The organism is Microbulbifer agarilyticus (assembly GCF_019800665.1).
Classification (GTDB): Bacteria; Pseudomonadota; Gammaproteobacteria; order Pseudomonadales; family Cellvibrionaceae; genus Microbulbifer; species Microbulbifer agarilyticus_C.
Map to the genome: position 1 here is coordinate 346,028 of NZ_JAHVKO010000001.1, position 230,686 is coordinate 576,713.

At 54.9% G+C, this 230,686-nt stretch carries 190 protein-coding genes and 6 tRNA genes (2 of these 196 cut by a window edge); 124 read left to right on the top strand and 72 right to left on the bottom strand.

From position 1 onward, the window contains the following. Nucleotides 1–892, bottom strand: partial view of a M14 family metallopeptidase gene (locus KUV22_RS01360; RefSeq protein ID WP_222227850.1) — the 5' portion only. 242 nt of this gene lie to the left of the window's left edge; only the first 892 of its 1,134 coding nucleotides appear in the window; it begins with the start codon at nucleotides 890–892; its stop codon lies beyond the left edge, outside the window. A gap of 565 nt (nucleotides 893–1,457) precedes the next feature. Beyond that, nucleotides 1,458–2,039 carry a lipid-binding SYLF domain-containing protein gene (locus tag KUV22_RS01365; protein ID WP_222227851.1) on the bottom strand — a complete coding sequence of 194 codons (582 nt, stop codon included), beginning with the start codon at nucleotides 2,037–2,039 and terminating at the stop codon, nucleotides 1,458–1,460. Between the two features lie 266 nt (nucleotides 2,040–2,305). Between KUV22_RS01365 and KUV22_RS01370 the strand changes: the two genes are divergently transcribed. Further along, the gene (locus KUV22_RS01370; RefSeq protein ID WP_222227852.1) at nucleotides 2,306–2,824 is read left to right on the top strand and encodes a hypothetical protein; all 519 of its coding nucleotides are present in this window, start codon (nucleotides 2,306–2,308) and stop codon (nucleotides 2,822–2,824) included. A 57-nt stretch (nucleotides 2,825–2,881) separates the two neighbouring features. Beyond that, nucleotides 2,882–3,880 carry a heme-dependent oxidative N-demethylase family protein gene (locus tag KUV22_RS01375; protein WP_261319128.1) on the top strand — a complete coding sequence of 333 codons (999 nt, stop codon included), beginning with the start codon at nucleotides 2,882–2,884 and terminating at the stop codon, nucleotides 3,878–3,880. A gap of 71 nt (nucleotides 3,881–3,951) precedes the next feature. Here the strand turns inward: KUV22_RS01375 and KUV22_RS01380 are convergent, their stop codons facing one another. Further along, nucleotides 3,952–4,941 carry an AraC family transcriptional regulator gene (locus KUV22_RS01380; protein ID WP_222227854.1) on the bottom strand — a complete coding sequence of 330 codons (990 nt, stop codon included), beginning with the start codon at nucleotides 4,939–4,941 and terminating at the stop codon, nucleotides 3,952–3,954. 163 nt (nucleotides 4,942–5,104) lie between these two features. On the opposite strand from KUV22_RS01380, the gene KUV22_RS01385 reads away from it, so the two are divergent. From KUV22_RS01385 to KUV22_RS01395, 3 genes are read left to right on the top strand one after another with little or no spacing between them, the layout of a single operon-like run. Next, on the top strand, nucleotides 5,105–6,451 hold the full coding sequence (locus KUV22_RS01385; RefSeq protein WP_222227855.1) for a flavin-containing monooxygenase: 1,347 nt from the start codon (nucleotides 5,105–5,107) through the stop codon (nucleotides 6,449–6,451). 9 nt (nucleotides 6,452–6,460) lie between these two features. Then, nucleotides 6,461–7,486, top strand: a complete 1,026-nt coding sequence (locus tag KUV22_RS01390; protein ID WP_222227856.1) for an SDR family oxidoreductase — start codon at nucleotides 6,461–6,463, stop codon at nucleotides 7,484–7,486. Next, a complete protein-coding gene (locus KUV22_RS01395) occupies nucleotides 7,483–8,364 on the top strand; it encodes an SDR family NAD(P)-dependent oxidoreductase (RefSeq protein WP_222227857.1) in 882 nt (293 codons plus the stop codon). Before KUV22_RS01390 ends, KUV22_RS01395 begins: the two co-directional genes overlap by 4 nt. Before the next feature lie 34 nt (nucleotides 8,365–8,398). Here KUV22_RS01395 and KUV22_RS01400 read toward each other — a convergent pair whose 3' ends face one another. After that, entirely contained in the window at nucleotides 8,399–8,998 is a 600-nt protein-coding gene (locus KUV22_RS01400; RefSeq protein ID WP_222227858.1) for a LysE family translocator, read from the bottom strand. A 237-nt stretch (nucleotides 8,999–9,235) separates the two neighbouring features. On the opposite strand from KUV22_RS01400, the gene KUV22_RS01405 reads away from it, so the two are divergent. Both KUV22_RS01405 and KUV22_RS01410 read left to right on the top strand, forming a co-directional pair. Next, the gene (locus KUV22_RS01405) at nucleotides 9,236–10,030 is read left to right on the top strand and encodes a TatD family hydrolase (RefSeq protein ID WP_222227859.1); all 795 of its coding nucleotides are present in this window, start codon (nucleotides 9,236–9,238) and stop codon (nucleotides 10,028–10,030) included. Nucleotides 10,031–10,037: 7 nt separating this feature from the next. Continuing rightward, on the top strand, nucleotides 10,038–11,729 hold the full coding sequence (locus tag KUV22_RS01410) for an aminotransferase class V-fold PLP-dependent enzyme (RefSeq protein ID WP_222227860.1): 1,692 nt from the start codon (nucleotides 10,038–10,040) through the stop codon (nucleotides 11,727–11,729). Between the two features lie 18 nt (nucleotides 11,730–11,747). Here the strand turns inward: KUV22_RS01410 and tcdA are convergent, their stop codons facing one another. The 3 genes from tcdA to KUV22_RS01425 all read right to left on the bottom strand — a co-directional run bounded on the left by tcdA (nucleotide 11,748) and on the right by KUV22_RS01425 (nucleotide 13,910). After that, a complete protein-coding gene (gene tcdA / locus KUV22_RS01415; RefSeq protein WP_222227861.1) occupies nucleotides 11,748–12,566 on the bottom strand; it encodes a tRNA cyclic N6-threonylcarbamoyladenosine(37) synthase TcdA in 819 nt (272 codons plus the stop codon). Nucleotides 12,567–12,678: 112 nt separating this feature from the next. Continuing rightward, complete coding sequence (locus KUV22_RS01420; RefSeq protein ID WP_010132850.1) at nucleotides 12,679–13,143, bottom strand: FKBP-type peptidyl-prolyl cis-trans isomerase; 465 nt, start codon at nucleotides 13,141–13,143, stop codon at nucleotides 12,679–12,681. A 296-nt stretch (nucleotides 13,144–13,439) separates the two neighbouring features. Next, nucleotides 13,440–13,910, bottom strand: a complete 471-nt coding sequence (locus KUV22_RS01425) for a hypothetical protein (RefSeq protein WP_222227862.1) — start codon at nucleotides 13,908–13,910, stop codon at nucleotides 13,440–13,442. Between the two features lie 461 nt (nucleotides 13,911–14,371). On the opposite strand from KUV22_RS01425, the gene KUV22_RS01430 reads away from it, so the two are divergent. From KUV22_RS01430 to KUV22_RS01445, 4 genes are all read left to right on the top strand, one after another. Continuing rightward, nucleotides 14,372–14,791, top strand: coding sequence for an HIT family protein (locus KUV22_RS01430; protein WP_222227863.1), 420 nt, complete (start codon nucleotides 14,372–14,374; stop codon nucleotides 14,789–14,791). 133 nt (nucleotides 14,792–14,924) lie between these two features. Beyond that, the gene (locus KUV22_RS01435) at nucleotides 14,925–15,728 is read left to right on the top strand and encodes a GIN domain-containing protein (RefSeq protein ID WP_222227864.1); all 804 of its coding nucleotides are present in this window, start codon (nucleotides 14,925–14,927) and stop codon (nucleotides 15,726–15,728) included. Between the two features lie 31 nt (nucleotides 15,729–15,759). After that, nucleotides 15,760–17,196 (top strand): YcjX family protein, encoded by a 1,437-nt coding sequence (locus KUV22_RS01440; protein ID WP_222227865.1) that lies wholly within the window; start codon nucleotides 15,760–15,762, stop codon nucleotides 17,194–17,196. Continuing rightward, entirely contained in the window at nucleotides 17,196–18,389 is a 1,194-nt protein-coding gene (locus KUV22_RS01445; protein ID WP_222227866.1) for a TIGR01620 family protein, read from the top strand. The genes KUV22_RS01440 and KUV22_RS01445 overlap by 1 nt, the downstream gene beginning before the upstream one ends. 47 nt (nucleotides 18,390–18,436) lie before the next feature. Here the strand turns inward: KUV22_RS01445 and KUV22_RS01450 are convergent, their stop codons facing one another. Continuing rightward, a complete protein-coding gene (locus KUV22_RS01450; RefSeq protein ID WP_222227867.1) occupies nucleotides 18,437–19,003 on the bottom strand; it encodes a hypothetical protein in 567 nt (188 codons plus the stop codon). Between the two features lie 197 nt (nucleotides 19,004–19,200). Between KUV22_RS01450 and gorA the strand changes: the two genes are divergently transcribed. Continuing rightward, on the top strand, nucleotides 19,201–20,562 hold the full coding sequence (gene gorA / locus KUV22_RS01455) for a glutathione-disulfide reductase (RefSeq protein ID WP_222227868.1): 1,362 nt from the start codon (nucleotides 19,201–19,203) through the stop codon (nucleotides 20,560–20,562). 122 nt (nucleotides 20,563–20,684) lie between these two features. On the opposite strand, the gene KUV22_RS01460 is transcribed toward gorA, so the two are convergent. Continuing rightward, nucleotides 20,685–21,038 carry an HPF/RaiA family ribosome-associated protein gene (locus tag KUV22_RS01460; protein WP_222227869.1) on the bottom strand — a complete coding sequence of 118 codons (354 nt, stop codon included), beginning with the start codon at nucleotides 21,036–21,038 and terminating at the stop codon, nucleotides 20,685–20,687. Nucleotides 21,039–21,689: 651 nt separating this feature from the next. Between KUV22_RS01460 and KUV22_RS01465 the strand changes: the two genes are divergently transcribed. Further along, nucleotides 21,690–22,754, top strand: coding sequence for a hypothetical protein (locus KUV22_RS01465; protein WP_222227870.1), 1,065 nt, complete (start codon nucleotides 21,690–21,692; stop codon nucleotides 22,752–22,754). Nucleotides 22,755–22,828: 74 nt separating this feature from the next. On the opposite strand, the gene thpR is transcribed toward KUV22_RS01465, so the two are convergent. Then, nucleotides 22,829–23,446, bottom strand: a complete 618-nt coding sequence (gene thpR / locus KUV22_RS01470) for an RNA 2',3'-cyclic phosphodiesterase (RefSeq protein ID WP_222227871.1) — start codon at nucleotides 23,444–23,446, stop codon at nucleotides 22,829–22,831. Between the two features lie 224 nt (nucleotides 23,447–23,670). Here thpR and KUV22_RS01475 point away from each other — a divergent pair, with 224 nt between their 5' ends. Together KUV22_RS01475 and KUV22_RS01480 are read left to right on the top strand one after the other, a co-directional pair. Further along, the gene (locus KUV22_RS01475; protein WP_222227872.1) at nucleotides 23,671–24,183 is read left to right on the top strand and encodes an Hsp20 family protein; all 513 of its coding nucleotides are present in this window, start codon (nucleotides 23,671–23,673) and stop codon (nucleotides 24,181–24,183) included. Between the two features lie 58 nt (nucleotides 24,184–24,241). Beyond that, entirely contained in the window at nucleotides 24,242–24,925 is a 684-nt protein-coding gene (locus KUV22_RS01480) for a class I SAM-dependent methyltransferase (RefSeq protein WP_222227873.1), read from the top strand. A gap of 1 nt (nucleotide 24,926) precedes the next feature. On the opposite strand, the gene KUV22_RS01485 is transcribed toward KUV22_RS01480, so the two are convergent. Further along, entirely contained in the window at nucleotides 24,927–25,913 is a 987-nt protein-coding gene (locus KUV22_RS01485; RefSeq protein WP_222227874.1) for a GlxA family transcriptional regulator, read from the bottom strand. A gap of 262 nt (nucleotides 25,914–26,175) precedes the next feature. On the opposite strand from KUV22_RS01485, the gene KUV22_RS01490 reads away from it, so the two are divergent. The 10 genes from KUV22_RS01490 to KUV22_RS01535 all read left to right on the top strand — a co-directional run bounded on the left by KUV22_RS01490 (nucleotide 26,176) and on the right by KUV22_RS01535 (nucleotide 41,670). Further along, nucleotides 26,176–28,035, top strand: a complete 1,860-nt coding sequence (locus KUV22_RS01490) for a beta-ketoacyl synthase (protein WP_222227875.1) — start codon at nucleotides 26,176–26,178, stop codon at nucleotides 28,033–28,035. Between the two features lie 453 nt (nucleotides 28,036–28,488). After that, nucleotides 28,489–30,645, top strand: a complete 2,157-nt coding sequence (gene fadB / locus KUV22_RS01495; protein WP_222227876.1) for a fatty acid oxidation complex subunit alpha FadB — start codon at nucleotides 28,489–28,491, stop codon at nucleotides 30,643–30,645. Nucleotides 30,646–30,656: 11 nt separating this feature from the next. Next, entirely contained in the window at nucleotides 30,657–31,832 is a 1,176-nt protein-coding gene (gene fadA / locus KUV22_RS01500) for an acetyl-CoA C-acyltransferase FadA (protein ID WP_010132868.1), read from the top strand. 175 nt (nucleotides 31,833–32,007) lie between these two features. Next, nucleotides 32,008–32,092 (top strand) — tRNA-Leu (locus KUV22_RS01505). Between the two features lie 197 nt (nucleotides 32,093–32,289). Next, complete coding sequence (gene tig / locus KUV22_RS01510) at nucleotides 32,290–33,603, top strand: trigger factor (RefSeq protein ID WP_222227877.1); 1,314 nt, start codon at nucleotides 32,290–32,292, stop codon at nucleotides 33,601–33,603. Nucleotides 33,604–33,797: 194 nt separating this feature from the next. After that, nucleotides 33,798–34,442, top strand: a complete 645-nt coding sequence (clpP, locus tag KUV22_RS01515; RefSeq protein ID WP_222227878.1) for an ATP-dependent Clp endopeptidase proteolytic subunit ClpP — start codon at nucleotides 33,798–33,800, stop codon at nucleotides 34,440–34,442. Nucleotides 34,443–34,668: 226 nt separating this feature from the next. After that, nucleotides 34,669–35,952 (top strand): ATP-dependent Clp protease ATP-binding subunit ClpX, encoded by a 1,284-nt coding sequence (gene clpX, locus KUV22_RS01520; protein WP_077402622.1) that lies wholly within the window; start codon nucleotides 34,669–34,671, stop codon nucleotides 35,950–35,952. Nucleotides 35,953–36,343: 391 nt separating this feature from the next. Beyond that, nucleotides 36,344–38,749, top strand: a complete 2,406-nt coding sequence (lon, locus tag KUV22_RS01525) for an endopeptidase La (RefSeq protein WP_222227879.1) — start codon at nucleotides 36,344–36,346, stop codon at nucleotides 38,747–38,749. A gap of 562 nt (nucleotides 38,750–39,311) precedes the next feature. Continuing rightward, complete coding sequence (locus tag KUV22_RS01530) at nucleotides 39,312–39,584, top strand: HU family DNA-binding protein (RefSeq protein ID WP_010132873.1); 273 nt, start codon at nucleotides 39,312–39,314, stop codon at nucleotides 39,582–39,584. 190 nt (nucleotides 39,585–39,774) lie between these two features. Further along, nucleotides 39,775–41,670, top strand: a complete 1,896-nt coding sequence (locus tag KUV22_RS01535; protein WP_222227880.1) for a SurA N-terminal domain-containing protein — start codon at nucleotides 39,775–39,777, stop codon at nucleotides 41,668–41,670. 116 nt (nucleotides 41,671–41,786) lie between these two features. On the opposite strand, the gene KUV22_RS01540 is transcribed toward KUV22_RS01535, so the two are convergent. Together KUV22_RS01540 and gloB are read right to left on the bottom strand one after the other, a co-directional pair. After that, nucleotides 41,787–43,370, bottom strand: coding sequence for a LysM peptidoglycan-binding domain-containing protein (locus KUV22_RS01540; RefSeq protein ID WP_222227881.1), 1,584 nt, complete (start codon nucleotides 43,368–43,370; stop codon nucleotides 41,787–41,789). Between the two features lie 199 nt (nucleotides 43,371–43,569). After that, complete coding sequence (gene gloB / locus KUV22_RS01545; RefSeq protein ID WP_222227882.1) at nucleotides 43,570–44,328, bottom strand: hydroxyacylglutathione hydrolase; 759 nt, start codon at nucleotides 44,326–44,328, stop codon at nucleotides 43,570–43,572. A 192-nt stretch (nucleotides 44,329–44,520) separates the two neighbouring features. Between gloB and KUV22_RS01550 the strand changes: the two genes are divergently transcribed. The 3 genes from KUV22_RS01550 to dnaQ all read left to right on the top strand — a co-directional run bounded on the left by KUV22_RS01550 (nucleotide 44,521) and on the right by dnaQ (nucleotide 46,593). Next, the gene (locus tag KUV22_RS01550) at nucleotides 44,521–45,348 is read left to right on the top strand and encodes a class I SAM-dependent methyltransferase (RefSeq protein ID WP_261319067.1); all 828 of its coding nucleotides are present in this window, start codon (nucleotides 44,521–44,523) and stop codon (nucleotides 45,346–45,348) included. 78 nt (nucleotides 45,349–45,426) lie between these two features. Continuing rightward, entirely contained in the window at nucleotides 45,427–45,867 is a 441-nt protein-coding gene (rnhA, locus tag KUV22_RS01555) for a ribonuclease HI (RefSeq protein WP_222227883.1), read from the top strand. Between the two features lie 3 nt (nucleotides 45,868–45,870). Beyond that, nucleotides 45,871–46,593 carry a DNA polymerase III subunit epsilon gene (gene dnaQ, locus KUV22_RS01560; protein WP_222227884.1) on the top strand — a complete coding sequence of 241 codons (723 nt, stop codon included), beginning with the start codon at nucleotides 45,871–45,873 and terminating at the stop codon, nucleotides 46,591–46,593. A gap of 111 nt (nucleotides 46,594–46,704) precedes the next feature. Here the strand turns inward: dnaQ and nhaB are convergent, their stop codons facing one another. Continuing rightward, a complete protein-coding gene (nhaB, locus tag KUV22_RS01565; RefSeq protein WP_222227885.1) occupies nucleotides 46,705–48,237 on the bottom strand; it encodes a sodium/proton antiporter NhaB in 1,533 nt (510 codons plus the stop codon). Nucleotides 48,238–48,519: 282 nt separating this feature from the next. Between nhaB and KUV22_RS01570 the strand changes: the two genes are divergently transcribed. The 7 genes from KUV22_RS01570 (at nucleotide 48,520) to KUV22_RS01600 (ending at nucleotide 56,250) form a co-directional block, all read left to right on the top strand. Continuing rightward, a complete protein-coding gene (locus KUV22_RS01570) occupies nucleotides 48,520–50,217 on the top strand; it encodes a hypothetical protein (RefSeq protein WP_222227886.1) in 1,698 nt (565 codons plus the stop codon). Between the two features lie 53 nt (nucleotides 50,218–50,270). Continuing rightward, nucleotides 50,271–51,083 carry an NAD(+) diphosphatase gene (gene nudC, locus KUV22_RS01575; protein ID WP_222227887.1) on the top strand — a complete coding sequence of 271 codons (813 nt, stop codon included), beginning with the start codon at nucleotides 50,271–50,273 and terminating at the stop codon, nucleotides 51,081–51,083. 45 nt (nucleotides 51,084–51,128) lie between these two features. Then, a complete protein-coding gene (locus tag KUV22_RS01580) occupies nucleotides 51,129–51,779 on the top strand; it encodes a cation/multidrug efflux pump (RefSeq protein ID WP_222227888.1) in 651 nt (216 codons plus the stop codon). A 45-nt stretch (nucleotides 51,780–51,824) separates the two neighbouring features. Next, nucleotides 51,825–53,033, top strand: a complete 1,209-nt coding sequence (gene sohB, locus KUV22_RS01585) for a protease SohB (protein ID WP_222227889.1) — start codon at nucleotides 51,825–51,827, stop codon at nucleotides 53,031–53,033. Between the two features lie 49 nt (nucleotides 53,034–53,082). Then, nucleotides 53,083–54,108, top strand: coding sequence for a YhdH/YhfP family quinone oxidoreductase (locus tag KUV22_RS01590; protein ID WP_224918870.1), 1,026 nt, complete (start codon nucleotides 53,083–53,085; stop codon nucleotides 54,106–54,108). Between the two features lie 188 nt (nucleotides 54,109–54,296). Beyond that, nucleotides 54,297–55,559, top strand: coding sequence for a patatin-like phospholipase family protein (locus KUV22_RS01595; protein WP_390625216.1), 1,263 nt, complete (start codon nucleotides 54,297–54,299; stop codon nucleotides 55,557–55,559). Between the two features lie 70 nt (nucleotides 55,560–55,629). Beyond that, nucleotides 55,630–56,250 carry a DUF4919 domain-containing protein gene (locus KUV22_RS01600; RefSeq protein WP_222227891.1) on the top strand — a complete coding sequence of 207 codons (621 nt, stop codon included), beginning with the start codon at nucleotides 55,630–55,632 and terminating at the stop codon, nucleotides 56,248–56,250. 34 nt (nucleotides 56,251–56,284) lie between these two features. Here KUV22_RS01600 and KUV22_RS01605 read toward each other — a convergent pair whose 3' ends face one another. The 5 genes from KUV22_RS01605 to KUV22_RS01625 all read right to left on the bottom strand — a co-directional run bounded on the left by KUV22_RS01605 (nucleotide 56,285) and on the right by KUV22_RS01625 (nucleotide 61,710). After that, nucleotides 56,285–58,555, bottom strand: a complete 2,271-nt coding sequence (locus KUV22_RS01605; RefSeq protein WP_222227892.1) for an ATP-dependent helicase — start codon at nucleotides 58,553–58,555, stop codon at nucleotides 56,285–56,287. 76 nt (nucleotides 58,556–58,631) lie between these two features. Continuing rightward, nucleotides 58,632–60,368: a SulP family inorganic anion transporter gene (locus tag KUV22_RS01610; RefSeq protein ID WP_315857486.1), complete on the bottom strand. Its 1,737-nt coding sequence runs from the start codon at nucleotides 60,366–60,368 to the stop codon at nucleotides 58,632–58,634. Nucleotides 60,369–60,524: 156 nt separating this feature from the next. After that, the gene (locus KUV22_RS01615) at nucleotides 60,525–60,947 is read right to left on the bottom strand and encodes a DUF6691 family protein (protein ID WP_222227893.1); all 423 of its coding nucleotides are present in this window, start codon (nucleotides 60,945–60,947) and stop codon (nucleotides 60,525–60,527) included. A 4-nt stretch (nucleotides 60,948–60,951) separates the two neighbouring features. Then, nucleotides 60,952–61,386: a YeeE/YedE family protein gene (locus KUV22_RS01620; RefSeq protein WP_222227894.1), complete on the bottom strand. Its 435-nt coding sequence runs from the start codon at nucleotides 61,384–61,386 to the stop codon at nucleotides 60,952–60,954. A gap of 9 nt (nucleotides 61,387–61,395) precedes the next feature. Next, the gene (locus KUV22_RS01625; protein ID WP_222227895.1) at nucleotides 61,396–61,710 is read right to left on the bottom strand and encodes an ArsR/SmtB family transcription factor; all 315 of its coding nucleotides are present in this window, start codon (nucleotides 61,708–61,710) and stop codon (nucleotides 61,396–61,398) included. Nucleotides 61,711–61,850: 140 nt separating this feature from the next. On the opposite strand from KUV22_RS01625, the gene KUV22_RS01630 reads away from it, so the two are divergent. The 3 genes from KUV22_RS01630 to KUV22_RS01640 are packed head-to-tail and all read left to right on the top strand — an operon-like array spanning nucleotide 61,851 to nucleotide 64,873. Continuing rightward, nucleotides 61,851–62,729, top strand: a complete 879-nt coding sequence (locus KUV22_RS01630; RefSeq protein WP_222227896.1) for an MBL fold metallo-hydrolase — start codon at nucleotides 61,851–61,853, stop codon at nucleotides 62,727–62,729. 19 nt (nucleotides 62,730–62,748) lie between these two features. Next, nucleotides 62,749–63,156, top strand: a complete 408-nt coding sequence (locus KUV22_RS01635) for a TIGR01244 family sulfur transferase (protein ID WP_222227897.1) — start codon at nucleotides 62,749–62,751, stop codon at nucleotides 63,154–63,156. Beyond that, a complete protein-coding gene (locus KUV22_RS01640; RefSeq protein WP_261319068.1) occupies nucleotides 63,116–64,873 on the top strand; it encodes a SulP family inorganic anion transporter in 1,758 nt (585 codons plus the stop codon). The genes KUV22_RS01635 and KUV22_RS01640 overlap by 41 nt, the downstream gene beginning before the upstream one ends. 4 nt (nucleotides 64,874–64,877) lie before the next feature. On the opposite strand, the gene KUV22_RS01645 is transcribed toward KUV22_RS01640, so the two are convergent. The 6 genes from KUV22_RS01645 to KUV22_RS01670 all read right to left on the bottom strand — a co-directional run bounded on the left by KUV22_RS01645 (nucleotide 64,878) and on the right by KUV22_RS01670 (nucleotide 70,177). After that, the gene (locus KUV22_RS01645; protein WP_222227898.1) at nucleotides 64,878–65,447 is read right to left on the bottom strand and encodes a DUF1415 domain-containing protein; all 570 of its coding nucleotides are present in this window, start codon (nucleotides 65,445–65,447) and stop codon (nucleotides 64,878–64,880) included. A gap of 31 nt (nucleotides 65,448–65,478) precedes the next feature. Continuing rightward, nucleotides 65,479–66,024: a DUF2058 domain-containing protein gene (locus tag KUV22_RS01650; protein WP_222227899.1), complete on the bottom strand. Its 546-nt coding sequence runs from the start codon at nucleotides 66,022–66,024 to the stop codon at nucleotides 65,479–65,481. A 140-nt stretch (nucleotides 66,025–66,164) separates the two neighbouring features. After that, on the bottom strand, nucleotides 66,165–66,743 hold the full coding sequence (locus KUV22_RS01655; protein WP_222227900.1) for a YceI family protein: 579 nt from the start codon (nucleotides 66,741–66,743) through the stop codon (nucleotides 66,165–66,167). 312 nt (nucleotides 66,744–67,055) lie between these two features. Then, the gene (ahpF, locus tag KUV22_RS01660) at nucleotides 67,056–68,648 is read right to left on the bottom strand and encodes an alkyl hydroperoxide reductase subunit F (protein ID WP_222227901.1); all 1,593 of its coding nucleotides are present in this window, start codon (nucleotides 68,646–68,648) and stop codon (nucleotides 67,056–67,058) included. A gap of 209 nt (nucleotides 68,649–68,857) precedes the next feature. Continuing rightward, entirely contained in the window at nucleotides 68,858–69,424 is a 567-nt protein-coding gene (ahpC, locus tag KUV22_RS01665; RefSeq protein ID WP_077402708.1) for an alkyl hydroperoxide reductase subunit C, read from the bottom strand. A 168-nt stretch (nucleotides 69,425–69,592) separates the two neighbouring features. After that, nucleotides 69,593–70,177, bottom strand: a complete 585-nt coding sequence (locus tag KUV22_RS01670; RefSeq protein WP_222227902.1) for an exopolysaccharide biosynthesis protein — start codon at nucleotides 70,175–70,177, stop codon at nucleotides 69,593–69,595. Between the two features lie 203 nt (nucleotides 70,178–70,380). Here KUV22_RS01670 and katG point away from each other — a divergent pair, with 203 nt between their 5' ends. The 4 genes from katG (at nucleotide 70,381) to KUV22_RS01690 (ending at nucleotide 75,059) form a co-directional block, all read left to right on the top strand. Further along, nucleotides 70,381–72,609: a catalase/peroxidase HPI gene (gene katG / locus KUV22_RS01675; protein ID WP_222227903.1), complete on the top strand. Its 2,229-nt coding sequence runs from the start codon at nucleotides 70,381–70,383 to the stop codon at nucleotides 72,607–72,609. A gap of 109 nt (nucleotides 72,610–72,718) precedes the next feature. Beyond that, nucleotides 72,719–73,846 (top strand): MipA/OmpV family protein, encoded by a 1,128-nt coding sequence (locus KUV22_RS01680; RefSeq protein ID WP_222227904.1) that lies wholly within the window; start codon nucleotides 72,719–72,721, stop codon nucleotides 73,844–73,846. A gap of 250 nt (nucleotides 73,847–74,096) precedes the next feature. Beyond that, nucleotides 74,097–74,669: a hypothetical protein gene (locus KUV22_RS01685; protein WP_222227905.1), complete on the top strand. Its 573-nt coding sequence runs from the start codon at nucleotides 74,097–74,099 to the stop codon at nucleotides 74,667–74,669. A 120-nt stretch (nucleotides 74,670–74,789) separates the two neighbouring features. Beyond that, nucleotides 74,790–75,059: a DUF2905 family protein gene (locus KUV22_RS01690; protein ID WP_222227906.1), complete on the top strand. Its 270-nt coding sequence runs from the start codon at nucleotides 74,790–74,792 to the stop codon at nucleotides 75,057–75,059. 60 nt (nucleotides 75,060–75,119) lie between these two features. On the opposite strand, the gene KUV22_RS01695 is transcribed toward KUV22_RS01690, so the two are convergent. The 9 genes from KUV22_RS01695 to KUV22_RS01735 all read right to left on the bottom strand — a co-directional run bounded on the left by KUV22_RS01695 (nucleotide 75,120) and on the right by KUV22_RS01735 (nucleotide 82,977). Beyond that, complete coding sequence (locus KUV22_RS01695; RefSeq protein WP_222227907.1) at nucleotides 75,120–75,572, bottom strand: DCC1-like thiol-disulfide oxidoreductase family protein; 453 nt, start codon at nucleotides 75,570–75,572, stop codon at nucleotides 75,120–75,122. A 27-nt stretch (nucleotides 75,573–75,599) separates the two neighbouring features. Further along, nucleotides 75,600–76,646 carry an alkane 1-monooxygenase gene (locus KUV22_RS01700; RefSeq protein WP_222227908.1) on the bottom strand — a complete coding sequence of 349 codons (1,047 nt, stop codon included), beginning with the start codon at nucleotides 76,644–76,646 and terminating at the stop codon, nucleotides 75,600–75,602. Nucleotides 76,647–76,834: 188 nt separating this feature from the next. Beyond that, nucleotides 76,835–77,491 (bottom strand): NAD(P)H-binding protein, encoded by a 657-nt coding sequence (locus KUV22_RS01705; RefSeq protein ID WP_222227909.1) that lies wholly within the window; start codon nucleotides 77,489–77,491, stop codon nucleotides 76,835–76,837. A 91-nt stretch (nucleotides 77,492–77,582) separates the two neighbouring features. Then, on the bottom strand, nucleotides 77,583–78,023 hold the full coding sequence (locus KUV22_RS01710) for a DUF4174 domain-containing protein (protein WP_222227910.1): 441 nt from the start codon (nucleotides 78,021–78,023) through the stop codon (nucleotides 77,583–77,585). A gap of 176 nt (nucleotides 78,024–78,199) precedes the next feature. Further along, complete coding sequence (locus KUV22_RS01715) at nucleotides 78,200–78,451, bottom strand: hypothetical protein (RefSeq protein ID WP_222227911.1); 252 nt, start codon at nucleotides 78,449–78,451, stop codon at nucleotides 78,200–78,202. A gap of 100 nt (nucleotides 78,452–78,551) precedes the next feature. Next, nucleotides 78,552–78,917: a cupin domain-containing protein gene (locus KUV22_RS01720; protein WP_222227912.1), complete on the bottom strand. Its 366-nt coding sequence runs from the start codon at nucleotides 78,915–78,917 to the stop codon at nucleotides 78,552–78,554. Between the two features lie 73 nt (nucleotides 78,918–78,990). Next, complete coding sequence (locus KUV22_RS01725; protein ID WP_222227913.1) at nucleotides 78,991–81,540, bottom strand: Ig-like domain-containing protein; 2,550 nt, start codon at nucleotides 81,538–81,540, stop codon at nucleotides 78,991–78,993. 291 nt (nucleotides 81,541–81,831) lie between these two features. Then, nucleotides 81,832–82,638, bottom strand: a complete 807-nt coding sequence (locus tag KUV22_RS01730; RefSeq protein WP_222227914.1) for a ZIP family transporter — start codon at nucleotides 82,636–82,638, stop codon at nucleotides 81,832–81,834. A 60-nt stretch (nucleotides 82,639–82,698) separates the two neighbouring features. Further along, nucleotides 82,699–82,977: a DUF3303 family protein gene (locus KUV22_RS01735; RefSeq protein ID WP_222227915.1), complete on the bottom strand. Its 279-nt coding sequence runs from the start codon at nucleotides 82,975–82,977 to the stop codon at nucleotides 82,699–82,701. Between the two features lie 674 nt (nucleotides 82,978–83,651). On the opposite strand from KUV22_RS01735, the gene KUV22_RS01740 reads away from it, so the two are divergent. Continuing rightward, nucleotides 83,652–84,479 (top strand): sulfotransferase family protein, encoded by an 828-nt coding sequence (locus tag KUV22_RS01740; protein ID WP_222227916.1) that lies wholly within the window; start codon nucleotides 83,652–83,654, stop codon nucleotides 84,477–84,479. Nucleotides 84,480–84,574: 95 nt separating this feature from the next. Here the strand turns inward: KUV22_RS01740 and acnB are convergent, their stop codons facing one another. After that, a complete protein-coding gene (gene acnB, locus KUV22_RS01745) occupies nucleotides 84,575–87,190 on the bottom strand; it encodes a bifunctional aconitate hydratase 2/2-methylisocitrate dehydratase (RefSeq protein ID WP_222227917.1) in 2,616 nt (871 codons plus the stop codon). Nucleotides 87,191–87,601: 411 nt separating this feature from the next. Between acnB and KUV22_RS01750 the strand changes: the two genes are divergently transcribed. Then, nucleotides 87,602–88,069, top strand: coding sequence for a DUF1289 domain-containing protein (locus KUV22_RS01750; protein ID WP_222227918.1), 468 nt, complete (start codon nucleotides 87,602–87,604; stop codon nucleotides 88,067–88,069). Between the two features lie 15 nt (nucleotides 88,070–88,084). Here the strand turns inward: KUV22_RS01750 and KUV22_RS01755 are convergent, their stop codons facing one another. Beyond that, on the bottom strand, nucleotides 88,085–89,029 hold the full coding sequence (locus KUV22_RS01755; RefSeq protein ID WP_222227919.1) for a hypothetical protein: 945 nt from the start codon (nucleotides 89,027–89,029) through the stop codon (nucleotides 88,085–88,087). Between the two features lie 233 nt (nucleotides 89,030–89,262). Between KUV22_RS01755 and miaE the strand changes: the two genes are divergently transcribed. Continuing rightward, nucleotides 89,263–89,886 (top strand): tRNA-(ms[2]io[6]A)-hydroxylase, encoded by a 624-nt coding sequence (gene miaE / locus KUV22_RS01760; protein ID WP_222227920.1) that lies wholly within the window; start codon nucleotides 89,263–89,265, stop codon nucleotides 89,884–89,886. Nucleotides 89,887–89,957: 71 nt separating this feature from the next. Here the strand turns inward: miaE and KUV22_RS01765 are convergent, their stop codons facing one another. Then, complete coding sequence (locus tag KUV22_RS01765) at nucleotides 89,958–90,218, bottom strand: DUF3081 family protein (protein ID WP_222227921.1); 261 nt, start codon at nucleotides 90,216–90,218, stop codon at nucleotides 89,958–89,960. A gap of 64 nt (nucleotides 90,219–90,282) precedes the next feature. Between KUV22_RS01765 and KUV22_RS01770 the strand changes: the two genes are divergently transcribed. Further along, nucleotides 90,283–90,753: a DUF3429 domain-containing protein gene (locus tag KUV22_RS01770; protein ID WP_222227922.1), complete on the top strand. Its 471-nt coding sequence runs from the start codon at nucleotides 90,283–90,285 to the stop codon at nucleotides 90,751–90,753. A gap of 41 nt (nucleotides 90,754–90,794) precedes the next feature. On the opposite strand, the gene KUV22_RS01775 is transcribed toward KUV22_RS01770, so the two are convergent. From KUV22_RS01775 to KUV22_RS01785, 3 genes are all read right to left on the bottom strand, one after another. Beyond that, the gene (locus KUV22_RS01775; protein ID WP_222227923.1) at nucleotides 90,795–91,958 is read right to left on the bottom strand and encodes a saccharopine dehydrogenase family protein; all 1,164 of its coding nucleotides are present in this window, start codon (nucleotides 91,956–91,958) and stop codon (nucleotides 90,795–90,797) included. Between the two features lie 74 nt (nucleotides 91,959–92,032). After that, a complete protein-coding gene (locus KUV22_RS01780) occupies nucleotides 92,033–92,761 on the bottom strand; it encodes a UDP-2,3-diacylglucosamine diphosphatase (RefSeq protein WP_222227924.1) in 729 nt (242 codons plus the stop codon). Nucleotides 92,762–92,790: 29 nt separating this feature from the next. Continuing rightward, on the bottom strand, nucleotides 92,791–93,300 hold the full coding sequence (locus KUV22_RS01785; RefSeq protein ID WP_222227925.1) for a peptidylprolyl isomerase: 510 nt from the start codon (nucleotides 93,298–93,300) through the stop codon (nucleotides 92,791–92,793). 164 nt (nucleotides 93,301–93,464) lie between these two features. On the opposite strand from KUV22_RS01785, the gene KUV22_RS01790 reads away from it, so the two are divergent. The 10 genes from KUV22_RS01790 (at nucleotide 93,465) to KUV22_RS01835 (ending at nucleotide 105,254) form a co-directional block, all read left to right on the top strand. Continuing rightward, complete coding sequence (locus KUV22_RS01790; RefSeq protein ID WP_222227926.1) at nucleotides 93,465–95,138, top strand: glutamine--tRNA ligase/YqeY domain fusion protein; 1,674 nt, start codon at nucleotides 93,465–93,467, stop codon at nucleotides 95,136–95,138. 133 nt (nucleotides 95,139–95,271) lie between these two features. Then, the gene (gene cysS, locus KUV22_RS01795; RefSeq protein ID WP_222227927.1) at nucleotides 95,272–96,645 is read left to right on the top strand and encodes a cysteine--tRNA ligase; all 1,374 of its coding nucleotides are present in this window, start codon (nucleotides 95,272–95,274) and stop codon (nucleotides 96,643–96,645) included. 58 nt (nucleotides 96,646–96,703) lie between these two features. Next, complete coding sequence (locus KUV22_RS01800) at nucleotides 96,704–96,892, top strand: DUF3012 domain-containing protein (RefSeq protein ID WP_010131341.1); 189 nt, start codon at nucleotides 96,704–96,706, stop codon at nucleotides 96,890–96,892. Nucleotides 96,893–96,918: 26 nt separating this feature from the next. Next, nucleotides 96,919–98,352: a Wadjet anti-phage system protein JetA family protein gene (locus KUV22_RS01805; RefSeq protein WP_222227928.1), complete on the top strand. Its 1,434-nt coding sequence runs from the start codon at nucleotides 96,919–96,921 to the stop codon at nucleotides 98,350–98,352. Beyond that, entirely contained in the window at nucleotides 98,345–99,103 is a 759-nt protein-coding gene (locus KUV22_RS01810) for a DUF4194 domain-containing protein (RefSeq protein ID WP_222227929.1), read from the top strand. Before KUV22_RS01805 ends, KUV22_RS01810 begins: the two co-directional genes overlap by 8 nt. A 24-nt stretch (nucleotides 99,104–99,127) precedes the next feature. Beyond that, complete coding sequence (locus tag KUV22_RS01815; RefSeq protein WP_222227930.1) at nucleotides 99,128–102,766, top strand: ATP-binding protein; 3,639 nt, start codon at nucleotides 99,128–99,130, stop codon at nucleotides 102,764–102,766. 98 nt (nucleotides 102,767–102,864) lie between these two features. After that, nucleotides 102,865–103,311 carry a hypothetical protein gene (locus tag KUV22_RS01820; RefSeq protein ID WP_222227931.1) on the top strand — a complete coding sequence of 149 codons (447 nt, stop codon included), beginning with the start codon at nucleotides 102,865–102,867 and terminating at the stop codon, nucleotides 103,309–103,311. Nucleotides 103,312–103,459: 148 nt separating this feature from the next. Then, nucleotides 103,460–103,930 carry a GAF domain-containing protein gene (locus tag KUV22_RS01825; RefSeq protein WP_222227932.1) on the top strand — a complete coding sequence of 157 codons (471 nt, stop codon included), beginning with the start codon at nucleotides 103,460–103,462 and terminating at the stop codon, nucleotides 103,928–103,930. Between the two features lie 17 nt (nucleotides 103,931–103,947). Continuing rightward, entirely contained in the window at nucleotides 103,948–104,700 is a 753-nt protein-coding gene (locus KUV22_RS01830; protein WP_222227933.1) for a methyltransferase domain-containing protein, read from the top strand. A 98-nt stretch (nucleotides 104,701–104,798) separates the two neighbouring features. Next, the gene (locus tag KUV22_RS01835) at nucleotides 104,799–105,254 is read left to right on the top strand and encodes a hypothetical protein (RefSeq protein WP_222227934.1); all 456 of its coding nucleotides are present in this window, start codon (nucleotides 104,799–104,801) and stop codon (nucleotides 105,252–105,254) included. Between the two features lie 48 nt (nucleotides 105,255–105,302). Here the strand turns inward: KUV22_RS01835 and KUV22_RS01840 are convergent, their stop codons facing one another. The 3 genes from KUV22_RS01840 to folD are packed head-to-tail and all read right to left on the bottom strand — an operon-like array spanning nucleotide 105,303 to nucleotide 107,914. After that, nucleotides 105,303–106,322 carry a class I SAM-dependent methyltransferase gene (locus KUV22_RS01840; protein WP_222227935.1) on the bottom strand — a complete coding sequence of 340 codons (1,020 nt, stop codon included), beginning with the start codon at nucleotides 106,320–106,322 and terminating at the stop codon, nucleotides 105,303–105,305. A 28-nt stretch (nucleotides 106,323–106,350) separates the two neighbouring features. Then, nucleotides 106,351–107,076, bottom strand: a complete 726-nt coding sequence (rsuA, locus tag KUV22_RS01845; protein WP_222227936.1) for a 16S rRNA pseudouridine(516) synthase RsuA — start codon at nucleotides 107,074–107,076, stop codon at nucleotides 106,351–106,353. Continuing rightward, on the bottom strand, nucleotides 107,069–107,914 hold the full coding sequence (folD, locus tag KUV22_RS01850) for a bifunctional methylenetetrahydrofolate dehydrogenase/methenyltetrahydrofolate cyclohydrolase FolD (protein ID WP_222227937.1): 846 nt from the start codon (nucleotides 107,912–107,914) through the stop codon (nucleotides 107,069–107,071). The genes rsuA and folD overlap by 8 nt, the downstream gene beginning before the upstream one ends. Nucleotides 107,915–108,172: 258 nt before the next feature. Here folD and KUV22_RS01855 point away from each other — a divergent pair. From KUV22_RS01855 to KUV22_RS01930, 16 genes are all read left to right on the top strand, one after another. Continuing rightward, a tRNA-Pro gene (locus KUV22_RS01855) sits at nucleotides 108,173–108,249 on the top strand. A 17-nt stretch (nucleotides 108,250–108,266) separates the two neighbouring features. Continuing rightward, nucleotides 108,267–108,343 (top strand) — tRNA-Arg (locus KUV22_RS01860). A 134-nt stretch (nucleotides 108,344–108,477) separates the two neighbouring features. Continuing rightward, nucleotides 108,478–108,553, top strand: a tRNA-His gene (locus KUV22_RS01865). A 175-nt stretch (nucleotides 108,554–108,728) separates the two neighbouring features. Further along, entirely contained in the window at nucleotides 108,729–109,352 is a 624-nt protein-coding gene (gene cysC / locus KUV22_RS01870) for an adenylyl-sulfate kinase (RefSeq protein WP_222227938.1), read from the top strand. A gap of 310 nt (nucleotides 109,353–109,662) precedes the next feature. Next, on the top strand, nucleotides 109,663–112,062 hold the full coding sequence (locus KUV22_RS01875; protein ID WP_222227939.1) for a DUF6351 family protein: 2,400 nt from the start codon (nucleotides 109,663–109,665) through the stop codon (nucleotides 112,060–112,062). Between the two features lie 159 nt (nucleotides 112,063–112,221). Beyond that, a tRNA-Val gene (locus KUV22_RS01880) sits at nucleotides 112,222–112,297 on the top strand. A 26-nt stretch (nucleotides 112,298–112,323) separates the two neighbouring features. Further along, nucleotides 112,324–112,400: transfer RNA gene (locus KUV22_RS01885), tRNA-Asp, on the top strand. A 288-nt stretch (nucleotides 112,401–112,688) separates the two neighbouring features. After that, nucleotides 112,689–113,051 (top strand): MbcA/ParS/Xre antitoxin family protein, encoded by a 363-nt coding sequence (locus KUV22_RS01890; protein ID WP_222227940.1) that lies wholly within the window; start codon nucleotides 112,689–112,691, stop codon nucleotides 113,049–113,051. Further along, nucleotides 113,048–113,830: an RES family NAD+ phosphorylase gene (locus tag KUV22_RS01895; RefSeq protein WP_222227941.1), complete on the top strand. Its 783-nt coding sequence runs from the start codon at nucleotides 113,048–113,050 to the stop codon at nucleotides 113,828–113,830. Before KUV22_RS01890 ends, KUV22_RS01895 begins: the two co-directional genes overlap by 4 nt. Beyond that, a complete protein-coding gene (locus KUV22_RS01900; protein WP_222227942.1) occupies nucleotides 113,827–114,774 on the top strand; it encodes a 1-aminocyclopropane-1-carboxylate deaminase/D-cysteine desulfhydrase in 948 nt (315 codons plus the stop codon). The genes KUV22_RS01895 and KUV22_RS01900 overlap by 4 nt, the downstream gene beginning before the upstream one ends. 240 nt (nucleotides 114,775–115,014) lie before the next feature. After that, the gene (locus tag KUV22_RS01905; protein ID WP_222227943.1) at nucleotides 115,015–115,890 is read left to right on the top strand and encodes an NAD(+) kinase; all 876 of its coding nucleotides are present in this window, start codon (nucleotides 115,015–115,017) and stop codon (nucleotides 115,888–115,890) included. Continuing rightward, nucleotides 115,887–116,603 (top strand): glycosyltransferase, encoded by a 717-nt coding sequence (locus KUV22_RS01910; RefSeq protein ID WP_222227944.1) that lies wholly within the window; start codon nucleotides 115,887–115,889, stop codon nucleotides 116,601–116,603. Before KUV22_RS01905 ends, KUV22_RS01910 begins: the two co-directional genes overlap by 4 nt. A gap of 196 nt (nucleotides 116,604–116,799) precedes the next feature. Then, nucleotides 116,800–118,068 (top strand): glycosyltransferase family 4 protein, encoded by a 1,269-nt coding sequence (locus KUV22_RS01915; protein ID WP_222227945.1) that lies wholly within the window; start codon nucleotides 116,800–116,802, stop codon nucleotides 118,066–118,068. Further along, nucleotides 118,069–119,046, top strand: coding sequence for a hypothetical protein (locus KUV22_RS01920; RefSeq protein ID WP_222227946.1), 978 nt, complete (start codon nucleotides 118,069–118,071; stop codon nucleotides 119,044–119,046). A gap of 129 nt (nucleotides 119,047–119,175) precedes the next feature. Further along, nucleotides 119,176–119,844, top strand: a complete 669-nt coding sequence (locus KUV22_RS01925) for a sulfotransferase (RefSeq protein WP_222227947.1) — start codon at nucleotides 119,176–119,178, stop codon at nucleotides 119,842–119,844. Nucleotides 119,845–119,902: 58 nt separating this feature from the next. Beyond that, complete coding sequence (locus tag KUV22_RS01930) at nucleotides 119,903–120,556, top strand: sulfotransferase (RefSeq protein WP_315857500.1); 654 nt, start codon at nucleotides 119,903–119,905, stop codon at nucleotides 120,554–120,556. A 66-nt stretch (nucleotides 120,557–120,622) separates the two neighbouring features. Here KUV22_RS01930 and KUV22_RS01935 read toward each other — a convergent pair whose 3' ends face one another. Both KUV22_RS01935 and KUV22_RS01940 read right to left on the bottom strand, forming a co-directional pair. Further along, nucleotides 120,623–121,345, bottom strand: a complete 723-nt coding sequence (locus KUV22_RS01935; protein WP_222227949.1) for an ABC transporter ATP-binding protein — start codon at nucleotides 121,343–121,345, stop codon at nucleotides 120,623–120,625. Next, entirely contained in the window at nucleotides 121,342–122,109 is a 768-nt protein-coding gene (locus tag KUV22_RS01940) for an ABC transporter permease (protein WP_222227950.1), read from the bottom strand. Before KUV22_RS01940 ends, KUV22_RS01935 begins: the two co-directional genes overlap by 4 nt. 214 nt (nucleotides 122,110–122,323) lie before the next feature. On the opposite strand from KUV22_RS01940, the gene KUV22_RS01945 reads away from it, so the two are divergent. From KUV22_RS01945 to KUV22_RS01985, 9 genes are all read left to right on the top strand, one after another. Next, entirely contained in the window at nucleotides 122,324–123,433 is a 1,110-nt protein-coding gene (locus KUV22_RS01945; RefSeq protein WP_222227951.1) for a glycosyltransferase, read from the top strand. Then, the gene (locus KUV22_RS01950; RefSeq protein WP_222227952.1) at nucleotides 123,426–124,526 is read left to right on the top strand and encodes a glycosyltransferase family 4 protein; all 1,101 of its coding nucleotides are present in this window, start codon (nucleotides 123,426–123,428) and stop codon (nucleotides 124,524–124,526) included. Before KUV22_RS01945 ends, KUV22_RS01950 begins: the two co-directional genes overlap by 8 nt. A gap of 108 nt (nucleotides 124,527–124,634) precedes the next feature. After that, nucleotides 124,635–125,084: a hypothetical protein gene (locus tag KUV22_RS01955; RefSeq protein WP_222227953.1), complete on the top strand. Its 450-nt coding sequence runs from the start codon at nucleotides 124,635–124,637 to the stop codon at nucleotides 125,082–125,084. After that, nucleotides 125,081–126,841 (top strand): glycosyltransferase, encoded by a 1,761-nt coding sequence (locus KUV22_RS17450; protein ID WP_222227954.1) that lies wholly within the window; start codon nucleotides 125,081–125,083, stop codon nucleotides 126,839–126,841. Before KUV22_RS01955 ends, KUV22_RS17450 begins: the two co-directional genes overlap by 4 nt. A gap of 374 nt (nucleotides 126,842–127,215) precedes the next feature. Then, on the top strand, nucleotides 127,216–128,217 hold the full coding sequence (locus KUV22_RS01965) for a polysaccharide biosynthesis protein (protein WP_222227955.1): 1,002 nt from the start codon (nucleotides 127,216–127,218) through the stop codon (nucleotides 128,215–128,217). A 15-nt stretch (nucleotides 128,218–128,232) separates the two neighbouring features. Then, nucleotides 128,233–129,381 (top strand): NAD-dependent epimerase/dehydratase family protein, encoded by a 1,149-nt coding sequence (locus tag KUV22_RS01970; protein ID WP_222227956.1) that lies wholly within the window; start codon nucleotides 128,233–128,235, stop codon nucleotides 129,379–129,381. Nucleotides 129,382–129,495: 114 nt separating this feature from the next. Further along, on the top strand, nucleotides 129,496–132,363 hold the full coding sequence (locus KUV22_RS01975; protein ID WP_222227957.1) for a glycosyltransferase: 2,868 nt from the start codon (nucleotides 129,496–129,498) through the stop codon (nucleotides 132,361–132,363). Beyond that, complete coding sequence (locus KUV22_RS01980; RefSeq protein ID WP_222227958.1) at nucleotides 132,360–133,637, top strand: sulfotransferase; 1,278 nt, start codon at nucleotides 132,360–132,362, stop codon at nucleotides 133,635–133,637. The genes KUV22_RS01975 and KUV22_RS01980 overlap by 4 nt, the downstream gene beginning before the upstream one ends. Nucleotides 133,638–133,776: 139 nt before the next feature. Next, nucleotides 133,777–135,762, top strand: coding sequence for an acyltransferase family protein (locus KUV22_RS01985; protein ID WP_222227959.1), 1,986 nt, complete (start codon nucleotides 133,777–133,779; stop codon nucleotides 135,760–135,762). A 294-nt stretch (nucleotides 135,763–136,056) separates the two neighbouring features. On the opposite strand, the gene KUV22_RS01990 is transcribed toward KUV22_RS01985, so the two are convergent. The 7 genes from KUV22_RS01990 to KUV22_RS02020 all read right to left on the bottom strand — a co-directional run bounded on the left by KUV22_RS01990 (nucleotide 136,057) and on the right by KUV22_RS02020 (nucleotide 144,178). Continuing rightward, nucleotides 136,057–136,728 (bottom strand): phosphoadenosine phosphosulfate reductase domain-containing protein, encoded by a 672-nt coding sequence (locus KUV22_RS01990; protein ID WP_222227960.1) that lies wholly within the window; start codon nucleotides 136,726–136,728, stop codon nucleotides 136,057–136,059. 255 nt (nucleotides 136,729–136,983) lie between these two features. Further along, nucleotides 136,984–138,705 carry a BatD family protein gene (locus KUV22_RS01995; RefSeq protein WP_222227961.1) on the bottom strand — a complete coding sequence of 574 codons (1,722 nt, stop codon included), beginning with the start codon at nucleotides 138,703–138,705 and terminating at the stop codon, nucleotides 136,984–136,986. Further along, nucleotides 138,699–140,570 (bottom strand): VWA domain-containing protein, encoded by a 1,872-nt coding sequence (locus KUV22_RS02000; RefSeq protein ID WP_261319140.1) that lies wholly within the window; start codon nucleotides 140,568–140,570, stop codon nucleotides 138,699–138,701. Before KUV22_RS02000 ends, KUV22_RS01995 begins: the two co-directional genes overlap by 7 nt. A gap of 2 nt (nucleotides 140,571–140,572) precedes the next feature. Further along, complete coding sequence (locus tag KUV22_RS02005) at nucleotides 140,573–141,637, bottom strand: vWA domain-containing protein (RefSeq protein WP_222227963.1); 1,065 nt, start codon at nucleotides 141,635–141,637, stop codon at nucleotides 140,573–140,575. Continuing rightward, nucleotides 141,630–142,247: a DUF4381 domain-containing protein gene (locus KUV22_RS02010; protein ID WP_222227964.1), complete on the bottom strand. Its 618-nt coding sequence runs from the start codon at nucleotides 142,245–142,247 to the stop codon at nucleotides 141,630–141,632. Before KUV22_RS02010 ends, KUV22_RS02005 begins: the two co-directional genes overlap by 8 nt. Next, a complete protein-coding gene (locus tag KUV22_RS02015) occupies nucleotides 142,244–143,209 on the bottom strand; it encodes a DUF58 domain-containing protein (protein ID WP_222227965.1) in 966 nt (321 codons plus the stop codon). The genes KUV22_RS02010 and KUV22_RS02015 overlap by 4 nt, the downstream gene beginning before the upstream one ends. A 9-nt stretch (nucleotides 143,210–143,218) precedes the next feature. Continuing rightward, nucleotides 143,219–144,178 (bottom strand): AAA family ATPase, encoded by a 960-nt coding sequence (locus KUV22_RS02020; RefSeq protein WP_222227966.1) that lies wholly within the window; start codon nucleotides 144,176–144,178, stop codon nucleotides 143,219–143,221. 363 nt (nucleotides 144,179–144,541) lie between these two features. Here KUV22_RS02020 and KUV22_RS02025 point away from each other — a divergent pair, with 363 nt between their 5' ends. Both KUV22_RS02025 and KUV22_RS02030 read left to right on the top strand, forming a co-directional pair. Then, nucleotides 144,542–149,431 (top strand): NAD-glutamate dehydrogenase, encoded by a 4,890-nt coding sequence (locus KUV22_RS02025; RefSeq protein WP_222228753.1) that lies wholly within the window; start codon nucleotides 144,542–144,544, stop codon nucleotides 149,429–149,431. A 158-nt stretch (nucleotides 149,432–149,589) separates the two neighbouring features. Beyond that, nucleotides 149,590–150,633, top strand: coding sequence for a quinone-dependent dihydroorotate dehydrogenase (locus tag KUV22_RS02030; protein ID WP_222227967.1), 1,044 nt, complete (start codon nucleotides 149,590–149,592; stop codon nucleotides 150,631–150,633). Nucleotides 150,634–150,883: 250 nt separating this feature from the next. Here the strand turns inward: KUV22_RS02030 and rmf are convergent, their stop codons facing one another. Continuing rightward, a complete protein-coding gene (gene rmf, locus KUV22_RS02035; protein ID WP_077403022.1) occupies nucleotides 150,884–151,087 on the bottom strand; it encodes a ribosome modulation factor in 204 nt (67 codons plus the stop codon). A gap of 397 nt (nucleotides 151,088–151,484) precedes the next feature. Here rmf and rlmKL point away from each other — a divergent pair, with 397 nt between their 5' ends. Continuing rightward, the gene (gene rlmKL / locus KUV22_RS02040) at nucleotides 151,485–153,665 is read left to right on the top strand and encodes a bifunctional 23S rRNA (guanine(2069)-N(7))-methyltransferase RlmK/23S rRNA (guanine(2445)-N(2))-methyltransferase RlmL (RefSeq protein WP_222227968.1); all 2,181 of its coding nucleotides are present in this window, start codon (nucleotides 151,485–151,487) and stop codon (nucleotides 153,663–153,665) included. A gap of 7 nt (nucleotides 153,666–153,672) precedes the next feature. Here the strand turns inward: rlmKL and KUV22_RS02045 are convergent, their stop codons facing one another. Both KUV22_RS02045 and KUV22_RS02050 read right to left on the bottom strand, forming a co-directional pair. After that, a complete protein-coding gene (locus KUV22_RS02045) occupies nucleotides 153,673–156,120 on the bottom strand; it encodes a bifunctional serine/threonine-protein kinase/formylglycine-generating enzyme family protein (protein ID WP_222227969.1) in 2,448 nt (815 codons plus the stop codon). 16 nt (nucleotides 156,121–156,136) lie between these two features. Further along, on the bottom strand, nucleotides 156,137–157,132 hold the full coding sequence (locus tag KUV22_RS02050; RefSeq protein WP_222227970.1) for a PP2C family protein-serine/threonine phosphatase: 996 nt from the start codon (nucleotides 157,130–157,132) through the stop codon (nucleotides 156,137–156,139). Between the two features lie 323 nt (nucleotides 157,133–157,455). On the opposite strand from KUV22_RS02050, the gene KUV22_RS02055 reads away from it, so the two are divergent. Further along, a complete protein-coding gene (locus KUV22_RS02055; protein ID WP_222227971.1) occupies nucleotides 157,456–158,364 on the top strand; it encodes an FHA domain-containing protein in 909 nt (302 codons plus the stop codon). A 2-nt stretch (nucleotides 158,365–158,366) separates the two neighbouring features. Beyond that, the gene (locus KUV22_RS02060) at nucleotides 158,367–158,621 is read left to right on the top strand and encodes a glutaredoxin family protein (RefSeq protein ID WP_222227972.1); all 255 of its coding nucleotides are present in this window, start codon (nucleotides 158,367–158,369) and stop codon (nucleotides 158,619–158,621) included. Between the two features lie 158 nt (nucleotides 158,622–158,779). Here KUV22_RS02060 and KUV22_RS02065 read toward each other — a convergent pair whose 3' ends face one another. Next, nucleotides 158,780–160,786 carry a transglycosylase SLT domain-containing protein gene (locus KUV22_RS02065; RefSeq protein ID WP_222227973.1) on the bottom strand — a complete coding sequence of 669 codons (2,007 nt, stop codon included), beginning with the start codon at nucleotides 160,784–160,786 and terminating at the stop codon, nucleotides 158,780–158,782. A gap of 96 nt (nucleotides 160,787–160,882) precedes the next feature. Between KUV22_RS02065 and KUV22_RS02070 the strand changes: the two genes are divergently transcribed. Continuing rightward, on the top strand, nucleotides 160,883–162,775 hold the full coding sequence (locus KUV22_RS02070; RefSeq protein ID WP_222227974.1) for an ATP-binding cassette domain-containing protein: 1,893 nt from the start codon (nucleotides 160,883–160,885) through the stop codon (nucleotides 162,773–162,775). 5 nt (nucleotides 162,776–162,780) lie between these two features. On the opposite strand, the gene KUV22_RS02075 is transcribed toward KUV22_RS02070, so the two are convergent. After that, a complete protein-coding gene (locus tag KUV22_RS02075; protein WP_222227975.1) occupies nucleotides 162,781–163,224 on the bottom strand; it encodes a universal stress protein in 444 nt (147 codons plus the stop codon). A gap of 221 nt (nucleotides 163,225–163,445) precedes the next feature. On the opposite strand from KUV22_RS02075, the gene KUV22_RS02080 reads away from it, so the two are divergent. From KUV22_RS02080 to KUV22_RS02095, 4 genes are all read left to right on the top strand, one after another. Beyond that, nucleotides 163,446–163,970 carry a hypothetical protein gene (locus KUV22_RS02080; RefSeq protein WP_222227976.1) on the top strand — a complete coding sequence of 175 codons (525 nt, stop codon included), beginning with the start codon at nucleotides 163,446–163,448 and terminating at the stop codon, nucleotides 163,968–163,970. 259 nt (nucleotides 163,971–164,229) lie between these two features. Then, nucleotides 164,230–166,986 (top strand): type I DNA topoisomerase, encoded by a 2,757-nt coding sequence (gene topA / locus KUV22_RS02085; RefSeq protein WP_222227977.1) that lies wholly within the window; start codon nucleotides 164,230–164,232, stop codon nucleotides 166,984–166,986. A 58-nt stretch (nucleotides 166,987–167,044) separates the two neighbouring features. Beyond that, a complete protein-coding gene (locus tag KUV22_RS02090) occupies nucleotides 167,045–167,596 on the top strand; it encodes a DUF6586 family protein (RefSeq protein ID WP_222227978.1) in 552 nt (183 codons plus the stop codon). Nucleotides 167,597–167,740: 144 nt separating this feature from the next. Next, complete coding sequence (locus KUV22_RS02095; RefSeq protein ID WP_222227979.1) at nucleotides 167,741–167,995, top strand: hypothetical protein; 255 nt, start codon at nucleotides 167,741–167,743, stop codon at nucleotides 167,993–167,995. Nucleotides 167,996–168,089: 94 nt separating this feature from the next. On the opposite strand, the gene lexA is transcribed toward KUV22_RS02095, so the two are convergent. Together lexA and KUV22_RS02105 are read right to left on the bottom strand one after the other, a co-directional pair. Continuing rightward, nucleotides 168,090–168,698, bottom strand: a complete 609-nt coding sequence (gene lexA / locus KUV22_RS02100; RefSeq protein WP_222227980.1) for a transcriptional repressor LexA — start codon at nucleotides 168,696–168,698, stop codon at nucleotides 168,090–168,092. 129 nt (nucleotides 168,699–168,827) lie between these two features. Continuing rightward, the gene (locus tag KUV22_RS02105) at nucleotides 168,828–169,160 is read right to left on the bottom strand and encodes a DUF6763 family protein (protein WP_222227981.1); all 333 of its coding nucleotides are present in this window, start codon (nucleotides 169,158–169,160) and stop codon (nucleotides 168,828–168,830) included. Between the two features lie 298 nt (nucleotides 169,161–169,458). Here KUV22_RS02105 and KUV22_RS02110 point away from each other — a divergent pair, with 298 nt between their 5' ends. The 4 genes from KUV22_RS02110 (at nucleotide 169,459) to KUV22_RS02125 (ending at nucleotide 172,931) form a co-directional block, all read left to right on the top strand. Continuing rightward, the gene (locus KUV22_RS02110; protein WP_222227982.1) at nucleotides 169,459–170,103 is read left to right on the top strand and encodes a TetR/AcrR family transcriptional regulator; all 645 of its coding nucleotides are present in this window, start codon (nucleotides 169,459–169,461) and stop codon (nucleotides 170,101–170,103) included. Between the two features lie 83 nt (nucleotides 170,104–170,186). Next, the gene (gene nagZ, locus KUV22_RS02115; protein WP_222227983.1) at nucleotides 170,187–171,200 is read left to right on the top strand and encodes a beta-N-acetylhexosaminidase; all 1,014 of its coding nucleotides are present in this window, start codon (nucleotides 170,187–170,189) and stop codon (nucleotides 171,198–171,200) included. A gap of 50 nt (nucleotides 171,201–171,250) precedes the next feature. Further along, nucleotides 171,251–172,381 carry a mechanosensitive ion channel family protein gene (locus tag KUV22_RS02120; RefSeq protein WP_222227984.1) on the top strand — a complete coding sequence of 377 codons (1,131 nt, stop codon included), beginning with the start codon at nucleotides 171,251–171,253 and terminating at the stop codon, nucleotides 172,379–172,381. Between the two features lie 334 nt (nucleotides 172,382–172,715). Then, nucleotides 172,716–172,931 (top strand): cold-shock protein, encoded by a 216-nt coding sequence (locus KUV22_RS02125; RefSeq protein WP_077403076.1) that lies wholly within the window; start codon nucleotides 172,716–172,718, stop codon nucleotides 172,929–172,931. Nucleotides 172,932–173,145: 214 nt separating this feature from the next. Here KUV22_RS02125 and KUV22_RS02130 read toward each other — a convergent pair whose 3' ends face one another. The 3 genes from KUV22_RS02130 to mfd form a co-directional block, all read right to left on the bottom strand. Then, entirely contained in the window at nucleotides 173,146–174,381 is a 1,236-nt protein-coding gene (locus tag KUV22_RS02130) for a DUF819 family protein (RefSeq protein ID WP_222227985.1), read from the bottom strand. A gap of 105 nt (nucleotides 174,382–174,486) precedes the next feature. Continuing rightward, a complete protein-coding gene (locus KUV22_RS02135; protein ID WP_222227987.1) occupies nucleotides 174,487–175,416 on the bottom strand; it encodes a CsiV family protein in 930 nt (309 codons plus the stop codon). A 145-nt stretch (nucleotides 175,417–175,561) separates the two neighbouring features. Then, nucleotides 175,562–179,071: a transcription-repair coupling factor gene (mfd, locus tag KUV22_RS02140; protein WP_222227989.1), complete on the bottom strand. Its 3,510-nt coding sequence runs from the start codon at nucleotides 179,069–179,071 to the stop codon at nucleotides 175,562–175,564. 350 nt (nucleotides 179,072–179,421) lie between these two features. Here mfd and KUV22_RS02145 point away from each other — a divergent pair, with 350 nt between their 5' ends. The 11 genes from KUV22_RS02145 to KUV22_RS02195 all read left to right on the top strand — a co-directional run bounded on the left by KUV22_RS02145 (nucleotide 179,422) and on the right by KUV22_RS02195 (nucleotide 190,529). Further along, on the top strand, nucleotides 179,422–180,885 hold the full coding sequence (locus KUV22_RS02145; protein ID WP_222228755.1) for a glyceraldehyde-3-phosphate dehydrogenase: 1,464 nt from the start codon (nucleotides 179,422–179,424) through the stop codon (nucleotides 180,883–180,885). A gap of 504 nt (nucleotides 180,886–181,389) precedes the next feature. Then, nucleotides 181,390–182,730, top strand: a complete 1,341-nt coding sequence (locus KUV22_RS02150; protein ID WP_222227991.1) for a Na(+)-translocating NADH-quinone reductase subunit A — start codon at nucleotides 181,390–181,392, stop codon at nucleotides 182,728–182,730. 3 nt (nucleotides 182,731–182,733) lie between these two features. Next, complete coding sequence (locus KUV22_RS02155; RefSeq protein ID WP_222227992.1) at nucleotides 182,734–183,945, top strand: NADH:ubiquinone reductase (Na(+)-transporting) subunit B; 1,212 nt, start codon at nucleotides 182,734–182,736, stop codon at nucleotides 183,943–183,945. Then, nucleotides 183,938–184,720, top strand: coding sequence for a Na(+)-translocating NADH-quinone reductase subunit C (locus tag KUV22_RS02160; protein WP_222227994.1), 783 nt, complete (start codon nucleotides 183,938–183,940; stop codon nucleotides 184,718–184,720). Before KUV22_RS02155 ends, KUV22_RS02160 begins: the two co-directional genes overlap by 8 nt. A 2-nt stretch (nucleotides 184,721–184,722) precedes the next feature. Then, nucleotides 184,723–185,397, top strand: a complete 675-nt coding sequence (locus tag KUV22_RS02165; protein ID WP_077403095.1) for an NADH:ubiquinone reductase (Na(+)-transporting) subunit D — start codon at nucleotides 184,723–184,725, stop codon at nucleotides 185,395–185,397. 3 nt (nucleotides 185,398–185,400) lie between these two features. Beyond that, nucleotides 185,401–186,009: an NADH:ubiquinone reductase (Na(+)-transporting) subunit E gene (nqrE, locus tag KUV22_RS02170; protein WP_077403098.1), complete on the top strand. Its 609-nt coding sequence runs from the start codon at nucleotides 185,401–185,403 to the stop codon at nucleotides 186,007–186,009. 18 nt (nucleotides 186,010–186,027) lie between these two features. Continuing rightward, nucleotides 186,028–187,254 carry an NADH:ubiquinone reductase (Na(+)-transporting) subunit F gene (gene nqrF, locus KUV22_RS02175; RefSeq protein WP_222227996.1) on the top strand — a complete coding sequence of 409 codons (1,227 nt, stop codon included), beginning with the start codon at nucleotides 186,028–186,030 and terminating at the stop codon, nucleotides 187,252–187,254. A gap of 132 nt (nucleotides 187,255–187,386) precedes the next feature. Beyond that, complete coding sequence (locus KUV22_RS02180) at nucleotides 187,387–188,304, top strand: FAD:protein FMN transferase (RefSeq protein ID WP_261319069.1); 918 nt, start codon at nucleotides 187,387–187,389, stop codon at nucleotides 188,302–188,304. A 2-nt stretch (nucleotides 188,305–188,306) separates the two neighbouring features. Then, nucleotides 188,307–188,567: a (Na+)-NQR maturation NqrM gene (nqrM, locus tag KUV22_RS02185; RefSeq protein ID WP_222228000.1), complete on the top strand. Its 261-nt coding sequence runs from the start codon at nucleotides 188,307–188,309 to the stop codon at nucleotides 188,565–188,567. Between the two features lie 100 nt (nucleotides 188,568–188,667). After that, on the top strand, nucleotides 188,668–190,065 hold the full coding sequence (gene sthA / locus KUV22_RS02190; RefSeq protein ID WP_222228002.1) for a Si-specific NAD(P)(+) transhydrogenase: 1,398 nt from the start codon (nucleotides 188,668–188,670) through the stop codon (nucleotides 190,063–190,065). Further along, a complete protein-coding gene (locus tag KUV22_RS02195) occupies nucleotides 190,062–190,529 on the top strand; it encodes a thioesterase family protein (protein ID WP_222228004.1) in 468 nt (155 codons plus the stop codon). Before sthA ends, KUV22_RS02195 begins: the two co-directional genes overlap by 4 nt. 114 nt (nucleotides 190,530–190,643) lie before the next feature. Here the strand turns inward: KUV22_RS02195 and KUV22_RS02200 are convergent, their stop codons facing one another. Next, nucleotides 190,644–190,961, bottom strand: coding sequence for a hypothetical protein (locus tag KUV22_RS02200; RefSeq protein WP_222228005.1), 318 nt, complete (start codon nucleotides 190,959–190,961; stop codon nucleotides 190,644–190,646). 252 nt (nucleotides 190,962–191,213) lie between these two features. On the opposite strand from KUV22_RS02200, the gene KUV22_RS02205 reads away from it, so the two are divergent. The 4 genes from KUV22_RS02205 (at nucleotide 191,214) to KUV22_RS02220 (ending at nucleotide 196,357) form a co-directional block, all read left to right on the top strand. Further along, nucleotides 191,214–192,845, top strand: a complete 1,632-nt coding sequence (locus KUV22_RS02205; protein WP_222228007.1) for an alpha/beta hydrolase — start codon at nucleotides 191,214–191,216, stop codon at nucleotides 192,843–192,845. A 99-nt stretch (nucleotides 192,846–192,944) separates the two neighbouring features. Next, nucleotides 192,945–194,186, top strand: a complete 1,242-nt coding sequence (locus KUV22_RS02210) for a lipoprotein-releasing ABC transporter permease subunit (protein WP_222228009.1) — start codon at nucleotides 192,945–192,947, stop codon at nucleotides 194,184–194,186. A gap of 131 nt (nucleotides 194,187–194,317) precedes the next feature. Next, the gene (gene lolD / locus KUV22_RS02215; RefSeq protein WP_222228011.1) at nucleotides 194,318–195,067 is read left to right on the top strand and encodes a lipoprotein-releasing ABC transporter ATP-binding protein LolD; all 750 of its coding nucleotides are present in this window, start codon (nucleotides 194,318–194,320) and stop codon (nucleotides 195,065–195,067) included. 24 nt (nucleotides 195,068–195,091) lie between these two features. After that, nucleotides 195,092–196,357, top strand: a complete 1,266-nt coding sequence (locus KUV22_RS02220; protein WP_222228014.1) for a lipoprotein-releasing ABC transporter permease subunit — start codon at nucleotides 195,092–195,094, stop codon at nucleotides 196,355–196,357. A 65-nt stretch (nucleotides 196,358–196,422) separates the two neighbouring features. Here the strand turns inward: KUV22_RS02220 and KUV22_RS17260 are convergent, their stop codons facing one another. Then, nucleotides 196,423–199,110 carry a polysaccharide lyase family 7 protein gene (locus tag KUV22_RS17260; protein WP_315857488.1) on the bottom strand — a complete coding sequence of 896 codons (2,688 nt, stop codon included), beginning with the start codon at nucleotides 199,108–199,110 and terminating at the stop codon, nucleotides 196,423–196,425. 560 nt (nucleotides 199,111–199,670) lie between these two features. Next, the gene (locus KUV22_RS02240) at nucleotides 199,671–200,207 is read right to left on the bottom strand and encodes a DUF2062 domain-containing protein (RefSeq protein ID WP_222228016.1); all 537 of its coding nucleotides are present in this window, start codon (nucleotides 200,205–200,207) and stop codon (nucleotides 199,671–199,673) included. A 437-nt stretch (nucleotides 200,208–200,644) separates the two neighbouring features. Here KUV22_RS02240 and KUV22_RS02245 point away from each other — a divergent pair, with 437 nt between their 5' ends. The 8 genes from KUV22_RS02245 to KUV22_RS02280 all read left to right on the top strand — a co-directional run bounded on the left by KUV22_RS02245 (nucleotide 200,645) and on the right by KUV22_RS02280 (nucleotide 212,868). Further along, nucleotides 200,645–201,343, top strand: coding sequence for a GntR family transcriptional regulator (locus KUV22_RS02245; protein ID WP_222228018.1), 699 nt, complete (start codon nucleotides 200,645–200,647; stop codon nucleotides 201,341–201,343). 64 nt (nucleotides 201,344–201,407) lie between these two features. Beyond that, nucleotides 201,408–202,286 carry a methylisocitrate lyase gene (gene prpB / locus KUV22_RS02250; RefSeq protein WP_222228020.1) on the top strand — a complete coding sequence of 293 codons (879 nt, stop codon included), beginning with the start codon at nucleotides 201,408–201,410 and terminating at the stop codon, nucleotides 202,284–202,286. Nucleotides 202,287–202,360: 74 nt separating this feature from the next. Beyond that, on the top strand, nucleotides 202,361–203,485 hold the full coding sequence (gene prpC, locus KUV22_RS02255; protein WP_222228022.1) for a bifunctional 2-methylcitrate synthase/citrate synthase: 1,125 nt from the start codon (nucleotides 202,361–202,363) through the stop codon (nucleotides 203,483–203,485). Nucleotides 203,486–203,651: 166 nt separating this feature from the next. Further along, complete coding sequence (gene acnD, locus KUV22_RS02260; RefSeq protein WP_315857489.1) at nucleotides 203,652–206,318, top strand: Fe/S-dependent 2-methylisocitrate dehydratase AcnD; 2,667 nt, start codon at nucleotides 203,652–203,654, stop codon at nucleotides 206,316–206,318. After that, complete coding sequence (gene prpF / locus KUV22_RS02265; protein ID WP_222228023.1) at nucleotides 206,315–207,496, top strand: 2-methylaconitate cis-trans isomerase PrpF; 1,182 nt, start codon at nucleotides 206,315–206,317, stop codon at nucleotides 207,494–207,496. Before acnD ends, prpF begins: the two co-directional genes overlap by 4 nt. A gap of 341 nt (nucleotides 207,497–207,837) precedes the next feature. After that, a complete protein-coding gene (locus KUV22_RS02270) occupies nucleotides 207,838–210,048 on the top strand; it encodes an ATP-dependent nuclease (protein WP_222228024.1) in 2,211 nt (736 codons plus the stop codon). Between the two features lie 2 nt (nucleotides 210,049–210,050). Then, on the top strand, nucleotides 210,051–211,853 hold the full coding sequence (locus tag KUV22_RS02275) for a UvrD-helicase domain-containing protein (RefSeq protein ID WP_222228025.1): 1,803 nt from the start codon (nucleotides 210,051–210,053) through the stop codon (nucleotides 211,851–211,853). Nucleotides 211,854–211,968: 115 nt separating this feature from the next. After that, nucleotides 211,969–212,868 (top strand): hypothetical protein, encoded by a 900-nt coding sequence (locus KUV22_RS02280; protein ID WP_222228026.1) that lies wholly within the window; start codon nucleotides 211,969–211,971, stop codon nucleotides 212,866–212,868. A 338-nt stretch (nucleotides 212,869–213,206) separates the two neighbouring features. On the opposite strand, the gene KUV22_RS02285 is transcribed toward KUV22_RS02280, so the two are convergent. The 4 genes from KUV22_RS02285 to KUV22_RS02300 form a co-directional block, all read right to left on the bottom strand. Then, nucleotides 213,207–213,998: a transposase gene (locus tag KUV22_RS02285; RefSeq protein WP_315857490.1), complete on the bottom strand. Its 792-nt coding sequence runs from the start codon at nucleotides 213,996–213,998 to the stop codon at nucleotides 213,207–213,209. 374 nt (nucleotides 213,999–214,372) lie between these two features. Continuing rightward, nucleotides 214,373–214,615: a hypothetical protein gene (locus tag KUV22_RS02290; RefSeq protein WP_222228028.1), complete on the bottom strand. Its 243-nt coding sequence runs from the start codon at nucleotides 214,613–214,615 to the stop codon at nucleotides 214,373–214,375. Nucleotides 214,616–214,943: 328 nt separating this feature from the next. Then, nucleotides 214,944–215,795, bottom strand: a complete 852-nt coding sequence (locus tag KUV22_RS02295) for a hypothetical protein (RefSeq protein WP_222228029.1) — start codon at nucleotides 215,793–215,795, stop codon at nucleotides 214,944–214,946. Nucleotides 215,796–215,835: 40 nt separating this feature from the next. Continuing rightward, complete coding sequence (locus tag KUV22_RS02300; protein ID WP_222228030.1) at nucleotides 215,836–216,684, bottom strand: hypothetical protein; 849 nt, start codon at nucleotides 216,682–216,684, stop codon at nucleotides 215,836–215,838. An 800-nt stretch (nucleotides 216,685–217,484) separates the two neighbouring features. Here KUV22_RS02300 and KUV22_RS02305 point away from each other — a divergent pair. The 3 genes from KUV22_RS02305 to KUV22_RS02315 all read left to right on the top strand — a co-directional run bounded on the left by KUV22_RS02305 (nucleotide 217,485) and on the right by KUV22_RS02315 (nucleotide 222,344). Beyond that, complete coding sequence (locus tag KUV22_RS02305) at nucleotides 217,485–218,165, top strand: DUF998 domain-containing protein (RefSeq protein ID WP_222228031.1); 681 nt, start codon at nucleotides 217,485–217,487, stop codon at nucleotides 218,163–218,165. 124 nt (nucleotides 218,166–218,289) lie between these two features. Next, a complete protein-coding gene (locus KUV22_RS02310) occupies nucleotides 218,290–219,426 on the top strand; it encodes a hypothetical protein (protein ID WP_222228033.1) in 1,137 nt (378 codons plus the stop codon). 113 nt (nucleotides 219,427–219,539) lie between these two features. Then, nucleotides 219,540–222,344, top strand: a complete 2,805-nt coding sequence (locus tag KUV22_RS02315) for a serine hydrolase domain-containing protein (RefSeq protein ID WP_222228035.1) — start codon at nucleotides 219,540–219,542, stop codon at nucleotides 222,342–222,344. A 312-nt stretch (nucleotides 222,345–222,656) separates the two neighbouring features. On the opposite strand, the gene KUV22_RS02320 is transcribed toward KUV22_RS02315, so the two are convergent. Next, nucleotides 222,657–222,998, bottom strand: coding sequence for a DUF4242 domain-containing protein (locus KUV22_RS02320; RefSeq protein ID WP_222228037.1), 342 nt, complete (start codon nucleotides 222,996–222,998; stop codon nucleotides 222,657–222,659). Between the two features lie 191 nt (nucleotides 222,999–223,189). Here KUV22_RS02320 and KUV22_RS02325 point away from each other — a divergent pair, with 191 nt between their 5' ends. Beyond that, nucleotides 223,190–225,091, top strand: a complete 1,902-nt coding sequence (locus KUV22_RS02325; protein WP_222228039.1) for a tetratricopeptide repeat protein — start codon at nucleotides 223,190–223,192, stop codon at nucleotides 225,089–225,091. A gap of 86 nt (nucleotides 225,092–225,177) precedes the next feature. On the opposite strand, the gene KUV22_RS02330 is transcribed toward KUV22_RS02325, so the two are convergent. Together KUV22_RS02330 and KUV22_RS02335 are read right to left on the bottom strand one after the other, a co-directional pair. Further along, nucleotides 225,178–226,044, bottom strand: a complete 867-nt coding sequence (locus tag KUV22_RS02330; protein WP_222228041.1) for a DUF2306 domain-containing protein — start codon at nucleotides 226,042–226,044, stop codon at nucleotides 225,178–225,180. 110 nt (nucleotides 226,045–226,154) lie between these two features. Beyond that, complete coding sequence (locus KUV22_RS02335) at nucleotides 226,155–227,306, bottom strand: helix-turn-helix domain-containing protein (protein ID WP_261319070.1); 1,152 nt, start codon at nucleotides 227,304–227,306, stop codon at nucleotides 226,155–226,157. A 194-nt stretch (nucleotides 227,307–227,500) separates the two neighbouring features. On the opposite strand from KUV22_RS02335, the gene KUV22_RS02340 reads away from it, so the two are divergent. Together KUV22_RS02340 and KUV22_RS02345 are read left to right on the top strand one after the other, a co-directional pair. Beyond that, nucleotides 227,501–229,882: a DNA polymerase II gene (locus tag KUV22_RS02340; RefSeq protein ID WP_222228043.1), complete on the top strand. Its 2,382-nt coding sequence runs from the start codon at nucleotides 227,501–227,503 to the stop codon at nucleotides 229,880–229,882. Between the two features lie 301 nt (nucleotides 229,883–230,183). Then, nucleotides 230,184–230,686 carry the 5' portion of a hypothetical protein gene (locus KUV22_RS02345; RefSeq protein WP_222228045.1) on the top strand. The gene runs 139 nt beyond the window's last position, so only the first 503 of its 642 coding nucleotides appear in the window; its start codon is at nucleotides 230,184–230,186; the stop codon falls past the right edge of the window.

The following is a 230,686-nucleotide window of genomic DNA, read 5'->3' on the forward strand; positions in this document are numbered from 1 at the left end:
CTGGGCTGGCCTTAACGAAGGATTCTTTGAAGAGTGATTCCAGTGCCGCGTGTTTCTCGTCGTAGCTGGGGATCCCTTCGCAGCCGGCGACAAAATTAAACGGCAGTGCTTCGTCGCCATGAATGTCGAGGAAAATGTCGCCGCCGGTAGCGAGCATCCGTTCGCGTACCAGGAAAACCTCAGGGCTCTTCTCCATGCTGGGCGATTGCCACTCGCGGTTGAGGTTGGCACCGGCCGCATTCGTGCGCAGGTGGCCGCGTACGCTGCCGTCCGGGTTCATATTCGGTACAACGTAAAACACCGTGTCCTGCAGTAGCTGCAGCGCGGCGGGGTTAGCCTCATCCAGCAGTGTCTCCAGGAAACCCTCTACAAACCATTCGGCCATGGTTTCGCCGGGGTGCTGGCGGGCAATCATCCATACCTTGTTGCTTGCTTTCTCCGCATCACCAATGGTCAGCAGGGTCATGTCGCGACCATCGAGGGTGAGTCCGAGGGTTTCTACCTGTACACGATCATCGGCTTGAACCCATGCCAACAGGTCGAGGTGGCGCTCCCAGGAGTAGGGTGCGAAGTAAGCCAGGTAGATCGCTGGCTGATCCAGCTCAACGGTAAAGTCGAGTACCTTGCCATCGTATTGTGCATCGAGCCGGAACCAGTGATGGCGGTCGTAGGAGGCGCAGACACGGTAGTTTTCCCATCCTTCCGGGTATGCGGCCTTGCCGGCGTTATTGATGCGCAGCGCGTATTTTTTGCCAATATCCCCTTCCAGGCGAAAGTGGAACCATTGGTAGAAGTCAGACTCGTTGTCGATCCGAATGGCGAGTTCAATGGGGTCGCTATTTTTATCGATGACTTTGATGTTGCCGCTGTCAAAAGCGCTGCTGATATGCATGGATAAGCTCCATTGTGATTTTGTTCTGGCCTGTCCCCAAGTGCAGGTGAGTGCGGTCAGGGTATGGCTGTGGATCCAGTGAGCTGAAGGATACAGCTTTGGAGCCGAGGATCAGGATAGTTCAATACAACTTGGGAAAAACCTCTGCCGAGGCTTGGTTGTCGAGCATAAAATATCGAAATGGCGCGGTAAACCTGATGGGAGTCGTAGCGCGAGTGCGACCTGGAGGGCGTGAAAATTAAAAAGGCGCGACGCTCTTGCGAACGCCGCGCCTCTGCCATTCCCTGGCGGCACCTGCTGAGACTACTGCTCCCTGAAATTTCTGGCGTCGGACCGAAGACGACTTCTCACTGCCCTGGTCAATGCTCGGCGCGAACCACTAGCGCGCCATCAGAAATATTGTACTGCTCCCTGACATCCCTCAGCAGGTGCTGTTTAAAGTTTAGGCAGCTATCGGTGCTCGGTGCTGCCTAAGTGATCAACTTGGCGCGGATTCGGTTATCTCTTTGATGGTTAGGCCATATATACAGGTCGCCTAACAGAGAATCCCGCGGAATTGATTGGATTAATTGAGTGCGCGATCTTTCCAGTATTTGGTGCCTTTAAGAGTGGCCTGCAAAGCAATGCCGCTCTCGGTCAGCTGGTACACACGCATGCCGTCAACCACTACTTCGCCACCGACCGCGGCGCCTTTATCCTGTGCCTTGGCCGCGGCATCCGCATGGCCACCGAAAGACCAGCCATTCTCGACAAAGCGATCCATCACTTCCGGTGAATCAAACACAAACAGTGCACGGAAATCCTTTACCCCGAAGCCGAGGCCGACACCGACTTCGCCCATCTTCATATAGGTGCGCTTGCCGCCGTTGTTTACCGCGACGCCATAGCCGGTTGAGGCGCTGGCGAGTAACAGGTTCACGTTCACGTTGCTGAACACCGCGTAGCCGGGCGCCTGTGCCAGCTCGCCGCGTAATTCGGGTTGTAGGCGGTAGAGTTCATCCAGGACTTGGCGCTCGGTTTGCTGGATGTGGCGGCGCTGGTCGTCGCCGGTCTGACCGGGGGCTGCACAAGCGGTAATCAGTACAATCTGGGCCGCGACGAACAGTTGGGCCAATGGGCGAAGAATAGTGCGCGCAAAATGCGTCATGTGAGCTCTCCAATGTACCGGAACACTGCCGGATAAATGTGCCGAAATAGGCGGTCAACAAATGCCGCGGCGTATGATGTTGCAAAACTTCATGTCCAGAATACCGATGATGCCTCGTTATGCCTGCGACCTAGCGCACAAAGAGTGAATTGGCGCCACTTTCAGCTGGTTCATTAAATCGGGTATTCTTGCGCCCACTGTTATGCGCTGTTTATGCGCAATTCCGCCGGGGAGTGATTTGCCGGCATCTTCTAGAGGATAAAACCATGAACCGATCCCTGAAACGCGGCCTAGCCGCATCCTGCCTGCTGACCATGGTGATGAACCTGACTGCGTGCGGATACTTCCTGTATCCAGAGCGCAAGGGCCAGAGTGGCGGTCGTGTGGATCCGGTGGTGGTGATTCTGGATGGCGCGGCGCTGCTGTTCGGTATTCTGCCGGGTATTGTTGCGTTTGCGGTGGATTTCACCAACGGCACCATTTACCTGCCGTCCGGTGGTTCTTCCGCGATCGATCGTCACATTAGCTCTGCCGACGACAGCCAGTTGAACGGCGCTGATGGTGAGGCGTTGGGTAAGCCGGTAATCGACCAGAATGGTCAGGCTTGGGTTGAATTGCCACTGGAAGCGGTAGATGGCGCGGCCAATGGTGATGAGCTGGCCCAGGTGAGTGCGGCTATCCGCCAATACACCGGTCGCGAAGTTAGCGTTACCGATGTGGTTTGGGTGCGCGACCTGGCCGCGCTGCAACAGGCCCGTAGCGAGCAGTTCGCCGCAGCTCACTAAGACGCCTTCCCTGGCTGTTATTGTGTTATCACGAACCGGTGTTTGCCCGTGGCAATCATGACAGGCGCTAAGTCTGCCCCTGTTCTGTCTTCGACCGGTTCGGTTCCGCGCGAAGTCCTGATGCGTCGCTACGCTCAGGATTTCGCTGCGCCCTCTGCCTGCCTGCCGTTTCTCAAGGTCCCCGATATCGTGCATATGGGACTGAACAAGCTGGAACCCCAGGCTTGGATCACATCCTGCCCAACGTTGCCGCACTACCTGAACAGCAAGACCGCCGCGTACCACCGGCTGGGTGAGAAGGTGTATGCGCAGCTACCTGAGTCCTTGCCTGTCCAGCGGGAGCTGGTGGAGCTGTTGTTCCGGCATCTTGTGCAGGATCACTCACGCTATGTCTGCACCTCCAGCGGTACCCTCTGCTGGCGGGGCGATTCCGGTCAATTACACTGGCCCGGTGTCGAGTCCGCACTGGCCAGCACTTCCCCGTTGCGCCATGCCGGCTGTTGGATTGCCGACGATGTCTGCCTGCTGCTGCCGGGCGAGGGTGGCTACCGACTGGTAGCGGCTTATCTGGCGGCGCCCAGTTATTGGCGACTGGAAGAAAAGATCGGCAGGCCACTGAATCAGATCCACGCCCCGGTGCCGGGCTTTCAGCATAAGCTGGCGGGGCAAATGGCGCGCTTCTTTGACCACCTGAAGCCCGAGTACCCCGTGTGGCGCAGCAACTGGTCGGTGGTGGATTCTCCCGCGTTGTTGCAGCGCGGGGAGGACACGGTGAGTTTGCAAGAAGCTGAGGGGGCTGGGTCAGAACAGTCGCTATACCTGCGTATTGAGCGGCAATCGCTGCGCCGCTTACCGGATACCGGTGCGGTGGTCTTTACCATTCGCGTCATGACCAACCCACTGGAAGATCTGCTGGCGATTGAGGGCGGCCTGAGTGCGCTGGCGGCTGCGGTTGCCCAGATGTCCCCGGAGGAAGGGCGTTACAAGTCGCTCGCGCCACTGTTGCCGTCACTGCAACACTTTTTCTCCTGCCACCTTGAGGTCCCCTCGCCCTGAGGTCGGTGCCGCCGCAATTCTGCGTCTTATTTCTTATTCCGGGCCTTATTCCCGGGCCTTATTCCTAGGCCTTATTCCTGGGCCTTAAAGTTCTTCGGTGAGAGTCCCGTCCAGCGACGGAAAGCCTTGCCGAAGGCGCTCTCGTCGCAGTAACCCAGCGCCGCTGCGATATCCACGTTGGTCTTCTGTCCCTCGCGTAACCACTGGCAAGCGTAGTGGCTGCGCACTTCATCCTGGATGGCGCGGAAGCTGGCATTTTCCTCGAGCAGCTTTCTTCCCAGGTGCCGGGGGCTGATGCACAGTCGTGCAGCCACCTGTTCCCGGCTGAGCTGGGGTTCCTGTTGTAGCAGGTGTGCCACGCGCAGTTGCAGGCTTTTGCTGGTCAGGGCTTTCAGCAGGGCATCGGCTTCCGGTTTGAGGCGTGCCATTACCTGGCGATCCGCGGCGACCAGGGGAATCTCAAGGTCCTGCGTGCGCAGGCGGATACCCGACACTTCGGCATTGAACTGCACGGGCGCCTGCAGGACTTGCTGGTACTGCTGTTGTACCGCGAGCGACGGCGTCGGGTAGGCAAACTGAACGCTCTGCGGCTGGAATTCCCGGCCCGTCATGGCCCGTGACTGTGAGAGCAGGGTGGAGAGCACGGTCTCCACGCGCAGGCGGGCACAACGCAGATAGTTGGGGTGGTAGCAGACATCCACGTAATAGCTGCTGCGGCGCAATTCAAACTGGCCACCTTCGCCCAGCAGTGGATGGTAAACCAGCAGCTGATCAATGGCGGCGCCAAGGTTTTTTTGGGTCATCAGCAGGTAGCCCACCAGTCCCATCTGGCTACCCTGCATCGCCTGTCCCAGACGGACCCCAAGTAGCGGGTCGGGGTGCGCCTCCTGTACCGCGAGCCAGATTTCCTCCTGAACCTGCATGGGCACCCGTTCTTCCTCGTTAATGGCGGCCAGCAAGTCCTGTGCGGTACCTGGTAGTGTCAGGTTCAGTTGTCCCAGCGCGCTAAGAATCGCGCGTGTATAGCTTAATGTGACGGTTCTAGTATCTGCGGTGTTCAAAATGACTGTCCGAAATTAACCAGAGAGTGCCCGATTATGACGACGGCCAATCCGGATGTCACGTTATATTCACTTTGAATGAAAAACGGAATGTCCATCCCCCCTGGTGCCGGGCATCAGCAAGGGCTTCCAGTGGCGAATCCAGCTAAGTGAGAAAAGAATAATGAAACCCTACGCAGTGATTGGCGCAGGTCCTATGGGGCTTTGCACGGTACGCAACCTGATCAAGCACGGCATTCCCTGTGTGGGGTTCGAGATCCACAGCGATGTGGGCGGCTTGTGGGATATCGACAGTCCCACCAGCACCATGTACGAATCGGCCCACCTGATCTCTTCCAAGCGCATGACCGAGTTCGCCGAGTTTCCGATGGGCGATGACGTCGCGCTGTTCCCGCATCACCGCGAAATGAAAGAGTACTTTCAGGCCTACGCGCGCGAATTCGACTTGTATCGCCACTACGAGTTTGAGACCGAGGTGTTGCGTTGTGAGCGGGAAGGGGACGACTGGCACATTACTACCCGCAGCCAGGGCCAGGAGCAGACACGGGTGTTTGGTGGGCTGTTGATTGCCAACGGCACCCTGCATCATCCCAATATGCCCAAGTTACCTGGCGAATTCAGTGGCCAACTGCTCCACTCCGCCGATTACCGCGATCCCGCCATTTTCGAGGGCAAGCGCGTGTTGCTGGTCGGATGTGGCAACAGTGGTGCGGATATAGCGGTGGATGCGGCCCACCGCGCAAAAGACGTGGATATCAGCCTGCGCCGTGGCTACTACTTCCTGCCTAAATTCATCGGCGGCAAGGCGACCGATGCGCTGGGTGGCAAGATCAAGTTGCCGCGCTTTATCCAGCAGAGAATTAGCGCGGCCATTTCCAAGCTGATGCTGGGAACGCCGGAGCAGTACGGCCTACCCACGCCCGACTACAAGATGTTTGAATCTCACCCGGTGATCAATTCTCTGATTCTGCACCACATCGGTCACGGCGATATTCATGTGCGCAAGGATATCGCGGCAGTGGAGGGGAACAGCGTCACCTTCGTCGATGGTACTAGCGCTGACTACGACATGATCGTGATGGCCACCGGCTACAAGCTGCATTACCCGTTTATCGATCGCGCCCACCTGAACTGGGAATCTTTCGCGCCCCGTATGTATCTCAATGTATTCCACCCGGAATACGACAACCTGTTCTTGATGGGCATGGTGGAGGCTGCAGGTCTCGGCTGGGAAGGTCGCAATCGTCAGGCGGAAATGGTGGCACTGTACATTCGCCAGTTGGCGGAGGGCGCCGAGTCGGCGCGCAAGTTGAAGTCGGTAAAACAAGCGCAGGCTGGTCAACGTGCGGATGGCGGGATGAAGTATCTCAACCTCGAACGCATGGCCTACTACGTGCACAAGGATACTTACCTGAACGCCATGGCCGAGCACACGGAGCATCTGCGTAAGGATTACAAAAGTTTTGACGCGGCAGTGAGCCTCGACGCTGTCCCGACTCCTGCAAAATAAGAGCAAAACATGACACAGAAGCGGGTTTTAATTACCGGTGCTGCCGGCTATGTCGGGCATCTTCTGGGTGAATCCCTGAGTAAACAGATGCCTGTGGTAGGGGTTGATGTTGCGCATCGGGAAACCTGCTTTCCGATCTTTAACATGGACATCTGTGACGCGTCGCTGGTTGAAGTGTTACGAGCTGAGCGCATCACCCATGTGGTGCACTTGGCCTCGGTGATGTCCGCCGGCCGCGATCGCGCGCGGGAATATAAAATCGATGTTGAGGGCACGCGTAATGTGTTGAACGCGTGCGTGCGTGCCGGGGTTACGCACATTACCTTAACCAGTAGTGGCGCGGCTTACGGTTACCACGCAGATAATCCGGCATGGCTGCAGGAAAGTGACCCCCTGCGCGGAAATCCAGAATTTGGCTATTCCGATCACAAGCGTTTGGTTGAAGAAATGCTGGCGGAGTATCGCCAGAGCCATCCTGAACTTAAACAGCTGATTTTTCGTCCGTGTTCCATCGTTGGTGCCACCACCAACAGTAAAATCAGTTCGCTGTTTTCCGGGCGCAGCATTCTCGACCCGGGCGCACACAATTCTCCCTTCGTGTTCATCTGGGATCAGGATGTGGTCGGCGCGATCGAATACGGTGTTACCCGCGATGCAGCGGGTATCTATAACCTGGCGGGCGACGGTGCACTGACACCGGCAGAAATTGCTCGGTTGCTGAAGAAGCCTTTGCGCCGCCCGCCGGTCTGGTTATTGAAGGCCTTGTTGGCGATGAGTTTTGGCCTGCGCCTGGGTGATGCGCACCCAGCGCAGGTGCGCTTTCTGCAATATCGACCGGTGCTGCTCAATACACGTTTGAAATCAGAGCTTGGTTACCAGCCGCAGAAAACTTCCGCGGAGACTTTTGCCTTTTTCGCCGAGCACGCTCTGGGCCGGAAAGTGGATCTCAGCGATGCCCAAATTACCTACTGTCCTGATTTATCGAACAGTGAGGGTACACAGCGGGCGGCAACGAATGAGGGGGCGATAGTATGAAAGAGTTATTTGCCAAGCGCGTAAATAGAGAGCGCGTTGCGGTAGTCACCGGCGCAGCGGGCGGTCTTGGTTGGGCAATGGTGCAAGAGCTGGCGCAGCGCGCGCAAGCAGCCTCGGTTGCGCTGCGACTGGTGCTAGTAGATGTGAACGAAAATGCCCTGCGTCAGCGGGCTGCCGAACTTACCCAGCCGCTGGTGAGTATCGATGTCCACGTGGCGGACCTGTCGGCGGAAGCATCGATTGCCCAGCTTTGTGAGAAGTTGCGCGATGCCTATCCGCAGGTGGATCTGCTGATTAATAACGCGGGCATTACCCACCGCAGCCTTTCTGCGCAAACCAGTAACGCCGTTATTCGACGGGTGATGGCGGTGGATTATCACGCACCCGTTGAGCTGGCCCAGGGGTTGCTTGCGCCGCTTACCGCGGCAGGCGGTTGTGTGGTGAATATCAGCTCGATGGCGGGTTGGATGCCCGTTCTCGGTCGCGCGGGCTACTGTGCGGCGAAGAGCGCTTTGCACCAGTACTTCGAGACATTTCGTGAAGAGATGCGCGAGGATGGTGTGTCTGTGCTGATGGTGTATCCCAGCTTTGTGGCGACCAACATTGATGCCAATGCACTCTCCGGTGATGGCGGGCGTGCCCAGCATGCCCAGAGTACGGTGGGCCAAGTGCGCAGTGCTGACTGGATGGCGGGGCGTATTCTGGATGCGCTGGCTGCGGGCAAGGAGCGCTTGTTCCCGCGCGACAAATCGTTGTTCGGAGCCTACCTGTATAAATTAGCTCCACGCCTGTTCCTGCGGCAAATGGTGAAGAACTTTCGTGTGGAGCTGGAGGAGGGGCGCAAGCTGGCGCGCCAGTCCGAGTTGCCGCAGAACTGATTCTGCAAAGATTCTGGAAAGGCTTTCGATCTACTCAGGAGAACTCGGTAGTTAGCATGGGTATCACGCTGGCTGCCAACAGCAATCCCATAGTCATATTAAACGCCCGCAGATGCGTCGGCTCGGTGAGAATTCGCTTTAAACCGACACCGAACATCAGCCAGATAGCGATGCACGGGCCTCCAATTAAAATAAATGCCAGCGCAATGCGGCCTGCCTCCAGCAATATCTCGCCATTGGGGGTGGTGAAGGCCGCAAGCGCTCCCACCGCCATAATCCATCCCTTCGGGTTCACCCACTGAAACGCGACTGCCTGCAGAAATGAAAAGGGCTTTTGCTGCGGTGTCGCGCCCACATCCCGGGTGCTCGCAATTTTCCAGGCCAGATACAACAGGTAGGTGATCCCAACCCAGCGCACGATTTCATGTAGAAACGGAAACTGCTGGAATAAGGTCCCCATACCAAACCCGATTGCCATAATCATGGCCGGGAACCCGAGACATATGCCCAGCATATGTGGCAGGGACCGCTCGACACCGTAGTTCAGGCCCGATGACATGATCATCAGGTTATTTGGCCCAGGGGTAATGCTGGTTGAGAACACGAACAGCGCGATGGACAGCAAAATTTCCAACGTAAACCTCGGCAGTGGAATGGGGCGGTGGACAGCGGTAGGGGGAATTCAGCGTGATTATCGCGTTGTGACGCCCATCCGGCAATCCTGAAGGTGTATGTCCGGCGAGTCTGCTCTCCGCAGCGACGTCAGCCCCGGGGAATGCCAGCGTCGCTTTTGTGTCGCGCCCGACCTACAATTCACTTTTTCTAGCTGCGCATGCCCGCCGCCGAGGGCTGCGCCCAGGTGGGGTCATGCATGGCGTTTATCGACAGCCACTGCCATTTCGATTTTGATGCGTTCAGCGAGGACCGCGCACAGGTCTGGTCGCGTTGCCGACAGGCGGGGGTGCAATCCCTGGTGATTCCCGGTGTCAGTATTCCCCAGTGGCGACAATTGTTTGCCCTGGTGCACTCTGAACCCGATTGGTATGGCGCGGTCGGAGTGCATCCATGGTGGGTGAAGGAGCTTGCGATTGCTCCCGCCGACGTGCGTCGGGCAGTGGTTGAGCGTGTCGAGCACGAGCGTCAACGAAGTGGCGAAGTATCGCGCTGTGTCGCCGTTGGCGAGTGTGGTCTGGACGCGAACATCGAGACGCCCCTTGAGCAACAGTTGCCGGTATTTGAAGCGCAGTTGGATGCTGCGCGCGCACTGTCCCTGCCGGTGATTGTGCACAGCGTGCGTGCCCATGCGGATGTATTGCGCATATTAAAGAAGTTCTCCCTGGAAGAAGGCGGGGTGATCCATGCTTTTTCCGGCAGCCGGGAGATTGCCGAGGAGTATGTGCGCCTGGGGTTCTACCTGGGGGTTGGCGGCACAATTACTTACGAGCGCGCGGCGAAAACCCGCAGGGCATTGAGCGATATACCATTGGAAAAGTTGCTGCTGGAGTCCGACGCACCGGACATGCCACTGGCCGGCCGCCAGGGAGAGCGCAACAGCCCGGAATACTTGCCGCAAATTGCGCAAACCTTGGCGGAGCTGCGTGGCATCTCTCCGGAACAGGTCATTGCGCAGACCGGAAAAAATGCGTGCACGCTTTTTGGATTTTGAACCGACAATGACTTTTTCCCCGCAAGAATTTAAGCAGCAGTTTCCACTGTTTTCCCAAGCGGAAAACCGGGATTTAGTTTATCTGGATAATGCGGCGACCACGCAGAAGCCGGGCTGCGTCATTGATGCGATCCGCGATTTTTATCTGCATAGCAATGCCAATACCCATCGCTCGAGCCATCGCCTGGCCCGGCGTGCCACCGAGATGGTGGAGCGGGTCAGGGCGGCAAGTGCACGCTTTCTGGGAGCGCAGTCGCCGCGAGAAATCATCTTTACCCGCGGTGCTACCGAAGGCTTGAACCTGTTGGCCAATAGCCTGTGCCGTGGTCTGGTTGCTGGCGATGAGATTGTTTTGTCGACTGCGGAGCACCACGCCAACCTTGTCCCGTGGCAAATGTTGGCGGAACAGCATGGGTTGGTGCTGCGCTTTGTGCCGGATGCCAACGGCGTGCCGCAAATTGATCGTATTGCAGAGGTGTTGTCGCCGCGCACCAAGATTGTATCTGTTACCGGCGGCTCCAATGCGCTGGGTTTCCGCACGGATCTTGCAACCTTGCGTGCAACTCTACGTGCAACCTTGTCGCAACGTGATCTGCGCTGGGTCGTGGACGGCTCGCAACTGGCTGCGCACGATGTGGTGGATGTTGCGGCCATTGGTTGCGATTTCTTCGTGTGCTCTGCGCATAAGTTTTATGGCCCCACGGGCATAGGCCTGGTATACGGTCGCGAAGCGCTTTTGTGCGACCTGCCGCCCTGGCAGGGCGGTGGCGAGATGATTACCAGCGTCGACCTTCTCGCCAGTGATTACGCGGATCTGCCTCACCGATTTGAAGCGGGAACCTCGTCGCTAGCGGCAATCGCCGGGCTTGGCGCCTGTATCGAATTCCTCGGCAAACAGGACCGACAGGCGATGGTGCAGCACGAGCAAACCTTGCTTGCCTACTTGCACGACAGATTGTCGCAGGTGCACGAATTAGAGTTGTTGAGCAATCCCCGCAACAATCTTGGTATCGCCAGTTTTGTGCACCCCCGTTGTGCGGCGATTGATATTGCGCAGTGGTTGGATGGGCGCGATATTGCGGTGCGCGTTGGGCATCACTGCGCCCAGCCGCTGTTGCATGCGGCTGGTCACACGGCGACCGTGCGCGCGTCTCTGGTGGCATACAACTCGCGGGAAGATATTGACCGTCTGATAGCCGGCATTGAGGAATTATTACAGCAGCTGGACGACACCGTGGAGCCTCAGCCGTCCGCTGCAGGCTCCTCCGAATCTGCCGCTACCGAGGCGTATTCTTGGCAGCCCGATGACCTGTCTAAGCTGGATCTGGACGCGCTGCGCAATCAAAAAAATTGGCAAGATCGTTATCGGACCCTCATGAGCTGGGCCAAGGTGATTTCTCGCAAAGACCAGATCCGCACTACCGAGCATTTGGTGCAGGGCTGCGAATCCAGTGCCTGGCTGGTGCACCGCCAGGAAGCGGGTGTGCATCGATTCGCAATCGACAGCGATAGCCGGATCGTGAAGGGGTTGGGGGCGCTGTTGCTGTCGCAGATTGATGGCGTGTCGGAGGGTGCTGTTGCGCCATCCAAGTTGCATCAGATTTTTGACGAATTGGGTTTGTCGCAGCAACTGAGTGAGTCCCGCGGCAATGGCTTCCGCGCTCTGGTGCAGCGCGCCTTCGACTTAATGCATGCCTGATAGGTTGCCTTGCTCGCGCTAGCTCTTAGAGTTAGCGCGCTGCACAATGCGTTCAATCGCTTTGCTTGCGGCAACAAATCCAAATGTGCCTGTGACCATTGTGGCCGCGCCGAACCCGCCACTGCAATCCAGTTTTACCCCATTTTGCATGGTGCTTTTTTGCTGGCAAACCTGTCCATCGGGCTGCGGGTATACCATGGGCTCGCTGGAATAAATGGCATCCACTCCAAATTGACGTTTGCTGGACTTCTGGAAATTGTGAAAGCGGTACAGGTGCTGGCGGACCTTTGCCAGTATCGGGTCGCTGACGGTACGGCCGAGATCGGCACAGGTGATCGCCGCGGGGTTTTTCTTGCCGCCAGCGGAGCCTACGGTAATCAGGCGCAGCTTGCGGGCTTTGCAGTAGGCGATGAGCGCGGCTTTTACGCGCGCGTTGTCAAACGCATCGATCACCACGTCGATAGCTTCCTTCTCCGGTGCCAGAAATTCGGCAAAGTTGTCGCTGGCGATAAAATCTTCGCGGGTGACCACGTCGACTTCCGGGTTGATCTGGCGCAGTCGCTCCGCCATGACCTCCACCTTAATCTCGCCGATGCTGCCCACCTGGGCGTGGATCTGGCGATTGGTATTGGTAATGCAGATGTCATCCAAGTCGATCAGCGTGATTTTGCCCACGCCGCTGCGTGCCAGTGCCTCTGCGGTCCAGCTGCCTACACCGCCAATGCCGATGACGACGACATGGGCTCCGTGTAGAGCGTGCAGGGCGTCGTTGCCGTAGAGTCTCGCAATTCCGCCAAAACGTTGCAGGTAGGCGTCACTCAAGTTCTTCTCGGGCATATGGGTTCCAGTGTTACATCTCTTGCGGGCGTCCCAGATCAGAGGAGCTGATCAGGGTGAAGGGGGAATATGGCAGGGCGAAGGGGCCGCCCTGCCGAAGTGTGGAAGCGAATCAGTGCACGTGGCCGTGGTCGATCTCTTCCGGGGTGGCTTCGCGTACGGATACCACTTCAATATCAAAGTGCAGCTCAACACCCGCCAGCGGGTGGTTACCATTGATGGTGACCTGGTCCCCGTCGATATCGATGATTTCTACTTCGATCGGGTGGCCATCGGTGCTCTGTGCGCGGAAAGCCATACCAACTTTCAGTTCATCAACGCCACCAAATGCGCTCTTTGGCATGGTTTGGATCAGCTCTGGGTTTTGTGGGCCATAGCCTTCTTCCGGGGCGACTACCACCTTGAACTTGTCGCCGGCACTTTTGTCCAGCATTTCCTGCTCCAGTCCGGGGATGATATTTCCCACACCTTGCAGGTATTTGAGCGGCTGGCCACCTTCGGAAGTGTCGATCACAGTGCCTTCGGCATCTTTCAGGGTGTAGTTGATCTCCACAACGCTGTGGTTAGCAATTTTCATTGGCAGTCTCTTGTGTGTTGAGCGTGAGTGATAGCGTGCCGCCGCTTACCGGTTGACAAGCAAGCGGAGCGATAGGCTTTATGAGCGTGCATTGTATGGGCGGGCAGCTGCGCTCGCAACCGAGCCGCTTGTTAGTGGACCGTTGGTCAGTAACGCGGCGGCAGGTTAGTGCAGTGAATAAATGGAATATGGCGGGTGAGGGCGTTGGGCTGTTTTATTTGATCCCCGGTGCCGCGGTATCAGCGCCGTTCCCGGTTGTGCGGAATCGGCACTGTATGCGGCAGAGCAGCGTACCGCTAGATGGCGATAGCGCGCTGTACATGGCTGCGCGCATAGAGGTCGTCCGCCGTACGAGTTAGCTGGTCGCTGAATGCTGCCGGATAGCCTAGTTCGACCAAATGGCCTTCAAAGTACTCGAGTAGCGCCTCAAACAAGGCAGGGCTCAGGCCCTGAGCGAGAAACTGCGCACGGCTGCTGTAAACCGGTTCCGCTTGCTCAGCCAGCGCATGGCACAAAAATTGAGCTTGGCGACTCTGTTGCTTCTGATGGTCGGCGACGTCTTCGCTCGCCATGAATTGTCCGATTGCCTGATAGAAGTCGGCTACCAGCTCGGTGACAAATACGCGCCCACCGATCATGTCGAGCAGGCCGCTTTCGGCGGCCTCCGGTGCGCATTCGCACACATGCCCATGATTGCGTCGAGCTGGGTTGCCGAGTGGATATAAACCGGCAGGACAGAGTGCTTGCGCAGACGATACCTGAGACATGGATGAGCTCCCCCTGTGAGACGAATATTCTGAATTTTTGTGGGCGTCCCTTTAATCTTGTCGATGTCGCTATATTGACCTGCCGCGGGCAAAAATCTCGCCGGCAAAACGATGCGGGAAATTTCGCGTTGGGCGGGTCTGGGACTGCCTGTTTCGATATGGGCGGCAAGATTACGGGATGGAAATACCTCTGCCAACAAACCGGAAACAAATTGTCACACTCTTCCACGGGTGTCGTATGGCTGGTTTAAACAAGCGCTATTTTGGGGCGCGGTATACGACAAGTGCCTGTTTTTAAGGCACTTATGACGGGTAGTTTTCTCTGGGTTAGCCCTTGCGAGTTAAGTGTGGAGCAGGCGCTGAAATTGCCCACCCTAGGGTAAACTGGCGACAGTGCAAGCGGCACTGGTAAAATCTCTGGCATACGCCGCACTGCCCAAAAAATTGAGAAGGAGATCTTGATGGCGAGCATCTTTACCCAAATTATCAACGGTGACCTTCCCGGGCACTTTGTTTGGCGCGACGATTCGGTGGTGGCATTTATGACCATTGCACCTATCAAGCCCGGACACTGCCTGGTGGTTCCGGTGGAGGAGATTAATCATTGGGATGATGTGCCGGCGGAAACCAGTGCGCATCTAATGGATGTGGCAAGTAAGGTCGCCAAGGCGCAGAAGCAGGTCTACCGTCCGCGTCGGGTCGGGGTGATGGTGGCTGGCATCGAGGTGCCGCATACCCACTACCATCTGGTACCGATCAACGAGATTGCCGATCTGGACTTTGCTCTGCAGCAGCAGGCCGAGCCGGAAGCACTGGCCGAGGAAGCGGCCAAAATTCGCCAGGCGCTTGCGGATCTCGGATTCGAGAATGGCATGGAATAGCTCCGTTTCGGTGGATTTGGCAGTACTGCATCCAAACCCGGAGGTAGTGACGTCATACCGGTAATGAACCAAGGTGGCGGCCAATGTTGGCTGCCCCAAATGCAAATGAGCTATGACTACAGGTATACGGACCATGCGTAATAAATCGCCATTTCTGTCCCGCTTTATTTCGGTCGCCATTCTGGTGCCGCTGTTGACCCTCTGCGCGGCGTTTAGCCAGGCGGAAGAGGCCAAGACCTTCTCGGTAGATGGGTTTTCTGCCATTGCCCTGAAGGGGGGTTCTAATCTTAAAGTGACACAGGGCCCAGAATTCTCTGTAACTGCGTATGGCGAGCAAAAAGATCTCGAATATGCCAAGGCTGAGGTCAGTGGTGATACCCTGTCGCTTTCCGTAGAGCCGGATCGCAAAAGCCTGTTTGGGGTGGTGACCGTCAGCAGTGAGCCGAACGTCGAGTTCCGTGTAACCTTGCCCGAACTGTCGGCGATTCGCGTGACCGGGTCCGGTGAGGCACTGGCAGACACGCTGGAGAGCGCCGATCTGGATTTGCGCGTCACCGGCTCTGGATTGATTCGCGTGGAAAAGGTCGCTGCGGAATCGCTGAACGCGGGTGTTACCGGCTCAGGTGATGTGATCCTGGGCACCATCCTCGCGGTGGAAGGTCAGGCAGGGGTGACCGGTTCTGGCGACGTACGTATGGATAATTTCATCGGCGAGACCCTGAAAGCTCAGGTCAAAGGATCTGGCGACGTGGTGATCGGCGGTAAAGTGGCCAGCGTGAATATCACAGTAATGGGGTCTGGTGACTTCATGGGGCGCCAGTTACAGGCCACCAGAGCTGGTGGTTCGGTAATGGGATCTGGTGACATCGTATTGAAGCGCCCTGCCAGTGAGTCCTTTTCGGTAATGGGCTCCGGGGATGTCGCTCTGGTAGATTGACCCTAGCTATCCGCTAAAAAACGGAGTTTTAGTGAGTTCAGATCAGGATGGCCGCGCAGGACGAAGTCGCCTGCGCGGTTTGAAGAAGCAACTGCGCCAGCTGGGTAAAGAGGCGCTAGATAAATCCCACTGGGCCGCCGAGCGTCTGCTCGACAAGCGCCTCTGCATTGGCATCACTGGCCTCAGTGGTGCCGGCAAGTCCACCCTCATTACCAGCCTTATCTATCAACTGAGCAACCCGGATCGGGCCCAGCTGCCTGGCTTTGCGCCGGCGCTGAATGGCCGTTTACTGGGGGCTGAACTGCACTCCGCGATGGACGCCGGGTTGCCTCTGTTCGAATACGAGCGCTGCCTCGGGGCGCTGACGGCAACGCCGCCGCGCTGGCCGGATTCCACGCGCGATCTTTCGGCGCTGGAGTTGCATCTGCACCTGCAGGGGCGTCGCCTGGGGCGAAACTATCGGCAACGGCTGATTCTCGAGTTTCGTGACTACCCGGGTGAGTGGCTCATGGATCTCCCGCTGTTGCGCATGGATTTCGCCACCTGGTGCCGCCACCAGCGCGATTTACTCAACGGGCAGGCGCGCCGCAATCTGGCGCCGGAGCTAATGGCTCGCCTGGAGCAGCTGGACCCCGCAGACCGCTTGGATCCCGGCGAGCTGGATAGTCTGTGGCAGAACTACCGTCAGTTTTTGCGGGACTGTCGCGGCAGCGCCCGCCTGAGCTATCTGCAGCCGGGGAGGGCCCTGCTCGATAACGAGGAATATGGCTTTTTCCCGCTGCCGACCCTCGGGCATCAAACCGCCGCCGAATTGAGCGAGCTGCCCGAGGACAGTGTGTATCGGCTGTTAGAAGCGCGTTATCGCGATTATGTCGAGCAGAGTGTGGCGCCCTTCGTAGACAGTCATTTCCGGCACCTGGATCGCCAGCTAGTGCTGGTAGACTTGATTGGCACCCTGTTTGCTGGCGAGGAAGCGCTCGAGGATATGCGCCTGGCGTTTGGGCACATCGCCGATACCTTCCGCTACGGAAACAGCGGGCTGTTGCGCAAATTGTGGCGCCCGCGTATTGATCGACTGGTGTTTGCCGCGACCAAGGTCGATCAGGTGCTGGCGGCTGACCACGACGCACTTCGCCAATTGCTGGGCCAGCAATTGCAGCAGGTCTTTTCCGGGGCTCGCCATCGCGGCTTGCCGCTCTATTGTGAAGCCATTGCCGCCGTTCGCTGTTCTACGGAACAGGTGAGGAACGGCCGTCGCTTGTTGGTGGGGCACGGAATGGATGGCGACTATCTCGGGTTTGAAAATGCCGAGATACTCGCCCACCTGCCGCAGGAAAACGGATGGAAACACTACAAGGGTGGGCTCCCGCCCCAGTTGCGTCCGCCGGTAGGGATTGCGCGGGAAGGCTATCTGCCACATATCCGTCTCGATGCACTGTTGAATTTATTGTTGGGAGACAAGGTGTAATGGACTCTGCGGATAACAAGGCGGGGCGTGGGGCTGCTTCCGAGCGTCCAGACCAGGAGCCGCGCCGGCAAACTCGCATAGAGAACCTGGAAGCGGAAGAGAGTACGGTGCACGACCGCGCGAGTACGCGTGTCGAATCTCTCTCGGAAGAGGCCGATCAGCTGCCTCGTTCGATCACCACGGGCGAGTCTCTGCCCAATACCATCTCATTTTCCGAACTGCGCCTTCCGGTGTTTCGCCTGCGCTTGTGGAAGCCGGCGCTGGCCGCCGCGTTGGCGCTGACGTTTGGTGCGATCTTTTGGGAGCTGCGCCAGTTCTTTTACTGGGCGGCAGACATGCATTGGGGCTTTGGTCTGCTGGCGGGGCTGATCATAGGCACACTCGTGCTTACCATGGTCAGCGCAGTGTGGGAGTACTTTCGCGCTGGACGCCCCCTGCGCAAACTACAGAAAACACAGGAGTTGGCTGCAGAGGTCCGCGACAGCCGCGCCACGGATGCGGTAGAGCCACTCAACCACCAGTTGCGGGAGCTGTTTGAAGGGAAACCGCAGGGGGCGTTACTGGCACGTGTGCAGGACGAAGCTCCAGATTATTACGACAACAGTGAGTTGCTGCGGCACCTGGAGCTCAACTTCTTCGAAGCATTGGACCAGGAAGCTTTGCGGCGGATTGTCCGGCATGCCACCACCACCGGCGCACTGGTCGGGCTGAGTCCGTTTACCACCTTGGATGTGCTGGTGGCTTTGCGGCAGTCCATGCGCATGATCGACGATGTGGCACAGATTTACGGTGTGCGTCCGTCGGTGGTGGTCCGCTGGCGTTTGTTCAAGAAAATCCTCGCCCTGGTGGCTTACAGTGGCGCCAGCGAATATGCGGTGAGCGAGCTGTGGCCGGAACTGGTGGGCGATAGCATGTTGAGTACGGTATCTGCGCGGCTCGGGCAGGGAATGGGGGCCAGCCTGTTTATGGCCCGTATCGGCCTTGCTGCCGTGCATAGTTGCCGCCCTATCCCTTTCTCGGAGAAGCAGCGTCCCCGGTTGGGTGCTCTGACTCGGCGCATTGCCGCGAGCCTCAAGGAGCGTTTATTGGGGCGCGAACAGGTCAATTGGCCAGAGGCGCAGATGAAGGCTGAAGAAGTGGAAGAGCGTGTTGCGCGAGAGGGTAGTAGAGGGAGTCGCAAGCGGGGGAGTTGAAACGACGCGCTCCCCCCGATACTCGCTTTGCGGGATCTTTGTGCAGCTTACTGAAACTGTTTTTTCATCAGTATTCTGGTGTGGTGTTGATCCATCAGGGTTGCCAGGGTCTCGTAGCGACCTTTGATAAATGGCAGCGGGTTGTTTACACCGGTTTCATCCGGGAATTCCACGCCTTCCCGCACCAGTTGCAGCTCTTTCGCCAGTGCATCAATCGCGGCAAAGATCTCTCTAGTATTTTTCTCGTTATGGAACACAAAAGTGTTCGCAGTATCGTTCAGGTAGGCATCACATTCGGACAGCCACTCTGAGCGCTGTTTTAGAAAGTTGATGGTGTTGCGAATACCGCCTTTGTATTCGAGGCTGAAGTTTTCATTTACGTACTTGCCGAGGCTGCGCATCCCGTAGTCAACGAATTGATCCACCAATCCGTCGCAATAACTTTGCGTCAAATAAGAAGGGTGGGCTTTGGCGGTTGCGTTGCCGGAGGCCAGCAATATACTCACAGCCATTGCACCGCACAGGGCGACGTACTTGCGCAGTTTGGACACAGCGGAAGTGGCTTTCTGGGACGTTTCACTCGGGTGTGTTGTTGCGAAATCTGACGTTTTCATTTTTAAGTGCCTTGCTGTTGTTTTCGCTATCAGGCTTGTTATTGTGATAAACATCACATAAGTATCTAAACGACAGTGCTATGTCAACGGCTTTTAAGTTCCGATAGTCAGTTATGTGCAGATTGCGGAACCAGTCGGCATTTTCAACGGAAAATTTGTTGTGGTAGAGGCTGTTTTTTCGGCAAAAGGAGCAGATTTTGTCTGAGTTTGATTTCGATCTTTTCGTGATTGGAGCGGGTTCTGGCGGCGTGCGCGCGGCAAGAATGGCCGCGGCAACCGGAATGCGCGTGGCGGTGGTGGAAGACCGCTATATGGGCGGTACCTGCGTCAATGTTGGTTGTGTGCCCAAGAAGCTCTTTGTATATGCGAGCAGCTATAGCGAGGCGTTTGAAGATGCGACGGCCTTTGGTTGGCAGGGGCAGGGTGGGGCGCAGTTCGCCTGGCCCACACTCCGCGACAACAATGCGAATGAAATTACCCGTCTTAATGGTATCTATCGCAATCTATTGAGTAACGCCGGCGTCACCGTTATTGACGGTCGCGGCAAGCTGAGTGGCCGACAACAGGTAACGGTCGGTGATACCCAGTATTCCGCGGAACGGATACTGGTGGCTACTGGCGGTTGGCCATACGTGCCGGAATTTCCTGGCAGTGAGCATGTAATTACTTCCAATGAAGTGTTTTCTATGGAGGTGTTTCCCAAGCGGGTACTGGTGGTCGGCGGTGGTTATATCGCGGTCGAATTTGCCGGTATTTTCGCCGGACTGGGTGCGGAAACACATTTGTCCTATCGTCGCGATCTGTTTTTGCGTGGATTCGACAACGACGTACGCCACTTTGTGCGCGACGAGATGGAGAAAAAGTCGGTGCAGCTGCACTTCCACCATCAGGTTGCCTCAATAGAAAAGGTGGCCGATGGCAGTTTGCGTGTTCAGGATAGTGACGGCGAAGTGCTTGAGGTAGATGCGGTACTGTATGCCACCGGGCGCAAGCCGAATACCCGGGGTCTTGGGCTCGAAGAGTTGGGCGTGGTGCTGCAAAAAGATGGCACTATTGGTATTGATGACAATTTCCGCAGCAGCGTAACCTCAATCTATGCACTGGGCGATGTCACCGGTGGGCCCGAACTGACCCCAGTTGCGCTGGCTGAAGCCATGGCGTTGGTAAAGCACTGGCAGACAGGGAAGACGGCGGAGATCGATTACAACAACATTCCAACCGCCGTTTTTTGCCAGCCTAATATCGGCACCGTTGGGCTTAGTGAGGAAGAGGCGCGCCAGGCGGGGATCCCGGTTGCGATATACCGTTCGGACTTCCGAGCCATGCGTCACTCGGTCAGCGGCCGCGACGAGCGCACGCTAATGAAGCTGATTGTCGATACCAGCAATGACCGTGTGATCGGGACGCATATGGTGGGCCCGGATGCCGGTGAAATCATTCAGGGAATCGCGGTAGCAATGAAGGCCGGTGCGACCAAGTCTGTGTTTGATCAGACCATTGGTATCCACCCGACCGCGGCGGAAGAGTTCGTGACCATGCGCACACCGGTTGCAGAATAGCCGGGTCTTTTGTTCGCTGATTCGGACGCAAAAAAAGAGCGGGGAAGCTTGGCTTCCCCGCTCTTTTTTTAAATGTGCCTCTGTGATTTATCCAGATTGCTCGTGCAAATCAAAAAAGTTGTTTACTCGCTTTCGCTGTCCATGACCGCGGTCTGGTAGCGGCGGGATTTGCGACGGCCGCCACGCTCTTTCAGGCAGCGCTCGGCGGAATCGAACGCTCCATTAACGGCGCGATGAATAGAGTCGCTTTCGTTGGAGATTGTGACCGGATTTCCGCTCACGGCTAGCTCAACGGAAGCTTTGTATTGCTTGCCTTTGTGCTTGTGTTGATGGGGAGCTTCGAGGACCACACGGCTTCGTATGATGTCGCCACAATAACGTTCCAGCTTGTTTAGCTTTTTGGATACGGTATCCGCAAGAGACGCAGATTTATCGATGTCGCGGAATACAATGTTATCGTAAGGCGCTGATTTCATGGGCACATACCTCCGGTTATAAAGGGTCCATGCAGGCCGCGTGAGCGGTTTGCTGAAAGAAGGTAGGGCGCCCTGTAGGGAGAGAGTGACAGGCTTGAAAATCGAATCACCAGAGGTCGCGAGTTAACGGCTGCCACCGCAGCCAAAATAAGGTTTTGCGCTCGGGCCGGTTTTCAATCCGGTCGGGATCAACTCCCTGTAGTCATAATGCGATTCTGAGAAAAAAAATCAAGCACCCCAATCAAGAAAATGTCATAAAAAATTGTTAGTAGTTTTGGAACTTTTTGGCAAAAGGCCGGCAGGTCAGGAAAACCGTGAATTGCAGCACACGTCACTCAAAGCCCAGTAATCTTGTTGGCATGGTCATTGCTGCGAAAAATCGTGTGGGGTAAATTGGCGTTTGCGCAGGTGGATTGGTGCGCATGGGTGTTCTCATGGGTGCGGAAGGCGTCTTAATGCAGAGGTTCCTGCATGAAAAGGTTCCTGCATGAAGAGCCTCCTGCCGTGTAGAATACCGAACCTCAGTTTGCCCTGGTCTCCATGGAGACTCTGACGAGTTTCCGAGACTTTTGGCGCATTCGAGGCATCTGGGTGAGGGGGAAGTGCTCAGGTGCACTCAAGAAGTACAAAATCAAACAATGGATTCTGACAATGGTGGTAAACCGTGGCCGCTCGCTGCTTTTTGCGGGCTTGTTGGGGGTAGTCGGCTGGAGTGTTGAGCTGCAGGCAGCGTCGTCGCTGACCGTGGAGCAGAACAGACTTGCTCGAATGGAGCAGGTGCAGGAAAACCGACTGGTTGAACTGGAAGATATTGAGAACGAAATCGTTTCCTATGAGTACAAACTAGAACGTGCTCAGAAGTCACTTAGCGAGGCGCGGAAAAACTACCAGCAGTCGCTGGTGGCGGTAAAAGCCGCTGAGCGCGAGCATAAGGGTGCAGCGAGCACCGATACCGAGCGCGCGCTGAAAAAAGCCAAGCATGCGCTCAATATGGCGGAACGCGGTGTCGATAGTCGCAATCGTCGGGTTGAGTTTATTCAGTCCAATTACGCTGAACTGGAAAGCCGTTTGACCGATACTCGCGAATCGGTTGCCGGCGGCAAGTCACGCCTGGCGGCGCAACAGGCTTTGGTAGACTCTCTGGTCAAAGAGATGCTGAGCGAGGCCAAGACAGCGAAAGCGAAGGCGGCAGCCAAAAAGTCGGCGCCCAAGCCGGAGAAGGCGCCAGCGGTGGTGATCTCTCCTCCGGAGGTTCCCGAGCCGACGCTCGCGGCAGCTGGCGATGTGACGAATGCGGTGGCCGATGCGGCCGTCTCTGCCGAAAGTGCCTCCTCTGACGAACCTGTAGAGGTCGCCAGTGCCCGAGAAATTGACCCCGAGATGGTGGATTATGTCCGCGGTGAGCGGGCTCGCCTTGAAAAGCTGCTGGACCAACTTGCAGAGGGTGAAACCGGCAAGCATACGTTCCGCAATTTGACCCTGAAGCCCAAGGGTGAAGATTCGGTGGAGTTTGAATTCTTGGGGCAGGATCAGTACCGGGTGGTTTTGCCAGTAGCGGCAGGTCGTCAGACGTACAAGGTCAATTCCTGGCGATTCCGCCGAACCATTCCAGCGGACGATAACGGCGAGCGTTACGTGTTTATCTTCGATGCACGTCGTCTGTCGCGCCCACGACTGGTGATGTATCCAGAATACCTGCTGTCCGAGCTTGACTAGCTAGTCTCTGGCGAATTTCGCTTGTAAAAGCCCGCCTTGTGTCGTGCAAGGCGGGCTTTTTTGTGTCCGGAAAATCAATTCGCGTCTCTGGGCGCATGCGCACCGGTGAGTTGCAGTGTCAGCAGCGGCTGGTACTGACTGCCACCCGGTGCGAGCAAGCTGTGATACAGCGTGATGTTGTTCAGGTGGCAAATAAAGTCCGTGGGTACCGGGAGAAGGTTGGAGAAGCCGCCTGGGCTGCGGGCCAGAGTGAAGTGCGGGCGGAAAGTCTTCTTCTCTGGGGTTTTACCGATTGCGCGCATCAGTGCCTGGCACGCCTGATGCAACTCGAGCAGGCGTTGGGAGGGTAATAACTCGGCGGCAAATAATCGCGCGCGGGCCTTGGGGAAGGGGTGTGTACTGACAATTCGGCCATCGAGTGGCGCCGTGTGTTGGGCGATGTCTTTCAAGCGAATCTCAATGGTGTCCAGGTGCGCCGGATCCGTGTCCCCAAGAAATGCCAGGGTCAGGTGGCGATTGGTGTGGCTGGTCCAGCGAAATTTTCGTGGCATTCCCTGCTGTTCCCTGGCCGCGCAAATACCATCTAAAAAGCGCTGGGTATTTTTATCGGGTGCTATGCCAATGAACAGGCGTACAGGTTCTTCGCTCTGTCTGCCGCCCTGCATGTTGTCTTGGGGTGCGCTATTTTTCATAAATTTTTTTATTTTTATCCTTGAAGCTCTTTGGTTCGGCCCAATATCTATTCTCAGGAGGCAGGCTCGACAGAGGTGTCTCCCCAAGCCGCCACGGTCTGGATAGGAAGCTTTGCTTCATTGATACAGCAGTAGCGGCAAACCAACGCTTGGTACAGCTCTCGTGCGTAGAGCACTGGTACGAGCACATTCTATCTATATTGCTCTGAATTGAGGATATGACAATGCGTAATTTAGACCTTTCCCCTCTTTATCGTTCCGCTATCGGTTTTGATCGTATGGCCAGCCTGCTGGATTCCATGACGGCAACCGAGCAGAACCAGCCCGCATACCCCCCATACAATATTGAATTGACCGGGGAGGATGCTTACCGAATTTCCATGGCCGTTGCTGGTTTCGACCAGTCTGAACTTGATATTCAAGTTGAGCAAAATCGCCTGACCGTTAGCGGTAAAAAACCAGCTGATGAAAGCCAGCGCAACTTCTTGCATCGCGGTATAGCGGCGCGCAATTTTGAGCGACGCTTCCAGTTGGCGGATCATGTACGTGTGGTTGATGCGCAGCTTGCCAATGGCTTGCTTCACATCGAGCTGGTACGCGAAATCCCTGAAGCCATGAAGCCGCGCAAGGTAGAGATTTCTACTGGCAATTTGCTGCAGTCTAAAACCGCGGAACAAAAAGCCGAGGCAGAGAGTGCGGCAATTGACGTCGCCGGCAAGAGCGAACAGGCAGCCTGACGCGACACCGTTCCAGCTCGGCCTTGTAAAGAAAATTACGTAAATCGGCTTTTATAAAGTGACCGAGCCTGAAATTAATCAACTCCAGCAAGAGTCTGTCGAATCTTGCCCCCTGTGCCGCCATCGGGCGGCACAGCCATTTCTGTATCACCAGGATAAGCAGCGTGCCTACTACCAATGTGGTGAGTGTGCGCTGGTGTATGTCCCTCGTTGTTACCACTTATCTCCAGCGGAAGAAAAAGCCTATTACGACCTGCACGAAAACCATTTGCAGGATCCCGGTTATGAAAAATTCTTGAGCCGATGTGCGGATCCGTTGCTGGCAAGGTTGCCCGCGGGAGCACATGGTCTGGATTTCGGATGTGGTCCCGCGCCGTTGCTGGCGAACATGTTGAGCAGCAACGGGCATCCTACTGCGACTTACGATCTTTACTACCATCCAGAAAGTGCTGTGCTCGAGCAGTCTTATGATTTTGTTGTCAGCACCGAAGTGGTTGAGCACTTGGGTGAGCCGGGGGAGGTGATTACCTCCTTGTGGCAGCGACTTAATCGTGGCGGTGTGCTGGCGCTAATGACCAAACTTGTTGCTTCGCAGGAGCGCTTTGCCAGCTGGCACTATATCCGCGATCCAACGCATATTGTCTTTTTCAGCGTGCCCACCTTTTCGTGGCTGGCACGCAAGCTCAATGCGGAGCTTGAGATTGTCGGCGCCGATGTTATTTTTTTACAGCGACGCGACTGACTCAGGTATTTACCCGGAACAATTTTGCCCGCACGGTGGTGCGATACTCGCTGGGTGTCGTTGAGAGAAACTTTTTGAACAGGGCAGTAAAATGCCCCATATCCTGATAGCCCACTTTTTCTGCAATTTCGTTCACCGATAGGTTGCTGGATTGCAGCAGCTCGCGTGCCATATCAATGCGAACGTTCTGCAGGTATTGCAGTGGCGTTTGCCCAGTGGCCAGTTTGAAGCGGCGGTTGAAAGAGCGCACGCTCATATCGAAATGTTTGGCCACTTCACTGAGCTTTACGTCGTCGCTGCAGTGCTGTTTTAGCCAGGTTTGTGCCTGCACAATCTCTTCGTCCGGATGCAGATGTACCGCGCCTTCCGAGTAAGCAATCTCTTCAAATGGTCTGCGAATCTCGTGTGAAAAATTGCGCTCGACGTGGCTGGCAATAGACGGGCCGAACAGCTGGCGAATCAGGTGCACGGTGACGTCGGCGAGAGCATTTACACTGGCTGCGCAGAACAGTCGGTCCGCCTGAGTAATAAAATACTGCCGTTTTAGCTTCACTCTCGGGTAGTCCGAAGCAAAGCGCTCAAAGTAGTGCCAGTGGGTCGTTGCGGGCTTGTCATCCAGTAATCCGGCCTCGGCGAGAAAGCACACGCCGGTGCCCACCGCGCTGATGACCGCACCTTTTGCGGCCTGGTCGCGCAGCCACGCCAGTAGCCCGGTATTGCGTTTTAGTGCCGGGCGCGGGTTACGCCACAGGGCAGGCAGGTAGATGATGTCGCTGTCGGGTACCTGATCAAGTGCCATATCCGGAGCCAGGTTGAACCCGGAGCGGGACTTCACCGGAGCGCCATCGACGCTGGTGGTGACCAGTTTCAGCGATACCGACTCTTTTTCTGCTCTGGCACGGCTCTCGGCACCTCTCAGCATCTCCAGTGGCAAAATGGTGCCGGTGGAAAGCATTTGATCAATCAAAACAAACGTGACGGTGGGCATGGGTAACTCTCAAGTATGACCTTATGCGTGCAGTTTCTGGCCCGTTCGCGACAGATGGCGGCAGTCGGGCAAGTTTGCCGCATAGATACCGGTTTGCTGGCCGTTGCTTGGCAGAAAATGCCGTCATTACACATGGCCAGATGGTCAAAATTGCTGGCCAGTATGCCCATAACGAGGCCGAATCACCAGCCCCTAAACTGGCGCCCATCCGAATTCACCGGGTTATTTCGTTTCGCATTTCCATACTAGGCTGGAGGTCAGGATGCAGCGCCTACCTGTTATCACTGCGTTTGGGGGATTCAACCCTGCGGGTCGCAGCTCGTTTCACCGTGGCTACAAGCGCATGGTGCTGGATAGCCTCGCCATTGAGGAGCGAACCGACGTCCTGTCTGATCTTGCAGCCCTGATGGGATTGCGCACCGGTGACGATGCTCAGGGGCCATTGAGTGCCGCGCTGGAGCAGCAGGTGCTGCAGGGCACCCTGGTGCGGGAGCTGGAGTCGCGCTTCTACGATTATCGCCAGTGCCACTTTCACCAGCCGGCCGCACTCTCAAATGCGGGTGGTTTCACCTTCGAAATGTCCGCGCGCCAGCTGCCGAACCCGATTCCCGACGATTGGCAGGTAGAGCCGTTGGATAGCGGTCGTGTGCGGGTGCATGCCGGCGCCTTGTCGGTCATGCTCGACAGCCATCGTGAAATCTCTGTTGCTTCTGCGGGCCAGTTGCCTACGGGCTTTGAGCCGGGCCAGGAGTACAATTCCCGGTTCCACCCGCGCGGTCTGCAATTGGCGATTCTCGGTGCATCTGACGCGGTGCAGTCCCTGGGTATTGATTGGGACACTGTCGCGGCGAAGGCGGGCCCGGACAAGATCTCCGTGTATGCCAGTTCCGCAATGAGTCAGTTGGACCCCAATGGCAATGGCGGCCTGCTGCAGTCGCGTCTGCGCGGCGGGCGTGTGAGCTCGAAGCAGTTGGCACTGGGTCTCACCAGCATGCCCGCGGACTTTGTAAACGCCTATGTCCTGGGTAGTGTGGGCACTACCGGTGCGGTTGCCGGTGCCTGTGCAACGTATCTCTACAACCTGCGCGCTGCGGTGGAAGACATTCGCTGTGGCCGTGCGCGCGTTGCCGTAGTCGGTGCGGCAGAGGCGCCGTTGGTGCCGGAAGTGGTGGACGGTTATACCACCATGGGTGCACTCGCGAACCTGGATGGACTGCGCAAGATTTTTGATGGTGACATCGACTTCCGGCGCGCCAGTCGCCCATTTGGCAATAACTGCGGCTTTACCCTGGGAGAGGGGAGTCAGTGGGCGGTGCTGATGGACGATGAACTCGCGCTCGAGCTGGGTGCGCCGATTCATGGTGCGGTGGCCAACGTCTTTGTGAATGCGGACGGGGCCAAAAAGTCCATCTCCGCACCCGGCCCCGGTAATTACCTCACCGTTGCCCGGGCAATGGCAGAAGCGCGGGCCATCCTGGGTGAAGACAGCCTGCGAAACCGCAGCTTTGTTCAGGCCCACGGTTCCAGTACCCCGCAGAACCGGGTTACTGAGTCGGCCATCTTTGACCGCCTTGCCGGTGCCTTTGGTATCGAGGCGTGGCCGGTATGTGCGGTGAAAGCCTTTGTGGGGCACACCGTAGCGGCGGCCAGTGGGGATCAGTTGATTACCAGCCTGGGTATGTTCCGCCGCGGTATTCTGCCGGGCATTACCACCATCGACCGTGTGGCCGACGACGTGCACCACGAAAATCTCTCATTGTCGCTTGAGCATGTGGAGCGCGATCCGCAATCCCTGGATGTGGCCTTCCTCAATTCGAAAGGGTTTGGTGGTAACAATGCGACGGCCAGTGTGCTGGCGCCCCACGTTACCGAGAGCATGCTGGCCAAGCGCCACGGCCGGGCAGCGTTCACCGCATACCAGAAGCGCAATGAGGCGGTGACCGAGCAGGCTGCGGCATATGATGCCCGGGCCAGCCGCGGTGATCTGAACGCGATCTACCGGTTCGGTGAGGGCCTGATTGATGAGTCGGCCATCGAGCTGGATGCTTTCAGTCTCACGTTGCCGGATGGCGCTGGCGCCATTTCCCTGGAGTCAGAAAATCCCTTCGCGGATATGGTGTGACTCATGCTTATTGCGCATTCGCCTGCGCGATAAGCCAGTAACCGGCGGCTTCAGGTGTCGCCGGTTTCCCTTCCTTACTGCGTGGTGACTCTGTCTCCGTGCGCTTTTCCCGCTATGCTTCGGGGCGCAGTTACCGGTTGTCTGCGTGTTGCCTGTTCTTGAAACAAATTCCTGACTTTATGAACGAATGGGTCAGATTTTGATCGGAATACCTGTCTCACCACAATGTTTGCACCAAACCGGACAGTAGATATGGCAGAAATGGTATTCAAACACACGTTTGAATCTGGCTATACTTGGCGCGTCGACTGATTTCGGACAATGCGTCATTAAGTGGCAACACTGGTATCGCACGCTGTCTGCGGCGAGTCCTATCTCAGTCTTGCACAACCCGACCCCCGGACCGGTACATTGTCGGCAATGACACCGGGTCACCAATCAATGAGGTCAATAATGTTATTTAGTGGCAAAGCGCTATCCGTTCAGATGCTGGACAACGGCATCGCGGAACTGAAATTCGATCTGGAAGGCGAGTCCGTCAATAAGTTCAATCGTCTCACCGTATCGGAATTTTCCGACGCTCTGGACGCGATTGAAAAAGCGGGCGACATCAAAGGCCTGCTGCTGACCAGTGGCAAAAATGTATTTATCGTCGGTGCGGACATTACCGAGTTCGGTGGAGCTTTCTCCGCTGGCCCGGAAGGCATCGCCGAGCTGATGAGCAAGAACAACGACAACATCAACCGACTGGAAGACCTCCCGTTCCCGACCGTGGTTGCCATTAATGGCTTCGCGCTCGGCGGTGGCTTCGAAGTGTGCCTGGGTTGTGACTACCGCGTGATGGGCGATAAGGCCAAAGTGGGTCTGCCCGAAGTGAAGCTCGGTCTGATTCCGGGGTGGGGCGGCACCGTGCGTTTGCCGCGCGTGGTTGGCGTTGACGTGGCAGCCGAGTGGATTGCTGCAGGTAAAGAGCAGCGTCCAGATGCGGCACTGACTGCGCACGCCGTGGATGCGGTGGTTCCGGCAGACAAGCTGCGCGGTGCAGCGCTGAAGCTGCTGGAGCGTGTTGCTGCAGGCGAGCTGGATTACCAGAAGCGTCGTGAAATCAAGAAGTCGCCGATTCCGCTGAACGATACCGAAGCGCTGATGGCATTCTTCACCACCAAGGCGTTTGTTGGCCAGCAAGCGGGTCGCAACTACCCGTCTCCGGTTAACGCGGTAACCTCCATCGAACAGGGCTACAAGCTCGACCGCGATGCGGCACTGAAAATCGAACAGGAGCAGTTTATTGCCAGCGCGCAGACCGAAACTGCGAAGTCCCTGGTGGGCCTGTTCCTGAAAGACCAGCTGGTTGGCAAGGTTGCCAAAGGTTGGGAAAAGAAAGCGGACAAGAAAATCGAGCGCGCAGCCGTACTGGGTGCAGGCATTATGGGTGGCGGTATCGCCTACCAGTCTGCCTATAAAGGCACGCCGATTAAGATGAAGGATATCAATCAGGATGGCATCGACCTGGGTCTGAATGAGGCCAACAAGCTGCTGGCGAAACTGGTTGATCGCGGTCGCATGACTGCGAGCAAAATGGGCGAGGTGCTGAACCGCATCGAGCCGACCCTGAGCTACGACGGTTTCGACGATATCGACGTGGTGGTTGAAGCGGTGGTGGAAAACCCCAAGGTCAAGCACGCTGTTCTGACCGAAGTGGAAGGCAAGGTTTCAAATGACACCGTAATTGCTTCCAACACTTCTACCATTTCTATCGACAGCCTGGCTGCGCCGCTGTCGCGCCCGGAAAACTTCCTGGGTATGCACTTTTTCAACCCGGTGCACAAAATGCCGCTGGTGGAAGTGATTCGCGGTGAGAAAACTTCCGAAAACGCCGTTGCCCGCGTTGTGGCCTACGCCAACAAAATGGGTAAAAAGGCGATTGTGGTACGCGACTGCCCAGGATTCCTGGTAAACCGTGTGCTGTTCCCATACTTCGCCGGTTTCGCCATGCTGGTGCGCGATGGCGCCGACTTCCAGCAGGTCGACAAGGTGATGGAGCGCTGGGGCTGGCCGATGGGTCCGGCTTACCTGATGGACGTGGTTGGCATCGATACCGGTGTGCACGCCGAGCAGGTAATGGCGGAAGGTTTCCCAGAGCGTATGGGCAAGACCTTTACCGCAGCCTCCGACGTAATGTACGAAGCAGGGCGCTACGGCCAGAAGAACGGCAAAGGCTTCTATGTCTACGAGCAGGACAAGAAAGGCCGTCCCAAGAAAGTGGTAACTGAAGAGTCCTACGAGCTGCTGAAGCCGCACGTGGCTGATCGTCGCGAGTTTGAAAACGACGAAATCATCGAGCGTATGATGGTGCCGATGGCGACCGAACTGGCGCGCTGCCTGGAAGAGGGCATCGTGGACTCTCCGGCGGAAGCGGATATGGCGCTCATCTACGGTATCGGCTTCCCGCCATTCCGCGGTGGCGTGTTCGCTTGGCTGGACAGCATTGGCCTGGACAACTTCGTGAAGATGGCCGAGAAGTACAGCGACCTGGGTGCGCTGTATGAGCCGACCAAAGGCATGCGTGAAATGGCTGCCAGCGGCAAAACCTACTACGGCAACAAGTAAGGAGAGTATCCATGAGTCTGAATCCTAGAGATGCCGTAATCGTCGACTATGCGCGTACCGCCATGGGTCGATCCAAAAATGGCGTTTACCGCAATGTGCGTGCGGATGACATGTCTGCTGAACTGTTGAAGAAATTTCTGCAGCGCAACGAGAAGCTGGATCCGAAAGAAATCGATGACCTGATCTGGGGCTGTGTCATGCAGCGTGACGAGCAGGGCTTCAACGTAGCGCGCTTTATCGCTCTGGCTGCTGGTCTGCCCCACACCGTTCCGGCGCAAACCGTGAACCGCCTGTGTGGTTCTTCCATGTCCTCTCTGCACACCGCCGCTGCCAATATTCAGGCCGGTGTGGGTGATGTCTATGTGGTCGGCGGTGTCGAGCACATGGGTCACCTGAACATGATGGAGCACGTGAGCCCGAACCCGATGCTGGGACGCCATATGGCGAAGGCTGCAGGCTCCATGGGCATGACTGCTGAATACCTGGCGATGATGCACGGTATCCAGCGTCAGCAAATGGACGAGTTTGGTGCGCGCTCTCACCAGCACGCTGCCAAGGCCACTGAAGAGGGCAAGTTCAATCGCGAGATTATCGCAATTGAAGGCCACGACGCCGATGGCGTGCCGATTCTGGTAGAAACCGATCAGACCATCCGCCCGGAAACCACCGTTGAAGGTCTGGCGCAGCTGAAGCCGGCGTTCGATCCCAAGCACGGTCAGGTAACCGCGGGTACTTCCTCGCAGATTACCGACGGTGCATCCGTGATGTTGGTGATGTCCGCCGAACGTGCCCAGGCACTGGGTATGACCCCGGTCGCAAAGGTGCGCGAAATGGCGCTGGCTGGTGTGGATCCGTCCATCATGGGTTACGGCCCGGTACCTTCCACCCAGAACGCGCTGAAGCGCGCAGGTCTGACCATCGACGATATCGATAAGGTAGAGTTGAACGAAGCGTTCGCGGCGCAGGCGTTGCCGGTGCTGAAGGACCTCAACCTGCTGGATAAAATGGACGAGAAGGTCAACCTGTACGGTGGTGCTATCGCACTGGGCCACCCGTTCGGTTGTTCCGGTGTGCGTATCACCGGTACCCTGTTGTCCGTGATGCAAAATGAAGGCGGTGACCTTGGTGTTTCGACCATGTGTATTGGTCTGGGTCAGGGTATCACCACCATCGTAGAGCGCGTATAAGCCGCTCCGGCTTCCGTGCAAAAGATGGGGCGCCCATGGGCGCCCCATTTGTTTTCAACGCACTTATTGAAGCCCTGTGTCCTCTGTGGCACAATCTGCTCCCCTCGCTGGACGGCTAACCTGTTTTTTCTCAAAAAGGCAGGTAAATCAAAGAGTTATCCGCGAGTTTGGAATTGGGGACGTGGTGGAATTGGTAGACACGCCAGATTTAGGTTCTGGTGCCGCAAGGTGTGGGAGTTCAAGTCTCCCCGTCCCCACCAATTAAATATTTCGCAGTCCGTGTTCATTCGTTGCCCGCAGCGCGCATTTATGTCGTGTTTCGCAGGGTAGAGGTGGTGACGCGGGCTGTTTGTATTTGGCGGCCGGATAAGATTCGGCGCAACGCTAAGCGCTGGTGCTGGTTAGACATTTCCGTAGCCCGGCATTATGTGAAGAGAAGAGTCTCACGAGGATTAACATGCAGGTTTCCATCGAAACAACTTCCGGACTGGAGCGTCGCTTAACGGTAAATTTGCCGGCAGAAGTGGTGGATAAGGAAGTTGATAAGCGCCTTCAGCAAGCGGCAAAGACCGTGCGCATCAACGGCTTCCGTAAAGGCAAGGTGCCGATGAAGGTTGTGCGTCAGCGTTTTGGTGCCGGTGTTCGTCAAGAAGTGCTGGGCGAGGTAATGAGCCGTTCTTTCTACGACGCGGTTCAGAAGGAGCAGGTAAAGCCTGCCGGCCAGCCGAGCATTGAAGCCAAGAATGTAACCCCGGGTGAAAACCTGGAGTACGTAGCGACCTTCGAAGTTTACCCGGAAGTTGCGCTGACCGATCTGGCAGAAGTTGCTGTTGAGCGTCCGACCGCTGAAGTAACTGACAAAGACGTCGACAACATGATCGACGTACTGCGCAAGCAGCAGTCCGGTTGGAAAGATACCAAGCGCAAGGCGCAGAAAGGCGACCGCGTAACTATCGACTTCGTTGGCCGTAAAGACGGCGAAGAGTTCGAAGGTGGCAAGGCTGAAGGTCAGCAGCTGGTTCTGGGTTCCGGCAGCATGATCCCGGGCTTCGAAGACGGCATTCTGGGCATGAAGCCGGGCGAAGAGAAAGAAGTGGAAGTGACCTTCCCGGAAGACTATCAGGCGGAAAACCTGAAAGGTGCCGACGCAGTGTTCACCATCAAGGTAACTGCTTCTGAAAAGCCTGAGCTGCCTGAGCTGAATGATGAATTCTTCGCTGGCTACGGTGTTGCCGAAGGCGGCGAAGAGAAGTTCCGCGAAGAAGTACGCGGTAACATGGAGCGTGAGCTGAAGAACGCTGCACTGAACAAGGTCAAGACCCAGGTCATGGACCAGCTGTTCGAGAAGCACCAGGTAGAAATTCCTGCTGCACTGGTTGCCGGCGAAGTTCAAACCCTGCGCGGCCAGATGGTTCAGCAGTTCGGTGGTCAGATTAAGCCGGAAGACGCTGCAAAAATGCTGCCGGACACCATGTTCGAAGATCAGGCGAAGCGTCGCGTTGTTCTCGGCCTGGTGGTTGGCGAGATCGTCAAGGAAAACAAACTGTCTGTTGACGCGGACCGCGTAAAGGCAAAAGTTGAAGAGCTGGCGTCTACCTATCAGCAGCCGGAAGAAGTGGTTGAATACTACTTCAACAACCGCGAGTTGCTGGCTGGTGTTGAGTCTGTAGTGTTGGAAGACCAGGTAGTTGATTTCGTCCTGGATAAGGCCAAAGTCAGCGAAGTTGAAAGCAGCTACGACGACGTGATCAAGCCGCAAAAGCAAGCTTGATTCGCACACGTATGCAGTTGAAAGCGGCCACCTTCGGGTGGCCGTTTTTGTTTGTGCGAGATGCTGAGAGTCAATCTGGCATTATCGCCGCCGAGCAGTTAAGCTCAGGTTGAACAAATTTTTCAGAAGTGTGTTTTTTTTGAGCACATGCGTTCTGACCCGCCTAATACGCCGAAAAAGGAAGCATCGTATCCATGGCATATATTGACCGTCCTAGTAGTTCCCAAGACATTCTTGCCACCGGTGGCCTGGTGCCGATGGTGGTAGAGCAGACCGCCAGAGGTGAGCGTTCGTTTGATATTTATTCCCGTCTGCTGAAAGAGCGTGTGATCTTTCTGGTGGGGCCGGTAGAAGACCATATGGCAAACTTGGTAGTGGCGCAGCTACTGTTCCTGGAAGCCGAGAACCCGGATAAAGATATTCATCTGTATATTAATTCACCAGGTGGGTCGGTGACTGCGGGCATGTCGATTTATGACACCATGCAATTCATCAAGCCTGATGTGAGCACCATGTGTATCGGCCAGGCATGTAGCATGGGTGCCTTCCTGCTCACCGCCGGTGCAGAAGGGAAGCGTTACGCCACGCCAAACTCGCGTGTGATGATCCACCAGCCGAGTGGTGGCGCCCAGGGGCAGGCTTCAGATATTCATATTCACGCTCAGGAAATCCTCAAGATCCGCGCGCGTCTGAACGAGCTTATGGCTCATCACACCGGCCGTACCGTGGCAGAGATTGAGCGTGACACGGATCGTGATCGCTTCCTCAGCGCGGACGAAGCCAAGGAATACGGCCTGGTGGACCAGGTGTTGGCGCATCGCCAGGGCTTAGCCAAGTAGCACCTGAACGCTATCTGGCACGCACTTATTCCCCAAAATTGCCCCGGGTAGGGGAGTGATGTTCCGCAACCGCTGTGCACTGCGCGCAGTTGTTGCGGCATGTCGCTGAGCCTCTACTCCGGGAGAGAACAAAAAAGCTTGAAAAACCTGCCAAAAGACCGCATCTTGATTACGAACCCCTTTTGCCACCGCATTTTGGCTGGCTGTCAGAGCACGGAGTACTTAGATGACTGATAAGAACAGCGGAGAAGATAACGGCAAACTCCTTTACTGTTCCTTCTGTGGCAAGAGCCAGCAAGAAGTACGCAAGCTGATTGCAGGCCCTTCTGTATACATCTGTGACGAGTGCGTTGAGCTCTGCACCGATATCATTCGCGAGGAAGTGCAGGAATCTGTCGAAGGTGACGATTCTCGCCTGCCTACACCTCAGGAAATTACCGAGATTCTTGACCAGTACGTAATTGGTCAGGCGCGTGCCAAAAAAGTACTGGCGGTCGCGGTATACAACCATTACAAGCGTTTGCGCACCAGTAAGGGCGTTAAAGGCAAAGATGATGTTGAACTGGGTAAATCCAACATCCTGCTGGTAGGTCCTACCGGTAGTGGTAAAACCCTGTTGGCGGAAACACTGGCCCGCCTGCTGAATGTGCCATTCACCATTGCGGACGCCACCACCCTCACCGAAGCCGGCTATGTGGGTGAAGATGTCGAAAACATCATTCAGAAGCTGCTGCAAAAATGTGATTACGATGTAGAAAAGGCCCAGCAGGGTATTGTTTACATCGATGAAATTGACAAGATTTCCCGTAAATCCGATAACCCCTCCATTACCCGGGATGTTTCCGGTGAGGGTGTGCAGCAAGCACTGTTGAAACTGATTGAGGGCACAGTTGCCTCGGTACCGCCTCAGGGTGGCCGCAAGCATCCGCAGCAGGAGTTCCTGCAGGTAGACACCTCTAATATCCTGTTTATCTGTGGTGGTGCCTTCGCTGGCCTGGATAAAGTTATCCGCGATCGCTCAGAAAAAGGCGGCATCGGTTTCTCGGCCGAGGTCAAATCCAAAGACAGCAACAGTAACTTCGGTGAAGTGTTGTTGGATCTGGAGCCGGAAGACTTGGTGCGTTACGGCTTGATCCCGGAGTTCGTTGGCCGCTTGCCGGTGACCGCGACGCTCGAGGAGCTTAACCGCGCTGCGCTTGTGCAAATTCTGACCGAGCCGCGCAACGCGCTGACCAAGCAATATGGCAAGTTGTTCGATATGGAAGGGGTTGAGCTGGACTTCCGTCCAGATGCCCTGGACGCGGTAGCAACTAAAGCCATGGAGCGGAAGACCGGTGCACGTGGACTGCGTTCGATCATGGAGTCGGTACTGCTCGAAACCATGTACGACATCCCATCCATGGATAATGTCGCCAAAGTCGTAATTGACGAGGCCGTGATCAAAGGTGAGTCGGCCCCATTGCTGGTATACGAGCAGGTGGAAGCCCAGAAAGCCGCGCCGGAAGAGTAAGTTCCTCCGCGCTGATCACTCCGCCTTTCGGCAGATAAAAGCCCCGGTTTGGGGCTTTTTTTGTGCCTCCAAGTTGGCGCCCGATTCACGCAGCCACCGGCGGTGTCTGCAAGCGCTTTTTGCGACTAGTTTTTCGGTTTTTGGATAATATTTGTTCTACGTCTGGGGCGTCACAGAGAACTTGGGTTTTATGCAACCATCGTCAAGTCGCCGAAATTAAACTAATTTTGCTGCGTGTGACGGGGTGGACTTGTTATTCTGGGCGACGCCCCCACCTTAGCTGTTGAACTGGCACAAGTCGTATCGAGCGTCCGCACTGGAGGCGACGCGACAGATACGTTGACGCTGCCAATCTGGCGGCGCAGGCCGCCTGAAGGCCGAGAGGAGTTATATGGACCAGCCATCCGAGACCTTGAACGAATACCCCCTGCTGCCACTGCGAGATGTAGTGGTCTATCCGCATATGGTGATCCCGCTGTTTGTCGGCCGAGAGAAATCCATTGATGCGCTGGAAGACGCGATGCGCAGCGACAAGCAAGTGCTGCTCGTGGCGCAGCGCCAAGCGTCCGAAGACGACCCCGGTGCGGACGATGTGTATCGCGTGGGCACCGTAGCTAGCGTACTGCAATTACTCAAGCTGCCCGACGGCACCGTCAAGGTACTGGTGGAGGGTGGCCACCGAGTGAAAGTCGAGGAGATTCAGGAAGGCGAGGAACATTACCGCGCCACCGTATCCCCGATTGAATCGGAAGAGCTTTCCGAGGCGGAAGCGGAGGCACTGGTGCGCTCTGCCATGTCGCAGTTCGAGCAATACGTCAGCGTTAGCAAAAAAGTACCGAACGAGGTGATGACCTCACTGTCCGGTATCGATGAACCGGGCCGCCTGGCAGACACCATCGCTGCACATATGTCGCTGGATCTTGCGCAAAAACAGGAATTGTTGGAAACCATCAGTGTTAAGCAGCGTCTCGAGCACCTGCTGGGGTTGATGGATTCAGAGATTGACCTGATTCAGGTAGAAAAGCGCATTCGCGGTCGCGTGAAGAAGCAGATGGAAAAAAGCCAGCGCGAGTACTATCTGAATGAACAGATGAAGGCGATTCAAAAAGAGTTGGGCGAGATCACCGAAGAGCCCAATGAAATTGAAGAGCTCGAGAAGAAAATTGCCGATTCCGGCATGTCTGCCGAGGCGGAAAAGAAAACCCGCGCGGAACTGGGCAAACTGAAAATGATGTCGCCCATGTCTGCGGAAGCTTCCGTGCTGCGCAGCTACATCGACTGGATGTTGAGCGTGCCCTGGAAAAAGGCCAGCCGCGTGCGCCACGACCTGATCAAGGCGGAAGAGATTCTGAACAAGGATCACTACGGCCTCGAAGAGGTGAAAGAGCGTATCCTGGAATACCTCGCCGTGCAGAAGCGGGTGAAAAAGGTGAAGGGGCCAATTCTGTGTTTAGTTGGACCGCCCGGGGTAGGTAAAACCTCTCTCGGGGAGTCCATCGCACGCGCGACCAATCGCAAGTATGTGCGTATGGCGCTTGGTGGTGTGCGCGATGAGGCCGAGATCCGCGGTCACCGCAGAACCTACATCGGCTCGCTGCCCGGTAAGTTGATTCAGAAAATTTCCAAGGTCGGGGTGAAAAACCCGCTGTTCCTGCTGGATGAAATAGACAAGATGGGTATGGATCACCGCGGTGATCCGGCATCTGCTTTGCTCGAGGTGTTGGACCCGGAGCAGAACAAGTCTTTTAACGATCACTATCTGGAAGTGGACTACGACCTCTCCGATGTGATGTTCGTGTGTACTTCGAACTCGATGAATATTCCCGGCCCCTTGCTGGACCGTATGGAAGTGATTCGAATTCCCGGATACACCGAAGATGAAAAGTTGAATATTGCCCAGCGCTATCTGATTCCCAAGCAGCGTAAAAACGCTGGCCTCAAGCCTGAGGAGCTGGAGATCACCGACGAGGCAGTACGCGATGTTGTTCGTTATTACACGCGGGAGGCTGGTGTGCGCGGGCTGGATCGCGAAATGGCAAAAATTTGCCGTAAAGTTGTTACCGAGCATGTACGCAAATCCACCACCAACAAGGTGGTGATCAAGCAGGATCAGCTGGAAGACCTGTTGGGCGTGCGCAAGTTCGATTACGGTCGCGCGGAAGAAGAAAACAAGATCGGTCAGGTGACCGGGCTTGCCTGGACCGAAGTCGGTGGCGAGCTGCTCACGATCGAGTCCTCAGCGGTTCCCGGTAAAGGGCGCGTCATCAAGACCGGTTCGCTCGGTGATGTGATGCAGGAGTCGATTCAGGCTGCGCTCACTGTGGTGCGCGCGCGTGCTCAGTCACTGGGTATTGCTCCGGACTTCCATGAAACGCGCGATATTCATATCCACGTTCCCGAAGGTGCCACGCCCAAAGATGGACCTTCAGCGGGTATTGCGATGTGCACCGCCTTGGCGTCGGTACTGACTAATATTCCCGTGCGTGCCGATGTGGCAATGACCGGTGAAATTACCCTGCGTGGTGAAGTGCTGCGCATTGGCGGCCTGAAGGAAAAGTTACTGGCTGCGCACCGCGGTGGTATTAAAACGGTACTGATCCCGGCGGACAACGAGCGTGACCTCAAGGATATTCCTGACAATATTCAGCAGGACCTGGTGATTAAGCCAGTTAAGTGGATTGATCAGGTGTTTGAGTATGCGCTGGAATCGGTGCCCAATGCATTGAGTGATGAAGAGTATTCCGCGCTACAGAAAAAGGCGGATGAGCGCTCCCAGCGTTCGGTTCAGACTCACTGATTGTCAGGGGTGCGTTACCGATCATAACTTGACCTGATTTAGGCCTCTTGACCTGCCGCTTGATAAAAGGCGGCAGGTCTTTTTGTTATCAGGTTGTTGAAGTTTTGAACGATTTTATCTGTCTTGTACTTTTTCCACCCGACTGCCGCTTGTTAGTCAAAGAGGTGACAGTCGGTGGTTGTTAAGTTTGCGACAAAAAACCATTGAAACGTTGGTATCAAGTCGCTTAGAGTACGCCGCCGGCCGTTGCGGGCGGTTAAAAAATAAGCTTGCCGGCCGTTGACTGAACAAGTGTGGCTTAAAAGTGTCAAACTGCCCGCAAAGCCGCATGGTTCCTTGACCCACTAACAGGCAGTTGGTATAAAACGTGGCTTGTTGTGCTACGGGGGAACCGCAGTCGATTGGTAAATCCGCTGCGAAAAAATACTTGATTGCACCTTGTTATTCAGGGATGCAACAGACCTGACGAACACACCTGGAATTGAACTCTGGGAACTACTTCCAGATTCAGAATCTAGTTACATAGACCATTTAGACCTAGAAAAGAATAGAGGGATATAGCGTGAATAAGTCCGAACTGATTGAAGCCATTGCCGCGTCTGCTGACATTCCTAAGGCAGCTGCTGGCCGTGCTCTGGACGCCATGGTAGACAGCATTACCGACGCTCTGAAAAAAGGCGATCAGGTTGCTCTGGTTGGCTTTGGTACCTTCGCCGTTAAAGAGCGCGCCGCGCGCACTGGTCGCAACCCGCGCACCGGTGACCCAATCGAAATCGCTGCCGCTAAGATCCCGAACTTCAAAGCTGGTAAAGCTTTGAAAGACGCGGTGAACTAAGAAGCTTTGTAAAAAATGCTTCAAAGAGGCGTATCACTTGGATGCGCCTTTTTTGTTTCTGAAAGATTGAAATCGGAATCAGGATCAACGGGATGTTTCCCTGATCAGCACGCAGAACCTAGTTTGTGCTGAAATAAGAATAACTATTGATCCGGTGGTATACAGACAAGAGTTAATTTCGGAGCTGGATATGCTTCAGTCCATGCGTGACAACCTGAAGGGAACCGCTGCCATTATTGTTGCGGCGTTTTTCGGATTTATCATGGTGATTGGTGGAATCGATTTTTTCACCGGTGCCAGCGGTGGCTCTGCCAATAAAGTGGCAGAGGTAAACGGCGAAAAGATTTCTCAGCTTGACCTGCAGCGTGCGATCCAGAATCGCCGCGCAATGATTGAAAACCAGTATGGCGAAAATGTGCCAACTGACTTGCTGACCGATGAACAACTGCGTGGCCCGGTGCTGCAGCAGCTCGTCAATAGTGCGGTTATGCGACAGGCCGCGCTCGATCGCGGTATGGCGATGAGTGTCGCCGCGGTAGATAAGGAAATCGTGCAGATGCCCGGTTTCCAGGTAAACGGCCAGTTTGACCAGCAAATGTATCGCGATGGTCTGCGCCGTATGGGATACAGCCCGACGGTTTTCCGTCAGTTGCTGGAGCAGGAAATGGTGATGCAGCAGTTTATCGACAGTGTGTCGCAAACTGCGTTCAGCACCCGTACCGATGCCGAAAATATCGTTGCCGTGTCTATGGAAGAGCGTGACTTCGATTACGTGACCCTGTCTGCGGCACCTCTGCTCGAAGGTATTGAGGTTGCGGATGGTGAAGTGCAGAGCTACTACGATGAAAATCAGTCTGCATACCAGCGTCCTGAACAGGTTTCTGTTGAGTATATCGAGCTGACCCCTGAGTTGTTTGCAGCGAATATCGATATTTCAGACCAGGATGTGCGCGCGCAATACGATCAGGAAGTGAAGAATTTCCAGGCGAGTATTCGTCGCCATGCGGCACATATTCTGGTCGAAGGTGATGACGAGGCTGCGCAGGCGAAGGTAGCGCAAGTTCAGTCAAAGCTGGATAGCGGTGCCGAATTCGCAGCACTGGCGAAAGAGTACTCCGATGACATCCTGTCCAGTGAAGACGGTGGTGATGTTGGTTTCACTTCCGGTGATGTATTCCCGCAAGCGTTCGAGGAAGCGCTCGCCAAATTGCAGGTTGGTGAAGTGTCCGGCGCGGTAAAAACCGATGCGGGCACCCATTTCATCAAGCTGATTGAAGTTGCCGATGCGGAGCCGCCGACGTTTGAAGAGCGCAAGGCTGCCATTGAGGCGCGCATCCGTAACGCGGAAGCGGAGCGGGAGTTTGTTGATGCGGTAAGTCGCCTGGGTGACCTGGCGTACAACGCTGAGACACTGGCGGCGCCCGCAGAAGAGCTGGGCGTAACCGTACAGACTTCTCCTTTGTTCTCCCGCCAGGGTGGCCCGGGTGTTGTCGGCGAGCGTCAGGTAATTACCGCAGCGTTTTCTCCTGAAGTTCTCGAAGACGGCAATACTTCAGACGTGTTGAATCTCAATGAAAATCACGCGGTGGTATTGCGTGTTGTTGAGCACAAGGCTGAAGGCGTGAAGCCGCTCGAAGAAGTGAAGGCGGAAGTTGTACAGCGCCTGAAGCGCGACAAGGCGAGCGAGCAGCTGGCGAGCAAGGCCAAAGATATTGCCTCGCAGGCTGGCGAGAGCGGTGGCCTGGCGGCGGTTGCAGAGTCTGAAAGCCTGACCCTTGAAACCAGCGATAAGACCCGCCGTGGTGGCTTTGGTGCCCGTGGCGAGGTAGTGAACAAGGTGTTCACTATGGCAGAACCGCGTCCGGGTGCCCGCACTCTGGATCAGTTCACCCTGCCGAGTGGCGATGTTGTGGTTGTGCAGCTGCGCGATGTGCGCTCTGGCGATCTGACCCGTCAAAGTAAAGAGCAGCGTGATGCACTGATGCAGCAGTTGTCTTCTATGCTGGGAGGCGCAGAGCTGGCAGCGGTACAGAAATATCTGCTGAGCAAGGCGGACGTGGAAGTGTTTAGTGAGACTCAGCAGTAACGGCTGATTGTTTCCGCAAATAAAAAAACCGGCGAATTTCGCCGGTTTTTTTATGTCTGAAATAAGCAAAAAGCAAAATGGCAACGCAGAGATTGCCGTTGTGCGGTTTGGCCGATTTAGCCGTTATTGGCGCTATCAACAAATAGCGTCAGGCGCTGGCCTGGTTGCAGGTAGCTGTTCTGGCTAATTTTGTTCCAGCGCACGATATCGCTGATATCGATACGAAACTTCTGCGCGATCCGGTAAAGCGAGTCGCCACTGCGCACTCGGTAAGACACTTTACGGGTAGTGCGGCTGGTGCTGGAGCTGTTGTTGCTTCCATTTGCGTTGTAAGCGACCAGTTTGCGCCCGGGGCGCAGAGTGTCCCCTGGCGCCATGTTGTTCCAGCTGGCCAGTGAGCGTACTTTCACGTTCAGGCTGCGGGCGATGCCCCAGAGAGTGTCACCCGGGCGCACCGTATAGCTGGTCTTGCGACCCTTGCCAGAAGACTGGCGACGCTTCACGCGCTGATCGATGGAATAAGCGTATTGGGCATTGGGGCCGGAAGCGCTCGGAATCAGCAGGGTCTGACCTGCGCGGATTCTGCTGCCACGCAGTTTGTTGGCCTGCTGGATCGCGGCGATCGTGGTTTCGTAGCGGCGCGCAATGACCGACAGCGAGTCACCGTTGGCTACACGGTAGTGCTGCCAGCTTACGCGCTGATCCGCCGGTAGCTTGTCCAGGGCTGCGACGAACTGAGTGCTCTTTTCATGGGGAACGAGCAGTCGGTGATTACCTTCAGGGTCTGTCGCCCAGCGGTTATAGCCGGGGTTCAGCAGGTACAGCTCTTCAATTTCCACACCGGCGAGATCTGCCGCCTGGGCGAGGTCAATCTGGCTGCCCACGTTTACTGCAGCGTAATAGGGCTCGTTGCCCACATCGTGCAGTGGCACTTTGTAGTGGTTCGGGCGGGAGACCACTTCGGCCAGTGCCAGCAGTTGTGGCACATAGCGGCGGGTTTCGCGGGGCAGTTTCAGGTCCCAGAAACTGGTGCCCTTACCGGCGCGCGCATTGCGCTCGCGCGCGCGGCGTACGGTACCTTCGCCGGCGTTGTAGGCCGCGAGTACCAACAGCCAGTCGTTATCGAACTTGGCGGCCAGGTAGTTGAAGTACTCGGAGGCCGCGCGGGTGGACTCCACCACATCGCGGCGGCCGTCATACCACCAGTTCTGGTGCAAGCCGAAGGAGCGTCCGGTCGCGGGAATGAACTGCCACATGCCGGAGGCTTGTGCGTGGGAATAGGCGAAAGGATCGTAGGCGCTCTCGACGATGGGGAGCAGGGCAAATTCCAGCGGGACGTTTTCCTGCTCCAGTTGCTCGGCGACGTGGAAAATGTAGCGGCGGGAGCGTTCGGTAACCCGGGCCATATAGCCCTGGTTAGAGGAAAAATATTTTACGTAGTCCTGGACTTTTGGGCGGTTTGTCTCGCGATCCAGGGTAAAGCCCTGGCGCAGGCGGTGCCAAATGTCGTTGTTGGCCAGCGCAGGTTCGGCAGCATTGAGAATGTTCTCGCTGATGGCACTGTCCATACTGGGCATGGAATCCACGCCGTCAGTCGGTTCAATCTGTGCAGTTTTCGCCGCACTTGGTGCAGAGTCAATCTGGGTGCAGGCCCCTACCGCCGTTGCCAACAGCGCAACAGCAAACTTTTTATAAACCATTCTGGTATCCGAGGTCTGTATTTATCTCTTTGCTCTGCACCGAACTGGCCAGGAATCTTCTGCGGAATGCTGCCACAGGCGTCGTTATTTTTGATGCCGGCGGGCCCTAGAAGAGGCGTCGTTGAATAATGCGCATGAGCTTTGTTGTGTAATTGTCTGATTCTAAAGAGGAGGGTGAGTCCTGGTCAATGCGATTTGGTCAAAAAACGTCCTTTTGGTGGCGTAAATTGGCGAAAATTTCGACAGGGTTCGCATTCTCAGGCAGGCCTTTTGCCTGAGCCTGTAAACGTATATCTGGCTCGTCGGCACGCAGGAACGGGTTAGTGGCGCGCTCCAGCTCAATACTCGAAGGAAGGGTCGGCTCTCCGCGGTCGCGTATTGCTTTCGCGTCTCGTTGGCGGTCACGCAGTCGCGGATTATTGGCATCGACGGCAAGGGCAAATTCGAGGTTCGCCAGTGTGTACTCGTGCGCGCAGTAGACTCGGGTATCTCCCGGCAGCGCTGCCAGGCGCGAGAGCGACTGGTACATCTGGTTTGGTGTGCCCTCGAACAGTCGGCCGCAGCCGCCGGCAAACAGGGTGTCACCACAGAACAGGTGTTTTGCTTCGCCGTCCGTCATAAGCAGTGCGATATGGTCCAGGGTGTGCCCCGGTACCGCGAGCACCTCACACGGGGCTCCCAGCAGCGTTAGGTGGTCGCCGTCACGCAGCGGGTGGGTGACACCTTCAATGGTTGCCGGACCATACACCGGGCAATTAAAGGCAGCGGTGAGCTCTGCGACACCTCCGGTGTGGTCGAAATGATGGTGGGTAAGCAGTATGCCGTGTAATTGCTTGCCAGCGAGTGCCGCCATGACAGGGGCCGCATCACCGGGGTCGACTACCCAGTGTTCGTCATTTTGTTGTAAATGCCAGATATAGTTGTCGTTAAATGCTGGGATGGGGCGGATTGTGATCATTAGCTGTCCCCGCTAACCTAAGAATCATTGGCGCAACATTAGCACAGCCTGCGCAGTCATTTGTGCGCTTGGTGAGATAGGGTATTCTGGCCGCTGACCGAATATTCATTTCTGCCGCGTGATGCCCCGTATGTTGGCCACCAGAATATAGGAGCTGGAGATGATAGCTGTTGGAGATAATGGGAGCTGGAGATGACTAGGATGCCGGAAAATCCGGAAAAACATTCCCTGTTCTATCGCGGGAAAGCGCCTATTTCTCCGTTGGCCGAATCCTGTCCGGCGTTAAGTGACTGGTTCGACAGCGGCCTTGGCCGGGAGATTCTTACCCAGCAGCTGGCGCTGGTCCAGCCGGTGGTGGAGGGGATGTTCGGCTACCACCTGATGCAGGCGAGTGTCGCGCGGCAGGTGGATTTCGCCGCGTGTAGCCGTATCAATCACCGCTTTAAGTTGAGCCCCTGCCCGGAAGGCCAGGGGGCGGCGCTGGTGGAATTTGAGCAGTTGCCGTTGCCCTCGGAGTCAATTGATGTGGCCGTGCTGCACCACCTGCTGGACTTCTCCCCTCAGCCTCACCAGGTGCTGAGAGAAGCCGCCCGGGTATTGATTCCCGGCGGGCATATGGTGCTCATCGGATTCAATCCGTTTTCCCTGTTGGGGCTCGCGCGTCTGTTCGGGGGCTCCAGCCCCTATCAGCTGGGCAACCAACTGCGTGCAGCGCGCATCGAGGACTGGATGAACCTGCTGGACCTGCAGTCCGGACAGGTAGAGCGCGGATTTTTCCGCATGCCGCTCAATCACGGGGACCTGCTTTCCAAGACTTCCTGGATGGAGCGGGTGGGCACGCGCTGGCACTTGCCGTGGGGCGGCTTTTACATCATAGTCGCGCGCAAAGAAGTGGCGCGGATGCGCACCATCAAGCTCAACTGGCGCGGCGAAAAGAAACCTGCCCTTAGCGCGGTGCCGAGCAGTCCACGGGTGGCTGCCCGGGGGCGCCATCAGAAGCAGGGACGCCACAATAAGTGATGTGCCTGAACAGGCTGTATCAGAGTAGAGTTGTAGCAGAATGGATTACGGCTCCAATAATTTCATAACGAGAACGCATTGAAACAAGTCACCATTTATACCGATGGCGCTTGCCGGGGTAATCCCGGTCCGGGCGGCTGGGGCGTATTGCTGATGAGCGGTGAGGCCGAAAAAGAGTTGTGCGGGGGTGAGTCAATGACCACCAATAATCGCATGGAACTGATGGCCGCAATTCAGGCATTACAGGCGCTGAATCAGCACTGCCGCGTCGACCTGCATACCGACTCACAATATGTGCGTCAGGGCATTACCGGTTGGATTCACAACTGGAAAAAGAATGGTTGGAAAACCGCAAACAAAAAACCAGTGAAAAACGCCGACTTGTGGCAGGAACTGGATAGCGCGATTGGCGAACACGACGTGCACTGGCACTGGGTGAAGGGGCACGCAGGTGACCCGGGTAATGAGCGGGCGGATGCGCTGGCGAACCGCGGAATTGACGAATTGGGGGCCTGTTAAAGCATGCGGCAAATTGTTCTGGATACCGAAACCACCGGTCTTGATCCCAAGTCCGGGCATCGCATCATTGAGATTGGTTGCGTTGAGCTGATCAATCGCAAGTTGACCGGCCGTCACTACCACCAGTACATCAATCCCGAGCGTGAAGTCGACGACGGTGCGATTGAGGTGCACGGTATCACCAACGAGTTCCTCGTTGATAAGCCCATCTTTTCGCAGGTGGTCGACGAGTTCATGACCTTCTGTGATGGTGCCGAGCTGGTCATCCACAACGCACCGTTCGACGTTGGCTTTATCGATTCAGAGTTAAAGCGTCTGGGGAGCCCCCGTTGGCAAAACGTTGCCACCCATTGCGGGGTGCTAGATACCCTGGCTCTGGCGCGAGAAAAGCACCCGGGCCAGAAGAACAACCTGGACGCCCTGTGTAAGCGGTACTTCGTCGATAATTCCCAGCGCGATCTTCACGGCGCTTTGCTGGATGCGGAAATCCTTGCCGACGTCTATCTGATTATGACCGGCGGCCAGACGGATCTGTTGGCCAGTAATGACGCGTCCGGTGAAGCCGATCAGAAGCAAGAGGCGAGTGCTGCGGAGCCGGGTGCTATCCGTCGCCTGAGTGCGGAGCGGGCATCGCTCAATGTGGTGCGTGCAAATGAACAGGAGCTGGATGCGCACGCCGCGTTTCTGGCGCTGTTGGAAAAATCCGGCGGCAAGCATTTCTGGTAGTTGAACGCGTTGCGTGTGAATCGTATGTACGCATCAGCATGAAACAAAAAAGGGGCCAAAGGCCCCTTTTTTTGTTTCATGTGGTTTTGTTTCATATCGTTCGGCGAATACTCAGATTGCAAATACCACGCAGGTCAGTGCAACCACGGTCAGCACGAGAGTGTAGGGCAGGGCCATCACCACCATGCGACCGTAGGACAGGCGAATCAGTGGTGCCAGTGCGGAAGTCAGCAGGAACAGGAAGGCCGCCTGACCATTGGGTGTGGCAACACTCGGCAGGTTGGTGCCGGTGTTGATCGCAATCGCCAGCTTGTCGAAATGCTCGCGGGTAATATCGCCGGCGAGCAGTGCGTCTTTCACCTCGTTGATGTACACGGTCGCCACGAACACATTGTCACTGATCATGGAGAGCACGCCGTTGGCCAGGAATAGAGTGCCTGGTTGCTGCTCTGGCTCCAGGCTCAGTACGAAGTGGGTAATCGGCTCGAACAGGTGCTGTTGATGGATCACCGCAACAATCGCAAAGAACACTACCAGTAGCGCGGTGAAGGGAAGGGCTTCTTCAAATGCATGGCCGATACGTGGCTCCTGAATAACGCCGTTAAAGGCGGTCAGCAGCACAATGATCATCAGGCCAATAATGCCTACCTCGGCCACGTGAAAGGCCAGTGAAAGTACCAGGATCACCGCAACGATGCCCTGTACCCAGAGTTCGACCACGTCGCGCTGGGTGCGCTTCTGTTCCTGTTCGGTGGCGAAATTGGAAAGTACTTCGCGCACGGCACCCGGCAGCTTGGCGCCGTAACCGAAGACCTTGGCTTTCTCCAGCAGGAAGCAGGTGGTCAGGCCGGCCGCGAACGCGGGAATGGTGACCGGGGCCATCTGCTGGAAAAACTGTACGAAGTCCCAGCCGGCCTTTTCCGCGATCAGCAGGTTTTGCGGTTCACCCACCAGGGTGCATACACCGCCGAGCGCAGTGCCAACGGCGCCGTGCATAATGAGGCTGCGCAAAAAGGCGCGGAACTGGTCCAGATCGGAGCGGTGGTATTCAACCACGTGGTCGTCGTGGGAGTGGTCGTGGTCCGAGTGTGCCGGACGATTGGAAGCTGTCTTGTGGTAAACCGCGTAGAAGCCCACCGCAACAGCGATCAGTACGGCGGTGACTGTTAGGGCATCCAGGAACGCGGAGAGTATCGCGGAAACGCCGCAAAACAGCAGTGACAAAGTGGTCTTGGAGCGAATGCCGACGAGGAGCTTGGTAAATACGTAAAGCAGCAGGCTCTTCATAAAGTAGATGCCGGCAACCATAAACATCAGCAGCAGGATAACCTGCAGGTTTTCTTTTACTTCGTGGTAGACCGCATCGCTGCTGGTGAGGCCAAGCAGCACCGCTTCGATGGCGAGCAGGCCGCCGGGCTGCAGCGGATAGCACTTGAGCGCCATGGCGAGGGTGAAGATAAATTCACCAATCAGGACCCAGCCGGCCACAAACGGGGAGGTGGCATACAAAAGGATTGGGTTCAGGATCAGGAACAGGGCGATGGTCAGCTTGTACCAGTCCGGCGCTTCCCCCAGGAAATTGGCGGTAAATGCGCGGGCCATGCCGCCACCCGCCGCGGGCAGAGTATCGTTTAGAGAGTTCATTTTTTGTTACTTCCCTGGTCCGCTGTGTGCCCGTTCCCGTGGTCGCCGGGATTTCGGCGGGGGAAAGTACCGATTTCGCCCCCAAAAATCAATTGGTTTTGCCTGTGGTGACCCGCTTTAGACTATGCGTCCGCAATTTTGTCGATTGATCGATGGAAATGAATTGATTTAATCTGGAAACTTTTACGGTTTTGTACAAGCGAGCCAGCTCTCTGAGAAGCAGGGCGATGCCCCGGGGAGGGACTGGTGGTAAAAATAATGAAAATTGCAGTGGTGTAGGCAATGAGTGGATTGCGTGAAATCAATCTGACTTCTATCAGTCTGGTCAAGGACGAGCTGGTTGCGAGTATCGAGGGGGCTACCGGCCATCTGGACCAGTTCGCGGAAGATCAGGCTGACAAGCCAGCGTTGGAAAAGTGTATCCAGGCGCTTCGCCAGGTGACCGGCGTATTGCAAATGGTCCAGCTGAGTGCCGCGGAGCTGCTCGCCCAGGAAATGTTGAGTGCGATGGGGGACCTGTTGCAGGATCGCCAGCAATCTCCGCAGGACCTGCTGGAGAGCCTGGGGACAGCGTTTTACGTGCTAACCCGCTACCTGGACTTCGTGCAGAGCCGCGCAGCGCCCCGCCCGGAGCTGCTGGTTCCCTATATCAATAGCCTTCGACTGGCCCGCGCTCAGGCGCCGGTGCCCGAAAGCCATTTCCTGCGCTGTCGCCTAGAGGCCACCGTACCGGGTGCGGTTTCTTCGGCAGTGATGTCCGAGGATCTGAAAACCTTTGTGCGGCGCTTCCGCCATATGTATCAGGTTGGATTGCTGGCGCTGCTCAAGGGCAAGCCGCGCGGTCCGGCCTACACCATGATGGCCCGCGCACTGCAGCGTATCGCCAGCGTTTGTGCGGGCCGCCCCAATGGCAAGTTGTGGTCGGTGGCGGGTGCTGCGCTTGCCGCCATGGCAAGCCGCGAGATGCTGGTGAATCGTCAACGGGTCATGGTTTTCAGTATGCTCGATCGCCGCCTGCGCAACATCTGTCGCGACGGCGACGCCGTGCTGGATCAGCCGGCTCCCCCGGTATTGATCAAAGAGTGTCTCTACTGGCTGGCCCTGGCGGGGCCATCAGGGCAGGGTGAAAAGCTGCTTCAGGTGTTCAGCGTGCGTCCGTTGGACTACCGCGAGCCCGAACTGGAGCGCGACCGGGCGAGCCTCGGCGGGCCTGGTGCTACTGCCATTGCTGCTGTTGCCAACGCGCTGGAAGAGGAACTCTCCGGTGTGCGTCGCTTGCTGGATGATGCCGAAATGGTCGGTGTGATTGCCGGCGATGATGAGGGCGGCCTTGTAGATACCCTGCGGCGAATTTCCAACACCTTGATCATGTTGAATTTCCGCCGCATTGGTGAAAATTTAGGCGGTTCGCTGAGCGCTTATCAGAACTGTGCCCAGGTAGGTGGGCGCGCTGCGGACAACGCGCTGCAGCAGCTGACCAACCAGATTCTGGCCGTAGACAGCACCATCCGTTCCATGCGCCAGCGCTCCACCATCGAGTTGGATGAGAGCGGCCATGCGGACGTTGAGCTCGAGCGCAGTCAGCTGGAAGACGCTGAGCTGGCGGTGCTGAAGGAAGCCGAGGCGGGGCTGGCGTTGATTAAACGTGCCCTTGGGTCCTATGCGGAATCCGACTACGACCATGGCCACATTCGCAACGTGTCCACCACGCTGAACAGTGTGCGCGGCGGTCTCGTGGTCTTGAGTTTGAGTCGTGCGGCAGCAGTGGTTGAGCGATTGGCGCACTTTGTCGACGCGGTGATCGATCAGGCAAATACCGCACCGGCGGTTGAGCAGTCGCTGGAGACGTTTGCCGACGCGATTATTAGCCTGGAGTATTACCTGAACGAAGTGAAGATGCATCGTCAGGTGGATATGCAGTCTCTGGATTTGGCGGTAGAGAGCCTGGAGGCTCTGGGGTATCCGGTTGAGGTTGCCTGAGACGAGTCTCTGGTGCAGTCTTGCCTAAATGACCTGCGTTCAGAGTCTGCCTGATGCCTGACTTCAACCCTGCGGCGAGTGCATTGCCGCACCCCGAATTCCACTGGCACATAGTGGTTTCCAATGGTGAAGTCCTCTGCGGTGAGCAGGGGCCTTTACACTCCACCTTGCCCGTTAGTCTGTCGGCCGGTGAGCTGGTCACCCATTATTTGGGTGATTGGGCGGGTAAGCCGTGTGCGGTACACCATCTTCCGTTGCGCCTGGCTCTGCCGGGTTGCGAGTGGCGTGGTCTGCGTGCGCTGCTGGGGACCGTTGACGAATCTCTGTTTCTATTGCTGGGTCGCGCCATGCAGGTGGCGAACTGGGACCTGGATCATCGTTTCTGCGGTCGCTGCGGCCTGCAGACCAGCTATCACGCCAAAGACCGCGCGCGGGTCTGCGAGCAGTGTAACTTCGCCGTATACCCCCGAATTTCACCTTGTGTCATTATGCTGCTAGTGCGCGGTGATGAGTGCCTGTTGGCCCGTCACGCCCGCCATCGGCATGCGCTGTATACCGCTTTGGCCGGCTTTATCGAGCCCGGTGAGAGCGCGGAGCAGGCGGTGGCCCGGGAGGCTCATGAAGAGGTTGGGTTGGTGGTCGGACAGGAACTGGGGCAATTGCGCTATGTGGGCAGTCAGCCCTGGCCGTTTCCCGGGCAGCTGATGATCGGATACCTTGCCGAGGTTACCGGCGGTGAACTGCGTCCCGACCAGGATGAGATCGCCGAAGCCCGCTGGTTTCATCGGTCGGAAATTCCGCAGGCCATTCCGCCTGTGGAAACGTTGTCGGGTCAACTGATAAGGACGTTTGTGGAGATGCGTTAGCCCGCGTGGATCGCAGGTTATCACCCAGATAAGAGAACACACATAATGTATATCGCTATTACTTTTGCTATTGCGTTTTTCGCCCTGCTATTGGTTTTTTGGGGTGGCAAGGTACTGTTGCGTGGCAACTGGCTGTTGGGCTTTCTGCGCGGGTCCGTGGGGTTACTGTTGCTGGGAGGAGCACTGCTGATCGTCCTGCTTGCGCTGGATGTGTACAGCTACCGCAACCTAGGGGACGAACACAGTGTTGGCACCGTCTCGTTTGAGCGCCTCGGGAAGCAGCATTTCCTGGTGAAATTTTCCGATGAAGATGGGATATCGCAGGAATTTGAGCTGTACGGTGATCAGTGGCAGCTGGATGCGCGTATGCTGAAGTGGAAAGGCGTGTTGGCGCGCTCGGGTATTGAGCCTGCCTATCGCTTGGATCGTTTGAGCGGCCGTTATTTGACGCTGCAAGACGAGCGCAATAAGGAGCGCTCGGTGCATGAACTCGACACGAGCAACCACGGCGTAGATCTGTGGAAGTTCCTGCGTGAAATGGATAACCGTGTGCCGGTGGTAGACGCGGTATATGGCAGCGCTACTTTTCTGCCCATGCAGGATGGCGCGGTATATGAAGTGCGTATCAGCCACTCTGGATTGTTGGCGCGTCCGCTGAACCAGCAGGCACAGTCAGCATTGAATGAGTGGCAGTAGTTAGTTTTTTAAAGTGTTTTATTGACCACAGTAATTGGGGGTTGAGTGGAATTTCTCAGTGAATACGGATTGTTTCTGGCCAAGGTAGTGACCATCGTGGTCGCACTTTTGGTGGTGATTGGCTTTATCGTGGCCAATCGCGCACATATGAAGGATCGTCAGCCCGGCCACGTTGCCGTGACACGCCTCAACGATCGTTACGAGGATATGAAAGAGACATTGCTGGAAGCGGTAATGTCCGAAGCGGATTACGCTGAGCGCAAGAAACAGCACGAAAAAGACAAAAAGGCCGAGGCCAAGGCGCAGGCAAAAAAACGCAAGGCGGAGCTAAAGGCAGAAGCCAAGGCGCGCAAGGAACACGATAAACATCCGGACACCGAAGCCTCTCGCGAAGCACCGCTGCCAGAGCAGGCAGAGGCCGATGCCGAAACCGGCGCGGATCCGGTCGAAGGCGAGGTAGTAGCTGCGGGTGAGGCGGACGAACCTGTGGAGCGCAAGCGTTTGTTTGTGGTGCATTTTGATGGCGATATCAAAGCCAGCGCACTGTCCAATTTACGCGAAGAGATTACGGCGATTTTGCAGGTTGCGGGCAAAGAAGATGAAGTGGTGGTTTGCCTAGAAAGCCCTGGCGGCATGGTGGCGAATTATGGTCTTGCCGCGAGTCAATTGGCGCGTGTGCGCAGTGCTGGCGTAAAGCTCACCATTGTGGTGGACAAGGTGGCGGCCAGCGGCGGCTATATGATGGCCTGTGTGGCTGACCGGATTCTCGCTGCACCGTTCGCCATGCTTGGGTCGATTGGCGTTGTCGCGCAATTGCCGAATTTCCATCGTTTGTTACAGCGTAACGATGTGGATTTCGAACTGTTTACCGCGGGCGAGTACAAGCGCACCGTGACGATGTTTGGGGAAAACACCCCAGAAGGGAAAGAAAAATTTCAGAACGACCTGGAAGAAATTCATACTTTGTTCCAGCATTTCGTCCACGAATATCGCCCGCAACTGGACATTGCCAAAGTCGCTACGGGCGAAGTCTGGTTTGGTCAGCGTGCCCTAGATCTGGCGCTGGTCGACGAATTGAAAACCTCCGATGAATATCTCACCTCGCGGGCGGCCAATGCCGACCTGTATCAGGTGGAATATAAGGAACGGCAGAATATTGCCAAGAAAATGGGGATTGCCGCGCAACTGGGTGTTGAGAGCGCAGCGACGCGTCTGTTTTCGCGCCTGGCCGCATGGCGGCACCACGCCCAATAATCTTGCGCGAAAATGGGGACTTTTCATTATTCATAGGGATGTGATGGGAATGGCGGCTGAAGAGCAAAACAATTCGGAGCAGTCCTACCGCGCCATGCTGGTGGAAGAGGTCGCGGCGGGTAAATACGATCAGACCATTGTTCGGCGCCCGCTCAGTGATCTTCCGGTGCACCCGGTACGTATCGCCGTTTCCCACTCCTCTTTGAATTACAAGGATGCTTTGTCCGCATTCGGTAACCGGGCGATTACCCGTGAATACCCGCACACGCCCGGTATCGATGCCGCCGGCACGGTTGTTCAGGATACCAGTGGGCGATTCCAGCCCGGCGCGAGAGTGCTTGTGACAGGGTACGATCTGGGCATGAATACCGCGGGTGGTTTCGCCGAGCGCATCGCGGTGCCGGCAGACTGGGTTGCGCCTCTGCCGGAAGGCTTGTCTTTACGCGAATCAATGATTCTTGGTACCGCGGGACTCACCGCAGGGTTATGTGTCGAGAAGCTGCTTGAGGCCGGCGCCAAACCGGAAGATGGCGAGGTGCTGGTGACCGGGGCCACCGGTGGTGTGGGCTCAATTGCCGTGGCGCTGCTTGCGAAACTGGGTTTTCGGGTGGCGGCAGTTACCGGCAAACTGGAATCTGCGGAATTCCTAACCTCCCTCGGCGCCTGGAAGGTACTCGATCGAGAGACGCTGGCACCGTTTGCCAATAAAGCCATTGCCAAGCCCCTGTGGGCCTGGGCCGTCGACACCGTGGGCGGGGAAACCCTGTTCAATGTGATCAAGTGCCTCAAGTACAGTGGCGGCGTGGCGGCTTGTGGTATGGCTTCCGGCGCGCAGTTTCAGGCCAATGTCTTCCCGTTTATCTTGCGCGGCATCAGTCTGCTGGGAGTGGATAGTGTGGAGCTGCCGCTGTCCAAGAAAGCCGCGGTTTGGCAAAAGCTCGCTGGGCCCTGGTATATCGGTGAACAGCTGGAGCAAATTGCCGAAGATATTTCCCTGGAGCAGGCCCCCGAGTTCCTGGCGAGACTGCACCGTGGGCATGGTATAGGTCGCTACGTGGTAGATATGACCCGCTAGGCGATTGCCGGTCAAATTTGTGAATGCGCGCGCATAATCCTCTCTCTGCGGCTTCTTCGTGGCCTCCAGCCTGCTATCCTCAGCTGGTGTATTGAATAGTCACAATAATGTTTATTTAGGATGGCTAGATCAAAAAAAGATCAGGCGAAAAATCAGGCTCCTAACTTCTCTCGATCTGGTAGCAAGCTTTGTCGGTGAATAACCCCGTTCCTCCAATTACACAGGATTCCGGCGCGCTGGTCCTTTCCGGTGGCGGTGCGCGTGCGGCGTATCAGGTGGGGGTTCTGAAGGCACTGGCAGAATTGGCGCCAGACTCCGAGCCGCACCCATTCAAGATTATCTGTGGCACCTCGGCAGGCGCTGTGAATGCACTGGTGCTGGCCACCCATCCCGGTACGTTTAAAGAGGCCGTGGAGCGCCTGTACGATTTGTGGATGGGGCTCACCGTAGACCAGATTTATCGCAGTAACTGGACCAGCCTGCTTGGCAATATGCTGACGATTACCGGCTCCCTGTTTAATTATGGTGTGGCGCGCAATAAGCCGCTGGCGCTTTTGGACAACGGGCCGCTACATGAGCTGGTCAGTGAAGTGGTGCCGTTTGGTAATATCCAGCGCAATATTGACGCGGGGCGCCTGCGCGCGGTGAGTGTGAATGCGATGTCCTATAGCGAAGGGCAGTCGGTGAGCTTTTTCCAGGGGCGTGAGGAGCTAAAGGAGTGGCGCCGCTTCCGTCGCTGTGGCGAGCGCACCCAACTAAAAATTGAGCATTTGATGGCATCGGCGGCGATTCCCACGCTATTCCCATCGGTAAAAATTGGCGACGAATACTTTGGCGATGGCGCGGTGCGCCAGTTGGCGCCGATCAGCCCAGCGTTACACCTTGGTGCCAGTCGTGTGTTTGTCGTGGGGGTATCGGATAATCGCTCACCAGTGCACTGGGGAAAGCGCCGCAAGGCCCCCAAGCACTCACCGTCGATCGCGCAAATTGGTGGGCACCTGTTTAACGCCGCGTTCATTGATAGCCTGGAGGGGGATCTGGAGCATTTGGATCGGGTTAATCTTCTGCTCAAGTCGGTAGAAGACGAATCCCTGTCGGATCTCGCCCCATTGCGGGCGGTAGAGTCGGCAGTGATTGAACCCAGCCAGAGTCTGGATCGGATTGCCGGGCGCAAGGTACGCTATCTGCCTCCGGCGCTGCGCTGGCTGTTCCGCTCTACTGGTGCCACCACTTCCGGAGGCGGTGCCTCGGCGGCCAGTTACCTGCTGTTTGAAAGGCCTTATCTCGGTGAGTTGATCGAGTTAGGCTATCAGGATGCCATGTGGGAGCAGGACACCTTGCGGGACTTCCTGCGCCCGCGCAACCAGCTGGTGGAAACACAACAAAAACGATTGTTTGGATTGCGGGTTAAACCCGCTACGGAAGCCTCGGATGATAATTCCTCGACCTGAAGTGTGTTCGGTTATGTGTGTAAAAAGCGTGTCTTGGGTTCGCTTGGGGTTCGCCCTTGGAGTGTCTCTATTGTTGGCAGCCTGTAGTGGCCAGCAAGTGGAACAAAGTACCGGTGTTCCTCCGTTACGCGAACAGACCCAGAGTGAATACCGCATGTTGCTGGACGAGGCACGGCAGCTCAGCTTTACCCTGGATTTTGATCGCCTGCGCATGGCGTATGTGAAATCGTCCGAGTACAACCCATACGGTGGTATGAAGCTGGATGGCTTACCGGAAGCATACAGCTCAGTGGAGCAGGCGGACTTTACCGATTGCCTGCGCAATGTCGATAAGGTACTGGCTTACAACTACATGAGCCTCGAGGCACATATGATTGGTGTTTTGTGCAGTGGCCAAGCCGGCGAGTTGGAGCGAGAAGATTTGCACCGCTACATGGTGGAGGGGCTGATGACCTCCATTGAAAACAGTGGTGATGGCAAAAGTCAGGCGAGTGCATTTCAGACGATCAGTACATCCGAGCTCCGCGGCTACATTCGCCTCAAGGGATTGCAGGTACTGGATCAGTCTATCGTTTACGGTAAGCAGGGTATCTACGACAAGATGCAGGTGCGTGACCTTGAATCCGGTGAGGAGTACCCGTTGTTTTTCAATGTGAGCCAGCAGTTTGTACGCTCCAGCATGGAAAACTAAGCGTTAGCACTTTCCCCGTTTTGCCGGCGTGTGATTAGCACAAATGCTGTGACAGCTTGTCCCAATCAAAGCGCCGGGTCTGGCGGTCACTGAACAGGATTTCCACGCGGGAGTCCTCCCATTTTGTGATTCTGCCGTAGCCCAACTTCTGGTGCTTTATCCCTTCGCCCACTGCCGGTTTCTTAACAGTTGCCCGCGGTGCATTAATTTCCGGGTTGTACTCGCAGGTTGCCAGGTAGCGTAAGCCCAGTCGGGTAACCGGTACCTGCGAGCGTATATTTTCCGGCCGCTGACGCAGGGCGCTTCCCAAAATATCACACAGCGGTAGATGCATTTCGTCCAAAAATACCGACGGTTTTTGTTCGCTGTCCGCCGGGCTGCCGGCAGGCCTTTTGCCACTATTTTCCGCTGGTGGCACCAGTAAAAATAGGTTTTTACGTGCGCGGGTCATAGCGACGTACATCAAACGACGTTCGCTTTCGATCGACGCCGGAGTGGCGAAGTCTCGCTGTGGTTGGTAGGGCATATTGTGGGTAGTGAGGGACGGAATGATTACCTGATCCCACTCCAGTCCTTTGGCCTGATGCATGGTGGTGATTTGAATAACCCCATTTTTCTGAGCATCTTCTCCGTTGCTGTCCTCTTCACTGCTTTCCTTCTGGTGCTGCTCCTGTAGTTGCTGCAGGTGGGCCAGGGCATCTTGTGGCGGTAGCTTCAGTTGGTCCAAATACTGGACAAAGGCGATGATCGTCTGCTGCTTTTCTTCCGCCTGCTGGCGGTTGAAGGCGTCTTCCGCAATGCCGTTCAGGAAGTCCAGCTCGCCCAATTGCCGGCGCACCAGTTCGCCGGCCATACCGCGCCAATGCTCCACTTGTTTCAGTAGCTCGGCCCTTTGCCGCAGGCGCTTGCTCTGGGGTTGGCTGAGTGATTCCGGTATCAGGGTAAGTAGGGTGCCTCCCCAATCTTTTTCCTGTCGGGATAGCTGTTCGCACAGGGGCTCCAGTACCGCACGCGCTATACGTACGTGGGGTGCGGTGAGCCATTCGTACAGGCCTTTGGCGCGTCGCGCGCGGGGCAGCTCGCGGAAGCGCCCGGAGGCAATATTCAAACTCCAGAACAGAGGGCGCAGCTCGCGGCGGGAGAGTACCGTATTGCGATTGCCCGAACGGTAGGGAATATTGTTGGCCAGTAGTGCCAGCTCCAGTGGTGCCGCGAGAGACCAGAGGCGTACCAGGATGGCGATTTCTCCGAGGTCGCTACCATTCTGGCGGCAGCGGCGGAGATGCTCCACCAGCCACTTGCCTTCGTTGGCTGCAGTGACTTGTTGGATTGCGGTTTCCGCATCTGGGATGCCCGATACACAGAGAATGTCCGCTCTTTCCCGGTTGTTCTGGATGAAGTGATTGGCCGCCAGCGACAGTGTGTGCCCATAGCGGAAAGTGCGGCTCAGGCGGTACACGTTGGACGGGGGGAAATCGCCATCAAACAGGCGCAACAAAAATTCCGGGCGCGAGCCACGCCATTCGTAAATAGTCTGATCCGGGTCGCCAATGGCAATCACATTGCCGGACTTCCCATACAGTACCCGCAACAGGAAATGTTGCACTTCGTTGATGTCCTGGTATTCATCAACCAGCAGGTCTTCATAGTGGCTGCCGTAGGCTTCGGCCATTTCCGGGTTCAGTTTCAGTTGCAGGGCGGGGTCGTACAGCAGGTCTGCATAGGTAACCGCTTTTTGTTCCCGCCGCCAGTCTTCAAAGTGGCGGAATACCTTGAGGAAATAGCGGTAGTCATCACCGAGCTTGAGCCGCTCAAAGGCACTGAGGTCTCCGTCGAGGGTGGTTTTGGTGAAGTCGATAAAAAATTCTGCGGCTTCCGTCTCCGACTGCTTGCGCGCACGGATATCTTCCAGGTCTGCCGGTGGTGCACAGGCTTCGATGGATTTCCAGACCTGCAATTGCACCAGGGACTGCGGCAGGGGCGAAAGGTTTGTCTGCGGCAGTTGGCCCGCGGCCATCATGCGCTGGTAGAGGCGATAGCCCAGGCTGTGAAAGGTGTTTACCGCGGGGCTTTTCTGGCCGCACAGCGCCTGCACGCGCACACTGAAATCTTCGCGCGCGCTGCGGTTGTACATCACCACCAGGATGCGCCGGGGGTCTACCCCGGCACCGAGTCGGTTCTTGATGTAGTGGAGCAGGGCGGTGGTTTTTCCGGAGCCGGCCACGGCGATAATCTTGGCGTGGCCGCCGGGGTGGTTGGCAATAGCCTGCTGCTCTTCCGTGAGATTGGACTCTTTGCCTGACATAAGAATTCTGTACACCTGAAACATGCAATCTGAATACTGTATATATTGCCAGTATAGTTGGAAGGGGTACAGGGCTTTATGTGGTCTCGCTGGTCGGCGGCGGCTCTTCTTCGCCGTGACGCAATGCCAGCTCGGCGATGTAGGAGGAGAGGAAGATACGCCCGGTCAGTTTCTCCAAGAGCTTGGAGCGGCTCAGGCGATCCAGTACAGGGCTTTTGACTTCGGCCATGTGCAGGCGAATGTCGCGGCTTCTCAGGTCCTTGTTGATCTGGTGCAGCCGCTCCAGCGCGGTGCCGTCGATGCGGCTGACCGATGACAGAATCAACACCAGGTCCCGGGTGTCCGGGTGTCGCTTCAGTTCGCTCAGCAGGCGGTCTTCCACCGCGCTGATATTGCTGAAGAACAGGCTCTCATCGATACGCAGAAACAGGATGTCTTTCTGGGTCTCGACATTGTGGCGCAATACATTGCGAAAGTGTTCGGTACCCGGAACCCGTCCAACCACCGCAATATGCGGCCGGCTGCTACGCCAGATCAGGGTGGCGAACGAGAGGCCAATTCCCAGAGCAATTCCTGCCTCGACTCCAAACAAGATCACCCCGGCAAAGGTGCAGAACATGGCGATACCGTCGGTGCGGTCGTAGCGCCAGTTGTGAATGAAGCCGCTGTAATCGAACAGGCTGGCCGCAGCGACGATGATGATCGCCGCCAGTACCGTAAGAGGCAGCGCACTAAACACACCGGTGAGATACAGCAGTACCGGAATCATCATCAGGCCAGCCATAACACCGGCCAGAGGCGAGGCGGCGCCGGCCTCGGCGTTCACCGCCGTGCGGGAAAAGCTGCCCGCCACTGGCAAGCCACCGGAGAGACTGCTGGTAATGTTGGCGGCTCCCAGTCCCAACAGCTCGCCATCGGCATCCAGTCGCTGGCCGCGCCGCGCTGCCACGGCCTGGGCAATGGAAAGGCTTTCTACGAAGGTCAGTAGGGCAATAATCAGCGCCGGTAACACTAGCCGATAAATAAGGCTCCAGTTCCAGTCGGGTAACACGATGTTGGGCAGTCCAGCGGGTATTTCGCCGATGACCTCGAGCCTGTCCTCGAGTTTGAATTGATGCACCAGTGCGATGGCGGAAAGCACCAGCAGCATCGGCACCAATCGCGCCGCGAGCCGGGCTACCTGCTTGGGTGCACCGAGGCGAAACAGTGTCATTGGCAGCCATATACGACTGACGATCAAGATCACCGCTGCAGTAATCCCAAAAGCCATGGGCAGCAGATGGGCCTCCGGCAGGTGCTCGATGATATGCAGCAGCTTGACCGAGGCCGTCTCCCCGTCGACCTTGATTCCCAGGAGGGCGGGAATCTGCCCGACGATAATCAGCGCGGCGGCACCGGAGACGAAGCCGCTGATCACCGGGTGGCTGAGTAGGTTGGACAGCGCGCCCATCTTGAGCAGGCCCATGGCGAATAGAAAAGCGCCGCTCAGCAGGGTGAGAATGATCGCCGCGCCGATATACTCCGGGCTGCCGATGGCTGCCAGCGGAGTGAGCGCCGATACCGTCATAAGAGACAGCACTGCGGCAGGGCCTATCGCCATGGCCGTGCTGCTGCCAAACACCGCGTAGGCAATAAGCGGCACCAGGCTGGCGTAGAGTCCAACGTGAGGTGGCAAGCCGGCGAGCAGAGCGTAGGCCAGCCCCTGCGGCACCAGCAACATACCTGACACCAGCGCTGCGGTGAGGTCGGAGAGCAACCACTGGCGGCGGTAGCGTCTAAGCCATTTTGGTATGAGTCGGTATGCCCGTATCACTTGCGCGGTTGTGGTCCAGAGGCCGGAGGGATTCCATCAGGATAGCCTCTGGATTATCCCGCGGGGGGACCGCGGGAATCAGGTAGGTGATAGAAGGGGCTTGTCGAAGGTCAATGGCGACCAAGTGAAGAGTTAGACGAGCCCCAATCCTGAGGGTCAGCTGGCGCGACGCTCCAGCAAGCGGAACCCCAGCATTCCCGCAATCATCGCCACAGCAAATACCAGTGCGCCAGGCTCCAGTGCGCCGCTGGCCACGATTCCCGGGCCGGGACAGAAACCCGCAAGACCCCAGCCGATACCAAACGCAAGGCTTCCCAGAATCAAGCGTTTGTCGAGCGCACGCTTGCCCGGCAGCTGAATAGGTCCACCGAGTACCGCAGCTTGCCGTTTCTTAGCCAAAGCGAAGGCCGGCAAGCCGACGGCGATAGCACCGCCCATCACCAGCATCAGTGAGGGGTCCCAGGCGCCGAACAAATCGAGGAAGCCGAGGACTTTCTCCGGATTGGCCATGCCGGACAGTAGTAAACCGAAGCTGAAAATCAGACCGGCGATAAACGCAGAAAAGGTCGCTTTATTCATGGTCTCAGGCTCCCAGCAGGTGACGGACGACGTAGACGGTGGCAAAGCCGCCAAACATAAAGGTCATGGTGGCCGCGAGCGACCTTGGGGAAAGTCGCGACAAACCGCAGACGCCGTGTCCGCTGGTGCAGCCCGCGGCGTAGCGGGTGCCAATGCCCACCAGCAGGCCGGCGGCAATCAGGACCGGGTAACTGGCGCGTATCTCAATCGCGGGCAGGGCATGGAACAGGGCCCAAATCCCGGGGCCGGCGAGCAGGCCGAGAATAAAGGCAAATTGCCAACCGCGGTTACCGCGCTCGTTATTCAGCAGTCCGCCCAAAATTCCGGAAATGCCCGCCACGCGGCCGTTCATCAGGATGAGCCAGGCACTGGCGAGTCCGATCAGCAGGCCGCCGGCGAGGGCGCTCCCGGGGGTAAATGCGTTCCAGTCGATGTTCATGGTGGCGTGTTACTCCGCGCAATACAGTTGATAGAGGGTTTGAAGCAGGGTCAGGACTTTGGGGTCGGCCACTTGATAGAAGACGCGTTTACCTTCCCTGCGCGTTGTGACCAGCCCTTCTCTGCGCAACACGCCGAGTTGTTGCGACAGGCTCGGCTGGTGGATACCCAGCCGCTCCTCGATGTCCCCGACACACAGCTCTTCCTGGCTCAGCTGACACAACAGCAGCAGACGATCCTGGTTGCCAAGTGAGCGCAGCAAGGCTGACGCCTGGCTGGCAGCATCGCGCATCTTGTCCAGCTGTAAATCACTGGTGTCGGGCATAGGGTGTTTCCAAAGTCTTGGTCTAGGGCCGTCTGGCCGCAATCAATTACACAAGAAATATTATATTGAAAAGTATATTGTTGGAAGCTATATTTCTATTTGTTATTATCTTATTCGATAAATATATATGAGGTGTGCTAATGACCGATATGGCTGTTCGACCGCTTGTGCAGGCTTTTCTCGATCCGGACTCGGAGACATGGAGCTATGTGATCTATGACCGGGAAGGCGGCAGCGCGGCAGTTATCGATGCGGTACTCGACTTCGATAATGCCTCGGGGCGCACCTGTACCGATGGGGCGAGCAAGATCGTCGAATTCGTGCAGGGCAAAGACCTGACCGTGGAGTGGATTCTGGAAACCCATGCCCATGCCGACCACCTCTCTGCCGCACCGTTTATTCGCGAGCAGCTGGGCGGCAAGATTGCCATTGGTGAGCATATCCGCCAGGTGCAGGGGATCTTCCGGGAAGTGTTCAACCTGGAGCGAGAATTCCTTGCGGACGGATCCCAGTTTGACCACCTGTTTCACGATGGTGATACCTTCACCATTGGTGAACTCAAGGGCCAAGTCATCTACGTACCGGGACACACCCCGGCGGATATGGCGTGGCTGATTGGCGACGCGCTGTTTGTTGGCGACACCCTGTTCTTGCCGGATGTGGGCAGCGCCCGCTGTGATTTTCCTGGAGGGGATGCGCACGCGCTGTATCAGTCCGTGCAAAAACTGCTGGCGCTTCCCGAAGATACGCGCATGTTTATGTGTCACGACTACCCGCCCAATGGAAGCCGCGCGCATGAATATGAAACCACGGTGGGTGCGCAGAAGCGCAGCAATATCCATCTCCATCAGGGGGTGAGTGAAGCGGACTTCGTAACAATGCGTACCGAGCGCGACGCTACCCTGGCGATACCGCGGCTAATTTTGCCCTCGATTCAAGTCAACATTCGCGCCGGTGAAATGCCACCTGCGGAAGACAATGGCACCGTGTATCTCAAGGTGCCGATTAACAAATTGTGAGTTTGGGAGATAGTGACTAATGGATCTTAAACAACTGAATGAACAGGTATCGGTATCCGCTGAGCCGGCGCTGGATGACATGGCGCAGCTCGCAAAAGCCGGTGTAGAAATTGTGGTGTGCAACCGCCCCGAGCACGAATCAGAGGACATCCCGACCTATGACGAACTGGATCGGGCGGTGACTGACGCCGGGATGCAGTTCGTTGCGATCCCATTCTCCCGCGGCCAGATGCAGCCTGCACACTGTGAGGCGTTCGCCAAGTTACTCGCGAATGGCAAGAAAGTGCACGCCTTTTGCCGCACCGGCAATCGCGCCTGTAACCTGTGGGCTGCCGCTGGCTGCATAAATGGTGCGGATAGAAAACAGTTGCAGCAGGCGGCAACAAATGCCGGCTTTGATGTCAGCGGTGTTCTGGTCACCTACTAAGCGGTGGCTGCCCGCCGCCCAATGGCTTCCCGGTTACTCCCTTGTACAGTTGCATAGGGATTTACTGGCGGCGGTAATTGTCACCGTAATGCTGATTCCGCAATCCCTGGCCTATGCACTGTTGGCAGGTCTGCCTGCGGAAGTGGGACTGTATGCGAGCATTGCACCGCTAGTTGCCTATGCCTTGTTTGGCAGCAGTCGCACCTTATCGGTGGGGCCCGTCGCCGTTGCTTCGCTGATGAGTGCCACCGCACTGGGGCAGGTGGCCGCACAAAGTAGCGCTGAATATTTGGCTGCGGCGATATTACTGGCAACGCTATCCGGCCTGTTTCTGCTTTTGCTTGGCGTATTGCGGCTGGGTTTTCTGGCTAACTTCCTGTCACATCCGGTAATCGCTGGTTTTATTACCGCGTCCGGAGTGCTCATTGCCTTCAGTCAGTTAAAGCACCTGATGGGCATATCTGCGCAGGGCGATAACTTGCCCGCGTTACTGCATTCCATGTCGGCCTCTGTAGGTGAGATTAATCTCACTACTTTGGCGCTGGGAGCGGGGGTGCTGCTGTTCTTGTTCTGGTCTCGCCGTGGGGCAGTATCGCTGCTCCAGTCTCTCGGTGCCTCGAAAAACGCCGCAGAATTGCTGGTTAAGGCGGCTCCCGTAGTGGGGGTGATCGCTACCATTCTGATGGTTGCTGGGCTGGATCTGGAAGCGCGCGGTGTGGCACTGGTAGGGAATATTCCCGGCGGTTTACCGAGCTTTAGCTGGCCTGCATTCTCCCTGGATCTTGTTGAGCAGCTCTGGTTGCCTGCGGTGATGATTTCCATCATCGGCTACGTGGAGTCGGTTTCCGTTGCCAAGACACTCGCTGCGCGCTGCCGGCAACAGATTGATATGAACCAGGAGCTGGTGGGGCTGGGAGCCGCGAATGTCGCGTCCGGTATTTCCGGCGGGTTTCCGGTTACCGGTGGTTTTTCTCGCTCGGTGGTGAATTTTGACGCGGGTGCTGAAACCCAAATGGCGAGTGTATTCACCGCGATCGGCATCGCGCTGGCGGCCGTGTTTCTGACCCCATTTCTCTATTACCTGCCGAAGGCAACGCTCGCTGCGACCATAATCGTGGCGGTGCTCTCGCTGGTGGATTTTTCCATTCTACGCAAAACCTGGCGCTTTTCGCCGAGTGATTTTGTTGCGGTCCTGGTAACCATCGTGGTCACCCTGTTGTTTGGGGTTGAGGCGGGGGTTTCCTGCGGTGTGGCGGCGTCCATCGTTTTGTTCCTGTATCGCACCTCCAAACCGCATATTGCCGAAGTGGGCCTGGTGGAAGGCACCGAGCACTTCCGCAATATCAAGCGTCACAATGTCGTCACCGTGCCACAGGTGCTCACAATCCGGGTCGATGAAAGCCTGATGTTTTCCAACGCTGCATTTCTGGAAGAGCGCGTCTATGCCGACGTGGCGGCCAACCCGGATATCCGTCATGTGGTGCTGATGTGCAGTGCGGTGAACGAGATAGACTGGAGCGCCTTGGAAACCCTGGAATCAGTGAATGCGCAGCTGGCAGAGGCGGGTATTTGCCTGCACCTGTCGGAAGTGAAAGGGCCGGTGATGGATAACCTGGAACAGAGCGGCTTTGTGGAAGAAATTTCCGGGCAGATCTTTTTTACCCAGTACCAGGCATTTACCTATTTGCGTAACGAAATGGATTCAGGGGCGGATTAGGTTTTTACCCCTGTGACGCAAACAGGTAGGGAAACAGTGCGCGCTTCTCGTCGTCACTGAGCGACTCCACCCGCACAATATTGTTGTGCGGGATGGATTCCGGATCCGGATAATTTTTCAGGCCGCGCTCCATGCTGGCTTCCCGCAAAATGTGCAGAATCGGGTAAGGGGAGCGGTTGGTGAGGTTTTCCGGATCTTCGGGCTCGGTGTCCGCAAACTGGTAGTGGGGGTGGAAGCTGGCGATCTGGTAGGTGCCTTCATAGCCCTGGCGCTTTAACAGCCACTCGGCGTCATCCAGAAAGAAATTGTAATCGTGGAAGTCGCGCAGCTGTGTGGGCAGTATCAGCAGCGTGGTTTCTACCTCCTGCTCATTACAGCGATCCAGCACCTGAAATTCTTGTAACAGCTCTTCCAGCAAAACCTCGTTGCATTTATCACCGGCAGCTTCACTCACCACAAAACGAATCTGCCCGGCGCGCAGTGGTTTGCGGGCGAAGGGGCACAGGTTCAGCCCCACCACCACATCCTGCAGCCAGCGTTCTACCTGGGCGACAATTGGATCACTGTCGGTCATATTGACTCCGGGAAGCGGTTCCGGGCCCGCGTTACCACATCAGGTCGTCTGGGATTTCGTAGCCCGCGTAGGGATCGTCCTCGTCCACCGGGGCTGATTGCTCGGGCGGCTGCACAACCATGTCTGCGTTGCGTTCCGCAATCTTGTCGGCGATGACGCGCGGTACCAGTTCAAAGTGTTCCCCTTCGCCGACAATCAGCAGGCGGCCGGCCGTCAGGTGTTCCTGCACCGCGCTGGAGACGTAAATCTTCTTCACCTTTTTCTCAAAGGTAAAATGGTAGGCGACGTCGTTGTCACCTTTGGCACCCTTGGGCTGCTTGTTACTCTCGATCAGCTGCTTAATCTGGGCGGCAATCGCTTTCTGCTGTGCCGCGGCTTCACGCTGGGCGTTCAGCTCCCGGTCCTTGGCCACCTTTTCGGCACGGGCTTGCTCCGCGGCAAGTTTGGTTTCATCCACCTGCGCTTGACCGGTGCTCTTGGCAACCTTGTTCTGCTTGCGCTTTTCTTTGCTGATTTTCTTGGCTTTTTTGCTATCTACCAGACCTGCTTTCAGCAGTTGGTCCTGGAGTGATGCCATGTTGATCTACCTGATTGATCTAACGGATGGAAAGTGATGGCGCGAATTCTAGCGGATTTGCGGAGGGGATCGCAGGGGGTAGGGGTATTCCGTGGCGGCATCCTTGCGAATACCGCCGCGAAAGTGCATTGATCGGAGAATCACTTCTGCATGAATACCAGTTTGGCGGTCACCGGCACGATCGGGCTGATGCTATCGAGGCCCGCGACTTCGCGGAGCTTTTCGATACCTTCCAGCAGCTTGTAGTTGCCGGCATTTACGATAATCGGTGTACTGGTCGTCACCAGTAGCTTGCCACCTTCGAGGCCGGTTACTTGCAGCATCGCTTTCTCGGTCTTGGTTTCTCCGTGCACCTCGACCGTGACATTGGCATCCACAGCCATGCTCTCACCGGCCTTGAGCCCCTTCAGTTTTTCGGTATCTACATCGGTGCTGATGGTGGCCTTGGCAAATTTCGCGGTATTGAACAGCATTTTCTGCATGCGTTCATTACGGATTGGGATGTTGGTTTCAACACTGGCCAGGTCAATAGTTACCTGTGCCTTGCCTTCATCGGAGATGCCGCCACTCATGCTTTTAAAGTGGTGCATTTCCGGAATATTGGTCTTCTTCACTGAAACAAAATTCACACTGGAGTCGTCCCCAGCGAGCTGCCAGTCGGCAAGGGCTGAAAGTGGCAGGGCCAGCAAGGATGCGAGCGCTATGGACTTGAAAGACATGGTGATTCTCCTGTTTCAACCAGTATTAACCTGCAAGCACACCCGTATACGTTGGTCTTGTGTGCTCGACTGACTTCGACCAGTCAGTTCTAGCTGAGAAACGTTATCATCCGTTGCGGCAGCTGGCCAGAGGAAGTTTGCGAATGGTAGTGAAAAAGAAAGGTAGTAAAAAAGCCGGCAAGTGCCGGCAAAGGGGTGGGGTCCCCCCGGTGGCCGCCAACGCTTGCAAGCCTTACTGCGGCGCACCGGAAAGAGGGGGCTTCGGGGCCACTGACAGCTGACCCCGAAGTTGCGTTCAAGTGCCGCTGGGCATTAGCTCGCCATGGGCAGGGCCTCCGCGGCGGGGCTGTCTGCGTCGGTGACCGATGAGCGGATCAGGTGATCAAATGCGCCCAGTGCGGCGGTTGCGCCCGCACCCATGGAGATGACGATCTGCTTGTAAGGCACAGTAGTGGCATCTCCCGCCGCAAATACACCGGGCATTGACGTCGCACCGCGGCTGTCGATTTCGATCTCTCCCATGCGATTCATTTCCAGCCCGCTGTCGCGCAGGAATTCGGTGTTGGGCACCAGGCCAATTTGTACAAATACCCCGGCCAGTTCGAGCTGGTTACTTTCGCCGCTCACCCGGTCGGTGTATTGCAGGCCATTGACCTTGGTGCCATCGCCGAGCACCTCGGTGGTCTGGGCATTGGTGATGATGTCGATGTTCGCCATGGAGCGCGCCTTGCGCACCAGTACCTCGTCGGCGCGCAGGGTGTCGGCAAATTCCAGCACGGTGACGTGCTTGACGATACCGGCCAGGTCGATGGCCGCCTCAATGCCGGAGTTGCCGCCGCCAATCACCGCCACGTGTTTGCCCTTGAAGAAGGGGCCATCGCAGTGCGGGCAGTAGGCCACACCCTTGGTACGGTATTCCGCTTCGCCGGGCACACCCAGTTCGCGCCAGCGCGCCCCGGTCGCGAGGACCACCGATTTACTGGCCAGAGTGGCGCCACTCTCCATTTGCAGTTCGATCATTTTGTTGCGCGACAGTGCAGCGGCGCGCTGGCCGGTAATGATATCGACACCATATTCTTTCACGTGCTGCTCAAGGCTCGCGGCCAGTTTTGGGCCCTCGGTGTAAGGCACCGAGATAAAGTTCTCGATACCCACGGTGTCCATCACCTGCCCGCCGAAGCGCTCGGCCACAAGACCGGTGCGAATGCCTTTACGCGCCGCGTAAATTGCCGCGGCCGCACCGGCCGGGCCACCGCCCAGTACCAGTACATCGTAGGGTGCGCGCTCGCTCAGCTCTTCCGCTTTACGCGCAGCTGCACCGGTGTCGATCTTGCCGACGATTTCTTCAAGGCTCATACGGCCCTGCGCGAAATGCTCACCATTCAGGTAAACCGCGGGTACCGCCATGATCTGGCGATCATCGACTTCTTCCTGAAACAGGGCACCGTCGATCATTTCGTGGGTGATATTCGGATTTAAGGTCGCCATCAGGTTCAGCGCCTGCACCACGTCCGGGCAGTTCTGGCAGGACAGTGAAATATAGGTTTCAAAGTGGAATTCACCCGGGATATTGCGGATCTGCTCTTGCAGCTCGGTATCTACCTTGGAGGGGTGGCCGCCAGCTTGTAACAGGGCGAGTACCAGTGACGTGAATTCGTGCCCCATGGGAATGCCAGCGAAGCTAACACGTGGGCTTTCTCCGGCCGGGGCGATCGCCATGCTGGGTGTGCGCGGGCGACTCTCTTGCTTCAGCGTAATCTTGCTGGAGAGATTGTTAATGTCGCTGGCCAGATTGCTCAGTTCAACCGCTTTCGGGCTGTCGTCTGCGGACACACTAATCTCGATCGGAGTGACGATATTCTGCAGATAGGTGTCCAATTGTTTCTTTACGTTTGCGTCCAACATCGGTGTGTCCTGAAATTCTTTGTTAATACTTATCTAGTGTTGTGGCGGTGCTGCTACCGGGTACAACCTTGCGAGACACGGGCTAGGCGCCCCCCCGATAACCCATCCATGGGGGCTCGGCTGCGGCCGTCCTGGCCGCAGACGGTCTCGCAAGGTTGTACCCGGCATCAGCACCTTATCGGTAACTTCAGTAGTGCTTTAAAAGTGCTTTAAATCTTGCCGACCAGATCCAGTGAAGGCGCGAGGGTCTCTTCACCTTCCTTCCACTTGGCCGGGCAAACTTCACCCGGGTGGGCGGCGACGTATTGGGCAGCTTTGATCTTGCGCAGCAAGTCCTGAGCGTCGCGGCCGATACCGCCAGCGTTGATCTCAACAATCTGGATCTTGCCTTCCGGGTCGATCACAAAGGTGCCGCGGTCCGCGATGCCTTCTTCCTCGATCATCACGCCAAAGTTGCGGGTGATGGTGCCGGTGGGGTCACCGATCATCGGGAATTGGATTTTGCCGATGGTGTCTGAGGTGTCGTGCCACGCCTTGTGGGTGAAGTGGGTATCGGTGGATACGGAGTAGATCTCAACGCCCAGCTTCTGGAACTCCGCATAGTTGTCGGCCAGGTCACCCAGCTCGGTAGGGCATACGAAGGTGAAGTCCGCTGGGTAGAAGAACACAACGGACCATTTGCCTTTCAGGTCCGCTTCAGACACGTCAAAGAAGTCGCCAGCCTGGTAAGCCTTGGCATTGAAGGGTTTTACTTCGCTGTTGATGTAGTTAGCCATGGTATTTCCTTATCTCCTGAGAGAAGTTGTGCCCCGTCTGTTTGGGCGTTGGTTGCTTGGTACGAGGGAAATACTATTAGTTGACTTAAGTTGATTGAAATAATTGATATTTATGGTTGTGATTGCTGCGAACTATTATCTGCAATCCTTTAATAGTTTAAATTTTGTTCAAAGGAAGTAGTAGGGAATCAGGGCCAGTGCGGCCCCGGTGAGTACGAAGGCGATAAGTTCCAGGGCACCGTCACGGGCGACCAGCGCCAGTCCAAAGGTGATTAGGGCGAGCCCCGCAAGAGAGGCCGAGAAGGGGATGACCTCCATGACCGGGAGGAGTAGGGCAATGGGGATACAGATACCAGCGGTGGCGACACTACCGGCCTGGTACACCATGACGCCCAGCCGGGGCCGCAGCCAGTGGTCCAGGTGCGCGGCCGGTTTTGCAAACCAGTGCAGGCTGCGGATAAGCGGTTTCTTGGGGATCGAGCGAGCCAATAGCCATTTGGGTAGCCACAGATGGTGACGCAGCATCACCATCTGAATCGAGACCAACAGCAGTAGAATTCCCATCAGGGTCGGCAGGCCCGGAATTCCGGAAAGCGGCGAGAGCAGGATCAGGCCGATCAACAGCAATACCGGGGCAAAGGAGCGTTCTCCAAGGGCCTTTAACACCCGCCCAAGAGTAATGCGTTCATCGCTCGCGGTCAGGCTTTCCAGTTTCTGAAGCAACTGGCTCAGATTCTGGATCTCTTCTGGCATGGTGGTGTTTGGCTGCTGGGTGTGTCAGAGGGCTCTATGTAAAAAGCATAGGGTAGCGAGCGCCCGGTTATTCCAGTTGTGATTTCCACGGGTGTGAATTTATCCGTCAAATTATCGCCGCAAAGCGGGAATTCACCTTACTGCAAACCTGCAGCACCTATATTCAGAGGCAAATGGAACAGGACTCGAATAAGGGTATAAACATGCTAAAAGCAAAAACACTGTGTACAGCAATCGCTCTGTCCATCTGTGCGCTGGGCGCCACGTCTTATGCTCTGGCCCAATCTGGCGCGCAGGAAAAATACCCCGTCGGCGAACCCAAGCCGAACAGCTTCTGGTGGCCGGATGAATTGGATCTATCGGTGCTGCGCCGCAATGCCGCAGCCTCCAATCCGCAGGGCGAGGATTTTGATTACGCCAAGGCATTCAACAGCCTGGACTACAACGCGCTCAAGAAAGACATAGAGACCACGCTCAAGACTTCCCAAGACTGGTGGCCCGCCGATTACGGTCACTACGGTCCATTTATGATTCGCATGTCCTGGCACGCGGCCGGTACTTATCGGGTAATGGATGGCCGCGGCGGAGCGGTTGGCGGCCAGCAACGCTTCGAACCACTCAATAGTTGGCCAGACAATGCGAGCCTGGATAAGGCCCGCCGCCTGCTGCTCCCGGTCAAGCAGAAATACGGTGACAAGATTTCCTGGGCGGACCTGATGGTACTGACCGGCAACGTGGCACTGGAATCCATGGGGTTCGAGACCTTTGGCTTTGCCGGTGGCCGGGAAGATGATTGGGAGGCGGACCTGGTGTACTGGGGGCCTGAAACCGAGTGGCTCGCGGACAAGCGCTACAAAGGTGACCGCAAGCTGGACCGGCCGTTGGCGGCGGTGCAGATGGGATTGATCTATGTAAACCCGGAAGGCCCCAATGGCAATCCGGACCCGATTGCGGCGGCCAAGGATATCCGCGAGACCTTTGGCCGTATGGCAATGAACGACGAGGAAACCGTCGCGCTTATTGTCGGTGGGCACACCTTTGGTAAGGCGCACGGCGCAGTGAAGGTCGACTGTATCGGCAAAGAGCCGGCGGCCGCGGGTATCGAACAACAGGGGTTCGGCTGGAAGAACAAGTGCGGTACCGGCAAGGGCATTGATGCCTTTACCAGTGGTCTGGAAGGCGCCTGGTCGGTGAGCCCGATCCAGTGGAGTAATCAGTATCTGGAGAACCTGTTCAAGTTCAACTGGGTGAAAACCAAAAGCCCCGCCGGCGCTACCCAGTGGATTCCGGAAAACAACCAGGCCGCCAATCTGGTGCCGGACGCCCATGACAAATCCAAGCGCCATGCGCCAATTATGTTTACCACCGACCTGTCACTGAAGATGGATCCGGCCTACAAGGCGATCTCCCAGCGCTTTCTGGAAAACCCGGACGAGCTGCAGAAAGCCTTCGCCAAGGCCTGGTTTAAATTGCTCCATCGGGATCTTGGGCCCAAGTCCCGCTACCTGGGGCCAGAGGTGCCGAAAGAGGATCTGATTTGGCAGGATCCGATTCCCGCCGTGAATTTCACGCTGATCAGTGAGGGCGATGCCGAAAACCTAAAGAAAAAAATCCTCGCCTCTGGCCTGACGGTTCCGGAACTTGTACGTACCGCTTGGGCCGCGGCCGCTTCCTATCGCGACTCGGATGCCCGCGGTGGCGCCAATGGTGGGCGTATTCGCCTGGCGCCGCAAAAAGACTGGCCGGTAAATACCCCCGCGGAGTTGTCCAAGGTGCTCGCCAAGCTCGAAGGTATTCAGAAGGACTTCAATGGTGGCCTCGGCGGCGGCAAGAGAATCTCGTTCGCCGATACCGTGGTCCTGGCCGGTAACGCCGGGGTGGAAGAAGCGGCAAAGAAAGCCGGTTACAGCGTCAAGGTGCCATTCAAACCGGGGCGCAATGACGCCACTGCCGAGCAGACTGACGTCAAATCTTTCGGCTGGCTAGAACCACGTGCGGACGCGTTCCGGAATTACTATGGCAAGGGCAATGTGCTGTCGCCAACGGAAGCCATGGTGGACAAGGCCAGTATGCTGGATCTGACGGTGCCGGAAATGGCGGTGTTGATCGGCGGCATGCGCACCATGAACACCAATAGTGACAAATCTGCGAATGGGGTATTCACCGATAAGCCTGGAACCCTGAGCAATGATTTCTTCGTCAATCTGGTGGATATGTCGACCGAGTGGAGTAGGTCGGGTGAAGGGCTATTCGAGGGTAAAGACCGCAAGACCGGTAACGTCAAATGGTCGGCGACGCCCGTGGATCTGATCTTTGGTTCCAACGCCGAGCTGCGCGCCGTTGCCGAGTACTACTCGGAAGACGATGCCAAGCAGAAATTTGTCGACGACTTCGCGAAAGCTTGGCACAAGGTAATGAACCTCGACCGTTAAGTGTTGGCGGTGATCCATTCTCGCTGTTAAGCGTAGTTAGAATTTAATTGCGCTTCCCAGCGAGGATTTCCCCTGCTAGGCGAGCATTACCTCCTCAAGCGGATATCAGATGAACATTTCGACTGCAGTAATCAGATTCACTGTCTTTGTCATCTTTGTGGCAAGTGCCTTCCACTTCGGCCGTGCGAGCGCTGCGGAGTTAGACGTGCGGGTGCTAAACCCACCGGCCGAGGGCAATCTGGTTTTTCAGGTATATGACAACCCGGATGCTTTCGGTGACTTTCGCAGTCCTCGGAGCGAGGTGGTCATGGGGGTAAATGCGGAAGGCGTGTATCGTCTGTCCGGTGTACCCAGCGGCACTATCGCGGTGCTGGTGTATGCAGACGAAAATAATAACGGCGCTCTGGACCGAACCTTCATTGGGATTCCCAAGGAGCCGATTGGGTTGTCAAACAGCTATCGCCCCAAGGGGCCGCCGAGCTTTCAGCGCGCAAGCTTCTACCTCGCCGACGGCCAAACCACCACCATCGATATCGAACTGTTCCAGGTACTTGGCGAAGCCGGGCAGTGGGGTGTGGGTATCGGCGTGATCGGGCGCAGCAGTCCCTACGTGGGCTCTGATTCGGCGGTCACTCAGGTCATCCCTGCCATTACCTATTTCGGTGAGCGGCTACAGTGGGTGGGCCCAAGCCTGCGCTACGGAATTTGGGGGAGTGACACCCTGCGTTTCGCCGTGAATGCCACCTATCGCGTGGGCGCGTACGAAGAGAGCGATAGCCCGATCTTGGTTGGTCTCGGAGACCGCGACAGCACCCTGATGGCCGGCGTCGGCCTGGTGTACGACGGTCCCAACCGCATCGATGTGGATTTTCGCTATCAGCACGATGTGCTGGACCGCTTTGGCGGCGGTACCGCAGAATTCCGCGTGTCCAAGGGATTCCAGACTGGCAATGTCAGCTGGGGACCCTCTCTGGGGGTGAACTGGCTGAGTAGTGATCTCGCCAACTACGACTTTGGGGTGCCCATCTGGGCAGCTAACCCCGTCAGGCCTGCATACGACGTGGGCAGTACGGTTACGGTCGAGGGCGGCGTTGGCGGCATCCTGGAGATCACCGAGCACTGGCGCCTGATCATTGATCTGAACGTGGAATACCTTGGGGATGACATCTCGGACAGCCCCATCGTCGACGACAATCACGTCCTCAAGGGCTTCGCTGCGATTACTTACACCTTCTGATCGAGCGCGGCCCATCATCGCTGGGCCAAAGGTCCATGGGTTGGCGATGCGGTAGGCAGAAATTATCGCGGTAAGTGCTTTTCAGTGAGCCCTTTTCCAAGCAAGCGACGCGGCGCCAGAGGTCAGGGCTGGTGCCGCAAGTCAAGTCTGCACATTTCATTTTAAATCATTAGAATGCGCGGCCTTTTGGCCCTGTTGATCCAGCCCGTTTCCTTGCGGCGCTGGCCTCCGTGATGTTGACTGAGGAATTATGATCGTATTCACCCTGACCAATAGCGAAACCGATGAAGTATGGGTGGGCACTGCCCGCGATGGCGTGACCCCCGAGGCACGCTTTCGACAGATCCAAGACGCTGTTGCCCTGGGTATCGACCACCCGTTTTACCACGAGCTGAAGGCCTTTGGCGCCCATGCCTTTGAGGTGGAGCTGTTTGCCGCGGTGGAAGACCGCCTCGAGCAGCAGGAAATGGTTGAGGAAGCGCTGGATACCTACAACGCCAAAAGCCTTGTGGGCATAAAGACTGTGCGCTCCGGCACCACCAAAGCGGCCCTGGCGCCCAAGCCGAAGGTCAAGCCCCGTGCCACTGCGTCCAAAACCGTGACCAAGGTAACCGCCAAGCGCACTGCCAAGCCGGTAAAAGAAAAGATTGCTACTGGTCGCACCGGCAGCGCCGCCCGCGAGCGTGCGATTAAGGCCGGAATTGAGGCGGAGAAGGCCGCGATGGCTGCCGCCAAGGCGAAACGAGTGCAGGACGAGGCGGATGAGATGAAGAAGATTCTGGCCGCACTGGATTCCCGTGGGTCGAGCATGGCACGCCGCTAAGCGCCGACATTACCGAAGAACCAAAGGCGCCTGCGGGCGCCTTTGCTGTATTTAGCCCCTGTAAAAGTGGACCTGCATGGGAGTAGGCTAAGCTGTTGCCAACGGGCAAGAGAAAAGAGAATGGGGGACCGTGCGGTGGAGTTTATCCTTTACTCATTGGTGGCGTCGGTCGTTTTGACCCTGTTGGTGAACCTGATTCCGCTGGTGTTTCCCGATGCCGCGAGCAGGGTGCAGAAGAAGATAGAAGAGCATGCCCGACGCGCAATTGAGCAGCATGAAGACCCGGAAAGGCCCAGAGTTAAAGTGTTCTTTCCCTGGAAAGCCATGATTCTCGTTTCGATTCTGCTGACCATCCTAGTGAATGTCGTTGCGTATTTTACCCGGGGTTAGTCATGCCGTGCTGTGCGTACGCGTGGCAAACGATGTCGAACGATACGTGCTTAATTGCATTTAAAACTTGTCGTTGTTTATCTGATCCAGATTGTTGATCTTGGTTTTTCCCAAGATCTTCAATATCAGGTTTCGCACTGAACGCAGTCCCGGGTACACCACGTGTGCAACTTTTTCCGATCGGAAAATCACGTAGTTAAGTCTGTTAAAAAAGCCGCTGCGGCCACCGAGTAGAGACAGCACGTGAATCGCGTCGGAACCGTAATAAAGCTGATCACCAACCTTCAGTACCATGCCCTGGTCGATATCCAATCCGCGTCGCGTGACTTCGTTTAGCAGCGCGCTATCGTCGCGCGCATCAATCAGGGTTAAGTGGCCCAGATCCTCGCGAATTCGGACCAGGTTGCAATAGTAGTCGCACATGGGACACTGCTTATCGTAGAGCAATAGGATTTCTTGGTTCTCTGGCCCTGTTTCAGTGTGTTTCTCTGAGGGTGCGTGTGCTTCGCTCATGTCCTATTGTGTACGTCCTTTCTGTTGTCAGCTATCCGCAGCTTGGAAGCGGGCGATCTGACGATGCATCACGTGAAACCAAACCGGGGGTAACAGGGCCACCAGCATCATTCCCGGATAGCCGGTGGGCATTTGCGGGCTGGCCTCATGATGGCGCAGGATCGGGTAGGGGCGGCTTGCTCGCGCGTGGTGGTCGGAGTGGCGGGACAGCTCAAACAGTGTGAGCCGGCCCAGAATATGATTGGAATTCCACGAATGTACCGGGGAAACACGCTCGTAACGCGTGCCTTGTTTTACCCGTTGCAGCCCGTAATGCTCGATATAGTTGACTGTCTCCAGTAGTAGGATGCCTCCGGTCGCCGCGATCAAAAAGCAGGCTCCGGCTTTCACACCCAAAAAACCGAAGATCATTGCAACGGCGAAAACCTGCATGAACTGCCAGCGGAGCATTTGGTTATGAAGGGAAAACCAGTGCCGTTCTTGTTTGGCGAGTCGCACATTTTCCAACTGCCATGCAGACAGGTAACCCGTGTAGATTGAGCGTATCCAGAAGTGGTAAAGCGTTTCGCCTCTGCGCGCACTGGCTGGATCTTCTGTTGTGGCAACGCGCCGGTGGTGGCCGCGGTTGTGCTCGACAAAGAAGTGGGTGTTTAGTGAGGAGAGCAGGAGCAGCTTGGCGGCAAACTGGGGAAGTTGCTTTGGGCGGTGGCCTAACTCGTGTGCGACATTGATACCAAAGGTGCCGCACATTAATCCCAGGCCGGTGACTGCACCGACGAGTGGCAGTCCGTGCAAGTCGGGTAATACGAAAAAGAAGTAGCCCAGTAGCCCGTACTGAACCGGCACAGCCAGATACAGTAACAAGTCATACAGCGGATCGGATTCCAGGGATTTTTCTTCCAGCTCGGTCAGGTTTGATACGGGTGCCGGCAGGAGGAGTTCGAGCAGCGGTAATATGCCATAGGTATAGAGCAGGGGAATGAACGTCCACATTCCGCCCTGACTAAGGCCCAGCAAGACGAGTAACGGCAAGATGTAGGCCGCCAAATAGCGACCGGCGCGCAGAGAGTGCATAGAGCCTCCTTTGCTGTCTCCCACAGAATTATTGTTTTCGCTATCGGTGCTGCACCCTGTCGAGTGCATACATCAAGCTGTCGGAGTGATTGGCTACCCAAGGATTAAAGCGTGATTTAGCGCCCGCTGGCAATAGCATCCTTGGCTGAAACCAGTCGGTTATCCTAGGCGCGCCACTTGCAGGTATCTCACTCTGACAGCCCTGCGAAAATCTGATCCAAAACGAGTGTTTGTTGCGCGGGGCCGGGTGCAAGGCTCAGGGCGAGTAGTTTTTGGGCGACCTGGTCTCCGGTAATTGGGCGGTATTTCCTCAAACCGGGAAGTTTGCACAGTGTTGGTAGCAGCCAGGCCGCGAACTGCTCGCCTGCTCGCGCGTGATCGCGAGAGCCCAGCAGTAGTGAGGGCTGCAGTATGCTGATGTATTTGAATGGAAGTTGCAGCACCTGCTGCTCCAGCTCGCCCTTCATTTTCAGGTAAGGACTCAGGCTCTTAGCGTCGGCTCCGCTAGAGGAGACCAGCAAGTAGTGCGACACCGCGTTTTTAGCCGCAAGCTGCGCGGCCAATAACTGATAATCCAAATCGACCCGTCGCTGCGCTGGGATTGAGCCCGCTTGTTTTTTTGTGGTACCTAGGCAGGAGAATAAGCAGTCGCCTGCAAGCAGAGGTTGATAATTCTCCAGATGATCGAAATTCACCACGTGATTTTCGACCTTGGGCGACTGGTGCGGCGCGGATTTGCGGGTGAGGGTAATTACTTGAGTGAAATTGCTGGAGTTTACTAATCGCTCGACTAGTGCGCGGCCAACCAGTCCGGTGGCTCCCAGTACGATTGCAGTTTTTGTCATTTTTCAGCCCGCCATTCACGCCGTGAGCAGGCATTATTTTTTACCTGAGAGCAGTGCGCAAGAGCGTTCTCGGGGGAGGCCATGGGGAGACCTACGGATCCGACATTTCTTTCTTGCGCATTGGCATGGTGTCGATCAGCCCGAAAGCGACGTCCAGGTTGAGATCGGAGTATCGTCCTTTGATGCTGCCATCCTTGCCAATCAGCACTGCCGCTGCTCCGGGCGACTCCTTCAGCGTATTGGTGATCTGTTGTTGCAGTGAAGGGGTTATATCCTGCTCGCGGTTACTTTGTATGCCCGATGGACTGACCAGAAACCACACAAGATCCCGTTCGTTAATCGCTTGCTGGTTTTGGTCCAGCATAAGTCGGATCGCACCGGCGTTTTCGTTTGCATGGATAAGAAGCACGCGCTGCTTCCACTGGTACTGCTTGAGTTGGTCCGCTGCTATGGCAGTGGTGGCGAGAGCAGTCAGTGCGAAAGTGATCAGGTAAAAGCACATGCGGCGCATCGTAGGAACCTCGGATGGCACGATTTACTTCTTTCAGTATATACAAGTGTTGGAATTGTGCGTCACAGCCATTGGCGGCTATTCAATGGGGCCACCCCTGGTGTGGGCTGGAGCAACGGCATCCGGCAAGTGACGGGACGCTGGACTAACCTAGAGAGACAGATTTCACATCACTCTTTTTACTTCACTCTTTAAGTTCACTTAGCGGAGGCGAAACAATGGCGTGTTCTCATACTCATACGCACCCAGGCCATACCCACGGCGCAGGCTGCGGTCACACGGCGGTGCGGCATGGCGACCATACGGACTACTTGCTTGACGGTAAGTTGCATCACCCACACGGTGATCACTGCGATGAACATGCGATTGAAGTAAGCGCCACTAACCCGGATGGCTGTAATCCGGTGCACACGTGTGGTGAACATGTGCATGGCCCGGGTTGTGGACACGAGGCGATTCCTCACGGGGATCATGTGGACTACATCGTCGACGGTCGATTACACCATGTGCACGATGGCCATTGTGACGACCACGGTCCAGTTGAAATCGTTAACTAACGGTTTTTGAATGACTGCTGTCAGGGCTTTCGTCCTGGCAGTAGTGAATTGCCAGCCACACGCAGGTTTCATCGGGAGAGGTCCAGCGCACTCGGTGTTTGCAATGCGCGGGGATATCCAGGTAGTCACCCTTTTCCAGGTGGGCGATAGACCCATCTTCAAATTCCAGCTCGGCGCTGCCTTCCAGCAATACCACCCATTCCGCGCGCGTCTGGTCGTACCAGTCGTGATCCGGGGTTTTGTGCCCTCGGGAAATAATCCTTTCGATTAATGTACTTTCAGACTGACTTAGTGATTCGAACAATTCATCTTTGAGTGGCCCCGCTGGAATATTCCGAAACAAGTTGCCGCTTTTCATTGAGAAATGTTTACCCAAAAGACCGCCTGCCCACAGCCGGTAAAACTGTGGGCAGGTGGTGGTTACATCGTTCTTATTGGGCGTTCATGCTATTGAGCTTGTCGCCCACTGGTCCGGAGAAATTGTAGCCGTCGTGTTGGTCCCAATTGATCGACCAGGTCATCACGCCACCAAAATCCGGATAGGCGTATGCCGGCACAATGCTGCCACAGTTCTGCAGGATGGTCAGGCAGTCCAGTGCATCCAGGATATTTTGCGTCGGCGCCTGACCGGAGTTTGCCGAGCTGGGGCCGGATGGCAATCCGATGGCAACCTGATCGTCGCGCAGCGGCGCAAACTGACTGCCGTCAGCGAGTTCAAAGCCTTCGATCAGCATGCGCGCATGGGCCACCATCATATTCACCGAGCCCTCGGCTGCAGCACCGCTCTCATAGGGGTTCATCAGTCCACCATTGTTGTAGAGCTGTACGTGCAGCAGGTCGAGGGTGTCGCGCAGCTCGTCAATCAGCGGGATATACGCACCCCAGATCCCGGAATAGGCCACCATGCCGCCGTGCACATAGGGGTGCTCCGGAGCCATGGTCAGGTACATATCGCCACCCATATTCTGCTCGATCTGACGCAGTGCGCGCGGCAGGCGCGCCTGAATCTGCGAGCCATGCACCAGGTTGGAACCGCTCTCCAGATCGATATCCAGGCCGTCAAAGCCCCACTCATCAATGATGGCGGACAGGCTGGCGACGAAGTTGGCTTCATCGGAGTCGGTATTGAGCGTAATGGTGCCCTCGGCGCCGCCCAGGCTCAGCACAATAATTTTGCCCTGGGCCTGCAGTTCCGCCACATCCTGTTTGAACAGATCCGGGTCCATTGGCGGGCAGCTGGAATGGATGTCCTGCTGGAATAGATTGAAGTGCACGGTACCATCGGAGTTGCGATCATTATCCGCAAAGGCAATGTCGATAATGTCCCAGGCCGATGAAATCTCGCGCAGGCGAATCGGACAGCCGGCTGGATTAACGAAGTTGTGCCAGTAGCCAATCAGCTTGTGTTTTTTACCAACCGGGGCATTGATCACCCGCACGCTGGCCGCGGTGCTGCTCGCCTCGTTGCCAGCGTTGTCCGTTGCGACCGCTGTAATGCTGTAGTCACCCAGAGCACCGGGCGTGTAGCTTGCAGAGTAGGGCGCGCTGGTGTCTACCGCTACCTGCATGCCGTCGACCAGGAAGGCGACCTGGCTGATACTGCCCTGCAGCGCACTGGCCTCGGCTTCCAGGCTGATTGCGTTGCCAAGCGTGATTTGGCTACCGCTAGTCGGTGCCGTCAGTGTGGCAACTACCGGATCGGTGCTTACGCTCACGAGTACGGTTGCCTCGGTGCTGTTACCTTCGTCATCGGTTACAACGGCTTTTAACTGAACATCACCACTTCCGGCCACCGTCCAATTGATGGCATAGGGCGCACCGGTGTCGGTACCCAAAGACTGACCCGAGGCAAAGAACTCAACCTGGGCCACGCTGCCGTCCCCGTCGCTGGCGTCCGCGCTGAAGCTAATTTGTTCGCCCGCGAGCAGGGTGCTGTTATCTCCCGGTTGGGTAATAGTGAGCTCGGGTGCGATTGCACAGATGCCGAGGTCGGTCCAGGCATCGGTCCAGTGTTGGCCCACGCCCGGCTCATAAGCCCATGCGGCATTGGAGCTACACCAGCCGGCGATATCGCAGCGGTATTTGTGGTTTACGTTCTCCACCACATCGCTGGCCGCATAGCTGGTGCCCGCGCTGTAGGCCGGAACACCGGCACAGCCACCACCGACCTGGCCGGCCTCGACGGCAAGCGACACTACATTGGAGGCGGTACTGGCGCCGTCGTTATCGGTGGCAATCGCTTTAAAGCTGTGAGTGCCGGCCACTGCTTGCCAGTTGACTGCAAACGGCGCCTGGCTGCTGCTTCCCACGGCGACATCATCGACGAAGAACTCGACAGCGGTTACGTTGCCGTCTTGATCTGCGGCATCGGCGGTTAGGCTGACACTGTCACCGGCGCTAATTTGCGACTGGGCGGTGGGGTTGGTGAGGCTCACGGTGGGGGCGCTGTTGGCGTTGGGGTCGATTACATTGACGCTGACAGAGGCAGTGTCGCTATCGCGCCCCTGGTCGTCGGTGGCGATTGCGCTGAGGGTGTGGGCACCTGCGGTTGCTGTCCACGTCACCGAGTAGGGGGAGCTGGTATCCGTGCCGATGGCAGTGCCATCGAGCAAAAAGGTTACCTGGCTCACGGCGCCGTCACTGTCGCTCGCGTCAGCGCCGATGATAACGCTGTCATTCAGGCTCAAAGTGGCGCCATCCAATGGAGAGCTCAGGCTCACCTGGGGTTTCTGATTGCCGCCTTCACAGGCGCCGACGAGTCGCCACTCCTGATAGGCATCTGAATGAGTTTCCGGGTTGTGGTTTTGTGTCCACCAGTTGGCGGTGTAGGCATTGCCGTTGTACTGGATTTGAGCGCCGCCGTTGTAGGCGGTGGCCGAATCCCATTCGGCGAGAGCGCTGCAATCCGTCGCCTGTGCCAGACCTGGCGCAGATGCGGTGAATAGCATTGCGAGCGCAACGAGTGTGCGGGGTGTCTTCATGACGATCCTCGGAGAGTTGATTTATCGTTGTTTGAGTACCTCTTCCGCCGCTCAGGGTAAGCAGCAATATTCAATAGGTGCAATACGATTTGCGTTCGTCAAGTTGCTACCGTTCGCGAGCTTCACACGCTAACTCGCTGAATTTTTGACACAATTTGCTGTGCGCTTCCAACGAATTCAGCTCCAAACTCGCGTGTTAATTGGCGCCAAATCAGGTCGCAGAAGGGGTCTGATCCGACAAAATGTCTAGCGCTGTCATTTGATGCTGATGTTCTTAAAGTGGGAGGGAGGTTAGGTCCAGATGGCGACGACGGCCATCAAGACAAGCCCGAGTATGGCCGCGAGCCACTTACTCATCCGGTCTGGCGGCGGGGGTAGGAATTCTTCCCGAATCACATCGAAAGTGGCGATATACACGAAGGTGCCTGCGGCCACGGCGTCAAAAATGGCCTCAAACAGGACTTTGCCGTGGCTGGCCAGTACATCGGCAATCAGTCCGCCAGTCACAATGCCCAGTGGCGTCATAATGGCAAAACCGGCTACCAGTGCCCGGGCTCGATTACGCTCCATACCAATGCGGTGCAGGCTCGCACCCAGTGCAAACCCTACACAGATTTTGTGCGCAATAATGGCGAGAAACACCACAGCAAAGTTGCTCAGCGAGCTCTGTGCTCCCATGGCTAGCCCGGCCAAAATAGAGTGTACCGATAAGGTCAGTAGCAATAGGTAAGGGTATGTGTTGGAGGATTTGATTGCCTCGATCATGCGGGGCGTTTGTACGGTGATACTGGTTCCTATCGCTACACGCCCTAAGCGTGGGGCTACACTTTCGATAAAGAGCACCAGTAGAAATGAGGACGATGCCAGGAGCATTGCCCAGGGATAATCATTATGTGGCCAGAGTTTCTGGAATTGCGTATTGGCGTCCGCAAGCAAGTGAATAAACCCAGCGCTCAGCAACACTCCACCGGAAAAGGCAATTCCCCAGCCAAGCCAGCGTTTGCCTTTTGGCTCCGACTGCCCCCACCAGGGGAGCATTCCCCCAAAAATACCGCAGGCAAAGATAAATACAGCAGACGCGATCTTCAGGGTGAGCATGGTACAAGTTTACTTTTTGGTGGCGTCGGTTCCGCAACTTACGAGTGCCCGATTCTTGAGTTAAACGCTCTTGAGTAATTCATCGAGTGCCAAAACCGGTTGAATATCGATACATGCATTTACTTTGGCGAAGAAGGGCTCGTTGATTGCGGCCATTTTCTCAGCATCGTCAGCTTCGAAAACCAAAGTGCCAGCTCGGCAGCCATTATCGAGGTGGAAATACGCCGCTTCGGGTTTGGTTTCTTCTACCAAAACTTTAAGTGCCAACATCAGCGTGCCGTCTGATGCGCATTCGTTACCTTTCTCAACGGGAATAGTGAACCGGAAAAGTAACCGCATGTGTTGCTCCTTGGTCGCGTTGGTTTTGTTCTGACCCTGTTTGATTGGTGGCTTTCGCCCTTGTGCTGATTGACCACTCGCGAAAGCGGCCCGCACGAACAATGAGTTTAGTTCGATATAGCCATCATTTTTTTTGGGCATCGTTGGCAAAAAAGGGAGGAGTTGAACGAGCTTCGGGAGGGGGAGTTTTGCGCCTTGCTGATGTTTTGTGCGGCGGCACAAAAGCTGCAGCGGCTAGTTAACGCGGAGCTTCGATTTGTGTGGCGAGCACAATTGATACGGAACATTGATGAATGTATGAGGGGGTGGCGCAATATTCAACTCTTGGGGCTGTTCTTCACTTACTTTGCTTGAGTTCACAGTCTTGAAGGAATGCTCAAATGCCAGCAAAATAGCGCGCAAAGTCATTTTGGAAGCTTTAGGCGAATACGAGCGTGAAGGGATTCACCTTCTCGATTGTTTTTGGCACGTAACTTTGCATTAGTTTTTTGTGGGATTGGCTTTTATACGCTTAGGGCCTGAGCACTAGTGAGTTTGCTTCTAAAGAACAATATCGTCTGGATATTGCCGATTTTTTAATAGAGTGCGATTGAAAATACGCATTTGAGTATTTTGCTCAGTGTTTTTGGTCACGCTATCTGTGATGAATGCGCGAAACGAAAGGATGTCGTTTAATGGTAAAGCCAAATTTTTTCTTGGTAGGTGCAGCGAAAGCAGGGACTACGTCGATAGCTCAGGCTCTCGGTCAGCACCCTAATATCTTTATCACAGACCCTAAAGAGCCGAACTTTATCTCCAGTTTGGATAACTGTGATTCGTTGTCGGAAACGGATATCGCTGAATATCTTAAGTATTATCGTTCAGTCACAGATGAATCGATTATTGGTGAAGCGTCAGTAAATAATTTGCCGGCAAAGATGGCCGCGAAGCATATTAGGCAAATCAACCCGGACTCAAAAATCTTAATTTCCCTGAGAAATCCATTAACGCGAGTACAGTCGTTATATGAAATGTACTCCAGGCATGGACTAAAGCAGTCTTTTCAGTTTGCCACCAAAACCGATCCATGGTTGATCAAGCAGTGTTGCTATCATGATCCAGTAAATCGATATCTGGACAACTTCCCGCGAGAACAAATTCACTGGATTGATTTTGACAGCCTGAAGAGCGGCTGGGAAACCACAATGGCTGGTATTTATGATTTCCTGGAGGTTGAGCAAATCGACGGAGAAAGGCCGGTTGTGCGCAACGTCGGTGGCGTGCCGAAAAATAAAGCGTTCGGTTTGCTGCGAAATAGAGCCTTGATCAACCTTGCCAAGAAGACTATTCCTAAGCCACTCCATAATTTTGTCGATAAAAAAGTGAAAGGCGTCGGTTTTAAGAAAATGGAGTCCACCGAGTTGGATGTATCTTACCTGAAAGAACAGTTTGCCGATGACGTTTTGCGGTTGGATGACCTGCTGCAAACCAATTTCTTCGAAAAGTGGATAGAGGCTGCCTAGCTTTCGGGGCTGTATTCAGGTTTTTAATTCTTTCTCGCTTCTCGCAAAAAAAAGCCCCGCCGGTTAGGGCGGGGCTTTTCGGTTCAGGCTATCGCTTAAACAGCAACGTTCTGAATCTCAACCGCGGCAATACGCTTGCCTTCTTCGGCAGATTTTTGGAAGTCCTCAATCTGGTCGAAGTTCATGTAGCGGTAGATTTCCGCGGACATGGAGTTCAGGTTCTGAGCGTATTCCTGGTATTCCGCCGGAGTCGGCAGTTTGCCCAGGATCGCGCCAACAGAAGCCAGCTCGGCAGAGGTCAGGTACACGTTGGCACCGTCACCCAGACGGTTGGGGAAGTTACGAGTAGAGGTAGACAGTACGGTGCTGTTCGGTGCTACACGTGCCTGGTTACCCATACACAGGGAGCAGCCTGGCATCTCGGTGCGGGCGCCCGCGGAACCGTAGATGTTGTAGTAGCCTTCTTCCATCAGCTGGTGCTCATCCATCTTGGTAGGCGGAGAGATCCACATGCGGGTGGAGATGCCACCTTTGTGCTGTTGCAGCAGTTTACCAGCGGCGCGGAAGTGACCGATGTTGGTCATGCAGGAGCCGATAAATACTTCGTCAACTTTGTCGCCGGCAACTTCGGACAGCAGCTTGGCATCGTCCGGGTCGTTCGGGCAGCACACGATCGGCTCTTTGATTTCGTCCAGGTCGATTTCGATTACTGCAGAGTACTCGGCATCGGCGTCGGCAGACATCAGCTCCGGTTTCTCCAGCCATGCTTCCATGGCGCGAGCGCGACGCTCTAGGGTGCGCTTGTCACCGTAGCCTTCGGCAATCATCCAGCGCAGCAGGGTGATGTTGGAGCGCAGGTATTCGGCGATAGAGTCTTCCGGCAGCTTGATGGTACAACCAGCGGCGGAACGCTCGGCAGAGGCGTCGGACAGCTCGAACGCTTGCTCAACGGTCAGGTTGTCGAGGCCTTCGATTTCGAGGATGCGGCCGGAGAAGATGTTCTTCTTGCCTTTCTTCTCTACGGTCAGCAGGCCTTCCTGAATCGCGTAGTAAGGAATGGCGTGTACCAGGTCGCGCAGGGTGATGCCCGGCTGCATTTCGCCTTTAAAGCGAACCAGTACAGACTCCGGCATATCCAGTGGCATTACACCGGTAGCAGCGGCGAACGCCACCAGACCGGAACCTGCCGGGAAGGAAATACCCATAGGGAAGCGGGTGTGGGAGTCACCACCGGTACCTACGGTGTCCGGCAGCAGCATGCGGTTCAGCCAGCTGTGAATGATGCCGTCACCCGGACGCAGGGAAACACCGCCGCGGTTCATGATGAAGTCCGGCAGGGTGTGCTGGGTGTCGATATCAACGGGCTTCGGGTAAGCCGCGGTGTGACAGAAAGACTGCATGGTGAGGTCAGCCTGGAAGCCCAGACATGCCAGGTCTTTCAGTTCGTCACGGGTCATCGGGCCAGTGGTGTCCTGGGAACCAACGGTGGTCATCTTCGGCTCGCAGTAGGTGCCCGGGCGAACGCCTTCCATACCGCAGGCTTTACCGACCATTTTCTGTGCCAGGGTGTAGCCCTTGCCGGTGTCGTTCGGCTGCTCCGGCAGACGGAACAGATCGGAAGCGCCCAGACCCAGGGATTCGCGCGCTTTGGTGGTCAGGCCGCGACCAACGATCAGGTTGATACGGCCACCAGCCTGCACTTCGTCCAGCAGTACGTCGGACTTCAGTGCGAACTCGGAAAGTACTTTGCCGTCTTCCGCGAGGATCTTGCCGTCGTAAGGACGGATTTCGATCACGTCGCCCATGTTCAGTTCGTCAACCGGCGCTTCGAATACCAGTGCGCCGGCGTCTTCCATGGTGTTGTAGAAGATCGGCGCGACTTTACCGCCGATACAGATACCGCCACCTTTTTTGTTCGGTACGCCTGGCAGCTCATCGCCGAAGAACCACAGTACGGAGTTGGTAGCAGACTTACGGGAAGAACCGGTACCGACTACGTCACCGACGAAAGCAACCGGCAGGCCCTTGGCCTGGACTTCTTCGACTTGCTTCATCGGGCCGACAACACCGTGCTCTTCAGGTGTCAGACCGTCGCGGGTCATTTTGTACATGGCGCGCGCGTGCAGAGGGATGTCCGGGCGGGACCAGGCATCCGGGGCAGGGGACAGGTCGTCGGTGTTGGTTTCGCCGGTTACCTTGAATACGGCAACCTTGATGCTTTCAGCAACCTTGTCGCGCTTGGTGAACCACTCGCCGTCAGCCCAGGACTGGATTACGGCTTTGGCAACTTCGTTGCCCGCTTTGGCTTTCTCTTCCACATCGTGGAAGGCGTCAAACATCAGCAGGGTGCCTTTCAGCTGCTCACCGGCCAGCTCGGCCAGATCTTTGTCGTCCAGCAGCTCAACCAGGGTGGCAATGTTGTAGCCGCCCAGCATCATGCCCAGCAGTTTGGTGGCTTGTTCTTTGTCGATCAGCGGAGACTCAGCTTCGCCTTTAACGATCGCGGTGAGGAAACCGGCTTTTACGTAAGCTGCTTCGTCCACACCCGGCGGAACGCGGTTGGTGATCAGGTCCAGCAGTTCCTGCTCTTCACCCGCGGGCGGGTTTTTCAGCAGCTCGACCAGGCCGGCAACTTGCTCGGCGTTCAGGGGCTTGGGTGGAATACCTTGTTCGGCGCGTTCAGCGACGTGTTTGCGATAGGCTTCAAGCACGGATAATTCCCTCTTTGGTGTATGGGGTAGAACCAACAGCTTTCCTGGAATCCGGATATGGCGTTTTTCGTCAACCGAACCCCGATTTACATCGATGGCCGCTGGAAGCGGGTGGCGAATTCTACATTAATCGCCAGTTGCTGTTAAGTTCCTTGAAAAATCAATAACTTACGCAAATTTCGATCATTCATATGGTGAATGGGGGTCGTATTTTGAGCGTTTAATAAGTGAGAATCAATCGCAGTTTCCACTTATGAGGGCCGCTAATATCCACGCCATGAATGGGCCAAATCGATCAGTAAAATGCTATTCTGTGACGCTCGATTTCACACCATTTTATCGGCGTGGTGAGTAAACGCAGTTTTGCGTCACCCTCAAGAGCGCGGCCGGCAGGAGAGGTATTTTCGCTTCATGGCGATCTATAAGAAAGTGCGTACACCGTGTATTGGCGTCTGCTCCACCGGCATTGGCGATAATGTGTGTCGGGGCTGCAAGCGGTTTGCTCACGAGGTGATCGACTGGAATGCCTATTCGGAAGAGCAGCGCCGAATCATCGCCGAACGTCGTGACGGCTACCTCGCCAATGCGGTGCGCAGCCAGCTGGAAATCGTCGATCAGAACCTGCTGCTGGCACAGTTACGTCATCAGCAAATCCGCTTCAATGAAGATCAAAGTCCGTACTGTTGGGTTTTTGAACTGTTGCGTGCGGGGGCCAGCCAGATTGAAGATCCTGCCGACTATGGCCTGGCGTTAACGCCCGTATCGCGCGGAGTGCCGCTGGTGGAAGTACGTCAGCGTATCGATGACGACTTCTTTGCGTTGTCAGTGGCCTACTATCAGCGTTTTGTGGCGCCAGGCTTGGCGGTGCAGGCAGGCTGATTCAAGTTAGCTGAGTCAGTTGGGGCTGTCGTTTGCCAGGTGCACCCTGAGTGCTGCTAGAAACGGGGTCTTTTCGATACGTAAATCCCGGCGGGTGCGGCGCTGACTGAGCGGTGGATTGTGATCCACCCTAGTAAATTCCGGCAGGGTGCGGTCGCCTCCACTATTCACCAATACCGGCATGGCTGCATAGCCAACCTGTCGGTATTCCTCTTGTTTGTCCCGAAAAATTTCTGCCACTTGCAGGTTGGGGCGGCTTTGCATTTGTATTTGGCGCAGACTGTCGTGCTGGCTTTTGTGCAGCCCGGCGAGTAGCTGTCGCTGATACTGAATGCCCTGGTCTTGCCCCTGCGGGTCCAGCTGAACCAGTTTTTTCTCGCACCAATCCACACTGACTTTGCGGATAGACTTTCGCGCCTTAATCCAGCTAAGTGCCACGGCATCTGGTCGCTCGGGGCAGAGCAGTATCTGTCGGTAGCATTGCCGCAAATGCGCTCTGGAAAAACCAGCGTCACCGAGCATCTCCCGCAATAAGCGATCGCGCTCCAGCGCGGGGCGGGGCGCGAGAGATTCCTTGATGGTTGCGGTGAGCTGCTGAAATTGCACTTTGCTGGTATTGAGTTCCTGTGCCAGCGTGATGATTTCTGCGGGGACCGCGAGCAAGCCGGGGATCTGCAAGGTATTGCGTGCGTCACCGGGCAGGTGCTGTTCACCGTAATCCAGATTGGTAAATAGCGCCGCTGCGAGGGTGAAAGGGGTGTCGAATGTGACCCCGAGTCGTTCTGCCGCCTCGATCGCGAAGCCGGGCTGGAGTAGGTAGCTCTGCCACGGATGTGTAGCCGTCTGCAGTTCGATCAGGTTTTGCGCGAGTCTGTCTGCCTGTGTATGCATCAGCTCGAGAACTTCCGTCAATTGGGCTTCAAATTGCCTGCTACTGGTCGCAATCGCGTTTCCGCTCATTGGTATCTCCGCATGTGGTTGTCGGCGAGCTGATAGGTTGACTGCACAAGCTGTGCGCGCCACATTTGATGTGATATTAATCCACTTAATAAGTCGTTATCAAATGATGTTGCAAGCCGCGAAAAGCAAGATCTGCACTTCGTAGCAATGGTCACCAAAAGTGGGGGGAGGGGCGTTATAATGCGCGCGCTAATCCGCCCTGGTGGCGCCTGTTGTTGTTCATTGGTTCTGTTATGAGTACTACCCCCGTTCCGGATCTCACCGCTATCCACGAGTTTCTGCTGTGTGAAACGCCTGATGCCTGGGTGCAGGCCGCGCTGGCGGAGCCGGAGATGATGTTGGTTGATCACGCTAATTGTGAGAAAAAGGCCGCCGGAACCGCGCTGAACCTGATGTTTCGCTATCTGGACAATTTCAAACTGCTAAACAAGATGTCGCGTCTGGCCCGTGAAGAGCTGCGTCACTTTGAGCAGGTGATCGCCATTATGAAAAAGCGCGGCATCCGTTATCCGCACGTCAAGGCGTCCCGTTATGCGGCGGGCTTACGTGACCATGTCCGCCGCGAGGAGCCCGGTCGCCTGGTGGATACATTGATCTGTGGTGCGATCATTGAAGCGCGCTCCTGCGAGCGTTTTGCGCGTATTGCGCCGCACCTCGATGAGGAGTTGCAGAAGTTCTACCTGTCACTGTTGAAGTCGGAAGCCCGCCATTTCAAGGATTACCTGACCCTTGCGCAGGAAGCCGTTGCAGAAGATATTACTCCGCGTGTGCAGGCGTTATTGGAGGTGGAGCGCACGCTGGTGGAGAGTGAGGACGAGGATTTTCGCTTCCATAGTGGTGTTCCTCAGCAGGCCTGAGGGGCCTGATAGAGAGCTTGTGAGGAGCTTGATCGGGAGCTTGATACGGGGCCTGATAGAACGGCTCGATTTCAATCAGGATCGAGCTTTTTCAGCAGCTCGACGAAGTCGTCCAAGTCCAGCGCGTTACTGCACTCCACCTTAAACTTGTTATGAAAAAATATCGTCAGTTCGACGCGGTTTGTGCGTAGAAATACGGTATAGCCGTCGAAATCGGTGCTAGCCGTCAGGCCATGGAATTGCCAGCCATCGTCTATTTTTTTGCCTTCCTTGGTCACCCGGTTGAATACGCGTAGTGCTTGTTTGACGTCAATTTTCTGCTCGAGCTCCATTCCAGCCTCCATGGCCTTGTCTAAGCTTAAATGCGCATTTCCGTCATCCAGCTTAGATCCGACAATGCCATCCAGCCAAGAATCTACCGTCCCCTCGTTACAGTTGTTTAATTACCTGGCGTATTTTGGCGTCTTGCCGTTCGTGCTCGGCTTGTGGATGCAGTGGGTGGGGGGGGCGTTTGGTTATGTCGACGGACGCTTTTTGTTTGCAGCGTATAGCTGCGCCATTTTGAGTTTCCTGTGCGGAATATGGTGGGGTGGGGCGTTGAATGCAGCGCATCATCCGGCACGCAATAGGTTGATGTATCTGAGTAACGGATTGTGCCTGTTGGGATGGGTCGGGCTGTTGCTTTATCGGACGCCGATCGGTTTGCCGTTACTGTTACTGTGTTACGTATTTGTAGAGCGCGCGGAGGCGTATTTAAAGCCAAACCGGCGCGAACTAAAAAGTTATTTTCGCACGCGTACGCGGGTGACCTATTTGGTGGTCGCTTGCCATATCCTGATGGTACTGCTCAGTTTTTCTGGTGGGTAGTGGTCTTGTGCGGTTTGAGCGTTTTTTTGAGTTTCGCTCGGTCATTGCGCGGGCGTTTGTGTCGCCGTGATTACGGAATAGGGCGTAAGCTCCTGCAAAATTTCTTGCAGGGTGATGAGCTGCCAGCACGGCTGGGCGCCCCGTAAATAGCTCGGGCGGCCGTCGTTGGTGAGTAGTTTCCGGGCGAGCGCGGCGGCTGGTGCTGCGGGTATCCATGGGCCATCGCCATTCAGGCCTAGTATTTGCCAGCGGGCTTTTGCTGATCTTTTCTGTGTCTCTCCGTGTACTTCTATTGTCATGCCGCCATGTGGTGAGCCGCCCGGCCACCAGGCTGCTAGCTTGTGTCCCCATTTGGCGAACCAGGGAAGGTGCCAGTTCGTCGAGCGTTGTTTTACTGTGTGGGCGAATTTTGCGCACCAGCTTAAACCGTCTTGCAGTGCCCAAGGTTGCACGCCGGTGCCAAAGCGGAGGTTTTGCAGTTTGGGCCACAGTGGCGGGATGAGCTTGAGGTCTGGAATATCGAAATCACACACGTGCCGAGTGCCTACCGGGTGCCCGAGGTGGACTTTTCGGGGCTCGGCACCGGCATAGGTGCGATATGCGCGGCCTTCACGAATGATATTGAACTCGCTGCCCAGTGCATCCAGACCGGAGCGTACCGTGGCGAGTCCGCGGTGGATCCTATGTGCAGGGGCAATAGCAATGTCGATATCGCTGATCGAGTCGAATGGTTCTGTGAGCATCCCTAGTACGGCTGAGCTAAGTCCGGGCAGGCTGCTTGCGCCGGTTACTGCGCAAATACCGGCGTTGGCGGCATTGCTATTCAGCGTTTCGAAGTTGGTGACAAAGTCCGTGCCATCGGCGATGTCGAGATAGTGCACCTTGTGTTCAATGCAAGCGCGGGCCACCTGATAGTCCTGCCCCTGGAATGGCCCGGCACAGTGGATCACGACGTCGAGATTTAGGCCGCGAATTTGCGCGGAAAAATTGATCGAATTGAGGTCCAGGCGTAGGCCGACAAACAAGGTTTGGGGGAATTGCTCTTGTAGTCGGTTGGCGAGCAGGGAGGCTTTGAATTGGTCGCGGCCGGCAATAAGGATTTGTACCGATGGCACGCTGGCCAGCATTTCAGCAATACGGCTGCCAAAGGTGCCGTAACCACCCAAAATAAGCACTCGTTTGCGGATCGCGTGTTGTGCAGACAATGATTCGCTCCTGATCCTTGGCGCGTTTTTCTTGTATTGGTGGCCTCTAAGGTAACAGGCTGGGGAGTGACGGGCTAGGGGGTGATGGGCCAGTGGATCAGGTCCAGCCCGTTATCGTCCGCTTTAATGCTCCAGCCTAGCTTGCCCCAGTCGCCCAGCACTAGGCGCTCGGCCGATTGGCCGCTTACGGTGAGTTGGTGGCGGTGGGGGCGGTGCGTGTGGCCATGAATCATGGTGTCGCAGTTGTGCTCTGCGAGCGCCTTGACCACTTCTTCCGGTGTCACGTCCATGATGTCTTCGGCTTTGAGGCTGTTCATGGATTTGGAGGCGGCCCGAATTTGTTCGGCAATCTGGCGGCGCTCTTCCAGTGACTTGCTCAGCAGCACCTGTTGCCACGCGGGATTGCGTGCCTGCTGGCGAAATGCCATGTACTCCTGATCGCGTGTGCACAAGCTGTCACCATGCATTAGGAGTACCGGCTTGCCGGCCAGTTCGACAACGCTTGGGTCTGGGAGTAGGGTGGCGCCGCAGCGCTGGGCAAAGTCTTCACCGAGCAGGAAGTCGCGGTTGCCGTGCATCAGGTAGAGTGCCGGTCCGCTTTGCGAATAGGTGCGGAGTTGCTGGGCAACCTGTTCAATCAGCGGTGCATCGTCGTCGTCCCCGATCCATACTTCGAAGAAGTCGCCGAGAATGTAGAGTGCGTCCGCATCGGCCGCGGGCCCCTTGAGGAAGTCAAAAAAGGCCCGGGTGATGTCCGGGCGGGACTCGTCCAGGTGCAGGTCTGAAATGAGATAGCTGGCCACTGGATGATTCCGCCCTTGATCTGAAGTGCTTACTTGTCGGCGTAGGCGTCGGAGATGGTTACGCCGGTAATTTCGATGGTTTCGCGCGGTACGTCCTGATGGAAGCCATTGCTGCCGGTGGCAACGTCTTTGATCTTGTTTACCACGTCCATGCCGTCAACGACTTTGCCGAATACGCAGTAGCCCCAACCTTGCGCGTCTTTTGAGCGGAAGTTCAGGAAGTCGTTGTCGTTCACGTTGATGAAAAATTGAGCGGTGGCGGAGTGCGGGTCCATGGTGCGGGCCATTGCTACGGTGCCAGTGTCATTCTTCAGGCCGTTGTCTGCTTCGTTTTCTACAGCGTCGCGCGTTGGCTTCTGGTCCATGTTCGGGGTCATGCCGCCGCCCTGGATCATGAAGTTGTTGATCACGCGGTGAAAGATAGTACCGGTGTAGAAGTCGTCACGGCAGTACTGGAGGAAGTTGGCCGCGGTTTTAGGGGCCTTGTCAAAGTCCAGTTCCAGAGTGATGTCGCCGTGAGTGGTGTGCAGAGTGATCATAAATTGTCCTGTCCGGGGTCGGTTTGGGGCGGCATGATACTCTGTTCACAGACCGACGCAAGCGACTCAGGTAGTTGGCGTCCGGGAAATGAAAAGCCATGCGCAAACCCGCATCTGGGGTATAATCCGCCGCTTAGTTTGTACAGCTGTATATAGAGAAAGCTATGACATCCGAGAGCAAGCCCGCTCACTTTCTACAGAACATCATTCGTGAAGACCTGGCCGAGGGCCGGGTTGATCAATTGACCACCCGTTTCCCGCCGGAGCCCAATGGCTACCTGCATATCGGCCATGCCAAATCCATTTGTCTGAATTTTGGCCTGGCGAAGGAGTTTGGTGGTCAATGTAACTTGCGTTTTGACGACACCAACCCGGCCAAGGAAGAAGAAGAATACGTTAACGCGATCAAGCGCGACGTATCCTGGCTTGGCTTCGACTGGGCAGGGGACGCACGTTATACCTCGGACTATTTCGATCAGCTGCACCAGTGGGCGATTTCTCTTATTGAGCAGGGTAAGGCATATGTGTGCGATCTGTCGCCGGAAGAGGCCCGTGAGTACCGCGGCACCTTGAAAGCGCCGGGCAAAAACAGCCCCTACCGCGATCGCTCCGTAGAAGAGAACCTCGACCTGTTCGCGCGCATGACCGCTGGTGAATTTGACGAGGGTAGCTGCAGTCTGCGCGCCAAAATCGATATGGCTGCGCCGAACATTAACCTGCGCGACCCGATCATTTACCGCATCAAGAAGATGGCGCACCACCAGACCGGTGATAAATGGTGCGTATACCCGAGCTACGACTTCGCCCATGGCCAGTCCGATGCGATCGAAGGTATCAGCCATTCCATCTGTACCCTTGAGTTTGAAGACCACAAACCGCTCTACGACTGGTTTATCGAGAACCTGCCGGTGCCGGCACGTCCGCGCCAGTACGAGTTCGCCCGCCTGCAGTTGAACTACACCGTGGTGTCCAAGCGCAAACTGAAGCAGCTGGTAGATGAAGGCTTTGTGGATGGCTGGGACGATCCGCGTATGCCGACTCTTTCCGGTCTCCGTCGTCGCGGTGTGACGCCGGCGGCGATTCGCCAGTTCTGCGAAATGATCGGAGTTACCCGTTCTGACTCCACTGTGGATGTGGGCATGCTCGAATACGCCATTCGCGACGACCTGGACAAGAATGCGCCCCGTGCCATGTGTGTCATGGCGCCGCTGAAGGTGACTCTCACCAACTATCCGGAAGGGCAGCAGGAAATGCTGAGTGCCCCGGGCCACCCGGTGCGTGACGACCTGCCTGCGCGGGAACTGCCGTTCACCAAGACCTTGTATATCGAGCAGGAAGATTTCCGCGAGGAAGCCAATAAGAAATACAAGCGTCTGGTACTCGGCAAGAAAGTCCGTCTGCGCAACGCCTATGTCATCAAGGCCGACGAAGTGGTCAAAAACGACGCCGGTGAAATCGTCGAAGTGCTGTGTTCCGTTGATCTGGACACGCTGGGTAAGGACCCGGCAGACGGTGTGAAGCCCAAGGGTGTGATCCACTGGGTGTCTGCGGACAACAACGTCGATTGCGAAGTGCGCCTGTACGACCGCCTGTTCAATGAAGAGGCGCCGGATGCGGGTGGCAAGAATTTCCTGGAGTCAGTAAACCCCGACAACTTGCAGATACTCTCTGGTTGTAAGGCGGAAATCGGTCTCGCTCAGGCAGAGGCCGAGAAAGGCTACCAGTTTGAGCGCAACGGCTATTTCTGTCGCGACAGTAAGTACGGCTCGGCGGAAAAGCCGGTATTCAACCGTACCATTGGCCTGCGCGATAGCTGGGCCAAAGAACAGAGTAAGTGACAGGGCAAATAACAGGAAAGTAACCTCTGGTGGTGTGTTCAGGAGCTGCTTGACAGCTCCTGTAAAATCACGATTTCGATGGATGTCTTATGCACATCCAACTGTCAGCCATCAGATTAAGTAGCGGATAGAGATGTCTCTCAAGATCTACAACACCTTCTCAGGTGAAAAAGAAGTCTTTACACCCATCCAGGAAGATCGCGTGCGCATGTACGTGTGTGGTCCTACTGTATACAACCGGGTGCACATCGGTAATGCCCGTCCTGCGGTTGTGTTCGACACCCTCTATCGGGTGCTGAAAAGTTTGTACAACGATGTGGTCTACGCGCGCAACATCACCGATATTGACGACAAAATCATGAAGGCGGCGCGCGATAACGGTGAAGAAATCACCGCGTTAAGCCAGCGATTCGCGCAAGCGTACTTCGAAGATATGCTTGCGCTGAATACCCTGCAGCCAGATGTCACACCATATGCCACCGAGCACTTGCCTGAGATGATCGCGATGATCGAGGCGCTGATCGAAAAGGGCCACGCCTACGCTGCGGAAGGCCATGTCCTGTTCGCGGTAGAGTCCATGGAGAGCTACGGCAAACTGTCCAAGCGTTCCCTGGACGATATGCTGGCCGGTGCCCGGGTTGAAGTCGCGCCGTACAAAAAGTACGCCGGAGATTTTGTGCTGTGGAAGCCGTCTTCCGAGGAAGAGCCGGGTTGGGATAGCCCCTGGGGGCGCGGTCGCCCGGGTTGGCACCTTGAGTGCTCTGCGATGATCAAAAAGCACCTGGGTGAAACCATCGATATCCACGGTGGTGGCCGTGACTTGACCTTCCCGCACCATGAAAACGAGCGCGCGCAAAGCTGCTGCGCCAATGGCGTGGATTTTGTGCGTTACTGGATGCACAACGGCTACGTAAATATCGACGGCGAGAAGATGTCCAAGTCCCTGGGCAACTTCCGTATGGTCAATGATTTGCTGGAGCAGTACCCCGGTGAGGTCCTGCGCTTTGCGCTATTGTCGGCGCACTACCGTTCGGAACTGAATTTCAGCGCCGACCTGCTCGATCAGGCGTGGCGCACGCTGGATGGCCTGTATGGCGCCTTGCGTGAAACTCAGTCGGTAACCGCATCCGCGGCCAATCTGGAAGGTACTGCGTTTACCCAGGCCCTGCATGATGACCTGAATACACCGATTGCGATCAGTGAGTTGCATCAGCTGGCGCGAGACCTGAACAAGGCTGCGGAAGCTGAAAAGCCCGCGTTGAAAGGCCAGCTGCTTGCCGCGGGTGAGATGCTCGGTATTTTGCAGATGGACGCGGAAGCCTGGTTTAAGCAATCCCGTGGTGGTGATGCCATCAGTGAGGAAGAGATCGAAGCGTTGATTGCCGAGCGCCAGCAAAGTAAGAAGGACAAAAATTTTGCCCGTGCAGATGAGATCCGTGAGGAACTCAAAGCCAAAGGCGTCGTGCTGGAAGACAGCCGCGAGGGCACCAAGTGGCGCCGCGAATGAGCGGCGCTGGCTTGTAGATCAGAACAAGAACGAAAGAACAATTAGAGATAAAACGACCATGAAAAACATCCTCACTATTGCTGCTGTTGTGTCCGCTGTTTTTCTGCTTGCGGCCTGTGAACCCAAGCGCGGCTCAGATGCCTGGTGTAAGAAGATGGACGAAACTCCGAAGGGTGACTGGAGCTTCAAGGACGCCGGCGACTACACCAAATACTGCGTACTGAACCAAAAACCAGACGAAAATTAAGCGACGCTTGATACGGAAGCCGTCCGTTGTTTTTTGTCGATTCCTGCCAGCACTTCTTCCGCCCGCTTACCGGTAAGTACCGTGAGCAGGTGGTGGAGTGTCTGCGTCTGTTATACGAGCGCCTGTATACCGCCAAGGCGGATTACGGTGAATCCCTGAACCGCGAACAGATTCTGGAAATCTTTTCGGAAGCGCTGACACGCGCCCCGCAGCTCGACAGCGACGGCGAGGGAGGTGTCGAATCCGAGGGGCGCTTCCGCGGCCTGCGCGAACAATCCATATGGGTGCTGAATAGCCTGGTGGAGTTTGGCTGGCTGGAGAAGCTGGTGGACTCCGCTACACTCACCGTGTCTTACCCGTTCAGTCGTCGCGGACGCCTGTTTACGCAACCGCTGGTGGAACTCAACAGCACCCGCGTGCGTACCCGCCATCGCAACACCCGTAATACGCTTAACGCCTTGGATGCTTTTGCCAGCCGTGGTGAGATCTACGATCTGATCGATGCCTGGGAGTATTCCGAGCGAATCGTTGCCGACTTCACCGATATGATCGCTGAGCTTGAGGAGCGCAAGCGGGAGATGGTGCGTGAGGTCGAAGCACACATTCTGGTGCAGCAGGCGACCGACGAATTCTTTTCGTTTATGGAGAGCCGCTTCCAGCCAGATCTGGCGATCCGTCTTTCTGCGGATAGTGTGGAGAAACATCGCGATAGTATCAGCCGGGTAATCGGTCAGATACGCCGCAAAGACAGCGCACAAAAAGCGGAATGGGAACAGCGTTTGCGTCAGCAATTGCCCGAGCTCTTTGTCGAGGGGCAGTCGGTTTTGTGGTTGATGCTCGACACCATCGAAGATCGTATGCGTCGCGCCTGTGAAGTAAAGTTGCCGGCACTGCGCCAGGCCCTGCAAGGCTTTACCAAACGCGCAGAAATTATTATTCGCCAGCTCAGTTACCTGCAAAGCACCACCGAGGGTGCATTCACGGATCTGTGTCAGGAACTGGGTACGAGCGACCGGCGGGATGCACTGCTCGCCAGCCTCGGCGATGATCTCGCCAGTTTCCAGTTACGCTTGTTCGATCCAAAACACACCCAATTGTGGCAGCGCAGCCGCCGTCAGCCGGTGAATACCTTGGTAGAGGATGAGGCGCCGATTGACGACGAAAGTCAGCGAGGCATCGTCCTGCAGCAGCTGCTGGATCAGGCATTCAATTTCAACAGCAGCGATCTCAAAACCTACTTGGCAAACGCTCTCGGTAGCGGGCAGCGGGTACACAGCCGCGACCTTCCGCTATCCAACGCGCGTGACCTGCTAGCCATGAGTCATGCGCTGGAAGCTGCGGCCGTCTCGCAGGACGGCACCGGTCCCTTTGTGGAAGTGACCTTTTCCGGTGAAACCGCGAGCAATGATTATTTCCAGTCTTTTGATGAATACACACTTGAGTTGAAAAACCGTGATTGAACAGGCTCTTGATGAGGCGTTGACGCAGTGCCGCCTGACCCGCAATGAATTTTCCGAGCTGCTGGTACGCCTGCTGGATTACGGTGTTATCTGCCGAGATGAAAGTAACGTTGAAACGCTACTTTACGATCGCTTTCAGCGCTGCGAGCAGTTGATCCGCGATTGGATCGCACCTTTGGGCTTGCGTTTGCAGCACGACAGTCGTTTCCAGTTTATTCGTGTCTATCCGCCGGGTGCCGAAGTTCCCAGCATGCCCGATCAGGATGAGCCACACCATGGCGGTTTTCGCGCGCGTCTTTCGCAACAGGAAGTCGCGGCGATTCTTGTGTTGCGTGTCGAGTACGACAAGTCGTTGCGGGAAGGGCAGGTTGATGACCAGGGTTGCGTTGCGCTGACCCTCGAAGCCCTCGAGCTTGGTTTGCGCAATTTGCTCAAAATGTCGCTGCCGGACAAGTTGGCAGAGCGCAAGCATCTGTTGAAGAAGTTGCGCCAGCTGCGCTTGATCCAGTTCAATGGGGACGACAATGATGCCGGTGCGGAAGCTCTGCTGAGAGTGCGGCCCACTATTGCGCAGTTTGTGAGTGAAGCAGCACTGGCTCAACTACTGGAGAGTGAGCCCCCGGTTGTGGAATCAGCGGCGGAACCAGCTGCGGACGCGCAGGGGCCTGCTACACCTAAAGAGAGCAAGGAAGACATTCAGCGCATTACGCCTGCCAGTGAAGAGCACAGCCTCTTTGCTGATTCGCAATAATAAAATAGTGAGCGAACGAAACGCATGTTTCTGAAAAAACTCATTCTGATCAACTGGGGCAATATCCCCCAGCTGGAATACGATTTCGGTCCGATCAACCTGTTTTCGGGGGGCAATGGCTCCGGTAAGACCACGGCCGCCGATGCCATACAGACGCTGATGACCGCCGCACACGATACCCTGTTCACCTTCAACCCGGGGCAGGATGAGACCACCCAGCGCGGCCGCGGCGGCAAACAGGTGCGCACACTCGCATCCTATGTCCTTGGTTGTGACGACGGCAGCTACGCGCGGCTGCAACCCACCGATTGCTATATCGCGGGTAACTTCTTTCCAACCGAAGGTGAGGAGGGCGAGCCGTTTACCGCGATTATGGCGATCCGCGCCCATTTGGATACCAGCTCCAAGCCCGCCCAGGCGCGTCAGGACAATTTGAAGTTCTTTGTCATCCCCGGCCAGCAGCTGGCGATGGGCGACTTCATAAAAGAATACAAAGATGGCAAACACCTGCTGCCACTCGACAAATTTTACGGCGTAATCAGCAAGCAGTTCGGCAAGGTCGAACAGTACGACAAAAAGAAAGCCTACCTGCGTCGCCTATACGGCGCTTTACGGGGCCGCAAAGATGCGGTTCCCGATCGGGAGGCCACTCATGCAGCGCGAACCTTCGCCAACTTTATGGCTTACAAGCCGGTAAAGAGCATCAACGACTTTGTCGCGCAGGAAGTATTGGAGAAACGCGATCTGGGCGATGCCATTCGCTCTGTGTCTGAGTTGATGAAAACCATTCATGGCATGGAGCAGGAAGCGCGGGAGATTGTCGATCGCGTGGGTGCGCTTGCGCGTATTGCCGAATCGGCGGATCTATATACCGAGCAGTGGCTGCAACTGCGGGTGCAGGAATATTTACAGGCCAAGCACCAGCAGCTTCGCGTACAGAAAACTTATCTGGAAGGCAAGAACCGGCAGAAGGAAACCCGGGCGGAGCTGGAGCGGACCGGCCAGGAAATTGTGCAGTCCGAGGCGCGCACCCGGCATCTGAGTGAACAGCTGGTTGCCATTCAGGCGCAGCGCCAGGGAATCTCTGCACTTCGCAGCAAGGATGAGTTGGACCAGAAGATTACTCAGGCGAACCGTATCCTGTCTTCTCTGGCATCACCACTTGCGGCCCAGCAGAAACTCTTCGCCTCGAATCAGACAGCGGCGGAAGAGTTGCTTTCTTTGCTGAGCACGACCTCAGTGTCGCTGGAGATACCAGCATTTAGCGATGGGGCGCTGGTGAAGTCACTGAAGGCAGTGGCCCGCGGTGAACCATTACCCAAGCTCGATGGCCTGCTCGGCAAAGACTGGATTGACCTGTCCGCGCAGGAGTCCCTGCGCGAAACCGTCGCCAAGTCTGAAGCCCAGCAGAATCGTTTCGTGCAGCAGATGACCGGTGCGGAGCCGGGCGAAGTCACTTTGCGCGACCAGGTGAATGACCTGGTATCCCGCGGTGAGCTGAAAGTGCAACAAATGCAGAAGCAGCTGCACGGCCAGGAATCCCGCATTCAGCACCTGCAGTCAAATCGGGTGCGCTATCCGCAATACGTAGAGCAGGCACTGGTGGCGATTCGCGAGCAGTGCCCGCAGGCTGAACCACAGGTGTTGTGCGACTTTGTCGAAGTCCTCGACGAGCGCTGGCAGATGGCAATTGAGGGCTATCTGGGTGGTGCGCGCTTCTCGATTATTGTTGAGCCGGATTTCGAGGCGGATGCCATCCGTGTGGTGCGCAATATGCCCGGGCGCAGCAACCGCGCACGGGTTATCCAGGGGGATAAGGCGCGGCGGGATGCGGAGCGACTGGATGCGCAAAAGGGCTCCATTATTGAGTTGATGTCATTCAGCCACAAGACCGCGGAATATTACCTGCGTGCTTCCTACGGCAGTGTCCTGCAGGTGCGGGATGCGGCAGAGCTCAAGGGTACCCGTCGTGGCCTGACTTCCGAGGGACTGGCCAGCGGTAACTACAGCATGTGGCGCTGTGATATCGATGATAGTGATCTGGTATTCGGCCAGGGCGCACGTGCCCGGGCGTTGGCGGCACAAGAGCGCGCTTTGCAGCAGCTGTTGAAAGAAGCGGGCGTGATCAGCGAACAACAGCAACAGCTGCGAAAACTGTCCCAGGCTGTGCGTAGTTTGTCCAGCTTGTCGCTACTGGAATCGGTGGATAGTGCGCTGGATGCGCAGCGCCAAGGCCGCAATGCGGAGCAGGCCCTGTCGAACCTCGACCTGAATGACGGGGTAGAGCTGGAGCGGCAAGCCAACACCTTGCACGAACAGCTTGAGGCAGAGCGTCAGCAGGGGGCCAGCCTGCAGAAGCTGGCCGGTAAACTGGAATCGAATCTGGACGGTATTGCGCGGCAACTGCAGGCGCTCTCGGCCCAGCTCGATCAACTCGATGAGGCTCTTACGGACTGCGAGGCTGCGGTGCAGCGCATTGCCCAGATCACCCCAGATTTCGATACCGATTCGGTGCTGCAGCAGGCGGATCAACAGGCTGCGCAGGCAGACGACGGCTTCGATTTTTCTCAAGATGTCGCGGAATGGCGTGGGTTACTGCAAAAATACAGTCACCAGTTATTGAAGGCAGTGATGGACTACAACGCAAGTTGTAGCACTGGCGACACCCTGTCGTTTGATCCGGATTTTGCCGCGGGCCATGACGAGTCGCAGTTCAAGCTGGTGTGTCAGCTGGTAGAGCAGGTGACGGCATTGCGCAATCGCCTCAAGAACAACTTGCTGGTAGACCGCCACGAGCAATTGCAGGGGCTGAAGAAGTCGTTCAACACCACCTTCGTCACCCACCTCTGCCATGCGATTTATCAGTCGATTAATGATGGCAAGCGGGTACTGGACGACCTCAACCTTGAACTTGAGCATCATCGCTTTGGTGCCGATCGCGAGCGCTTCCGCTTCGATTACCGCTGGGTGCCGGAATTCAAAGAGTATTGGGGCTTCTTCAAGGCGGTCATCGAACTGCCAAATCTCGGTGAAGAGCAGAGCCTGTTTGATGCCGATTTGTCACAGAAGCACCAGCAGGTGCGCGACAAACTGTTGAATATGTTGCTGAGCGAGGACGAGCAGGTGGCGCGGCGCGAACTCGACCGCATGAGTGATTATCGCAACTATCGCAATTACGAGATCTACAAGGAGCCGCAGGGCAAGGAGCCTATCGCGCTGAGCCAGTACGGCACCGGTTCCGGCGGCCAGTTGGAAACCCCGGCCTATATTATTCGTTCCGCCGCGGTTACCTCGGCCTTTCGCTTCAACGACGGTAATAGCCATTTGAAGATGGTGTTGGTGGACGAGGCCTTCTCGAAGATGGACGAATCGCGCTCTCGCGAGGTCATTCGCTATCTGACAGAGACCTTGGGGCTGCAGCTGTTGTTTATTATGCCCAGTAGTAAGTCCGGTCCGTTTATGGACCTGATTTCAAATCAATTCGTATTCAGCAAATGCCCGAGTCCCAAGCCCATTGGCGAGCTAAATACTCGGGTGTATGTCGATCGAAAAGTATGCAATCAGGAAAAGATTGCCAAACTGTGGGCCAACCACCGGCATACGATACGCCAGCAAGCCAGTCTCGAGTTTTTGGACATGCTGGAAGAGCCGGTCACTGTTTGAACTTGATTTTTAGACGTCAGTTCACGGAACATACCCCCAATTCAGGTAGTATTTGTCCATTAGTTTGAACAATAAAGCTATGAGCAGGGGAGGCTTGTATGCGTCAATTTTCGATTTTGTTGGTCTTTGTGGTGGCCTTTGGTGGCGCCGCTGTGCTGTATGAACAGGAAAGTCGTAAAGTGAAAGGGGTTTTGTCCCAGATCACGGATTTACAGGCCAAAGTGGGCGATATGCAGGCGGAGATCAAGCGCCTGAATGCCGAGCTTGAATCGGTAAAGCTGGCGGAGCGCCGCCGCCCAAATTTGAATTCCGTCGCCAGCCGCGTACTCAAGAATGAGCCGGTCAAAACACGCCCAGTGGCGCAAGCAGACGCTGGCCAGCAAGATCGCGGCGTTTTTGCCGGCGATGTAACGGCGAGCGCGCCGGCAATCCGTGGCCGGGGTGAGCCTGGCGACGATGGCGAGTGGGCCAAACCCACGGTTGATGCCGAAGTGTACGAAGCTCAGGCTGGCGACTCTGCACCAGTGGCAGACCCTTATCAGTAGAAGGTGGTTACCAATAGCTGGCTAAACGATGGCGGTAGCAAGCAGACCGCTTTGCCAGCTTTACAGGTGTCTTTATAATTATCCCTAGATTTTTCGTCCGAGCCCGCTGCCAAAGCGGGCTTTTGGTTTTCTGAGCCTGGAATTCGCTATGAGTGTTACCGCGTTTTATGAGTCTCTCTCTGCCCAGCTGGCTGGTCTGCTAACGGGCGAGCGCGATTGGCTGGCAAATACCGCTAATGCCAGCGCGCTACTCTTTCTCGAGATGTCTGACATCAACTGGGCGGGCTTCTATTTCCTGCACGGTGACGAGCTGCGTCTCGGTCCTTTCCAGGGCAAGCCGGCTTGCACCCGTATCGCGGTTGGGGCGGGGGTGTGCGGTACCGCCGTCAAGACCGGCCAGTCGCAGCTGGTTGAAGACGTTCATGCCTTCCCCGGGCATATCGCTTGTGATGCGGTTTCGGCATCCGAAATCGTTGTCCCCCTGTACAACGGCGAGCACTGTATTGGTGTGCTGGATATCGATAGCCCGTTGATTGCTCGCTTTACCGAGCAGGACCTGGCTGGGATTGAGGCATTTGCCCGCGTACTGCTTGAACACTCCGATTTGCCCGCGGCTTAAAGGCCGGGCGCTCAGGGATGGCGGTTATTTGGCAGCAGCAGCGCGATGGTAACCGCTATGAAGTGCGTACCCATGGTGCGACCGTGCGCCTCTACACCAATGGGGTGTTCCACACGCAATGGAACCCTCGTGACCCGCTAAAAGGTTCCCTATGGGAACTGCTACTTCTCCCGGCGTTTTTTCTGCCCCCTGAACAGGTAAAACGGGTGTTGCTACTGGGTGTGGGAGGTGGTGCCCTGATCCGGTTGCTGCAGACCTATTGCTCCCCAAACCAAATCCTCGGTGTGGATATTGATCCGGTGCACCTCTTCGTCGCGAAACGTTTTTTCGAGGTGGCCGGTGTCGAGCTGGTCTGCGCGGATGCCCGCACGGCGGTTTCTGAACTTGCTGCCGGTGATGGGGCGTCGTTTGACCTGGTAGTCGATGACCTGTTTGGGCATGTTGATGGCGAAGCTCAACGTGCAATCGCCGCTGATCCGGATTGGTGCAAGGCGATTCTCGCGCTTGTGGGGCCTGCGGGCATGGTGATCAGTAACTTTGGGTCTCGTCGCGAATTGCTGGACAGTGGCTGGCGAACGCCCACGATCAGAGCACAATTGGAGCCCGCAAGCGGGTGCTGGACCCTCGAACACCCGGATTATGAAAACTGTATTGGCGTTTTTAGCCGGATTCCCCTGGATCGCAAAGATCTCAAATTGCATGCTCCTGCGGCGCTAAATCCGGGCAATCCAGCACGTAAACTGGATGCTCGTATTCGCCCTCTTCGCTAAGTCCGTTTTTCGCCAAATTAATGTGCGCATTGAGTTGGCGGGCTATTGATCCTTGAGTCTATACTGAATTTAGTCAGTTATTTTCCCGGGACCAATTGATGCGCTACAAGACCTTGGAAGATGTGATTCAGGAGGGAAGGGAGTTCCACCAAAAATTGGGCCGCCAGTACGCGGAATTTGAATTACTTTCTGCCGATGAGCGGGCCAGTTTGCTGCTCGATCAACTCAAGCGACGCGAAGTTTCCATGAGCCATACGTTGGAAAACTTTCGCGATGATGTGGGAGAGGGGGCTTTGCGCACCTGGGTGCAGTTTGCCCCAGAAGGACGTGAACCAGAGTTGCTGCAGCGATTGCGTAACATCGACATCTCTGACGTTGAGGCCATTGGGCAGGTGGCGATGGATATCGAGATGTACCTTTCGGATCAGTATCGTGATTTGCTTTTGATCGCCGATACACCCACCGCGAAGCGAACCTTAGAGCGTTTGCTAGAGCTCGAGCAGCTCGAAGAGCATACACTCTCTGTCAATCTATATAACTTGCGCGATTATTGACCGGGCGTGTTTTGTTGGGGACGAGCGGAATGGCATCGGACGCTGACTCTATTTGGTCAGGCGAAATACGCAAAACCCTTTGGCTTTCTCCAGTAAAGTAACTTCGCGAAACAGTCCCTCGGTTTTGCGCGCGAGCGGAATAAATTCGTTTACCACGAAAAGGGCCGATCCACCGGATTTAAGCGTCCTCGCTGCGTCGGCAAGAAAACGATCTGTGAGATCGCCTTCCACTTGAAAGCCCTGATGGAATGGTGGGTTGCAAATCACTATATCTACGCTGGTACTGGCGACTTGCGAGCCTGCATCGCCAGCAATCACCTCTCCCTTAATTCCGTGTAGATCAAAATTATTCTGGCACGCTAATAAGGCTGCGGCGTTGTTGTCCGTGGCAACAATATGCGTATCGGGTGCCAGCTGAGCTAGCTGAACGCTCAGGTAGCCAAAGCCGCAACCCAGGTCCAGCGCGTTGAATGGGGTCTTGGGTAATTGCTCGGAGAAGTGCCGGGCGAGCAGGGCGCTGCCCACATCAATTTTGTTCCAACCAAATAGTCCTGGTTTGCTGAACAGGCCATTGAGCGAATCCAGTTTGCGTAGAGCGCGATAGTCAGAATCGTCTAGGGCCACGCCTAGCGTCGCGTCGCGGTTCAGCTGGTTGTGGCTGGAATACTCTGTGCCATGCTTCTGCAGGCTTTTCCCACCGCCAAATTTCTGCGCGGCTTTTTGGGCGTAGGTTTTGATTCCGCTGTTCTTGCTGCCAATCAGGATCAGTTCGCCATTCTCTTGAAGGCGCTCGGCCGCAGTGTTGATCACATGGTGTACCGCAGCCTTTTCCTTGGATACTGGGTACACGATGCGCGAGAACGTTTTTTCGATTGCTGGCAGATCAAAGTCTGAAAACAGTGCAGAAATGCAAATCTGCTCTGCTGCGTGAACGATATCCCAGCGATTGCTGAGCAGGGTGCCGCGAAATTGCAGCCCGGCTGTGAGCAGGGCTTTGCTATTTTCATCGGCGATCCACAGCGTGTCGTTATCACTGTTGCTTAGCAGTTGGGAAAGCAGGGTAGACATAGGCGAGCTTTGGTCTTTTCTAGCTGGGTCAGCCGATGCTGGCCACTTCTTCCGGGGTAAGCGGGCGGTATTCCCCTTCGGTCAACATCTCGTCCAATGCGATTTCACCGATGCTCTCGCGATGCAGCTCTAATACCCGATTCCCCAGCGCTGCAAACATACGTTTTACTTGGTGGTAGCGCCCCTCAGTAATGGTGATGCGCACCTCATTACGGTAAAGAATCTCGAGCTTGGCCGGCTTGGTGCGAGTCTTCTCGTTATTCAGCCAGATACCTTTGGCACACTTGTCTACCGCATCGTCAGCAATCGGTTCCGCCAAGTGTGCGTAGTAGGTCTTTGCACATTGGTGGCGGGGTGAGGCGATTCGGTGCGACCACTGGCCGTCATCGGTGATCAGCACCAGCCCAGTGGTATCGATATCCAGACGTCCGGCAATATGCAGCTTTTGCAAATTTGGTTCGTCCAGCAGGTCCAGCACGATGGGGTGCTCCCCGTCTTTCGTCGCGCAGACGTAGCCCAGCGGTTTATTCAGCATAAAGTAGCGCGGGCCGGCCGCGCCGAGCGGCTCGCCGTCCAGGCAAAGCTCGTCAGCAACATCCACCTTACTGGCAGGGTTTGTCACCGTCTTTCCGTTGACGGTGATGCGTTCCTGACGTGCCGCTCTTTTTACTTCAGCCCGCGACAGGTCGGTGACCTGGCTGATCGCCTTGTCGAGACGCAGTGTCGCGGAGGTTTTCGAGGTGGATTTAGCCAATCTTCTTCTCACCGGAATCGACAGATTGGTAAATCAGGGTGTTAATGGTCATGGGGCCAACACCGCCAGGAACTGGGGTGTAGGCGGATGCGCGCTCTACCAGCGGGCCCAGCTCAATATCGCCCACGCCACCGGGGTGATAGCCTGCGTCCACAACCACGGCGCCATCTTTGATCCACTCGGCCTTGATAAATTCTGGTCGGCCTACGGCGCCTACTACGATGTCAGCGCGGCGGATATGCTCTGCCAGATCTTGGGTCCTAGAGTGGCAGATGGTTACTGTCGCGTTAGCGTTCAGCAGCATGGCGGCCATTGGTTTGCCAAGGATGGGGCTACGGCCAACGACGACGGCATGCTTGCCTTCGAGTTCGATATTGTAGGCCTCCAGCAGGCGCATGATGCCTTTCGGAGTGGCGCAGCCGTAAGCTTCCTCGCCCATCGCCATGCGGCCAAACCCGAGACAGGTCACGCCGTCTACATCTTTCTCCAAGGCAATGGCGTCAAAGCAGGCGCGCTCGTCAATCTGTTCTGGCACCGGATGCTGAAGAAGAATGCCATGGACGTTCGGGTTACTGTTGAGCTCTTCGATCTTGGCCAGCAGTTGCTCGGTGGTAGTAGAAGAGGGGAGCTCCACCTGCAGGGAGTCCATGCCTATACGGCGGCAGGCGTTGCCTTTCATCTTTACATAAGTCGCAGAAGCGGGATCGTCGCCCACCAGAATGGTGGCGAGGATCGGAGTCTGGCCGCCACTTTTCTCTTTCATGGCCGCGACACGGGCAGACAGTTCTTCTTCGGTTTTCTGGGCAAGGGCCTTGCCGTCCAGAACCAGTGCTGACATAGATTTTTCTCAACCTGAGCAGAGAGCTCCGCCGGCACGAAGTGACGGGCTCGTGGGTGTAGGAGTTAGAAGCTTAATAAAGGGGCGGCATTTTCGCACAAGCCGCGAATATTTTCCCTATCTGGTCAGCTATTCGGCAACCAGTTTGATGAAAGGCTAAACTACTTTAAAAATAATGGCTTAGCGGCGTTGACACCCTCGAGGGGCGCAAGTAATATGCGCGCACTCAAACGGGGGGGCAACTCCTCGGGACAGTATCGGGGCATAGCGCAGTCTGGTAGCGCGCCTGCTTTGGGAGCAGGATGTCGGGGGTTCGAATCCCTCTGCCCCGACCAATTTTCCGGGTTTCTATGCGCCCGTAGCTCAGCTGGATAGAGCATCCGCCTTCTAAGCGGATGGTCGCAGGTTCGAGTCCTGCCGGGCGTGCCATTCCTACCAATGGCAGCGAACTCGGCAGACTAGTGGTGGACCACAGCGAGCTTTTGGTCGCAGGACTATCCCGGCTCATTTGCACAGCAGATGGGCGAGACAGTGTTGCCACAAGACACTGATACTGCATTATGGTGGCCGTAGCTCAGTTGGTAGAGCACAGGATTGTGGCTCCTGAGGTCGCGGGTTCGATCCCCGTCGGCCACCCCATATATTGACCATCAGGTCCCGAAACCCGGCTTTATGCCGGGTTTTTTGGTTTTGGGGTCGGATTGTTCTAGCGCTCGCCTTTACCTGCACTGGGGCGATCTAGGATAATGCGCGCCAGTTTTGTGTTTCGGCAGAGGACCCGCCGAATTTAATCTTTGAAAGTTAGGGGAATAAAGTGACTGAAGTAGTCGAGCGTAAGGCAACCAACGTGCACTGGCACGACGGCGAAGTAAACCGTGGCGACCGTGCAGCAATGCTGGGTCATAAAGGTGTGACTTTGTGGTTCACTGGCCTGTCTGGTTCCGGTAAAAGTACCGTTGCGGTTGCGGTGGAAAAGGCGCTGACTGCCCGTGGCGTGCTGAGCTACCGACTCGACGGCGACAATATTCGCCTGGGGATCAATTCTAACCTGGGCTTCTCTGCCGAAGACCGTCAGGAAAACATTCGCCGTGTCGGTGAAATTTCCAAGTTGTTCGCGGATACAGGTGTTGTGGTACTCAGCAGCTTTATTAGCCCCTATGCGGAAGATCGCGCGATGGTGCGAAAAGTGCATGAAGAGGGCGACCTGCCATTCATGGAAGTCTTTATTGACTGCTCTCTGGAAGCGGCGGAAGAACGCGATCCCAAAGGTCTGTACAAAAAGGCTCGCGCGGGTGAAATCCGCGGATTTACTGGAATTGATGATCCGTACGAAGCCCCGGAAAGCCCTGAGCTGCATTTGCGTACCGACCAGATGACTCTGGAAGATGAGGTTGAGGCGGTAATTAAGTCTCTGCAAGAGCGCGGTATTATCGTCTAAGGATGTGACGCTGTGGTGCACGTTGCTGTGACGACACAGTCGTAGGGTAATGTGCCGCCATGCTGCTTCTCTGGGGTATAGCATTGCCGCTATACCTCGGAGTATAAATTTCTGTTTTTATCCGCATTTTTGTACATTCCGTTTAATTCTTAAACGGTTGTTTTCTTCCAAATTTCTTCAAGTTAACTCGCCCGCCAACCGGCCAACGCTTTTCCCCGCGCCACATATACTGTTGCTGTGCCCGTAATATTTGCTGACAGTCGCTTCTGTCCATCGGTGCACTAGGAATACATGGCGTAGGGAGGCGCATATGGCTTTGAGCGCAAGGAGTTTTTTCGCGCGACTTGGTGTCCGGCGGGTTGTGACGAGTGTTTTTGCCGCGTTTTTTTTGTTGCTCGGGTTGGGTGGCTGGTTTGCCTATGAAAACTTGCCGCGGCTTCCTGGCGTGCCTAAGGCGCCCGTTGTCGGTGTGCCCGAAGGGGCGCTCGATCATCTGCCTCAGTCAGCCTATCTCGGTGACCACCCTAGAAAAAGCGGGCGTCCGGCAGAATACTTTCCATTTCCCATTGCGATAGGCGAAAGTGGTCCGGTAGAAACACTTTTTTCCGGCCCTTCTACTTATCCGTTTCTATGTGGGCAAAATAAACTCACCTACTTGCAGCCGCTTGTGGACAACCATGATGGTGAGGGTATTCCAATCTTTTCCCTTGATGATGAAGGGCAAAAGACAGATGAAGTAATTGGCTATAGTCGTGACTGTAGCCATGCCACTTCTGTTTCCTATTTTTATCGGAGTACCGTAGATGGTTTGTTCCATCGGCTAGAAAAAGCCAACGATGATATCGATAAGGTGACGGTAAATGGACGCACGACAGATTTTGTTGTGCGCTTGGAAACCGGCACCATTAATCGTTTCTTTTATGCGATTGCCGTTTTGCGTGGAGAAGGTGAAACGGCGGATAAGCCGAATGGCAGCAACTGGAACAAGCGCCTGATTTATCAGTTTCGGGGTGGGGTAGGTGTAGGGCGCCGCCAGGGAAATATGGGGCGGAGTGCAACTGTCGAGCGTCGTGAGGATCAGCTGGCCCGCGGTTATGCAATTGTTTATTCGACCGCTAATCAGACCAGTAATCACTACAATATCTGGCTAGCCGAAGATACGGCGCGGCGGTTAAAGAAGCAGTTTATTTCGCTCTACGGTGAGCCACTTTATACCGTTGGTGTTGGTGGCTCGGGTGGAGCAATTCAGCAATACCTTATTGCCCAGAATGCACCGGGCGTGCTGGATGCCGCAATACCGCTCTACTCCTATCCAGATATGGTAAGCCAGACCATTTATGTATTTGACTGTGAACCATTGGAATATTACTTCGATGTAGTCGTTGCGGAAAATTCGCGATGGAAGAACGTAGCAGAACGCGAGTCGATTATCGGGCTTGCAACTAAAGCGGATTTTGAGCATCGCTTCAAGATTTTGGAAGATGCAGTAGCCATTTTTGACCCCCGTTATCGTGGTGTCGCCAACGGCACTTCTGAGTGTGTGCAGGGTTGGCGAGGGCTGGTGCCCCTGGTTAATAACCCGAATTTCATTCACTTTAAGGCCAGCTATGCCGACGAGGTTGCCGACAAAACCCATTGGACGCACTGGGAAGACTTGCGGGATTTTTATGGGGCTGGGCACGATGGTTACGCGAACAGCGCATGGGATAACCAAGGGGTACAGTATGGTCTTGAGGCGCTAAAGAGAGGAAAGCTCAGCATTGATGAGTTCCTCCATCTGAACGCGACGATCGGAGGGTGGAAAGCACCCTTAGAGCAGGGTGGAGAGAAGCTCTGGTTTATGAATGGTGATCTGTTCCCAGTGGACCTGTCTGTCTGGAGTGAGCACAACATGAATTTAGGGAGCCTGGATAACCCGGCGCCTAGAAGTGTTGCCAGTATGGATGCCATCGAGGGTATTTATCGCTCGGGACACGTGTTCCTTGGCGATGTCGAAATTCCGATTGTTGATCTGCGTCATTATCTGGAAGGCGAATTAGACATGCATCATAGTCTGGCTTCTTTTTCCAGTCGTGAGCGTATTCGGCGGGCGCGGGGACACGCAGATAACCAGTTGATCTGGATGAGCCACAAGAAGTATGACCCGGTTGATGAGGCTCTGGATATTATCGATCACTGGATCCAGAAAATTGCTGAAAACCCCGAGCGTGGTGTTGCCGGTAATAAACCCGTCGAGGCCACCGATCGTTGTTTTGACAAGGATGGCAATGTGCTGGCTGCAGGTTCGGATGTATGGGACGGTGCGTGGAATCACAAGGCTAATGGAGCCTGTATGCAACTCTACCCGATTTACAGTACGTCGCGGATGATGGCCGGTGCACCGATTACTGGTGATGTGTTCAAGTGCGCTTTGCAGCCGCTAGAGCGTGCCGTTGCCAAAGAGATCTATGGTCAAGCAACGGACGAGGTCGTTGAACGTATTGACGACATGCGACGGATTTTCCCGGACGGTGTATGCAACTACAATCTCGGTGATATTGCGCGCCCAAGCGGACCGCTATTTCCACAGGAAGGTGATGTGATGATTGCCGGCCAGTCGGTCGAGTCAGATTATCGATTGGTTCCTGCGCAAATTGCACAGGATTCCGAGCCTGAGGAAGAGGTCGTTCCCACGCCTGTGTCGGTAGAATCACCAGTGTCGGAGGAGTAGGTTAAGCGTAACTTCTGGTGAATAAATAGGCGCTGAAAGTTTTTAAAATTTTTGGCGTCTTTTTTGTTGACACGAAACTCCAGTCCGGTAAGATGCGCCTCGCTCTCGGGGGATAACCCCAGAGCAAAACGGAAACCTTCGATAAGAAGTTACCGAATTGGGTGGTTAGCTCAGTTGGTAGAGCGGCGCCCTTACAAGGCGTAGGTCACAGGTTCGACCCCTGTACCACCCACCACTTCTCGAGAAGAAGTGCGCTACCGAGGACCGGTAGTTCAGTTGGTTAGAATGCCGGCCTGTCACGCCGGAGGTCGCGGGTTCGAGTCCCGTCCGGTCCGCCAGATACAAAAAAGGCCCTGTTCGAAAGAACAGGGCCTTTTTTGTATCTGGCAAATCGTCGTGCAAGAACCCTCGTTCGACCAAATCGCGCAGCGATTTAGGACGCCAGAGCGCAGCGGCGGCGCCCGAAGGATGAGCGGCGCAGCCGCGAATCAGTCCCGTCCGGTCCCGACGCCGGCACATCGCAGTTTTCGAGCCCCAGGCCCCTCTGGCTTTTCTATAATTTGCAAATTGTCCATTTTGCAAATATATTTGGGTCAAATGTCCTCTATTCCAAACGAGGAGGCAAAATGGCCAATCCAGCCCACACCCCGCAGCCCAAGGAAGACCAGGTCCTCCTCGAGGCCACCCTCAACACCGCCAATCATCTGGGCCTGAAAAAGAAAGAGCTCAGCGAAATCATCCACCTGGATGACCGCACTCTGCGTCGCCGCAGTGGCCTCGCGCCCAATAGCGCCGAGGGCCAGCTCGCCCTGCTACTGGTAAGAGCCTACCGCTCCGCCTTCGTACTCATGGGCGGGGAAGAGGCCGCCAAAACTTGGTTCGCGACCGCCAACCGCGCCCTGAACGGGGTCCCCAAAGAGCTTGCCCACCGTATTGACGGGCTGGTGCGCATCGTCACTTACCTCGACGCCATGCGGGGCAAGGTGTGATCGACCTGCGCGATAAAATTCGCGCAACCTCCTCGCGCCTGATCGGCCGCCTGTACCGCATTATTGAATCGCAAGAAGAGGTCGCTACCCGTAGCCTGGTGGACAGCCTACAAAAACAGGGAGTGCTGGAAAACCTGCTGGAGCAGAGCAAGCCAGCGCGCCTGCCCGGGAGCGAAGACCTCCATTATCTTCTGGCCACACCGTTCCGTTATCCACCGCTGCTCTGGGGGTCCCGCTTTGGTCGCACGGCGGAGAGCGGTATTTTCTATGGCAGCAAAACCATCGCCACCGTACTTTCCGAGGCGGCCTACTATCGCCTGCTGTTTCTCAATGACATGGAAGTAGCACCGGCACGGGCAGTCACCAGCTACCACCAGGTTTTCTCTGCCAAATACTGCGCCGAACCTGGTGTGCGGTTGCAAAGCGAGCCCTGGCGATCCTATTGGTCTCAGCTCACCCACCCATCCGAATACGCATTTTGCCAGCAACTGGGCACCCAGTTGCGAGAGTGTGGTGTTCGTGGGGTAGAGTCTCCATCCGCCCGGGCGTTGTGTGCCGGTCTCTCGGAGCTGCCGGTAAATGGAGGGGAGGGCACCAATGTGGCGTTGTTTGAGCCCGAAGCACTTCTCCGCAGGCCTCTGACCATCGAGGCCGAGGTCACCGCCGAATCCAGTTCAGACAGCGTTTCCTTTCTGGTGAAGTCCGGCAGTGTCGTGGATACTGTCAGTTTCCCAAGAGCTGTTTTCCTGTCCTCCGGCGAACTTCCGCTTCCCGCATGATCCGATACCTCACAGAGCTCAGCCTTGAGCACTTCATAGAAGCAGCGAGAAATGTCCCCTATCAGCAGATTCAGTCGGACCTCTTTCCGGACGTGGACCTGTGGGTGAGGCGGGATGACCTGATCGATCCGCTTATTTCCGGCAACAAGGCCTACAAGTTGATCCACAACCTGCTGGAAGCGAAGGAGCGGGGCTTGGACACCCTTGTTACCTGCGGCGGCGCCTGGTCGAACCATATACACGCCACCGCCGCGGCCGGCCAGCGCTTCGGGTTTAACACGATCGGAATTATCCGTGGGGAGCGGCCGCCGGTGCTGAGTGCCATGCTGCAGGATGCCGAGCGGCTTGGCATGGAGCTTCAGTTTGTGTCCCGCGCCGACTATCGGCGGCGGCATCAGCCGGATTTTTGCGCGAATGCAGGGGTGAACACTTCAGGGGCCTGGTTTATCCCGGAGGGCGGCGCGAATCAGCAGGGCGCAGAGGGTGTGCGACTGCTCGGCAGGATCATCGGAGAAACACGTCCGGTTGAGTTTGATGAATGTTGGCTCGCCTGCGGTACGGGTCTGACCCTGGGCGCACTTGCATCCGCTCTTCCGTCATCGATACAGCCTGTGGGGGTTGCCGTATTGAAGGCCGAGCAAAGTATCGCTGAAGCGCTGGAATTTTGGCGAGCGAATAGCCAAAGGTATTTAAAGCCGGTTCTCATCAACGATGGGTACCACGGAGGTTATGGCAAAAGCACTGAATCACTGCTGGCCTTCCAGCGCCAATGGGAGAGGCAAACTGAAGTCCCGCTGGACCATGTGTATACCGTCAAGGCTGCTTTTGCGCTTATGAGACACTGCGCTCAAAATGAAAAAAATATACGTAAGACACATAAAGAGAGCGTGTTAATGGTTCACACCGGAGGGCTTCAGGGAAAGCGTGGGTTGATCAAAAAGTGAACCAAAACACGCAAGATTAGCTCGGAAAGTGTACATTCCGGGTGTCGGTGAATCCCTAATGGCTTGATCGCCAGGGGTTCGACTCGCACTTTCCGCTCAGGCATAATGACGGGCCAATCCGTGGCTTGGAGAGGGCCTTTCGCCCTGTAATGGGCCGGCCTGGTGACAACAATTTACTGCCACGAAAACGTACAGAGACCATAACTACATTGGCCCAGATTCGGGCACCTTGGGGGAGCGGTGTCGGAATTCCAGAATATTGGCCTGATCGGCCGCACCGATAGTGATAGCGCGGTCCTCTCGCTGAAACGCCTGATGGCGTTCCTTGAGCGAGAGGGCTACTCCGTCGTGCTCGAAAAGAATACGGCTAATGATGTAGTCAACCACAACGCCCGCGTATCCAGTAAAGACAAACTGGGCGAGCTCTGTGACTTGGTCATCGTAGTGGGTGGTGATGGAAGTTTGCTGGCCGCCGCTCGTGCCCTGGCAAAGTTCAGCGTACCCCTTCTGGGGATCAACCGTGGTCGTCTCGGCTTCCTCACCGATATCACTCCGGATGAAATTGAACAAAAGGTTGGTGAAGTTCTCTCCGGTAAATATATGGCGGAAAGCCGATTTCTGTTGGATATGTCTGTCACTCGGGATGGCAAGCCGATCGGTAAAGGGGCGTCACTTAATGATGTAGTTATTCACCCCGGTGAATTCATCCGCATGATTGAGTTTGACCTGTTTATCGATGGGCAGTTTGTTTATACGCAGCGATCCGATGGGTTGATAGTGTCTACGCCCACCGGGTCTACCGCGTATGCGCTGTCTGGTGGTGGGCCGATTATGCATCCGAAACTTGATGCGATCGTTGTCGTCCCTCTCAATCCTCACACGCTCAGTAGTCGACCGATCGTGGTTGAAGGCAGCAGCGAATTCAAAGTTGTTATCGGAAAACATAACCCGGCACATTCCTACGTCACGTGCGACGGTCATGATCAGGTAATTACGGAGCCTGGTGATGTCATTCGCATTCACAAAAAACCGCATCGCCTTACATTGATCCATCCTATAGATCACAACTTTTATGAAACATGTCGGTCCAAACTAGGTTGGAACCTTAATTTATGATCTCAGCTGTAACCACCTTCCACCGCGAAGGTTACCTCGCACAAATTACCTTGAACTCGATTGAGCGGTGTAGAGATTACTGTGAACAAAGGGGCTTGAAGGTTGAGCTGGTGTTTGTTCTGGATCGTGCTGACGCTTTAACAAACAAGCTCGTTAGGGAGCACAGTTGTGTTAAAGCCGGTGATGTTTTGATAGAAGCGTCAAATGGTGATTTGGGCTTATCGAGAAATTTAGGTATTAGCAAAGCGGGCGGGGAATTTATTGCCATACTCGATGGCGATGATCTTTATTCTGAAAGCTGGCTGTTTGACTCCGTTGAATTCATAAAGGCTCGAGGGAACCACATCATCTGCCACCCCGAGATGGTTGTTAACTTTGGCATGTATAACTCGTATTGTCAGCAAGTCGATCAAGAAAGCGAAGAGTTCGACGTTGATGGGCTCTTCGCAACAAATTTCTGGACGGCCTGGGTGGTTGCACATCGTGACGTTTTTCAGCAGGTCGAATATGCCAAGAGTGATCACCTGACTTCAGGCTTTGGGCACGAAGATTGGCATTGGAATTGTGAAACGATTCACAGGGGCTATATCCATAAATTAGTCCCCGAGACGTGTGGTTTTTACCGCAGAAAGACCGTTTCTTTGCTCAGTGAGCAATTATCCAAGAGGGTGCATATTCGTAAAACGTCTTTGTTTGCGAAGAGCGAGAAGTGAGTATCTGATGTATAGAATTGCACTCTACGTATATAAGCGGTTGTACGTCTACATCCTTATGCGTATTCCGTTGGCAGAACGTCGTCGGGTAATTAATTTTCTGAACAGGGTTCGCGGGAAATTATTTCCTAAGTATTACTCTCCTTCGGTGAATGTAACTGAGCCAATCACTTTAAATCAAAAGTGGAATCCCCCAATGCCAGACTGGTTGCAGTCTGAAATGGGCGAGTTGTCTCACTTGGAGTTCCATTTAAATACGGAAGAGGCAAATCTGGCCAAATTTGAACATTTTGTTGTCGGGATTAAGGCCGCTTCCGGAAAGAAATATCGAGAACTGTTATCTGTTATTCCCAAAACGCGATATGACTACGTTCTAATTGCTCCGTGGATCAAATTAGGTGGTGCAGATCTCGCAATATTGCATCACCTCTCATACTTGAGTCGACATGGGAAGGATGTATTGCTGGTCCTTACCGAGCCAGAGTTGTCGACACGTCTAGACCGGGTTCCTGGTGAGGTTGACATTCTGGAGTTTGGGCGTCATGTAAATGACCTGATGTTTGATGAACAGCGGCATTTACTTGATCGGTTGCTAATTGAATTTGCTCCAGATGTGATCCATGTCGTTAACTCTCGCTTGGGCTGGTATTCCCTCAAAGTCAGTGGCACCGCAATTTCTTCGGTATCAGATGTCTACGTGTCGTTATATTGTGATGATATAGATAGCGCAGGGTGTCCTGTAGGGTATGGAAGGGAGTTTTTGGTTCCATCGTTTCCCTATATCAAGCGTGTGATCACTGATAACTCAGTCTATGTCGAGACTTTGAGGAAAGCGTTTGGGTTGCCGAAAGAGAAGTTCGCTGTTGTTCGCTTGCCCACAGACGAGAAGTTGCTGGAGCTTGAGGTCGACCACAGCGATAAATCACAAGACATTTTGTGGTGTGGCCGACTTGATGCGCAAAAAAGACCCGAGCTCCTAGTTCAGATATCCAGGCTGCTTCCCAATGTAAATTTCCATGTATACGGTCAAGTAGTAACAGGAAATAATAATGATATTGCTCGCGAACTGATTGAGCGGCCAAATATTAAGCTACATGAGCCGTTTGATCGTTTCATTGATGTGGCGCGCGAGTACAGAGTGATTCTAAATACATCGGCATGGGACGGTTTGCCGAATATCCTCGTCGAGGCTGCGGCGGCAGGCCTACTGATTATCACTTCGGATGTGGGCGGAATATCGGACCTGGTAACACAAACAACAGGGTATGTTGTCGTTAATCATTCAGAACCGGGTGAGTATGTTAAGTGCATTGAGGCGTGCTTGGAAGACCCGGCCAAGTCTTTGGAAAAGGTGGTTGGTGCCAGGGAGCAGATTAAAAAACACCATACACGATTGGCGTTTGACCGCTCAATGACCGAGTTGTTAGAGGCTGATCCAGTAGGCCATCTGTTAGAGACGGTTTAAATGAGCAAGCGCATAAAATTCTGTACGGTTGTTACGCCTGACTATCTGTCGCAAGCGCTGTCGATGGTTTCATCTCTGTTGCAAACTCAAAAAGGTGACCTTTGTGACATCGATGTTTCGATTTTTGTGGTTGGTGGTGTTTCAGGCCAGGAGGCATCTCTCCCAAAGGTTAGTTTGCGGGCAGTCGATGAGGTAATCCCTTTCGCTGCGCTACAAGAGCTTGGTAAGCATTATTCATTTACTGAGCTGTGCTGCTTTTTAAAACCATTGGTGATGGAGCATTTACTCGAAACGGATTGTGATGCGGTGCTTTACGTAGATTCAGACCTGTACTTCACCGGTGACATCATTGAAGAGTTCCTAGCTAATCCATCAGATATTGTATTGACCCCTCATGTTTCAGCAGTAGGTGCGAATGACATTCAGCAAGTTCACTCTATTCTGAAAGCGGGAGTATTTAATGCCGGTTTCGTCGGCGTATGTAATTCTCATGAAGGGAAAAGCTTCGCGCTATGGTGGAAGCTATGTGTTAGCTATTCTTCCAAAATATTTTTGCCTGCCAATTTGAATGCGGATCAGCGCTGGTTGGATATGGTACCGGTAATTTTTCCCACGGCGGATCAGAAGGGGAAGGCGGGATGGAATGTTGGGCATTGGAATATCGCTGAAATAGCCCACTCTGATAGTGGCCAGGAATGGCTGGAGAAGGTTCGTTTCTTCCATTTCAGTGGCTACAAGCCGGGTTCTGAGCGATTCTCTATTCATTCCACCTTGAAGGTTTCTGATTTCCCAGGGCTTGAGCGGGTGCTGGCAGAGTATTCGGAGCGGCTAGACTCTTTTCGAAAGTATGATCAAAAACCGAATTTTACACTTGTGCGATCAAGGTGGAAGCGATTGCTTCGCCATGCGTCAAACTTCCTGGAAAGATCGGTGAACGCCATGGCGAAATCAGGGAAAGACCTGAGAAGCCATTATTGATCATGCGTCTCTTTTCTTTCCTGTTGGTTTCTTGCAAAGCATTCTTGTCTGCCTCGTTATTCCTGGTCTGCCTGAAACGTTTGTGGTAATTCCGGTGTGAGAATGTGGAATTAGAGGTTTATATATCATATGGCAAATTTCAGTAAATTATTAATTGTTACTTACGGTAGAAGTGGCTCCACATTGTTGCAGGCGCTGCTCAACTCTATACCGGGTTATTTCATTCGGGGCGAAAATAGCAACTTATGCTGGGGTTTGTTTCGTTCTTATAATTCCCTGCTTCGCGCGCTTGAACATACGAAAGGTAAGGACGGTGACGTTACGGTTCCTACACATCCGTGGTATGACGTTAACAAGATGGATCTTGAGAAATATTTGGAAGATGCGAGAGCGTTGTCTGCGGCTCAGTTAATTGGTTCTGAAGATAACCATTCTGTAGTTGGATTCAAGGAAATTCGTTACGCGGCAGACTACGCGCTGCCACAGTTTGAAGAATATATGAAGTTTCTCGAGCTCCTTTTCCCGGATACGGCGTTTATTTTCAATACCAGAAATCATGATGCGGTCGCAAAATCCGGATGGTGGGCAAATATGAAGCCGGAGAAAGTCCTGAATAAGCTTCAGGAGGCGGATAGAAAATTCGCTGCATTCCATGAAGAGAATAAGGGAAAATCTATCGTTATTGATTACGACAGATTGGTCGGGGGTGAGGATGCTGTAAGGCTCTACAGATTTTTGGGAGAAAATTTTGATCAAACAACTTTTGATTCAGTGCTGAATAGAAAACATAGTTATTGATTTAATCGCGGTATTTTCCAAAATTTTGTAGGTGTTGTCGGTGGCAAAGTTCAAAACAGTGTTGGTTGTAACGTATGGGCGGAGTGGGTCTACCCTTTTACAGGGGCTGCTGAACTCGATACCCGGGTATTACATAAGGGGTGAAAATAGTAACTTTTGCTGGGGCTTGTATAAATCTTATCAATCGTTAGTTCATTCCATGTCTTTTAACAACGATAAGTTCGGGAGCATATCCTCTCCTTCACACCCCTGGTTTGGTGTATCGATGATGGATGAGTCCGAATTTTTGAAGAGTATGTCGCACCTGGCATGCGGTCAATTACTTGATAGTGATTCGCAAGACGTCCGTGTTAGGGGGTTTAAAGAGATTAGCTATATTTCCCCCCAAATTTTGCAGGACTTTGATGGATATTTAGGCTTTCTGCAGAAAATCTTTCCGGATGTCGGGTTTGTTTTTAACGTGCGTGACAACGACGCCGTTGCTAATTCGGGGTGGTGGAAGAATCGGGATCCAGAGCAGGTGAAAAAATCTCTGCGTAATGCGGAGAAAACTTTTGAGAAGTATGTGTCAGAGCATCCCGAGAACTCTACTTTGATTTCGTATGAGGGTTTACTCTCTGGGGTAGATGCCGAAAAGTTGTATGGTTTCCTGGGTGAGTCGTTCGACAAGAAGAGTTTTGAGCGAGTGATCGGGACGAGGCACAGTTATTGATGCTAATTACGCCCACTCCACTTTTAAGCGCTAGCTTCGAGTGGGCGCCCGTATATCCGACCTAGACTAGACTGAAAGCTCAGCCTTGGGTGCGGCGCGGGTTGGCGTATCCATATAAGCGTCCACTACATACTGGGCGTCCCCGAGCATTTTTACCCGCCCAGACTCAATCCACATTACCCTGTCGCAGAGATTTTTCAGCGTTGCAGTAGAATGTGAAACAAGCACAACAGTCTGGTCCGAATTGACTTTCTGCTTTAGTTCTTCCGACGATTTTTTCCGGAACTCTTTATCGCCCACGCCAAGAATTTCGTCCAGCAAAAGAATTTCTGGCAGTGAATGAATGGCGATTGAAAAGCCTAGCCTGGCCCGTTCCCCCGCCGAATAGGTGCCTACAGGCTGATCCATAAGGTGAGGAATCGAGCCATATTCACCAATCTTCGAGATCAGGTTTTTTGACTCCCGTATCGACATCCCCTGGGTTACCAGCGCCATAATTGCATTATCGCGGCCACTTAGATTTTTATTGAATCCAAGGTTAAGCGACAGAAGCTGAGACTTAATACCCGGCGGCCTTGTAATCGTGCCAGAGTTGGGCTTGATAAGGTCGGCGAGGAGTTTCAGCAATGTAGACTTTCCGGCACCATTGCGACCGATAACGCCTAGGGTTTCGCCTTTTAGCAGGTCAAATGAAATGTCCTTCAGGACATACTCTTTTGTGGAGAAAAGACTTCGTTTTCTCTTAAACGCTATGCCAACCTTATCGAAAGAGAGAACGCATTCTTTCATGTCATAACCCGCAGGTAGTAGCGATCCAATAGATAGAGTTTTGCTGCTCCAATTAGGGTGGCGATCCCGCCAAACAGCAAGGGGTATAGCAATTCCGCAAATGACAGGGGCTGGTTATCTAGTAACACTGTCCGGTATGCGTCGATGATACTGGCGAACGGGTTTAATCGTAGAATTTCCTGGGTGTGCTCTGGGCGAGTGTCAATATCGAAAAATATACCGGCCGTAAACAAGACAGCGGTCATCGACAGAGAGACTAGATGTTTGAGGTCCGGAATCAGGGGCACCAAAGATGCCGTCAGGTAACTCAGTCCAAGGGTCAGCACAAGCTGGCAGAGCACAATCAACGGTAAGTGGATCCAAGCCGCTCCGGGAGCGTATCCGCCAAAGGACAGGAACGCCATAATTAGCGGCAAAACGAGCATAAAGCGGATGAACATGGACAAGTTCACAGCGGTGGGGAAGATCCATTTCGGAAGGTAGAACTGTGACAATATTCCCAAGTTGCTATTAATGGATGTGCTACTGCCGGTAATGGCGGAAGAACTCCACTTAAACGGCAATATCCCGCAGATCAAAAAATAGACAAACGTGCTGCCGCTACCGTTTCCGCGAATTCCAGTGCTAAAGGCAACGTAAAAAAGGGCGGTGAGTAGAAGGGGCTCAAGCACCCACCACAAAGTGCCAAGATAAGAGTTCTCTGAATCTGCCTTGAGAGCCCCGATACCTCTCACCCAAATGATACTTAACGCATTACGCAACATCAGGTGCGACCACTAGTTTGGGCGTGTAAGTTGAACAACATCAAATTCCACCATGCTTTCTTCCGGAAGCGGCCAATTCAATTGGCTTCAATCGCTTCTGCTGGTAACCTTCCTACAACCCGCGAATATACAAGAAATCTATAGAAAACAATAGGCTGTGGCCGGTTCTGGCTGCAGTGAAAAGGCAAGTTTTCTGGTCATCGGAAGTACCCCCTTGAATGTATTGCAATGCTACCGCACATTTTTTCCGGAGAGTCAAGGTGGCCTCGAGCAAGTTGTGCTTGAGGTGGCGGCCGGCACCGACGGGGAGGTTCTAACTCTTGCGGATCAATCGGTAGCGGGCGGTATGGTGAATGGCGTGGCGTATACGGCTGCGAAACGCTGGTTTTCCATTGCTTCGTGCTGTGTTGGGCTCGGTTTCGTTTCGCACCTGGTTAAAAAAAAGGCGGATATCCTGCACTTTCATTTCCCCTGGCCATTTGGTGATCTGAGCTACTTGATTGGGGGGCTATCACGACCACTGATCATTACTTACCATTCTGACATAGTACGGCAGCGGTTCTTGGGAGCGCTGTACCGGCCGCTGATGCGTGCCTTTTTAAATCGGGCTGACAGAATCGTTGCGACTTCAGAAAACTATCTCGAGTCAAGTGACGTGCTTGCGGCGCATCGAAGCAAGGTGGAGGTCATTCCTTTAGGTATCTCCGAAGAGGGCTATCCTCGGCCGTCGGATGACCAGATCCGCCAGGTGAAAGAGAAGCATGGCACCGATTTCATGTTGTTTGTTGGGGTTTTACGCTATTACAAGGGGTTGGAGTTCCTGATACGTGCTGCTGCATCCGAGCCATATAATGTAGTAATTGCGGGAGAGGGTCCGGAACGGCGCCGTCTTGAAAACCTTGCCAAAACGTTGGGTGCCAAGAACGTTAAATTTGTGGGCCGTATTTCTGATGAAGAAAAAATGGCGCTTATGCAGCTGTGCCGTGCAGTTGTATTTCCATCGCATCTTCGCTCCGAGGCGTTCGGAGTAACCCTGCTTGAGGGGATGATGAGCACAAAGCCCCTTGTTTCGTGCGAGCTGGGCACTGGTACCAGTTATGTAAATCAGCACGAAGTTACCGGGCTAGTAATTCCGCCTGCAGATGTTCAGGCTTTGCGGAGCGCAATGGCCGCTTTGTGGTCAGATACAGATATGGCTCGCAAAATGGGTCTCGCTGCTCGCAGGAGATTTGAAGAAGAATTTACCAGCGCCAAAATGGTTTCAGCATACAAGGACCTTTACTGCCGGGTGCTGTCCGAGCGTGAGGGGTTGGACAATGGCTAAAATCGCGGTTGATGCCAGGCCATTATCGGCTCCTACAACCGGGATCGGGCGCTATACATATGCACTGTTGGAGAAGATGTTCAACAGTGAGCATGAGTGGTATCTGTATAGTCACCAGCCGTTACAGGTGAACGTGCCCGAAGGCGAAAATGTGAAGGTTCGTACAGGCAGTGTACGGAAATCTGCCTTAGGTTCGGTATTTGCGCAGCTTAAGTATCCATACTGGGCGAAAAAGGATGCTGTGGATCTGTTTTGGTCGCCACGTCACCATTTGCCAGTGTTTCTTAAGGGTAGCTGTCCGACCGTGGTAACGGTGCACGATATGGTGTGGCGCGCCTACCCAGAGACTATGGCGAAAGCCGGGTTGTATTTAGAACAGTTGCTGATGCCGCGTGCATTGCGGCAGGCGGAAGCCGTAATTTGCGTTTCGGAGAGTACGCGCCAGGACGTGCAGCACTATTTCCCTGACACCGGGCATAAACTACATGTGGTACCAGAGGCACCTTTCCTCCCTGCGAATGGTCATATAAGCGGACTCGGAGAGTATTTCTTATTTGTTGGAACCCTGGAGCCCAGGAAGAACCTGAGAAATTTATTGCATGCCTTTCGTCTCTATACCAGAGCGGTTGATAGTCCATTGCCGCTGAAAATTTGTGGGGGAAAAGGCTGGGGGCTGCCAGAGATCGAGGGCATCCTTGCGGAGCTGGATATAGAACCATACGTGGAAGTGTTGGGGTATGTCAGCGATCGAGAATTGAAACATCTGTATCGAGAAGCGAGGGCGCTCGTTATGCCCTCGCTGTATGAGGGATTTGGCTTGCCAATAGTCGAGGCGTATAGCCAGGGAACACCGGTAATTACGTCTGATCGTGGCGCCATGCGGGAAATCGCCGGTGATTTGGGCGTGCTAGTAGACCCGGAAAGTCCCGCAGATATCGCGGGTGCATTCCAGACTATGACATGCCAGCGTGAACTCGTGGCCCGGCTGAAGAAAGATGTAATTACTTATGTTGAGAAATTTGATTGGCGTGTTGCTGCGCAAAAGACCATTGATGTAATGGAATCGGCGATCAGCTCAAGTGATGAGAAGTGAGAGTGTTTATATTCTCCAATAGACAGTGTACGCAGGTTTGGCATCAGCAATGTTCGAGAAGGCACTAATTGGAGCGAAAGGCAAAAAAGACGCCCGAAGATATAAATTATGAATGTGAGCGATAAAGTTGAGCTAACAGCTCAAATCAGAGAGATCAAACAGAATGGCGGTGGCAACCTGCCGAATAGAGATTCTGGGCATCGCCCGATGGCCAAGCGCTTGGCCCTACTGGAATCGAAAGCTTCGCTAGCGGATGAGTATCAGGCACAGGTAGAGCGTCTGCTGGGTGACGTACAGGAGTTGAGAGTGCTCCTCGCAGAGAGTGAGTCAGGATCTGCGGGTAAAGTCCGGGATGCTGAACTTGCAAGCGAAAATGAGCAGCGTTTGAAGGCCGAAGTCGAATCTTTGAAGTCCTCCACAGCGTTTCGCCTGGGACTCTTAATCGTTGAGGCGTTCGCCAGGCCCGGGAAAAACCTGGTTTTTCTGCCGTATCGGATAACCAAGCTGTTTTATACCGGTTTCAGAAATAGGCTGGCTGCTCGGAGGTTGGCAAAGTGAGCGCCGAGATTTTTTGTAACACTATCGCTCCTGCTAAATTTGTCGAATCGCACCAAAAACTGGATTTGGTGGTTGGCACAATTGTCAGTGATGCGCTACAGCGTTGCATAAATTTTGACTGTTCAAGTGTCTCGATACCGGAAGGTGACGCATGTGCCTTTATCGCAGAGATTAAACCGGATTTTCTGCTTATTGAAACCACTTGGCAGGCCGTGGCGAAGGAGTGGGAGCTCTCGCTGCTGGAGCCTGAGAAGGGTGAGCTGGCGGAAATCCTTTCTTTTTGTAAGCTGAATTCCATACCTGTGATTCTTTGGCATACAGCCGCCGATTGTTATACCGACATTTTTTTGCCGCTTGCGCAGAAGGCCGATTTTCTGTTCTGCGTGAGTCGAACCGCGGTGGCCAGATATAAAGGCCTCGGTATAAAAAATATTGAGTATCTCCCCCCGGCTGTGCAGCCACGCGTTCATAACCCTTTTCAGTATGGGGATTTAAGGGGGGCTACTCAGGAAAGCACATTTCTCGTCGATTCCTGGGCTGACTTATTGGAGTATCCAGAGCTTTCAGAGCGTAAACTCTCTGCGTTAGTGGAGAATGGCTTGACGATTGTCGACCCCAAGTGGACGTTCCTGGAAAATAAGAGAGGGGATATCCCCGCATTGGCGGATTCGATTGCGGGGCGGGTTAGCTATTTGCAGCTGGTGTCAGCCTATAAAGCCCATCCTGTTTGTATTTTTCCGTCGCCTTGCCTGTCTTCAACTCAATCAAGAACACGACGGGCTTTAGAAGCGCTTTCTTGCGGTGCCATTGTATTGTACGAAGGTGAACTCGACTTACCGGACTCTCTTAGCCTGCCCGGGCTGGTGAAAGTGCAGGAGGCCGAGGAATTATCGGCAGTTGCGGCGGACGCGCTGGCGCGCCTTGATGAGTTTTCTGTAGATACGCATTTATCGAAACGTGAATTGTGGCTCAGTCACACCTACCGGCACCGTTTGCGCGCAATGTGTCAGGTTCTTGGTATTGCATTAAATGAGACAGAGCTCCCGTTAGTATCTTTGGTTACGCCGACGAAACGGCCACAATTTTTGAAAAACTGTATTGATAATTTCCATCGGCAGACGTACCCCAACAAACAGCTTGTTGTGGCGCTGAATACGTCAGACGAAGCAGCGATAACCGAAGCAAAAGAAATCGTTGCTGCGGAAGAGGGTGTCGAGCTCATCGTATTGCACCAGGAGGACAATATTGCGGCGTGTTTGAATATCGCTATACAGAAGTCATCTGGTGACTACTGGTTCAAAGTCGATGACGATGATTTTTATGGAGAAAATTACGTACTCGATTTTGTGCTGGCGCTTAACGCGACGGGTGCGGATGCTTTTGGGAAGCCTGCGGCATATATGTACCTGGAAGAAGAGGACGCGCTGTACCTGAAGAGAAACAGGGTCTCAAAGGGAATGTTGCTGTCGAATCCTGAGCGGGGCTTAATGCACCCCTGCGGGGCCACTTTGGGCGGTACCCGGGCGATCAATCAAAAACTCCCTTTTTCCCTGGGGCGGCGTGCAAATGTCGATCTGGATTTTGTCATTCGGGTGACAGAGTCAGACTGCTCATTGTTTGTCGGAGATATTTATAATTTTTCAATATTCCGAGCGGCCGACAAGCGATTCCATACGTGGAGGGAGAAGGACAGTATCTTGAAGTGGGGTGCGTCTCGGGTTACCAGCGGGCGGGGTGACGACGTTGTGAGCGTTTAGCGCGAGCGACAGTATTGTCTGTTTTTCCATCAATTTGTTTGGGGGTTGGCCGCTCTAAGCAGGCCCGTATTCGAATTTGTGACAGGAGCCTCATCACGCTGGCAATTACTGGGTCGTGGAGGTAATCTTTGGCGTTTCGACGACTGGCGTTAAAATCCATACTCCAATTAAGACACTATCTTGAGAAAAAGAAGAAAAGTGTGTTTGAGGGTTGGTTGTTTTTTGAGCGATCGTGCTGTTGTGGCTTTCAGTTGCCACCTAACGTTCGGTCAAAAATCGGTCATTTAAATTGAAGTAAATTTGAGTAAATCTGCTCGGAGTCCTGGCATTAATAATAGTAAGGGGGGATTACCTTGTACCTTAAAGGAAAACGCGTGCTGGTTACTGGCGCGTGCGGCACTGTTGGCCGCGCTTTGTGTGAAAAGATCGCTGGAAATCATTACGGCGAAGTTTCTGAGTTGGTCGCTATTGATAATAACGAGTCAGAACTGTTCTTCCTGCAGCAGGAAATTACCAACAACAACGCACACTTCTATATCCGTGACCTTCGCCACTTCGAAGGCGTGCGGAATGTTATGGAAGGTGTGGACGTTGTCTTCCATTGTGCGGCGCTGAAGCACGTTACGCTTTGTGAAATGTCACCCACAGAAGCGGTTGAAACCAATATTGTTGGCCTGCAAAACCTCATCCTGGCTGCCAAGCAGGCGAAAGTTGAGCGCTTCATTTTCACCAGCTCTGACAAGGCAGTAAACCCGACAAACGTTATGGGTACTTCCAAGTTAATGGGCGAGCGACTGGTTTCAGCGGCGAACAATTCCCGTGAAAACAAAGGAACCATCTTTTCCTCGACCCGTTTCGGCAATGTACTGGGCTCCCGCGGGTCAGTTGTCCCAATTTTTGAGAAGCAGATTCTCGATGGCAAGGATATTACCCTGACCAGCACCGACATGACGCGCTTTGTGATGACCATCGAAGAGGCGGCTGACCTGGTACTGGATTCCGGGCGAATTGCTCTTGGCGGTGAAGTTTTCATTACCAAGATGCCGGTTGTGCGCATTGAAGACCTGGCGCACTCCATGATCGACATTCTGGCCTCGCGCCATAATCTTAAGCACGATTACAAGGTGATAGAGATTGGCATCAAGCCCGGAGAAAAATTGTATGAAGAACTCATGAGTGAAGAGGAGATGCATCGCTCCCTCGAGACTGAGCGCTACTTCGTTGTTACCCCAGCCTTCAAGAATCTGTATGAAAAAGAGTACAAGTATGAAGGAGTAGTAAGCGATACAGTTGACAGACCCTATATCTCTTCTGTTGAGCCTGCCGCGAGCCGCGATGAAGTCAAAAACTATTTGCTGGAAAAGAAAGTTATTTAAATCTAGGAGTACGAGATGAAAGTATTAATTTTGGGCGGTGACGGTTACCTAGGTTGGCCGACTGCCATGCACTTTTCTAGCAAGGGCCATGAAGTAGCCGTACTGGATAACTACATGCGCAGAAACCTGGCGCGTGAGACTGATATGGAAATTCTGTATCAGACCCCAAATTTGCACGAGCGTTGCAAGATTTGGAAAGAGCATAGTGGCCAAGACATTGGCGTTTACATTGGCGATCTGTGTGACTGGAGCTTTGTAAACTCAGTATTTGCTGAATTCAAGCCCGACACCATCATTCATTATGCGGAGCAGCCGTCTGCACCGTATTCCATGTTGAATGCAGATACCGCTCGCCTGACGCTGAATAACAATATCGGCGCCACTGGTAATGTTATCTTTGCCATGAAAGAACATTGCCCGGATGCTCACCTGATCAAGCTGGGCACCATGGGTGAGTATGGAACCCCGAATATCGATATTGAAGAGGGCTGGCTGGAAGTTGAGCACAAGGGACGCTCCCAGAAATTCCTGTACCCTCGCCAGGCGGGTAGCCTCTACCACACCACCAAAGTGATGGATACCGACCTGCTGTGGTTCTACGTGCGGACCTGGGGCCTGCGCGTGACCGACCTGATGCAGGGCCCGGTATACGGTATCTTCACTGACGAAAATCAGGTTGATGAACGCCTGCTGCCTTGCTTCGCGTATGACGAAATCTTCGGCACTGTGCTCAACCGCTTTGTGGTACAGGCTGTTGCTGGATATCCGCTGACTGTTTATGGCAAAGGCGGCCAGACTCGTGGTTACCTGAACATCAAAGATACCCTTCAGTGCCTGCTGCTGGCAGCGGAAAACCCTGCCGATGCCGGTGAGCTGAAGATCTACAACCAGCTTACTGAAACATTCACCGTTAACGAACTGGCTGAGAAGGTTCAGGTTGCGGGCAAGAGCATTGGCCTGGATGTGGAAGTCAAGAGCATCGAGAACCCGCGCAAGGAACTCGAAGAGCACTACTATAATCCGGCGAGCACGGGACTCCTCGAGCTTGGTTTGAAGCCTAATTTCCTGACTGATGACGTATTGGCTGAAATTATGGAGAAGGTGATTAATCACAAAGATGCGATTGACTCAAATAGAATCTTTAGAGGTGTGAAGTGGAATTGATCTAACTATTAATTCCATCATCAGGGGGGGCAGGTTTTACTCTGCTCCCCTTTTGCGTTTTGAGCGTTGCATTTTTCTTTGGTACTCACGAAAATTTTTGAGCGGCATCCCATAATGAATGACGAGGATATCTTAAGAAATGGCTATTACCTTGTTGAAGAGCATGGCTCCGATCACGTAAAGCCAAAAAAGAAAAATGTTAAAGTCGCGTATGTTGGCTCAAAAAAACTTTATCGTGGGTTACAAACAGAGCTCTCCGTTGATTTGGTTGAAAGCGTTGAAGATGCATGTTTCTTATTTAAATATTCCAGCGTCGATTTCTTATTAATCGAAACGGCACTTGAATGCGCCGTTAAGGATTGGTCTTACGCTTTAATCAATGGATCCAATAGATTTTCGATGCTGGAAGAACTCGTAAAGTCCTCGAATCTATATAAAATTCCGGTAGTGCTGTGGAACACGAAAGATGTCCAATACTTTGAGCTTTTTACTAGACTGTCTAAGTTGTCGGACTTTGTTTTCGCAGCCGACGAAAGAGCATTAATCGAATATGAGGATATTGCTGTCTCTGCGAGAATATTGCCTCCATGCGCCCCTGTAAAATTGTTCAATCCCTACAATAAACACCTTTATAAAGAAAAGATTTCTATTCTTTATGATGGTATTGCAAGCGCTCACAGGAAAACTGATGTCGAGGAGTGCCTTAAGAAATTTTCGACCTTTGGGCTTAAGGTAATAGATTCAAATAATCATGTAAGATCTTCTAAGCTTCTAGAGATTGAAGGCTTGCAAAAGACTGCTTCCGTTTTGGGTTGTGTGCCTGATGTGAAGAAGCCAAACCTTTTGAAAAGTTCGGCAATGTCAATATGTATCGGTTTTGATCTAAAGTCAGATGTTTCAAGGTGCTGGGAAATCGTAGAGTCCCTGGCATCAGGCGTTCCAGTACTTTTTGTTGGTCCAGGATATCAAACGCAGTTCTTGTCTGAGGCTATTCGTCATTCGGTAAATGTGTCGAAATTAGTGCAGGAGGCCTCGCGGCTTCAGACGGACAGCGAATACCACCATGCTTTGTCCTTAAATGCGTGGAGATTTGTTATGCGTGGACATACGTTGGCCCACAGACTCGATGCTATATGTAGTGAAGTTGGCTTAGATCTGGAAGAGCCCTTTGTGAATTGGCCACTGGCGACAGTATACACGCCAACAAACAGGCCGCAGCAAATACGTCATGCGATAGACCAGTATGATGCTCAGACTTACCCCAATAAAGAGCTTCTATTGATATTTAATGGCTCTTCATTTGATGGCCGCATGCTTGATGAAATCAATGCAAGGAAGGATGTAAGGTGGATATCGATTCCTGAAGAAAATTTTACTGGTGCACTAATGAAGGCAGCTTTCGAGTTTTCTCAGGGTGACTTGGCATTCAAGCTGGATGACGATGATACGTACGGCTGCAATTACCTGTGGGATTTAGTCGCACACTATGTTGCTACTGGGGTCCAACTTTTTGGGAAGCCTCCATCCCCTTATTATTGTTTCGAAAATTCGAATAGGTGCTATTTAAATAAGAACACTCATCTTGAGAATGTAGTTGGCTATGACACCGCACTCAAGCCTGGGGGGGTAGGGAAGAATTATTGGTTAGGCGGAAATAGTATTTCTGGCGCTGTCGACTATCTGTCCACATTGGACTATCCGCGAGAGGCATACGCTGCTGCAGATTCTTCGTTTTTGCTTTCCACAAACGAGTCTGGATGCGAGTTTTTGGTGGCAGATCGTTCTAATTTGATAGTTAATCGTCGGGCGGATCCTAAATCTCATACGTGGCGAGTATCTGCTGAGGAAGTGGGCGCGAACAGTATGGAGCTACCTTACTCTACCGGGCAGCTCCTTGAAATGTGGAACAAGTTTCCGGTTCCCCTTGGGCTTTCTGAAGATGGTAGTGGTGTGGGTGTCATTCCGCCACCTCAAAAGCGGGAGAGCATTGTTGTAGGCGTTGCATCAATACCATCGCGGGTTGTCCAGCTTCGAATGACTCTTGCAAGTATTTTACCGCAAGTCGATAAAGTGTATGTGTATTTGAATAATTATGACGATGTCCCGAGTTATTTGAATCACGAAAAGATAACCTACTTTTTAAGCCGTGATCATGGTGATTTAGGGGCGGCAGGAAAATTTTTCAAAATTGATGACGTTAACGATGGTTATTATTTTTCAATAGATGATGACATTATTTATCCATCTGATTATGTGAGTCGTTTTGTTAATACTTTGAAAAAATATAATAATAATTCAATAGTTACATGTCATGGCTCAATATTTGCGAGCCCATTAGAATGGTATTTTGAGCGAAATGTCGTTTATGCAACTAAAAATGAATTAGGTACGGATAAGTTTGTTACTTTGATAGGAAGTGGCTGTTCAGCTTTTTATCGCTCGTCTTTAAGTGTCTCTTTTTCGGATCTTTATCCGAATGTGATGTGTGATCTGCGCTTGTCGGTTATGGCCCGAGAGCAGGGGCTGACCATGGTCTCGCTCTCGCGCCCTAAAAATTGGCTTCGCCCCCAGGAAGTAGATGAGAGTGAGTCATATTACGTGAAAATGCTAAATGACGACGGGGGGCGTTCAAAGCTTGCGTCTTCTTATGATTGGAATTTCAGTGTTTATGGCGAGGAGGTTAGGGAGTGGCTAGAAAAAAATTTCCCTAAATTAACACTTTCTGAGGCGGAGCAATCCAATCTCGATCTGGACTTCATTCGTGCATTGAAGGGGGGGGGGCTCCCAAGAGCTTGGAATACTTCCGTTAGTTTGCCCTATCATAAGCGACGATTGCAGTATTTGGATTTGCAGTTGTACAAGAAATTCCCGAATCTATATGGCGAGCCAGAAATGGGGGCTCTTACACGCGAGCGTGATATTGTTAAGCTTCGTGATCTGATAGAACAAAAAGAAGCTATCTTGGCTGGTGAAGAAGGATGAAAAATAAGACCTTAGTATTTGTAGTCGGAGCCGGGCGATCTGGTACCTCACTCGCGATGCAGCTTCTAGAGCGCGGAGGTTGTCATGTGAGCGACCACACGCAAGAGGTGGGTGGGCAGAATCCACGAGGTGCATACGAAGATGCGCAAGTTTTTTCTTTTATTTCAGAGCTTTTTCAACACTTTTCTGCAGATCAGTTTCTAGGTCTCCCGCCAGACTATTTAGAACATGCTTTTACACGTAGGTTAATTCGGCGTGTGGCTGATTATGTGAGGGAGAACGTAGACTCTGTTGATGACGTTTGGGCGCTTAAAGAGCCAAGATCAGCATTGATTTTGGACTTTTGGATTCAGGTGTTTAATAAAGCCAAAGTGTGCCCGAGAATCGTGTTGGCTGTGAGGAATCCAACGTCTGTAATTCAGTCGTTTGTTCGAAATTATTCTCAGCCAAAGCATCTTGTGGAGCTTATGTGGCTTCGGAAGTATGTTTCCTCATTGCTCGTTTCTGGTGGAGATCTTTATTTGCTGCATTATGAGCGGGTTATAGAGAGTCCCGCGGTCGAAGCAGAGAAATTATTGAGCCATGTAGGGTTGGATAAAGTGGATATTCAGAGTGTCTCGTTTTTCGATGTGGTAGATAGTCGATTGGACCGCTCCGTGGCCGGTGAAAATTTTAATGTTTCTAATCCAGTTGCTTCTTTTTATGGCCTGTTAGAGCGGGAAAACGGATATCTTTTTAATAGAGATGCCTTGCTTAAGTATGCGACAACTATTCAATTATCTTTCTCCTCAATCGATTCCGTTGTTCTGGCAGCTCATAGGTTGCTAGATGGGCAAAAAAACAAAATTGCTTCGTTGCAGAAGAAGCTAAAGGCAGCAATAAGTGACTCCGATTTAGGCACTTCAAACTGTGGGGAAATTGATGCTCTGAAAAATTCGCAGGAGGCCTTGGAAGGGGAAATTGCCGTAATGCTTGAGGAAAATTCCCGGCTGGTAGAGTTTGTATCGGAAATTAAACGTGATAAGTATCAGCTCAAAGAGCAGAACGAGCTCTTGCTAACTGAACACGCAGCACTGAAAACGAAATTAAAGAATTTCTCCGATAAGTCTATTACTTTGCAAGAGGTAGATAGGCAAGTAAGCGCACTAAAAAAACAGTCAAAAGTTCACGTTGAAAGATATGAATTGGTGGTTGGCAGCACAAGTTTTCGTCTAGGAAATCTTTTGGTGAGAATGGTGAAGTTACCATTAGGCCTGTTATTCTTTTGGCGGTAATGCCAGTCACATTGTGTTCTAGTTGCTTGAAGGCCTTTACTAGTTTTATTTTAACCGGCGACTGATCAGGGTTGTCTGGGCAGTTCAGTCGAACAGCAGTCCTTTAGAACTGTGTCTTTTCGTTTTTTTGGCGGAGCTTATGAAGTATCGCGCGGATATTGATGGATTAAGGACGCTGGCAGTATTGCCGGTAATTTTTTACCACGCAAATTTTCAGCTTTTCTCCGGTGGGTTCGTCGGGGTTGATGTTTTTTTTGTTATCTCTGGTTTCCTGATTACTAGCATACTAATCGGCGAGGCTGATAAGGGTGGGATTTCGCTGATTAAGTTCTATGAAAGGCGAGCTCGCAGGCTATTGCCGGCACTTTTTTTTGTTCTGTTCTCTACGCTTATAGCGGGGTTCTTTCTTCTCTCGACGGATGATTATTTGTCCGCTTTCAAGGCCGCTGCTTCAGCTCTAGGGTTTTCTGCAAATATATTTTATTTTTTTACGGTTGACTACTTTTCTCAATCTGCGGAAATGATGCCATTTTTACATATGTGGTCGCTAGGTGTCGAAGAGCAGTTTTATCTGCTATGGCCATTTTTGCTGATTTTGTTTTATAAAACCTCGGCATCATTGTCGCGAAATTCGGTGTTATTGTTTGTTCTTTCAATTATTACCGTTTGTTCTTTTCTTGCTTCAATCATAGCTTTGTCATTGAGTCCGGACGCTGGATTCTATCTGATTCCTTTCAGATTTTGGGAGCTTGCAGTAGGCGGGCTGGCAGCTATTGTTTTTGTCAGGTTCCAGAGTATAAATAACTACTTCCCCAATGTTTTGTCATTATTTGGGTTGGTCTTAGTCCTTTTTAGTGTATTTTATCTCGATAGTGAGAGCCCGTTCCCCAGCTACGCAGCGATACCGGTTGTTTTCGGGACCGTTCTACTCCTTCTGTATGGTTCTGCTCCTGGCAATAGAGTATCTAGTGTCTTAAGGTTTCCTCCTGTAGTCTACCTTGGGACGTTGTCATATAGTCTCTATCTGATTCATTGGCCTGTTTTTTCGTTATTTAGAAATTATCAGCAAGACTCGATTATTGCACCTGGAGATGCTGTTGTACTTTGCGTTTTAACTCTGATTATCTCAGCATTTTGCTTTTATTTCGTTGAAAAACCTTTTCGTTACAAGCTTCGTTCTCCAGTCGCTTTTGGTGCGTTAGCGTCTTTAATATGTGTTTTTCTGCTGGTTACTTACGTTGGGATTTCTTATGGCGGTTTCCCCTCTCGTGAACCCGGAACACCGGATTACGTGAAAAGTCGCGACGTAATGTGGAGCTGGCCTTGTTCTCAGGTTTCCGTGCAGGGGTTGCCTGGCAGGCACTGCGCCTTTGGCGAGCCCTGGGGGTCAACTAAAAATAAAGTTGTATTATGGGGAGATTCTCACGCTGACCATTTTGCCCCTTTGGTTGAATATGCCGCTCTTGAAAAGGGAACCTCTGTACTTCTACTAAGAGGTTGTCCGGCATTTTTAGATAACAGATCTGTTAGGCGATTGCACAAGGGTTCCACTAGTTATTCGGATCGATGCGGCGTGAAGCATCAACAGATTATTGATTGGCTTGGGTCCGATCCTGGCGTGCATTCAATATATATGGCTGCTGCTTGGTCTGGATATCCTAGGAGTCTTTTTTCTGATGACTTAGAAGAGCCAGATAGGGATACAGATACAGGCGCGAATCTATTGGGTTCTGGGTTAATGCACACCGTGGAGAGGATCCCTGACAACATGTCTATACATATTCTGACCGATGTGCCACGGCCAAATAAGGTATTGACCAGTTGTGCTTCAGATTCGGCAAACCTAGTTTTTAGGAAAGATTCGATGGATCTTTGTGCGCCGTTAGGAAGGAGTGAAGTGGAGTTGTGGCACGCAAGTACTACTGATGTAATATTTGAGGTGGCAGATAAATTTTCTAACGTCAAGGCTCACGATATGGTGGCAAATTATTGTGGTCGCGAACATTGCGATATATTCGTGAATGGAAGGCTGTTATATCGTGACGATAACCATATTAGGCGTAATTTAACCGATAAGGAAAAGCAAATATTGAGCGATAGGTACGGTATTTCGAAAATTATATAGTATTTTTATGCGGCGGCCCCTTTGGTTTATGTCTATGGGGCCGCTATAAAGGGCGGGGCTTGTCTGTCCCACCTAATGGGCAATCACACACTTTTTCTCCTTTGCCTTTAAACTGAACAAAGATATTAAAAGCCTGGCTTTTTATATTTGGTGAGAGCTATTTTATATGGGCGAGAGAGCCCAAAATATTTGTAAATTCAGTCTTTGTTTGAGCTTTTAATCGGTACTTATGTAGCTTTTCCAGAAAGTCTAATTGCTGGAAAGCTAACGATATTAGTGCTGTTCAGAATTTGGTTATTTTAACATCAGCCCACATTCTCGATGCTCTTCCCCTTTCGTCGGGTCAAAATACACTTCGTTGTGAGGTAGTTCATTCTCATAAACGTAGTTTTCCACATCGAGTTCGTTGAGGTGGTACATCGGAGCAACACGGATCGTATTGTGGCTGCCGGTTGTAAAAATATTGAGGTTCTTGCGGAAGTGGTTTTGGTCGTGGCGAATGCCATTGAACCACACGTCCGGTTTCAGGTCTTCCATGGCGCGGTCGAACGGCTCCAGCTTCACAATTCTGGAAAACCGGTCGTGCTCAGGTGTGTCTAGCGCTGGAATACCACCATAAACCGCTTCATAGTGGGCGGCTGACATTTTCGGGGAGTAGGTAACCAGGTTCAGGTTGAGTGCTTCCACTACAGCTTCCAGGTGGCGGTAAGTTTCTGGAGTATTGTAACCGTGGTCTACCCAGATAACAGGAATATTGGGCTTAACCTGGGTTACCAGATGCAAAAAGGCCGTCGCTAAAGGCCGAAAATTGGTAAAGATAACGGGATTTATAGAGCGTTCGATCGCGAACTCGATAATCTCGGTGGGAGCGGCTCCGGCAAACTCTTTGTTCAGGTCCACCAAGTTTGAATTGAACAGGGAGCCTTGTTGGATTTCTTTTTGGACTGAATTTGTGACAGCTTGCATGTTTTTTAATTCTAAACTCGAAATTTTATGCGGCTAATGTTACTGGCATAGGTGTTCCTAATCAAGAAAACCGAACATGCTAAGCGAATTTTTAGATATAGGAGATATCATCTGTTTTGATTAAAGAATTACCGTTAAATGGTTTGCGGCCTGCCGCGGCTCGTTTTTGCGGCCTGCCGTAACAGTATTTTGCAAGTAGGCCGCGATGCGATACCAGCACGCATCCTTACTGCGTGCCTATATCCTCCAGTGGTACTAATGGAATAGTGTTGGCAGGACGGCGTGTTCCGCGGTCGACGGCTTTGTGGCGGTGGAAAGCAGCCGCGTAGTAAGGATATGCAGCAACTGACGGTTTATAGGCTTGGGTGGCGTTTTATAGATGGCATCGTTCAACATCTGTGAAATCTGTAGCAGCTCTGGTTGCTCAATTCTTTCTGCGGCTTCACTCAGGGTTGCATTGTTGAGCTCTGGCCAGTTTTTGGTGGCCCACGCCCTGAATGCAGTGTGTAACTCGCTTGGACTGCCATGTTCGGCGAGCTTGAAAAGCACCTGGTCGTGCTCCGACTTTTTTTGTGTTGATTTGTTTCGTATTTTTGCGGTTATGGTAGGTGTCTTGTGAATGTATAAAAAATAAACCAGCCATAGAAAGTGCGATGCTATGGCCGCAATCGCGACTTTCTGCCAAAATGCAGGTTCAGCGACTGTGGTATCCGGCTTGATTTGTGCTGGGGCTGCTTTCTGGTTGTCTGCTTGAGAGCCGTGAGACGGTACGCCAGTTACATTGAATCGAAACGCCGGCAACTGCGTCGCCCGCTGCCGCCCGGACTTCGTATCCCACCAGGTAATCGTCACCGGCGGCAGCTGATAACTCCCCGGCTTGGTGGCAACAATCGCCGTGGTTTCAATCCGACTCCCGGTAATACCGTTCATTCCAGGCTGATCTTCTTGCTGGGGTTGATCGGGGTAGGTCTTTAAGCCCTCAATATTTAGTTGAGGTAGTGGAGGCAATTGTGCTGCGCGAAGCCCTTCCGCTCGCAGGGTGATAATACGAGTAATCGGCTCGCCAACTTTGAATTCTTCAGGATCTTTTGACCAGCTCTGTACCAGTCCCAAGCTGGCTGCAGGAAGCCAGTGGCTGCCGCTATAGCTATCGGGTTTGGGCTCGACCTGTATGGTTTTTACCTCGGAGCGCAGGCGAATACGTTGGGCGTTCCGGTTAAAGAGCGAGAAGGGGTCTCTTCTGCCGGTGACGGCAACGTAGTTCAGTGATGGTATTTGCAGCTCGCCGGAGCTCTCCGGGAATACGGCGTAGGTAAGTTCGTATACAGCATGGCCAACGCCGTCGATTCTGCGCTCGAATCGCTGTTCATCAACCTTTTCGACATGGGCTCCGGCGATCTGTAGTGGGTCGGTGGCGATATCGTGGAGGCCTACGGTGGTGTATAGGCGGACCTTTACCAGTAGTTGCTCCTGCACAAAGATTTTTTCCTTGTCCGTTTCCACTTCCAGGAAGGCTTTGCGGTTTTGGCCTGCTGGGGCTTGTCCTGCCTGATTTACGGTGATGGGGATGGCATCGGACACTTCGCCGTGCAGGTGTAGGGATGGGACAAACAGCTTGCCCTCCTTGAGTGGGGCGAGGATTACGGTCCACTCTACGAAGCTCTCGGCACGGCCGTTGATTACCCGGTATTGATTGGACTGCTGGCGCGAGAGGACTTCGAAGTCCTGTTCCAAAAGGTTGAAGTCTGGCTGGCCACCACTTTGTTTACCGCTGTAGCGCAGGGTAAGGGTGAATGTTTCGTTGATGGCGAGTTCGTTGCGGTCGACGGAGGCTGTGAGATCCTGAGCATTGGCCACACAAGCTATGGTGAGCAGAAGTAGGGCAGTCAGCCCCTGTGCTAGCTGTGCCTTCAGGTCTTTGATCACAGACATCTGGTCGATCATCTTGGTAGATATCGCCTTAAAGAGGGTTACCATCTCTGGGTGGCTCCGTTTTCCGGGGGCTCCCACTCGCCGGCGCGATAGGCGCGGCGGCGCTGTAGGCTTTCGTATTTGAATTTTTCACGCATTAGGCCAGCGGGATCGTCGGGTATCTGGCGCAGCCATTGATCCAGTGCCTGCTGGGTTTCAGGATCGAGCGGGCTGTCGCTCTCTTGAGGCTGTGCGTTGGCCTGTTGCTCCTGCTCGCTTTCGTTGCCTTGCTGGTCTTGTTGCTGGCTCTCTGCCTGCTGTTCCTGCTCTGACGAATCTTGCTCTTCTTGCTCGCTATCCTGTTGCTGATCCTGTTCGCCCGCTTGCTGCTGATCTTGGTACTGCTGGTCCTGCGAGGATTGGTCCGAATCGCTTTGCTGCTGGTCCTGCTCGGACTGAGATTGCGATTGCTGGTCCTGTTGTTGATCTTGCTGCTGTTGCTGATCGCCTTGTTGCGACTGCTGGTTTTGCTGCTGTTTTTCCTGCAGTTCTTTCAGTTTCTTCGCGATATCTCGATTGTGGCTCGCGTCAGCAAATTCCGGGTTTTGCGCTAGCGCGCCGTCGAATGCTGAAATGGCTTCGTCAAAGCGACCTTGCTGGGTGAGGCTATTGCCAAGGTTGTAGAGGGCTTGTGGATCATTGCTTTGCGAAAAGCTCTTGGCAGCGGCATCGAATTCACGGGCGCGATATTCGGCCGTACCGCGCCACTGTGGGTTTTCAAACTTCTCTGCGGCAGCTTTCGGGTCACCGTCTTTGAGCAGCTTCTGCCCCTGTTGGTTGGGTGTCTGCCACAGGCCGCTGGTCTGTGCGCTGGCTTCTGGACTGTTCACTGCCAGTAAAAATGGAAGGCTCAGCGGCAAGAGGCTGGCTAGCGTCCCTTTGCGGAATAAAAGGAGGGCAAAGGGCAGTAGCAGTAATACCAGCCACGGGCCTTCTTCATTCCACTGGTCGAATTCTCGCTCGGTAAGTTCGGCCTGCTGCGGTGTCGTGTTTTCGGGCAGCACCCGGGCGATATCACTATCGTCCACAGTTATCTGCGCAAATTCGCCGCCAGTACTCTGCGCCAGTCTCTGCAATTCCGCGCGGTCGAAATTGGCAATAATGATTGAGCCGCTGTCATCGGTTACAAAACCGCTGCCAGTTGATTTTGGTATGGGGCTGCCTTCGCCACTGCCGACGGCGAGGATTGAAAGTGAGGCATTGCTGCTGTTGACCTCGTTTTTCACCGTGGAAATGGCGGCTTTATCAATGCCATCGGTCACCGCGAGCAGTCGGCCCTGGCCACTGGCGCCATCCTGCAGCAGTCTTAATCCCAGCTCCACGGCCATTTCAATATTGCTGCCAGGCACCGGCATAATCCTGGGGGACAGGGATGGCACCAGGTTGGCAATGGTTGCAGTGTCGTCGGTTAGCGGCGTCACTATATGTGCCTCGCCCGCGTAGGCGACCAGCGCGGTTAAACCATCTTCGCGTTGGTTGAGAATGTCGAGAATCTTGAGGCGTGCGCGCGTTAGGCGGTTAGGCGAGAGGTCGGTGGCCATCATGGACGGGGATAGGTCCAACAGGATGACGACCGCATCCTGATTGCTGAATACCGGCGTAGGCAGTTTGCGCCAGGAGGGGCCAGCGAGTGCGATAATCGCGCAGGTCAATAGCGCGAATATCAGGGTGAATAGCCAGGGCCGCTTTTCGCCACCGCGTAATAGCAGGTGGGGGAGCAGGTTGGGATCGATAATCTTCTGCAGTTTACCGCTGGCGAAAACCGTACGGGCTAATGCCCAGCAAATCAGTGCGGCGGGAATAATCAGCCACAGCAGATTTGCGCGGATAAAATGAAATTGATTGATGTCTGCGAGGAAGCTGCCGAGCATATTCACTGCGTATGCCTCCCAAGATCGTGGCCGTTGCTGCCTACTTCTTGACCATTGCGACTGCGCGCCTGTAGCTCCGTGATCCAGTTGCCTATAAATGGCAGGCTGGACCAGATAAGCGCGAGCAGAAGGGCTAGGCTCAGTGGCCACACGTAAAGAGACTTCAGTGGGCGATAGGTTTCCGCTTCCTGTTCCACTGGCTCGAGTCGGTCCAGCTCCTCGTAGATTTGCACGAGCTCCTGCGGATTATGCGCACGGAAGTATTTGCCTCCGGTTTTGTCGGCGATCGCCTGCAGGGTTTCACTATCGAGGTCCCGGGATGGGTTTACCCGGCGGGCACCAAAGCGCGAGCCGAGAAGTCCGGGTTGCACCATTTCTTCCGCGCCGACACCAATGGTGTATACCTTGACGCCCGCCTGTTTCGCGAGTTCTGCCGCTTTTAGTGGGGCAACTTTGCCCGCGGTGTTTGCGCCATCGGTCAAAAGGATCAATACCCGCTGATCTGCGGGTCGCTGGGTGAGGCGTTTTACGGAGAGGCCGATGGCATCGCCAATTGCAGTACCCTGACCAGCAAAACCAATTTGGGCCTCGTTCAGCAGGGTGTCTACGGTTTGACGGTCAAAGGTAAGTGGTGCCTGCAGGTAGGCGCGGGTACCAAAGAGAACCAGCCCGAGGCGATCTCCTTTTCTGCGCAATACAAAGTCACCCACCACGTTTTTTACCGCGCTGATACGCATTGCCGGGTTACCGTTGAGGATCATGTCCGGGGTTTCCATGCTTCCGGATATATCCACGGCGATTAGCAGGTCGCGCGCGCTGGTAGTTTGGGTGATGGGTTCGCCATACCACTGGGGCCGGGCTGCTGCTGCGAGCAGCAGTAACCACAGCAGCCAAAGCATCAATAAGTTCCAGCGGTTGCCCGCGGAGCCGCCGCTCTTTCGTGGTAGCTGTTCGTAGTAGGGTACCTTCAGTGCGCTACTGAGCGGTTCGCTTTTGGGTAGTAGCTTGCGCGCAAGCAGCGGTAGCGGTAACAGTAAGAAAACCCACGGAAGTGCAAACTCAAACATTGTTCGCTCCCGCTGTGCCTTGTTGAATTGGCGCTATCCCGGGTGTCGACTCTGCACGCTGATGTTTCCTGACCCACTGAATTGCATAGCCGCGTAAATCTTCCAGGTCGTCGTTAGAGGCTTCCTGTGCGCTATACAGGCTTTCCAGTAGTGCGCGACGCGCGGATTTCGGCATAGCAGTTGCTGCGGTGGATTCGAGGAATTCGATCCAGTGCTCGCCGGTGAGGGGGCCAGACAAGGCGCGGCCAAAGGTGACTACTGCCACCCGCTTCAGCAGCAAGTTAATCGATTCGACGGCGCGCGGCTGACCGAGATCCAGTTCCTTCAATAGGCGCTCGCCCTCTACGCGATACTGTTTTTCCTGACGTTTCCGTCGAAGGTAGGAGAACAGCCAAATAGCACCAAACAACAGGGCGATGAACGCGCCAGCCAGTATCCACCAGCCCGGCGCCAGCGGCCACCAACCGATTGGGGCTGGCTCGTGTATGTCTTTAAGTTGCCCAAGCAGCTGTTGCATCTCCGGAGTCATGACCGGCGGCTGGTTTGGCGGCTGATCGATAGCCGGGGGCGGTGGCGTCGCTTGTTTAGCGCTGGCGCTCACGAGTTTCATGCGTGCCTCCGGCCCGGTGCGGGCTGGCGGTCACCATAGGTACTGAGTAACTTCGGCACCACCGGCTGGGTGTTGTCGAAATCCAACAGCGGCAGGTGTAACCGGCGGCAAAGCTGCGCGGCGTTTTCACGAATCTGGTGCTGGTGGCGTGCAAACTGTTGCTTTAAGGCTTGTTTACCTTTTCCAAGAAAGGTGCGCTGGCGGCCGTCACTGATGGTCACGGCCTGATCAGGAAGTTGTTGTTCCAGAGGATCACTGACACGCAGTATCTGGAGGTCTGCGTGGCGCGTAAGTAGGTAGAGGGACTGCTCACAGCTCGCATCGAGGTCGTGACAATCGCTGATCAAGAACACGGCACTGCCGGGGCGAGCGACTCGGCGGGCTTCTTCCAATAAGGCGCTGAGGGGCTGACTGCCGTCCGCTGCGATTGGACTATTGAGGCTCGTGGCGGAATCGACCATTTCGTGAATGGCGGCGAGCACCGCGTGGTGACTGCGGCGCGGGCGTACGGTGTTGACTCCCTGATCCGAAAATATCAGGGCGCCGATACGGTCGCCATGCTGTAGTCCGGCCCAGCACAGGGCGGAGGCAATACTGCAGGCGGCTACGGATTTAAAGGCATTCTGGCTGCCAAAAAACATGGGTGAGCGCAGATCCAGCAAAATGACCACCGGGCGCTCGCGTTCTTCCTGGAAGAGCTTGGTATGGGTTTTTCCGGTGCGCGCAGTTACCCGCCAATCAATGGAGCGTACATCGTCGCCGGGCTGGTAGTAGCGCACTTCTTCAAAGTTCATGCCCCGTCCGCGGTAACGGGTAAGCAGATTGCCGGACTGATCGCTGCGGTTAATTCGGGGTTTGAACAGGCGCAGCTGGCGGGCGATATGGCGCAGGCGTACCAATGGCGCTACTTCCGGGTAGGCACCGGAAAGTTCCAGTTCGCGGTGGTTGAGTGATTCGACCACGTTCTAAACCTAGATTGCCGGGACCAGTTGTAACAGGCGGTGGATCACGCGGTCGGCGCTCGCCCCGGCGGCTTCCGCTTCAAAGCTGAGCAGCAAACGGTGGCGCAATACATCCGGTGCGATGGCCATAACATCATCTGGCGTCACATAGTCCCGCCCGGCGAGCCACGCGTAAGCGCGTGCACAGCGGTCGAGCGCGATGGTGGCACGTGGGCTGGCGCCGAAATCGAGCCAGCTGGCCAATTCATCGTCATAACGATGAGGCTCGCGGGTGGCGATGATCAGTTGCACGATATAGGTTTCCACCGCCTCTACCATGGTCAGGTCGAGGATTTCCTGGCGGGCCTTAAACAGGGTTTCCTGGGAGATTACCGTTTGCGGGTGGCCTTCACCGTGGCTGGCTTCTTCACGCGCCAGTTTCAGAATTTTGGTTTCGGCTTCCGCATCGGGGTAGCTCAGGTTTACCTGCATCAGGAAGCGGTCGAGCTGTGCCTCCGGCAGGGGGTAGGTACCTTCCTGCTCGATTGGGTTCTGCGTAGCCATGACCAGGAACAGGTCGGGCAGGGCATAGGTTTTGCGGCCGACACTGATCTGGCGTTCTGCCATCGCTTCCAGTAGCGCGGACTGCACTTTAGCTGGCGCGCGGTTGATTTCGTCCGCGAGAATCAGGTTGTGGAACACCGGGCCCGGCTGGAAATGGAATTCGCCGGTTTCCGGTCGGTAGATGTCGGTGCCGGTAATATCTGATGGCAAAAGGTCTGGCGTAAACTGGACCCGATGGAAGTCGCCTTCGATGCCATCGGCCAGCGTTTTGATCGCTTTTGTCTTGGCGAGGCCCGGTGCACCTTCGACCAAAAGGTGACCATCGGCCAGTAATCCTATGAGAATTCGATTGACCAAAGTCTCTTGGCCAATAATCTGCTGCTCCAGCCAATCACCCAGAATTTTTATCTGCTGGCGTGTGTCCATATCGTCACTTCTTTTGCCAATTTCCTGTTTCAATACGCTGCCGCAGAGCGGTGGCTATCTATGCTTTTTGAGGTGCCCTCTTATATATAGCCACTCGCTCGAGAAATGCGGGTAGGACGATTTTAACGGCAGTGTGCTCAGAGGCAACTGTCGCAGGGCTTACCCCGGTTCTCAGGCTGCAAAGTAGACAATTATTCTGTCGGATTGTTCAACTAACTCCGCTGCAAACTGGATTGCGGCACAAATGGATGAAAATTCGGCAGTGAGGACAAGGCGGGCTCCACGTACAGTGAGGGTTCGCCGGCGATGGCGAATTATACGGGTGCAATACATTTGCGCCGTGATGGGAGGACGTACGTGAATATGGCGACGGTCATCACCGATAGCCGGGAAGAGCTGCTGGAGCAAGTTAGCGATATCATTCGCGAGAAGCTTGGGGACAAGGCGGGACCTGTAATCAGTTTTGCTGAGCAATATCTGAACCAGTACCCCCTGGAAGATCTCGCGGGTCGACGCTTGGTCGATATTTATGGTTGCATTTATACCTGCTGGGACTTCATCCAGCAGCGCGATGACGACGGCCCGAAGGTGCGGGTGTTCAACCCGCGCCTGGAAGACCACGGCTGGGAGTGTTCGCACACCGTAGTGTGTGTGTTGCAGCGGGATATGCCGTTTCTGGTGGATTCGGTGCGCATGGAAATTAACCAGCGCGACACTGTGATCCATTCCATCAAGAGTACCGTCATGCAGCTGCAACGGGACGACAGCGGTCGTCTGCAGCAGCTGTTACCGGTGGCGCCACTACTGGAAGAGGAGCGCCAGTTCGACCCGACAATCATCAATGAGGCACTGATCTATATCGAGATTAACCTCGATACCAGTGCTTCCCGCGCCTCGGAGCTGACGCGGGCACTGAACGATGTGCTGGGCGACGTGGAGTTGGTGGTCGACGATTATGTGCCGATGCTCGACACCTGTTCCGCCATGCAGGATCAGCTGCAGGCCGGAGTCGCGGATAACGAGGCCAATCTGGCGGAGGCCAGTGCATTTCTGCAGTGGATGCGCGACGGCAATTTCACCTTTCTCGGCTATCGCGAATACGAGTTCTCTCAGCAGGGGGATAAGAAAGTACTGCAGGAAGTCGAGAACCGCCGCCTGGGTATTTTCAAGAAGCTGGAAGAAACCGCGGAACCGACGCCTGAGTATGCGTTTAACGAAGGCAAACAGCGCTTTTACCAGGGACCCAATTTCCTCACCTTTGCCAAGTCCTCGGTAAAGTCGCGGGTACACCGCGCGGCCTACTCGGACTATGTCAGCATCAAGCGCTACGGCGATAATGGCGAGGTTATTGGTGAATCCGCGTTTATGGGTTTGTATACCTCACCGGTTTACACCGAGAGCCCATCCAAGATTCCCATTGTGCGCCGCAAGCTTGCCTCCGTAATGGAGCAGAGCGGTCACGCGCCCACCAGTCATGATGGCAAGGCGCTGCAGCGTATTCTCGATACCTTCCCGCGGGATGAATTGTTCCAGAGCAACACCAAGGAGCTGTTCGATACCACCCATGGCGTGCTGGCGATGAACGAGCGCGCGCGCTTGCGCCTGTTTATGCGCAAAGACCCCTTCGGAAAGTTTGTCAGCGCGCTGGTGTACGTCCCGCGCGACCAGTTCAGCAGTGAGGTGCGGGAGAAGATCAGTGATCGCATCGCGCGTACGATTCATGCGCTGGATTCAGACTTCACAACCTTCTTCTCCGAATCGATTCTCGCCCGGGTACATCTAGTATTCCGCGTCGACCCGAATCTACCCCTGGATATTGATGTAGCGCGACTGGAGGCGCAGATCGTGGATATTACCCGCAGCTGGGAAGATGTATTTCATAGATCCCTGATTGAAACCCACGGGGAAGAAGAGGGCAGCCGCCTGATCGGCACCTATGGTCAGTCTTTCCCCGCGGGCTATCGCGAGGACTTCGAGCCGCGTATCGCGGTACAGGATGTGACCTCGATCCAGGAGCTGAGCGACGACAATCGAGTCGCGATGAGTTTCTACCAGCCTGTTGGCGCCGAGCCGGGCAGCCTGCGCTTCAAAGTCTTCAACGTGGGCTCAGGGTTGACCCTGTCGGATGTGATTCCTGTACTGGAGAACCTCGGGTTGCGGGTGATGGGGGAGTTTCCGTACACCATTCGCCCGCGCGGAAAGCAGGATGTGTGGATGCACGAGTTCCACCTGGAATTCGGCCTGCCTACCCGCATTGACGCACAGGCTTCGCGCTCTCTGTTCCAGGATGCATTTGCAGCGATCTGGGACGGTGTGGCGGAGAGCGATGCGTTCAATCGCCTAGTGCTCGCTGCACGCCTCAACTGGCGTGAGGTCACCATGTTGCGTGCTTATGCGCGGTACATGAAGCAGACCAAGTTCAGTGCGAGCCAGTCTTATATTGCGGCCACCCTGGCAAATCATGTGGAGATTACCCGCAATCTGGTGGCGCTGTTCCGGGCGATGTTTGATCCGCGTATCAATTCTCCGGAGCGCCAGGATCAGACCCGCGTGGAGCGCCTGATCAAGAAAATCCACGATGGTCTCGACAGCGTCGATAACCTCAACGAAGACCAGGTGATTCGCCGTTATCTGGATTTGATCCGCGCGACTTTGCGTACCAACTTTTTCCAGTTGGACGCCAACGATCAGCCGAAAGATTACATCTCTATCAAGTTCAGCCCGCGTGACATTCCGAATATTCCGGAACCGCGCCCGCTGTTCGAGATTTTCGTCTATTCCCCGCAAGTGGAAGGGGTACATCTGCGCGGTGGCAAGGTCGCCCGTGGCGGTTTGCGCTGGTCCGATCGACTGGAAGATTTCCGCACCGAAGTACTGGGCCTGGTAAAGGCGCAGAACGTGAAGAACGCGGTCATTGTACCCAGTGGGGCCAAGGGCGGCTTTGTGGTGCGCCGGCCACCGGCGGACAACAGCCGCGAAGCCTTTATCGAATCCGGCATTAAGAGCTACAAGACATTTATCCGCGCGCTGCTGGACGTTACCGACAACCTGAAAAATGGCGAGGTCATTCCGCCGGACCGGGTGATTCGCCGGGATGAAGACGACCCCTATCTGGTTGTTGCCGCGGACAAGGGGACCGCGACTTTCTCCGATATCGCCAACGGTATTGCTGCGGAATACGACTTCTGGCTGGGCGATGCCTTTGCCTCCGGTGGCAGCAACGGTTATGACCATAAAAAGATGGGTATTACCGCGCGCGGTGCCTGGGTCTCGGTGCAACGACATTTCCGTGAAATGGGCGTCAATGTACAGGCTGAAAACTTCTCCGTGATCGGTGTTGGCGACATGGCCGGCGACGTATTCGGCAACGGCATGCTGTTGTCCGAGCACATCTGTTTGAAGGGCGCCTTCAACCATCTGCACATTTTCGTCGACCCAAATCCCGATGCCTCAAGCAGTTACCACGAGCGCAAGCGTCTGTTCGAGCTGCCGCGTTCAAGCTGGAGCGACTACAACCTGAGTCTGATCTCCAAAGGCGGTGGGATTTTCGAGCGCCGTGCCAAGTCGGTAAAAATCACCCCCGAGATGCAGCAGGCGTTTGCCATTGATGCAGATCGCCTCACGCCGAACGAGCTGATCAGTGCGATGCTCAAGGCGCCGGTAGATCTCATCTGGAATGGCGGTATTGGCACCTATGTGAAGGGTGAGCAAGAAAGCCATGAACAGGTGGGCGACAAGTCCAATGACAATCTGCGGGTTAACGGCAATGAGCTGCGCTGTAAAGTGTTCGGCGAGGGCGGCAACCTGGGCATGACGCAACGTGGACGCATCGAGTTCTCTCTGAACGGCGGTCGCTGCAATACCGACTTTATCGATAATGCCGGCGGTGTGGACTGCTCGGATCACGAGGTCAACATCAAGATCCTGCTGGACAAGGTGGTGGCGAATGGTGATCTCACAGAAAAGCAGCGCAACCACATGCTCGAAGAGATGACCGATTCTGTCACCGAGCTGGTTCTGGACAACAATTACGACCAGACAAGTGCGATCAGTGTTGCGGCTTATCAGATTGCAGATCGCTTCGACGAATTCCGTCGCACGATCAACACCCTCGAAGCCGAGGGCCGTCTGCGTCGCCAGCTGGAATTCATTCCGGATAACGAAACGCTGAATGAGCGCCAGAGTAAGGGGCAGTATCTTACGCACCCTGAACTGTCAGTGTTGATCTCCTATGTAAAGGTCAAGCTGAAGGAGGAGCTGCTGGGCGCGCAGATTATCGATGACGATTATGTGCAGGAGGCAGTGGAATCCGCATTTCCTCCCGCACTGGTGTCCCGTTATCAGGCGCTGGTGTACGACCATCCGCTGCGCCGGGAAATTGTTTCAACCCAGGTGGCCAATGAAATGGTCAACAGTATGGGGATCACCTTTTTCGACCGGATCAGTGGGGCCACCGGCGCCGGAATCGATACCATCGTCGCGGCTTATGTGAGTGCCCGGGACGTGTATCGCATGTCGGATTTCCAGAATGGCGTGGCCGAACTGGATTACCAGGTGCCGGCGGATTTGCAGTTGCAGCTAATGAACGCAATGGTAGGACGGGTGCGCAGGGCTGCTCGCTGGTTTGTGCGCAATCGGCATGGCGCGCTGGATCCGGCGAATGAGATTGCTTTGTTCCAGGACCCAGTTCAGCGTGTGATTCGTGCATTGCCTGAAGTGCTGAGTGGCGAGCCGCTGCGTGAGTGGCATGCACGCTACGACAGGCTAACGGCGGCTAGCGTGCCGAAAGAGCTTGCGATGCTGGCGGCCTCACCAACCTATCTGTTTTCGGCACTGGGCATTTCCCAGACTGCACGCATTACAGATCGGCCGGTTGAAGAGGTGGCCAAAGCCTACTTTGCGCTTGCGGACCGACTGGGTCTGTATTGGTTCGGCAACCAGATCATCGATTTGCCGTCGGACAGTTTCTGGCATTCTCAGGCGCGGGAAACCAGTATGGACGACTTGGACAACCAGCTGGCAAGGCTGGTCACCCATATTCTGCGCTTGGCCGGGGACGATGGCCTTGACGTAGACAGCGCGGTGGAAAATTGGGCGAGTACGATGACCCAGGCGATTCAGCGCTGGGAAAGCCTGACCAAGGAGCTGAAGTCTGCCCCTCAAGGTGATTTCGCCATGTTTACCGTTGCCTTGCGCGAGCTGATGTACCTGGCGAATGCCACGGCAGACCAGGAATCCCTCGTCTCTGCGTAAGTTTCTCGAATCGCCGGGAATCTCGTACAATACGTACCCCCCATCCGGGCCTCCCGGATGGGGGTTGTCATATTTGCTTGACCCATTGGACTCAAGACTTCTTGCGGGCCTCGCCGCAGGGGGAAGAGTGCTGCTTGGTCAGAACTTCAAGGAAACCCATGTACCAGCATTTGCGCAAAGCCCTGTTTGCGCTCGACCCCGAGCGCTCCCACCACTTGTCGATGGACGCCATTGGCGCCGCCGAGCGGCTTGGCTTGATGTCGCTGTTTAGCAAATCGGTACCGGATGACCCGGTAGAGCTGATGGGGTTGACCTTGCCAAACCCGGTGGGTCTTGCCGCAGGGCTGGATAAGAATGCCCAAGCGTTCAACGGCTTGGGCGCCTTGGGGTTTGGCTTCGTTGAGGTGGGCACCGTGACCCCGCGTCCGCAGCCCGGCAACCCCCAGCCGCGTATTTTCCGCCTGCCCGAGGCGGAGGCCATCATCAATCGCATGGGCTTTAATAACGAAGGCGTAGATTACTTGCTCGAGCGGGTGAAGCGCCGTCGGTATTCCGGCGTACTCGGAATTAACGTAGGCAAGAATTTCGATACCCCGGTGGAGAAAGCAGCCGACGATTACTGTATCTGCATGGAAAAGGTATACGCCCATGCGGATTACATCACTGCAAATGTTTCCTCACCGAACACCAAGGGGCTGCGTGATTTACAGTTCGGAGACAGCCTCAGCCAGCTGCTCAATGCGCTGAAAGAAAAGCAGGCTCAGCTGGCCGCGGAGCAGGATCGCTATGTACCACTGGCGGTAAAGATTGCGCCGGATATGGATGATGATGCCATTGAACAGGTGGCGAAGACATTGCAGGAGCACGAGATCGACGGTGTTATTGCCACCAACACCACCATCGACAAATCCTCCGTGGAAAACCTTGCGCACGGTACGGAGCAGGGTGGATTGAGCGGGCGACCACTGCGCGAGCGGTCCACCGAAGTCATCCGCAAATTACACAGCGCGTTGAATGGAAGTATTCCGATTATCGGTGTTGGCGGTATTTTTGATGGTGAGTCAGCCGCAGAAAAGATTCGTGCGGGTGCCACTGCGGTGCAGATTTACTCCGGCTTCATTTACCGTGGCCCGGAAGTGATTCACGAAGCCGCAGCAGCGATTGCAGACTTACACAAAGCACGTGTGATCGAACACCGTTAATCACTTTCCGGTGCTGGGGGCGATGCTCTCTTTGCTGCCGATTGTCGTGCGCACAGTGTGCAAAGTGACCGTGTGCAAATTGATTTAGAGAGTGCAAGGTCCCGGTCTTGCGTAAGCGAGCCCGGGACTGCCGCGAGAGGCGCTTCGAGATCGTTTAAAATCTCGAAGCGAGTCGTAGTGTATATGGCCGCATTGCTGCGGAATTGAACTTGGCCGGGTGTGTGTTGGGCGGGCGACTTAAACCGCCGGCTTACATACTCTCCAGACGTTGGGCTTGGGCCGCCGGCCCGAAGCCACTCCAAATATCCTCTCGCCCTTGGCGCCAACCGTTTACCCATTCCTGGTGAAGGGATCCGCTTTGGTAGGGGCAGCTATCGTGGTCTCTGCCCTGTACGGCGGCAACGTAACCTTTGTGAAGTGCTCTATCGTTGGGATTACGTTTTTGGCGTTTCATAGGCGTAATACCTCATTCTGATTGTGACTTAAGCGGCGCGAAGCCGGCTGCGGGACCGGTATCACCACTTCTCCCCTTATGCTCTAAACAGCTTATTGTGGATGGGGCCCGGCGAGAAGGGGTGCCGCTACCGATTATTGGGCCAAATTGCGGCAGGGTAGGGAAGGATTCGTTTTTTCTGAAAAACGCCGTCCATAGGTTCAAATTATCTAATGTGAGAAACCTTCTCTGGGCTATTTCGGGGTCTTGAAGAATAGAATTCCCGATTGCGGTATGCTTGCGCCATCTACACATCCTCTGGCCAAAATGGCCATAACATTTTTGCCAAATTGCCCCGGTTGGCCGCTTGAAAAGAGTGGCGCGTTTTGGGGACCAAAGGCACCTTGAGGTCGAATCCTTGACTGAGAAATTTGAATTTACAGCCACCTGCCCAAAAGGCCTGGAAAGTGTGCTCGCGAATGAATTGCGCCAGATCGGCGCGAACGTTTTGCGGGAGCAGCCGGCGGCGGTGCGCTTTGATGGCGATCTCGCCATGGCTTACCGGGTTAACCTGTGGAGTCGTATTGCAAACCGGGTTTTGCTGAACCTTGGGCAAGCGCGCATTGAAGATGCGGAAGCTTTGTATCGTGCAGTGGCAGAGCAGCCCTGGGAAGAACACATCAGCCCCAACGGCGTACTTTGGGTGCAGTTTTCTGGTACCAATCGGGAAATACGCAACAGCCAGTTTGGTGCCCAGAAAGCAAAAGATGCCATCGTTGATCGCCTGCGCAAGGCGACCGGTGCACGCCCGGATGTCGACAAGCGCGATCCAGACCTATCGGTGATGTTGCGCTTACATCGCGATGTCCTTGAGATCGCGATCGATCTCAGTGGCGATAGCCTGCATCGTCGCGGTTACCGCACCCACATCGGCGCGGCACCACTGAAAGAAAATCTCGCGGCGGCGTTGCTGATGCGCGCGGGCTGGCCACAAATTGCCGCCGAGGGCGGTGCCTTACTGGACCCCATGTGCGGTTCAGGCACCTTTCTGGTGGAGGCGGCATTGATGGCGGCAGATGTGGCCCCCGGGCTGTTGCGCGAGGAGTTTGGTTTCGAGCGCTGGTTGAACCACCAAAGCGATATCTGGCTGTCATTGCGGGAGGAAGCGCTGCAGCGCCGCACCGAAGGCCTGGCAAAGCCACTGCCGGAAATCCGCGGCTACGATGCAGACGCAAAGGTGCTGTTTGCGGCTGAATCCAATATCGCGCGGGCCGGACTGGACAAGCAGGTGCGCGTCAGCTGTCGGCCGGTAGCGGCCTTCAAAGTGCCGAGCCATCGTCCGGTAACCGCGGGGCTGGTAATTACCAATCCGCCCTACGGTGAGCGGCTGGGAGAGCAGGAGGCGCTGCGCGAAACTTATGCGGAACTCGGTGGCCAGCTGAAGAAAGAGTTTGCCGGTTGGAAGGCGGCTATTTTTACCGGCAATCCCGAACTTTGTCATTCCACCGGCCTGCGCTCGCACAAGCAATACAAACTGTTTAACGGCAGTATCCCCAGCCAGCTGCTGTTGTTTGATATTCACGCGCAATCCGGAGAGCGCAGCCAGGAAGGCGGAGCGCGTTTGTCCGAAGAAGCGCAGATGGTGGCGAATCGCCTGCAAAAAAATTTGCGCACTACCGGCAAGTGGGCGCAACGCAGTGGTGTCAGTTGCTATCGCTTGTACGATGCGGACCTGCCCGAGTATTCCGCCGCCATCGATATTTACCAGTCGTTGGAAGGCGAGCGCTTCGCGCATATTCAGGAATACCGCGCGCCCGCGAGTATTCCGGAACAAAAAGCCCGGGGTCGTCTGATGGATCTGGTACGGGCAACGCGTCAGGTTCTGGATCTGTCACCGCGTAATGTCTCCATTAAAGAGCGCCGCCGCCATAGCCACAAAGACAGCGGCAGCCAATACCAGAAACGTGGTGAAGATTCTCGCACTTTCCTCGTGGACGAATACGGGGCAAAGCTGGAGATCAATCTGTGGGATTATCTCGATACCGGCCTGTTTCTGGATCATCGTCCGGTGCGCCAGCACCTGCGTAAACTGGCCAAGGGCAAACGTTTGCTTAACCTGTTCTGCTATACGGCCACCGCAACCGTGCAGGCAGCAATTGGTGGTTGTTCCGACAGTACCAGTGTTGACCTGTCAAAGACCTATCAGGCGTGGGGGCAGAGAAACTTCCGTGAAAATGGCATGGACCCATACCGCCACCAGCTAATTGAAGCCGACTGCCTGCAATGGCTGCACGCTGCGCAGGCCAATCGCAAGGGGCATTACGACGTGATCTTTCTGGATCCGCCGACCTTTTCAAACTCTGCAAAAATGCAGGGCGTGCTCGATATCCAGCGAGATCATGGGGAATTGATTCGTCAGTGTATGTCGCTGCTGAGTAAAGATGGGGTGCTGCTGTTTTCCAATAACTTGCGCAGCTTCAAAATGGACGAGGAGGTGCAGTCAGAGTTTGAGGTGGAAAACCTTTCAGCCAAGCTGCTCGACAAGGATTTCCAGCGCAACCCGAAAATTCACAATGTGTGGGAAGTGCGGGCCCGGTAATGAGCCGTTATAGCTCCATGACCAGGCGGAAGCCCACTTCTTTGGAGTGGGCGCGCTCATACAGTCCGGTACGGTAGTCTGAGCTGATATTGCGGAGCGGTTCACGCATGGAGCCGCCACGGACCACGCGCAGATCGCAGTTTTTCAGCTGCACTGGTCGCGCATCGCTGCGGTGGTTGGTGAAGTCGCCGAGAAAACAATCCTGCACCCATTCGCCAACATTGCCCGCGGTGTCATACAGCCCAAACTGATTGGCTTTGTAGTTGCCCACCGGAGCACTTGTTGCGGAAAACAGCGAGTTGAATTCACTTGCGCAGCCGCGGCGGCAGTTGGCTTTGCCGCGGGGACTGCCCTGGCCCCACCAGTATGGCGTGTCGCTGTTTGCCCGCGCGGCAAATTCCCATTCGGCTTCACTCGCCAAACGATATTTTTGCCCGCTCTGTTCGCTCAGCCACTTGGCATAGCGCTGCGCTTCGACCCAGCTCACGTTGATCACCGGGCGCGTGCCACGCCCCCAACCCTGATCACCCGGTAAGCTGCGGCCGCTGGCTTTTGCATAGCGATCGTAGTCGTTGAACGTCACTTCGTGCGCGCCAATGGCGTAGGGGCGTCGGATCGTGATTTTGTGTTCGGGGCTGGTGAAAGGACGCGCGTTGTTCCCCATGGTGAAAGCGCCGGGGGAGATCACGACCATTTCGGGGCCACGGCCACCGTCTTTTAACGGCGACTGAAAACTCCTACCGGCAAAGTATTTGCGCTCTAGCTGTACCGCGAGATTAACGTTGGCAGAATCGATTTCCACCCAGCGCCGCACGGTGCTGAAGCCGGGCTTACTCACCTCAACGTCATAGCGCCCGGGTTCCAGGCTAATGCCCGGGGTGTATCGTGGGACGATGTTCATGATGCGAACGCGCGCATCACCGGGTGTTGGCGACACCTTGAGTGCGTAGGTCGGTGGCGGGGCGGCTACTTCGGGTTCTTGCGGAGTCGCGGCTGCATTGGTGTTGCTGATGGCGGCCGCAGGATTGGGTTCCTCAGCAGTGGCAATATTGCCTGTCTCAGCGGTATCAGGATTTGCCGCCGTCGTGTTGGGGGTAGCTTCCGCGATAGCTGCCGGGGCAGGGGTATCGCGCAGCACCGGACCCGCCAGGCGCGCGTTCGGTTCTTGTAATGTCGAATTGCCGGGAAGGAGGTCGCTGGAAAGACTCGGTAAATCAGCGGCAGCCTGTTCGGCTTGCGGTGCACCATTATTCTCGGGCAGCAGTATCTGTGAGGTGATATCAACGGCTTCGTTCACCAGCCCGGAATCGGTCTGCCACTGGAATTTGTTACTAAACAGGCTGAACAGTACCCAGACTAGGGTGAAACTCACCGCCAGCAGGCCGAAGAACATTTTCGATCTGCGTTTGATGGGGGCGGCCTGCTCGACCACTTGCCGAATACGCATAATAGTCTGCTGTTCGGCGCGCGGATTTTGTTGGTGAACCGGCTTGTCGCGAAAGCGCGCCCAAGCGGCGACGATGCGATCGGAAAGAGTGCCGTACAGGGTTAGCAGCAGTGCGCGTAGCAAGCTGGAAACGCGCACCGAGGTGTTGTTCATTTTGGTGGTCGGGGCCGGCGATTTGCCATCCAGTGCCGCGAGTAACTGGTCGATGGCATCGACCACGTCCAGCCCGCGCTGAAAGCGTTGTTCAGGGTCTTTGGCAAGGAAACGGTCAATGAGCCCCTGGTACAAGGTGTGTCGCGCAGGCAGGCGAGGAATCGGGTCGGTGAGGTGCTTAATAGCAATAGCAACGGCTTCTTCGGCCTGGAAAGGCACTGCGCTGGTGAGCATTTCATAGAACACCACACCGAGGCTGTACAAGTCGGCGCGCCCATCGACAGCCGCGCCTCGTGCCTGTTCTGGGCTCATATAGTGCGGGGTGCCGACAACCATTCCGGTGTTGGTCATGCGCGTGGTGCGGGCAACGGCACGCGCCACACCGAAGTCGGTGAGAATCGCTGAGCCGTCTTCCCGAAACAGGATGTTCTCCGGTTTCAGGTCGCGGTGCACATAGCCCTTGTTGCTGGCGTGGTCCAGCGCCATGGCAATCTGGCGGGTAATGTGCAGGGCGTCGAGAGGTTCAATGGCGCCTTTGGTAAGCGCGTCCGCCACGGAGCCACCGGGTAGGTAGTCCATGGCGATGTAATTCAGGCTGCGGTAACGGCCGATGTCGTGGATGGCAACAATATTGGGGTGCGACAGCTGGCCAACGATGTTGGCTTCGCGCTGGAAGCGTTCACTGAAAATCGGGTCTGCGTTAAGGACGGGAGACATCACTTTCAGGGCAACCTGACGCCCCATGCTGCGCTGGGTAGCCAGGTATACGGTCGACATACCGCCCTGATTAATTTTCTTCAGGATCTGGTAGCCAGGGATCTCCAGCGAGGCGGCGCCGCTGCTGACAACTTCCATTCGAGCCCGTTCCTTGTTAACTGTTCAGTAGCTGCCAGGTGACATAAATACCTGCCGATAAAATCAAGGCAAGTGTAGTGATGTTCAGTATTAGTTTGCCGCGAGTGGAAAAAATTTTATGGGACCCAAGTAGCGAGCGCGATGTGCGAGAGTTCTGCTTTTGTGACTTAGGGTTCCCATTAGCGTCAAATTTTGTGGCTTGGTCGTATGCCTGGTTGTCGGGCGCACTGATGACTTGCACGGTAATGTTATCGCGTCCGCCAGCATCCAGTGCCGCGGCGATCAGTAAGTCGCTCGCACGCTGGTTGTCGGTATTCTTTGCCAGGACTTCGCAAATCTCGGCAGGGCTCACATCATTGCTGAGTCCGTCGCTGCACAACAACAGCTTTTGGCCAGCGCCCCAGGAAAAAGAGGCGCGGTCGATTTCAAGTGTTGGATTGGCGGAGCCGCCAATGCAACGGGTAATTACATGCCGGTTCGGGTGATTGGCCGCTTCTTCCTGATTAATCGCACCCGAATCCACGAGCATCTGCACGTAGGAATGATCCACTGTGAGCTGCTTCAGGGTCCCATGTGGGAATGGCTGGTCGGTGCCGTCAGGTACTTCGCTTGGAGGGGTCCACAGGTAGGCGCGGCTGTCACCGACCCAATAAATATGGAAATAGGACGCGTCTTCGGCCACTACGACCGCGGTGGTGCCCATCGCGGTATTGCTGTTTTCGTCACCGGCCAGCAACGCATGTGCGCGACGCAGGGCCTGCTCGTAATGTCGATCGGTAGCGGAGGAACGCTGAATCTCTTCGACCACGGTCTGGCTGGCGATTTCTCCAGCCTGATGACCACCTAATCCATCGGCGACCACCCACACGCCCCGGGACTCGTCGCCCCAGAACGCATCCTCGTTCTGATCGCGGCGGTATCCGGTGTGGGTCGCACCAGCACTGCGCATATTGGCGCGGACGGCGGGTTGGCTCACACCGCTCGGGCGTTCCCGTACTTTGGCTTCACTCACTGGTATGCAACTACCTGTTACCTGTCGTTATTGTCGAAAGCGCCACTAGTGCCTTATACCCATATTCCCTGGAGGTTCCGCGGGCATTTTGCAAGGCAGCTGTGGTTTACATAGTAGAGCCTGATGACATTGTAAGCTGCAAACGGATTCACAGGCCAATCAATTTACGCGTGATAAACTTCCATCGCGCTTTCTCGCTGAGATGACTCGCGAAAACGCATGAATTGGCTTTGGCTGGCGCATATTGCCGGCCCTGATAGCCCCTTACCGAATAAATTGATTAAAAATTGTACGCCTTTTGGCGGCCTCAAGGAAGCTCGATCATGTTGAAACTGTGTGACGTGAAAGATTCCAGCCAAAGTGTATGGCTCGTTGCGCCCAAAGTGACCGTTGGCCGGGGAAGTCAGTGTGACCTGACCCTGGCGGATCCGTCTGTGGCCAAGTTGCACGCAGAGATCCTGGTGGATGGCGACGAATTAGAGTTGCACAACCTTTCCGGCGGAGCTCAGCTGCTGGTGAATGGCAAGCTGATCGAAGGCAGTTGTCGCTTGCAGCCGAACGATCGCGTGCAGGTTGGCGACCGACAGCTCGCGGTCGTTGACCCCAAAATTACCCGCCTGAAAGCGGCCGGCAATGCCGCAAATGTGGCCTGGGCACTGCGTGCGAACCACCCGGCGATCGTGGGGCGCGTATTTCCCGTGCGCGAGACCACCATTGTGGGTCGTTCCGACGAGTGTGATTTGACCTTTTCCATGTCGCACCTCTCCCGTCGTCATGCGCGACTTGAAGTGCGCGAAGGTCTGCTGTTTGCAGTGGACCTCGGCTCGGCAAACGGTACCTATCTCAATAATCAACGTATCACCGAGTCCCGCGTGCGCCGTGGTGACGAACTGCGTTTCGACAGCTTGAGCTTTAGCGTGGTGGGTCCGGCAGATGACCTGGACAAAACCACGGTTCGCCAGGCAGTCACCATGCCTGAGGCGGCGCGCCAAAGTGCGGCGCTGGATCAGGCGATGCGACGCAGCCAGCTGGGCATGCGTTCCCAGGCGGAGGATGCTCGTTCACCGGCTAGCGAAGGTGGTTCCTTTGGTGCGCAGGAATCCATTTCTGCGGGCTATCGCGGTGAGTCCGCCGCAGCCAGCGGCAGCGGCGGCTGGTTGTGGTTGGGTGTTATCGTCGCCGGTGCTGCGGCGGCTGGTTTTTTCTGGGCACGTAGTCAGGGGCTGGTATAAGCGTGGCCGAGCGCGACATACTCCTGTACACCACACTGGGCTGCAGTCTTTGTGAAAAGGCCAAGTCGGAGATTTGGCCGCTGCTGGAGAAATATCAGTTGCGGCTGGTCTCGGTAGATATTGCCGATGACGAAACTCTGACCCGTTTGTTTGGCTGGAGTATTCCAGTTGTTGGTCTTGGGCAGGTGGATGATGTGATTTGCTGGCCGTTTACGGTCGACGAATTGGATCAGTGGCTGGTGGCTCGGTTGGCTTAAGCCAACACGAGCTGCTTGGTGCTCTGCTTCATCGTATTCCATTTCTTTTTCTTTTTCTTTTTCTTTTTCTTTTTCTTTTCTCTTTTCCCTATCTTTTCTCCTCTCTGCTTTTTGTCACCCGCTTGTTCCGGTCAAGCCCTATAACCGTGCATATAAAGTTACAGCTTGGCCTCTGCTTCATTTTTGTTGAGCAGTGATTTCTTTTCGCCGCTGCGGTATGCATAGATCACCGAATAGGAAAGAACGTTTTGCACGTATTTTCTTGTTTCGTTGTACGGGATGGTTTCTATCCATACATCGAAGGGCAGTTTCTTATCGGTATCTTTCAGCCAGCGCGAAACCCGGGTAGGGCCCGCGTTATAGGCTGCGGCGGCGAGGAATCGATTGTTGTCAAAACGGTTGAGCAACGAATTCAGGTAGTAGGCGCCCAGGCTGATGTTGGTATTGGGGTTCAGCAGGTCCCAGCTGCGTCGGTAGGGCACACCCGCCTTGCGTGCGGTGGCACGCGCGGTAGATGGCAGCAGCTGCATCAGGCCCATGGCACCGGCGTGCGACTTGGCGTCGTGACTGAAGTGGCTTTCCTGGCGGGCCACGGCCAGCACCAGGTAATCGTTGAGGGCGGTTTTCTTGCCCATACGTTTTGCTACATCGCTGACAATGCCGGGAAAGGCGAGGGGAAAACGTAACTCAAGGTCATCCAGGTAGTCAGCGGCGAGAATGGATTGGATCGACTTGTGATACCAGCCCCAGGAGCCTGCGATCTTGCTCGCCGTCATCAGCTCTTCGTCTGGCATATCCCGGGTGGCATAGTCCCATTCGCGACGTGCGTGATAGAACTCGCCAATCGCCTGTAGCTCCCTTGCGCGCTGCATGCCTTCGCGGGCCGCCACTTCATCCACCAGCTTGGGTGTTATGGGTGCCGGGCGGTCGACGAAGCTGTAATCCGCGCCGATGGTGTCCGAGGCGAGGAATCCGTAATAGCTGCGCTCGGCCGCGGCTTGCTGGTACAGCTTTTTGGCCTGTTCCTGCCGGGCGGGGTCGTTTTGGTCGGCAGTTTGGAGTTGCTCCTCAATGGCGCGGGCCTTCCAGTACAGCCAGCGGTCGAGTTTCTGGTTGTCCGCGGGAAGTTGATCAATCCAAAACTCGACTTGCGCCCAGTCCATCTCGCGTAACGACTGGCGAATTAGCCACTCGGAAGTGCGTAAATCAAAGAACTCGGGGTTGTTCTTGATCAGCGTTTCCAGGCCGGTTTGATCGTCCTGCCGTGCAAAGCGCAGGGCCAGGTAGCGCAGGTAGTCATCCCGTTCTTCGTCGTTAAACAGGTAACTGGCGCTATAGCGCTCCCAGGCTTGATTGGCCTTGCCGGCATCCTTTGAGGCGAGGCGGCGCAGCCCGATGGTGACGATGTCCCGGTATTCCGGCTCTTCACGGATAAACTTTTTGTAATCGAGGATTTGCTCCGGCTTGCGATACACGCTGCGCATCAGCTCGGCACGGGCTTTGCGCGATTTATCGAGCTTGCGTGCGATAAATGCTGCCAGGTCCAGATTTCCGGCTCTCACCGCCAGTGCGTGACGCTGCCAGGCGCGTTCTTGCGTGAGCCCCCCGTCTTTCATCCAGCGCGCGAAGGCCGGGTCACATTCTTTGGGTTGTGAGGCGCCTACCGTCCACAGCTCTTCAATCAGCTCGTAAGCCTGCTGTTTGTCACCGTGCCGAGAGAGCGCGTCCACGTAGTAGCAGCGCAATTGGGTACGGCGAATCTTGTCCGGGTCGTAGTACTTCAGGTAGGCCTTGAATCGTTCGCGGGCGCCAAGTTCGCGCAGCACACGTACTCGCATCCAGTCACCCAGTGCGGTGTCTTTGTACTCTTCGAGAAAGGCGTCAATGTCGTCATACGGAAGTTTTGACAGGCGCTTGCTCAGCTCCCAGTACTCGATATAGGGCAGTAGGGGGTAGTCCTTCAGCTCCTGCTTGAGCTTGCGCAGTTGGCGCTTGTTGTTGCTGGCAATGGCCTGCCGAGCCTGCTGGAGCTTCTCTCTCTGGGCTACCGCCGCTTCCGCATCAGCCGTGTCCGCTGCCCGCGCTGGCGCGATGGTGAGCGCTGTAGGCGCGATGAGAAGCAGGGCAGAGAGAAGAATGGCGAATCCTTTATGGCCAATCGTCATGCTGAAAAAACCCGATTGAGAAATCGCAAGTTCGAAGGGGCGCAGATTTAAGCGTAAAATGTCTGCTTTCACTCACACATATTGTAGTTGTTATTTATGTTGCTTCAGTTGGATGGCGTGGGATTGCGCTATGGCGTTCAGGTCCTGGCCGATGGTGTTACTGCGAAGATTGACCGTGGCGATCGTATTTGCCTGGTAGGTCGCAACGGCGAGGGCAAGTCCAGCTTGCTTAGCTTGATTGCTGGCAAAGGTGACCCGGATGAAGGCGAGATTGTGCGCCAGACGGGTATGGTGCTCGCCACCTTGGAGCAGGCCCTCCCGGAGGATTGCAGCCAGTCCGTATATCGCTACGTGGCCGAAGGTTTGGGCGATGTCGGCGCCTGGCTTGCAGAGTACCGGGAAAACCAGAACCCGGACCTGCAGGCCAAGATTGAAAACGCTCATGGCTGGGAGCTGCTGGCAAAGATTGACAGTGTGCTCGACCGCCTGGATCTGGATGAGAGTGCGCAGGTACAGGATCTTTCCGGTGGCTGGCAGCGCCGCGCTGCGCTGGCGCGGGCCCTGGTGACTGAGCCGGACCTGTTGATTCTGGATGAGCCGACAAACCACCTGGATATCGCCGCAGTGGAATGGTTGGAGGATTTCCTTGCCAGCTACCGCGGTGCCTTGTTGTTTGTGAGCCACGACCGCGCCTTGGCGCAGCGCCTTGCCACCAGCGTATGGGATTTAGACCGCGGTATTCTGCGCGCCTTCAACTGCCGGTTTGATCGCTACCAGCAGGAGAAGGAAAAGCAGCTTGAAGAAGAGGCGCGCAATGATGCGCTCTTCGATAAAAAGCTGGCACAAGAAGAGACATGGATTCGCCAGGGCATTAAGGCCCGGCGTACCCGCAACGAGGGCCGGGTGCGTGCGTTGAAGGCGCTGCGTAACGAGCGCAAGGCTCGGCGCGATCGTCAGGGTGTCGCCAAAATGTCGCTCGACTCCGGTGAGCGCTCCGGCAAGCTGGTGGCGGAGCTGAAAGACGTGACCTTCGGATTTGAGGGGGAGCAGGGCACTGCTGCACCACTGATTCGCGATCTTAATTTCACCCTGATGCGCGGCGACAAGGTTGGCCTGATCGGCCCCAATGGTGTCGGCAAAAGTACGCTGATCAAATTGTTATTGGGTGAGCTGAAGCCACAGTCCGGTTCGATTCGGTTGGGTACCAAGCAGCAGGTTGCTTACTTTGACCAGCGCCGAGATGTACTGGATCCCGACCTCTCGGTGGTCGACAACATTGCCGAGGGTCGCGAAAACATTCAGGTGGGCGGTAGCACCAAGCATGTTATGGGCTACCTGAGTGATTTTCTGTTTACCGGTGTCAAAGCGCGTACCAAGGTGGGTGCGCTCAGTGGCGGTGAGCGCAACCGTGCGCTGCTGGCCAAGCTGTTCAGCCAGCCGGCAAACATTCTGGTGCTCGATGAACCGACCAACGACCTCGACGTAGAGACTCTGGAGCTGCTTGAGCAGTTGCTGATGGACTTTCCCGGTACGGTACTCCTCGTGAGCCACGACCGTGCCTTCCTCGACAATGTGGTGGAAAGTTGTCTGGCCTTTGAAGGCGATGGCATCGTGCGGGAATACGTGGGCGGTTATGAAGACTTTGTCCGACAGGGCGGGAAGTTTCTCAGTGCCGAAGAGCAGTTGAAGGCACGCAAGCAAGCGAAGCCAGCTGCGGCAGACGCTGCTGAAGAAAGTGATGCGGCGGCACAGAAGCCCGCGGCAAAGCCGAAAAAACTCAGTTACAAGCTACAGCGGGAGTTGGACGCGCTACCCGGGCAAATTGAGAGCCTGGAAAACGACATTGCCGCGCTAGAGGCCGAAGTGGCCGCGCCAGATTTTTATCAGCAGGACAATGCCAAAGTACAGGAACGACTGCAGGTGCTTGCCGATTTGCAGCAGTCTCTGGAGCAGGCGTTCGAGCGCTGGGCAGAGCTGGACAGTATGTAACCGGCTTATTCGTCAGGGGTGTGTACGCGGACGGCTAACACATCGCAGCCGGCGCCGTGCAGCACCCCGTTTGCCGTAGAGCCCAGTAGCAACGCCAGCCCATGGCGCCCGTGGCTGCCGATTACGATTAAATCGCAGCCGCTTTCTTCCGCCAGTCGGTGGATTTCCGTGGCCGGCTGCCCCAGCACAACATGTTGCCGATCCTGCGGAATACCGAGCTCCTGAGCCGATTTACCCAACTGCTCTTTCGCCTGGTTTTGCAGTTGTTCCTGCACCTCTGACAGGTCCATGGGGATATCGCCACCATAGGCGAATGTCAGGGGCTCAATGATGTGCGCGAGGGTCAACTGCGCCCCGGTGCAGGCGGCAATTTGTTGCGCGCGCGTTAACACTTGGGACGATTCGTCAGAAAGGTCCAGCCCTACCAGGATGTTGTTGTAGCCCGACATAGGTCCCCCTCGATCTGCATAATAGTGTGGGTATTTGGCCGGCAATCGGGCCCGAACAATCCCTCCGCCGACGGCTTCATTCAGTCTACTTTAAAAAATCATACTTGACACAACCGCCCTGTTACGGAAAAGAATGCGCGCCCTGAAGTGACGTTGCAACCCGAAAATCGCGGTGCGAAGGCGCGTCAAGTTACTGTGTAGCTCTCAATAAGGAAGCCGTTATGGCCAGTTGGATTCCCATCTTCGCGATAATTTTGGCGGTCGTTCTGGTGATCGGTCCCGTTATGTGGCTCAAGCCCAGCGCGCGGGATCGCAAGGTCGCCGCGATGCGTCAGAGTGCCGCCACCGCCGGTCTAAAGGTGCAAATGCAGCCGTTACCGGAAGCCTTGGGCAAAGGCACCGCCGCGACTTATTTCTCACAGTGGCGCAACCCCCGTCGTTTGGCGACTGGCTGGGGGCTTGAGTTAAAGCGGGTAGAGCATGAAATGCACTTTGATGGCCGCTGGGACTGGCGCAATGGGCGCACTGCGCCGGAGGCCGCGCGCCCGGCGCTCAAAGAACTGATCGCCATGTTGCCGGCCGATGCCACGGCAATTTTCGCCAATGACAGCGGGCTGGGCGTTCAGTGGCGCGAGCGCAGTGGCGATGCGGGGTTGGCGGCGGTGACTCAGGCGCTAGCGGAGCAGCGCCCCTTAATAGAAGAAGCAATACGTCAGGTTGCACGCACCGAGCCCGGACTGGGCTAAAAACGTTCTGTCGGGAGTCGCTTGCTCCTGCGTAACAAGCTGGTCGTCTTGAGGATCTGGTCTACTGTTTTATCCGGTTGAACCCCGGGCTGAATTGCGGGTCGGATGAGCTGTCCAGACGGTCGAATAGTTCACCAATTTGCTTAACTCGCTTGACCAAAGGCGAGACCAAGCATATATATTCGCGCAACGCATTGTGCAAACAGCAGTGAGCACAGATTGCGCAAGCAGTAAATTTTTTATTTAAAATCAAAGGCTTATGGGTAAATCACTGGTCATCGTCGAGTCACCGGCGAAGGCAAAAACGATCAACAAGTATCTCGGAAAAGACTTCGTGGTGAAGTCCAGTATTGGTCATATCCGGGATCTTCCTACCGGTGCTTCCGCTAAGCAGGCTGTCGATCCGAAAGAACGGGCGCGCCGGGCTGCGGAAACTCGCAAGTTGTCGCCAGAAGCCAAAGAGGTTTACAAGCGCAAGAAAACCCGTGAACAGCTGATCAAGCGCATGGGCATCAACCCGGACCACAACTGGGATGCGCACTATGAAATCCTCCCCGGCAAAGAAAAAGTTGTCGATGAATTGCGCAAGCTGGCGGCCAATGCCGACCACGTATATCTCGCAACGGATTTGGACCGCGAAGGAGAGGCCATTGCCTGGCACTTGCGCGAGGCCATTGGTGGCGACGAGCAGCGTTACCGCCGTGTGGTGTTCAACGAAATTACCAAGTCCGCGATTCAGGAAGCGTTTGAAGATCCCGGCCCCCTGGATATTGATCGGGTAAACGCGCAGCAGGCGCGTCGATTCCTCGATCGCATCGTGGGCTATATGGTTTCACCACTGTTGTGGGAAAAGGTCGCGCGAGGCCTTTCTGCCGGTCGCGTGCAGTCCGTGGCGGTCAAGCTCGTTGTTGAGCGCGAGCGGGAGATCCGCGCGTTTATTCCGGAAGAGTACTGGACGCTGTTCGCCGACACTCAGACGGCGAAATCCGACGCCCTGCGCCTGGAAGTGAAAAAGCAGGCCGGTGAGGCTTTCCGCCCCACCAATGAAGAGCAGGCCATGGCTGCGTTCAACGCGCTGCAGGCTAGCGACTTCACGGTGAACGCCCGGGACGACAAACCAACCAGTTCCAAACCCACCGCCCCCTATATCACCTCAACCCTGCAGCAGGCGGCGAGTAACCGCTTGGGCTTCAGTGTTAAGAAAACCATGATGATGGCCCAGCGTCTTTATGAGGCGGGTTACATCACCTATATGCGTACCGACTCCACCAATTTAAGCAAGGAAGCGGTCGCCTCTGCGCGTGAATTTATCGGTGAGAATTACGGCGATAAGTACCTGCCGGAAAAGCCCAACAGCTATAGCAGTAAAGAGGGGGCTCAAGAGGCGCACGAAGCGATCCGTCCGTCGGATGTGCGAGTGCAACCCAACACGCTTTCCGGTATGGAACGCGACGCCGAACGTCTGTACACGCTGATCTGGCAGCAGTTTGTTGCCTGTCAGATGACTCCGGCCAAGTTTACCTCTACGTCAGTGGTGGTTACCGCCGGTGATTTCGAACTGCGTACGCGCGGCCGTGTGATCCGCTTCGACGGCTTCCTGAAGGTCGCGCCGGCACAGAGTAAAAAAGACGAAGATCTGGTGCTGCCGGATATCAAGGTCGGCGAGAAGCTGAACCTGCAAAAGCTCGACCCGAAGCAGCATTTCACCAAGCCGCCAGCACGCTTCAGCGAAGCGGCGCTGGTAAAAGAGCTGGAAAAACGCGGTATCGGCCGCCCGTCTACCTACGCATCGATTATTTCCACCATTCAGGACCGCGGCTACGTGCGCCTGGAAAACCGTCGTTTTTACGCGGAAAAAATGGGCGATATCGTTACCGACCGCCTGAGCGAGAGCTTTACCGACCTGATGGATTACGGCTTTACCGCCAGTCTGGAAGAATCCCTCGACACCGTTGCGGAAGGCAAAAAGGGTTGGAAGGACCTGCTGAACGAATTCTATTCAGACTTCAGCAAGCGCCTGGAGACTGCGCAGGATAAAGAAGGCGGGATGCGTCGGAATAACCCGACGGACACCGATATCGAGTGCAGCAAGTGCGGCCGTCACATGCAGATTCGTACCGGTTCTACCGGTGTATTCCTCGGCTGCTCGGGTTACGCCTTACCACCGAAGGAACGCTGCACCAATACCATGAATCTGGTATCTGGTGAGGAAGCTGTTGATGCGGAGAAGGATGAAGACGCGGAAACGCGTCAACTGCGCGATAAGCGTCGCTGTCCGAAGTGCGGTACTGCCATGGATAGCTACCTGGTGGACGAGCATCGCAAACTGCACATCTGTGGTAATAACCCGGACTGTACTGGTTTCGAAGTAGAGCAGGGCACCTTCAAGATCAAGGGCTACGATGGCCCGGTTATTGAGTGTGACAAGTGTGGTTCCGATATGCAGTTGAAGTCTGGCCGCTTTGGCAAGTACTTCGGCTGTACCAACGAGAACTGTAAAAACACCCGCAAGCTCCTCAAAAATGGCCAGCCGGCACCCCCGAAAATGGATCCGGTGCCCATGCCTGAGCTCGCCTGTGAGAAAGTCGAAGACACCTACATTCTGCGTGACGGTGCGTCTGGACTGTTTTTGGCCGCCAGCCAATTCCCGAAAAACCGCGAGACCCGTGCGCCGCGGATCAAGGAATTGCTGCCGCACAAGGATGAGATCGATCCAAAGTACAGCTTCCTGTTCTCCGCGCCGGCGGAAGACAATGAAGGCCGCGATACGGTGGTGCGTTTCAGCCGCAAGACCCAAGAGCAGTATGTGCAGACCGAAGAAGACGGCAAGGCGACCGGCTGGAAGGCGTTCTATCGCGACGGCAAATGGCAGGTAGAAGAGCCGGCCAAAAAAGCACCAGCGAAGAAAAAGGCCGCCGCGAAGAAGGTGCCTGCCAAGAAAGCTGCTGCCAAAAAGACGGCGGCCAAAAAAGCACCGGCCAAGAAAGCGGCAACAAAGAAAGCACCCGCGAAGTAATTGGTAAGCCTGTAACAGCCTTAAGAGCAAAGGCTCCAAAAGAAAGGGAACGGAAGTTTTGAGCAATCCCTATACCGGTACGGTGGCATCCGCATTGCGTAAGGCCCAGCTGTTGCTGGGCGCCCATCAGCAGGCTGCCAACGAGCAGCCGCTGATGGACGCCGCACTGCTGGAGTCGGCTGTTACGCAGTTATGGCGCGCCTACCGAGCGTTTCTCGCGGAGCAGGGGCACCAATTGCAGCTGGGTTTTGCTGCTGGCGCCGAGCCGGATAGTGCGCAGGCACTTGCGGCGCTGGTGTCCCAGCGTGGCAAGTTCAGTGGCGATGTGACGGAGCTAGTGAACTTGTCAGAGGACCCACAGAGCTGGCTGAGTAGGCTCAGCGGCGCATGGGCCGGCCTATGGCAACTATCGCTCTCGACACCTGCCGGACCTGCAGGTGCGGCCAACGTCGGGGGCTCTGGCGTGGAAACCATGATACCGGTACGGCAGCTGGATAACCCCTCTGCAAGGCCTCTGGAGGCCCCTCTGACGGCAGACAACCTTCACCAGTGGCATCAGGCATTAGTGGAGCTGATTCAGCGCCAGCGGGCGCAGAGTCAGGAGTGGTAAAGACTGGTATATCCCTGTGACCACACCCTGCGGGGCAACGCAGGCGTCAATTCACCAAAGAAATCTATTAGTGGATGTACGCTGATTAGTTGATGCCCCCTGTGATACACTGGTTGCCAAATCACGCGGTTACCGGAGAAGTGAATGTCTACAGAGACTTACGAAATCATTGAGCTGTCCAATGGTGATGTGGCGCTACGACGCGCTGGTCACAAGGGCGAGCCTTTGGTGCGTATTCGTTTCTCCGACGAGAGCATGCATTTTTTGCGCGACCACAAGGTGGCGGTCGCTCGAGCCATGCTGGAGGCGGGGATCGAAGCGGTTCAGGATATCAGTGAAATGGAGCCAGAGCCTTTCGAGGAAGAAGTGGTCGATATCACTGAGCACACAATTCACTGAAGGTTTGCAAAGACTTTCAGGCATAAAAAAACAGGGCGAATGCCCTGTTTTTTTATGCCTGAAATAACTCGGCCGGCAACTGTGCGCGACGTGATCAGATCGGATTCTGTCGGATCACCCCAACTGCCAACCCTTCGATGGCAAAGTTGCGGTCGCGCATGTCCACCTCAATCACATTGAAGTCTTCGTTTTCAGGTAGCAGTTGTACTGTGGCCTGGTTGCCACGACGCTTGAAGCGCTTCACCGTCACTTCGTCTTCAATGCGCGCCACCACAATCTGCCCATTGCGAATGTTATCGGTGCGCTGCACTGCCAATAAATCGCCGTCGAGAATGCCGGCGTCTTTCATGCTCATGCCGTGCACACGCAGCAGGTAGTCGGCGGGGGGGTGGAAAAACTCCGCTGGAATTTCACAGTATTCTTCGATGTTTTCTTCCGCAAGCACCGGGTTGCCGGCGGCAACACGGCCGACAATAGGCAGGCCACTGTGGTGGTCAGGGATGCGGATGCCGCGGGAAGCGCCGGCAACCATTTCGATCGCACCTTTGCGGGCCAGGGCCTTGAGGTGTTCTTCCGCTGCGTTGGGAGAGCGAAAACCAAGCTCCTGAGCAATTTCGGCTCGAGTGGGCGGATAGCCGGTGTCGTCCAGATAGCTCTTGATCAGTTCCAGAACCTGAGCCTGGCGTGCGGTGAGGTTTGTCATTAGCGCCTTCCTTTGATCTGTATTTTTATACAGTTGCTGGGATTATATACAGATTTATGGCGCGCGCAATATGTCGCCAGGCAAGTTAATCCGTAGGCGTAAACTTGCCGGCGAGGTGAGGCCGGTTAATTACAAGCTTTCGTCGGTGCCTGGGAACGAGTCACCCTCGAGCCGGTCGATGGCGCTCTGGGCGGGCGAAAAAATGGGACTTTTAAAGCCGGCGTCTTCTTCATCCCCCATTTCTTCCGCAAAGGTGCCGTAACTGGCGTTTGCATCTTCTGGTGCCGCAGCACCTATAACGGGCAGGGAAGGCCAGCTCTGAAATTCGATTTCATCAATGCTGCCGTCGAGGTATTGGATCTCGATGGTGCGTGATGGATGGTCTACCGCGACAACCTCGAAAAGGTCGCCTGTGTCGAAATTTTCAAACCAGCTGCCAATTTCAGGGGCGATTCTCGCCATGACTTGGCCCTCCTATATCGGGGTGGCTCGGGTTTTTATCTCGGGCCTTCCCACGCATGGCGCTAGCTCTTTCGCGGTTCCTGCCGGGATTCGGCAGATGCGATGAGTAGCGCAAATTTTTCAAACGTTCATGGCCAATCTAATGTCGCGGGCGTGCGCTCGGTAACCGGAACCGGCGCTGAAAGGGGCTGGCTTTAGATCGATTAAGCATGCGCGTATTCCATCATTGCCGGTATGTGCTAGTCTGGCGGTTAAAACAAACGTTTAAATTGTTGGTTTGAATTGTTGTGAGATTGGTATGAGTCAGTTGGATACCGTTCAGCGGATATTGGACGCTGCGGAAGTACTGTTTGCCGAGCGCGGGTTTACCGAGACCTCTTTGCGTACGATTACCAGCACCGCGGGGGTCAATCTGGCGGCGGTGAATTATCATTTTGGTTCGAAAAAAGAACTGATTCAGGCGGTATTCGAGCGCTTTCTTACACCTTTTACGACCTCTCTGGATGCAGAACTCGCCCGTCTGGCCACCGAAGAGGGCTCGTTGCAGCTGGATGACCTGCTGCAGAGCCTGTACCGGGTTGCCTTAGCCGGCTTGGCCAGCCAGGGGCGTGATCCGAAGCGGTTTATGCGCTTGCTGGGGCTGGCGTACACCCAATCTCAGGGCCACTTGCGTCGCTTTATCGTTTCCCGCTACGGCGACTCTTACCGGCGCTTTGCCGGCTCTCTGGCCACCGCCTTGCCCCACGTAGATCCGGTGACCTTCTACTGGCGCCTCTATTTCATGCTGGGCGCAACCGTATTTTCCCTTTCGAGCTTTGATGCGATCGAAGCTATCCTGAGAGAGGATTTTGGCGCTGAAAGCAGCTTGGAAGAAACTCTTGCCCGGCTGGCGCCGGCGGCGGTGGCCATGCTGACCGCGCCGGTACCGACCGAAGGTGAATAAATGGCCGGGAAATCCCCGCCTGTTATCTGCTACTGCCCGTTCGTCTATTGCGTGATCGAAGTTTAATTGTGGAGTGCATACCGATGTCTGCTCAGATTGGCCCGGTAATGATCGATGTGGATGGCCTTACGCTTACCGAGGAGGATCGCGAGCTGTTGCGGCACCCACATGTAGGCGGGTTGATATTCTTTGCGCGCAATTATGAAAATCGTCCGCAACTGGAAAGCCTCATCGCAGAGATTCGCGCCGTGCGTCCCGAGATTCTGCTGGCGGTGGATCAGGAAGGGGGCAGGGTGCAGCGCTTTCGGGACTTCTTTACGCGCATTCCCTCAATGCAGGCGCTCAGTGCGCAAGCGAATACACAGCAATTGCAGGATGTCGGCTGGCTGCTTGCGGCCGAACTACTCGCGGTAGGTGTGGACTTCAGCTTCGCGCCGGTGCTCGATGCGGACGATGATTTTTGTCGAATTGTCGGCGATCGCAGTTTCGCGCAGGATCCGCTGGCCCTGTGCCAAAAGGCGCGGCCGTTTATTGCCGGCATGCATGAGGCCGGTATGGCAACGACGGGCAAGCATTTTCCCGGTCATGGCCAGGTGCTGGAAGACAGCCACGAAGAACTGCCGGTGGATGAGCGCGATCTCGAAACCGTACTCGCCGCGGATGGGGTGCCGTTCGCAGAGTGTATTGCCGCTGGCGAATTGGAAGCCGTCATGCCGGCGCATATCCGCTTTGCCAAGGTCGATGAAAACTCGGTAGGCTTTTCACGCTACTGGCTGCAAGAGATCTTACGCAAGCGCCTCAAGTTTGATGGGGTCATCTTTAGTGATGACCTGACCATGGAGGGCGCCGGCGCAGCAGGTGGTTATCGGGAGCGTATTCACGCGGCGCTTTCTGCGGGCTGCGATATGGGTATTGTCTGCAACAATCGCCAGGGAGCCATCGAGGTGCTGGGCGCGCTGGAAGGCTATTCTATCGATCCCGCGTCGAGTGAGCGCCTCTCCCGCATGCGCGGTCAGCCCAAGATAAGCAGTTGGGATGCGTTGGAAAAGAGCGACCGTTGGCAAAAAACACGCGAGTGGCTGGCATCCTGGATGTAAATACGCACAATAATCCCTTCAACATTCGTCTGCAGCTTATGGAGTAGTTTGTGGAGTCAGCTAAAGCGTATTTGCGCTCCCTGGTCGGGGACGACCGCTTCTGGATTGCCGAAATCTTTTTCATTGTCCTGATTACCGCACTGGCCTCCTGGTTGGTGGGGCGCTTCATCCTGCAGCTCCAGGCGCGGGCAGCGCGCACCGTCAACCCGTGGGATGATGCGCTGGCCAACTCCATCAATCCGCCGGCATCGATTTTGATCTGGCTGTTGGGCTTGTCCGTTGCGGCTGCTCGCACTGCGGCCACCACTGGCTCAGAACTCCTAACCTGGCTTGCGGACAAGCCGCGGGCGGTCGGCTTTGTGGTGGTTATCGCTTGGTTCGGTTTGCGCTTTGCCAAAGAGGTAGAGCGGAATCTGGCGGATCCTCGCTATATGCATAAGCCGATCGATGCCACTACGGTGCGCGCCATCGGCAAGCTGGTGCGTGCGTCGATCATGATTACCGCTGCGCTGGTGATAATGCAGCGCCTTGGGTATAGCGTGAGTGGCGTGTTGGCGATGGGCGGTATTGGCGGCCTCGCGATCGGTTTTGCGGCGAAGGACCTCCTGGCAAACTTCTTTGGTGGTCTGATGATTTATCTGGATCGCCCGTTCAAGGTAGGCGACTGGGTGCGCTCTCCAGACCAGGAGATCGAGGGGACCGTAGAAGATATTGGCTGGCGCCTGACCAGGATTCGCACCTTCGACAAGCGCCCTCTGTATATCCCCAACGGTACCTTCACGCAGATCTCGGTGGAAAACCCGTCGCGCATGTTGAATCGCCGTATTTATGAAACCATCGGCATTCGCTATGAAGACGCGCACTTGATGGAGACTGTGGTGGGTGAGGTGCGCCGCATGCTGGAGCAGCACCCGGAAATTGATACCAACCAAACACTCATTGTGAACTTCAACTCGTTCGCGCCGTCTTCACTGGATTTCTTTATTTACACTTTCACCAAGACCACCGAGTGGGTTCGCTACCACGAGATCAAACAGGACGTGCTGCTGAAAATCCTCAAGATTATTGAGGCGCAGGGCGCGTCTTGTGCATTCCCTACGTCCACGTTGCATATATCCGAGTTGCCGGAACTGGCCATTGCAGACCGCTCTGCCGGAGCGCGCGGGCCGGTCGGCGCTTAAGCGGGCTCGCTTAAATTGCGCAATAGTCAGCTTAGTGACGCGGGCTTAATTTCAAGCTGCCCCCCGGCTTGAGCACAAGGTACCAAGGCTTTTGGGACCTTTTGGGCTAATTTGGTGATTTATTGCGCATTGTTGGTGAGAAGTAACATTAATTTCACGTGCAAACCTAGACAGTGGCGCAGTTTTATCTAAGAATCGGTAAGGACCTGTTTGATAGATTGAACAGGTGCTTCGAGAAAGTGTCCGCCCTCACGGAGGATTGGGCACCCAAATTGGGGTAGGCGAATCGCCCGCAACCTGGGTGAGCGCAATAACAATAAAAGAGGTTGGCTTAATGAGTGATCGCGTTACGGGTACTGTGAAGTGGTTTAATAACGCCCGGGGTTATGGTTTTATCACCAGCTCGGAAGGTTCCGAGGATATTTTTGTTCATTACCGCAGCATCCGCGGCGACGGCTACAAGACCTTGAATGAAGGTCAGGCAGTCGAGTTTGAAATGCAGCAGGGCGACAAAGGCCTGTTGGCAGAAGACGTGGTTCTCTGCGAGTAATTCGCCAACCATCTCAGGGCGACTGCCGGAATTGATTCCGGTAGCGCACAAAGAAAAAGCCCGCAGGGTAGTGCTTGATTGGCATTTCCCTTTGGGCTTTTTTTGTGTCTCTAGATTGCGGGGCGCGCAGGCTGCGCCCTCACAATAGCTATCAGGATCTATCAGAGCCCGATTGGCCCATCCCGGCGCCAATGCAACTTCCCCGTACCCTCGATTATCCGGCGCCTACGACGCGTAGCAACTGGCCACAGAACCAGGCTGCGTAAGTACCGAGGGCGTAACCCATAACCGCGAGCAGTACGCCAACCGGAGCGAGCGACGGGTGGAAGGCTGCTGCGACCACCGGTGCTGAGGCCGCGCCACCGACATTCGCCTGGCTCCCGACGGCCATGAAGAAGAGCGGTGCCTTGATCAGCTTGGCGACCAGCAGCAATAGGCCCGCGTGCACGGCCATCCAGATCAAGCCGAGCACGAACAGCTCTGGGCTATCGCTAAGCGCGGTAATGTCCATGTGGGTGCCGATAGTGGCAACCAGGAAGTAGATAAAGATCGTGCCGATCTTGGAAGCGCCGGCACCTTCCAGTTTTTTCGCCGGTGAAAACGCCATGGCCACGCCAAGGGTTGTGGCGATGATGATCAGCCAGAAGAATTGACTGGTAAAGCTGAAGCGTGCGAGCTGCGGTGCGTTAGCCTGGAACCAGGGCGCGAGGAAGTCTGCACCTGCGTGCGCGATGGCGGTAATGCCGAATCCCACCGCGGCGATAAGCATCAGGTCTTGCACGGTAGGGTTGCGCGCGTGTTTGCGCTGCATCGTCTCTACGCGCTCTCTGAGCGTATCGATGGCGCTGGTATCCGCACCAGACTTGGCATCGATTTTTTTCGCGTTGCCGGCCATGATCAACAGTACCGCCATCCACAAGTTGGCGATGATCACGTCCACCGCCACCATTGCAGAGAACACCTGCCCACCCACATCGAACACTTCTTTCATTGCTGCCTGGTTCGCGCCACCGCCAATCCAGCTGCCGGCAACGGTTGTCATGCCGCGCCAGATTGCATCCGGGCCGTTGCCATTCAGCAGGCTCGGATCAATCGCCGACATGATCAGTAGGGCGAGGGGCCCTCCGATAACAATACCCAGGGTGCCGGTAAGAAACAGAATCAGCGCCTTGGGTCCAAGATTGATAATGCCCTTCAGGTCGACACTCAGGGTGAGCAACACCAGGCTGGCAGGCAACAGGTAGCGTGACGCAACGAAATACAGGTTCGAGTTGTGCGCATCGATAATGTGAAAGGTAGTTAGTAGCGAAGGCAGGAAGTAACAAAGTAATAGCGCTGGAACAAAGCGGTAAAAGCGTTTCCAGAAACGCTGTTCACTGCCCGCGGTATAGAAAACAAAACCGAGAATAGCGGCGAGTAGACCCAGAATAATGGCGTCATTGGTAATCATTGGATATCGATCCGTTTTTATTATTCGATAAGTTTATTTGGGCCAGATACGAAGACGGCCCCGTTGGGGGCCGTTTTCGCACATCGCGCCTCGCGTCGATTGCGATTATTCAGACTGAAGCAGGGGGTCCTGCTCTTCATCCTCTGTCTGCTCTACGGTGCGCACTTCGATGAGCACGCCCAATTTGGGGTGGTCAATATAGTGCAGCTCGCCGCTGCGCAGTCTGCGTTCTTCCTGAAGTACAGCAACTCGCTCCGCGATTTTTTCCACGGGCAATGCCGGCGTGTTTTCTTCGTCACCAAATGAGGCAAAGTCTGCGCTGGTGCTGAAAGAATTGCTGCTGTTAAAGGAACTGGTGGCAGGTTCGGCCGACGCCCCCAGGCCGAGCGGCTCGCTTTCTGCTACCGGTAGCAAGGGCGCGCGGGGCTGAGTCGGAACGGCAATACCTTGGGCGCTCGTGGAATCCGCTTGCTGTGGCTCCATATTCCAGCCGGTCGGTTGGAGCTGCGGTTGCTGCGCCCATTCGCTGAACCAGAGGTCGGTACTCAGGTGCAGGTAGCGCGAAACGCTAATGGTAACGCTGCCTTCTAGCTGATGATGTTCATCGCTTGGGGTGCCGCCGTTAATCAGGACCGCAGGCGCATTGCGCTCAGTTTGCAGAACCTGTCGCCAGGTCTTGTGGAACAGCACGGTGTAGCGCGGATTGCGGTTAAGGCTGGCCACCTTGTTGTTCAGCTGGTTGGCGGCCGGCTCCAGTGCCGGCAACAGCGGGTCGTTGGCGGACGGCGAGTTGAAGTCGACCCAGTGCTTGTCATAAGCGAGTTCGGGGGTGGCCGGCCAGGTCTCGCGGGAGGTCTGCATGCCTTCCTCGCGGGAGAAGACGACCATTTCGATTTCAAACTGCGTGCCTGCGTATCCGGCCGCCTGGGCCTCCGCCACACAAAACGCGGCGCTGAGGGCGAGGAGGGTAGAGTTCGCCAGTCGCTGGAACGGCTTGTTGGGGCCCTTAGTGACCCGGTTGAAAAATCTGGTCATTATATATACCGCGTTGGTCTTAGCTGCATTCTTTGGCGGCTTGGGTGCCGGCCCGCCAGCCCAGCAATCCTGAACATTGCGTTTGGCTGGCGGATATTTCGGCCATCTTAGCACCCTTTGCGGCCCGGATCTGCGTCATCTGCCGCTATTGCGACAGCTGTTGCAGTACGTCGTTGACCTGCTGCAGGCGCTGCTCCGGGCCACTTTCGTCGAGCGCGAAGTTGAGGTGGTTTGCCCCCTGCAGCTGGAAGGTGGTCGGGCGGCTCTGCACCAGTTTCACCAGTGTCAGCGGGTCCACCTTCGCGTTGTCGGCAAACTCAATGCGTCCGCGGCTCGCAGAGGCTTCCAGCTTGCGGATACCCATCTGGTTGGCGTTGAGTTTGATCTCGGTGATGCGGAACAGATGCTTCAGCGGCTCCGGGAACAAGCCGAACCGGTCGATCATTTCTACCTGCAGTTCTTTCAGGGCGTTTTTGTCTTCCGCATTGGCGATGCGTTTGTACATGATCAGGCGGCTGTGTACGTCCGGCAGGTAGTCCTCCGGAATCAGTGCCGGTACGCGCAGGTTGACGTCGACCGCGGGGGATTCCAGCGGCTCGTCGATATTCGGCGTGCGCCCCTCGCGAATGGCCTTGACCGCATGGTCCAGCATTTCCATATACAGGTTGAAGCCAACGCTCTGGATCTGTCCGCTTTGCTCTTCGCCCAGCAGTTCCCCGGCACCGCGGATCTCCAGGTCGTGGGTGGCGAGAGTAAAGCCCGCTCCCAGGTCCTGGGCTTCGCTGATCGCTTCGAGCCGTTTCACTGCATCGCCGGTCATTGCCCGCTTATTCGGGGTCAACAGATAGGCGTAGGCCTGGTGGTGGGAGCGGCCCACACGGCCACGCAGTTGGTGTAGCTGTGCCAGGCCAAACTTGTCGGCGCGCTCAATCAGGATGGTGTTGGCACTGGGGATGTCGATGCCGGTCTCGATGATGGTGGTACACACCAGCACATTGAAGCGCTTGTGGTAGAAATCACTCATCACCTGCTCGAGCTCACGCTCGCGCATCTGGCCGTGGCCAATGCCGATGCGGGCCTCGGGTACCAGTTCCTGAAGTTCCCGGGCGATACGCTCGATACTCTTCACTTCGTTGTGCAGGAAGTACACCTGACCGCCGCGCAGAATCTCCCGCAGAATCGCTTCTTTAATCAGCGCATCGTCGCGCTCGCGCACAAAGGTTTTTACCGAGAGGCGGCGAGCCGGCGGTGTGGCGATCACAGACAGGTCGCGAATGCCCGCCATGGCCATATTCAATGTCCGAGGAATCGGGGTTGCGGTAAGGTTGAGGATGTCTACCTCAGAGCGCAGGCTCTTGAGTTTTTCTTTCTGGCGCACCCCGAAGCGGTGTTCCTCATCGATGATCAGCAGCCCCAGGTTTTTAAACTTGAGATCGCTTTGCAGCAGCTTGTGGGTGCCAACGAGAATATCGACTTTGCCTTCGGCGACACGCTGTTTAATGGCTTCCACTTCTTTATTGCTGCGGAAGCGGGAAATTACCTCGATAGAAATAGGCCAGTCGGCGAAGCGGTCCTGTAGCGACTGGAAGTGCTGTTGTGCCAGCAGGGTGGTGGGTACCAGCATGGCAACCTGTTTGCCGCCGTGCGCGGCCACGAAAGCTGCACGCATGGCCACTTCGGTTTTACCAAAGCCCACATCGCCACACACCAGTCGGTCCATCGGCTTGTCGGAGAGCATGTCTCCCACCACGGCTTCAATGGCGAGTTGCTGGTCCGGGGTCTCCTCAAACGGGAAGCCAGCGGTGAATTCGCGATACGCGAGTCCCGGGTCGCCAAATGCATGGCCGATGCGTGCCTCGCGCCGTGCATAGATGTCGAGTAGTTCTGCCGCCGCATCGCGGACTTTTTCCGCGGCCTTGCGCTTGGCTTTTTGCCAGCTTTCGCTGCCCAGCTTGTGCAGTGGGGCCAGTTCTTCGTCGGCGCCGGAGTAGCGACTGATCAGGTGCAGGCTGGCCACCGGTACATACAGCTTGGCGCCGTCACCATATTCCAGGGTAAGAAATTCTGCGGGCTGGCTGTCGATATCGAGGCTCTGCAGGCCTTTATAGCGGCCGACCCCGTGATCGATATGCACGACCGGTGCATCGATACGCAGTTCCGCCAGGTTTTTAACCGCGTTGTCCGCTTCCTCTTTTGCCTTACGGCGTCTGCGTTGCTGCAGTACCCGGTCGCCAAACAGTTGTGGTTCTGCGATCAGGTTGAGCTGCGGGTCTTCGAGAATCAGGCCCTGGTCGATAGGGGAGACGGTAATTGCAATTTGATCGTCACCGTCAACAAAGTCCTGCCAGCAATCGAGCGTCTTCGGTTTCAGGCGAATGCCACTGAGCAGTTCCAGCAGTGCCTCGCGTCGGCCCCCGCTTTCTGCACAAAACAGCACGCGGCCTTTGTACTCCATTAAGTAGGCTTCGAGCGCTTTCAACGGCTGTTCGGATTTGCCATCTACCGGCAGGCTTGGTGGGGTGCCGGTAGCGAAGTTGTAATTGCCTTCCGCCTCCGGGAGCGATTCGTTGGAGAAGAAGGCGCGCGGCAGGTGCTTCAGGGCTCCGTAGAACTCGTCCACATTGAGCAGTACCTGGCCTGGTTCCAGAATCGGGCGGGTCAGGTCGCCGCGGCGGCTCTCGTAGCGGTTTTCTGCTTCCCGCCAGAAGGATTCCACCGGCTGCTTGAGGTCGCCCTGGATAAACACCTGGCTGCGCTCGGGCAGGTAGTCAAACAGGCTTGCGCACTCATCAAAAAACAGCGGCAAGTAGTATTCGATCCCGGCGGGAGCGATGCCGGCACTGATGTCTTGGTAGATGGATACCGGGCCCGGATCACAATCAAACTGCCCGTGCCAGCGCTCGAGAAACTTCGCCAGCGCCAGCTTGTGCATGGGGAATTCACGCGCCGGCAGCAGATCGATTTGGTCGACCTTGTCCACGGTACGCTGGTCTTCCGGATCGAAGGTGCGCAGGGATTCGATTTCGTCGTCAAACAGATCGATGCGGTAGGGCAGGTTGCTGCCCATTGGGAAGATGTCCATCAGCGAGCCGCGTACGGCGAATTCACCGTGTTCATATACCGTATCAACACAGTGGTATCCGGCTTGCTCGAGCAGTTTGCGTTGAGCGTTCAGGTCGAACTTCTGTCCTTCCTTCAATACCAGGGCGTTGCCCGCGACATAATCCTTGGGTGCTAAACGGTGCAGTAGCGTGCTTACCGGCACAATCACGATGCCGCTGCCCATCTGAGGCAATCGGTATAGGGTGGCCAGGCGATCTGAGATGATGTCCTGGTGGGGAGAGAAGGTGTCGTAGGGCAGGATTTCCCAGTCCGGGAACTGGAAAATTTCCAGCGCGGCATCGACCGTCTGATCGCCCGCCTGATTGGTGTCGCCGTCTGCCCCATCTCGCCGCGGCTTGTTAAAAAATTTCAGCTGCACCTCAAGTTGATGTGCGTCCTGGCTGTTGCGGGCGATCAGCAGGGTTGGCGCTGAGCTCGACTGAGCGGCCTTCAGAATGGCGAGGGCTGCGCTGGCGCCGTGTAGCTGCCCCCAGAATTGGCGGTCATTCTGGCTGCGAAATGCGGGCGGGGACAAAGGGGGGAGCTGACTCATCTTTCCTTATAATTCCGTGCTTTCTGACCGGTCTCGGCCTTGGAGGGCACGTATTGTAGCGGTGAACCGCCGAGCTTGCAGGTCGGTGTTTTTGGGGTTTGTGGTAGGGGCGTTCGGGCAGGGTGGTTATGCCGAGAAAAAAGCCGTTTTTTCCGTTTCCGGAATGTAGTTTAACTACAGTTTTTAGGCCATTTTTTGCTCGGTTGCGCGGCCAGATTTGAATACACATAATTCGCCCGCCTTCCGGTTGGAGGCAGGATTTTGAGCCATTCTTAACATTCACGTGGCCCAAATTACGCAGCTTGTACTCCGGCCAGGGCGAGACCCAAATTTACCCTTTGCAGAGGTGTCTGACTGTGACTCAGAAGCGACCGAAGCCCGCTGACTTTTTCAAGGACTGGAAAGCGCGTGAAGCGCTGGCGGAATCCATGATTCCGATGATTGGCAAGCTCAACCGGGAAAGTAATGTCGGCATTTATATGTACGGCAAGAACCTGGTGAACCGCTCCGTTCTCACCATTATGAAGGCGCATCGTTTTGTGCGTCAGGTTGAGGAAAACGAGCTGTCTGAGTTTGAGACCTATCCAGTTCTCGAGGCGATCTGCAAACTCGACCTGGGCCCGGTGCATATCGACCTGGGTACCCTCACCAACAAATACATGCGCGACGAGCGCGGCCTGTCTATTGAAGACTTCGTGCGCGAAGAGCTTTCCGACGCCTCTGGTGCCGGTAAGCCGCTGCCTGAGTCCCAGGATGTGGTGATCTACGGTTTCGGCCGTATTGGCCGTCTGGTAGCGCGCCTGCTGATCGAAAAAGCGGGCAGTGGCGATGTGCTGCGCCTGCGTGCAATCGTACTGCGTAAAGGCAAGGCGGATAACGACCTGGTCAAGCGCGCCTCCCTGTTGCGTCGCGATTCCGTACACGGCGCTTTCAACGGCACCATTCGTGTAGACGAAGAGACCAGCACGCTGATCTGCAACGGCAACGAAGTAAAGGTCATCTACGCGAACTCCCCGGAAGAGGTGGATTACACCGAGCACGGCATCAATAACGCCCTGATCGTCGACAGCACCGGCGTGTGGCGTGACGAAGCGGGCCTGTCCCAGCACCTGGAGTGCAAGGGTGCCTCCAAGGTACTGCTGACTGCGCCGGGCAAGGGCGACCTGAAGAACATCGTTTACGGCATCAACAACGACGACATCAAGCCGGAAGATAAGATCCTTTCTGCGGCCTCCTGTACCACCAACGCCATCGTGCCGGTACTGAAGGCGATGATGGACAAGTTCGGTGTTGAGCACGGTCACGTAGAAACCGTACACGCCTACACCAACGACCAGAACCTGATCGACAACTACCACAAGGGTGAGCGCCGTGGCCGCTCTGCCGCCCTCAACATGGTGTTGACCGAGACTGGTGCTGCCAAGGCGGTATCCAAGGCGCTGCCGGAGTTGAAGGGCAAGCTGACCGGTAACGCGATCCGCGTTCCGACCCCGAACGTGTCCATGGCGATCCTGAACCTGCGTCTGGGCAAGGAGACCACCAAGGACGAGTTGAACGAGTACCTGCGCGATGTGGCGCTGCACTCGCCGCTGCGTCAGCAGATCGACTTCACCAACTCGCCGGAAGTGGTTTCCAGCGATTTTGTCGGCTCCCGTCGCGCCTGTGTGTTTGACTCTACCGCCACCATTGTCGAAGACGACAATGCGGTGCTCTACTGCTGGTACGACAACGAGTTCGGCTACAGCTGTCAGGTAGTGCGCTGTCTGGAGGATATGGCTGGCGTGCGTTACGAGCTGTTCCCAAAGAAGGACTGATCTCGACGCTCTAGTCAGAGGGATTGATCTGCGTGATCACTGGTTGACCAGATTGATCCCGCGCCACCCCGGTTGCAATGGCCGGCGGTGGCGCCTCCAACTAAAGTCTTTGTTTTTTCAGCAAAAATTTCCTCATCTGGGGCCGATTTGACCCCATCTGCTCTGGTAAACCCCCTGTACGATCCTTATAATGCGCGCGATTTTGCGGGGCTGCCGTGTGCCGGGAAATCAACGCATAGACTGCGGGTTGCCAAGGCAATAGCAGTGCGTTGCTCCCGGACTCTGAGTCATTTCTTCATATTACCTGTGGTGCCGGCCGGCGTTGCCCGTCGGGCTTAAGGCTGCTGATTAGTAGCTACTCTTTACAGAGTTCACCTCGAGGCTTGTGTCGGCTCAATTTGGCCTAAGCCCCCGCGCAAAGGTTTCTTCTTACTCCGGGCTCAAAAGGCCCAGAAAATTTTAAAACCTACTAAATCTACCAACTTAGAACTTAGGCACAGGCGTATGAGAAAGATCCGTCGGGGATTGGATTTACCCATATCCGGCGCGCCCGAGCAGGTCATCCACGATGGCCCTGCAGCCAAGACTGTTGCGGTGGTTGGTCCCGATTACAACGGGATGAAGCCCACCATGGCAGTTGCGGAAGGGGATAGCGTCAAACTCGGACAATTGCTGTTCACTGACAAAAAGACGGACGGTGTACGCTATACCGCTCCGGCTGCGGGCCGCGTAGTAGCGGTTAACCGTGGCGTTCGTCGTGTACTGCAATCCGTAGTGATTGAAGTAGAAGGCGACGAAGCTGAGCAATTTGCGAGCTACAGCGCTGACCAGCTGGGCAGCCTGACTGCAGAGCAGGTTCGCGAGAACCTGGTCGAGTCCGGTCTGTGGACCGCACTGCGTACCCGCCCGTACAGCAAAGTGCCGGCGCTGGACGCCGAGCCTTCTGCGCTCTTCATCAATGCGATGGATACCAATCCGCTGGCAGCCGACCCGGTTGTGGTGATTGCCGAGCAGCGTGAAGCGTTTGCACAGGGTGTTGAAATCCTGTCCAAGCTGGCAGACAAGACCTTCGTCTGTACCGCTCCGGACGCCGATATTCCGGTACCGAGCGTTGCCACTGTTCAGCGCGAAGCCTTTGCTGGCCCGCACCCCGCTGGTCTGTCTGGTACCCACATCCACTTCCTGCACCCGGTTAAGCCCGGTCGCCAGGTTTGGACCATCGGTTATCAGGACGTGATCGCGGTAGGCAAGCTGTTCGAAACCGGCAAGCTGTTCACCGACCGTGTTGTTGCCCTGGGTGGCCCGCGTGTAACCAAGCCGCGTCTTCTGCGCACCCGTCTGGGCGCCGATCTGACAGCGCTGGTCGCCGGTGAAACCGAAGGTGCTGACAACCGCGTAATCTCCGGTTCCGTATTCGGTGGTCGCACCGCCAACGGAGCGCTGGGTTACCTGGGTCGCTACCACAACCAGGTGAGCGTGCTGGAAGAGGGCCGTGAGCGCCCGATGCTGCACTACTTCACGCCTGGTGCGAACCGCTTCTCTGTGCTGCCGATCTACGTCAGCAACTTCCTGAAGAACAAACTGTTCAACTTCACCACCAGTGCCAACGGCTCCGAGCGTGCCATGGTGCCGATCGGTGTTTACGAGCGTGTTATGCCGCTGAACGTCCTGCCGACTCAGCTCCTGCGTGCGCTGATCGTGGGTGATACCCAGGTAGCTCAGCAGCTGGGCGCCCTGGAACTGGACGAAGAAGATCTGGCCCTGTGTACCTTCGTGTGCCCGGGCAAGTATGAGTTTGGCCCCATCCTGCGGGACAACCTGACCCGTATTGAGAAGGAGGGCTAAGACATGTTGCGTAAATTTTTAGACTCCATCGAGCCGCACTTCCATAAGGGCGGTAAGTATGAAAAGTTCTACGCGCTGTACGAGGCCATCGATACTGGTTTGTTCCAGCCGGCCGACCGTACCAAGACCACCGCGCACGTGCGCGACGGTATTGACCTGAAGCGCATCATGATCACCGTTTGGGCCTGCGCCATGCTGGCCGCTTTCTTTGGTATGTGGAATATCGGCTACCAGGCCAATACCATCATCGCCAACAGCGGTGCGACTGAGTTCGAAGGCTGGCGCCACGCCATTATTGGCGCACTGACCAGCTACAACGCGGCAAGCATCTGGGACAACTTTGTCTACGGTGCCATGTACTTCCTGCCGATCTACCTGACGACCTTCATCGTTGGTGGTATCTGGGAAGTGCTGTTCGCTGCAGTACGTGGCCACGAAGTAAACGAAGGTTTCTTTGTTACTTCTATCCTGTTTGCCCTGACCTGTCCGCCAGACCTGCCTCTGTGGATGGTGGCCATGGGCATCAGCTTCGGTGTGGTAATTGGTAAGGAAGTATTCGGTGGTACCGGTAAAAACTTCCTCAACCCCGCACTGAGTGGTCGTGCATTCCTGTACTTCGCTTACCCGGCCTCCATGTCCGGTGACACTGTGTGGACCGCCGTAGACGGCTACACCGGCGCAACCGCGCTGTCTGTACTGGCGAGCGAAGGCGTGCAGAACGGCGTGATCAACGCTGCTGCTGGCCCTCTGACCTGGTGGGATGCCTTCTTCGGCAACATGCACGGTTCCATTGGTGAAACCTCCACCTTCGTCATCTTTATTGCCGGCGCCATCCTGCTGAGCATGCGCATTGCCAGCTGGCGTATCGTTGCCGGTACTCTGCTGGGCATGATGGCCACGTCCCTCATGTTCAACATGATTGGCTCCGAGACCAATGCCTTCTTCAATGTGCCTTGGTACTGGCACCTGGTTGTTGGTGGTTTCGCGTTTGGTCTGATGTTCATGACCACCGACCCTGTATCTGCAGCCATGACCAATGTTGGTCGCTGGTGGTACGGCATTCTGATCGGTGTGATGACTGTTCTGATTCGTGTTGTGAATCCGGCGTTCCCAGAAGGCATCATGCTGGCCATTCTGTTCGCGAACCTGTTCGCACCGCTGTTTGACCACTTCGTTGTGCAGTCCCATATCAAGCGGAGGTTGGCACGTGGCTAATAAAGATTCTGTAAAAGGTACTCTGCTGGTCGCGCTGGTACTGTGTATTGTCTGCTCCGTGGTGGTTTCCACCGCGGCAGTAATGCTCAAGCCCACGCAGAAGGCCAATGCCGAGCTGGATATGAAAAAGAACGTGTTGCTGGCTGGTGGCCTGATCACTCCTGATCAGACCAGCCGCAAGGCGATCGAAGAAGCCTTCGGCAACGTAACCATCAAGTACGTAGACCTGCGTACCGGCAAGTTCACTGACGAGGCTCCGGCCGGTGGCAGTGGTCGTGCTGCAGCGAAAGTCCCGAGCGCCAGTGAAAAACTGCCGGCCGATCAGGACATCGCCAAAATTATCCGCCGCGAGAACATCAAAGAGGTGTATCTGGTGGAGGAGAATGGCGAGATGGAACGCATCATCCTGCCGGTTCGTGGTTATGGCCTTTGGGGTCAGCTCTACGGCTTCCTGGCTCTGGAGAAAGACCTCAACACCGTTGCTGGTCTGGGCTTCTACGAGCACAAAGAAACTCCTGGACTGGGTGGTGAAGTAGACAACCCGCGCTGGAAGTCTCAGTGGGAAGGTAAGGAAGTGTACGACGCCGATGGCGGCGTAGATATTTCCGTAATCAAAGGCAGTGTTGATCAGAACAGCCCGCAGGCTATCCACCAAGTGGACGGCCTGTCTGGTGCAACTCTGACCAGCAAAGGCGTCGACAACCTGGTCAAGTTCTGGCTTGGCAATGACGGTTTCGGTCCCTTCCTGAAACACCTGAAAGCAGGGGAGGCATAAGCATGAGCACCAAGTTGAAAGACACTCTGCTGGACCCGATTTTCAAAAATAACCCCATTACGCTGCAGATCCTTGGTATCTGTTCCGCATTGGCGGTAACCAGCTCGCTGCAAGTGACCCTGGTAATGTGTGTTGCGTTGACCACCGTTGTGGCCTTCTCCAACACCGCCGTGTCACTGATCCGTAAGCAGATCCCGAACAGCATCCGGATCATCGTGCAGATGACCGTGATTGCCTCTCTGGTAATTCTGGTTGACCAGGTATTGAAGGCGTACGCCTACGATATCTCCAAGCAGCTCTCGGTATTCGTTGGTCTGATTATCACCAACTGTATCGTAATGGGCCGCGCCGAAGCCTTCGCCATGAAGCACGGTCCGAAGGACAGCTTCTTCGACGGTGTTGGTAACGGTCTGGGTTACAGCGTGATTCTGATTGGTCTGGCATTCATCCGTGAACTCTTTGGCGCGGGCAAACTGTTCGGTGTTGAGATCCTGCAAACCGTGAACAACGGTGGCTGGTACGTACCGAATGGCATGCTGCTGCTGCCGCCGAGTGCCTTCTTCCTGATTGGCCTGTTTATCTGGGCGATCCGTGCCTGGAAGCCGGAGCAGGTAGAAGAGGATGAGTTCAAGATTGCGCCGAATTCCAAAATGCCTCTGGCGCAACAGGAGGCCTGATCGATGGAACATTTTATTTCTCTCATCATCCGCGCCGTTTTCGTAGAAAACATGGCGTTGGCCTTCTTCCTGGGGATGTGTACCTTCCTCGCGGTATCCAAGAAGGTTGAAGCGGCGATTGGTCTCGGTGTTGCGGTAATCGTAGTACTGACCATCACCGTTCCGGTGAATAACCTGATTTACACCTACCTGCTGAAAGACGGTGCGCTGGCCTGGGCTGGCTATCCGAATGTAGACCTGAGCTTCCTCGGTCTGCTGTCTTACATCGGCGTAATCGCAGCTCTGGTTCAGATCCTGGAAATGTTCCTGGATAAGTATGTACCGGCGCTGTACAACGCCCTGGGTGTATTCCTGCCGCTGATTACCGTGAACTGCGCCATCATGGGTGCGTCTCTGTTCATGGTGGAGCGCGAATACAATTTTGGTGAAAGTGTTGCCTACGGCTTCGGTGCTGGTCTGGGTTGGGCGCTGGCGATTGCAGCTCTGGCGGGTATCCGCGAGCGCATGAAGTACAGCGACGTACCGGACGGCCTGAAAGGCCTGGGTATCACCTTCATTACCGTTGGTCTCATGTCGCTGGGCTTCATGTCCTTCGGCGGCATCGACATCTAAGCGGGGAGGTTGAATAACATGGAATTAACGGATATTTATTTCGGCGTTGGCATGTTCACCGTCATCGTGATCGCGCTGGTAGCCATCATCCTGGTTGCCCGCTCACGTCTGGTGAACACCGGTGACGTCAACATCCTGGTAAACGGTGAGAAAACTCTCACCGTTCCTGCCGGTGGTAAGTTGCTGCAGACCCTTGCAGCCAACAACCTGTTCCTGGCCTCCGCCTGTGGTGGCGGTGGCTCCTGTGCACAGTGCGTTTGTACTGTGAACGAAGGTGGCGGCGACATGCTGCCAACCGAAGCTGCACACTTCACCCCGCGTGAAGCGAAGGAAGGCAAGCGCCTTTCCTGTCAGGTTGCAGTTAAGCAGGACATGAAAATTGAAGTGCCGGAAGAAGTGTTTGGTGTGAAGCAGTGGGAATGCACTGTGGAATCCAATCCGAACGTGGCAACTTTCATTAAAGAGCTGACCCTGAAGCTGCCGGAAGGCGAGAACGTCGACTTCCGTGCGGGTGGTTACGTACAGCTGGAAGCGCCGCCCCATCACGTGAAATTCTCCGATTTCGATATCGAGGAAGAGTACCGCGGTGACTGGGAGCACTTCGGCTTCTTTAACCTGGAGTCCAAGGTTACCGAGCCAGTGGTTCGCGCCTACTCCATGGCGAACTACCCGGAAGAGAAGGGCGTTGTTAAGTTCAACATCCGTATCGCAACCCCGCCGCCGCGTACCGAAGGTATTCCGCCGGGCCAGATGTCTTCCTACGTCTTCAACCTGAAGCCAGGTGACAAGATGCGTGTGTACGGTCCTTTCGGTGAGTTCTTCGCCAAAGAAACCGACAACGAAATGGTCTTCATCGGTGGTGGTGCCGGTATGGCGCCGATGCGTTCGCACATCTTCGACCAGCTGAAGCGTCTGCACTCCAGCCGCAAGATCAGCTTCTGGTACGGTGCGCGTTCCCTGCGCGAGATGTTCTACGAGGACGACTACAACGGTTTGCAGGAAGAGTTCGATAACTTCAAATGGCATATCGCTCTGTCTGATCCGCAGCCGGAAGACAACTGGGAAGGCTACACAGGCTTCATCCACAACGTAGTGTATGAAAACTATCTGAAGGACCACCCGGCTCCGGAAGACTGTGAGTACTACATGTGTGGGCCGCCCATGATGAACGCGGCGGTAATCAACATGCTGAAAGATTTGGGCGTAGAGGATGAAAACATCCTGCTCGACGACTTCGGTGGTTGATCCAGCATGATTGGATGGAACAACACCTCCACAAAAACAGGGCCGATGTTTTCGGCCCTGTTTTTGTTTGTGCTCCTTGCGCTTGCGGGCTGTACAGAGGAGAAAACGGTCTGGAAACTTTCTGGCCCCACCATGGGCACTTTCTACAACATCACTGTGGTGGATGTGCCAGCGGGGGTGAGCCAGGCAGAATTGCAGTCGGCAGTGGATGCAGAACTCGTCGCAGTGAATCAGGAAATGTCCACGTACATTCCCGATTCCGAACTGATGCGGGTGAACGGCGGGCCTGTGGCAGAGCCAATTGCGCTGTCGAAGAACCTGGCCCTGGTGATTCGCGACGCCCTGGAAATCTACCGCAATAGCGGTGGTGCCTTCGACGTCACGGTTGGACCGCTGGTCAATTTGTGGGGGTTTGGGCCGAGCCCAGAACCAGAGGCAGTGCCCGAAGCCGAGCAAATTGATGCATTGCGTGAGAAAATAGGCTCTGATGCTTTGCTACTGGACGGTCAGGTACTGACCAGAAGCCGCCCGGTACAGATTGACCTGTCAGCCATTGCCAAAGGACACGGCGTGGATCGCGTGGCCGATCTGCTGGTCCAAAAGGGTGTCCACAACTTTCTTGTGGAAGTGGGTGGCGAATTGCGTACCGCCGGTGTTAACCCGGCAGGAAATACCTGGCGTATCGGTATCGAACGGCCATCGGCCGGTCAGGTAGTGCAGAAGCCCATCGCGGTAAGCGGCAAGGGTATTGCGACTTCCGGAGACTACCGCAATTACTACGAGCGGGACGGCAAGCGCTATTCGCACACGCTGGATCCGCGCACTGGACGCCCGGTCGAGCATCATTTGGCCTCGGTAACCGTCATTGCGGATACCAGCGCACTGGCCGACGGCTACGCCACGGCACTCAATGTGATGGGTGCGGAGGCTGCGTTAAAATTGGCGGAAGAGCTGCAACTAGCGGTTTTTTTGTTGGTAAAAACAGATTCTGGGTTTGAAGAACGCGCCAGCAGTGCGTTCGCGCCCTATCTTGAGAGTCAGGAGAGGTAACCGTGACTATTTATATTCTCGCGTTCGTCGTTGTGGCTTTGGTTATTACCGGTATGGCACTGGGTGCCATCGTACAAAACAAACCACTCAAAGGTTCCTGTGGTGGTTTGAACAATATCGGCATGAAAGAAAACTGCGATATCTGCGGTGGTGATGACGACGAGTGTGAAAAAGAGCAGGAGCGTCAGCGCCAGGCCGCGCTGAACAAGACCGCTGCTGCAGACCTTGCTTATGACGCCGCGAGCAAGAGCGATCAGAAGTAAGGCGACCTGACGCGTAATCGGGTGGAGAAGGGGGCTACTGTTCCGCAGCGGCCCTCGGTATACACGAAAAAAATTAAGCAAAAGCTAAGAAAGTATTTCAATGGCAGTTTCTAAGTACGATCTGGTTGTGATTGGTTCCGGCCCCGCAGGTGAAGCGGCGGCCATGAGTGCGGCCAAGAAAGGCCTGCGCTCCGCAGTGATTGAGCGCCGTTCAGCGGTGGGTGGTAACTGTACCCACAAAGGTACCATTCCCTCCAAAGCCCTGCGTCACTCGGTAAAACAGCTGATGCGCTACAACACGCAGAGTGTTTTCCGTGCGCTGGGTGAGCCGCGTCGACTGACCTTTCCTCAGGTTATGCGTACCGTAAACAAGGTCATCAACTACCAGGTTGAGATGCACACCAGCTGTTACGCGCGTAACCGTGTAGACCTGATTAATGGTGAAGCCAAGTTCCTGGACGAGAACCGTGTAGAAGTGCAGCTTGCTGACGGTGCCAAGGAAATTATCACTTCCGAGAAGTTTGTGGTTGCCACTGGCTCGCGTCCGTATCGCCCCGCGGACGTGGACTTCGGTCATCCGCGTATTTATGACAGCGATACCATCCTGGATATGGAGCACACCCCACAGGCAATCATTATCTATGGTGCCGGTGTCATTGGTTGTGAATACGCATCGATTTTTGCTGGGCTGGGCGTCAAGGTTGACCTGATTAACAGCCGTGAGCACCTGCTGGAATTCCTCGACGATGAAATTTCCGATGCGTTGAGCTACCACCTGCGCGATATGGGTGTCACCGTGCGTCACCGTGAAGAGTACGCCAAGGTGACCGGTAGTAATCGCGGTGTCGTGATGGAAATGCAATCCGGCAAGAAAATTTCTGCCGATGCGCTGCTGTGGTGTAACGGCCGTTCCGGTAACACCTCAGGCCTCGGTCTTGAAAATGTCGGTCTGGATGCGAACCACCGCGGCCAGCTCTCCGTGGATGAGCACTACTGCACCGCGGTTGATAATATCTTTGCCGTAGGTGATGTCATCGGCTGGCCAAGCCTGGCATCCGCGTCCTATGACCAGGGCCGGGCGGTTGCAGCGGCGGTTGTCGGTCGCGGCCACCGGGTTATCGAAGATGCGCCAACGGGTATCTACACACTGCCAGAGATTTCCTCCGTTGGTAAAACCGAATCCGAGCTGACCAATGCTAAAGTGCCATACGAAGTAGGCCGCGCACTGTTCAAGCATACCGCACGTGCACAGATTTCCGGTGAGCGCGTGGGTATGCTGAAGATTCTGTTCCATATCGAGACCCACGAGATTCTGGGTATCCATTGCTTTGGTGCGGAAGCCGCGGAAATCGTGCACATCGGTCAGGCGATCATGAAGCAGCCGGCACCGAACAACACCATCGATTTCTTCGTGAATACCACGTTTAACTATCCGACCATGGCGGAAGCCTATCGCAGTGCTGCCCTGGACGGGCTTAATCGAGTAATGCGACTGTGACGGAACCATCCCCCGGGGAGTTTCGAGGTCTGGTAGAAGGCATCTTTGAACAGGTGCCGTTTGTGCGTGAAATTGGTCTGGCGCTGCATGATTTTAATTTTGCCGAGCAGACCCTTTCCGGAAAATTCGTCACCAAGCCCGAGCTGATCGGCAACCACTTCCAGAATATTCTGCACGGTGGTGTGATCGCCACGGCGCTGGATACGGTGGGTGGCTTTACCGCGATGGTAGCCGCGTATCAGCGTATGGGTGGGGCGATCGACTGGGATGAAAAGGTCCAGCGCTTGATGCGGCTCGGTACCGTGGATATGCGGGTGGATTATCTCAAGCCCGGTCGCGGCGAAGAGTTTATCTGCGAGGGATCCGTTTTGCGGGTCGGCAACAAACTGGTAGTGACGCGCATGGAACTGCGCAATGAAAAGGAAGAGCTGATTGCCACGGGCACAGCAACATTCCTTTACTAGTATGTTTGGCCGCCGCTTGCGGGCACAAAAAAACGCGCTGACGTAACGTGAGCGCGTTTTTTTATGCCTGCTTGTAGGGGCCTCGGTGTAACCACCGGGACCTGCAGAACGGGATTAGCTGCCGTGCTTCTTGGCCACAGTGTGCAGCACAACGTCGTGCTCGAAGTAGACGAAAAAGTCCGCGTACTCCCAGCGGGTGATGGCAGGCTCGCCAACAGGGCCCTGAATATTGATCGGCTCGCCAATCTCCTGGGTGACCTGCTCCTGCTTCTTGCCGCGCAATTGGCCGGCTTCAGCCACGTAGCCCTGTTCGCCCACGGGCACCTCAACGGTCTCAGCCTGGGTGAATGCGGCGGTGAACAGCGCCGCGCCCGCCAGACCGGCGAAGCATACGTTGCGCATCAGGTTTTGCATTTTGGTGGTTGAGAACATGTTGGGCTCTCCGCTCTACTTATTTGAGTTGTTATGAATTAAACCAGATATTGTGCCGAAACACGCGGCTTTCTTCACATAATTCTTCACGCTTTCCTGCGTCCCGGACTCTGCGCTCTATTCCTCGCCGCGATCCTGGCTGGATCATGGCTCGCCCCTATGCTTCTGCCCTAAGAACGGCGGCCCAGTCGGCGCAATTTACCGCCCGTGTGCTAGGCTAATTCTTGATCAAGGATAACCGGACAGTCACGGATGCGGCTCCCGCACTTTCTCTCTACAGGTGGCCTGCTGCTCGGCACGACGTTTTTCGCGTTGTCGCTGACACCCTCGCTGATCCCTCGGGAGGGTATTACCCAGGGCGTAATATCTGGCGCGGCGCTGGCGGCAGGTTACGGGGTGGGCGTATTTCTCACCTGGCTGTGGCGGTTTCTGGAATTGCCTGCACTATCCGAGCGAAAACGCAGCCTTCTGCACTGGGTGGTTGGCGGGCTTTGCGGCCTGTTGGCGCTTGGCTTCTTATGGCGTGCGGCCCACTGGCAAAATACCGTACGCGAGTTGATGGGGCTGGAGGTCGCGCCCACCGTGCGGCCGTTCGTGATCGCCATCGTGGCGGTGCTGCTGTTTGCGTTCTTGCTCGGGATCGCCAAGTTGTTCAAGCGGCTATTCCGCTTTCTCTCCACCAAGTTCCAACGGCGCGTACCCCGTCGAATCGCCACCATCTTGGCACTTTGCGGTGCCTTTGCCCTGTTCTGGGCGGTCTTCAATAATTTGGTGCTTACTACCGCACTACATCAGGTGGACCGCATCTACCAGCGTCTGGACGCCCGCGTGGCGCCGGAAATGGACGCGCCCACCGGCAGGCTGGACCCGGGTGGGCCTGATTCCCTGGTGCGCTGGCAGGACATGGGGCATCAGGGTCGGCGGTATCTGGCCTTGCGCCCGAAAGCGAAAGACATTGCCGAGGTCACCGGCACCGCCAAAGACCCGATCCGGGTCTATGTGGGGCTGAACGCGGCGGATTCGCCAGAGCAGCGAGCCAAGCTCGCGCTGGAGGAGCTGAAACGGGTAGGGGGCTTCGAGCGCAGCTACTTGCTGTTGATTACCCCAACCGGCACCGGCTGGGTGGACCCGGGTGCGATCAATTCCCTCGAATACCTGCTGGGCGGGGATGTCGCCAGCGCGGCAGCCCAGTACTCCTACCTGCCGAGCCCCATCGCCCTGATGACGCAAGACGCTTATGGGCGGGAGACGGCGCGGGCTGCGTTTGAGGAGGTATACCACTACTGGAGTGGCTTGCCCGAGGCGAGCCGGCCAAAGCTGTACCTGTTTGGGTTGAGCCTCGGCGCCCTGAACTCCGACCGCTCGTTCGACTTCTACGACATTATTGACGACCCATTCCACGGCGCACTGTGGACCGGGCCGCCGTTCCGCAGCGATACCTGGCGGATGGTTACCGCCGAGCGCGACGAAGGCTCTCCCGCCTGGTTGCCTCAGTTCCGCGAGGGCGCGGTGGTGCGCTTCGGCAACCACTACGGGGGCTACGACATCGGCAAGGCGGAGTGGGGCAAATTCCGTATCGCGTACCTGCAACACGGCAGTGACCCGATTGTGTTCTTCGACCCGGCGGCGGCCTACCGCGAACCAGACTGGATGAAGCAGCCCCGTGCACGGGATGTCTCCCCGGACCTCAACTGGTACCCGATTGTGACCATGCTGCAGCTCGCCATGGATATGCACGCGGGGGTCGCGCCCATGGGCTTCGGCCACAGCTATGCCCCGGCGGACTATGTCCGCGCCTGGCATGCGCTGATTGCGCCGCCGGGGTGGGACAAAGCCAAGATCGAGAAATTGAATAAACAATTACAGAAATGGAATCCTCGCTGAGCTTTGCCGTCTAAGCGTGTGATGCGCAGCCGCTCAAACAGGGGCAATATGCGCGTAAATACTTGGATTTCTTGGCGTTTTTCCGCTTAAATCACCCTCATGATAAAACCCGTCCCCCTCTATATTGGCCTCCGTTATGTGGCCGCCCGCCGGCGTCAGCAGTTCATCTCCTTTATCAATGGCTTCTCCCTGCTGGGAATGGCTTTGGGGGTATTGGCGTTGATCGTGGTCACTTCGGTGATGAACGGCTTCGATCGCGAGCTGAAAACCCGCATCCTGTCCGTCGTACCCCACGGTTTTGTGGTGCAGGAAGAAGGCCTGCAGGAGTGGCCCGCCGTCGCGGAGCAGCTCAAGCAGCAGCCGCATGTGCAGGCGGCAAGCCCATTTGTACGCGGCTTTGCCTTGCTCGGCGCGAACAACCAATCCCAGGGTGTGGAGTTCCAGGGGGTAGACCCCACGGCCTTGCGCGAGGTCTCCGCGGTGGGCGAGCACATGATGATGGGCAGCCTGGATGCGCTCGAATCCCGCAGCTACAACATCGTGCTCGGGCGCATTCTCGCCCGCCAGCTGGGCGTAATTCCCGGCGACAGTGTCATTCTCACCCTGCCGGAAGTGGTAATCACCCCCGCCGGCATCTTTCCCCGTACCAAACGCTTTACCGTGGCCGGCGTCTTCTCCGTGGGTGCGCAGGTCGATCAGAACATGGCGTTGATGCATCTCGATGATGCCGCGCGCCTGCTGCGTATGCCGGGCAAAGTGCAGGGGCTGCAGCTGAAGTTTGACGATATGAACAATGCCCTCGGTCGCGTAGAGGGCTACGCCAGCGCGCTGGGCGAAGGTTTCTCCGGTGAAGATTGGAGCCACTCCCAGGGCAGCCTGTTCCAGGCGGTAAAAATGGAAAAAACCGTGGTTACCCTGATGCTGATGATCATCGTCGCGGTAGCCGCATTCAATATTGTTTCCGCACTGGTGCTGATGGTTGCCGACAAACGGTCGGACATTGCCGTACTGCGTACCCTCGGGCTTACCTCGCGGCAGATCATGACCGTATTCGTGGTGCAGGGCAGCGCCATCGGTATTATCGGTGCGCTGGTCGGTGGTCTGTTGGGTACGCTGATTGCGCTGAACCTGACCGATCTGGTTTCCTGGATCGAACAGATAGTGGGCGCACAGATTTTCGATCCGCGGGTATTTTTTGTCAGCTTCCTACCGTCGGAATTCCGCACCGGCGATGCGGTGATGGTGTTGAGCGCGGCGATTATTATGAGCCTGCTGGCGACGTTGTTCCCGGCGTGGCGGGCAGCGCAGATCGAGCCGGCGGAAGCGCTGCGCTACGAATAAGTGAATTTGGACAGGCCGCTCACAAATGCGCGGCATAAATAGCTCGATCGATAGCTTGAACCATAAATAGAGTTTTCAGTTTTTCATCCGGCAGGTGCACTTTCCGCATCTGCCAAACGGAACCGGTAAAAATGAACAGCCAAGTGGAAATACATCCGGAAGAATCACACCCGCACACCGCTGAAGAAGTGGTGCTTGCCTGCCATCAGCTTACGAAATCCTATCGTCAGGGTGCCAATGAACTGAACGTATTGCGCAACGTCGAGTTGCAGGTACCGAAAGGCGAGCGCCTGGCGATTGTCGGCGCGTCTGGTTCAGGCAAGTCGACCCTGCTCAACCTTCTCGGCGGGCTGGATACACCAACCTCTGGCGAAGTCTGGGTCGGCGGCAAAAACCTGGCCACGCTCAATGCCAATGAGCGTGGTTGGCTGCGCAATTCCAGCCTAGGTTTTGTGTATCAGTTTCACCACCTCCTGAACGAGTTCAACGCGCTGGAAAATGTCGCCATGCCCTTGCTGATTGGCAAGCAGTCGGTGAGCGAGGCGCGCGCGGCAGCAACCGAAATGCTAGAGGCGGTCGGTTTGGGTGAGCGCCTCACGCACAAGCCGGCGCAACTGTCTGGCGGTGAGCGCCAGCGTGTGGCCATCGCCCGTGCCTTGGTTGCACGCCCGGCCTGTGTGCTGATGGATGAGCCAACCGGCAACCTGGACCGCGCCACCGCGCAGGAAATTCACAAGCTGATGGACCGCCTCAACGACGAGATGGGTATCAGCTTTGTGATTGTTACCCACGATCCGGATCTCGCAGGCGCACTCGACCGCTGTCTGCATTTGATTGACGGGCAGCTGGTGGAAGGCTGGCAACAGGGCGACCACGTTTAACGTGGCGGTTGCGTAGGAATCACTATGTTTAAACCTTTACCCGCGTTTATTGGCCTGCGTTACGCCGGCGCCCAGCGCAGTGACGAAGACTCCGCCGGGCTAGTGTCGTTTATCTCCGGCCTCTCCATGATCGGCCTGATCCTCGGCGTCGCGCTGATGGTCATCGTGATGTCGGTGATGAACGGTTTCGATCGCGAATTGCGCGAGCGGATTCTCGGCATCATGCCGCACGCCACCGTGTACAACGCCAGCCCCGATATCGACTGGACCACAGTGCGCGACGAAATTGCGGCGGCACCGGGTGTCACCGCTGCCGCCGAAGTGTGGCAGGTCAATGGCCTTGCCAAAAACGGTTTGGACGTGACACCGCTGCTCGTGCAGGGCGTGAACCCCGAAACCATCGTGAACGTTTCCACCATCGGTGATTTCCTGCAGCCCGGCAGTTTTGCCGCGCTGACCAGCGACCCAGTGGAGGCGGGCATTATTCTCGGCAAGGGCATTGCCGACAAACTCGAAATCAACGTCGGTGAGCAGCTATCCGTCATCGTGCCGCAGAGCGGTAACAGCATTGGGGGAGGGCGCAGTGCCGCCCAGCTTGCCGGCTTTAAAGTGGTGGATATTTTCCATTCCGGTACCGCACTCGACCACTCGCTGGCGATTGTCGATTGGGAACAGGCGAAAGCGTTAGCCGGCGGCGCCGGTGGTGCCGGCGTGCAGATGCGCGTAGAGGATATGCTCGGCTCATTCGCCATATTCCAGCAACTGCTGCGCCAGCTGCCCGTAGAGGGCTATTACGGTAACGACTGGACCGGCACCCACGGTAATTTGTACCAGGCCATTCAGATGTCTCGCAACCTGGTGAGCCTGCTGGTATTTCTGATTATCGCGATTGCGGCGTTCAACGTGGTTTCCACGCTGGTTATGGTGGTGATCGACAAGCACGGTGACATTGCCATTCTGCGTACCATGGGCGCGAGTACCCGTGAGATTCTGCTGACGTTTGTCAGCCAGGGCGCGTTGGTTGGGTTGGTCGGCGTCTTGGTGGGTGGTGCATTGGGTGTGCTCGGCTCGCTGGTGGTCACCGATGCGGTTGCGGGTCTGGAATCACTGTTCGGTATCCAGTTCCTCAAGTCCGACGTCTATCCGGTGGATTACTTGCCGTCTGAATTGCAGTGGGGCGATGTCGCCCTGGTGGTTGGGGCAGGCTTCCTGCTCAGCCTGATCGCCACGCTCTATCCGGCCTTCCAGGCCAGCCGCGTGCAACCGGCGGCTGCATTGCGCAACGAATAATACTTCTGAGTAAGTAACTTCAATGAAACTTCCCCAACGCCGCGGGCGCTGGGGAAGCCCGTCAATTACTGGTGATTAATCCAGAAATCATACACAACTACCTCACCATAGTTGTCGGGGTGGTCGGCGAATTCGCCTTCCTGCTCCGCGTTACTCTGGGTGTAGTTGCCGATCTTGAAGTAGGCATCGCCGTAGCTGCGGTCCATCACAAAGTCATTGGAACCATCGCGCACCAGATACTGGCTTGCCGTGCCTGACGCATAGGCGCTGGCCAGGTTGCCATCTTCGCTGTAGTAGACGTAGTGCTTGCCATCAATGACTTCAAATATCACCTCATGGCGTGTTCCCAACACGTAGTCCGTTTTGATCGTCAGGTCGCTTCTCAGCTTGCCGCCGTTAAAACTCAGGAACAGGTGGCTGCCTTCCAAGCGCAGCACCAGCGCATCATCAATACCCTCACTTTTATTGCCGTGAATCTGCGTAGCAACCAAGTGGTCTTTCACCATCGGCAAATGAGTAATTGCCTGATTCACGTAAACCGTATGCTGGCCGGTGGTGGTCCAGTAAATATCCACGCTGCCATCGGGCTCGCGCTCGCGTAGTTCCGAGCGAATATAACTGGAGTTAGGCGTTGTCCCGTTGTCGCTGCGGATCGGTGCGTAGAACACCATGCCGTCGCCGGTGTTGTTCAGATAGAAGTACTCGTTGTTGGGTTCGCCACACAGCGTCTTGTCTTCCACGCCGTCCGGGTAGGTGATCTTCCACTGGTTGCAGTTATCCATCAGGTCAGACGGCACCGTTGCGGAACCAGAGGAACTACCGGAGGAACTGCCACCAGAGGAGCTGCTGCTGGACGAACTGCTACTGGAGCTGCCACCACCGGAGCTGGAACTGGAGCCAGTGTCACCGCCGTGGGTCACTTCCAGGTTGTAGAAAGAAACCTGCGCGTAGTCACCGCTGTCGCCACCGTTGTTCTGGTTGTAGGCACCGGCTTTAAAGTAGAACCAATCGCTGTTGTACTCCTGTGCCCAGAAAATTTTCTGGCGTGCCCAGGTGCCGTCGGCCTTGGTAACGGTTACCGTCATCTCGCGCCCAACCACGTCGATTTCGTAACCCCACTTCTCACCTAGCTCAATACCTTCATCCACCGGCTCAACGGTAGAGGTCAGTCCGTATTGGTCGGTACCGGAGTCACCAAACAACGGGATAAAGATCTCGGTGTTCGAATCCTCATAGGCCATATACACCCAGCCCTTGGTATGGCCCGGCAGCTTACGGTAGTAGATTTTCACCGGCTCATCGTTGGAGGCATGGATCTGCCCGACAATCACGCGGCCAACGCGCCATTCGGAACCGGCGTCGTGGGTGTTGGAAACACGGTCCACGGTAATCGTGGCTTTCATGTTGCCGTCAACGCCCGCTGCAGAGCTTTGATCCGAGCTGGAAGCGGTGGAAATAACCCAGTTGTTACCCAGGCTGGTTGTACCGGAGCTCGGGTTGAGCATTTCCCGCAATTCACTGCGCGAGTAAGAAGAGTTTGATGTTGAGCCGCCGTCATTCGGGCATTGGAACACCATCGCACCGGTAGTGCTGTCGGTGTAGAACTCGTTGTTGCTGACTTGCGGGGGCAACGCTTCGCTGGCGTCCGGGTAGGTAATTTTCCAGATGCTCATATCGAAGTTCTGGCCCGGGTCGGCAGACGGATTCAGGTTCGCCATGGGCAGGGTGCCACCGGTACCGTAGTCCAGGCAACCAACGGTGACGCTGTTGGAAGTACTGGAAGTTTCACAGTTGGAAGAACCACCACTGCTACCGCCACTACTACTGCCACCACTACTGCTGCTGCCGCCACCAATTGGGTCGGAATTGCCGTTGTCGGCACTGACGTTCATCTCGGTGAGTGAGTTCCAGGAGCTGCTGCTGTTGCCATAGCCAACGTAGCGCACGTAACGGGCTTCTGTTTCGAACAGAGAGAAGTTTTCCAGCGCGTTTGAGCTGCCGCCGCTTACGCCACCAGAGAGTACCGTCTCCCAGCTACTGGCATCGTCACTGGTTTGAATATCAAACGAGGCGGTGCGCTGGTCGCCTTTGTAGAAAGCGATGTTCACACTGCCCACTACCTGGGTTTGTCCCAGATCGAGCTGCAGCCACTGACCGCTGCCATTGGCCGACCAGCGCGTGTTCAGGTCTTCATCCAGCACATTTTCCGGGCCATTGCCGTCATCACTGCTAGCTGTAGCCACAACCGCTGGAACACAGGCAGGGCAGGGATCAATCGGTCCACCGGAGCCGCCTGTGGAGGTAGTGATGTCGACTTCGGTAATGCTGTTCCAGTCGTTGGATGTGTTGCCGTAGCCCACAATCCGCACATATTGCCCCTCGGAATCGGCCACATCGAAGGTTTGTTGAGCACTCGTGCTGGCAGGCTGGCTACCGGAAAAAACGGTTTGCCAGTTGTTGCCATCGGCAGAGGTCTGGATGTCGAGGGTAGCGGTCCTTTGGTCGCCTTTGTACATGGCAATCTCGAGGGCTTCTACCGTGTAGCTACTGCCGAGGTCGTAGGTAATCCACTGGCCGTTCCCCTGGGCGGACCAGCGGGTAGACAAGTCATTGTCCAGTGTGTTGCTCGGGGTATTGCCATCATCGCTGGAAGCAGTAACACCCACAGGATCAGCAGCAAAGCTCACCGCAGATTGCGAAGCAATCAGCAGCGCTGCCATCCATTTGAGAGGCGAGTATTTACGCGCATTCATTCTATAATTCCTTGCATTTTTATTTTCACAGCGCACAGCAAACCCTAAGGCAGGATCAGAAAGATCTGCCACAAAGTAGTGTGCCGCACTATGAATTGATTGAAGAAATTATTACAAACTGCGGAGCCACGAACGTGGCTAATTGTAATAAGGGTTAAACCAATAATTATTTTGTTGTCTCGGCTTAACGAGAATTATGTTTGCGTAAACAAAACTTCCTCGTCAATTAAAATCGAGAAAAAATAAAGTAATTGGTCGACCAGTTGGGTTCGGCTCCGGTCTGGACATGGAAAACTTTAAGGCTGTAATTTCGGTGTAATTTGCTCGCAGTTATTTGATTCCCGTTTTTCAAATAACACGTAAATACTTGTATTGTTTTGAATTTACGTTAGATGGTGGAGTGCGTGGAACTTGACGGCTTGTCGCTGCAGGTGTCGCAAAAAATTGCGTAGGTGTACGCGCAATAAATTTGACGGGAAGGTGCAAATATTTCGCCCGTCACTTGGTACGCAAATACCAGTTACGGGCATTTCAATATCAGCGAGGGGGAGGGTGATCAGTTAATTGAGTTGATCGAGCTGCGCTTTACGTTGTTCCAGACGACTCTTCCAGCGCTTGACCACTTGCCAGCGCCAGATGGCCTGCATAACGAAGTAGGCAATGGTGGCAAAGAAGATACCGCTAATCAGCGAGCCGAAGAACAGTGGCAGCCAGATTTTCCCAACTTCCTCTGTAAGCCATTCCCACGACAGCTCGATCTCAAACTGCACCGGTGGCGTGCCGAGTATCCAGGCGCCCAGCTTGTAGGTGCTGTAGAAAATCGCCGGCATGGTGACCGGGTTGCTAATCCACACCAGCACCATGGAAAGCGGCAGGTTACAGCGAAACCACAGCGCCAGCAGCGCCGCGATAATCATTTGCCCGGGGAGGGGAAGGAAGGCGGTAAAGATACCAACCGCAAATGCCACGGACACCGAGTGACGGTTCAGGTGGAAAAGGTTGGGGTCGTGCAGCAGAGTACCGAGAAACTTCAGGCCGTTGTTGGAGCGGACCTGTTCGGGAGTTGGCAGCCAGCGCCTGATAACACTTTTAGGCATATATGTTGTTCTGCTCGAAGCTCTCGAATTCTTGGCGGATTGCCGGCCTGGCAATCGGCTAAAGGGGCGTACATCAATACTATTTATTGCCGACACTCTAAGAATAGATTGGCCTGCCAGGATTTCTTTGAACCTGTACCAAGTCAGCGCGGCGCTATTATGCCCATATCGCTATTTCAAGACTACTATTCCGGCCACGTCCACACGCAATAGGCCAAAAATAGACCCCGCTGGACCAGAAGCCGTCCTTATTCAACCAGATTACGTTATTTTGACGCTTGTTAGCCGCAGAGTCCGTCATCCTTTCGTATGTGTTGACACAATCGAGCCTTGACGCCAATAAACTGGTCAAATATCCTTCTCCACACTAAAAAGTGTCGACAATCTTGGTTGCAAGTATGCAAGGCACGCAGCAGATGGGAAGGTTGGGTTAGAAAATGGCCAATGCGGAACAGGTGACAAAAGCGGACGGAAAAGCGCTGCAGGGTACGCAGAGCCTGGCCGACCGCCTGTTTCTCTCCCTGCGCAAAGACATCGTGGAAGGCCGCATGGCCGCTGGCAGCAAAATCAGCGAGCCGGAACTGGCCCGCCGATTTGATGCCAGCCGTGGCAGCCTGCGCGAAGCACTGATGCGGCTGGATTCCTTGGGGCTTATCGAGCGCAAGGTAAATGTCGGCGCCCGTGTGGTGGAGTTAAGCGGCCGCGGCCTGCTGGAACTCTACGATGTGCGCGAAGCCCTGGAAGGCATGGCCTGCCGCCTGGCTGCAGAAAACCGTTCCGAAGCCGACCTCGCCGAACTCCGCCAGATGCTGGAACGCCACGAGCAGCAGGAAGAATTGCAGGCGGGTACCGCCTACTACCAGCCGGAAGGGGACTTCGACTTTCACTTCCGCATCGTGCAGGCCTCCAACAACGAACTCCTGATCGACACCCTGTGCAACAAACTCTATTACCGCGTGCGTATGTACCGCTATCAGCTGGGTATGGCCAGCCCACGCGCCCACCGCGCCTTTCGTGAGCACAGCCACATAATTGAAGCCATTGAGGCCGGCGACGGCGAACTGGCAGAAATCCTGATGCGCCGGCATATCCGCGCATCCCGCAGTAATATCGCAAAGAAATTATCTAGCAGCTAGCTAACACCTAGCCAACTCGTAACTAACACCGAATCTTGAGAGAAAAGTGAATAGGGGCAACATAATGAGCAGACTTGAATCCGCCGGCGCACGTTTCCGCCAGGCCCTGAACGACAACCAGCCACTGCAGGTTGTCGGTACCATCAATGCCTACACCGCCATCATGGCCGAGCGCATTGGCCACCAGGCTATTTACCTGTCTGGTGCCGGTGTGGCCAATGCTTCCTACGGCCTGCCGGACTTGGGGATGACCAGCCTGGAGAACGTACTGGAAGACGTACGCCGCATCACCGCGGCCACTCATCTGCCACTGCTGGTGGATATCGACACCGGCTGGGGTGGCGCATTCAACATCGCGCGCACCATCAAAGAAATGATCCGCGCCGGTGCTGCTGCCGTTCACATTGAAGACCAGGTAGCGCAGAAGCGTTGCGGCCACCGCCCCAACAAAGAAATCGTATCCAAAGAAGAAATGGTCGACCGCATCAAGGCTGCCGTAGATGCACGCACCGACGATGATTTCTTCATCATGGCCCGTACCGATTCGTTCGCGCAGGAAGGCCTCGAAGCCGCCATCGACCGCGCCCAGGCGTGCATCGAAGCCGGTGCCGACGGCATCTTCGCCGAAGCGGTAACCGAGCTTGAACACTACCGCGCATTCAAAGACGCGCTGAACGTACCGATTCTCGCCAACATCACCGAATTCGGTAAAACCAAGCTATACAACAAACAGGAGCTGGGTGAGTCCGGCGCCGACATGGTGCTGTACCCGCTATCTGCGTTCCGTGCGATGAACAAGGCGGCTGAGAATGTGTACAGCAGCATTCTGGCAAATGGCGACCAGCAGGCCGTGGTCGACACCATGCAGACCCGCGCAGAACTGTACGACTACCTGAACTATCACGAGTTTGAAGACAAGCTCGACGCGCTTTTCAAGAAGTAAGCGTTCAAGCAGTAACAACGACGTAAACCAAATTTCATCTAACCGAATAATCAGGAAAACTAGGGGAAATAGAGATGGCAGAGAAAAAAGTTGGCGGAGCAGGCCTGCGTGGTCAGGTAGCCGGTAAAACTGCACTTTCCACCGTTGGTGTATCCGGTTCTGGCCTCACATACTGTGGCTACGATGTAAAAGACCTGGCAGAAAACTGCGAGTTCGAAGAAGTCGCCTATCTGATTTTTAATGGCGAACTGCCCACCAAAGCACAGCTGGCAGACTACAAAGGCGTACTCAAAACCATGCGCGGCCTGCCGCAGCCATTGCGCGAAGTGCTCGAGCGCATTCCGGCAGACGCCCACCCGATGGACGTCATGCGTACCGGTTGCTCCATGCTGGGTAACCTCGAAGGCGAAGAGTCCTTCGATCAACAGCAAGATCGCGCCAACCGCCTGCTGGCCGCGTTCCCGTCCATTATTTGTTACTGGTACCGCTTCAGTCACGACGGCGTGCGCATCGAAACCGAAACCGACGACGATTCCATCGGCGGCCACTTCCTGCACATGCTGCGCGGCGAAAAGCCCAACGATCTGCACGCTCAGGTGATGAACGTATCCCTGATCCTGTACGCAGAGCACGAATTCAACGCGTCCACCTTCACCGCACGCGTGTGTGCTTCTACCTTGTCCGACCTGTTCAGCTGCATCACCGGCGCCATCGGCTCCCTGCGTGGCCCGCTGCATGGCGGCGCCAACGAAGCAGCCATGGAACTGATCGAGCGCTTCTCTTCTGCCGACGAAGCAGAAAAAGAACTGCTGGGCATGCTCGAGCGCAAAGAAAAAATCATGGGCTTCGGCCACGCGGTATACACCGAGTCCGACCCGCGCAACGGCATCATCAAGCTATGGTCTGAAAAACTCGCCGCCGACGTGGGCGACGACGTACTGTACCCGGTATCCGTACGCTGCGAAGAAGTTATGTGGCGCGAGAAGAAGCTGTTCTGTAACGCCGACTTCTTCCACGCATCCGCGTATCACTTCATGGGTATTCCCACCAAGCTGTTTACCCCGATCTTCGTAATGTCCCGCGTAACCGGCTGGGCCGCGCACGTATTTGAACAGCGCGCCGATAACCGCATCATCCGCCCAAGCGCGGAATACACCGGTCCAGAGCTACGCAAAGTTACCCCGATCGCTGAGCGCTAAGGAACCATTGAATAACTACAGCGAGGGCGCCTGGCGGCGTCCACTCGCTACATTATTCAAAGGTTCCTACACAATATGATGCGAAGGCACTGATGTCGGGTATCCCTCTACTGGACTGTCTGCGAGAGGGATCTCGCAGCCAAGCCCCCAGGGATGGGTATTCGGCGTGTCCAGTAGAGGGATACCCGACAGCAGTGCCGCCACCCAACGACTCGAACGCGTGACCTTCCAGATGAATACCGAATTCCGCAAAAACCTCCCCGGCACCGATCTAGATTATTTCGACACCCGCGAAGCCGTCGAAAACATCCAGCCGGGCAGCTACGCAAAACTGCCGTATACCTCCCGTATCCTGGCAGAAAATCTCGTCCGCCGCTGTGAGCCAGAAAACCTCACCGCCGCCCTCAAGCAGATTATCGAACGCAAGCGCGACCTCGACTTCCCCTGGTTCCCCGCGCGCGTCGTCTGCCACGATATTCTCGGCCAAACCGCACTGGTGGACCTCGCCGGCCTGCGCGACGCCATTGCAGAAAAGGGCGGTGACCCCGCCAAAGTAAACCCGGTGGTGCCCACCCAGCTGATCGTCGACCACTCCCTGGCCGTCGAACACCCCGGTTTTGAAAAAAACGCGTTTGAAAAAAACCGCGAAGTTGAAGAGCGTCGTAACGAAGACCGCTTCCACTTCATCAACTGGACCAAAACCGCGTTTGAAAATGTCGACGTAATCCCGCCCGGCAACGGCATCATGCACCAGATCAACCTGGAGAAAATGTCTCCCGTGGTACAGGTGCGTAACGGCGTCGCCTTCCCGGATACCTGTGTCGGTACCGACAGCCACACCCCAATGGTCGACGCCCTTGGCGTAATCTCCGTCGGCGTGGGTGGCCTTGAAGCCGAAAGCGTGATGCTCGGCCGCGCCTCCTACATGCGTCTGCCAGACATCGTTGGCGTAGAGCTAACCGGTAAACTGCAGCCCGGCATTACCGGCACCGACATGGTGCTGGCCCTGACCGAATTCCTGCGCCGCGAGCGCGTAGTTGGTGCCTATCTCGAATTCTACGGCGAAGGCGCCTCCAGTCTGAGCCTCGGCGACCGCGCCACCATCGCCAACATGACGCCGGAATATGGTGCCACCGCCGGCATGTTCGCCATCGATGAACAAACCATCGACTATCTCAAGCTCACCGGCCGCGACGACGAGCAGGTAGCCCTAGTAGAAAAGTTCGCGAAAGAAACCGGCCTCTGGGCAGATACCCTGAAAGAAGCCGAATACGAGCGCGTACTCAAATTCGACCTCTCTTCCGTAGGCCGCAACCTCGCAGGCCCATCTAACCCGCACGCACTGCTACCGGTATCCGAACTGGGTAACCGCGGCATCGCCAAAGAGTGGGAAGAAAAAGAGGGTGAAATGCCCGATGGTGCCGTCATCATCGCCGCCATCACCAGCTGTACCAACACCAGTAACCCGCGCAACATGATTGCCGCCGGCCTGATCGCGCGTAACGCCAACAAGCTCGGCCTTACCCGCAAGCCGTGGGTAAAAACCTCCCTCGCGCCCGGTTCCAAAACCGTAAAAATGTATTTGGAGGAAGCCGACCTGTTGCCAGAACTGCAACAGCAGGGCTTTGATGTGGTCGCTTTTGCCTGTACTACCTGTAACGGTATGAGCGGCGCGCTGGACCCAAAAATCCAGAAAGAAGTGATCGACCGCGACCTCTACGCCACCGCCGTACTGTCTGGCAACCGTAACTTCGATGGCCGCATCCATCCCTACGCCAAGCAGGCATTCCTGGCCTCACCACCGCTGGTCGTGGCCTATGCCATCGCCGGCACCATCCGTTTCGATATCGAAAAGGATGTACTGGGCCACGATAAAGACGGCAACCCCATCACCCTGAAAGATATCTGGCCGAGCGACGAAGAGATCGACGCGATCGTGAAGCAGAGCGTGAAGCCCGAACAATTCCGCGAAGTCTACATCCCGATGTTTGACCTGAATAAAGCGGAAGCAGAGAAGGGCGACCCGCTGTACAACTGGCGCGCCATGAGCACCTACATCCGCCGCCCGCCATACTGGGAAGGCGCACTGGCCGGCGAACGCACCCTCAAGGGCATGCGACCACTGGCGGTACTGGGTGACAACATCACCACCGACCACCTCTCGCCGTCCAACGCCATTCTCGCCAGCAGTGCCGCCGGTGAATACCTGGCGAAAATGGGCCTGCCGGAAGAAGACTTCAACTCCTACGCCACGCACCGCGGGGACCACCTCACCGCCCAGCGCGCCACCTTCGCCAACCCGAAACTGTTGAACGAAATGGTGCGCAGCGAAAACGGCGAAGTGAAGCAGGGCTCGCTGGCCCGCGTGGAGCCGGAAGGCAAAGAAACCCGAATGTGGGAAGCCATCGAAACCTACATGGACCGCAAGCAGCCGCTGATCATTATTGCCGGCGCCGACTACGGCCAGGGTTCCTCCCGCGACTGGGCCGCAAAAGGCGTACGCCTCGCCGGTGTAGAAGCGATTGTGGCCGAAGGCTTCGAGCGCATTCACCGCACCAACCTCATCGGTATGGGCGTATTGCCGCTGGAATTCCTCCCGGGCACCACCCGTGAAACCCTGGGCATCGACGGTACCGAAACCTTCGACGTACTCGGCGACCGTACCCCGGGCGCAACCCTGACCCTGCTGATTCACCGCAAAAACGGTGAAACCGTAGAAGTACCGGTGAAATGCCGCCTGGATACCGCCGAAGAAGTCTCCATCTACGACGCCGGCGGTGTACTGCAGCGCTTCGCCAACGACTTCCTCGAAGCCGAGGGTGCCGCGCAATGACCGCTTTTGCTCCCCAGATCAAAGTGCTCGCCACCTACATGCGTGGCGGCACCAGCAAGGGCGTGTTCTTCCGCCTGCAGGACCTCCCGGAATCCGCACAGGTTCCGGGGGCCGCGCGCGACAACCTGCTGCTGCGAGTGATTGGCAGCCCCGATCCCTACGGCAAGCAGACCGACGGCATGGGCGGAGCCACCTCCAGCACCAGCAAAACCGTCATCCTGTCGAAGAGCGAGCAGCCCGAGCACGACGTGGATTACCTGTTCGGCCAGGTCTCCATCGACAAGCCGTTCGTGGACTGGTCCGGCAACTGCGGCAACCTCACCGCCGCCGTCGGTGCCTTCGCCATCAACAGCGGTTTTGTCGATGCCGCGCGGTTGCCAGAGAACGGTATCTGCACCGTGCGCATCTGGCAGGCCAACATTAAGAAAACCATCATCGCCCACGTACCCATCACCAACGGGGAAGTGCAGGAGACCGGTGATTTCGAGCTGGACGGCGTAACCTTCCCGGCGGCGGAAGTCCAGATCGAATTCATGGACCCGGCCGATGGGGAAGGGGCCATGTTCCCCACCGGCAACCTGGTGGACGATCTGGAGGTGCCCGGCGTCGGCACCCTGAAAGCCACCATGATCAACGCCGGCATCCCGACCATTTTCGTCAACGCCGCGGATATCGGTTACACCGGCACCGAACTGCAGGAAGCCATCAACGGTGACGACAAGGCGCTCGCCATGTTCGAGGCTATTCGTGCATATGGAGCGAAGGCCATGGGCCTGATCGACAAGGTGGAAGAGGCAGCCGCTCGCCAGCATACCCCCAAGGTCGCGTTCGTCGCGGCACCCAAGGGCTATGCGGCCTCCAGTGGCAAGCAAGTGGACGCAGGTGAAATCGACCTGCTGGTGCGCGCGCTGTCCATGGGCAAACTGCACCACGCCATGATGGGCACCGCTGCGGTGGCCATCGGCACCGCCGCCGCCATTCCCGGCACCCTGGTCAATCTGGCCGCGGGGGGAGGGGAACGCAATGCAGTAACGTTTGGCCATCCGTCCGGGACCTTGCGGGTTGGTGCGGAAGCGGAAGTCGTCAATGGGCAGTGGACTGCTACCAAGGCCATTATGAGCCGCAGTGCGCGGATTCTGATGGAGGGGTGGGTGCGGGTGCCTGGCGATTCCTTTTAGTCTTCTTCACCGTAGAAACCGGGAGCGGTGGTGAGAGCTGTCTAAGCTGTCTTCCAAAATCGAAAGAGCGAGCCTCAATTGAGGCTCGCTTTTTTTATGCTTGTATTTGCCTGTTCGCCAATTAAATAAGTGTACAAAAAGCAACCATGTCGTGGGTGGTATATGAGGCTAATTTCTTTTTTTAAATGCTGAGCCGTTGACTTGAAAGGAGATTAAAATACTATCGGTGATCGCTATATTAGGAAACAATTATTGTTTTTGAGATTCTGCAGCAGTTTATAGTAATTCAACGTTAAGTTTTTATAGAAATATAATGTAGTCAAAAAATAAACAGAGGGTTTATGCACATTACCAAGTTATCCCTAGTGAATTACAGAAACTTCAGGAATGCTAGGTTTCTGTTTAATAAAGGGATAAATACAATAATTGGCGAGAATGCGTCAGGGAAGACTAACCTATTCCGAGCAATGAGATTGTTGCTTGATAGCTCAATGCCTCGCTTCGCGACGAAGTTGGTAGAAGGTGACTTCTGTAGGGCGCTCGGTGATTGGCGAGGACATTGGGTTATTATTAGCCTTGAATTTGATGATATTGCTTGTGATGAAGCCAGTCAGTCTCTATTTCTTCATGGGGCTGGAAACGCCGAAGATGAGGTGGTCTCCAGAGCTACATACAATCTAATTTTTAGGCCTAAAGCCTATGTTCGGCAAGCATTGGCACAGCTTCCAGCTGGCGATCTTTCTGCATTAGAAACATACTTGAATACTATAAATATCGATGACTATGAAACCGTTCTGACAGGGAAGAGTGTTGTTAATTTTAATGATCCTGAAGTCTATCGAAACATAGTTGGAGACTTTGAATTGGTTGTTTTTCCTGAATTGATAAACAATTCCGATATCGGTATTCGCTTGCCTAATATCCTTAATATGCCCAATGAAGTTTCGTTTACCTTCATTAAGGCGCTAAGGGATGTTGTGTCAGATTTTCGCAGTAATAGAACTAACCCATTACTTACTCTTCTGAAAAGTAAATCGGGTGAAATATCCCAAGCTGACTTTCAGCCGATCGCAGAATTGGTTGGCGCGTTAAATAATGAAGTTGAAGGCCTATCCGACATTTGCGATATTCGTGATGATATTGCCACAACGGTAGGCGACACTGTGGGTGATACTTATTCACCCAGTTCAATTTCGATTCGTTCTAGTTTAACTGATGATTCGGATCAACTTTTTCAGGCTTTAAAGCTCTTTGTTTCTGAGTCAAATGATGGACATGAGGGGGCGATTCATGAAATGAGTTTGGGTGGTGCAAACTTGCTCTACCTAACGTTGAAGCTGTTAGAATTCAAGTATCAAAATTCCAACCAATCTATTGCAAATTTTCTTTTGATTGAAGAGCCTGAAGCGCATATACACACTCATATTCAAAAGTCTCTTTTTGATAAAATTAACTATAAAGATACTCAGATTATCTATTCAACCCACTCTTCACACATCTCGGAAGTTAGCAACATAGAGAGTATGAATATCATTGGTCTGGTTAATGGTTCCGGTGAGGTGTTTCAGCCTTCATTGGGGCTTAATGAAGATCAGATTGGCTTTGTTCAGCGATATCTAGATGCAATACGGAGTAACCTATTATTTGCACGAAGCGTTGTGCTTGTTGAGGGGGATGCTGAAGAAATCCTTATTCCTATACTGATAAAGAAAGTTTTGGGTTTAAGCTTGGATGAAATCGGTGTCAGCTTGGTCAATATTCGAAGCACCGGTTTTGAGAACGTCGCAAGGCTGTTCGATGAGCAAAGAATTAGAAAGCGTTGCAGTATTATTTCGGACCTTGATGCAGCTTTTTTCGATACTGTGGTTTTGGAAACGGATAATGCTGCACTCAAGAAGAAAAAAGAAAAAGCTTTGAGTTCGCAAGAAGTCGGGTTGGCTCGTAAGGTAAGGCTAGATGCCTTCTGCTTGAACAACCCATGGGTTTCAACTTTTTACGCTGATCATACGTTTGAAGTTGATTTTATTAAGTCATCCAATGAGTCCTACCTTAAGAAAGTTGTTGGGGACGTCTATGTTCAGCCAGCTTTGAAAAACACAGCAATAGAAGAGCTTTCTTCACCTGATGTAGCGGTCTCGGGCTCTAGAGCGTTAACCATGGCAAATTACCAGGGTAAAGGCTGGTTCGCCCTTACGCTTGGCAAGGTTATTGATTTTAAAGTGGCTATACCCGAATACATTTTTGATGCTGTAAAGTTTGCTCATGGGAACTTTAATGAAGAGCTTATTTTTAAAATGCTCAAGCACCGTTATGAGTCAGTTGTTGATCACGTTAAATATGGGAGGGAAATTGTAGAGCGGTTGAGTGAAGAAGGAAACTCTGCTCGGAAAAATGAATGGGAAAATTACTTGGCTCCATATGAAGCAGGTCTGGCGGAATTCACTCCAAAATGGAATGATTTTAATCCAATAGTTGGTGATATTGGCGATATTAAATCTCACTTAATAAACGACTTTCCTGTAGAACGAAACGACGTTTTGTTAAGGGTCTGATCATGTTTGTATGGGATGACGGAGACTTAAACGCTGAGCAAGTGGCGGCGATTAGTGAGCCAAATAACGTGTTTTTGATGGCATGCCCGGGAAGTGGTAAGACTCGGACGCTTACCTATAAAATTGCTCTTGAGTTATCAAGGTTGGATGATCCAAAAAAATGGGTTGTTGCAATCACCTACACACATAGAGCTGCTGATGAAATACGTGATCGTATTGAAGCTCTTGGTGTAGACACTATGCAGCTGTGGATTGGGACAATCCACGCGTTTTGCTTAGAGTGGATATTGAAGCCATACGGCCTATATCATCGAAGGCTGATGAACGGGTTTAAAATAATCAACTCGTATGATTCTGAAGAGATAATATCTAGGATTTGCTCGAATATTCGTACAGAGCGTATTCGTTATGGGGAATGTAATCATTACTATGAGTCTCGGGGGTTGGTTTTAACATGTGCCAGATATCGAGCTCCACTAGTGCAACGAGTTTTGAATTGCTATCACCAGCAACTTGAAGATAATAATCAGATCGACTTTGAACAAATTTTATATTTTTCTTATGAAATAATTTCGGAAAATTTGGCGATAGCCAAGATAATATCTAATCTGTTTTCCTATGTCCTGATTGATGAGTATCAAGACACCAAGGAGATACAGTATTCAATTGTTTCGAGCATCGTAAAAGCTAGTCGAGGGCGGGTCAAAACATTCATTGTTGGTGATCCCAACCAGGCTATCTATGGTTCTCTTGGGGGCTACGCAATTGCACGGAATGAACTTGAGCGGCTTACAGAAGTTTTGTTCACTCCGATGGCTTTAAATAAGAATTATAGGAGCTCTAGAAAAATTATCGATTACTATCGAAGTTTCAATGTTAGTCCTAGCGCTACAGTCGCTGAAGGTGAGCATGCAGATTACGACAGCATTATTACCTACGACCAGCTTACTCATAAAGAAGATTTAGTTGAAATAGTTAGCAGGCATATTGAAGATAGCATTCAGAATTACGGTGTTTTGGAAAGAGAAATTTGTGTGATCGCGCCTTGGTGGATTCATTTGGCAGCGCTAACTCGTAATTTAGTAAATCGATTGCCACAATATAGTTTTGATGGTCCAGGGCTAGTGCCTTTCTCAAGAGATAATGAAAACTTTTGGTTCAAGCTGACTCAAATTGTGCTTACAGAGCCATCACCTAGCATGTATGTTAAGCGGCTTAGATGGGCTGCTGATGTATTAAATGATATGGAGTTGGCGTTAGTTGATGTTAACTTAATAAGCCCAAAGCAATTGTTAAAAACTGTCAACTCTATTTCTATAAGTGAAGAGGACGGTTTAATTTACCTTAGCTCATTCTTTGATGAAATGTTTTGTGTTCTTGGGATTGATTTCAATCTATATCCAATGCTGAAGGATCATCACGAATCCTTTTTCAATAGTGCGCAGAATAGGATCGATAGGTTGAGAAGTGAGAATGCATACTTTGCAACAGATATAGGTGCATTTCGCCGAGCCTTTAAGCCTAGAACAGGGATAAAGGTATCGACGATACATGGAGTAAAAGGAGGGGAGTATGATGTTGTTATTTCTTTTGGGCTCCTTCAGGGGCTGGTTCCGAATTTTAACGATTTGTCTGTCGATAGTGCAAAAAAATTACTTTATGTGATTGGTTCAAGAGCTAGAAAAAATCTTCATCTAATATCAGAGAGGGGAAGATTTTTCGGTAGGGGGCAAAATAGAGAAGAGCGCCAACCTACAGAAATATTGCAACAGTTGAACTATGCGTACGATCAAGATTTCCCTTGATGCAGCGAAACAAGTAGGGTCAGATCAATAAAATCGGTGGTTGGCAAATAACATTTGCAATCCCCCGTTCTAAAAAATTGCTCAATTGATTGGGGTTTAGCTAGAAGGAAATCGCTTGGTCACAGGGATAAAATTACAACATGCTTTTCAAAAACAATCTATCGGCGCCCGTGGCGAGATAGCACTTTTTCGAGCGTTCATCCAGGCTTTTAATGGTCTAGGAGCAGAGGCATTAGCAAAGGAGTATCACGGGAATCGATATCAGGTCATCTTTCAGCAAGCGCGCGGGGCTGGACGTCCTTTACCCCGTTGTGAACTATGCGACGTCCTAATTATTAATTACCCCGCCGGCGACCCCACCGCTGCACGAATTACCTTTAACCAGGCAAAGGTATCTTCAAAGCAATTTGGCTGTAGAGGGGGTGTCAGGGGTAAACCCTATCGGTTTCGTGGAAACCTCGAACAATGGGACCTGCTCTCTAATCGGCCGCTCATAAGTCCAGCGACACGCACGTTTCTGCCACCAGCAGATCTTCTTTCTGGATCCCTTCTTCCTTCGGTTGGGACATTTGGTGTTTTTTATCCAGTTGGGGCTGGATTCGACTTTGCGTACTTTGTTGCTGACGGCCTCAGTGCGTTAAACAATGGTTCCGGCCGGTCGGGCACACTGGAGTGGAACAATCCAGTACACCAGCTTCGTAAGATCTCAGGCTATACGGAGGTAACTGGAACTTGTTGTATGCAGACGTTTGGGGATGCATTACTGTCTGGTCACGTTGGCACCCCGATTAGTCAGCTATTGATGAACTCTGCTAGCCCTTTCGAACTACGTGCTTGGTTGGCAGGAATGCTCGTTACTTTAAGCCAGGAGCATCGCGACTCACAACTTCCTGAGGAGCTATTGGAAGGGCTTGAGCTTGATCGAAAAGCTGACGATATTATGTCGTTTGGTGAAGAGCGACCAAAGCCCATTCGGGCAGTGATCCTAGTAAGGGGTAACCGCCAAGAATCTTGAAGAAATCGAAGGGTTTTGCGTTTCTTTCACGTAGTAAGGCGTACCTAAGTGGGACTAGATCAACTATATAGGATGGATTTTATTCAATAAAAAGGACACCCACCAAATAGAAATAAAAAAGGACACCCACTAAAGAATAAAAAGGACACCCACCAAATAGTGCCTAGCAGCACAAAGCGTCCGTCACGAGTATTTTTGCTTGCGCGCAAGAAGTAATTGTTGGAAGGGCAGGCTCGTGTGGCTTTTATCACGTATTCCGTATGATTGGGTGGGCCGCGCACGCAGTGTACGCTCGCAGCTGACCTGTGATGTAATTCAAGCGGGGAAAAGAATAGGGTTTAGGGTATTGCAGGATGAGGTGACAAGAGACGTTCGCACTGACGAATTCCGTGCACCCAGCGCTTACCAAGCTGCTCGCAAGCGGTGCGAACAGAATGGCCAGTGCCTACCAAGGATTTAAACCGGCTTTCAAAATTTCTATTCAGATAGGTCCATTGCTTTGGATCAATTTGCAGGCGATCCAGAATGGGAGGAAGTTTTTCGTTGATTGCTCCCCGCTTATCTTCTCGTAGGCAGCGTCCGCTCCAGTCCACCAATTCAATATAGTCCTCTAGCCGAAACGGTAGGCCTGTAGGCATGGCTTCTTTGGGATTCCCGACAAATGGCAGCAGCGTGGTGGGCTGCTGTGCCTGTTTTGCAGAGAGGATACGTTGTTTGATTGAGGTATGGTCCGATGTCTCTGGGGTTTCGGCCATTTTCGCGCGGATTGGATTAAGGTCAACATAAGCCATGCAGGCTGCCAGCGCCTTTTCGTCCAGTAATGCTTGGGATTTAAAACGGCCCTCCCAGAATCGTCCGCTACACTGGTCTTCGCGATTGGATTCCCGTGCAATAAACTCGTTCAAGTAGCGCATAAACCAACTGATATCACTCAGCCGTGTCTTCCAGATTTTGGCTACCTCAGACAGTCGTGCAAGTTCGGCAGAATCCAGGGACTCCCCACGGTAAAAACGCTGCGATAAGGCAGAGCCTTTGCACAGCCGATGCCATCGAGACACCACCTCTAGCAGGTCCCAGCCGTCAGCCTGTTGCTGGTTCACGAATAACACGACATGATAATGGTTGCTCATGACGGCATACGAACAAACATCTAGGGCGAATATTCTGGAAAGTTCCAGCAGCCGGTCTTCTATCCACTGTCGACGGTGCTCAAAGCACTGCCCGGTGCGCTCATCACGCCCGCAAAGAAAAGCGCGGTGTACACAGCGGGAAACGCAGTGATAGTAGGGCGTTGTGCTTGGATCAATCAGATTTGATCGCGGTTGGGTCATGGCTATTAATGGTGCTGTATGTATAGCCAGTATTTTGCGATGAATTATTTTAAATGCAAGTGTTTGGCGTAGGATACCTTATCTTCTATGGGTGTCCCATTGTTGTTCCCAGAGCCTTTACACAGCTGGTGCCAGCGCTCAATCACTTCGTGCAGTTCCCAGTCTGCTGCACGTCACTGATTAATGTGCAGTACCACATGGTAGTGGTTGCTTGTCACAGAGTAAGCGCAGACATCCAGAGCGAGGATTTGTGCTGGCGTCAGGAGTTTTTCTTCATTCCACTGGCGACGATGCTCAAAACATTGCCCGGTACGATCATCCCACCCACACAGAAAAGCGCGGCGTACACAGCGGGAGACGCAGTGGTGGTAGGGCGTGGCACGGAGGGAGATCAGAGCACTGCGAGGGAGTCCCATTTGTGGTCATCCATGCTAGTGGATGAATAACCAGTATTTTACGTGGGTGTGAGCAGTTTGCACTAGGCGTGGCGTGGAAGGCCTATGGTTTGTTGGGTTTCATGAATTTATACCAACATCATTGCCGGTATAAGGATTCCTTCACTTTCTGGCTTCTAACAATACTGCCCAAAAATCGACATGTGCCATAACCGATTCCGGCTGCAACGACATCATCTCCATCAAAACCTTCCCTCAACGTATCATAGAAGTTGTTAAACCAGGCCATACTGAATCGGCACCTACAGAGCATGGTAACGTCGGTGTGACCTGGTCTACTACAAGGTGACTAAGGCATCATTTCCAGCAACTCCTTTGCCTGCTGCCTCTGGGCTGAGTTTGGCACTACGTCATCACCGTAGCCCGAACCAAGAATTTCCTCGTAAAGCGGTTTATAGATCGCTGGTGCGACAGGTGCATCATGCTTCGCGATTTTTCCGCTGGCATCGGTGTATGACAATCCTTTCTCAATTGCCCTCAATCCAAACCCGAGGCTTGCTGCACTTTCATCCAGCCCATCCGGATTGTTTACCAGAGAGTACCCAATCAACTGAGGGGTGATATTGTCAAGTTGCGTTATCGAATAGTTCGCCAGCGCCTCTCTCACTACACCCATTTGTTGAATAGTGCCCATATTTAAACCACCCAACATTTGTCCTGCCAGCGGGAGTAGAAGGGGCATGACATTCTCATAGGGAATACCAAACGACTTTACCTGATATGAAGTAGCAGTCCCTGACATTGTCGCGCTTCCTGCTAATCCCGCCACGGAAGCAGCCGCAGTACCGGAGGCGTTAAATCCCTGAATACCGATACGATGGCCATAACCGAAATACCATTCATTGACAGGGCCGCCGTTAACAGCAGGAACGGTCGTGTACTTCACGATATCGACAACGAAGTAGGTTGCATTCATTTTTGCTGCCAGTGCAAACCCGCGAAAACCGAGTGCGAGCATTGCAGAAACGCTCGCCTGAATAGCACCGCTTTGCAGTACATTACAGGAGTCTACAGAAGGTACAGATGGCGGGGTTATCCAATCTACCTGTTCTGGATTATCGACAATTAGCCCCTTCAATGCCAACACGGTTCCGTCGCTATCCGTCGCACCGCCGACGGGTATATAGGCAATAGTATCCATGACATATATTCCTTTTATATGGTTTATAAGTTACTAGTAGTTATGGACCGCAGTCATACAAATCTCCGGCTTTGCTCCTTTGCTGTGACGATGGGTTATCATCACCGGAAACACCGAGAGACTCATAAATACCTTGAATAACATTGCTATCAACTGCAAATCCAGAACCAATCACATTTAAACTAGAAGGAACATCAACCGGGGCTCTATCTAACGCTTTTGGCAAATTCCAGCCCTTGTTTATCGCGCGGAGTCCATACTCATAGGAAACTGCAAAACTTTGTTGGGGAACCTGGGATTCAGGAACAATTCCTATCACATTGGGCTGAAAACTGTCCATGTTGTTTGGATTGGTCATCACCCTAAATAGCTCATTAACCCCCTCACCAAGGCCAGACGCGCTAGTTTGATCAAAGCTTGCAATACCACTATTAAAAAACTTTATGTCATTTAGAGCGCCGCCACCGATAACAGTAGCCTGCAGCATCACTGCACTCCCTTTCGCCACTGCGCTCGCGGCCAATCCACTCACTGAGAAGGCTGCATCACCAGAAACCTGCGAACTAGCAAAGGCAATTCTTCCACCGACCCCCCAAATATTAAGACCTTGCCCGCTGTTCAGTGGAACAGCGACAGGCTGTGTCGCAATAATATCTAACAAAAAATAGGTTGCCTTCGCATCACCGCCAATCACCAGGCCCTTAAACCCAATATTTGCCATTACTTCGGCAGAGACAAATGAAGAAGTAATATTCACATCGTAAGAGGAGAATTCCGGAGCATCTAAATTTGTACCACTTTGGCCAACAGTGAGATGAGGGTTTACCCTATGAACCGCCGTACATAAAGCATCGAAATCCCCCGAGGGGGAAATGGGCGTGTAAAACATTTAACCTCTCCTTTAGTTCATTATTAGTCATATTTGGTCAACAACGATGAGGGATAGATTGCCTCATTGTTATTAATTGCGGTTATTTTTAGGACTGAACTGGAGTTCAGTTCTAGTGGCATCTTGATGTGTTGCTTATCGTTATGGTTCTCATGCGCCGTACATACTACGATGGATAGCTGATCTGCATAGACAGTTTTTCCGCCATGTTCAGTTAATTATCAGATGGCTGTTGGATATTCTGTCTCGAGGGAGTTTGAGGTGTCATTGGGTCGATCTGTGCGCCTGGGGTTCACTATTGAGGTTATTTGTAGGGCACCAGCGACGATGGTTTTTGGGAGTGCTCGTAATCTCCTATTTTCATAGGGCGATGTTAGCTCCTGGAAAAACTAAAGGACACCCATTAACTTTGAAAGCTAAAAGCTAAAAGCTAAAGGTTGAAAACTAAAGGACATCAATTAACTTACGTCAATAAATTCAAGGCTGAAATTTCGAGAGCTTGAGTTCGTATTTGTTACTTGAGGGTTAAAATGAAGGCTTGAATCCTAGTTTCATACGATCTGCGCTGTTCGGTTTTCTAATGGTGCAGCGAAGGCTCGTAGCCGCTCTGTGGTGACGTTGAGAATAAATGGGGACAGATCAACATTATGACACCAATTAGCACCCACTGAGTTTTTCGCCCATTAGTCTAAGGTCATAACAAAAAGGGAAGCGGTGGTTCGACATGCAGGTGTACGCCTGGGTGTAGATGACCAATCACCTCCACCTGCTGGTAACTCCAAACGAATGAGGTTGGGTCCATGGATAGGAAACCACTCGACACAGAAATTAATCACCACACAGCAAAATTTATCGTGGGTTTTATCGCCTTGTCACTGGCGAGTTTGACTGACCTGCTAACGCCTGGGGTCAGTATTAGCTCGATTAGCCTGTCATACCATTTATCCGATACTGCCCGAAATGTATTCGTTGGGGCTCTCTGTGTCATATCGGCTTTTCTCTTTTCGTATAATGGCTACTCATTGTTTCAAGCTGTCTTGAGTAAAGTCGCAGCGGTTGCTGTCGCGGTAGTGGCATTTTTTCCGTGCGATTGCTTTGCAGGTCGGGGTGTCGAGGGGGCAGCTGCAGAGTCCACGATGGTTGGGGTTGTCCATACCACCGCGGCAATTTCCATGTTCGTTATGCTCGCAATTTTTTGCTGGCTGTTTTACCTGAGAGCCAAAGGCAAGGGTTCTAAAGAAGCGAAGGTTAGGGGGCTAATTTATCGAGCCTGTGCAGTGGTTATGCTTGGCGCTATGGCCGCACAGCTGCTCGATATTCTTGGCTGGGTGGACTTTAGCGGGATTACTCACCGGTTGACCTACTATGTCGAAGCGACAGGGTTGATAGCCTTTGGTATTGCATGGCTGACCGCCAGTCGCATGTTGCCATTTATTACCAATGAAGATGAGCGTATAAAAATCGAGCTTTCTGGGGGCTAGCTGACCTCATTTGGGTGGTTTCATTGCCCGGGTTTGGCTTTTTCTGTCCTTTTTGTGAGTGAATTCAGCAACGATTCAGTTGCGGCGGGTTAAAAAGCAGGTGTGAATCCAAGGAATACGCACCATGCGCCAAGCCCCATACCGTTTACTCGCCGCTCTCGCCATCACTTTGACGCTCGGGGGCTGTGTCACCTACCCATCAGCCCCGCCAGTGATGGTCGAGCAAACCTATATCCGCAAGGCACCGCCGGTCTACTCCTATTCAGTGATCACCGACCCCGGCTATCGCTACTACGACGAAGCCCTCGGCGTATACGTATTCTACGACCGCAGCGACGTGTTCTATCGCCAGGGGCGCTACTACCGTTGGTATCAGGACCATTGGATCAGCGCGAATCACTGGCATGGCCCCTGGATTCCTGCCCCGAATCTGTATGTCTCGATCAATTTCAATGATCGCTGGCGTACCCGCTTGCACCGCCATGGCCATAGCTATGCCGGAGGGCACCACCACAAGCCGCCGCGCCGGCATGCTTATGACGATGGTTACAAGCGTCGGGATCGGCATGACAGCAACCCATACCGGTATGATCGTCGTGAAAAGGCCGAAGATCGTCGTGAGGACCTCTGGGACCGTCGCGAGGACCGTAAAGATCGTCGTGAGGAATTCAAGGATCGTCGTGAGGAACACAGGGATCATCGCGATGAGCGCAAGGATCGCCGTGAGGAGCGCCAGAATCGTGGCCGAGACGGTGTTCAAGGGTTTGCTGGCGTAGCCAAGCCAAAGGGGCGGGCGTTTCAGGCGGATAATCGGAGCGGAGACCACCGTAACGACCGCCGCATTGAGCGCGTGAATGAACGCCGGAACCCAGGTCGTAATCCAAATCGGGTTTCAAGCCGGGACGAGCGGGTGGTTAACGTTGCGGGCAAGCAGGCCGGCATTCGCGACCCACGTATTGTTCCTGCGGTAGATCGTCCTGCAATCGATCGCCGCGCGGCGCGCGACAGGCGCAAACCACAAAGCCAGCGCGCCCAGCACCAGCGCCAGTCTCAGCGCAATGCGCCAAATGATCGGCGCAATACGGCCGCGAAGCCAGCTCAGCGCCAGGAGCGCAAGCAACCAAAGAACGAGCAGCCAAAGAAGAAAGAAAGGAAAAAGGAAAATAAGTCCAAAAAGAAAGCGGATCAGCGGGATCAGGCACGTACCGTGCGTGATCCGCGTACCCGGCGGTCCAATGAAGCACGCCGTCAGATCGATTGATCCGGTTTATCAACTCGCCCCGTTAATACGGCAAGCTAACGAGTCAATGCTGTAACGCATGCTTCCGGTCGATACTATGGCTGTTTTCTATAATAGTAAGAGTAGCGATTGCGATGAAGCCTACCGTTCTTGCCCTTTCTTTGTTGTCTATAGCCCCATTGGCTGCGGCCGATAGCCCATATTTTGATCAAGAGCTCCCGGGAGCGAAAGCCAAGCTGTTTGCCAAAGATACCGTGTCGGTGACTGGCCGTTACGAATACGGTATCGCCTTTTCTAAAGATCTGGACGAGATGTACTTCTCGGGGCAGCAAGACGGCAAGCCAGCTGCGATCTATTCGTCCAAGTTGGTTGACGGCGCGTGGCAGCCCATCAAGCAGGAGGCGTTTACCAAGGGCCAGAAAGCGGGCGAAATGCAGCCGTTTTTTAGCCCGGACGGTAAGCAGCTATTCTTTACCGCCTATAACGCCGACTTCACCGATACCAAGTTCTGGACGGTGGGGCGTGTTGCCGATGGCTGGGGTGCTGCCAAGAAGCTTGCATCACCGATCAACGACAGCGAAGTGTTCTATTCGACGCTGGCCGGTAATGGCGACCTGTTTTTTACCAATATCATCGACTCCAGCGTCTACCATGCACCGCTGGTTGACGGTGAATATCCCAAGGTAGACAAGGCGGGTATCGAGCTTGGTATCCACGGATTTATCTCGCCACAGCAAGACTATCTGCTGGTTGATGCCAAGGCCGCGGGTGGTGAGCGCAAAGACAGTGACATCTACGTTTACTTCAAACAACCCGATGGCGGTTGGTCCAAGCCGGTTAGCTTGGGCAGCGAGGTAAACTCGACCCACAGCGAAACGGTGCCGAGCGTTACTCCGGATGGTAAGTACCTGTTCTTTAGTCGTTATGATGAAGAGGGCGGTATTTCAAACTTCTATTGGATTAGTAGTGAAGTAATCGACGAGGTGCGCCCTGCGCCCAGGCTGACTGGACCTTATCTGGGCCAAAAACCGCCAGGTAAAACTCCTGAAGTGTTTGCGCCAGGTATCGTCTCTACTCAGTTGCGTGACTACAGTGGTTTTTTCTCGCCCGATATGAGCGAATTTTATTTCACGAGAAAAGCAAGAGATGAAAATAAATGGTCGCTAATTAGCTACAAAAATCAGAACGGTAATTGGCAAAAACAATCAACCGAGCCAAGGGTCGGGCGGCCAATTTTTTCTCCCGATGGCAACACCATGCATCTGGGTAAGCAATTTAAAACACGCACGGCCGATGGTTGGTCAGAGATTAAAAGCCTGGGCGCGCCTTACGAAGACATTCGTATTATGCGGCTGATGTCATCGGCCAAGGGCACTTATGTGTTGGATGAGGCCACGCGAGATGGCTCTGGCCCTATTCGTTACTCGCGTGTGGTGGACGGGAAACGTCAAGCGCCACAGCCGTTTGGCCCGGAGATCAACGCGGGCAAATGGAATGCGCACCCGTTCATTGCCCCAGATGAGTCCTACATGATCTGGGATGGAGAGCGTACCAGCGGTTATGGCGATAACGACCTGTATGTCAGCTTTCGGCAGCCTGATGGCTCCTGGGGCGAAGGCATTAATATGGGTGACAAGATCAATACCGAGGTTGCCGAAGGCGGGGCTATCGTCACACCAGACGGTAAATACCTGTTCTTTAACCGCACCGGCGACGATGGCAATGGTGATATTTATTGGGTCGATACCAAGGTGGTGGAAGAACTACGATACCGCGATGCCAATAACCTGTCGGCCACAGCAACACCCCTTGAAGCCAAGATCAGGCATTGGAACATGCCCGACATTAAACGGAATTTTTGGCACATTCCGCTGCTAGCCAAACCTTGGCTGGATACAAAGCCCACCGATAAAAATGATGGTATTGCGGTAGGTGAGTTAGGTGTTGATGCAGGCCATTCGGAGGCGATTTTGGCCCTGACAGAAGAGGTCGCCGATAAGCAGCACGACAAGCTGGATAGCCTATTGATTGCCCACAAAGGCAAGCTGTTATTTGAATCTTACTACGCTCGGGGCCGTATCGATTTACCACACCCGCAATCTTCCGTTACCAAGGCCTATACCACACTGGCGTTAGGTCGGGCGATGGAGCTGGGTTATTTAACGCTAGCGGATCTGGATAAACCCATTGTCAGTTTTTTGAAGGGGCTTGACCGCTCCAAGCTGGGAGAGGGTGCCGACAAGATAACTCTGCAAAGTGCCCTGGATATGAATTCGGGCTTACAGATTAGTGATGAAGATGATGGTAAGTACGACGCCAACCCGGAAAAATATAGTGGTGTTGGGCTAGTACAGGCATTTTTGGAAGATACTGCCCCCATTACCGACGATAGCCGGAGGTTTGAGTATTTGGGCGCTAACCCGATTATGGTCATGCAGGTTATTGAGAGCCTGGTGCCGGGTTCCGCCGAATCGTTTGTTCGGACAGAGGTGTTCGGTAAGTTGGGCATCACCAATTACAGTTGGCGCAATGACGCCAGCGGCCTGGCGAGGGGTGAAACCGGCTCAAGCCTGACATCGCGCGATATGCTAAAGCTGGGCATCCTCGTGATGAATGATGGGCAGTTCAACGGCGAGCAGCTGTTGTCGCAAGAGTTCGTGCAACGCCTGAAGCAACATAACCTGTCGCTAACGGATCAACAGTCGCAGGACTTTTACAGCGGCGCCAACCTCTCGAACCCTGGCTATACCAATTATTGGTGGCCCTTTGATATGACTGTTGGCGACAAAACCTATTCGGTGACCTCGGCGCAGGGTGCTGGCGGTGTTGCCATTCTGGTGATTGATCAGCTCGAGCTTGTGATTGTGGTAACGGGCCATACCCGTGAATCATTTTTGCAGATGGCGGCTGAAAAAATATTGCCGGCCTTTGGTGGGTAATGATTGGGTTTGTTGCTGAGTGCCGACTTTTAGGTTCTGTGAAGTCACAGAGATGAGAGGGCGGATTAACAAGGTAAGGTGAGCGCATTTCCGGTGATTGTCGATATCCCGAATCTTTTGGGTAGACGTCATGGTCGTGGATGAGCTTAGAAAAAGCGATGCCGATAAAACAAATTAAATCGGACACCCGTTAAATCACAATCTTTTTTACTTTAATACCGGTAACACTTCTGCGGTCATCCCGCGCTTTACCGGTACAAGTTCGCGCAGCAAGCGTCGCAAGATGATACGATGCTTGTGCGCGTGACCGATTTATGAATCTTCCGCGGTCTGTGGGCCGATCATCCTGCACACTTGTACGATTCTGTCTGCCGGGAAACCGCCGAGCTCGGCGTGTTTGACGATGATATCTTTATTGGGTGCCTCGTAGACGCAATAGAATTTGCCTTCGGCAACATAACTCTGCTGCCACTGGATTTGTGGACCCAGTGCCTCGAGGATCATGCGCGACTTTTGCGAGATGGACTTGAGTTCGGCAGCGGTTAACCGGTCTGCACCGGGAATGGTGCGCTCAATGATGTACTGGTTTCCGGTATCGTCCAGTGGCGACCGGCCCGCAAATGTCGGGTCGTTAATAGTTTTGTTCCGGTGCATAGCGTCTCCTTGTAAATTGCCGCCGCAAGCCCCCCGCTTGCGGCTGTCATTACCATGGAAACAGCTACCCGCGGTGCTCACAATGAACTGCGCCTGAACCTTCAGCTGAACTGAAAACTGACCTTAAATCAATCGCATAGCAACATTAATGAACTGAGCCGCGGGGCAGGGGCCCCGCGCGAGATGGGCCCATGGCGACACTGCAATTCGGTGAGTTCACCCTAGATACTGAAAACCTCACGTTGACCAGACGCGGGCGAGTAGTATCCGTGCAGGAACTTCCCCTCAAGTTACTGGTACTTCTGGTCAGCCGCCCTGGTGAGCTGATCGACCGCGATGAGCTGTTCCGTCATTTCTGGCCGGACGACCAGAGCGGTTTGCTCAACGACAACCTCAACACACTGGTGCGCAAGTTACGCCAGGCCCTCAACGATTCCCCGCGCAACCCGCGTTTTATCGAAACACAACCACGCAAGGGTTACCGGTTTATTGCTCCGGTGGCGGTTGTGGCACCTGCAACTAACGCCGAGCACGAAGTCGTAGACCTCCAGATAAGTGCGGCCAAGTTGGACCGGATCACAGTCGCGCCGCAACAGGTGGCGACTAATACACTTTGGCACCGGCGACATGCCGTCGGTGGTGCGGCGTTTTTTATGGTCATCCTGGCGCTCGCGGTCATCGCCGGGCTGGATCTCACCGGCGCACAAGATTCCGGCACGCAGCGTTTTCATTCGGTAGCGGTGCTGCCCTTTATGAATGCCGGTGAAAACAACCAGCGGGATTATTTCAGCGATGGCCTGGCCGACGAACTCATCAACCGCCTTGCCAGCTTCCCGGATCTTCGCGTGGTCGCACGCACCTCGTCGTTTTCCATGCAGGATTCAACCTTGGACGCGCGCGCCATTGGCGAACTGCTCGACACCGATGCGCTGGTGGAGGGGAGTGTTCAGCGCAGTGACGATCAGCTGCGCATTCATGTGCGCCTGGTGGATACGCGCAGCGGCTACCAGCTTTGGTCACAGAGCTTTCAGCGCGACTTTACCGATGCGTTCGCCCTGCAGGAAGAGGTTGCGCTGACCGTGGCGGCTTCGCTGGCCGGCAAGTTGCTGCCTGAGAACAGTGGCAGCAGCCAGGAAGAAATCCATCCGGCTGCCTATGACAGCTACCTGAAGGGGCGCTTCTACTGGCACAAGCGTTCTGAGGCCGACCTGCACCGCGCACTGGAATATTTTGAGGCCGCCACAAGCCTGGCGCCGGACTATGCGCCGTCCTGGGCGGGGCTCGCCGATGCCTACGCCGTGCTCGGGTTCTATGACTACATGCCGCCGGAGAAAGCCTTCGGCCGCGCCAAGGTCGCGGCCCGCCGCGCGCTGCAGCTCGACCCGAACAATGCCTCGGCGGAGGCGACGCTGGGTTATGCAGCCCTGTATTTTGACTGGGACTTCGAGGAGGCCGAGGCCCGTTTCCTGCAGGCAATCGCCATCAACCCGGACTACGCCAAGGCCCACCAGTGGTATGCCAACCTGCTGGTGGCAGCGGGGCACTTCGACAAAGCCGAGCACGAGATGCGCCACGCTACCCAGCTCGACCCATTGTCGTTAATCGCCAATGCGGCACTGGGCTGGGTGCTGTACAACGCGGGGGATTACGAAGGTGCCTTGCAGCAGCTGGAAACGGCGCGGGAACTCGACCCCGGGTTCCAGCTTGTGGACCTCTGGCGCGGCTGGACCCTCGAAGCCATGGGCGATTACGACGGGGCGATCACCGCACTGGAGCGCAGCGTCGAAACATCGTCCGGCAACACCATCAGCGTGGCTTCACTGGCGCGGGTACTGGCTCTGGCGGGCAGGGAAGAGGAAGCACATACGTTACTCGAAGGCCTGCAGGAGTCCGATGGCTATCTACCCGCCTATGAGGTGGCCAAGGCCCACCTCGCGGTCGGCGATTGCGACGCTGCGGTGCGCTGGCTTGAGCGGGCCTACGAGCAGCATTCCCATTCACTGGTGTTCCTGCGCGTGGACCCGCAGCTCGCTAACCTGCGCAAGACTGCGTCGTATCAGCAGATGCTTGTGCAGGTGTTTAAGCGCGGCTAATTCCTAGTTACTAATAGTTGCCAGGAGTTACTAGCGTGCGTTCGGCCAGCACTCGTGCTCCCGCATATCTCCGCATTGCATTGAAATCACAGCGAGGGCACCTCGCCCGCGATCAGTGAATGCAGGAAGGGCGTATACCCGACAACGCCTATTATCAGCGCGACCGTTAGTACGATCAGTACAGCACTAGTCACATATTGTATTTGGGGGTCGCCGCGCTCGGCAGCGTAGAAATACAGCTGCAACGTCAGCAGCGGAAGCAGATAACAACCGAATGTCCACATTGGGAAGAATGGGTCACCAAATCCCGGTTCAAGGCCCAGCAGCGTGCCGGTAATCAGGTAGCTGAATACGCCTACACGCAGAAACCACTGGGCGTTTGAAACCAGAAATAGACGCAATGCCCATTTCCGGTGATTGCCGATATCCCGATTCTTAATGCATCGCAGTGCCATATAAGCAAAGTACAGGATAAATACCCCATTAATGCAGGTGCCAATAGCTGACAGCATGTCCGGACTGGTGCCTCTTATGAGTACCAGATAAAACCCGGATAAGGCGAGGCCCAATACCGTTGTAAGGTAGATATATCCATTAATGCGATGGAAGCGCGGAAATCGATTACGCACTTGAGGAATGAGCTGCAGCGCACCACCAAATGCGACGATACCCGCGCCTAAAGCATGCGCAGCAAATGCCAGGTTGCCACCGAAATCACCGGCAACGTAGGGGGTACTACCAAGGGGCTCAAATCGGTTCCAGATTTCCAGGTTCCCGGTTAATACGGAAAACCCGTAAAACGCGATGATGTAATATAGGAACATCCATTGGCCCACCAGCAGTGAGCAAAACCAGAATATTGATGCGCCTTTAAGCAAGCCGCGTGGCTGAATTGTCATCGGCGCGCCAGTTGCACCGGAAAAGGGTAAGCGGTCGAGGTATCTGCCCAACATAAGATTCCATGCCTGTTGATGAATTTCTAGGCAGAGATTACGTGCGAGATGGGCGATTTGCGTCCGGACGGGCCCGTTCGGACGTATTAGTACAACTATTTGCGGCAAGTTTAGTGGATTTGCTGCCTGCGGTAGGCGGTCGGGGTCTCGCCGACGGACTTTTTGAAGGCCGCATTAAAGGTGGACTTGGAGTTAAAACCCACCTCGTAAGCGATCGCGGAGACCTGCATATCGGAGCCTTTAACCAATTGCTTGGCCGCGTCGACTCGGTATTCATTCACAAACTGAAAGAAGTTGGTATCCAGAAACTGCGATAGCGTCTCGGATATATGGTTTTCGCTTACGGATATGGTTTCAGAGAGCTTTTTTAACGATAAGTCGGATTCCATATATAACTTATCTTTAGCCATAACTTGATTCAGTGTTTGGGCAATTTGTTCCATACGCTCGGCTTTCAGACTCGGTAGTCTGGACGGTGCGGCGCTCTCTTTATCTTTATCCGTTTCTTTACCTTTATCCGAATCGGTTAATACCGGCTGGTTTATCGCCAGGTGCGCAAATACCAGCAATATCACCGCTTCAATAGTGGGCAGCACAATACCGGAACCAAACCAGCGGTAGCCCAGAAAGCCGACGATGTATTCAATTGCGAAAAGCAACCAAGCGGCGCCCCATAACAGTAATACCACCCGGAACCAGTCCATCGAGCGATCCTCGATAGAGGCAAATCGATCCAACAGTTGGCGTCGATGTCGCGCATGGAGTCTCAAGGTGGCCACCAGATAGGCGCCGGTGAAGAGTATGAATGCCAGCATGGATACCACGCAGGTCGTAACGGCAATTTTCCAAAGCGCGGGGTCGCGCGTCGACGGATCAGCCAATGCCAGCTTTTCTTCTGGGGAGCTGCCAAAAAGAAACGGCAGCATGATCAATATAATCAGTACGGGACCGAGCATCGCCAGAGCATAGGCTTTACGTGGCAGTGCCTTATCCGGTGACATGGTGGCAAACGCATAGAAATAAAGTGCAGGCCCCAGCAACATGCGTATAGGAAACTGCAATCCCGCCAGTGAAGGTGCGTATTGGTAAAAGCCGGAATAGATATGCAGCTCGCCCAGGATATGTACGAGCAGTAATGAGATCAGCGCAATCAAGTAGGCCGTTTGTCGCTGCCGCGGCTTGCTCAGGCACTCCAGCAACGCAAACAGAGTCACACCCAACATGCTTGAGTAGATCACAGTAGGGACGACATTTACGGCCATAGCACGAACACAGTTGCAGAGATTCAATAAAGGGCGATCTTATTACCGAATACAACGCCCATCAATTGTTAAGGCGTCAGTCATATGGCTATTGGGGAAGGTGAGGGCGCTCATCGGGTGGTTGCTGATATCTGTGCATACATACAGTAGAATGGCTCAAATCAGTCACCCACCTTTCAACCCAGAACAGTCTCTTGCCCCAAGGTTTTCTCCTCACTCGCCACAGCTTCGATCAGCGCGGCAGCACCTGTATCCACTACTGGCTGGCTACCCCCGAGGGCCCGGCCAAGCTGGTCATTGAGGGCGAGCGCCCGGTGTTTATGGTGAAGGTGGCGGACCGCGTACAGGTACAACAAGTACTGGCCGCCGTGCCCCACGAATGGCAGCAGCTGGGCTTCCAGACCTTCGGCCGCGAAGAAGCGGCGATGCTGTATTTCCCTACCATCGACGCCCACCGCCGGGCACAAGCCCTGTTGAAAGAGCGCGGCATCGAAGTGTTTGAGGCGGATTTTCGTCTGCACGACCGCTACCTGATGGAGCGCTTTGCCCGCGGTGGCCTCTACTTTGAAGGCGAAACCCGGGCCAGAGAGGGTTATACGGAATATCGTCAGGTCCGTGTCAAGGGTGCCGAGGTACAGCCGGAGTTCAAGGTGGTGTCCCTCGACGTGGAGTGTTCCGGCAAGGGCGAGCTGTATTCCATCGGTCTCTATGGTCACGGGGTGGAAGAGGTACTGATGGTCGGCGAACCGGAGGGCGCCGACACCACCATGCACTGGGTGGAAAACGAACGATCTTTGCTGCAGGCGCTGGAAGCCAGAATTACCGCTCTGGACCCGGACATCATCATCGGCTGGGCCGTGGTGGACTTCGATTTTCGGCTGCTGCTGAAAAGGGCTGGGCGCTACGGCCTGCGCCTGAAACTGGGGCGCGGTGGTACCGAGGCCCGCTGGCGGGATGGCCGCGAGGGCAATCAAGGCTTTGTGACGTTGCCGGGTAGGGTAGTGCTGGATGGCATCGACGGACTGAAGAGCGCCACCTACAACTTCGAGAGCTTTAGTCTGGAGTTTGTTGCGCAGACGCTACTGGGCCGAGGCAAGGACACCGAAGACGTGGACAACCGCCTGGGCGTGATCGAACACGACTTCCGCCATAACAAGCCCAAACTCGCCGCCTACAACCTGAAAGACTGCCGCCTGGTCTGGGACATCTATGAGCACACCCGCCTGCTGGATTACCTGCGCCTGCGCGCCCAGCTTACAGGCCTCGAGCTCGACCGTAGCGGCGGTTCTGTGGCCGCCTTTACCAACCTCTATCTGCCTAAACTCCATCGCAGCCACTATGTAGCGCCCAACCTGCCGGCCGACGGTGGCTTGGCCAGCCCGGGCGGCTATGTAATGGATTCGCGGCCCGGCCTTTACGACAACGTGCTGGTGCTGGACTTTAAGAGTCTGTATCCGAGCATCATTCGCACCTTCAAAATCGATCCTATGGGTTTGGTTGAGGGCTTGGCCGACGGAGAGAAATGGGAAGTAGAAGAGGGGCAGGCGGATGAAAACACCATCCCGGGTTTTCGCGGTGCGCGTTTTTCCCGCGACAAGCATTTCCTGCCCGACATCATCACCAATCTCTGGGCCCAGCGTGATATTGCCAAGCAGGAGCAGGATGCCGCCCGTTCCCAGGCCATCAAGATCATCATGAACTCCTTTTACGGAGTGCTAGGAAGCGGCGGTTGCCGTTTTTACGACACGCGCCTCGCCAGCTCCATTACCCTGCGCGGTCACGAGATCATGCAGCAGACGGCCAGCTGGATTGAGGAGCTGGGCCACCAGGTTATTTATGGCGATACCGATTCCACGTTTGTCTGGCTGAGCGGCCAACCAAGCCCCGAGGAAGCAGATGCGATCGGCAAGAACCTCGCCGACGAAATGAACACACGCTGGCAGAGCAAACTCAAAGAAGAGTTGGCGCTGGAGTGCGAACTGGAACTGGAATTCGAAACCCACTACCAACGTTTCTTGATGCCCACCATTCGCGGCTCCGAGGCGGGCTCCAAGAAACGCTACGCGGGCCTGGTGGTCAACGGCGATAAAGAAAAGCTGGTGTTCAAGGGCCTGGAAACCGTTCGCAGCGACTGGACCGAACTCGCCAAGCAATTCCAAACCAAACTCTACGCTATGGTGTTTCACGGCGAAGACCCATCCGACTATATCCGCGAAACCGTAGGGAAAACCCGGGCAGGGGAGATGGATGAGCAACTGGTGTACCGCAAGCGCCTTAGACGCAAGCTCGAACAATACGTAAAAAACGTACCACCCCACGTACGCGCCGCAAGACTAGCCGACGAACGCCGCCGCCAGCAGGGGCTATCACCGCAGTACCAAAACAAAGGCTGGATTCGCTACGCAATCACCCTCAATGGCCCCGAGCCAGTGGATTACCTCCAGTCCCCAATCGATTACCAGCACTATATCGACCGACAGTTGAAACCGGTGGCGGATGCAATTTTGCCGTTCATTGATTTGGATTTTGATAGCTTGGTGGATGGGCAGATGGGGCTGTTTGGCGTAACTGATTGAGCATCGGTGGGGGATGAAAGCTAGATCATCAGAAGAACTTCTAAATGATCACTCCAATTATCAGGATAATCTGACCAGACAAACCTGTAATTGCTGTCTTCTTGCCTGTTTTTACTGGCTATTTCGCTTCATTCGTATTCGTACATTTCCCATTCTCTTCATGATCCAGTACATTCGTCTATTAATTGCCTTGTGCAGGTAAATTAGGGCGCGCTTTACCACATTGCCCTCTATATGTAGTCCCTTAGAGCTTGGTGCGTTTTTTATTGCTCAATATTACTGATCTTCCCAGATATTCGCAGTGCTGTTCAGGTTGGTGGAATATCGAATAAACCGATATCTTGTTTCTACTTTTTCTGTGTTTGATTGGCTGAGTCTAAATGTTGTGAACGCAATAATTAAAACATTGGCTTTCAGTTTGCTCGTGGTAAGCCTGGGCGTGTTCGCCGAAGAGAAACCGGTGCGAAAAAAGGAGAAGGGACCCTCCGAGCGCTATCGGATCCTAAAAGCTAAGCCGAGGCGTTTTCAAGGGGAAAATCGGCAGGAAAATTTGAACGATATCGAGGTTAGGGAAATTCTGGCCGCAACACAGACAATTTATCCACGTGAGGTCGTCACCATTGATGCCGTTAAAAGTGAGTGTCCGTGCGAAGATGGTGCGTCCTGCGATGCACAGGTGTGGGTGGTAGTGTATAAGCCAGGAAAGACAGATGGATTAATGCTTTCCAGGATTGAGGGGCGCTGGACCGTTGGTCCACTGCAAAAATGGTGGCTCAAGTATGAGCCTTTGCAATTGGAGCAGTC

Bases quoted from the DNA above. Each gene is read 5' to 3' on its own strand.
- KUV22_RS01540 (WP_222227881.1), bottom strand. From the start codon at position 43,370: ATGGTTTATAAAAAGTTTGCTGTTGCGCTGTTGGCAACGGCGGTAGGG.
- KUV22_RS01535 (WP_222227880.1), top strand. From the start codon at position 39,775: ATGCTTCAGTCCATGCGTGACAACCTGAAGGGAACCGCTGCCATTATT.
- KUV22_RS01405 (WP_222227859.1), top strand. From the start codon at position 9,236: ATGGCGTTTATCGACAGCCACTGCCATTTCGATTTTGATGCGTTCAGC.
- nagZ (WP_222227983.1), top strand. From the start codon at position 170,187: ATGTCTGCTCAGATTGGCCCGGTAATGATCGATGTGGATGGCCTTACG.
- KUV22_RS02310 (WP_222228033.1), top strand. From the start codon at position 218,290: ATGCGCCAAGCCCCATACCGTTTACTCGCCGCTCTCGCCATCACTTTG.
- KUV22_RS01425 (WP_222227862.1), bottom strand. From the start codon at position 13,910: ATGTCTCAGGTATCGTCTGCGCAAGCACTCTGTCCTGCCGGTTTATAT.
- sthA (WP_222228002.1), top strand. From the start codon at position 188,668: ATGGCAGTTTCTAAGTACGATCTGGTTGTGATTGGTTCCGGCCCCGCA.
- thpR (WP_222227871.1), bottom strand. From the start codon at position 23,446: ATGAAAAATAGCGCACCCCAAGACAACATGCAGGGCGGCAGACAGAGC.
- KUV22_RS02210 (WP_222228009.1), top strand. From the start codon at position 192,945: ATGATAAAACCCGTCCCCCTCTATATTGGCCTCCGTTATGTGGCCGCC.
- KUV22_RS02010 (WP_222227964.1), bottom strand. From the start codon at position 142,247: ATGAAACTCGTGAGCGCCAGCGCTAAACAAGCGACGCCACCGCCCCCG.
- KUV22_RS02240 (WP_222228016.1), bottom strand. From the start codon at position 200,207: ATGCCTAAAAGTGTTATCAGGCGCTGGCTGCCAACTCCCGAACAGGTC.
- KUV22_RS01435 (WP_222227864.1), top strand. From the start codon at position 14,925: ATGCGTAATAAATCGCCATTTCTGTCCCGCTTTATTTCGGTCGCCATT.
- KUV22_RS01570 (WP_222227886.1), top strand. From the start codon at position 48,520: ATGAGTGGATTGCGTGAAATCAATCTGACTTCTATCAGTCTGGTCAAG.
- KUV22_RS02285 (WP_315857490.1), bottom strand. From the start codon at position 213,998: ATGAGCAACCATTATCATGTCGTGTTATTCGTGAACCAGCAACAGGCT.
- KUV22_RS02165 (WP_077403095.1), top strand. From the start codon at position 184,723: ATGAGCACCAAGTTGAAAGACACTCTGCTGGACCCGATTTTCAAAAAT.
- KUV22_RS01630 (WP_222227896.1), top strand. From the start codon at position 61,851: ATGACCGATATGGCTGTTCGACCGCTTGTGCAGGCTTTTCTCGATCCG.
- KUV22_RS01920 (WP_222227946.1), top strand. From the start codon at position 118,069: ATGAGCAAGCGCATAAAATTCTGTACGGTTGTTACGCCTGACTATCTG.
- KUV22_RS02320 (WP_222228037.1), bottom strand. From the start codon at position 222,998: ATGCACCGGAACAAAACTATTAACGACCCGACATTTGCGGGCCGGTCG.
- clpP (WP_222227878.1), top strand. From the start codon at position 33,798: ATGGCATATATTGACCGTCCTAGTAGTTCCCAAGACATTCTTGCCACC.
- katG (WP_222227903.1), top strand. From the start codon at position 70,381: ATGCTAAAAGCAAAAACACTGTGTACAGCAATCGCTCTGTCCATCTGT.
- KUV22_RS01670 (WP_222227902.1), bottom strand. From the start codon at position 70,177: ATGCCAGAAGAGATCCAGAATCTGAGCCAGTTGCTTCAGAAACTGGAA.
- lolD (WP_222228011.1), top strand. From the start codon at position 194,318: ATGAACAGCCAAGTGGAAATACATCCGGAAGAATCACACCCGCACACC.
- KUV22_RS01825 (WP_222227932.1), top strand. From the start codon at position 103,460: ATGAGTGTTACCGCGTTTTATGAGTCTCTCTCTGCCCAGCTGGCTGGT.
- KUV22_RS01550 (WP_261319067.1), top strand. From the start codon at position 44,521: ATGACTAGGATGCCGGAAAATCCGGAAAAACATTCCCTGTTCTATCGC.
- KUV22_RS01635 (WP_222227897.1), top strand. From the start codon at position 62,749: ATGGATCTTAAACAACTGAATGAACAGGTATCGGTATCCGCTGAGCCG.
- KUV22_RS01695 (WP_222227907.1), bottom strand. From the start codon at position 75,572: ATGAGCGAAGCACACGCACCCTCAGAGAAACACACTGAAACAGGGCCA.
- fadB (WP_222227876.1), top strand. From the start codon at position 28,489: ATGTTATTTAGTGGCAAAGCGCTATCCGTTCAGATGCTGGACAACGGC.
- KUV22_RS01840 (WP_222227935.1), bottom strand. From the start codon at position 106,322: ATGTCTACCCTGCTTTCCCAACTGCTAAGCAACAGTGATAACGACACG.
- KUV22_RS02000 (WP_261319140.1), bottom strand. From the start codon at position 140,570: ATGCTCGGCAGCTTCCTCGCAGACATCAATCAATTTCATTTTATCCGC.
- KUV22_RS01755 (WP_222227919.1), bottom strand. From the start codon at position 89,029: ATGAGCGGAAACGCGATTGCGACCAGTAGCAGGCAATTTGAAGCCCAA.
- KUV22_RS01445 (WP_222227866.1), top strand. From the start codon at position 17,196: ATGGACTCTGCGGATAACAAGGCGGGGCGTGGGGCTGCTTCCGAGCGT.
- KUV22_RS01605 (WP_222227892.1), bottom strand. From the start codon at position 58,555: ATGTCAGGCAAAGAGTCCAATCTCACGGAAGAGCAGCAGGCTATTGCC.
- KUV22_RS02055 (WP_222227971.1), top strand. From the start codon at position 157,456: ATGTTGAAACTGTGTGACGTGAAAGATTCCAGCCAAAGTGTATGGCTC.
- KUV22_RS01820 (WP_222227931.1), top strand. From the start codon at position 102,865: ATGCGTCAATTTTCGATTTTGTTGGTCTTTGTGGTGGCCTTTGGTGGC.
- KUV22_RS02315 (WP_222228035.1), top strand. From the start codon at position 219,540: ATGAAGCCTACCGTTCTTGCCCTTTCTTTGTTGTCTATAGCCCCATTG.
- KUV22_RS02125 (WP_077403076.1), top strand. From the start codon at position 172,716: ATGAGTGATCGCGTTACGGGTACTGTGAAGTGGTTTAATAACGCCCGG.
- KUV22_RS02290 (WP_222228028.1), bottom strand. From the start codon at position 214,615: ATGGGACTCCCTCGCAGTGCTCTGATCTCCCTCCGTGCCACGCCCTAC.
- nqrF (WP_222227996.1), top strand. From the start codon at position 186,028: ATGGAATTAACGGATATTTATTTCGGCGTTGGCATGTTCACCGTCATC.
- KUV22_RS01420 (WP_010132850.1), bottom strand. From the start codon at position 13,143: ATGAAAATTGCTAACCACAGCGTTGTGGAGATCAACTACACCCTGAAA.
- KUV22_RS01985 (WP_222227959.1), top strand. From the start codon at position 133,777: ATGAAGTATCGCGCGGATATTGATGGATTAAGGACGCTGGCAGTATTG.
- KUV22_RS01785 (WP_222227925.1), bottom strand. From the start codon at position 93,300: ATGATCACTCTGCACACCACTCACGGCGACATCACTCTGGAACTGGAC.
- fadA (WP_010132868.1), top strand. From the start codon at position 30,657: ATGAGTCTGAATCCTAGAGATGCCGTAATCGTCGACTATGCGCGTACC.
- KUV22_RS01800 (WP_010131341.1), top strand. From the start codon at position 96,704: ATGAAAAACATCCTCACTATTGCTGCTGTTGTGTCCGCTGTTTTTCTG.
- KUV22_RS01770 (WP_222227922.1), top strand. From the start codon at position 90,283: ATGCCATCCAGCCAAGAATCTACCGTCCCCTCGTTACAGTTGTTTAAT.
- KUV22_RS02075 (WP_222227975.1), bottom strand. From the start codon at position 163,224: ATGTCGGGCTACAACAACATCCTGGTAGGGCTGGACCTTTCTGACGAA.
- KUV22_RS02070 (WP_222227974.1), top strand. From the start codon at position 160,883: ATGTTGCTTCAGTTGGATGGCGTGGGATTGCGCTATGGCGTTCAGGTC.
- KUV22_RS01580 (WP_222227888.1), top strand. From the start codon at position 51,129: ATGTATATCGCTATTACTTTTGCTATTGCGTTTTTCGCCCTGCTATTG.
- KUV22_RS02095 (WP_222227979.1), top strand. From the start codon at position 167,741: ATGTCTACAGAGACTTACGAAATCATTGAGCTGTCCAATGGTGATGTG.
- KUV22_RS01375 (WP_261319128.1), top strand. From the start codon at position 2,882: ATGACAGGCGCTAAGTCTGCCCCTGTTCTGTCTTCGACCGGTTCGGTT.
- KUV22_RS02270 (WP_222228024.1), top strand. From the start codon at position 207,838: ATGCACATTACCAAGTTATCCCTAGTGAATTACAGAAACTTCAGGAAT.
- KUV22_RS01450 (WP_222227867.1), bottom strand. From the start codon at position 19,003: ATGAAAACGTCAGATTTCGCAACAACACACCCGAGTGAAACGTCCCAG.
- KUV22_RS02275 (WP_222228025.1), top strand. From the start codon at position 210,051: ATGTTTGTATGGGATGACGGAGACTTAAACGCTGAGCAAGTGGCGGCG.
- KUV22_RS01830 (WP_222227933.1), top strand. From the start codon at position 103,948: ATGGCGGTTATTTGGCAGCAGCAGCGCGATGGTAACCGCTATGAAGTG.
- KUV22_RS01975 (WP_222227957.1), top strand. From the start codon at position 129,496: ATGAATGACGAGGATATCTTAAGAAATGGCTATTACCTTGTTGAAGAG.
- KUV22_RS01700 (WP_222227908.1), bottom strand. From the start codon at position 76,646: ATGCACTCTCTGCGCGCCGGTCGCTATTTGGCGGCCTACATCTTGCCG.
- KUV22_RS02045 (WP_222227969.1), bottom strand. From the start codon at position 156,120: ATGGAAGTTGTCAGCAGCGGCGCCGCCTCGCTGGAGATCCCTGGCTAC.
- KUV22_RS02065 (WP_222227973.1), bottom strand. From the start codon at position 160,786: ATGACGATTGGCCATAAAGGATTCGCCATTCTTCTCTCTGCCCTGCTT.
- KUV22_RS02150 (WP_222227991.1), top strand. From the start codon at position 181,390: ATGAGAAAGATCCGTCGGGGATTGGATTTACCCATATCCGGCGCGCCC.
- KUV22_RS01390 (WP_222227856.1), top strand. From the start codon at position 6,461: ATGACACAGAAGCGGGTTTTAATTACCGGTGCTGCCGGCTATGTCGGG.
- KUV22_RS02025 (WP_222228753.1), top strand. From the start codon at position 144,542: ATGGCGACGGTCATCACCGATAGCCGGGAAGAGCTGCTGGAGCAAGTT.
- KUV22_RS01640 (WP_261319068.1), top strand. From the start codon at position 63,116: ATGCCGGCTTTGATGTCAGCGGTGTTCTGGTCACCTACTAAGCGGTGG.
- KUV22_RS01385 (WP_222227855.1), top strand. From the start codon at position 5,105: ATGAAACCCTACGCAGTGATTGGCGCAGGTCCTATGGGGCTTTGCACG.
- KUV22_RS02200 (WP_222228005.1), bottom strand. From the start codon at position 190,961: ATGTTCTCAACCACCAAAATGCAAAACCTGATGCGCAACGTATGCTTC.
- KUV22_RS01680 (WP_222227904.1), top strand. From the start codon at position 72,719: ATGAACATTTCGACTGCAGTAATCAGATTCACTGTCTTTGTCATCTTT.
- gloB (WP_222227882.1), bottom strand. From the start codon at position 44,328: ATGATCACAATCCGCCCCATCCCAGCATTTAACGACAACTATATCTGG.
- folD (WP_222227937.1), bottom strand. From the start codon at position 107,914: ATGTCAGCACTGGTTCTGGACGGCAAGGCCCTTGCCCAGAAAACCGAA.
- nudC (WP_222227887.1), top strand. From the start codon at position 50,271: ATGCCTGACTTCAACCCTGCGGCGAGTGCATTGCCGCACCCCGAATTC.
- KUV22_RS01925 (WP_222227947.1), top strand. From the start codon at position 119,176: ATGGCAAATTTCAGTAAATTATTAATTGTTACTTACGGTAGAAGTGGC.
- miaE (WP_222227920.1), top strand. From the start codon at position 89,263: ATGAGTACTACCCCCGTTCCGGATCTCACCGCTATCCACGAGTTTCTG.
- KUV22_RS01955 (WP_222227953.1), top strand. From the start codon at position 124,635: ATGAATGTGAGCGATAAAGTTGAGCTAACAGCTCAAATCAGAGAGATC.
- KUV22_RS02220 (WP_222228014.1), top strand. From the start codon at position 195,092: ATGTTTAAACCTTTACCCGCGTTTATTGGCCTGCGTTACGCCGGCGCC.
- KUV22_RS01940 (WP_222227950.1), bottom strand. From the start codon at position 122,109: ATGTTGCGTAATGCGTTAAGTATCATTTGGGTGAGAGGTATCGGGGCT.
- KUV22_RS02005 (WP_222227963.1), bottom strand. From the start codon at position 141,637: ATGTTTGAGTTTGCACTTCCGTGGGTTTTCTTACTGTTACCGCTACCG.
- KUV22_RS01750 (WP_222227918.1), top strand. From the start codon at position 87,602: ATGGCGATCTATAAGAAAGTGCGTACACCGTGTATTGGCGTCTGCTCC.
- KUV22_RS02135 (WP_222227987.1), bottom strand. From the start codon at position 175,416: ATGACCAGATTTTTCAACCGGGTCACTAAGGGCCCCAACAAGCCGTTC.
- KUV22_RS02245 (WP_222228018.1), top strand. From the start codon at position 200,645: ATGGCCAATGCGGAACAGGTGACAAAAGCGGACGGAAAAGCGCTGCAG.
- KUV22_RS01430 (WP_222227863.1), top strand. From the start codon at position 14,372: ATGGCGAGCATCTTTACCCAAATTATCAACGGTGACCTTCCCGGGCAC.
- KUV22_RS02295 (WP_222228029.1), bottom strand. From the start codon at position 215,795: ATGGATACTATTGCCTATATACCCGTCGGCGGTGCGACGGATAGCGAC.
- mfd (WP_222227989.1), bottom strand. From the start codon at position 179,071: ATGAGTCAGCTCCCCCCTTTGTCCCCGCCCGCATTTCGCAGCCAGAAT.
- KUV22_RS01740 (WP_222227916.1), top strand. From the start codon at position 83,652: ATGGTAAAGCCAAATTTTTTCTTGGTAGGTGCAGCGAAAGCAGGGACT.
- nqrE (WP_077403098.1), top strand. From the start codon at position 185,401: ATGGAACATTTTATTTCTCTCATCATCCGCGCCGTTTTCGTAGAAAAC.
- KUV22_RS01890 (WP_222227940.1), top strand. From the start codon at position 112,689: ATGGCCAATCCAGCCCACACCCCGCAGCCCAAGGAAGACCAGGTCCTC.
- KUV22_RS02080 (WP_222227976.1), top strand. From the start codon at position 163,446: ATGGCCAGTTGGATTCCCATCTTCGCGATAATTTTGGCGGTCGTTCTG.
- KUV22_RS01730 (WP_222227914.1), bottom strand. From the start codon at position 82,638: ATGCTCACCCTGAAGATCGCGTCTGCTGTATTTATCTTTGCCTGCGGT.
- KUV22_RS02130 (WP_222227985.1), bottom strand. From the start codon at position 174,381: ATGATTACCAATGACGCCATTATTCTGGGTCTACTCGCCGCTATTCTC.
- KUV22_RS01370 (WP_222227852.1), top strand. From the start codon at position 2,306: ATGAACCGATCCCTGAAACGCGGCCTAGCCGCATCCTGCCTGCTGACC.
- KUV22_RS01980 (WP_222227958.1), top strand. From the start codon at position 132,360: ATGAAAAATAAGACCTTAGTATTTGTAGTCGGAGCCGGGCGATCTGGT.
- KUV22_RS02330 (WP_222228041.1), bottom strand. From the start codon at position 226,044: ATGTTGGGCAGATACCTCGACCGCTTACCCTTTTCCGGTGCAACTGGC.
- KUV22_RS01395 (WP_222227857.1), top strand. From the start codon at position 7,483: ATGAAAGAGTTATTTGCCAAGCGCGTAAATAGAGAGCGCGTTGCGGTA.
- KUV22_RS01690 (WP_222227906.1), top strand. From the start codon at position 74,790: ATGGGGGACCGTGCGGTGGAGTTTATCCTTTACTCATTGGTGGCGTCG.
- KUV22_RS01735 (WP_222227915.1), bottom strand. From the start codon at position 82,977: ATGCGGTTACTTTTCCGGTTCACTATTCCCGTTGAGAAAGGTAACGAA.
- KUV22_RS01685 (WP_222227905.1), top strand. From the start codon at position 74,097: ATGATCGTATTCACCCTGACCAATAGCGAAACCGATGAAGTATGGGTG.
- lon (WP_222227879.1), top strand. From the start codon at position 36,344: ATGGACCAGCCATCCGAGACCTTGAACGAATACCCCCTGCTGCCACTG.
- KUV22_RS01720 (WP_222227912.1), bottom strand. From the start codon at position 78,917: ATGAAAAGCGGCAACTTGTTTCGGAATATTCCAGCGGGGCCACTCAAA.
- KUV22_RS01970 (WP_222227956.1), top strand. From the start codon at position 128,233: ATGAAAGTATTAATTTTGGGCGGTGACGGTTACCTAGGTTGGCCGACT.
- KUV22_RS02305 (WP_222228031.1), top strand. From the start codon at position 217,485: ATGGATAGGAAACCACTCGACACAGAAATTAATCACCACACAGCAAAA.
- KUV22_RS01650 (WP_222227899.1), bottom strand. From the start codon at position 66,024: ATGGCATCACTCCAGGACCAACTGCTGAAAGCAGGTCTGGTAGATAGC.
- ahpF (WP_222227901.1), bottom strand. From the start codon at position 68,648: ATGTTGGACGCAAACGTAAAGAAACAATTGGACACCTATCTGCAGAAT.
- tcdA (WP_222227861.1), bottom strand. From the start codon at position 12,566: ATGCCCGAGAAGAACTTGAGTGACGCCTACCTGCAACGTTTTGGCGGA.
- KUV22_RS02105 (WP_222227981.1), bottom strand. From the start codon at position 169,160: ATGGCGAGAATCGCCCCTGAAATTGGCAGCTGGTTTGAAAATTTCGAC.
- KUV22_RS01915 (WP_222227945.1), top strand. From the start codon at position 116,800: ATGCCAGACTGGTTGCAGTCTGAAATGGGCGAGTTGTCTCACTTGGAG.
- KUV22_RS01625 (WP_222227895.1), bottom strand. From the start codon at position 61,710: ATGCCCGACACCAGTGATTTACAGCTGGACAAGATGCGCGATGCTGCC.
- KUV22_RS02110 (WP_222227982.1), top strand. From the start codon at position 169,459: ATGAGTCAGTTGGATACCGTTCAGCGGATATTGGACGCTGCGGAAGTA.
- KUV22_RS02325 (WP_222228039.1), top strand. From the start codon at position 223,190: ATGGCGACACTGCAATTCGGTGAGTTCACCCTAGATACTGAAAACCTC.
- KUV22_RS01765 (WP_222227921.1), bottom strand. From the start codon at position 90,218: ATGGAGCTCGAGCAGAAAATTGACGTCAAACAAGCACTACGCGTATTC.
- KUV22_RS02205 (WP_222228007.1), top strand. From the start codon at position 191,214: ATGCGGCTCCCGCACTTTCTCTCTACAGGTGGCCTGCTGCTCGGCACG.
- prpF (WP_222228023.1), top strand. From the start codon at position 206,315: ATGACCGCTTTTGCTCCCCAGATCAAAGTGCTCGCCACCTACATGCGT.
- KUV22_RS01935 (WP_222227949.1), bottom strand. From the start codon at position 121,345: ATGAAAGAATGCGTTCTCTCTTTCGATAAGGTTGGCATAGCGTTTAAG.
- KUV22_RS01705 (WP_222227909.1), bottom strand. From the start codon at position 77,491: ATGACAAAAACTGCAATCGTACTGGGAGCCACCGGACTGGTTGGCCGC.
- KUV22_RS17260 (WP_315857488.1), bottom strand. From the start codon at position 199,110: ATGAATGCGCGTAAATACTCGCCTCTCAAATGGATGGCAGCGCTGCTG.
- KUV22_RS01475 (WP_222227872.1), top strand. From the start codon at position 23,671: ATGCGTAATTTAGACCTTTCCCCTCTTTATCGTTCCGCTATCGGTTTT.
- KUV22_RS02335 (WP_261319070.1), bottom strand. From the start codon at position 227,306: ATGGCCGTAAATGTCGTCCCTACTGTGATCTACTCAAGCATGTTGGGT.
- tig (WP_222227877.1), top strand. From the start codon at position 32,290: ATGCAGGTTTCCATCGAAACAACTTCCGGACTGGAGCGTCGCTTAACG.
- KUV22_RS01990 (WP_222227960.1), bottom strand. From the start codon at position 136,728: ATGCAAGCTGTCACAAATTCAGTCCAAAAAGAAATCCAACAAGGCTCC.
- KUV22_RS01465 (WP_222227870.1), top strand. From the start codon at position 21,690: ATGGTGGTAAACCGTGGCCGCTCGCTGCTTTTTGCGGGCTTGTTGGGG.
- KUV22_RS01410 (WP_222227860.1), top strand. From the start codon at position 10,038: ATGACTTTTTCCCCGCAAGAATTTAAGCAGCAGTTTCCACTGTTTTCC.
- KUV22_RS01615 (WP_222227893.1), bottom strand. From the start codon at position 60,947: ATGAATAAAGCGACCTTTTCTGCGTTTATCGCCGGTCTGATTTTCAGC.
- KUV22_RS01815 (WP_222227930.1), top strand. From the start codon at position 99,128: ATGTTTCTGAAAAAACTCATTCTGATCAACTGGGGCAATATCCCCCAG.
- KUV22_RS01655 (WP_222227900.1), bottom strand. From the start codon at position 66,743: ATGTCTTTCAAGTCCATAGCGCTCGCATCCTTGCTGGCCCTGCCACTT.
- KUV22_RS01950 (WP_222227952.1), top strand. From the start codon at position 123,426: ATGGCTAAAATCGCGGTTGATGCCAGGCCATTATCGGCTCCTACAACC.
- KUV22_RS01900 (WP_222227942.1), top strand. From the start codon at position 113,827: ATGATCCGATACCTCACAGAGCTCAGCCTTGAGCACTTCATAGAAGCA.
- prpC (WP_222228022.1), top strand. From the start codon at position 202,361: ATGGCAGAGAAAAAAGTTGGCGGAGCAGGCCTGCGTGGTCAGGTAGCC.
- KUV22_RS02155 (WP_222227992.1), top strand. From the start codon at position 182,734: ATGTTGCGTAAATTTTTAGACTCCATCGAGCCGCACTTCCATAAGGGC.
- KUV22_RS01790 (WP_222227926.1), top strand. From the start codon at position 93,465: ATGACATCCGAGAGCAAGCCCGCTCACTTTCTACAGAACATCATTCGT.
- KUV22_RS01485 (WP_222227874.1), bottom strand. From the start codon at position 25,913: ATGCCCACCGTCACGTTTGTTTTGATTGATCAAATGCTTTCCACCGGC.
- cysS (WP_222227927.1), top strand. From the start codon at position 95,272: ATGTCTCTCAAGATCTACAACACCTTCTCAGGTGAAAAAGAAGTCTTT.
- topA (WP_222227977.1), top strand. From the start codon at position 164,230: ATGGGTAAATCACTGGTCATCGTCGAGTCACCGGCGAAGGCAAAAACG.
- KUV22_RS01365 (WP_222227851.1), bottom strand. From the start codon at position 2,039: ATGACGCATTTTGCGCGCACTATTCTTCGCCCATTGGCCCAACTGTTC.
- KUV22_RS02020 (WP_222227966.1), bottom strand. From the start codon at position 144,178: ATGGACACACGCCAGCAGATAAAAATTCTGGGTGATTGGCTGGAGCAG.
- KUV22_RS01725 (WP_222227913.1), bottom strand. From the start codon at position 81,540: ATGAAGACACCCCGCACACTCGTTGCGCTCGCAATGCTATTCACCGCA.
- KUV22_RS01875 (WP_222227939.1), top strand. From the start codon at position 109,663: ATGGCTTTGAGCGCAAGGAGTTTTTTCGCGCGACTTGGTGTCCGGCGG.
- KUV22_RS01645 (WP_222227898.1), bottom strand. From the start codon at position 65,447: ATGACCGACAGTGATCCAATTGTCGCCCAGGTAGAACGCTGGCTGCAG.
- prpB (WP_222228020.1), top strand. From the start codon at position 201,408: ATGAGCAGACTTGAATCCGCCGGCGCACGTTTCCGCCAGGCCCTGAAC.
- KUV22_RS01460 (WP_222227869.1), bottom strand. From the start codon at position 21,038: ATGAAATCAGCGCCTTACGATAACATTGTATTCCGCGACATCGATAAA.
- ahpC (WP_077402708.1), bottom strand. From the start codon at position 69,424: ATGGCTAACTACATCAACAGCGAAGTAAAACCCTTCAATGCCAAGGCT.
- KUV22_RS01620 (WP_222227894.1), bottom strand. From the start codon at position 61,386: ATGAACATCGACTGGAACGCATTTACCCCCGGGAGCGCCCTCGCCGGC.
- KUV22_RS02030 (WP_222227967.1), top strand. From the start codon at position 149,590: ATGTACCAGCATTTGCGCAAAGCCCTGTTTGCGCTCGACCCCGAGCGC.
- rmf (WP_077403022.1), bottom strand. From the start codon at position 151,087: ATGAAACGCCAAAAACGTAATCCCAACGATAGAGCACTTCACAAAGGT.
- nhaB (WP_222227885.1), bottom strand. From the start codon at position 48,237: ATGAACTCTCTAAACGATACTCTGCCCGCGGCGGGTGGCGGCATGGCC.
- KUV22_RS01490 (WP_222227875.1), top strand. From the start codon at position 26,176: ATGCAGCGCCTACCTGTTATCACTGCGTTTGGGGGATTCAACCCTGCG.
- KUV22_RS02300 (WP_222228030.1), bottom strand. From the start codon at position 216,684: ATGTTTTACACGCCCATTTCCCCCTCGGGGGATTTCGATGCTTTATGT.
- lexA (WP_222227980.1), bottom strand. From the start codon at position 168,698: ATGACAAACCTCACCGCACGCCAGGCTCAGGTTCTGGAACTGATCAAG.
- KUV22_RS01835 (WP_222227934.1), top strand. From the start codon at position 104,799: ATGCGCTACAAGACCTTGGAAGATGTGATTCAGGAGGGAAGGGAGTTC.
- KUV22_RS01910 (WP_222227944.1), top strand. From the start codon at position 115,887: ATGATCTCAGCTGTAACCACCTTCCACCGCGAAGGTTACCTCGCACAA.
- KUV22_RS01590 (WP_224918870.1), top strand. From the start codon at position 53,083: ATGGCGGCTGAAGAGCAAAACAATTCGGAGCAGTCCTACCGCGCCATG.
- dnaQ (WP_222227884.1), top strand. From the start codon at position 45,871: ATGCGGCAAATTGTTCTGGATACCGAAACCACCGGTCTTGATCCCAAG.
- KUV22_RS01995 (WP_222227961.1), bottom strand. From the start codon at position 138,705: ATGGTAACCCTCTTTAAGGCGATATCTACCAAGATGATCGACCAGATG.
- clpX (WP_077402622.1), top strand. From the start codon at position 34,669: ATGACTGATAAGAACAGCGGAGAAGATAACGGCAAACTCCTTTACTGT.
- KUV22_RS02180 (WP_261319069.1), top strand. From the start codon at position 187,387: ATGGGCACTTTCTACAACATCACTGTGGTGGATGTGCCAGCGGGGGTG.